The organism is Pantoea sp. RSPAM1, from assembly GCF_038816185.1.
GTDB classification, from domain to species: Bacteria; Pseudomonadota; Gammaproteobacteria; order Enterobacterales; family Enterobacteriaceae; genus Pantoea; species Pantoea ananatis.
The window spans coordinates 3,564,851-3,795,536 of the sequence record NZ_CP046137.1 but is presented as its reverse complement, the minus strand read 5'-3'; the positions used below and the strand labels follow the sequence as shown (position 1 = coordinate 3,795,536).

Here is a 230,686-nt window from a genome sequence, read left to right as displayed (position 1 = left end):
GTATCGAAAATAATAACTTGCTGGCTCATCGTGTTCATCCTTTTGCGTTTCTTGCCTTGCAACGAGCATAAAAAAACCCGCGACAGGCGCGGGTTTTTAACTTTTAGCAGGTTCGAATCAGTGTTTGATTTCGCCCACAAGTCTACCGCGCAGATAAGTTGCGTTTAGTAGTAGACCTGATAGACGGAAAGAACGTGACATGTTTCAAACCTCGTGAATTTTTTGCTGCCTCTATTGGTACTGGAATCGCCAATCGATGTCAACCATAAGCGAGGGGTTATTTTTTTGTCACAGTAAAGAAAAATGTTCTGACATTTAACGGCTGCGCAGAGTATTAAACGAGACCCTTTGCACGCGCGGCGTTGAGTGCCGACGAACCGGGCCCGAAGGGCTGCGGTGAGGGAGTAATGCAATGAAATATAATGATAATTTACTGTCGTGGCATCATTTTACCCAGGCGGTTTTGTTTAAAGGCAGCATAATCGAATGTACATGACGCGTTTATAAGAGACTTACGCCATAAAAGTGCCCCACCAAAAGACGGCTGCCTGAAGGCCTTCATCATATGTTTTTTTTATTTCTTAGATACGGCTGGAAAAAATATCAATCCCAGCATTTTCCTCTGCTATTAACAGACGTATTTAGTTTAATAATCGTAAGCCAAAGTTGGCGAGCAGAGCCTTTGTATCCTGTGCCCTTTAATAAAAGGCGTTTGGCGTTTGCCAGCCCGTTTTTCTGCGGTTATGGTAATCGACCTACTCTTAGAAAAAATAACCCAGCAGAATTCTCTGTATCGGGACAGCAGAAATGAATTCTGCTGTCTTTGCAAAAACATAAGGTTTTGATCTTAATTGGCGAATAGCAGGGCAGGATGCATGTGGCTAGCGGGAAAGCAGTCGTCAGTAGATTCAGTTCCTCAAGCCGGGAGGCAGAAAATGGAGATGTTGTCAGGAGCCGAAATGGTCGTCCGGTCGTTAATCGATCAGGGCGTTAAGCAGGTATTCGGTTATCCGGGCGGCGCAGTGCTCGACATTTACGATGCGCTGCAGACCGTCGGCGGTATTGATCACGTTCTGGTTCGTCACGAGCAGGGCGCCGTGCATATGGCCGATGGCCTGGCTCGCGCAACCGGCGAAGTGGGCGTGGTGCTGGTAACGTCGGGTCCGGGCGCAACCAATGCGATCACCGGTATTGCGACGGCCTATATGGATTCTATTCCGTTGGTTATTCTGTCAGGTCAGGTGCCTTCATCCCTGATCGGCTACGACGCCTTCCAGGAATGTGACATGGTCGGTATTTCCCGTCCGGTGGTGAAACACAGTTTCCTGGTGAAAAATACCGAAGAGATCCCGACGGTATTGAAAAAAGCCTTCTGGCTGGCATCCTCGGGCCGTCCTGGACCGGTAGTTATCGATCTGCCAAAAGATATTCTCAATCCTGCCAATAAGCTGCCTTATCACTATCCGCAGGAAGTGAGCATGCGCTCCTATAACCCGACGATTCAGGGGCACAAGGGCCAGATCAAGCGTGCGTTAAACACGTTGCTGGCAGCGCATAAGCCGGTGATTTACGCCGGAGGCGGCGCGATTACCTCTTCGTGCGAAGCCGAACTGCTGCAGCTGGCCGAGCGCCTGAATATTCCGGTTACCACGTCATTGATGGGGCTGGGCGCGTTTCCCGGCAGTCATCGTCAGTGCGTAGGCATGCTCGGCATGCATGGCACCTACGAAGCAAATATGACCATGCACAATGCCGACTTAATCTTCGGGGTAGGTGTCCGTTTTGATGACCGCACGACGAACAATCTGGCGAAGTATTGCCCGAACGCTACCGTGATGCACATCGATATCGATCCCACTTCTATTTCGAAAACGGTGGCGGCCGATATTCCGATCGTTGGGGATGCCAAACAGACGTTACAGCAAATGCTCGAACTGCTTGACCAAAGCGAAGCGAAGCAGCAGCTGGACAGCCTGCGCGACTGGTGGCAGTCGATCGAAAACTGGCGTGGTCGTCAATGCCTTGAATACGACCGCACCAGCGACAAAATCAAACCGCAGGCGGTTATCGAAACCATTTGTCGTCTCACCAACGGGGAGGCCTATGTGACCTCGGATGTGGGTCAGCATCAGATGTTCGCCGCCCTCTATTACACCTTCGATAAACCCCGTCGCTGGATCAACTCCGGTGGTCTCGGCACCATGGGCTTTGGCCTGCCTGCCGCACTGGGGGTGAAAATGGCCCTGCCTGACGAAACCGTCATCTGCGTTACGGGTGATGGCAGTATTCAGATGAATATCCAGGAGCTCTCTACCGCACTGCAGTACGATTTGCCGGTGCTGGTGCTGAACCTGAATAACCGTTTCCTGGGCATGGTGAAGCAGTGGCAGGATATGATCTATTCCGGCCGCCACTCTCAGTCCTATATGGAATCGCTGCCTGATTTTGTTCGTCTGGCAGAAGCCTATGGCCACGTGGGTATTGCCATTAATCATCCTGCTGAGCTGGAAGAGAAGCTGGCCATGGCGCTGGAAACTCTGGCGACAGGACGGCTGGTCTTTGTTGACGTCAACGTTGACGGCAGCGAGCATGTTTACCCGATGCAGATTCGCGGTGGCAGTATGGACGAAATGTGGTTGAGCAAAACGGAGAGGACATAATTATGCGTCGTATTTTATCGGTTTTGCTGGAAAACGAATCCGGCGCATTGTCTCGCGTAGTGGGCCTGTTTTCACAACGCGGCTATAACATTGAGAGTCTCACCGTTGCGCCCACTGACGATCCTACGTTGTCACGCATGACGATTCAGACCGTGGGTGACCAGAAAGTGCTGGAGCAGATCGAGAAGCAACTGCACAAGCTGGTCGATGTACTGCGCGTCACGGAGTTGGGGCAGGGCGCTTACGTTGAACGTGAAATTATGCTGGTGAAAATTCAGGCAACGGGTTATGGCCGTGAAGAGGTAAAGCGCAGCGCCGAAATTTTCCGTGGGCAGATCATTGACGTTACGCCTTCGCTTTACACGGTTCAGCTGGCAGGAACTAGCGACAAGCTCGATGCCTTTTTGAATACCGTCCGGGAAGTGGCGGAAATTGTTGAAGTGGCCCGCTCGGGTATTGTGGGCGTGTCTCGTGGTGAGCGCATTATGCGTTAATGACGCACTGGTGGCCTCAACGAAATTTGCAACCCGGCGAAATGCCGGGTTTTTTCTTTTTAATGCGTAAGACAGCCAACCATCGGAAAAGCGGTTGCTACGCGCACTTTTCTGCTGTTAGATGTGCTAAAAGGGATGTCCATAGCTTATCTGCGGATTAACAATCAGCTTAAGCCTGTTTAATGGTGGGGTTACAGTGAAACTGGATGAAATTGCGCGTCTGGCGGGTGTATCGCGCACCACGGCCAGTTACGTTATTAATGGGAAAGCACGGCAGTATCGTGTCAGCGACAAAACCGTTGAGAAAGTCATGGCGGTAGTGCGCGAGCACAATTACCATCCCAATGCGGTAGCGGCAGGTCTGCGCGCCGGTCGCACGCGCTCGATTGGGCTGGTCATTCCCGATCTGGAAAATACCAGTTACACGCGTATTGCTAACTACCTTGAACGCCAGGCCCGCCAGCGCGGCTACCAGCTGTTGATCGCCTGTTCTGAAGATCAGCCCGATAACGAAATGCGCTGTATTGAACATCTGCTGCAACGCCAGGTTGATGCGATTATCGTTTCAACGTCCCTTCCACCCGAACATCCTTTTTACCAGCGCTGGATTAATCACCCGTTGCCGATTATTGCGCTGGACAGGGCGCTGGATCGCGAACACTTCACCAGCGTGGTGGGTGCCGACCAGGATGATGCCTTTGCGCTGGCTGCTGAATTGCGTCAGCTTAAAATCAGTAATGTGCTGTTTATGGGCGCGTTACCTGAATTGTCGGTCAGTTTTCTGCGCGAGCTGGGCTTCAGGGATGCCTGGAAAGGGGATGAGCGCCCGATAGATTACATTTACTGTAACAGTTTTGAACGCACTGCCTCCGCAGCCCTGTTTGAAAGCTATCTGGAAAATCACCCAATGCCAGATGCGCTTTTCACCACTTCTTTTGGCCTGCTGCAGGGCGTTATGGATGTTACGCTAAAACGTAACGGCCGCTTACCGGCCGACCTGGCGATTGCCACCTTCGGCGATCATGAGCTGCTGGACTTTCTTGAATGTCCTGTCCTGTCTGTTGGTCAACGTCATCGTGATGTCGCCGAACGGGTGCTGGAATTAGTGTTGGCTTCTTTAGATGAACCCAGAAAACCCAAACCCGGTTTAACCCGAATTCGTCGTAATTTATTACGGCGGGGACAATTAAGCAGAATTTCTAAATAAAATCAGGGCAGCAATGCGTCTGCCCCTGACTATTACCTGCTGTTTTTAAACTCTTTCCATTCAAAGTAAAAAAGCGTCAGCGCTAATCATCTATGCTAACAAATTAACTTAACAAACCATTCTTGTTTACTTACAACTTAGCCGGTGTTTAAAACCCCCGTCCGCGCGCGTGCCGCTGTGCATCCGTTAAGAAATCCCCTAAAATGCGTCCCCTGTCTCAAAACCACGCGCCGCCGTTCGGCCGGAATAAGCGCGCTAATTTTAGCCATGCTGTTTCGGGGCAGGTTTTTTTATTCAGTTATTCATTAGTTTAATTTTGATTAATCATCTTTTGGCGTTTTGAAACCTTCCCAGCGTTAATTCCCGCCTCGGTAAATAATCATATTCACCTGCCGCTCCGGCTTGACAATGATTTCCTACGATCCTTAAACTCGTTTTGTGGTAAAAAGTGGGATAAAGTGGTGTTAATGGGTAATTGAGGGGTGAGACTGGCATGTTCCGTGGAGCAACGTTAGTCAATCTCGACAGCAAAGGACGCCTGGCGGTACCAACCCGCTATCGCAATTTGCTGAACGAGGAATCACAGGGGCAGATGGTGTGTACCATCGACCTCCACCAGCCATGCCTGTTGCTCTACACCTTGCCCGCCTGGGAAATCATTGAGAAGAAGCTGGCGAGTCTTTCCAGCATGAATCCTCTGGAGCGCCGCGTGCAGCGCTTGCTGTTGGGGCATGCCAGTGAATGTCAGATGGACAATGCGGGCCGCTTACTGGTGGCGAATACGCTTCGTCAGCATGCAAATTTAAGCAAAGAAGTGATGCTGGTTGGGCAGTTCAACAAGTTTGAACTGTGGGATGAACAGACCTGGTATCAACAAGTCAGGGAAGATATTGACGCAGAACAGTCAGCTCAGGCGCCTTTATCTGAGCGGTTGCAGGATTTATCGCTATAGCTATGCAGGAAAATTACAAACACACCACCGTGCTGTTGGATGAGGCGGTTAATGGCCTCAACATCAAGGAAGACGGAATCTACATCGACGGCACTTTTGGTCGTGGCGGTCACTCACGCTTAATTTTGGCGCAGCTTGGCGCCAGCGGAAAGCTCATCGCCATTGATCGTGACCCGCAAGCTATCGCCGCGGCGGCTGAGATAAAGGATCCGCGCTTTTCCATTGTTCATGGCCCTTTTTCCGCCCTGGCGGACTACGTGGCAGAGCGTGAACTGGTTGGGCGCATCGACGGCATCCTGCTGGATCTGGGGGTTTCGTCCCCGCAACTGGATGATGCTGAACGTGGCTTTTCTTTTATGCGCGACGGACCGCTGGATATGCGAATGGACCCAACGCGGGGCCACTCTGCCGCCGAATGGTTAATGCAGGCGGAAGAAGCCGATATCGCATTTGTGCTGAAAACGTATGGGGAAGAGCGTTTTGCAAAACGCATCGCCCGCGCCATCGTCGAGCGCAACCGTGAACAGCCAATGACGCGCACGAAAGAGCTGGCAGAGGTTATCGCCGCAGCCACGCCGGTTAAAGACAAGTTTAAACATCCGGCCACCCGCAGCTTTCAGGCGATTCGGATCTGGATTAACAGCGAACTGGAAGAGATCGATACCGCTCTGAAAGGCGCGGTCGAGGTCCTGGCGCCACAAGGGCGTTTGTCCGTTATTAGCTTCCATTCGCTGGAAGACCGTTTAGTTAAACGCTTTATGCGTGATCAAAGCCGGGGGCCGCAGGTGCCGCACGGATTGCCAATGACTGAACAGCAGCTCAATGCGCTGGGCGGTCGCCAGTTAACGTTACTGGGCAAGATGGTACCGGGTGACGCCGAGGTGAAAGAGAACCCCCGTGCGCGGAGTTCCGTTTTACGCATCGCGGAGAGAACCGACGCATGATCGGCAACGAAAGGCACAGCCTACCCGGCGTTATCGCCGGGGATATTTTGCGCAAAGGCAAAATTCCGCTGCTGTTGCTAATTGCTGTACTGGTTTCTGCCGTGTTGGTCGTTACCACTACGCATAAAACGCGCCTGTTAACCGCCCAGCGAGAGCAGCTGGTGCTGGAGCGCGATGCGCTGGACATTGAATGGCGCAATTTGATTCTGGAAGAGAACGCCCTTGGCGATCACAGCCGCGTTGAGCGGATCGCCACCGAAAAGCTGCAGATGCAGCACGTTGATCCTTCGCAGGAAAACATCGTGGTGCAAAAATAAGGATCTGTTACTGCTAATGAACGGCGTAAAAAGAACGCTGAAGTTAAAAAAACCAGAAGATAAAGCCAGCTTTGTAAGCTGGCGTTTTGCGTTGTTATGCGGTTGCATTTTGCTGGCGTTAGGTGGGCTGCTGTCCCGGGTTGCGTGGCTGCAGGTGATCAATCCAGACAAGCTGGTTAAAGAGGGCGATTTACGCTCCTTACGTGTTCAGGCGGTGCCGACCGCGCGCGGGATGATTAGCGATCGCGGTGGCCGTCCGCTGGCGGTCAGCGTGCCGGTCAATGCGATCTGGGCCGATCCTAAAGAGCTGCACGATGCCGGTGGCGTCACGCTCGACAGCCGCTGGAAAGCGTTGTCAGATGCGCTTTCCATCCCGATCGATCAGCTGGCCGCGCGCGTCAATGCCAATCCCAAAGGGCGCTTTATTTATCTGGCGCGCCAGGTTAATCCCGCCATTGGGGAATATGTTAAAAAACTCAAGCTGCCGGGCATTCACCTGCGCGAAGAGTCCCGTCGCTACTATCCTGCGGGGCAGGTCACCTCACACCTCATCGGCTTTACCAATATTGATGGCGAAGGCATTGAAGGCATCGAAAAGAGCTTTGATAAATGGCTGACCGGCGAACCGGGCGAGCGAACCGTACGTAAAGATCGCTATGGCCGTGTTATTGAAGATATCTCTTCTGTAGACAGCCGTGCCGCGCATAATCTGACGCTGAGCATCGACGAACGTCTGCAGGCGCTGGTCTACCGCGAACTTAATAACGCGGTGGCGTTTAACAAAGCGGAATCAGGCACAGCGGTGCTTGTGGACGTTAACACCGGCGAAGTGCTGGCGATGGCCAACAGTCCGGCATACAACCCGAATAATCTGAGCGACACGGCCAAAGACCTGATGCGTAACCGCGCCATCACCGACATTTTTGAACCCGGTTCAACGGTGAAGCCGATGGTAGTGATGACGGCGCTGCAACGTGGCGTGGTGAAAGAGAACAGCGTGCTGAATACCGTTCCCTACCGCGTCAACGGCCATGAAATCAAAGATGTCGCGCGCTACAACGAACTGACTTTGACAGGTGTTTTACAGAAATCGAGTAACGTCGGTGTTTCACGACTGGCGTTAGCGATGCCCTCCTCAGCACTGGTAGAAACTTACGCGCGCTTTGGACTGGGCAAACCGACCAATTTGGGGCTGGTCGGGGAAAGTAGTGGCTTATACCCTAAAAAACAACGGTGGTCTGACATAGAGAGGGCCACCTTCTCTTTCGGCTACGGGCTAATGGTAACCCCGTTACAGTTAGCGCGAGTCTACGCAACCATTGGCAGCTTTGGCATTGCCCGTCCGCTGTCGATAACGAAAGTTGATCCGCCGGTAGGCGGAGAGCGCGTGTTTCCTGAGGCCCTCGTAAAAACCGTGGTCCACATGATGGAAAGCGTGGCGCTACCGGGCGGCGGCGGGGTGAAAGCCGCCATTAAAGGCTATCGCGTGGCGATCAAAACCGGTACGGCGAAAAAGGTCGGCCCGGATGGTCGTTACGTGAATAAATACATTGCGTATACCGCAGGCGTTGCGCCTGCCAGTCGTCCTCGTTTTGCGCTGGTGGTGGTGATTAACGATCCCCAGGCCGGTAAATATTATGGTGGTGCGGTTTCTGCACCGGTGTTCGGTGCCATCATGGGCGGCGTGCTGCGCACCATGAACATCGAACCGGATGCCCTGCCGACCAATGACAAAAACGAGTTGGTGACAAACAGAAGTGAGGAATCAAGTGACAGATCGTAACCTGCGCGACTTACTCGGACCGTGGGTGCCTGACGCACCTGCGCGCCCGTTGCGTGACATGACGCTGGACAGTCGCTTAGCGGCTGCAGGTGATCTGTTTGTTGCAATTGCAGGCCATCAGGTTGACGGACGCCGGTTTATTCCTCAGGCAATTGCGCAGGGCGTGGCGGCCGTTGTCGCAGAAGCGGAAGGGGAAGCAAGCGACGGTGAAATTCGGGAGATGCACGGCGTGCCGGTGATTTATCTGGCGCAACTTCATCAGCGCCTTTCTGCCCTGGCAGGCCGTTTTTACCAGCAGCCGGGCGAAAAGCAGAAACTGATTGGCGTGACCGGTACGAACGGCAAAACCACGACCACACAGTTGCTGGCGCAGTGGGCCAGCCTGCTGGGTGAAACCAGCGCGGTAATGGGGACAGTCGGCAATGGTCTGGTCGGGCAACTGGTCCCGGCCGAAAACACCACCGGTTCAGCGGTGGATGTGCAACATAACCTGGACGAACTGGTCAGGAAGGGCGCATCGCTGACGGCAATGGAAATTTCCTCGCACGGGCTGGTACAGCATCGGGTCGCAGCGCTGCCGTTTGCCGCTGCCGTCTTTACCAACCTCAGCCGTGACCATCTTGATTATCACGGTGACATGCAGCAGTACGAGTCCGCTAAATGGCTGCTGTTTTCCGAACATCAGGTCGGTGTGGCCATTATAAATGCTGACGATGAGGTCGGTCGCCGCTGGCTGGCAAACCTGCCAGACGCGGTGGCCGTCACGATGGAAAATAACCTGCAGCCCGGCTGTCATGGCCGCTGGCTTCGTGCGACTGACGTGAATTATCACGACAATGGTGCGCACATTCGTTTTCACTCCAGCTGGGGCGAGGGCGAAATAAACAGTCGCCTGATGGGCGCCTTCAACGTCAGCAATTTACTGCTGGCGCTGGCGACGCTGCTGGCGCTGGGCTACGCCCTTGACGATCTGCTGCGCGTAGCGGCCAGACTGCAGCCGGTGAACGGACGCATGGAGGTCTTTAGCGCCACCGGTAAACCCACCGTGGTCGTAGATTATGCCCATACGCCAGATGCATTAGAGAAAGCGCTGGAAGCGGCGCGGCTGCATTGCAAAGGCAAACTATGGTGCCTGTTTGGATGTGGCGGCGATCGCGATAAAGGTAAGCGCCCACTAATGGGAGCGATCGCTGAGCAATTTGCCGACATCGTGGTGGTGACAGATGATAACCCACGAAGCGAAGATCCGCAGGCTATCGTACAGGATATTCTGAGCGGGCTGCTTGACCCCGGCCGTGCCCGCGTGGTCGCTGGTCGGGCGCAGGCCGTGACCAGCACCATTATGCAGGCCCAGCCCGATGACATTGTACTGGTGGCTGGAAAAGGTCACGAAGACTATCAGATTATTGGCAATCAACGTCTGGATTACTCCGATCGTGCCACGGTCGCCACACTGCTAGGAGGCGTAGCATGATTCCGGTTTCATTGAGCACATTGGCAGAGGTCGCCAGCGGCACCCTGCACGGCGATGACCTGGTTTTAAATGACGTCACGACAGATACCCGTAAGGTCACCGCAGGCAGCCTGTTTGTGGCCATCGTGGGCGAGCGCTTTGATGCCCACGACTTTGCAGAAGATGCCATCGCCAAGGGTGCCAAAGCCTTGCTGGTGAGTAAGCATTTACCTGTCTCAGTGCCTCAGGTGGTTGTAAAAGATACGCGTATCGCCTTTGGTAAGCTGGCAGCATGGGTGCGCCAGCAGGCCACTGCCCGCGTTGTTGCGCTGACCGGCTCATCAGGCAAAACGTCGGTAAAAGAGATGACCGCGTCCATCTTGCGTCAGTGCGGCGAAACGCTGCATACCGCCGGTAACCTGAATAACGATTTTGGCGTGCCCATGACCTTGCTGCGTCTCACGCCAGAACATCAGTATGCCGTCATTGAGCTTGGCGCCAATCATCAGGGCGAAATCGCTTACACCACCGACCTGGTTCGTCCGGAAGCGGCACTGGTCAATAATCTGGCCGCCGCGCACCTCGAAGGCTTCGGTTCGCTGGAAGGTGTAGCAAAAGCGAAGGGTGAAATTTTTTACGGCCTGCCTGCCAGGGGAACGGCCATTTTAAATGCTGACAGCAATGACTGGCCGCGCTGGCAGGAGAACCTGCACGGTAAAACGGTCTGGCGTTTCTCGCCTCAGGCTGCGGACTGTGACTTCGGTGCGCATGATATCCGCATTCGTCAGGATGGGACCCATTTTGTGATGCACACGCCCCGTGGAGAGGCCGACATCATTCTGCCTTTGCCTGGGCGACACAATATCGCCAATGCGCTGGCCGCTGCTGCGCTCGCCCTGTCGGTCGATGCGCCGCTTAGCGCCGTTCAGGCGGGCCTGAAAAGTCTTCAGTCCGTTCCCGGCCGCTTATTCCCTGTTCGCCTCTCTGAGGATCAACTCATTCTGGATGACAGCTATAACGCTAACGTCGGATCGATGGTTGCGGCGGCTCAGGTGCTGTCTGAGATGCCGGGCTACCGTGTGATGGTGGTGGGCGATATGGCTGAATTAGGTGATGAAAGCGAAAAGTTTCATCGTGAAGTCGGGCTGGCGGCCAAAGCCGCAGGGCTGGATCGGGTGCTCAGCACCGGTCAGTTCAGCCACTTCCTGAGTGAAAGCAGTGGCGTTGGCGAACATTTCAGCGATAAAACCGCGCTGACTGAACGTTTACGCCAGCTGCTGTCCGAACACCAGGAAATGACCGTATTGATTAAGGGCTCGCGTAGTGCCGCCATGGAGCAGGTAGTACAGAGTTTACAGGAGAAAGGAACATGTTAGTTTGGCTGGCCGAGCATCTGGTCGCATTTTATTCCGGCTTCAACGTCTTTTCGTATCTGACGTTTCGCGCCATTGTCAGCCTGCTGACCGCACTGTTTATTTCACTGTGGATGGGCCCACGGCTGATTGCGTGGCTGCAAAAGCTGCAAATCGGCCAGGTTGTGCGTAACGATGGTCCGGAGTCGCACTTCAGCAAGCGCGGTACGCCGACCATGGGCGGCATCATGATTTTGACGTCAATATCCCTGTCAGTATTGATGTGGGCTTACCCTTCCAACCCGTACGTCTGGTGCGTACTGGTGGTGCTGGTGGGCTTTGGCGTGATCGGTTTTGTCGACGATTACCGCAAAGTGGTCCGTAAAGACACGAAAGGGCTGATTGCGCGCTGGAAATATTTCTGGATGTCGGTGATCTCTCTGGGCGTCGCTTTTGCGCTTTACCTGGCCGGAAAAGATACCCCGGCGACCGAGCTGGTGGTGCCTTTCTTTAAAGATGTTATGCCTCAGCTGGGCTTGTTTTACATCGTACTGGCTTACTTCGTTATCGTCGGCACCGGCAATGCCGTTAACCTCACCGATGGTCTGGACGGCCTGGCGATCATGCCGACCGTCTTTGTTGCGGCGGGCTTTGCGCTGGTTGCCTGGGCAACGGGTAACGTGAAATTCGCAGAGTATCTGCATATTCCTTATCTGCGCCACGCTGGCGAACTGGTGATCGTCTGTACTGCTATCGTGGGGGCGGGGTTAGGGTTTCTCTGGTTCAACACCTATCCGGCCCAGGTGTTTATGGGGGATGTCGGATCGCTGGCGCTGGGCGGCGCTCTGGGCACCATCGCCGTGCTGCTGCGTCAAGAATTTTTACTCGTGATCATGGGCGGCGTGTTTGTTGTTGAAACCCTGTCGGTGATCCTGCAAGTGGGATCGTTCAAGCTCCGCGGGCAACGCATTTTCCGTATGGCGCCGATTCACCACCACTATGAACTTAAAGGCTGGCCGGAGCCGCGCGTGATTGTGCGCTTCTGGATTATTTCGCTCATGCTGGTGCTGATTGGCCTGGCGACGCTGAAGGTACGTTAATCATGGCTGACTATCGCGGGAGAAAAGTTGTCATCATCGGACTGGGCCTGACTGGCCTGTCCTGTGTTGATTTCTTTGTAGCGCAGGGCGTAACGCCACGCGTGATGGATACCCGTATGTCACCGCCCGGGCTGGACAAGCTGCCTGAGCAGGTGGAGCGCTATGTGGGCGGGATAAACAGCGACTGGCTGTTGGCTGCCGACCTGATTGTTGCCAGCCCCGGTATTGCGCTGGCACATCCGGCGCTGTGCGAAGCCGCGGATGCGGGCATCGAAATCGTAGGCGATATTGAACTGTTTTGCCGTGAAGCACAGGCACCTGTCGTGGCAATTACCGGTTCGAACGGAAAAAGTACGGTCACCACGTTAGTCGGCGAAATGGCGAAGGCCGCAGGCTGGCAGGTCGGTGTCGGCGGCAACATTGGCTTACCCGCCCTCAGCCTGCTCAAAGCGCCTGCGCAGCTCTATGTCCTTGAACTGTCCAGCTTTCAGTTGGAGACCACTCACAGCCTGAAAGCCGCAGCGGCCACCATCCTTAACGTGACTGAAGATCATATGGATCGCTATCCGTTAGGTATGCAGCAGTATCGGGCAGCAAAACTGCGGATTTACGAAAACGCGCAGGTCTGTGTCGTGAACGCGGATGATGGCATGACAATGCCGGTACGCGGCGCTGACGCGCGCTGCGTGAGTTTTGGCATCGATATTGGCGATTATCACCTTAATAAGCAGCAGGGCAGCATCTGGCTGCGTGCCAAAGGCGAGAAGGTTCTGAATACCGACGAAATGACGCTGGTCGGCCAACACAATTACACCAATGCGCTGGCGGCTTTAGCGCTGGCAGATGCGGTAGGGCTGCCCCGCTCAACCAGCCTCTCCGCGCTGGCAGCGTACTCTGGACTCCCACACCGCTTTCAACTGGTTCATCAGAGTCGCGGGGTGCGCTGGATCAATGATTCAAAAGCGACCAACGTTGGTAGCACGGAAGCGGCATTGAAAGGCTTACAGGTTAACGGCACGCTCTGGCTGCTGCTCGGGGGCGATGGTAAATCGGCTGATTTCTCGCCGCTGGCCCCTTATCTGCAAGGCGATCGTATCCGGCTGTACTGCTTTGGTCGCGATGGCGATGCGCTCGCCGCGCTGCGGCCTGACGTGGCGGTGCGAACCGATACGCTGCAGCAGGCCATGGAGCAGATCGCCAGACAGGTCCAGCCGGATGATATGGTACTGCTTTCCCCCGCCTGTGCCAGCCTCGATCAGTTTCGCAATTTTGAACAGCGCGGTGACGTCTTCGCGCAGTTGGCGAAGGAGTTAAGCTGATGCGAATTCCTGGTGCAGGCATAGTGAATTATCTGTCAGGTCGCCTGAGTAACTGGGTGATGGGGTCGCGTGAGAGCGATGATACCTCACTGATACTCTACGATCGTACGCTGCTGTGGTTAACCCTGGGATTAGCCGCGATTGGTTTTGTGATGGTGACGTCGGCATCCATGCCGGTAGGTCAGCGTCTGAATGACGATCCGTTCTACTTTGCCAAGCGTGATGCGTTCTATATTGCGCTGGCATTCGGCATGGCGCTGGTCACGCTGCGCGTTCCGATGGATTTCTGGCAGCGCTACAGCAACGTGATGTTAATGGCGTCTGTCGCTATGTTGCTGATTGTGTTGGTGGTGGGCAGCTCGGTAAACGGTGCGTCACGCTGGATTGCCTTGGGGCCGCTGCGTATTCAGCCCGCGGAATTATCTAAACTCACGCTCTTCTGCTATCTCGCCAGTTACCTGGTGCGCAAGGTAGAAGAGGTGCGAAACAACTTCTGGGGTTTTTGTAAGCCAATGGGCGTGATGGTGGTACTGGCCGTACTGCTGCTGGCCCAGCCCGATCTGGGGACGGTGGTCGTGCTGTTTGTCACCACGCTGGCGATGCTGTTTCTGGCGGGGGCCAAACTGTGGCAGTTCCTGGCCATTATCGGCTCCGGTATCTTTGCAGTGGTGCTGCTGATCATCGCCGAGCCATACCGTATGCGCCGTGTCACCTCGTTCTGGAATCCGTGGGAAGATCCGTTCGGCAGCGGCTACCAGCTGACGCAGTCACTGATGGCGTTTGGCCGCGGTGAATTCTGGGGGCAGGGGCTGGGGAATTCGGTTCAGAAACTGGAGTATTTGCCCGAAGCCCATACCGACTTTATTTTCTCGATTATCGGAGAAGAACTGGGTTACATCGGTGTGGTTTTAGCGCTGTTAATGGTATTCTTCGTGGCTTTTCGTGCGATGTCGATTGGCCGGCGCGCGCTTGAACTTGATCAACGTTTTTCCGGCTTTTTAGCCTGTTCAATTGGCGTGTGGTTCAGCTTTCAGGCACTGGTCAACGTAGGCGCTGCGGCCGGTATGTTACCGACCAAAGGTCTGACGTTGCCGCTAATTAGTTACGGTGGCTCAAGTTTGATCATTATGTCGACGGCCATCGTATTTTTGTTACGTATTGATTATGAAACGCGTCTGGCTAAAGCGCAGGCGTTTACCCGAGGTGGTCGATGAGTGGTAAACGATTGATGGTAATGGCAGGTGGCACCGGCGGACACGTTTTCCCGGGGCTGGCTGTTGCCCATCATCTGAAAGCGCAGGGCTGGGACGTTCGCTGGTTAGGCACTGCAGATCGTATGGAAGCCGATCTGGTACCGAAGCACGGTATCGACATCGACTTTATTCGTATCAGCGGATTACGCGGCAAGGGCATCAAAGCCCTGCTGTTAGCACCGATGCGTATTTTCAACGCATGGCGTCAGGCTCGCAAGATTATTAAAGCCTGGCAGCCTGACGTGGTGCTGGGCATGGGTGGCTATGTTTCGGGGCCGGGTGGCCTGGCTGCATGGAGCTGCGGTGTCCCTGTCGTGCTGCATGAGCAAAACGGGATCGCCGGGCTGACAAACAAGTGGCTGGCAAAAATCGCGACTAAGGTTATGCAGGCGTTTCCCGGCGCCTTTCCTCACGCAGAGGTGGTAGGAAACCCGGTACGTACAGACGTGCTGGCACTGCCCTCACCGGCTCAGCGTCTGGCCGGGCGCAGCGGCGCTATCCGTATTCTGGTGGTGGGTGGCAGCCAGGGCGCACGTATCCTTAACCAGACCGTGCCCCAGATTGCGGCACTACTGGGTGAGCAGATTACCGTCTGGCATCAGACCGGAAAAGGTGCGTTGCAGGACGTTCAACGTGCTTATCAGCAAGCGGGTCAGGACCATCACAAGGTGACCGAGTTTATTGATGACATGGCAGCGGCCTACGCCTGGGCAGACGTCGTGATTTGTCGCTCAGGTGCACTGACGGTGAGTGAGATCGCCGCGGCAGGATTACCGGCGATCTTCGTGCCGTTTCAGCATAAAGATCGTCAGCAGTACTGGAATGCCTTGCCGCTTGAGGGCGCAGGTGCAGCCAAAATTTTCGAGCAGCCGCAGTTTACAGCGGAGGCGGTAGCGGAAACGTTGCGTCACTGGGATCGACCAACATTACTCGCGATGGCTGAAAAAGCCCACGAGGTGGCGGTACCCGATGCGACTGAACGGGTCGCGCAGGAAGTGGCTCGCGCCGCACATTAACGCATCAGGTCAGCCTGGCTGACCCGTGCTCATATTGAGCACAAACTGAATGAGTAGGTAGGTAATAAAGCGTAATGAATACACAACAACTGGCGAAACTGCGTTCTATCGTGCCCGAGATGCGTCGCGTCCGGCACATTCACTTTGTCGGCATCGGTGGTGCTGGCATGGGCGGTATTGCCGAAGTGTTAGCGAATGAAGGTTACCATATCAGCGGTTCTGATCTGGCGCCAAATCCGGTGACACAGAATCTGATCAATCTGGGCGCGACCATTTACTTTAACCATCGCCCGGAAAACGTAACGGATGCCAGCGTTGTCGTGGTCTCCAGCGCGGTGGCGCAGGACAACCCTGAGCTGGTGGCTGCACGCGAGCAGCGAATCCCGGTCATCCGCCGCGCAGAGATGCTGGCAGAGCTGATGCGTTTTCGCCACGGTATTGCAATTGCCGGCACGCACGGCAAAACCACCACGACGGCGATGGTCTCGAGCATTTACGCGGAAGGCGGTCTGGACCCCACCTTTGTGAATGGCGGGCTGGTAAAAGCCGCAGGCACGCATGCACGTCTGGGCAGTAGCCGCTACCTGATCGCCGAAGCGGATGAGAGCGATGCGTCATTCCTGCACTTGCAGCCAATGGTCGCTGTTGTCACCAATATCGAAGCGGATCATATGGACACCTATCAGGGTGATTTTGAAAACCTGAAGCAGACGTTCATTAATTTCCTGCATAATTTGCCGTTTTACGGTCGTGCGGTGATGTGTGTTGATGATGCTGTAATTCGCGATCTGCTGCCGCGTGTCGGCCGCCAGATTACCACTTATGGTTTTAGCGACGACGCCGACTTTCGCATCGAGGCGTTTGAACAACGCGGCGCGCAGGTTCATTTCAGCCTGATTCGTCAGGACAAGGCGCCGTTACAGATCACTCTGAATGCGCCGGGTCGACACAATGCATTAAACGCCGCTGCCGCCGTGGCGGTGGCCAGCGAAGAAGGGATTGAAGACAGTGCGATTCTGGCTGCGCTGGAAAGCTTCCAGGGTACCGGTCGTCGTTTCGACCAGCTGGGTGAGTTTCCTACGGAACCGGTTAATGGGCAGCCTGGCACCGCGATGCTGGTGGACGATTATGGTCATCATCCCACGGAAGTTGACGCCACGATTAAAGCCGCGCGAGCGGGCTGGCCGGATAAAAAACTGGCGATGGTGTTTCAGCCGCACCGTTATACCCGCACGCGTGACCTGTTTGATGATTTTGCCAACGTGCTGTCTCAGGTTGACGTTTTGCTGATGCTGGATGTGTATGCCGCCGGCGAAACGCCGATTCCGGGTGCTGACAGCCGTGCGCTGTGTCGTGCAATCCGCAACCGCGGTAAAGTCGACCCCATTCTGGTGCCGGAGCATGATGCGTTAGTCGAGATGCTGGCGCCGTTATTGTCAGGTAACGATCTGATTCTGGTTCAGGGCGCAGGCAACGTCGGGAAAGTGGCGCGTAAACTGGCGGAATGCAAACTGCAGCCAGAGCACAAAGTGGAGGGCCGTCATGTCTAAAGTGGCTGTTTTGATGGGTGGCACCTCAGCCGAACGCGAGGTCTCCCTGATGTCCGGTGCTGCCGTACTGGCCGGTTTACGCGAAGCGGGCATTGATGCGCACGGTATTGATACACGTGAACAGTCTGTACTGGATCTGAAAGCGCAGGGCTTCGACAAAGTCTTTATCGCGCTGCATGGTCGCGGTGGCGAAGACGGCACGCTTCAGGCGATGCTGGAATTCCTGCAACTGCCTTACACCGGCAGCGGCGTCATGGCGTCGGCGGTGACCATGGACAAGCTGCGTACCAAATTACTGTGGCAGGGCAGGGGACTGCCGGCGGGTAAATTTGTCTGGATTACGCGTGAACAGATGCAGAGCGGTCTGGATGCGGCGACCGAGGCGGCGATTAGCGCATTGGGTTTACCCCTGTTCGTGAAACCGAGCAGCGAGGGATCCAGCGTCGGCATCAGTCGTGTAAACCAGTTAAGCGATCTGTCAGCTGCGCTGGAAGAGGCATTTCGCCACGACGACAATGTGCTGGTCGAAGCTTTTCTAAGCGGTGAGGAATATACCGTTGGCATTCTGGGTGACCAGATTCTGCCCGCGATAAAAATAAAAACCGCCAGCGAGTTCTATGACTATGAAGCGAAATACATTTCTGACGATACTCAGTACTTCTGCCCAGCCGGGCTGAGTGCCGAGCGCGAGGCGGAATTACAACAGCTGGTGTGGTCAGCCTGGCAAGCAATCGGATGCAGCGGCTGGGGACGCGTTGATGTCATGACTGATGATCAAGGACGCTTCCAACTGCTGGAAGCGAACACCTCACCGGGCATGACCAGCCACAGCTTAGTGCCGATGGCGGCAAAGCAGGCCGGACTGACATTTTCTCAACTGGTCGTACGTATTCTGGAGTTGGCCGACTGATATGTCACAGGCGGCGATGAATGTACGTAATCGTGAAGCGCAGGAGCGGGCACGCACCGGTCGCAGTAACGGTGCCCGGCTCTTCGGCATCGTGTTTCTGCTGATGGTGATGGGCGTAATGATTGCGGGTGGCCTGGTCGTTCTGAAGTGGATGAACGATGCCTCCCGTTTACCCCTGTCGAAGCTGGTGGTCACGGGGCAACTGCACTACACCACCCATGACGATATTCGTCAGGCGATTTTGTCACTGGGTTCACCGGGCACGTTTATGTCGCAGGACGTGAACGTGATCCAGCAGCAGATAGAACGGTTGCCATGGATTAAACAGGTTAGCGTGCGTAAACAGTGGCCGGACGAATTGAAAATCCATTTGGTGGAGTTTACACCGGTAGCGCGCTGGAATGACTCACACATGGTGGACAGCGACGGTGTGTCATTCAGCGTCCCGGCTAACCACATGGGTAAAGAAACGCTGCCGATGCTATACGGTCCAGAAGGCAGTGAAAAAGAGGTGCTGGCGGGTTATCACAGTATGGATGACGTGCTGAAAGCCAGGAAGTTTACCCTGAAGGTGGCGTCGATGACGGCGCGACGTTCATGGCAGTTAGTGACCAGCGACGATGTCCGCATTGAGCTGGGGCGGACCGATACCATGAAGCGTCTGAATCGTTTTATTGAGCTCTATCCGGTGCTGTTGCAGCAAGGTCAGAATGAACACAAGCGCATCAACTCGGTTGATTTACGCTATGACTCTGGCGCTTCTGTTGGCTGGACACCGATAGTGATGGATCCACAGGACAGTAATCAGCAACAAAACCAGGCACAGGCTAAACAACAATGATCAAGGCAACGGACAGAAAACTGGTAGTTGGACTCGAAATCGGCACTGCGAAGGTCGCCGCCCTGGTTGGGGAAATTCTGCCCGATGGTATGGTCAATATTATTGGGGTCGGCAGTTGTCCGTCCCGCGGTATGGATAAAGGCGGCGTAAACGATCTTGAGTCGGTGGTGAAATGCGTTCAGCGCGCCATCGATCAGGCTGAGTTGATGGCGGATTGCCAGATCTCCTCTGTCTACCTTGCATTATCGGGTAAACATATCAGCTGTCAGAACGAAATCGGGATGGTTCCGATTTCCGAAGAGGAAGTGACTCAGGATGATGTTGAGAACGTGGTGCATACTGCTAAGTCAGTGCGCGTGCGTGATGAGCATCGTATCCTGCACGTTATTCCGCAGGAATATGCTATCGACTACCAGGAAGGCATCAAAAATCCGGTCGGCCTGTCTGGCGTGCGCATGCAGGCAAAGGTGCATTTGATCACCTGCCACAACGACATGGCAAAAAATATTGTTAAAGCCGTTGAACGTTGTGGCCTCAAAGTTGACCAACTGATTTTTGCCGGTCTGGCGTCCAGCTTTGCGGTCCTGACCGAAGACGAACGTGAACTGGGTGTTTGTGTCGTGGATATTGGTGGCGGCACAATGGATATTGCCGTCTATACTGGCGGTGCGTTGCGGCACACCAAAGTGATCCCTTACGCGGGGAATGTGGTCACCAGCGATATCGCCTATGCATTTGGTACGCCGCCCACCGATGCGGAAGCCATTAAAGTGCGTCACGGCTGTGCGCTAGGATCGATTGTAGGTAAAGATGAAAACGTTGAAGTGCCGAGCGTAGGCGGACGTCCGCCACGAAGCCTGCAACGTCAGACGCTGGCAGAGGTTATTGAGCCGCGTTATACCGAGCTTTTAAATCTGGTCAATGACGAGATTTTGCAGTTACAGGAACAGCTTCGCCAGCAGGGCGTTAAGCACCATCTGGCAGCCGGGATTGTGTTAACCGGCGGCGCGGCGCAGATTGAAGGTCTGGCAGCCTGCGCACAGCGCGTATTCCATACGCAGGTGCGCATTGGTCAGCCGCTGAACATTACTGGCCTGACGGACTACGCCCAGGAGTCTTACTATTCCACAGCGGTCGGGCTGTTGCACTACGGTAAAGAGTCACATATGAACGGTGACGCAGAGGCTGAAAAGCGCGTTTCCGTGGGTAACTGGTTTAAACGTATTAATAGTTGGTTAAAAAAAGAGTTTTAATTTTTGTAAAAGGGGATCATGCTGTTTTCTTTAGTGATCTCCAGGCGACAGGCACATAACGGAGAGAAATCATGTTTGAACCTATGGAATTAACCAATGACGCGGTGATTAAAGTCATCGGCGTCGGCGGTGGCGGTGGCAACGCCGTAGAGCACATGGTACGCGAGCGTATCGAAGGTGTGGAATTCTTCGCTGTGAATACCGACGCGCAGGCGTTGCGTAAAACAGCAGTCGGCCAGACCATCCAGATTGGTAATAACATTACCAAAGGACTGGGAGCGGGTGCGAACCCGGAAGTCGGCCGTAACTCTGCAGAGGAAGATCGCGAAGCACTGCGTTCTGCGCTGGAAGGGGCAGACATGGTGTTCATCGCAGCAGGTATGGGTGGCGGTACCGGTACCGGCGCTGCGCCTGTTGTGGCTGAAGTGGCCAAAGATTTAGGTATCTTGACCGTTGCGGTCGTGACCAAGCCCTTCAATTTTGAAGGCAAAAAGCGCATGGCCTTTGCTGAGCAGGGGATCGCTGAGCTGTCCAAGCACGTGGATTCACTGATCACCATCCCGAACGACAAGCTGTTAAAAGTTCTCGGGCGCGGTATTTCTCTGCTCGACGCGTTTGGCGCAGCCAACGACGTGCTGAAAGGCGCCGTACAGGGGATCGCCGAGCTGATTACCCGTCCTGGCTTGATGAACGTGGACTTTGCTGACGTACGTACCGTGATGTCAGAAATGGGTTACGCGATGATGGGTTCAGGCGTGGCCTGTGGTGAAGACCGTGCAGAAGAAGCCGCTGAGATGGCGATTTCCAGTCCGCTGCTGGAAGATATCGACCTCTCTGGTGCGCGCGGCGTGCTGGTCAACATTACTGCGGGCTTCGACCTGCGTCTGGATGAGTTCGAAACCGTGGGTAACACTATCCGCGCCTTCGCCTCAGATAACGCGACCGTTGTCATTGGTACCTCTCTGGATCCAGAAATGAATGACGAACTGCGCGTCACCGTAGTGGCAACCGGTATCGGCATGGATAAGCGTCCAGAGATCACTCTGGTAACGAACAAGCCTGCCAGCCAGCCTGTTATGGATCATCGTTACCAGCAGCATGGTATGTCCCCGCTGCCGCAGGAGCAAAAACCCGCTGCGAAAGTGGTGAACGATCAGAGTGCACAGTCAAACAAAGAGCCCGATTACCTTGATATTCCGGCGTTTTTGCGCAAGCAGGCCGACTAGGAATAACCTTATAATTGGGATTTCCCGCTCTTTGTGCTAAAGTGTTCGCCCGCTGGTAACGTATACTGGCGGTCGGAAAGCGATATTGCGAGATAATAACGATGATCAAACAAAGGACATTAAAACGTATTGTTCAGGCGACAGGTGTCGGTTTACATACCGGCAAGAAAGTCAGCCTGACCCTGCGCCCTGCGCCGGCTAATACCGGGGTCATCTATCGTCGCACTGACTTGAATCCACCGGTTGATTTTCCGGCTGATGCAAAATACGTGCGCGACACCATGCTGAGCACCTGCCTGGTGAACGATGAAGGCGTACGTATTTCGACAGTTGAACACTTAAATGCCGCACTGGCAGGTCTGGGCATTGACAACATTATTGTCGAAGTTGATGCGCCAGAAATCCCAATTATGGACGGCAGTGCAGCGCCTTTCATCTATCTGCTGATGGATGCAGGCATCGAGCAGCTGAACAGCGCGAAGAAATTTGTGCGCGTTAAGCAGACCGTGCGTGTTGAAGACGGTGACAAATGGGCCGAGATCAAACCCTACAACGGTTTCTCGCTTGATTTCACCATTGACTTCAATCACCCGGCTATCGATTCCAGCTCTCAGCGCTACCAGATGAAATTCTCTGCCGAAGCGTTTGTTCGTCAGATCAGCCGTGCACGTACTTTCGGCTTTATGCGTGAAATCGAATATCTGCAGTCTAAAGGCCTGTGCCTGGGCGGTAGTTTAGATTGTGCGATTGGCCTCGATGATTTCCGCGTGCTTAATGAAGAAGGCCTGCGTTTTGAGGACGAGTTTGTGCGTCACAAAATGTTAGATGCCATCGGCGATCTGTTTATGTGTGGCCATAACATTATTGGCGCGTTTACCGCGTACAAATCGGGTCATGCTCTGAACAACAAACTGCTGCAGGCCGTTTTGGCGAAGCAGGAAGCCTGGGAATGGGCGACCTTCGAAGACGAAGCTGAATTGCCGCTGGCGTTTAAAGCACCTAATCTGGTTCTGGCCTGATATCGGCTCAGAACGTAAAAACGGCTGGTTGCGCTGACACTCTCTCCGGTCAGTTGCACCAGCCGTTTTTTATTGCCTCGCCATTTATTTCCGCTCGCTGCGACAGCATTCTCCGCTCAGAACGACCAGTTGCTGAATTGCTGCACAATCGCGCGCGATTTCTCCCACTGTCGCACTAAACTCAGGTGTCGCCGCGCCACATTAGTGTTACTATCTCTGGCGCTTTTACAGGCTGCATGCTGCTGAAAACAGCAGTGAATAATTAAAATGTTATGCGCAATGGAACAATTGTGATCGGAATTTTTCTACGCTGGCGACAAATAGGTAGACGCTATTTCTGGCCTCATTTCCTTCTGGGAATGGTGGCGGCCAGTCTTGGCTTGCCGGCGTGTGCGCAAACCACCGAACTCAATACGGCATCCGAAGCCTCAGCCAGTAGCCTGTTCATTGGCAACGCCGTCCGTTTTGATCATTTGATCCGTATTCAGGAAGCCTCGCGACGCCCCAGTTTTACGGTTGACTACTGGCACCAGCATGCCATTCGCACGGTTATCCGCCATCTCTCTTTCTCTCTAACGCCACAGGCGCAGGCGGAAGAGCAGGTGCATCCGCTGGCCGCACAAAAGCTGGCGTTGATTGACTCCCTTCATGCGTTATTAACGTCTCAGGCGGCACAGTCCGGCAACCCTGTTGGTCTGTCTCCGCAACCTCTTCCTGCTGCTCCGGTATCCTCACAGGCTGACGGACACGGCAAAGTGCACGGTATCCGTGCCGGACCCGCGCCATTGTTCTGCTAATCTTTGTGCTTTAAATCCCATTTTAGATTTCGCAGTCCGGGTGACCCGGCTGAATTGAGAATATATTTATTATGTTAATCAAAATGTTGACCAAAGTTTTTGGTAGCAGCAACGATCGTACTTTGCGCCGTATGCGCAAAAACGTTGATATCATCAACAAGATGGAGCCGGAATTCGAAGCGCTCTCTGATGAAGAACTGAAAGCCAAAACTGAGCTGTTCCGTGAGCGCCTGAAAAAAGGCGAGTCACTCGAAAGCCTGATTCCTGAAGCATTTGCGACGGTACGTGAAGCCAGTAAGCGTGTGTTTGGCATGCGCCACTTCGACGTGCAGCTGATTGGCGGGATGGTGCTGAATAACCGCTGTATTGCAGAGATGCGCACCGGTGAAGGTAAAACCCTGACGGCAACCCTGCCAGCCTATTTGAACGCATTAACCGGAAAAGGCGTACACGTCGTTACCGTCAACGATTATCTGGCCCAGCGTGATGCGGAAAATAACCGCCCTCTGTTTGAGTTCCTTGGCCTGAGCGTCGGGATCAACATGTCAGGCCTGCCTTCCGTCGCCAAACGTGAAGCTTATGCCGCAGACATTACTTACGGCACCAACAACGAATACGGTTTTGACTACCTGCGTGACAATATGGCGTTCAGCCCTGAGGAACGCGTACAGCGTAAGCTGCACTATGCACTGGTGGATGAAGTTGACTCCATCCTGATTGATGAAGCCCGTACGCCATTAATCATCTCGGGTCCGGCAGAAGACAGTTCAGACCTGTACACCAAAGTGAATAAAATCATTCCTCATCTGATTCGTCAGGAAAAAGAAGACTCAGACAATTTCCAGGGCGAAGGCGACTACTGGGTTGATGAGAAAGCGCGCCAGGCACATATGAGCGAGCGCGGCCTGGTCAAAGTTGAAGAACTGCTGGTGAGCCAGGGCATCATGGAAGAAGGTGAGTCGCTTTATTCACCGACCAATATCATGCTGATGCACCACGTTACCGCTGCGCTTCGCGCCCATGCGTTGTTCACACGTGACGTTGACTACATCGTCAAAGAGGGTGAAGTTGTCATTGTTGATGAGCACACGGGTCGTACGATGCAGGGCCGTCGTTGGTCAGATGGTCTGCATCAGGCCGTTGAAGCCAAAGAAGGCGTTGAAATTCAAAACGAAAACCAGACGCTGGCGTCAATCACCTTCCAGAATTACTTCCGCCTTTATGAAAAACTGGCGGGGATGACCGGTACGGCGGATACAGAAGCGTTTGAGTTCAGCTCTATCTACAAACTCGATACGATTGTTGTTCCGACCAACCGTCCGATGGTGCGTAAAGATCTTGCCGATCTGGTTTATATGACCGAGAAAGAGAAGATTGACGCCATCATCGAAGATATTCGTGAGCGTACGGCTAAGGGGCAGCCGGTTCTGGTGGGTACGATCTCAATCGAAAAATCAGAAGTGGTATCGAACGAGCTGACACGTGCAGGCATTAAACACAACGTACTGAATGCTAAGTTTCACGCCCGCGAAGCGGATATCGTGGCGCAGGCGGGTCAACCGGGCGCGGTTACCATCGCGACAAACATGGCGGGCCGTGGTACTGATATCATGCTGGGCGGTAGCTGGCATGCGGACGTTGCCGAGCTTGAAAACCCAACCGATGCGCAAATCGACGAGATTAAAGCCGCCTGGCAGATTCGTCATGATGCAGTGCTGGCCTCTGGTGGTCTGCATATCGTGGGTACTGAGCGCCATGAATCTCGCCGTATCGATAACCAGCTGCGCGGTCGTGCAGGCCGTCAGGGTGACGCCGGTTCTTCACGCTTCTACCTGTCAATGGAAGATGCGCTGATGCGTATCTTTGCGTCGGATCGTGTTTCAAACATGATGCGCAAGCTGGGCATGAAACCTGGCGAAGCGATTGAGCATCCGTGGGTGACCAAAGCCATTGCCAACGCACAGCGTAAAGTGGAAAGCCGTAACTTCGATATTCGTAAGCAACTGCTGGAATATGACGACGTGGCCAACGATCAGCGTCGTGCTATCTACAGCCAGCGTAATGAACTGCTGGATGTGTCCGATGTATCAGACACGATCAACAGCATTCGCGAAGACGTCTATAAATCCACTATCGACAGCTACATTCCACCCCAGTCGCTGGAAGAAATGTGGGATGTACCGGGCCTTGAAGAGCGCCTGCGTAACGACTTCGATCTGGATCTGCCGATTAGCGAGTGGCTGGACAAAGAACCGGATCTGCATGAAGAGACACTGCGTGAACGTATCATGACGCACGCGGCCGAAAGTTATGCGGCAAAAGAAGAGATTGTCGGCGCAGAAATGATGCGCAACTTTGAAAAAGGCGTCATGCTGCAAACGCTGGATTCGCTCTGGAAAGAGCACCTGGCTGCGATGGACTATCTGCGTCAGGGCATCCACCTGCGTGGCTATGCGCAAAAAGATCCTAAGCAGGAATATAAGCGTGAATCTTTTGCCATGTTTGCTGCGATGCTGGAAACGCTGAAGTACGAAGTGATCAGCACGCTGAGCAAAGTCCAGGTGCGCATGCCGGAAGAGGTTGAAGCGATGGAGCAACAGCGTCGTGAAGAGGCCGAGCGTCTGGCGCAACAGCAGCACCTGAGCCACGCCAGCGACGAAATTCTGGCGGCAGAATCGCTTGCGCAGCAGGGCGGTGAGCGCAAAGTGGGGCGTAACGATCCTTGTCCATGCGGTTCAGGTAAAAAATACAAACAGTGTCACGGTCGTCTGGCCTGATAAGCGGTTAACGAAAAGGAGCCACTGGCTCCTTTTTTACTTTACCGCTGACCATTCGGCCCCCTGAGCGGTTAACAACCTGCTTAACATGTTTTAGAATCAGCCCTCATTCACCCACTCTTCGGGATATTTTCATGAAGCACCTGCAGGTTGCGGTCGGCATCATTCGTAATGCCAGTAAACAAATTTTTCTTGCCCAGCGGGCGGCCTCTTCCTATATGGCCAATAAATGGGAATTTCCCGGCGGCAAAATTGAAGCCGGTGAGAGCGCAGAGGAAGGGCTGGTGCGCGAACTGGCAGAAGAAACCGGGATTGAAGTGACGCAGGCGCAGGCAATTGGCACGAAAGATCACACTTACGATGATCTGCGCGTGACGCTGCACTTTTTTCTGGTTGAAGGCTGGAAAGGAGAACCCTGGGGCAAAGAAGGGCAACCACAGCGTTGGGTCGATCAACAGGCGCTGATCGCCGATGAGTTTCCGGCGGCGAATCATGAGCTGATCGCACGCCTGGTCGCGGGCGAACTTTAACAGAGTGGGGCAGCAAAGCCCCACGTCTCACTCAGCGATCTTCCTCACTCCAGTTGTCGCTGTCGTTTAAATCATCACTGCTTGGAATGCGCTTTTCTTCCGCCGCCCATTCGCCCAAATCGATCAACTGACAGCGTTTACTGCAAAATGGCCGCCACGGACTGAGTTCATCCCAGATCACCGTTTTACGGCATTGTGGACATTCCACCGTCATTATCTCTTCCTGCATGTTCACCTCTAACAACAGGCCAGTTGGAAATTCAGGCGCGCAGGCACTTCGCCGCGCTCACTGTCCAATGGCATAAAACGAATCGCAAAACGGCTTTTATGGCCTGAAACCTGAGGATACAGCGCATCCTCCATTTCCAGCTGCAGCCGCAATAAATCAGCGCCTTCAGCATTATCCTGATAAAACCCATTCAAACTGGTTTGTAAACGGTAGGTGCCCGACTGGCGAATCAAATCCAACAGCATCGCCAGCGTACTGTGCAGCGGGATAAGCGTTTCCATCCAGCGCGTCACCTGCGCGTCGCGCGTTGCCTGGGGCAGGTGCAGCCAGATGTGCAGGCCGGGTAAATCAAAGCTACAGCATCCGCCGGGAATGCTGAGTCGCTGGCGCACCAGGGCAATCAGACGATCTTCCCGCAACTGCTGGCCCATTCGTGGGGCGCTGTTGAGCAAAACAGACTGCGCTTTGAGTTTGTCACGCAAGGCATCGACCACGGACATATCGACACCGGGGACATCCGCCCAGGCGCGCAGTTTCGTTTGCTGGCGTTCAAGTTCTTTCAGCAGCTCGGTGCGCATGTCGCCGCGCTCGAAGATATCCAGTAATTCGCCAACCAGGCGGAAAAAAGTCAGTGCCGTCGCGGTGTTTTCCAGCGGCATAATGTCGTGAAGCTGGTCGATTAGAAATTCCACGCGCAGCCAGGTACGCATTTTTTCATTCAGTGGATGTTCAAACAGAACGACTGTACTCATGGATTAATCCTGTCTCGTTGCCGCAAGCTTTAGATAAAGCTGATGAAGTTTGGCAACCTGGGGTAGCGCCTTTTCAGGTGCGCCACTGTTATCAATAATATCGTCAGCACAGTCAAGGCGCTGTTGGCGCGTGGCCTGTGCTGCAAGAATACGTTTAGCCTGCTCAAGAGAAACATTATCGCGCTGCAGCGTTCGTCTGAGCTGCGTCTCTTCGTCGGTGTCGACCACCAGCACGCGATCGGCCTGGCGCTGCAGCCGGTTTTCAACCAGCAAGGGCACGACCCACAAAACATAGGGTGAGGCCGCCTGAGCTTTAAGCTGTTGCGTCCGGGCATTTATAAGCGGGTGAAGCAGCGCGTTTAACCAGTTTTTCTCATCGGGCGTCGCAAAGATGATTTCTCTTAGTCGTGAACGTTGCAACGTTCCCTCTTCGGTCAATATCGCATCGCCATAGCGTTCGATAATGGCCTGAAGCGCTGGCGTGCCGGGTTCAACGACTTCGCGTGCAATGACATCCGCATCAATGATATCGACACCGGACGCAGCAAAATACCCGGCAATCGTACTTTTACCGCTGCCAATTCCGCCAGTCAGCGCTACGGTGTAGGGGGGATTTCTCACTCGAACTCTCTTAGTCGGTCAGTATCACGCAGGTCAACGCGTCGTTACAGGATAAAATGCGTGCCGGATCACACTAAAAATCCGCATCTGAATGTAATGGATTGTAGCGTAAATAAAGTGAAATTCGCAGTCTTGTTGCGGCTGGAATGGCGCGTATCATGACACAGGGAAAACCCTGATGGCGTCATGTACGGCAGTGTATAACCTCTTACCAGGACACGATGTATGCGCATTGAAGAAGATTTGAAACTGGGATTTAAAGACGTACTGATTCGCCCCAAGCGCTCCACGCTGAAAAGTCGCTCACAGGTTGAGCTGGATCGCCGCTTCACCTTTAAGCATTCCGGTCTGAGCTGGAGCGGCGTGCCGGTTATCGCCGCCAATATGGATACCGTTGGCACCTTTATGATGGCTGAGGCGCTGGCGGGTTTTCATCTTTTAACGGCCGTCCATAAGCATTACAGCGTGGAAGAGTGGCGGGCCTTTGTTCAGCGCGTGCCGGGTTCAGTACTGAACTATGTCATGGTTTCAACCGGTACCTCGGATGCCGATCTCAATAAACTGATTGCGATCATGGCGATCTCCGATGCGCTGCAATTTATCTGCATCGACGTCGCCAACGGCTACTCTGAACACTTTGTTGATTTCCTGAAACGAGCCCGGGAAACGTTTCCCGGCAAGACAATCTGCGCGGGTAACGTGGTAACCGGTGAGATGGTAGAAGAGCTCATCCTGTCTGGGGCGGATATCGTCAAAGTGGGCATTGGGCCTGGCTCAGTTTGCACCACGCGAGTCAAAACGGGTGTCGGCTATCCCCAGCTTTCTGCAGTTATTGAATGTGCCGATGCAGCGCACGGTCTGAGCGGTCAGATCGTCAGCGACGGTGGCTGCAGCGTACCCGGCGATATCGCAAAAGCCTTTGGCGGTGGCGCAGACTTCGTCATGTTGGGCGGCATGCTGGCGGCGCATGATGAGTGCGAAGGTCGTATAACAGAAGAAAACGGTGAGCGTTTCATGCTGTTCTACGGCATGAGTTCAGAATCGGCCATGAAGCGTCATGCCGGTAGCGTCGCAGAATACCGCGCGGCCGAAGGCAAAACGGTGAAGCTTCCGTTACGCGGGCCCGTAGAGGAAACCCTCCGCGATATCCTTGGCGGTCTTCGTTCTGCCTGCACCTATGTTGGTGCTGAACGTCTGAAAGAGTTAACCAAGCGCACCACCTTTATCCGGGTCGCCGAGCAGGAAAACCGAACCTTTAATCGTTAAGGTTGCCTGCTGCGTATGCAGTAAGGGCTATACTGCGCCTTTACTGCATCACTTCTCCCAGCCCAAACACCGGCAAATACATGGCAATCACCAGCGTGCCAACGATGCCGCCAATCACCACCATCATGACAGGCTCCAGCGAGGCGGCAAGGTTATCAGCCCGCATCAGCGTTTGCCCTTCATGCCATTCAGCCAGGCGCGCCAGCATCACATCCAGTGCGCCAGCCTCTTCCCCCACGCGAATCAACTGGCTGCAGAGCGGACTAAATAAGGGATGATTGCTCAGCGCCAGATACAGGGGATTACCCTGCGCAATGTGGTTCTGTAGCAGCCTGATGGCGTCCTGCCACAGTCGCGAGGACAGGGTGACTTTCGCTGCCTCAAGTCCCTGAAGCAGCGTGAGTCCAGCCTGCTGCGTTAACTGGAGAACGCTGTAGATTTGTGTCAGCTGATTGCCCTGCCATAGCCCGCCAACGACAGGAATGCGCATCAAAACGCGCTGTTCGCGCCGCTGCCAGTTTTCGGAACGCCGCCGCCACTGTTGCCACCCTGCGACCAGCAGAATAATCAATCCACTTAGCGGGAATCCCCATGCCTGTAATCGCTCAGAGAGCCCGATCACGGCCGCAGTGAACGCAGGCAAGGGAGCATTAAAGGAAGCATACACGGAAACAAACTCCGGCAAGACGAACAGCAGCATGCCGCAGGTAACGGTCAGTGCGACGGCCAGAATAAACAGCGGATAGCGCAGCGCCTTGATCACCTTGCTCCGCAAATGTTGCTGGCGCGTTTGCTGCTGTGCCAGCTGTTCGCAGCAGACATCCAGCTGGCCCGTCAGCTCACCCACCTCCATGAGCGCCGGGTAAAGCGGGGGAAATATTTGCGGCCACTGTCGTAAGGCGCTGGAAAAAGGTTCGCCCGCTAATATCTGATGTTGTAGAGCCAGCATCAAGGCTCGCCAGGGCGTCTGCGAATGTCCTTCGGCAAGCAGGCTCAGGCTTTGTGACAGCGGAAGACCTGCCTTGAGCAGCGTGGCGAGCTGGCGAATCAAATCAATTTTGTGCTGCCACTTCCAGTCTCTTCGCCGCATCACCTTTCCCCGCGTCCAGCTGACGGGCAGTAAATGACGCTGTGCCAGGTCAGAAAACAACGTCTCGTCGTCAGGCGCAAGATGGTGGCCCGTTTGCAACCTTCCGCTGCCGTCCACCGCATGCCAGCGATACACATAAAGGCTAGTCATTATCCAGTCCGACAACGCGCTGCATTTCTTCCAGGGAGGTATCCCCACGGCTGACGGCTTCAAGACCCGATGCCAGCAGGGTGCGCATGCCCTGCTGTTTTGCCAGACTCAGCAAGCCCTCAAGTGGCATTTCGGCGGCAATGGCGTTTTGTAACTTAGCCGTTATGGGCAGTAATTCAAACAAGGCCAGCCGACCAAAATAACCGGAGAAGCAGTGATCGCAGCCCGGCGCCCGCCAGGTTTGTAACGTTCCGGGCCAAAGTGAGGCGGGAAAGTGGGCAACCGCCTGTGCTGGCTTACGGCAGTGAGGGCACAAACGCCTGACCAGCCGCTGGGCAACGATCAGACGAAGTGCGGAACCCAGCAGATAACCGGGAATGCCCATTTGACGCAAGCGCGTCAGGGTTTCCGCTGTCGAGTTGGTATGCAGGGTAGAGAGAACCAGATGACCGGTTTGGGCTGCCTTAACGGCAATCTCCGCCGTCTCGCCGTCACGTATTTCACCGACCATCATCACGTCCGGATCCTGACGTAACAGGGCGCGTAATACGCGATTAAAATCAAGGCCATACTTTGGATTAATCTGGGTCTGGTTGATACCAGGGAGAGGAATTTCAACAGGATCTTCCACGCTGCAGACATTCTTATCAGGCTGGTTGATCGCGCTCAGGCCACTGTAAAGCGTGAAGGTTTTGCCACTCCCGGTAGGGCCCGTTACCAAAATCAGACCTTGTGGCTGCCTGAGCGCGGCGGTCAGAAGGCGTAACTGCGCGGCGGGTAGTCCCAGCTTGTCCAGCGACAAGGCCGCGCCCTCACTCTGAAGCAGGCGAACGACGGCTTTTTCGCCGCCCTGAACGGGCAGGGTAGAGAGCCGAAAAGAGGCCAATTTTCCGTCAATGTCACAACTAAACTGTCCGTCCTGAGGCAGGCGCCGTTCGGCAATATCCAGACCGGCCAGAATTTTCAGTCGTGCCAGCAGCGCAGCCGGTTGTGTATCAAACTGCAGGGGGAGAGAATGCAGGACTCCGTCAATCCGCAGGCGAATACGCAGAGTGCTCTGATAGGGTTCGATATGAATATCCGATGCACGACGCAGAGTGGCCTGGCGCAAAAGCTGACTGGCCGTATCAATGGTTGATTCGCCGGGCGCTTTTTCATTGGCGACCAAAGGCTTACGCATCGATTCGAACTGTTCTATTCGGGCACGTGGCCAGCACTCTACCTCTGCCTGACACTGGCTGGCAAACTGCAATGCCTCCAGCAGGCCTGCCGGGACGCTTTCAGCAACGGCAAGGCGCAAGTGTGTCGCACTGTGCTCCAGGACGATCGCCCGAAAGCGCTGGCAGATGAGCGCAATCGCATCATCAGACGTGGGCATAGGCACCTCCCCGATCGGCAAAGCGGAACTGCTCCTGACAATTATCACGTAGCGTGGTGTTAGCGCTGGTACAGGTGCGCTGCCACTGAATGCTGCCTTCATTGCTGTCCCACAGAGGCAGCATTTCAACGCTGAGCCCGTTAAGGCTTTCCTGTCCGGTCAGGGTGATCGTGCCGTTCACGACGGTGACCGCTGAAACATACCGTGATGTTGTGCCTTGCGGAATCCCTCGCTGTCCGGCCTGGCAGGCGTCCGGGCCGCCGCGTTCAATGGCGCAAAGCTCAACCGCCGTTTTAAACGGCACCATCGTTTGCAGCATGTCGGTCAGCGCGGCGCGCTGCAGATAATTTTGGTAGGCGGGCAACCCAATAGCGCTGAGTATTGCCACGATGCCGACCACAATCATTAACTCGACCAGCGTGAATCCACGTTGAGAGATCATTGCATTACCTCCTGAATAAGAAGGTCGCAGTCTAAAAAACCTGTGATGGCGTTAACAGCCGCAAAAGGAAAGAGTGGAAAAGGGCAGGCAGTAAAGACAGCGGGTTACAGCAATACAGCGGTTACGCTGGAATAAACAGCACAAAACAGGCCGTGCCAGCGGCACGGCACAAGCCATTATTTAGCGTCAAAGCGCATAGACAGATCCAGAGCATGGACATGTTTAGTCAGTGCGCCGACGGAAACATAGTCCACACCGGTCTGAGCAATCTCCCGGATGGTCGTTTCGGTCACGTTGCCTGAGACTTCCAGCAGCGCACGGCCCTCGGTTATCTTCACCGCCTCGCGCATCTCATCCAGCGTGAAGTTGTCCAGCATGACGATGTCGGCCGACGCCGTAAGCGCGTCCTGTAGCTCCTTTAACGACTCAACTTCGACTTCGACCGGTACATCCGGATAGAGCCATGAGGCTTTTTCCACGGCCTGGCGAATCGAACCACTGGCAATGATATGATTTTCTTTAATCAAAAAGGCATCTGACAGACCCAGACGGTGATTGCTGCCGCCACCGCACAGCACCGCATATTTCAACGCTGTGCGCAGCCCTGGTAGGGTTTTGCGTGTATCCAGAAGCTGAGTCTGTGTGCCTTCCAGCAGCGCAACATAGCGACTGACTTCGGTGGCAACGCCAGACAGCGTTTGCACAAAGTTCAGGGCGGTGCGTTCGGCGGTGAGCAACAGGCGAGCAGGGCCCTCGATTTCAAACAGCAGTTGATCCGGCGTAAGCGTTTGGCCATCTTCCACGTGCCATGTCAGCGCGGTATAGGCACCCAACTGGTTGAAGACTTCCTCTACCCAGCGTTTACCACAAAAAACACCGGCTTCGCGGGTAATCACCCGGGCATGGGCGCGACTTTCGGCGGGCAACAGCTGGGCGGTAATATCCCGTTCGCTATCTACCTCACCGCCAAGATCTTCCTGTAATGCGCGTGCGACCGTTTCAGGAATATCATTTTCAATACGTTCAAGCAGCGCTCTCCGGCGACTGTCAGGATCATAGCGACGCAAAGACATAGCGTTCAGCTCCAGCAAAAGACAGATAACAGTGGGATTACCATATCCTGGATAACACAGCGGTGCCAGCCCTGAGGGGATTTTTGTTTAGTATACTTAACAAACGGGCGAGGGTGAGGAGAGCGCGGCGCATTTTGGCGCAATAAAGCCTTAGAATTCATGCTATTCTCAATTCGACTTCGCGATGAGAAATCAGTATGAAATTAGAACATGGATGGCTGACCGGTGTGCGCCAGGTACCGTCACCGCACTGTAATGAACGGCCGCACAACGAGGCGCCCTCTCTTCTGGTCATTCATAATATCAGCCTGCCGCCTGGCGAATATGGCGGGCCGTGGATCGATAAATTGTTCACGGGCACACTGCCTTCTGACGCGCATCCCTACTTTGCTGATATCGCGCATTTGCGCGTTGCAGCCCACTGCTTAATTCGTCGTGATGGCGAGATTGTGCAATATGTTCCTTTTGATCAACGCGCCTGGCATGCAGGCATATCGCAGTTTGAAGGGCGGGAAAACTGCAACGACTTTTCCATCGGTATCGAGCTGGAAGGAACGGACGTTGAGCCCTATAGCGAAGCGCAATACCACGCGCTGCATCAGGTCACGCAAATTTTGTTACAGCACTATCCGATAACGCCTGCACGCATTACCGGACACAGCGACATTGCACCGGGACGTAAAACCGATCCCGGACCGGCGTTTAACTGGCAATATTATCTGCAGCGGTTACCGCAACAAAAATCGTGATTCATCTGGAGTAACTATGACGTTATTTACCTTGTTACTGGTTTTAGGTTGGGAGCGGCTGTTTAAGCTGGGAGAGCACTGGCAACTGGATCATCGGCTTGAGCCTGTGTTTCGTCGCCGTCAGCAGGTTTCCCTCATGCGCACTCTGTTGATGTTACTGGTCGTGATGGCATTGACCGCGCTGGTGGTGTGGAGCCTGAAAGGGATTCTGTTTGGGATCCCGCAGCTTGTGTTCTGGATTGTGGTGGGATTACTGTGCATCGGTGCCGGTGTGGTGCGTCAGCATTATCATGCCTATCTGCAGGCGGCGAGTCGGGATGAGGCGGCCGCGCATCAGGCGATGGCGGCAGAACTGACCTTGATCCACGGCGTGCCGGTTGAATGCAGCGAACGCGAATATTTACGCGAATTACAAAACGCCCTTATCTGGATTAACTTTCGTTTCTATCTGGCGCCAATGTTCTGGTTTGTGGTGGGCGGCGCATGGGGGCCAGTTTTACTGGTCGGCTATGCCTTTTTGCGGGCCTGGCAAAGCTGGTTGGCAAAACACGGTACGCCAATGGCGCGCGCGCAATCAGGCGTAGATACGCTTTTGCATCTGGTTGACTGGATCCCGGTCCGCCTGGCGGGCGTTGCCTATGCGCTGCTGGGGCATGGTGAAAAAGCGTTGCCTGCCTGGTTTGCATCATTAACCGACAGGCATCGCTCTCAATACCATGTGCTGACGACGCTGGCGCAGTTTTCACTGGCCCGCGATCCTCATACCGATAAGGTGGCTACGCCGCGTGTTGCGGTGGCGTTGGCAAAACGCATTTCACTGGTATTAGTGGTGGTCGTGGCGCTCTTGACCATTTACGGAACGCTGGTGTGATCCACAGGTGGCACGCCAAAATCCGGTGTGCCATCTTCACGCCAGTAAAAATATTTCAGGCGCGTGTGGCGGTTGCCATCCCACAGCGGATCCCCTTCAATTTCTGTATAGTTGCGCGCATGGTAGACCAGCAGATCCCGCCCCGCTTCATCCTGGGTAAAACAGCTGTGCCCTGGGCCGTACTGGCGGTTCGCCCAACTGGTCGAGAATACCGGCCGTGCTGACTTCTGCCAGGCCAGGGCATTAAGCGGATCGGCATCACGCGGAATCGACAGCAGGCCCATACAATAATTCTCATCCGTTGCGCTGGCGGAATAGGTAATAAAAAGCCGGTCGCCATGCACTATCGCCGCCGCCCCTTCATTAACACTAAAGCCTGCGCACTCCCATTCATATTCCGGACGGCTCAGCATGACCGGTTTACCTTTAAGCGTCCATGGGTTGCGCAGCTCCGCAAGATAGAGGTTGGAATTGCCCGGAATGCCGGGATCTTTCTGCGCCCATAAATACCAGTTTTTACCCTGATGAACGAAATGAGTGGCGTCCAGCGAGAAGCTGTCAATATGGCTCAAAACCCGGCGCGGAGGCTGCCAGCGGCCGCTGAGCGGATCCTCACTCTCGCAAACCAGCGCGTACATGCGGTGCTGAAACAGCCCGTCTTTGATGTCACGCGAGGGCGCTGCGGCAAAATAGATGACCCATTGACCGTCAATGTGATGCAGCTCCGGCGCCCAAATCAGCTCGCTGAAGGGGCCGATATCGGGCTTGTGCCAGATCACCACCGGCTCCGCGTAGCGTAAGTCTGTTAGCGTACTGGCGCGTCGGATTTCCAGACGATCGTATTCCGTCACAGAGGCAATAAAGTAGTAATGCTCTCCGTGGCGCAGGATAAAGGGATCGGCACGCCGTTCGATAAAGGGGTTTGGCCAGGGTTCATTCATTTCAGTGCTCCTGTCTGGATCCCGCTCAGCGGCGGGTTGCTGCCCGACTGTGCCGCGATGCGACGCAGGGCAAGATCGCGTTGGATGGTTTGCATTAAGGTACGATCCACTTTCATCAGTCGTACTACACCCGCGGTAATCAAATAGCCAAAGCCTGGAATAACGGTAAACAGCAGCACGATGCCGTTAATCGCCTGGGCGGATTGCTGCTTAGCTCCCGCATCGTAACCGTAAGCGGAGAGCAGGAATCCCACCATCGCCCCTGCTACCGCTAACCCGACCTTGAGAAAGAACAGGTTGCCTGAAAAGCTGATACCCGTGATGCGCTTGCCCGTTTTCCATTCACCATAGTCATCCACGTCTGCCATCAGGGACCAGTGCAGGGGGGAAGGAATTTGATGCAGGATATTCAGCAGGAAGTAAGCGATAACGATTGCTACGGTGGCATGGGGATCAAGCCCGTAGAAGCCGCAGGAGAACAGGGCCAGCACAATATTGGTCCAGAAAAAAACTTTTAGCTTGCACCAGCGATCGGTCAGCACTTTGGCCAGCGTACTGCCCAGCATCATGCCCACCACACCCAGGCTGATAAACAGCGTGGCAAAGTGTGCGCTTTGCCCCATCACCCAGGTCACGTAGTACATCGTTGCCGCCATACGAATAAACCCTGGGCAGACATTACAAAACGTGAGCAGCAGGATGCGCACCCATTGGTCATTTTTCCAGACATCGCGCAAATCGTGTTTCAGGTCATCATTGGTTGGCACGGCAGGATGAATACGTTCACGGACGTTTGCGAAACAGAACAGGAACATCGCCAGGCCGACCAGGGCCAGTACGCCCATCGCCATTTGGTAGCCGCGCGCTTTGTTGTCGCCCCCAAACCACTCTGCCATGGGCAGTAAAGACAGCGAGAGAATCAGCGTGGCAATCCCCACCATCACAAAACGGTACGACTGACAGGATACACGCTCGCCAGGATCGTTAGTGATCACGCCACCCAGCGAGCAATAGGGGATATTGATCGCGGTGTAGGCCAGGGACATAAAAAAATAGGTCACAAACGCCCAGATAACTTTACTGTGATAGCTCCAGTCAGGCGTGGTAAACATCAGCACGCTGAATATAACGTAGGGCACTGATACCCACAGCAGCCAGGGGCGAAAGCGCCCCCAGCGGCTTTGGGTTCTGTCGGCAATCGCGCCCATTATCGGATCGGTAATGGCATCCAGAATCCGGACGGAGAGTAACAGCACACCGACCAGCGCCGGGGCTAAGCCAAATACGTCGGTATAGAAATAGCTGAGAAATAACATGACGGCACCGCCAATCATGTTGCAGCCGGCATCCCCCATGCCGTAACCCAGCTTTTCTCTAGACGAGAGGGTTTTACCTGTCATTAATTTTTCCTGCAGAACAATTAAACAGAAAAGAATTATTAATGTTTAATCAGCAGGATGAGCGGCAATAAATCGTTGCGATGATGGACAAAACAGCCATACGAGGAGAAGTGTGAACCGCGTCGGATCTGGTGACGGCCCACCCGCTGAAAAATGGCGGCGGGTGGGCAGGGGGATCAGGCTTTTTGCGTCTTATTTTTGACGAAATAGCCAATAGCAAGAACGATCAGCCAGACAGGAATCAACCAGACGGAGATGGCCATCCCCGGCGTCATGGCCATCAGAACCAGAATGCCGGCCAGGAACACCAGGCAAATCCAGTTACCCAGCGGGTAGAGAACGGCCTTGAATCGGGTGGTTACGCCTTGCTGATTTTTCTTTTTACGGAATTTCAGGTGCGCCAGGCTAATCATCGCCCAGTTGATGACCAGGGCAGAAACGACCAGCGACATCAACAGGCCAAACGCTTCAGCCGGCATTAAGAAATTGAGCAGTACACACAGTGCCGTGGCAACGGCCGACACCAGAATGCTCATCACGGGCACACCGCGGCGGTCCACGTTCAGTAGCGCTTTAGGTGCATTGCCCTGCTGCGCCAGACCAAACAGCATACGGCTGTTACAGTAAACGCAGCTGTTATAGACCGACAGCGCCGCAGTCAGAATGACGACGTTCAGCGCATTAGCCACCATCGCATCGCCCAGTTCGTGGAAAATAAACACAAACGGGCTGGTTTCTGCGGTGACGCGCGTCCACGGCATTAAAGAAAGCAGTACCGCCAGCGAACCGATATAAAAGATCAGAATACGCCACAGCACCTGGTTGGTGGCTTTAGGAATCGTGGTTTCAGGATTGTCCGCTTCGGCAGCCGTAATCCCTACCAGCTCCAGTCCGCCGAACGAAAACATAATAATGGCCATGACCATCACCAGTCCGCCCAGACCGTTGGGCATAAAGCCGCCTTGTTCCCACAGGTTGCGCACGGTGGCCTGTGGACCGCCGGTGCCGCTAAACAGCAGCCAGCCGCCGAACAGGATCATGGCAATAACCGCAATCACCTTAATAATGGCGAACCAGAACTCCATTTCACCAAACACTTTTACATTGGTCAGGTTGATGGCGTTGATGAGCACGAAGAAGATGGCGGCTGAGGCCCAGGTCGGAAAATCGGGTACCCAGAACTGAATATATTTACCGACTGCGCTCAGCTCGGCCATCGCCACCAGCACATACAGTACCCAGTAGTTCCAGCCGGAGGCAAAACCGGCGAAGTTGCCCCAGTATTTGTAAGCGAAATGGCTGAAGCTGCCGGCGACCGGCTCCTCGACGACCATTTCGCCGAGTTGGCGCATGATGAGAAAAGCGATAAATCCGGCAATGGCATAGCCTAAAATAACGGCCGGGCCAGCGGATTTGATAACCGACGCACTGCCCAGAAACAGGCCGGTTCCCACTGCACCACCCAAGGCAATCAACTGAATATGGCGGTTTTTTAAACCGCGCTTCAGCGATTCGCCGTGCTGTTGTTCCATACACACCTCATGATGTTGTTATTCTTCGCCGCAGGATGCGCTGACTGTAAAGAATTAAATACATGTAAGACTGATATTTTGAGTGAATCTGACTTGCCTAATGCCGCCAGCTGTAACCTGACGACCAGAATAGTGATAAGCGCAGGGCTTTGCACCTGCTTTCGCTTTACCTGTAACGAGTTGGCTGAAAAAGAAGCAGCGGAGAAGAGGGAGGCTGACGAGGTAGGCAAAAAACGAACCTGAACGCAGCGAAAGAAAAGCGCAGCGAGCTAAATCGGTTTAATTCAGGGCTTTGTGTAATTTTAGGTAAATCCGGAAAAATTTAACATTGAGTTAACACCCTGTTTTCCACTTTTCGACTCAACAGTTAATGCAAAAGCCCAGCCTTACGTCACCTTAATGTCACAGTTGCCGTATAGACACAAGGTGAATACTTTGTTACTTTACGGGCTCCTTTTTTGAATTGGTATTACCAATTTACTTTATCAGACAGGCACACTAAGAAGGGAAGATGGCTTACATTAAGATTCGTCAACCCAAACTCTCCGATGCCATTGAGCAGCAACTTGAATCCCTGATTATGGAAGGGACGCTGCAGCCGGGAGAGAAGTTGCTCCCCGAGCGCGAACTCGCCAAACAATTCGATGTTTCACGTCCGTCTCTCCGTGAGGCAATCCAGCGTTTAGAAGCGAAAGGATTGTTACTACGCCGTCAGGGCGGCGGAACATTTGTACAGAAACATCTCTGGCAGAGCGTGAGCGATCCTCTCGTTGGGCTTCTTGCCGAGCATCCGGAATCGCAGTTTGACCTGTTGGAAACGCGCCACGCTTTAGAAGGCATCGCCGCTTACTATGCCGCGCTGCGCGGTACAGAAGAGGATTTACAGCGGATTCGCGACTGCCATCTTCATATACAGCAGGCGCAGGACAGCGGCGATCTCGACGCTGAAGCAGACGCAGTAATGAAGTATCAGATCGCTGTCACAGAAGCAGCCCATAATGTCGTGCTTTTGCATTTGCTACGATCAATGGGGCCTATGCTGGAACAGAACGTTCGACAGAATTTTGAATTGCTCTACTCGCGCCGGGAAATGCTGGCGAAAGTGAGCGGTCACCGCGCCAGAATTTTTGAGGCGATTGTGGCTCGTGAGCCGGAACAAGCACGCGAGGCTTCACACCGTCACCTGGCGTTCATTGAGGAAATCTTGCTGGACAGAAGTCGGGAGCAGAGCCGTCGAGAACGCTCCCTGCGTCGTTTACAGCAACGTAAGGAATAACGTGCGGCAAAGATCGTGCGAACATGTGCGACGAGCCTGTCTCCCTGACGTTAACAGGCTCCCGATTTTTCAACGTATTAGACACAGATAAGGAATACCCCCATGTCAGAACGTTTACACAATGACGTGGATCCGATTGAAACTCGTGACTGGCTACAGGCGATCGAATCGGTCATCCGTGAAGAAGGTGTTGAACGTGCACAGTATCTGATTGATCAGGTGCTGAGTGCAGCCCGCAAAGGCGGTGTGAAAGTTGCTGGCGGTGCTGCCGCAATCAGCAACTATATCAACTCTATTGCCGTTGAAGATGAACCGGACTATCCGGGCAACACCTCACTTGAACGTCGTATCCGCTCCGCCATTCGCTGGAACGCCATCATGTCGGTGCTGCGTGCATCGAAGAAAGATCTGGAACTTGGCGGCCACATGTCCTCCTTCCAGTCTTCTGCCACCATCTATGAAGTGTGCTTTAACCACTTCTTCCGCGCGCGCAGTGAAAAAGACGGCGGCGATCTGGTGTACTTCCAGGGCCACATTTCTCCGGGTATCTATGCCCGTGCTTTCCTGGAAGGTCGTTTGACTGAAGAGCAGATGAATAACTTCCGTCAGGAAGTGGACGGTAAAGGTCTGTCTTCTTATCCGCATCCTAAACTGATGCCGGAATTCTGGCAGTTCCCGACCGTTTCTATGGGTCTGGGCCCACTCAATGCCATCTATCAGGCTAAATTCCTGAAATATCTGGAACACCGTGGTCTGAAAGATACCTCCGGTCAAACCGTTTACGCTTTCCTGGGCGACGGCGAGATGGATGAGCCAGAATCAAAAGGGGCGATCACCATCGCCACCCGTGAAAAACTGGATAATTTGGTTTTCATCATCAACTGTAACCTACAGCGTCTGGATGGACCTGTCACCGGTAACGGTAAGATCATCAACGAGCTGGAAGGCATTTTTGCCGGTGCTGGCTGGGAAGTGATCAAGGTTATCTGGGGCGGTCGTTGGGATGAACTGCTGCGTAATGACACCAGCGGTAAACTGATCCAGCTGATGAACGAAACCGTTGACGGCGACTACCAGACGTTTAAGTCACGTGATGGTGCCTATGTCCGTGAGCATTTCTTCGGCAAATATCCGGAAACCGCTGCCCTGGTGAAAGACTGGTCAGACGATGAAATCTGGGCACTGAACCGTGGTGGTCACGATCCGAAGAAAATCTATGCGGCACTGAAAAAAGCGCAGGACACCAAAGGCAAGCCGGTACTGATCCTGGCGCATACCATTAAAGGTTATGGTATGGGCGACACCGCTGAAGGTAAAAACATTGCGCACCAGGTGAAGAAGATGAACATGGATGGCGTTCGCTATATCCGTGATCGCTTCAACGTGCCGGTCGAAGACGACAAGATCGAATCTCTGCCTTACATCACCTTCGATAAAGGCTCTGAAGAGTACAACTATCTGCACGGTCAGCGTGAGAAGTTAGGGGGCTACCTGCCGTCCCGTCAGCCTAACTTCACCGAGAAGCTGGAAATGCCGGCGCTGGAAGAGTTCAGTGCGCTGCTTGAAGAGCAGAACAAAGAAATCTCTACCACCATCGCGTTCGTGCGTGCGCTGAACGTCATGCTGAAGAACAAGTCGATCAAAGATCGTCTGGTGCCGATTCTTGCGGATGAAGCCCGTACCTTTGGTATGGAAGGTCTGTTCCGTCAGATTGGTATCTACAGCCCGAACGGTCAGCAGTACACGCCGCAGGACCGTGAGCAAGTGGCATATTACAAAGAGGACGAGAAAGGCCAGATTCTGCAGGAAGGGATCAACGAGCTGGGCGCAGGTTCTTCCTGGCTGGCGGCGGCGACCTCTTACAGCACCAACAACCTGCCGATGATTCCGTTCTACATCTATTATTCGATGTTCGGCTTCCAGCGTATTGGCGATCTGATGTGGCTGGCGGGCGACCAACAGGCGCGTGGCTTCCTGGTCGGCGGTACCTCAGGCCGTACCACACTGAACGGCGAAGGCTTGCAGCATGAAGATGGTCACAGCCATATTCAGTCGCTGACGATTCCAAACTGCATCTCCTACGATCCGGCATATGCCTACGAAGTGGCAGTCATCATGCATGACGGTCTGGTACGCATGTACGGTGAAGCGCAGGAAAACATTTATTACTACATCACGACGCTGAACGAAAACTACCACATGCCAGCGATGCCGAAAGGTGCCGAAGAAGGTATCCGTAAAGGTATCTACAAGCTGGAAACGGTTGAAGGCAGTAAAGGTAAAGTGCAGCTGCTGGGTTCAGGTTCTATCCTGCGCCATGTGCGTGAAGCCGCGCAGATTCTGGCTGCTGATTACGGCATCGGTTCTGACGTTTATAGCGTGACCTCGTTCACCGAGCTGGCCCGCGATGGTCAGGACTGTGAGCGCTGGAACATGCTGCATCCAACGGAAGCCCCACGCGTGCCATACATCGCTCAGGTGATGAACGCTGCGCCTGCTGTCGCGTCAACCGACTACATGAAGCTGTTTGCTGAGCAGGTTCGCAGCTACGTACCGTCTAGCGATTACCGCGTGCTGGGCACTGACGGCTTTGGCCGCTCTGACAGCCGTGAGAATCTGCGTCACCACTTTGAAGTGGATGCATCTTACGTTGTGGTTGCCGCACTGGGTGAACTGGCGAAACGTGGCGAAATCGATAAGAAAGTCGTGGCGGATGCGATCGTGAAGTTCAAGATCGATGCCGATAAAGTTAACCCGCGTCTGGCTTAAGAGGTAACAGAGTAATGGCTATTGAAATTAAGGTACCGGACATCGGGTCAGACGAAGTTGAAGTCACCGAAATTCTGGTCAAGGTTGGCGACAAGGTGGAAGCCGAGCAGTCGCTGATCACCGTAGAGGGCGATAAAGCCTCTATGGAAGTGCCTTCGCCGCAGGCCGGCGTGGTCAAAGAGATCAAAATCGCAACCGGTGACAAAGTGGAAACCGGCTCGCTGATCATGATGTTTGATGCTGAAGGTGCGGCAGAAGCGGCACCTGCGCCAGCGCAGGAGAAAAAAGCAGAGGCCGCGCCTGCGCCTGCCGCTGCGTCTGCTAGCGCCAGCAAAGACGTCAACGTGCCGGACATCGGCGGTGATGAAGTTGAAGTCACCGAGATTCTGGTAAAAGTGGGCGACAAAGTAGAAGCCGAACAATCGCTCATCGTCGTTGAAGGCGACAAAGCCTCAATGGAAGTCCCGGCACCGTTCGCGGGCGTGGTGAAAGCGATTAACATCGCCACTGGCGATAAAGTTAATACCGGCTCTCACATCATGGTCTTTGAAGCAGAAGGCGCTGCACCGGCTGCTGATGCGAAGCCAGAAGTGAAAGAAGAGGCGGCGACGGCGCCTGCTGCCGCTGCGGGTGCCAAAGACGTTAACGTTCCTGACATCGGCGGTGACGAAGTTGAAGTAACCGAAGTGCTGGTGAAGGTCGGCGATAAAGTCGAGGCCGAGCAGTCCCTGATTGTGGTGGAAGGCGATAAAGCGTCGATGGAAGTGCCGGCACCGTTCGCGGGCACCGTCAAAGAACTGAAAGTGGCAACGGGCGACAAAGTCAGCACGGGTTCACTGATCATGGTCTTTGAAGTCGAAGGCGCTGCGCCTGCTGCTGCACCGGCTGCGAAGAAAGAGGCGGCCCCTGCGCCTGCGGAATCTAAGCCTGCTGCATCTGCATCTGCATCTGCGCCTGCGGCGAAAGCCGACAGCAAAGGTGAGTTTGCCGAAAATGATGCCTATGTACATGCCACGCCGGTCATTCGTCGTCTGGCGCGTGAATTTGGCGTTAACCTGGCGAAGGTGAAAGGTACAGGACGCAAAGGCCGTATCCTGAAAGAAGACGTTCAGGCTTACGTGAAAGATGCCGTGAAACGCGCAGAGGCTGCACCAGCCGCAGCCAGCGGTGGCGGATTGCCGGGCATGCTGCCATGGCCGAAAGTTGACTTCAGTAAGTTCGGTGAAGTTGAAGAAGTGGAACTGGGCCGTATCCAGAAAATCTCGGGTGCCAACCTGAGCCGTAACTGGGTGATGATCCCACACGTAACTCACTTTGATAAAACCGATATTACCGATCTGGAAGCGTTCCGTAAGCAGCAGAACGCCGAAGCCGAGAAGCGCAAACTGGACGTGAAATACACGCCAGTGGTCTTCATCATGAAAGCTGTCGCTGCAGCGCTTGAGCAGATGCCACGCTTCAACAGCTCACTGTCTGAAGACGCGCAGAAGCTGACGTTGAAAAAATACATCAACATCGGCGTGGCGGTTGATACGCCAAATGGTCTGGTCGTGCCGGTCTTCAAAGACGTGAACAAGAAGGGCATCACCGAGCTGTCTCGTGAACTGATGGCGGTCTCTAAGAAGGCGCGCGATGGCAAACTGACCGCAGGCGACATGCAGGGCGGCTGTTTCACCATCTCCAGCCTGGGCGGCCTGGGTACTACCCACTTCGCGCCGATTGTGAACGCGCCGGAAGTGGCCATCCTTGGTGTGTCCAAGTCAGCGATGGAGCCTGTATGGAACGGTAAAGAGTTTGCACCACGTCTGATGATGCCGATCTCTCTGTCCTTCGATCACCGCGTTATCGACGGTGCAGATGGCGCACGTTTCATTACCATTATTGGCAATATGCTGTCAGACATTCGTCGTCTGGTTATGTAAAAAGCGCAAAAGGCCGGCAAATGCCGGCCTTTTTGTAACATTCAGGGCACCGCGGTTGGCAGTTTATTAACAATTCTGTAAACTCTTGCGGTGAACATGTCCCGGTGGAATAAGGACATCATGAGCCTATTCCATTAGGCATAATTGGCGCAGTCAGATTGCGTACCTGCCACGCAACCCCGTCAACGCTAGGGTGGTAGAAACATACGCAATATGGCCAGTTAACTAGCCTAATGGGATAGGCTCAGCGTCTGACCCGCCGGAAATCCAATAAGAGGTCATGATGAGTACAGAGATTAAAACTCAGGTCGTGGTACTTGGGGCAGGTCCTGCAGGTTACTCTGCAGCTTTTCGTTGCGCTGACTTAGGTCTGGAAACCGTACTGGTCGAGCGCTACAGCACCCTCGGTGGTGTCTGTCTTAACGTAGGCTGTATCCCGTCTAAAGCGCTGCTGCACGTTGCGAAAGTGATTGAAGAAGCGAAAGCGCTCGAAGAACACGGCATTGTGTTTGGTCAGCCGCAAACGGATATCAACAAAATCCGTAGCTGGAAAGAGAAGGTGATTAACCAACTGACCGGCGGCCTGTCTGGCATGGCGAAAGGGCGTAAAGTGAAAGTGGTTAATGGCCTGGGCAAATTTACCGGTGCCAATACGCTGGTGGTAGAAGGTGAAGGTGGCGCAACCACCATTAACTTCGATAACGCCATTATTGCTGCAGGTTCACGTCCTATCGAACTGCCGTTCATTCCTCATGAAGATCCTCGTGTATGGGATTCCACTGACGCGCTGGAACTGAAAGAAGTGCCTAAGCGTCTGCTGGTTATGGGTGGCGGAATCATCGGTCTGGAAATGGCTACCGTTTACCATGCGCTGGGTTCAGAGATCGACGTGGTCGAGATGTTTGACCAGGTTATCCCGGCGGCTGATAAAGACGTGGTTAAAGTCTTTACCAAACGTATCAGCAAGAAATTTAACCTGATGCTGGAGACCAAGGTGACCGCCGTAGAAGCCAAAGACGACGGTATCTATGTTTCGATGGAAGGCAAAAAAGCGCCGGGCGAAGCTCAGCGTTATGATGCGGTTCTGGTTGCGATTGGTCGTGTACCAAACGGTAAAGGCCTGGATGCTGACAAAGCCGGTGTCGAAGTTGACGATCGTGGCTTCATCCGCGTTGACAAGCAGATGCGCACCAATGTGCCACACATTTATGCTATCGGCGACATCGTAGGTCAGCCAATGCTGGCACACAAAGGCGTGCACGAAGGCCACGTTGCGGCAGAAGTCATTTCAGGTCTGAAACACTACTTCGATCCGAAAGTGATTCCTTCCATTGCCTATACTGAGCCAGAAGTTGCCTGGGTCGGTCTGACTGAGAAAGAAGCGAAAGAGAAAGGCATCAGCTATGAAACCGCCACGTTCCCGTGGGCGGCATCAGGCCGTGCGATTGCTTCTGACTGTGCAGATGGCATCACCAAACTGATTTTCGACAAAGAGACCCATCGTGTTATCGGTGGTGCCATTGTCGGAACGAACGGCGGTGAACTGCTGGGTGAAATCGGTCTGGCCATTGAAATGGGCTGTGACGCTGAAGATATTGCGCTGACCATTCATGCGCACCCAACCCTGCATGAATCCGTAGGACTGGCGGCCGAAATCTTTGAAGGCAGCATCACCGATCTGCCTAACGCGAAAGCGAAGAAGAAATAAGTCTCAGGACAGTCATAGCGGCCCCTTACGGGGCCGTTTTTTTATGCTGGTTATTATCGAATAAGAAAATCAATCAAGGAAAGGGCGCCTGGGCTAACACATTTACACTGGCATATAGGGCGGAGTAAACTCCGCCACTCACGAAGTTTTACTGCCTGGTTTCGTAATTCAAGACAGCCGAAAGTTCAGCACTCATTATTCTGAGGCGAAGCTCACATAATGAACCTCGGTTTGATAAACTCAATCCTAAGAGAATTAACCCGCTAATAACAAGTAAACCGTCTTTCGACTTCATGGTGGCACCTCTCTTGATTTTCATCGAGCGAGGGGCTACCCTGACAGTGTTTGGGTGTTAGGGTAGTGACCTCCGCTCGCATTAGTTGACTGATTAATGTGAGCGGTTCCTTCCTCTTTCCACCTCAGGTTCTTACCCAAAGCAGAAAGCTTCAGGCGCCCAACCGCAGTCTACGCATTTATTATTTTATTGTCCCCAGGTTTTTTATTTTTTTAATAATGCTAATTAATAAAATTTTCTGTCTTTTATATTTTAAATGTTATTTTTGCTGATTTATTAATGACTATTTTAAAATAATTATTTCTCGGTTCTTATGTTACTGTTAATTTTGATGGTTGATCACTTCGTTATTATTAACACGTAACCAGTCAATAAAATGACGTAATGGTGCTGAGACATAACGCCTGCCGGGATAGTAGAGCCAGAAGCCATCGGCATTTTCCGTATAGTGACTTAACAGCTCAACGAGGGAGCCACTTCGCAGACTGGCACTGACCACGGCCTCCTGCAGAAAAGCAATCCCTGCTCCCGCAAGGGCGGCCTGCAATATACGTTCGTTGTTATCCAGCACCAGAGAGCCACTGACGGCGACTTCCCGCTTTTTCCCTGCGTGCATGAATTCCCAGCGATAGCGTTGCCCGCTCGGGAAACGCCGCTCAATGCAGAGAAACTGCAGCAGATCGTCTGGTGTTTGCGGGGCACCATGACGTTCGATAAACGCCGGGCTCGCGACAACCAGTGTACGCATTGCCGGGCCAAAGGGCAGGGCGATCATATCCTGCGCCAGCACATCGCCGTAACGAATACCTGCATCAAAACCGGCTTCAAGGATATCCACCAGCGCATCGTTACTGTCAATTTCCAGCGTAATGTCCGGATAGCGCTGAAGAAAGGGCAGGATCAGGCTGTCAAAAAACAGCGCTTCTGCAGAGCGGGGCATATTGAGTTTCAGCGTACCGTGAGGCCGGGCTCGCCAGTCATTGAGTTCATCCACGGCCTGCGATAAATCGAGTAAGGCAGGCTGAATGCGCTGCAGAAAATGCTGTCCTGCCTCGGTCAGTGAGACACTGCGCGTCGTGCGGTTGAGCAATCTCACCCCTAGCCGTTGCTCAAAATGACGCATGGCGTGGCTCAGCGCAGACGGCGTCACGTTGCGCGCCTGTGCAGCTTTGCGGAAGCTCCGGTGGTGTGCAATCGCACTGAACATTTCCAGTTCCTGCAGGGTGGCCCGCGAAAGTGTCATTAATGAATTTTCCTCACTGAATGGGCAAGAAAACCGCAATTGTTGTTGATATTGATGAGGATTATAACAATAACACCGCAATTAAAGAGGAATACATCATGCAACAACGTCAATTAGGTAATCAGGGTTTACGCGTGTCAGCGCTGGGACTCGGCTGTATGGGCATGACCTTCGCCTATGGCAACAATGATGAGCAGCAGGCTCTGAATACACTGTCTCGTGCAATTGAACTGGGCATCAACTTTCTGGATACCGCCGAAATCTACGGTCCCTTTACCAACGAGGTGCTCATCGCTAAAGCCCTTAAAGGCCGCCGCGACAATATCACGGTTGCCACAAAATTTGGTTTTGCGATTACTGGTGAAGGCCAGGGCTGGGAAAAGATGACGGGCGTTAACAGCCAGCCTCAGCATATTCGTCGCGCAGTCGAAGGATCATTAACCCGTTTGGGGACCGATCATATCGATCTGCTTTACCAGCACCGTTTTGATCCGAGCGTACCGATTGAAGACGTGATTGGCACGATGGCAGATCTGATTAAAGAGGGAAAAGCCCGCTATATTGGGTTGTCTGAAGTCTCATCGGCTACGCTGCGGCGCGCCTGTGCCGTCCATCCCGTCTCTGCCTTACAAAGCGAATACTCACTCTGGACGCGCGATCCCGAACAGGACATTCTGGCGACCTGTCGTGAGCTGAATGTCGGTTTTGTGCCTTACAGTCCGCTGGGCCGGGGCTTCCTGACGGGCAAACTGACGTCGGTCGACGCGCTGGAGCCGCATGATTTCCGCCGCAGTTTGCCCCGTTTTCAGCAGCAGGCACAGGAACATAACCAAAAGTTAGTCGCGCAGCTCACTGAGATGGCACACAGTTATGGTATTACTGCGGCACAACTGGCGCTGGCGTGGGTCATGGCGAAGGGGGAAGATATTGTGCCGATTCCGGGAGCGAGCAAGGTCCATCATCTGGAAGAAAACTGTGCCGCAGCGAATGTCGTCCTGACAGGGGCGGACAGTGACACGCTGGACAGGCTCTTTGCGCCGCAAAACATCAGGGGTGAACGCTATGCGAATGCAGAATATGGCATGATTGATCGCTAAGCAGACAGCGGAATGACTGGGGGAACCGGCAGGGCTTTACGCCCTGCTTTTTTTCCGTTTAAACCGGATTAGTTAGCGCATTCTGCTACAGAAAACCCTAATGTTGCTTTTTTGTAAACAGATTAACAAGGCGTTGAAATCCTGCTATGCTGCCCCACGCGGAACCGGGCACCTTACCCTACTCATGGAATGCGTTGTCATCAGGGTGCACCGGAAACCCATACAATGAGAGCGAGGAGAACGTCGTGCTAGAAGAATACCGTAAGCACGTTGCCGAGCGTGCTGCCCAAGGGATCGTACCTAAGCCATTAGATGCTTCCCAGATGGCCGCGCTGGTTGAACTGCTAAAAAATCCACCTGCGGGTGAAGAAGAATTTTTGACCGATTTGTTGGTCAACCGCGTACCACCCGGCGTCGATGAAGCGGCGTATGTTAAAGCAGGTTTCCTGGCTGCTGTCGCCAAAGGCGAAACCACCTCTCCTCTGGTATCTCCTGAAAAAGCCGTTGAACTGCTCGGTACCATGCAGGGCGGCTACAACATCCATCCTCTGATTGAAGCATTAGATGATGCGAAACTCGCACCGATCGCGGCGAAAGCGCTTTCCCACACGTTGCTGATGTTTGACAGCTTTTATGACGTTGAAGAAAAAGCCAAAGCAGGCAATCCACACGCGAAGCAGGTGATGCAGTCGTGGGCGGATGCCGAATGGTATCTGTCACGTCCTGAGCTGGCTGAAAAAATTACCGTTACGGTTTTCAAAGTCACGGGTGAAACCAACACCGACGACCTGTCTCCGGCGCCGGATGCCTGGTCACGTCCGGATATTCCACTTCATGCCCTGGCGATGCTGAAAAATGCTCGCGAAGGGATTGAGCCAGATGAGGCGGGTAATATCGGGCCGATTAAGCAGATCGAAGCACTGCAGGCCAAAGGTTTCCCGCTGGCCTATGTGGGCGACGTAGTGGGCACAGGTTCATCCCGTAAATCGGCCACCAACTCGGTGCTGTGGTTTATGGGCGATGACATCCCTAACGTGCCGAATAAAAAAGGCGGTGGTGTTGTTCTGGGCGGCAAGATTGCACCTATCTTCTTCAACACCATGGAAGATGCCGGCGCGCTGCCGATCGAAGTGGATGTGAACGACCTGAATATGGGTGATGTCATTGATATCTATCCGTTTAAAGGTGAAGTGCGCAATCATGAAACCGGCGATCTGCTGGCCAGTTTTGAACTGAAAACCGACGTGCTGATTGATGAAGTGCGTGCCGGTGGCCGTATTCCCCTGATCATTGGTCGTGGCCTGACCAGCAAAGCGCGTGAATCCCTGGGGCTGCCTGTCAGCACCGTGTTCCGTATCGCGAAAGACGTGGCGGAAAGCTCACGTGGCTACTCACTGGCGCAGAAAATGGTTGGCCGCGCCTGTGGCGTTGACGGCGTCCGTCCGGGTGCCTATTGCGAACCGAAGATGACCTCGGTGGGCTCGCAGGACACCACCGGTCCTATGACCCGCGACGAGCTGAAAGACCTGGCATGTCTGGGCTTCTCTGCCGATCTGGTGATGCAGTCGTTCTGTCACACGGCGGCTTATCCGAAGCCAGTCGATGTGAACACGCACCACACGCTGCCAGATTTCATCATGAACCGTGGCGGGGTTTCCCTGCGTCCGGGCGATGGCGTGATTCACTCATGGCTTAACCGTATGCTGCTGCCGGATACCGTCGGCACCGGCGGGGATTCTCACACCCGCTTCCCAATCGGTATTTCCTTCCCGGCAGGTTCGGGTCTGGTTGCTTTTGCGGCTGCGACCGGCGTAATGCCGCTGGATATGCCAGAATCGGTCCTGGTGCGTTTTAAAGGTAAAATGCAGCCCGGCATTACGCTGCGCGATTTGGTTCACGCCATTCCGCTGTATGCCATCAAGCAGGGGCTGTTAACCGTTGAGAAGAAAGGCAAGAAAAACATCTTCTCCGGTCGCATCCTTGAAATTGAAGGTCTGCCCGATCTGAAAGTCGAGCAGGCGTTCGAACTGACCGATGCATCGGCAGAACGTTCTGCTGCAGGCTGTACCATCAAGCTGGATCAGGCGCCGATCAAAGAGTATCTGACCTCTAACATTGTCCTGCTGAAATGGATGATCTCAGAAGGCTACGGCGATCGTCGTACGCTGGAGCGCCGTATTGAAGGCATGGAGAAATGGCTGGCGGATCCTCAACTGCTCGAAGCCGACGCCGATGCAGAATATGCTGCGGTGATTGACATCGATCTGGCGGAGATCAAAGAGCCGATTCTGTGCGCGCCAAACGATCCTGACGATGCGCGTCTGCTGTCAGATGTGCAGGGCGAGAAGATTGATGAAGTCTTTATCGGTTCGTGCATGACCAACATCGGTCACTTCCGCGCGGCAGGTAAGCTGCTGGACAGCCACAAAGGCCAACTGCCAACCCGTCTGTGGGTCGCACCACCGACCAAAATGGATGCGGCACAGCTGACGGAAGAAGGCTACTACAGCGTATTCGGTAAGAGTGGCGCGCGTATCGAGATCCCCGGTTGTTCACTGTGCATGGGTAACCAGGCACGTGTGGCCGATGGCGCAACGGTGGTATCGACCTCAACCCGTAACTTCCCGAACCGTCTGGGAACAGGGGCTAACGTCTACCTGGCTTCTGCGGAGCTGGCGGCGGTCTCATCATTGTTAGGTAAGCTCCCAACGCCAGATGAGTATCAGCAGTTCATGGCGCAGGTGGATAAAACGGCTAGCGATACCTATCGCTATCTCAACTTTGACCAGTTGAGCCAGTACACTGAAAAAGCGGATGGCGTGATTTTCCAGACCGCCGTCTGATTGCTGACCGTTGGTCCATTTAAGAGGGACGCTCTGGCGTTCCTCTTTTTTTATGCCTGAAAAGGGTCCTGAAGGAAGCCGGATGTGTGCGCTAAGCAGGTGCAGGGTAATGAAAATAGCGGTATAACAGCGCGAGTGACTGATAAAGAGATAAGATCATGGAGTATGAATTTCTACGTGACATCACGGGCAAAGTGAAAGTTCGTATGTCGATGGGACATGAAGCACTGGGCCACTGGTTTAATGAAGAGGTCGAGCACGATGCCAGCGTGCTGGATGAGGTGGAAGCGGAAGCCCATAAATTAAAAGGGAGTGAACGTCAGTGGCAACGTATCGGGCGGGAATACACGCTGTGGATGGATGACGAAGAGGTGATTGTCCGCGCGAATACGCTGAATTTTGAAGGCGATGAAATGGAAGAGGGCATGAATTATTACGATGAAGAAAGCTTGTGCTTCTGTGGTATGGAAGATTTTCTGGCGGTCATTGCTGCCTGGCGGCGCTTTATGCAGAACAGATAACACCGGTGAGTATCGCAGGCCCTGTTGTTCCCCTCCGTATTGATTGATTGTGCTCAACTAACCGCGTGCTATTCTGCGATTCATGCCGCAATTTTCTTCTAAATGATTTAATATCATCATAATGATTATAATTAATCAAAATGGTGATGATATGGATATTAAAGCAACAGTTGAAAAAATCCCGGGCGGTATGATGGTTGTCCCGCTGGTTTTAGGGGCCATTGTGAATACGTTCGCGCCCGAAGCCTTACAGGTGGGCGGCTTTACCACCGCGCTTTTTAAAGAAGGTGCACCTGCTTTGATTGGGGCATTTTTGTTTTGTATGGGCGCAGGGATATATATCAAAGCGGCACCGAAAGCCTTGTTGATAGGCGGTGGCGTCACGGCAAGCAAGTTTCTTGTTGCTGTGGCCGTGGGCTTTGCTGTAGATACCTTTTTTGGCGCGGAGGGACTGTGGGGACTGACGTCGGTCGCCGTCATTTCGGCCATGAGCAATACGAATGGCGGCCTTTATGCCGCCCTCGCGGGGGAGTTTGGCCAGGACAATGAAGTCGGCGCGACCCCCGTGATTTCCCTCAACGATGGTCCGGTACTCACCATGATTGCCCTGGGCGCGGCAGGAATGGCAAATATTCCTGTCATGTCGGTGGTGGTGGTAATCGTCCCCATGCTGCTGGGCATGTTGCTCGGTAATCTCGATCCAAAAATGCGCGACTTTTTCTCTCAGGGCGGCCCGATACTGATTCCCTTCTTTGCCTTTGCGTTGGGCGCCAGCATTGATTTTGCCATGCTGCTCAAAGGCGGGCTGGCTGGCATCATTCTGGGGGGCTTGACCACGCTCGTCGGCGGCTTCTTTAATATAAAAGTCGATCGCTTGTTAGGTGGCAGCGGAATTGCCGGCGCGGCGGCATCCAGCACGGCGGGTAATGCCGTCGCCACGCCTGTTGCTATTGCTCACGCCGATCCCGCCCTGGCGGACGTCGTTGCGGCGGCCACGCCGCTGGTCGCGACGTCCGTCATTGTTACCGCAATTTTAACGCCCATGCTGACCTCATGGGTGGCAAAGCGTAATCTGCAGCGATCGCTGTCATCCACGGAGAAGTTATGATGAAAATGCTTGTCATCGCCGACGATTTTACGGGCGCAAACGATACCGGTGTCCAGTTGGCCAAAAAGGGCGCACGCACCGAAGTGATGCTGACGCCACAGCAGAAACCCTCGCGGCGGACTGACGTACTCGTCATCAACACGGATAGCCGGGCGCTTAGCGCAGATCAGGCAGGCATTGCCGTTACTCGGGCGCTTTCTGCCTGGCTGGGCACGACGCAAAATAACGTACTGATTTATAAAAAAATCGACTCAACCCTGCGGGGTAACCCCGGGGCTGAGATTGCCGCAGCTATGGCGGCAAGTGGTGCCACGCTGGCGATCGTTGCCGCGGCCATACCTTCGGCAGGCCGCACCACGCGCCAGGGTGAGTGTCTGGTGCACCAGCGTCCGTTGCTGGAAACAGAGTTTGCCAGCGATCCTCGCACTCCGATTATTTCGTCGCGAATCAGTACGCTTATCGGCTTACAGACGCGTCTGCCGGTGAGTGAAATGTCGCTGGACGTGGTAAGAGGCGGAGAGCTACGTGCCCGGTTTGAACGTCTGGCAGGGCAGGGAGGGGGCATCGTCGTCATGGATGCCGAAAATGATAACGATCTGACGCTCATTGCCCAGGCTGCGCTGGCCATGACCCAGCCCCCTTTATTAGTCGGTGCGGCGGGTCTGGCGAATGCACTTCCGGCTGAAAGTTACATGACTATGCATCAAACTCTGCCCGTACTGGTGGTGGCAGGCTCAATGAGTGAAATGACCCGACGTCAGGTTGAGCAGGCGCAGCGCTCAGGACGGGTTGACGTTGTCAGAATTGCGGTACAAACCCTTCTGGGGCCTGAAGATGAGAGCGAGCATATCGTGGCCCAGGCGTGCGAGATTCTGATGCAGAACAGGCACTGTGTTCTTCAGACCAGCAGCAGCGTTGACGATCGTAATCAGATTGATGCTCTGACGGCGCACTACGAACTGAGTCGTGAAGCCTTAGGTGAAAAGCTGAGTCAGCGGCTGGGAGACATCACGTTGGCGATTCTCGATCGTGCCCGTACCGGCGGCCTGTTTCTCACCGGTGGGGACATCGCTATTGCGGTGGCTAACGCATTGGGCGCAGAAGGTTATCGTATTCAGAGCGAAGTCGCCCCCTGTATCCCCTGCGGCACCTTTGTGAACAGTGAAATTGATGACCTGCCGGTTATTACCAAGGCGGGGGGATTTGGCACTGACAGTACGCTATGCGAAGCCCTGCACTACATAGAAGAGTTGTATCTCCAACCTTAAGCTCTGGCCTGCACATCGGCGACGTTGCAGTCGATGTGCAGGTTAAAATCGATTTCAGAGAGCACAAGGTAGGGCTGATTTGTATTAAGAGCACGCGGGGCAGGACAATATTTAATACCGGGCGCGATGTTCTGTTTTATTAAAATATAACCTTTCACCAAAAAGATGAGGAGGTGACGGGCGGTTTTAACATGAGTGATGAAATTTAATTGGTTAATAATGCGATGGCGCTAAGTCAAATTAACGTCGCACGTTGCTCCTTTAACGCAGTGCTGTAAGCATTTTCATTCTCATCTCTTTTTAAGGTTATTGATTTTAATCGGTTTTATCTCGTTAAGTTACTCTGCGTTCCGCTGAGGCTGCGGAGTGATAGATAAGCATCTCTGCGCTTTATTGACGTGGCTTAAAATTAAAAAATGTAACGGAGTGGAAATTTCAGCAACTGCGTTAATAATCAACTGGACATTAATGCGCTTATATTTTCGTCACTCATTTTTGGGTGCGTGAACAGGCTTTTCATTAAACTTACGGGCCTGATTATTAATATTTTTGTCATTATTCTCAGTTAATTAATGGAATTTGTTTTTTTCCACTCGCGGAGAAATTATGCTCAGCAATACATCTATCAGAACACGACTCTATATCGCATTTGGCGCGATTACGCTGGTCATGATCATCGTTTGTAGCTTGTTTTATGCCGGTTTTGGCCGGGTAACACAAGTCAGCCAGCTTAATATTCATACTTATCAGGTTGTTGAGGGATTAAACAAGGCCACCGAAAACCTGCTTAATATGGAAACGGGCGTGCGTGGTTTTGCGCTCAATGGCAAACCGCAGATGCTGGTCCCGTTTAATGAAGGAAAACAATCGTTTAATAGATATATGGAGAGTACGCATCAGCTGACCCAGGATAATCCGGAACAGCAGAAACGTTTAGTTGATTTGGAAAACAGACAAAAGGCCTGGCTGGAAACCTATGCCCAAAAGGTGATCGCTGCGCGCGAACGCCTGAATCAGGGCTCGCTGGATCAGCAGCGCTTTTTTGAGCTCTTTGCCTCGGATGAAGGGAAAGTTCAAATGGATGCGATGCGCTCTGTCATTGAGTCAATGATTGTCACTGAAAAATCGTTGCTGCAGTCCCGTGCAGACGAGTTAATCAGTGAGCGTACAAAGACCAAAATGACGTTAACAGGCGGACTGGTGCTTTCGACAGGCATCTCATTGGTGTTGGGACTGCTTATTTCCCGTAGCATTTCCCGTCCCCTGACGCTGGCGGTTAATACGGCTGATACCATCGCCCGGGGCGACCTGACCTCCGTCATTACCGTGGATCGCAAGGATGAGACCGGCAAGCTGCTTGCGGCGCTGGCCAATATGCAAAATCATCTACGGACACTGGTTTCTCAGATCAAAGATTCCGCTGCGTCGGTTGAACTGGCAGCCAGCGAAATCGCACAGGGAAATACAGAGCTCTCTTCCCGCACGGAGGAGCAGGCTGCCGCGTTGCAGCAGACGGCAGCCAGTATGGAGCAGATTACCGCTACCGTGCGCAATAACACTTCCGTCGCAGAATCCACCGCCTCTTCGGCTCGCGAGACGGAATCGCTGACCCGCGCCAGTGAAAAAGCCGTCAATGAAATGAGTCAGACCATGCACAGCATTTCGGTGAGTGCGGCCAAGGTCAAAGAGATTACGGCGGTCATTCAAAGCATCGCGTTTCAGACGAACATTCTGGCGCTGAATGCCGCCGTTGAGGCAGCAAGAGCAGGTGAACATGGTCGCGGTTTTGCCGTGGTGGCGAGCGAAGTCCGGACGCTGGCTCAACGCAGCGCCTCGTCGTCACGAGAAATCGGCACCCTGATTGAAGAAGCCGTCAGTGGCGTCGAGAAAGGCGTAAAAGCGGCAGATAATACGGCACACAGTATTCTTAAAGCCGCGAGCGAGGTCGCCTCGCTCGCGCAATATATGGATGGGCTGGCTCTGGCATCGGTAGAACAAATGCAGGGCGTTTCGCAGGTCAGCGTGGCTGTGACCCAAATGGACAGCGTAACGCAGAGCAACGCGGCGTTGGTCGAACAGTCCGCTTCTGCATCCCAGTCGTTAACGGAACAGGCAAGGAGCCTGAGAGTATTAACTGCTGCGTTTCAGATCTGATGCCCGTCGGCCAGCCAGGGTAAATCATGCCTGGCTGGCTGTGCCGGATGGCTTAACGGGTCAGAAAGTTTTCCAGTTCGTGGCCTTTATTGCCCGTTTTATCAAATTGCGCCGCGTAGTAATCGCAATTATGTTTCTTATGGCGTGAAAGCGCCGCCATTTTCCGGATTTCTTTTATCCCTTTTCCTTTCAGCCCACAGGCCAGCCGCTTGAGTGCACGGGCGTTTTCAAACTGATCGAACGCGCGGGGATAGATCAGTTGGGGAACGCCATTCTTGAGTAACTGCGCGGTGGTGCCAATACCGCCATGATGAATGGCAAATAAGCACGTTTCGACAAGGGCAATATTCAGTTGAGGTACGGTCATCACGTCATCGTTCACCGACAAGGCGGTTGCTGTTGGCGTGACAAGTACGCATTTTAACCCCTCAGCTTTTAAATCCTGCAATATCTGGCTAACGGACTTTTTCTCAGCCAGTGCCCAACTGGTAAAAAACACCACCGTCCGGGAGTCAATAAAGGCGGTAATCTGTTCGTCATCCGTTGATGCACGGCTTTTATTAAGCATAAAACCAGCGTAAAACCCGTTACGCGCTTTTTTCTGATAGAACCAGGGTTCGTATAACACGATCAAACGCTGTCCACCGCTCACCCAGTCAGCATAAATATTTCGACAGGCGGGCAGGTGATTGTCGCGGCGTAATTTGTCCAGCGTATCCTGAAGTGCGGGTGACACCAGTGCGCGTTGAAATAAGGCCAGTTTCCAGTTCAGATTCATTCGCAGGCCTTTTTCCAGGGCGTTAACCACACGCCCGGGCTGCAATTTTAAATTTGAATTGGTCAGGCTGATTGCATATTTCTTAATCTGGTATTTGTCACTTACCGCTTTTGCAGCGAAGCACCATAAAGAATGAATGATAATGCAGTCATCATCCACGAGGGCGCACATGGCATTGAACATGGCTTCCTGCTGTTCCGCCATATAGTGTGAGATACGTTTCAGAGAGTGCTTTTTTTTCCACAGCGAACGGTCCTGTACCGCGTTGACGTACGTTTCTGCATCGCCCACCGCAACAAAGGAAAGTCCGCGTGAAACGGCTTCCGACCTGAAGTAATCGTTAGCGAGCAAATAAACATCGTGATTTTTTTCTTTCAGAAGCGATCCAATTTCAATACAGGGAAAGACATCGCCAGCTGAGCCGAGTGCGCCAATGATCACTTTCATTTCAGACACCAATTTGGTTAAAAATGGTGTTAAAGGCGGCAGCCGTCCGCTCCCGGCTAACTTTTCCTTCCAGATCTAAAAAGTGTCCCGCATCTCTGATCTGATAAAAGCAGGTTTTGTCCGACTCGCCGCATATCTCTTCAATGTTTTTCTGCGGCGTATGAATATCCAGATCGCCATTGATAAAGTGAAACTGACATGCCGAGTTATCGATAATACTTTTGTAGTCATGATTGCGAATATTAGCGATTTGCTCAAGGTGGAAGCGCCCCTGGCGGTACTCAATTTCATCCAGCGTGGTGAGGTGTCTGAAATTGCAGAATTTCATTTTGTTCGGCAAATAGGCGCCGACTTCATCGTTCATCAAATGCGCAAGATCGACAAATTTTTTCTCTTTTGAGTACAGATTTGCCTGTTTAACGTAGGTGCGCATTCGATCGTTAAATTCGAAAGAGTAAGACGCAATAATGGCGTGTTCCAGGCCATCTTCGCCGTTATTTAACAGCTTCAGCGTGGATGCGCCGCCCCACGAGGCAGAGGCAATAATGTTAGGCTTATAGATTGAAATAATTTCCCGAATGATCGCCACTTCATCATCCAGCGTAACGATATTACAGTCCTGCTCATTGTAGGGTTTCGATTTGCCGGAAAAAGGCAGATCGAACGTAATCACATCTGATTTATCCGCCAGAAACCGCTTCCAGTTCCGAAAGGAAGACGAGGTCGCCAGCGCGCCATTTATCAGGATGGTCCTGTTACGTGTGGGCACGCTGCATTTCACCAATTCCACATAAACATTAAGTTTGTTTATGTTTATAACAGAGTATGCGTGACTCATATCACTCTCCTTACCAACGATTACCCGCAAAAAGTAAATTTTTTTAATGTATATCACAGGGTGATGCGATCATTAAGTTATTTTTATGTTTTATTGGTTTTTTTAATGGGGGTGTTTTTATGTTCATGATATTTAAGGTTTTAAATGAGAGTTTAGATGACTAACCTTAAATGGCTTACTTTTAATCAAAAATTAAGCTTATGTTTTCTTGCGATATAATGTGATATCCCTCATGGTAAAACCACTTGTTAGCGATGCGTAAAGCGATGGGTTTTGTTAAATCACATTATTTTCATTAAATAAATTCATGTTAACTAAAATAATGTTTTTAGGGGGGCTGGATTGGTTTTTTAGTGTTTAGTACTGAATATTTGAATTAACACCTGCGTTGTAGCGGAGAAGTGAAAAAAAAGGCCGGAGGAGGGCAGCGATGACCGTGCTAAGCAGGAAAAAATGACACGCGGGGTGCTGTGCGAATTTCCGGGCCAATGCTCGCGGCAACCAGGTGATACAGCCACCAGAAGAGGCAAAATACCCGAACGGCGGCCATCCTGGTTCGCAGCGCATAATAAGTCCTGTTGTGGTTGAAACGGGAAGAGGCAGGGATGATGACGAAGGGGAAAATGGCCCCCACGCAGGGGGCAGGGCAGCGGTAGGGTGACTAGTACGTTTTTAATCCCACTGACGGAATGTTTCTGCCGTAGTATATCTCACGCATTTCCTTCCACAGCAGGTCGGTAATACGTTTGTGCTCCTGAGGCGTCAGATCTTCAGGGCGGGTATTAAAAAGATAGTGTTTTAAATCGAATTCTTTCAATAACATCTTGGTGTGAAAAATGTTTTCCTGGTAAACGTTAACATCCACCATGTCGTACATGCCCTTCATGTCTTCAGACATAAAGTTCTGAATAGAATTGATTTCATGGTCGATAAAATGTTTCACGCCGTTCACGTCACGCGTAAAGCCGCGCACGCGATAATCCACCGTGACGATGTCTGACTCCAGCTGATGAATCAGATAATTAAGCGCCTTAAGAGGGGAGATCACGCCACAGGTCGATACTTCGATGTCGGCACGAAAGGTGCAAAGGCCGCCTTCTGGGTGGCTCTCTGGATAGGTATGTACACAGATATGACTCTTATCAAGGTGCGCAACGACGGAGTTGGGCAGCGGACCCGGATGTTCTGACGTATCAATATCTTTGGGATCGATGGGTTCCTCACTGACCAGAATGGTCACACTGGCACCCTGTGGCTCATAATCCTGGCGGGCAATATTCAGGACATTTGCGCCGATGATGGAACAGGTTTCGGTCAGAATTTCTGTCAGGCGATTGGCATTATATTGCTCATCGATATAAGCAATATAGCCATCACGTTCAGCTTCAGTATTTGCATAGCAAATATCGTAGATACAAAAACTCAGGCTTTTGGTCAGGTTATTGAAGCCATGTAGTTTTAGCTTTTGCAATTTTATTCACCCCCTTACAAATGCCCAGTCAGCGCGGGTCTTCCAGTGCATTCAACAGATATTGTGGCAGGGCAAAGCTGCCAGTATGAATCGCCGGTGTATAGTAACGGCAGCGTAAGCCAGAGGCTTCGAAACGCGCCTGTAACAGCGCCGCGTCGGGCTGACGCAAAGCAGGATTGTCGCTGGCCCAGGCAAACGTCATGATCCCGCCGTAGTAGGTCGGGATAGCCGCCTGATAAAAACTGACATCCTGGAAGTAGTGGCTGAGTTTACGATGGCTGTTCACCGCCTCATCCTGCTGCAGGAAGCAGACGCCGTTTTGTGCAACGAAAATACCGTTCTCATTCAGGGCTTTTTTACAGCCTGCATAGAATTCAGAGGTAAACAGGCTTTCGCCCGGACCGATGGGATCGGTACAGTCTGAGATAATAACGTCAAACTTCTCATTGGTATGATTGACGAAATTCACGCCGTCATCAATAACCAGATTGAGACGCGGATCGTCGTAAGCGCCGGCACTGTGATTAGGCAAATACTGACGGCAAAAGGTGACCACGCCAGCATCGATCTCGACCATTGTGATTTTTTGGATATCAGCGTGGCGGGACACTTCGCGCAACATGGCACCGTCGCCGCCGCCGATGATCAGCACGCTTTTTGCCGAGCCGTGAGCCAGCAATGGCACGTGCGTCATCATCTCGTGATAGATAAACTCATCACGTTCGGTTGTTTGCACCACGCCATCCAGCGCCATGACGCGACCCATGGCCGCGTTTTCAAAGATGATTAAATCCTGGTGGGCCGTTTTATCCCGATAAAGCTGTTTATCGACGGTAAAATACTGGCCAAAGCCGGTATGAAGTGTTTCATACCACATCTCATTTTGGGCCATGATGAAGCTCTCCTTTCGTGACATCACCCCGAAAACCGGCGGGACATCATAGCTAACTATGATAGTCCTTGCACGGGCAAATGTCTGGCGGGAGAGCGGGCTGGCGCGCTACTTTACATAGGCAAGCAGGCTGAGAGAATCCCGGGCCAACGACTTACATTTTTGGTCATTAGCAATAGCGATGCCGCTTAAATCACGATAGCTGGCTTCACCGAGGGCTTTCATGTTGTAGTTGTTGTAATTGCTCAAGTCCCAGCGGTTCTGCTGAGCAAAAAACACCAACGCCTTACGAATCTGCGCATCGGGCAAATCCTGGTAGCCACAATCATTTTTTAAATAAACGAATACGGCAGTGAGATCGGCAAGACCTTCTGCTTCAGATTCGCTCAGGGCAAAGCTGGTGGAGGAGAAGCCGAAGAGTCCCGCTAGCAGCAGGATCTTGATGCTTTTCTTCATAGTTATTCTCATCAGATAATTGTCTTAAGACGTTAGCATAGTTATGTAAAGATTTTCGATTAATTTACGCTTTTCGGGGCATTCTGTCCGGCTATGCTTGACCTTGCCATAGGGGCAGGGTTTAGGCTTCAGGTCATTTCGTTACAAGGATGCTGATTATGCAACGTCGCCACTTTTTGAAACTCAGCGCGGCACTGGGCGCGGCGGGTGCGCTGCCGCTCTGGAGTCGCTCGCTCATGGCCGCTACCCGACCGCCGCTTCCTGTCCCCGCATTGCTGGAGGCGGATGCGAATGGCCTGTACAGCCTGACGGCGATGGAGGGCACGACGCAGTGGCAGGGGAAAGCCGTACCCACCTGGGGCTACAATGGCAGCCTGCTGGGCCCGGCGATTCGCCTGAAGCGCGGAACGACCGCCACCATCAACATTCATAACCGCCTTAAAGAAGCGACGACGCTTCACTGGCACGGGCTGGACATTCCCGGTGAGGTAGACGGCGGCCCACAGGGCGTCATTGCGCCGGGCGCGATGCGTCAGGTGACCTTTACCCCGGATCAGCCTGCGGCAACCTGCTGGTACCATCCGCATTTACACGGCAAAACCGGCCATCAGGTCGCTCAGGGCCTGGCGGGGTTAATTTTACTGGAGGATCAGCCGTCAGGTACGCTCCGGCTGCCCAGCCAGTGGGGCACCGACGACGTACCGCTTATCTTTCAGGATAAGCAGCTGAGTCAGTCTGGCGAGCATATCGATTATCAACTTGACGTGATGCGGGCGGCCGTGGGCTGGTTTGGCGACATGATGCTGACGAATGGCGTGCAGTATCCGCAGCACGCCGTGCCGCGTGGCTGGCTACGTCTGCGCCTGCTTAACGGCTGCAATGCCCGTTCGCTGCATATCGCGGCCAGCGACAAACGTCCCCTGTATGTTATCGCCAGTGACGGTGGGCTGCTGTCGGAGCCGGTGAAAGTGGATTCACTTCCGCTACTTCCCGGTGAGCGTTTTGAGATCATGGTCGATACCTCTGACGGCAACGCCTTTGATATCGTTACGCTGCCGGTCACGCAAATGGGCATGACGCTGGCACCTTTCGATCGCCCCCTGCCGCTGGTAAATATCTTGCCGCTGCGGATCATGGCCAGTGCAACGTTACCCGACCAGCTCGCCACGCTGCCAGCTGTGTCAAAAACAGAAGGCCTGACAACACGCTGGCTGCAGCTCAGTATGGATCCCCAGTTGGATCAGCAAGGTATGCAGGCGTTAATGGCGCGTTACGGTGAGAAAGCCATGGGCAAAGGAGGGCAGCACGCTATGCCCATGGGTAACGACGCGAGCGGGATGAAACATGACAGCGGCGCAGACACGATGGATCACCAGAATATGGACCATGAAGCAATGTCCGCTGTGGCCTATGATTTCCATAACGGCAATAAAATTAACGGTCTGGCATTTGATATGACGAGTCCCGCGTTCAATGTGAAGCCGGGCGCCGTGGAAAAATGGACCATTTCCGGCGAAGGCGACAGCATGCTGCATCCTTTTCATATTCATGGTACACAGTTCCGTATTCTTTCAGAAAACGGCAAACCGCCCGCCGCCCATCGTCAGGGATGGAAAGACATGGTGAATGTCGACGGCTGGCGCAGTGAAGTACTGGTGCGTTTCAATCACACTGCCGCCGCCGATCATGCTTATATGGCCCACTGCCATTTGCTGGAGCATGAAGATACCGGGATGATGCTGGGCTTCACCGTGACCTGATCAGGCTTGTTCAAGGGCCAGTCGGATGTCTTCTACCAGATCTGCGGCATGTTCAATGCCGATCGATAATCGTATTGTCGCGTCGGTAATACCGATGCGCTCACGGACCGCATCCGGCACGCCAGAATGCGTGGTTGTGCCGGGATGGCTGGCAAGTGACTCGGTACCGCCCAGGCTAACGGCCTGCTTAAACAACGCAAGTGCATTGAGAAAGCGAAACGCGGCAGGTTGTCCGCCCACAATATCAAAAGAGAAGGTCGAACCAGCGCCGCTGCATTGCTCGCGATACGTCTTGCCCGCCGGGCTTTCTGCATTCAGATAGGGCAGCCAGTGCAACGCTGCTACCTTAGGATGCGGCTGCAGAAAGGCGGCAACGGCTTCGGCATTGTGAAAGGCTTTTTCCATGCGTAGCGACAGCGTCTCCAGCGAACGGCCAATCATCCAGCTTGAGTGCGGGTCGAGTTGCGTACCGATAGCGCTGCGCAGGGCGCGAATTGGCGTCATCAGGGTTTTCTTACCCATCACCGCGCCAGCGATCAGGTCAGAGTGCCCGCCGACATATTTCGTCAGAGAATACAGCGATAAGTCCGCCCCCAGCGTCAGCGGCTGTTGAAAAATCGGGCCCAGCAAGGTGTTATCACAGGCGATGACCGGACGCGAACCCTGATGCCGCTCGATCTCGTCGGCGATGCGCCCCATCAGCGCTATATTCACCAGGCTATTGGTGGGATTCGCCGGGGTTTCCACCAGAATCATCGCGACCCGCCCCTGCGCCATCGCACGATGAGCCGCATCACGCACTTTTGCTTCATCGTGTCCGTCGCTGAAGCCGACCGCCTGAATGTTCAGATTGTGCAGTGTCTTACTCAGCAACGTTTCCGTGCCGCCATAAAGCGGCTGCGAATGCAGAATGACTTCTCCCGGTCGTGCAAAGGTTAACAGTGTCGTCGAGATAGCCGCCATACCGGAAGCAAACAGGGCACAGCTTTCCGCCTGTTCGTAAATGGCCAGGCGATCTTCTACGATCTCGCTGTTGGGATGATTAAAGCGGGAATAAACCAGCCCGCCGCTTTTGCCTTCCGGCGGCTGACGACGGCCTGAAACATAGTCGAAAAAGTCGCGGCCTTCTTCTGCGCTGTCAAAAACAAAGGTAGAGGTAAGAAACACGGGCGGCTTCACGGCACCTTCCGAAAGACGCGGATCGTAGCCATAATTCAGCATCTGGGTTTCAGGATGCAGTTGACGATCGCCAACGTGCGTGTTCTTACTTGAGGGTGAAGTCATTGAGATCTCCCAATAAGGTCGTGAACTGCATAACGATATGTTGATAAAACTCTATCATGCAGCAATTAATGCTGTTAAATGCTGTGTTGTTCTAAGGTAATGCTGACTGTGCAACTGACAGACGAAAGGTGAAGATTTTTACAACACGTAAACGTTTGCTTTTTCCGCGCGGCATCAGTATGCCTTTTTACTATGATAGACTGCGTGGCTTTGTGAGCTACCGGGCAAAAGGCAATGAAACATACTGTTGACGTAATGATCCCTGAACAGGCAATCGCCGCGCGCATCGCTGAACTGGGCAAAGAAATCACCGAGCATTACCGCGACAGCGGCAGTGATATGGTGCTGGTGGGGCTACTTCGTGGCTCATTTATGTTTATGGCTGATTTATGCCGCGTCATTGATGTTCCGCACGAAGTGGATTTTATGACGGCATCCAGTTACGGCAGCGGTATGTCTACGACCCGGGATGTGAAAATCCTGAAAGACCTGGATGAAGATATTCGCGGCAAAGATGTTTTAATTGTCGAAGACATTATCGACTCCGGTAACACGCTTTCGAAAGTGCGTGAAATCCTGCGCTTGCGTGAGCCAAAATCACTGGCGATTTGTACGCTGCTGGATAAGCCTGAACGTCGGGAAGTCGACGTCAACGTTGAATACGTCGGCTTTTCTATTCCCGATGAGTTTGTGGTGGGCTTTGGTATTGATTATGCGCAACATTATCGCCACCTGCCTTACATCGGCAAAGTGGTGCCGCTCGAAGACTGAATGCCGTTTACCGCACATTCTTCCAAGGCCTGAGCCCGTCGTTTCGTGTAGGCTTGTCGTGCAACAGCGTTACTGGCGCTGAAAATCGCCGTTAACTAACAGATTAGCCATGCCATGACGATAGCGTTGTTCAAGGTTTTCCCGGCTGCTTGCCGTCACATCGAGATTGCGCAGGCAGCCATCCTGGATACCGTAAACCCAGCCATGGAGCGAAACTTTGCGTCCACGTTTCCAGGCGGATTGCAAAATCGTGGAATGCCCAAGATTATAAACCTGCTCAACAACGTTGATTTCGCAAAGTTTATCCAGGCGTTTATCCGGCGGGAGTTCCCCCAGTAACACGCTATGCTTGTACCAGAGATCGCGAATGTGCAGCAGCCAGTTATCTATGAGACCCAGCTCCGGGTTATCCATAGCGGCCTGAACACCACCGCAGCCATAGTGGCCGCACACAATGATATGTTCAACTTCTAACACCTCTACCGCGTACTGCACCACAGAAAGGCAGTTGAGGTCGGTATGAATGACCAGGTTGGCGACGTTGCGATGAACAAACAGTTCGCCGGGCTCAAGGCCGGTAAGGCGTTCGGCGGGCACGCGGCTGTCTGAACAGCCAATCCAGAGGAAGCGCGGTTTTTGCGCCTGAGCCAGTCGCTCAAAAAAACCGGGATCTTCTTTGACCAGTAATGTGGACCATTCGCGGTTATTACTGATCAGGGTATCAATATCTGTCATGGCGTTAAGCAACCTGTTACTGCGCATGTGCGTGCGCGTACTATAGGCGAAGGCTTCCTAAATTCAAACGGCATTACAATGCCATACAACAGGGTATGTATTCAGAATGACCTATGCACTGGAACTATCCCGGCTGACCAAGACCTATCCCGGCGGCGTACAGGCGCTCAAGGGCATCGATCTGAACGTCGAAGCCGGTGATTTTTATGCGCTTTTAGGGCCTAACGGCGCGGGTAAATCGACCACTATCGGCATTATCAGTTCGCTGGTGAATAAGTCTGAGGGCAGCGTCAGGGTTTTTGGCTACGATCTGGAAAAAGACGTAGTGAACGCCAAACGCCAGTTGGGCCTTGTCCCACAGGAGTTTAACTTTAACCCGTTTGAAACGGTCATGCAGATCGTAGTGAATCAGGCGGGTTACTATGGCGTTGAGCGCCGTGACGCCCTGCAACGTGCGGAAAAGCACCTCAAGCAGCTCGACCTGTGGGAAAAACGCAACGAGCGCGCGCGGATGTTGTCCGGTGGCATGAAACGTCGTTTAATGATCGCCCGCGCCCTGATGCATGCGCCCAAGCTGTTGATTCTGGATGAACCTACCGCCGGGGTCGATATTGAACTGCGCCGCTCAATGTGGGTGTTTTTGAAAGATCTGAACGCGCAGGGCACCACTATCATTCTGACCACTCACTATCTTGAAGAGGCAGAAATGCTGTGCCGCAACATCGGCATTATTCAAAATGGCGAGCTGGTGGAAAACACCTCCATGAAATCCCTGCTGTCAAAGCTGAAATCGGAAACTTTTATCCTGGATCTGGCCCCGCGCAGTCCGCTGCCGTCGCTGGAAGGTTTCCAGTATCGCCTGGTCGATACCTCTACGCTGGAGGTCGAAGTCCTACGTGAGCAGGGGCTGAACAGTGTATTTAGCCAGCTCAGCGCTCAGGGCGTGCAGGTACTGAGTATGCGCAACAAAGCGAATCGTCTGGAAGAGCTGTTCGTCGGCCTGACGCAAGGAAAAACAGGAGCTAAAGCATGACACATTTGTACTGGGTGGCGTTAAAGAGCATCTGGGCCAGGGAGGTGAACCGCTTCGCCCGTATCTGGATTCAGACGCTGGTGCCGCCCGTTATCACCATGACGCTGTATTTTATTATCTTCGGCAACCTTATCGGTGCGCGTATCGGCGATATGAATGGGTTTAGCTACATGCAGTTTATTGTGCCTGGCCTGATTATGATGTCGGTGATCACCAATGCCTATGCCAACGTGGCTTCCTCGTTTTTTAGTGCCAAGTTTCAGCGCAATATCGAAGAGCTGCTGGTGGCGCCGGTGCCGACGCATATTATTATTGCGGGCTATGTCGGTGGCGGTGTGGCACGTGGCATCTGTGTCGGTGTGCTGGTGACGGCGGTGTCGCTGTTTTTTGTCCCTTTCCATGTTCATTCATGGACGATGGTTGCCGTCACGCTGCTGCTCACTGCCGTGCTGTTTTCGCTGGCCGGCCTGATTAACGCGGTGTTTGCCCGTACCTTTGACGATATCAGCCTGATACCGACCTTTGTACTGACGCCATTAACTTACCTGGGCGGCGTGTTTTATTCGCTGACGCTGTTACCGCCCGTGTGGCAAGCCATTTCAAAGCTGAACCCGGTGGTGTACATGATAAGCGGCTTCCGCTTTGGTTTCCTCGGCATCCACGATGTTCCGCTGGCGCTGACCTTATCGGTACTGATTGCCTTTATCGTGGTGTTCTATATCGCGGTCTACTTCCTGATTCAGCGCGGGCGCGGATTGCGTACCTGATGCCATGACGGACAAAAAAAGCAGCGATATCGCTGCTTTTTTATGTGGGCCGGGCTTACGCCAACTGTACCGGCAAGGCTTTCGCCAGGCGCTTCATCTGATTATCCCCTTCAAAGTAGGCCACGTTGGGCTTCCACTGACGGGCTTCTGCATCTTCAACCTGCACATAGGAGCAGATAATCAGGATATCGCCTTCACAGGCACAGCGCGCCGCTGCGCCGTTGACCGAAATGATTTTTGAACCTCGTTCGGCGGCGATAGCATAGGTAGAGAAACGCTGACCGTTGGTCACGTTGTAAATATCGATGGCTTCGTATTGCAGGATGCCAGAAGCATCAAGGAAATCCTGATCGATGGCGCAGGAGCCTTCATAGTTGAGGTCTGCCTGCGTCACCTTCACGCGATGCAATTTGCCTTGTAAAACCGTGCGAATCATAGTCAGAAACCTTGTTATACAGCCAAAAATACGACCTGCAGCCTTTACTGCGTGAGGTCGACCTGTTGATTATCGATCAGCCGTGCGTTCCCCAGCCAGGCCGCCATTAAAACCACGGCACGCTGACTGTCCACCGTCAGAGGGGCTAATGTTTCTGCATCGCAGATTGCCAGGCCATCCGGACGCAATCCTTTTTCCTGCAGCGACAGATTCGCGGCATCAATAATATCGTCAATCTGCCGCTCGCCATTAGCCAGTCGGGCGGCCATTTCATTCATTACCTGACTCAAACCGGGGGCCAGCTTGCGTTCATCGTCAGTGAGATAGCCGTTGCGTGAGCTGAGCGCCAGGCCATCTTTGGCACGGACGGTGGGCACACCGACAATCTCGATGTCGAACCCCATATCCGCCACCATTTTACGAATGATGGCTAACTGCTGAAAATCTTTCTCGCCGAAGCAGGCAATATCGGGCTGAACCAGATTAAACAACTTGCTGACGATGGTCGCGACGCCGCGAAAATGGCCGGGACGGCTCGCGCCTTCCAGCAGCGATGACAACACCGGGACCTCTACGAACGTCTGATTGGCCAGCCCCTGGGGATAAACCTCGGCAGGTGAGGGCGCAAACACGACATCGACGCCGTGACGGTTGAGCTTCTCGCAATCCTCCTGGAGCGTACGCGGATAGCGAGCCAAATCGTCAGGACGATCAAACTGCATGGGGTTGACGAAAATGGACACGATAACGATATCACCCCGTTCACGCGCCTCGTCGACCAGCGTTAAATGCCCTTCGTGCAGGTTGCCCATTGTCGGCACCAGCGCGATACGTTTACCTTGCTCGCGCCAGCGACGAACGTCACGTCGCAACATAGGCAGAGTGTCGATGATCAGCACGGCAATTCTCCTGAATTACTGGAAACTGTGTTCAACAGCGGGATAGCTTCCTGCTTCAACTTCAGCAATATAGCGGCGGATGGCCGCCCGGATGTCGCCGGTCTCAGCCAGAAAGTTTTTCGCAAATTTGGGCACGTGCCCGCCGGTGATCCCCAGGGCGTCATGCATGACCAGTATCTGACCGTCGGTAACGTTACCTGCGCCGATACCAATCACCGGAATCGCCAGCGCCTGGGTCACGCGCTGCGCCAGCGCAACAGGGACACATTCCAGCACCAGCAGCTGAGCCCCCGCCGCTTCGATAGCCAGCGCATCAGCCAGGAGCTGCTCCGCGCCTGCTTCATCGCGCCCCTGTACTTTATAACCGCCAAAAATATTCACAGACTGCGGCGTTAATCCCAGATGGCCACATACCGGCACGGCGCGTTCCGTCAGCATGCGTACGCTGTCTGCCAGCCATGCGCCGCCTTCCAGCTTCACCATATTGGCCCCGGCTCGCATGAGCTGCGCTGCGTTACTGAAGGTTTGCTCTGGCGTGGCATAACTCATGAAGGGCAGGTCAGCCAGTAAGAGCGACTGAGGCGCACCCCGACGCACCGCTGCGGTATGGTAGGCGATATCGCTTACCGTTACAGGCAACGTCGAATCATGGCCCTGTACGGTCATTCCCAGCGAGTCACCTACCAGCAGCACCTGAATGCCCTCATCGGCAAACAGCCGGGCGAAACTAAACTCGTAGGCGGTCAGGGTCGCGAATTTTTTGCCGCTTTCTTTCCACTGACGCAAATGAGAAATGGTGGTGGGTTTCATGGCGCTCTCAACTCAGAAATTCAGATGGACGCATTTTACTGTATCGCGTTGCTGAGCGGAATCTGTGACGTGTGAATAGCTGATCAGCTGTGCCAGGGACGGATGCTGGAGCAGTCAAGTCTGGCCAGAAGCGGCTGAAGCGGGCGGCCATCAGGCAGGTGCAGATTGGGGGCAATCGCCAGCAGCGGTACCAGCATAAATGCACGATTAAGCAGGTCGTAATGCGGCACAATCAGCCGATCGCTGTTGAGGCTGGCTGTACCAAACAGCATGATATCAATATCCAGCGTGCGCGGGCCCCAGCGCTCGGCTTTGCGAACGCGGCCATGTTCCCGTTCAATTCGCTGGGTTTGATCCAGGAGCGCCTCGGCAGTAAGCGCGGTTTCAAGCGCGACCGCCGCATTGAGGTAGTCCGGCTGGTCGGGTGGGCCATAGGGCGGCGTGCGGTAAAAGGGGGAGGTAGCTACGCGTTGCGTCTCAGGCAGAGCGTCCAGGGCTGAGAGCGCTGCATCAATCTGATGCAGCGGATCGGCAAGGTTACTGCCTAATGCTAGATAAACCCGGGTCATGAGGCGTTGTTGTTATCACGACGCGGAGCCGTTGAACGGCGACGAGGGCGGCGCGAGCGGCTGCGGGGGGCCGGATCGTCTCCCAGGGTATTCAGCATCGTTTTCTGCTGTGGCGGCGCGGCAACCTGGAACTCTCCCCACCACTTACTCAGGCGCAGCAGTTCCGGATTGTTTTCTACCTCTGCTCGCAGCGAGAGCAGGTCGTAAGCAGCACGGAACTTAGGATGCTCCATCAGCTTCCAGGCCCGCTTACCGTGGCGACGAGACATACGTAACTGCAGCTGCCAGATGTCGCGAATCAACGATGTGATGCGCTTGGGAATGGCTAACGCACGGCAGGCTTCGTCCAGCGTATCGTTCATGGCCAGGGCAAAGGCATCGTAATAGGTCAGGCCACTTTCCTGCGCTATACGTTCTGCCGCTTCGAGCTGTGGATACCAGAACATCGCGGCGAACAGGAAGGCCGGATTAACCCGCATATCATTTTGAATACGGTTATCCGTGTTCTTCAGCACCTGGGCCAGCATGCGCTCCATGTGGCTGTCGCCGTTCTCGGTAAAGTTACGGGCCAGCGTGGGGAACAGCGGCTGAAATAACTGGTATTCACACAGCTTAAGCCAGGTACTGTAACCATAGCCGGCCTGCAGCAGTTTTAGCGACTCTTCAAACAGACGCGCAGCGGGCACGTCGCGAAGTAATGACGCCAGACGGGGAATCGGCTCGGCCGTTTCAGGCGCAATACGCATATTTAATTTGGCAGCGAAACGCGCAACGCGCAGCATGCGCACAGGATCTTCGCGATAACGGGTTTCCGGATCGCCAATCAAGCGAATAATCCCTTGCTGCAGATCGTTCAGACCACCGACATAATCCCGAACCGAAAAATCGGCCACGCTGTAATAGAGGCTGTTGATCGTCAGATCGCGACGCTGAGCATCATCTTCGATGCTGCCAAAGATATTGTCGCGCAGCAGCATACCGCTCTGGGCACGCTGAGAATTGTTATGATCGTCGCTGGTCTCTTCAATCTGATGATGACCGCGGAATGTCGCCACTTCGATCACTTCCGGCCCAAACATCACGTGCGCCAGACGGAAGCGACGGCCAACCAGACGGCAGTTGCGGAACAGTTTACGCATCTGCTCCGGCGTGGCGTTTGTGGTCACGTCGAAGTCTTTAGGCTTCTGTCCCAGCAGCAAATCGCGCACGCCGCCGCCAACAAGATAGGCTTCATAACCGGCTTTATTCAGACGATACAGCACCTTGAGGGCATTTTCGCTGATGTCTTTACGTGAGATGGTGTGGCTTTCACGAGGAATGATGGTCATATGACTCTCAGGTTCAACCTCTGCTGGTGCTTCCTCGTCATCACGCTTCAGGACTTTCCGGCAAAAATTAGCGACTCGGGTAAAAATGGGACACCTCGACAGTGACAATTAGGGTGTAGGTAAAATCAGCGGCTAATCATAGCCTGTTGTGAATCATTTGAGAATGCTGTTGTCTATGCATCCGTTATCAGGGCGTTATCGTGAGGTATCAAAGCGATATTCCACTGCTTCACGGCGTCAGACAGCAGTTTCTCCTGCGTTTTGTCCATCCAGCCTTCGGCGACAGGCTGCCCCAGAAAGCGTAAAGCCTGCACCAGGCTCGGCCGCGTATCCCCTTCCGGTAACGCGGGCGCATGATTTTGCTTAGAAAGTTTCTGCCCATCGGCCGTTGTTGCCAGCGGCAAATGCAAATAGTCCGGAAGCGTCCAGCCGAATTGCTGGTAAAGCGCAATCTGCCGTACCGTAGGCTCAATTAAGTCTGCACCGCGTACAATTTCCGTGATGCCCTGATGATGATCGTCCACGACGACAGCCAGATTGTAAGCAAACAGCCCATCACGACGATGAATGATAAAATCTTCCTCAGCCAGTCGCCGATCGGCAATAATCTCGCCTCTGAGCCGATCCTGAAAACCATAAACAGGCGCATGCTGGCGCAGGCGCAGGGCCGCACCTTCGGGGCCGCGCTGACGATCCCGACAGTGGCCATCATAAAAGCCACCGGCTTGCTGAATACGGCTTCGGGTACAGGTGCAGAAATAACTTTGACGGTGCGCTCTTAGCCAGTGCAGTGCGTCCCGGTAAGCGTCGTGTCTCTGGGATTGCCACATCACCTCGCCATCCCAGAACAGGCCGTAATGCTCCAGCTGTTGCAGAATACGCGTTGCGGCACCGGCGACTTCACGCGGCGGATCGATATCTTCAATACGAACCAGCCAGCGGCCGTGCTGTGAACGTGCGCTCAGGTAACTGCCTAACGCAGCAATCAGAGAGCCGAAATGGAGTTCGCCAGAGGGAGATGGCGCGAAGCGCCCAACGCAGGATGAGTATGACATAGGCGTTAGGGATCACACGGCGGAAAAAGTGGGACTTCTTCCGCCGTGTGGCTGCAGTCAGACGGCAACATTAACCCGCCATTTGCTTCTCACGAATTTCTGCCAGTGTCTTACAGTCGATACACAGATCGGCGGTAGGACGCGCTTCAAGACGGCGGATACCGATCTCTACGCCACAGGAATCGCAATAGCCAAAGTCATCATCTTCGACTTTCTTCAGCGTTTTCTCGATCTTTTTAATTAACTTACGCTCGCGGTCGCGGTTACGCAGTTCCAGGCTGAACTCTTCTTCCTGAGCGGCACGGTCAACCGGGTCAGGGAAGTTAGCAGCTTCATCCTGCATATGTGTAACGGTGCGATCGACTTCGTCCCGCAATTGATTGCGCCAGGCTTCCAGAATCTTGCGAAAATGGTCCAGTTGCGCGTCATTCATATACTCTTCGCCCGGCTTCTCCTGATAAGGCTCCACCCCAGCGATGGCGAGAATACTCAGGGACGATGTTTTACGGTTTTGCCCTTCTTGCATGTTGTTTCTCTCCTGGATAACACGCACTATACCCTTCGATAGCCATCGGTAAGCGCATTCACGCTGACCGTGTTTATGACCCTCTCCTGGGTACATCGATCCCCCAACGGGGAAAAAACAGGCCGCTATAAATAACAGAAGCAGTCAAGGTTGGCAATTATTCCTGATCGCATCTTGACAAGCCTGTGAGGAACAGCGTAGTTGACCCCTGACAGAAGGTAGTCATATCACAGAAGGATGCCAGTGATATTACAATGTTACGTCAACCGGCGTCGTCAATAACATCCCGACCGATGACAGTTCTGCCCGATAAGCCAAAATCTCCACGCCACTCAGCTGCGCCTGTACCAGTTGCTCTGCGTAAGCGGCATCAATGTGACGCGCCGGGGAAACGTCCTCAATCCCCGAGTGCAGAACGGCAAACAACAAAACGGCCCGATGACCCTCTGCCACAGCCTGACTCAGCTCGCGCAGGTGTTTCTGTCCTCGAATCGTCACCGCATCCGGAAAATAGCCTTTACCTTCCTGCAAAAGCGTCACGGATTTCACCTCAATATAGCACTCAGGTCGATCCTGTGCCTTGAGCAGGAAATCAATTCGGCTTTTTTCAGTGCCATATTTGACTTCGGCCTGACATTCCTTGTAGCCCGCCAGCGGTAAAATCTGGTTTTCGCTTAGCGCCTCACGTACCAGTTGGTTGGCGCGCAGGGTATTCACGCAGATCCAGTGGCCCTGCTGCGTCTCGGTCATCTCCCAGCTATGCGGATATTTGCGCGTCAGACTGTCAGAGGTTGAATACCAAACGGTGTCGCCCGGCGTTGCACAGCCGGTCATTGCGCCGGTATTGGCGCAATGTATTGTCAGCGTCTCGCCGTCAGGCGTCACGACATCGGCCAGAAAACGCTTGTAGCGGGTAACCAGTCGCGCAGATTTGAGAACGGGGGAAAAAAGCATAAGGCTCCTGATTAAGGCCGTAAGGGCCAACTGGCCAGCGTGCGGTAGCGGGTCCGGCCTTGCACGTACTCGGAGGCGAAAAGGGAAAATTCGCTGGCTGAAAATTGCCAGTGAAAGCCACGTGGCGGCAGGGCGACGGGCTGCGTCGCCGCACGCAGCAGCGTCACGTGGGGATGAAAGGGCTGGGCCGGTTGCCCGCAGCCGTGTCGCGCGGCCTGGGCGCGCAGCAGGCTTGCTAACTGTAACAAGCCGCGCGGCGGACGCTGGCAACCCAGCCACACTACGCCGGGACGAGGCCAGTGGCCCGCATCGTCTAATGCGACGTCAAACGCTGGCTGGCGGATTCGCGACGCCAGCGTCTGCAGCTGGATGGCGGTTTCAGGGGAGACATCCCCCAAAAAAGCCAGCGTCAGGTGGAGGTTGGCGGCTGCAATCGGGCGGCCAGCATCCTCATTAAACGTGTGTGCCCGCCAGTGAACCAGTTGCTGTTGCAGCGCCTCTGGCGGGGTAATAGCAAAAAATAAGCGTTGTGACGCCATGGCGGTCTCCGGCAATCCTCACGGATGAGTGCTACAATGCGCGCCATCTTAACACAGCCACTCGTGGAGTTTGCGGTGAGTGATTTACCCGTCAGCGCGGTGTTGCCTGACCTTCTGAGCGCGCTTAACGACGCCTCAAACATCCTGCTGGCCGCGCCCACTGGCGCAGGTAAATCCACCTGGTTGCCGCTTCAGCTTTTACAGCATCCGGCGATAGCGGGACGCATCATTATGCTGGAGCCGCGTCGGCTTGCCGCACGTAATGTGGCGCAACGGCTGGCAGAGCAGCTGGGTGAACAACCCGGCGCGACCGTAGGCTACCGTATGCGTGGCGAAAGCTGCGCAGGGCCGATGACCCGGCTTGAAGTGGTGACCGAAGGCATTCTGACCCGAATGCTGCAGCAGGATCCCATGCTGGACGGCGTATCATTGGTTATCCTGGATGAGTTTCATGAGCGCAGCCTCCAGGCCGATCTGGCACTTGCGCTGCTGCTGGACGTGCAGCAGGGGTTGCGTGAAGATTTGAAAATCCTGCTGATGTCGGCGACGCTCGATAACGCCAGGCTGTCAGCCTTGTTACCGAATGCCCCTCTCATTACCTCGGAAGGGCGTAGCTACCCGGTTGAACGGCGCTACACGGCGCTGAGCCAGACACTGCGGTTTGAAGAGGCAGTCGCGCGCGAAGTCGCGCAGTTACTGCGGGAGGAAACGGGCTCACTGCTGTTGTTTCTGCCTGGCGTTGCGGAAATCGAGCGGGTAAAGCGAGAGCTGGAAACGCGCGTTGACGCTGATGTGGATCTGACCCCGTTGTATGGCGCACTTCCCCTCGCGGCCCAGCAACGAGCCATCCTGCCTGCCGCCAGCGGACGCCGCAAAGTGGTGCTGGCGACCAACATCGCCGAAACCAGCCTGACAATTGAAGGCATTCGCCTGGTGGTGGACAGCGCGCAGGAACGAAGCGCGCTGTTTGATGCCCGCAGCGGTGTGACGCGGCTGCAGACCCAGCGCGTCAGTCAGGCCTCTATGACGCAGCGCGCCGGACGAGCCGGACGTGTCATGCCCGGTATTTGCCTGCATCTGGCAGCGCAGGAACAGGCCTCACGCGCGCCTGCACAGAGTGAAGCGGAAATTTTGCACAGCGATCTCACCTCGCTGTGGCTGGAGCTGCTGCAGTGGGGATGCACCCGTATCGATCAGCTACAGTGGATCGATCTGCCGCCGGAAAAGCATGTACGTGCGGCCCGGCAGCAGCTGTTGCGGCTGGGGGCGCTGGACGATCAGGGCCATCTTAATACCCAGGGACGACGAATGGCGCAGTTGGGCAGCGACGCCCGTCTTAGCGCGATGTTATGTGCGGCAGGCGGTGACGCTGATGCCGTTGCCAGCGCGGCCTTGCTGGTGGCCATTCTGGAAGATCCTCCTCGCAGCGCCAGCGTCGATTTACGTGACGCGCTTTATCGTCCATCGCCTCAGTGGCAACGCCGCGCACAGCACTGGCAAAAACGCATTGGCATCCTGGGTGGCCGGGTTGACGAAGACCGGTTTGCCGCGCTGCTGACCGCTGGATTCAGCGACCGCCTGGCACGACGTCGCGATAACAGCGGCCGGTATCAGCTCGCTAACGGACTGGGCGCGATGCTGGACGAACAACAGGCACTGACGCGTTACGAATGGTTAATCGCGCCCACATTATTACAGGGCAGCAGCGCGCCGGACGCGCGCATCCTGCTGGCCATGCCCGTCGATATTGATACCCTGACGCAACAGTGTCCGCTGCTCGTTGAACAGCGGACCGAGGTGGAATGGGATGAAGAGAAAGGCACATTGCGCACGTTGCGGCGTGAGCAGATTGGCGAGCTGGTCCTGAAAACTCAACCGCTTGCCCGGCCCGATGCAGAAGTACTGCAGGCGGCCATGCTACGGTGGGTCAGTAAAAAAGGACTCTCGGTGTTGGGCTGGACGCCGGCGTCCACGCAGTTGCGTCTGCGCATTCAGTGTGCGGCCCAATGGTTACCCGAGGAGCCATGGCCTCAGGTTGATGACGCCAGCCTGCTTGAGTCGCTCGAACACTGGCTTCTGCCTGAGATGAGCGGCGTGCGCGACCTGAAGAGTTTAGAGTCCGTGAATCTTGTGAGCGCGCTCTTACATTTGCTCACATGGTCACAACGTCAGCGGCTGGATACTGTGCTGCCAACTCATTACACTGTGCCCACCGGAAGTCGGCTGCCCATCCGCTATGATGCGGATAAACCGCCTGCACTGGCGGTACGCATTCAGGAAATGTTTGGCGAAGCCAGCAATCCGACCGTGGCAGAAGGGCGGGTTCCACTGGTGCTGGAGCTGTTATCGCCCGCCCAGCGCCCTTTACAGATTACCCGCGATCTTGCGGTCTTCTGGCGGGGAGCCTATGCGGACGTGCAAAAAGAGATGAAAGGGCGTTATCCCAAACATCCCTGGCCTGACGATCCTGCTTCCGCCTTGCCGACAAGGCGGACAAAAAAGCATACGTCACAGGGCGGAACCTCAGGTTAATTCAGAGGGTTCTGCCATGCGACAGTGAAGAAAGCAGTTAGAGTAGCGGCGCAGCCGTAAGCTATGCCTGGAGAATAAAACGCATGTCTGGGAACGATCGCGAACCTATTGGGCGCAAAGGAAAACCGCTGCCACCGCGCAGCAGCGCCCGCCGTGGGCGGCGCAGAGACATCGATGATGATGCTCAGGACGATTTTGATGATGACTACGAGGAGGAAGCGCCGGTGCCACGTAAAGGTAAAGGTGGAAAACCGCCGCGCGGCAAACGCCGTTGGCTGGGATGGTTAATTAAGCTGTTCCTGGTATTTGTGGTGGTAATGGCCGCGTGGGGCGTATACCTCGACTCGGAAATTCGCAGCCGCATAGACGGTAAGGTCTGGCAGCTGCCTGCCGCCGTATATGGTCGTATGGTCAGCCTTGAACCTGGCATGGCCTACAACAAAAGTGAAATGATCGCGCTGCTTGAAGGCACGCAATACCGTGAAGTTTCACGTATTACGCGCCCGGGTGAGTTCTCGGTCAAGGGCAACACCATTGAACTGTTGCGCCGTCCGTTTGATTTTCCGGACAGCAAAGAGGGGCAGATCCATGCCCGTATGACCTTTAGCAAAGATGAACTCAGCGAGATTAAAAACGTTGAAACCGGACGTGATTTTGGTTTCTTCCGTCTTGATCCACGTCTGATTACCATGCTGCAGTCACCCAACGGTGAACAACGCCTGTTTGTGCCCCGTGCGGGTTTCCCGGATCTGCTGGTTGATACGTTGATCGCCACCGAAGATCGCCATTTTTACGAGCATGACGGTATCAGCCCGTATTCTATCGGTCGTGCCTTCGTCGCGAATATTACGGCAGGTAAAGCGGTGCAGGGCGGCAGTACGCTGACTCAGCAGCTGGTAAAAAACCTGTTCCTGACCAACGAACGTTCACTGTGGCGTAAAGCGCGTGAAGCCTACATGGCCGTGATCATGGACGCCCGTTACAGTAAAGATCGCATTCTGGAGCTTTACCTCAACGAGGTGTACCTCGGCCAGGCAGGTAACGATCAGATTCGTGGTTTCCCCCTGGCCAGCCTTTACTACTTTGGCCGACCGGTAGATGAACTGAGCCTCGATCAGCAGGCAATGCTGGTGGGCATGGTAAAAGGCGCTTCGCTCTATAATCCATGGCGTAACCCGAAGCTGGCGCTGGAACGACGCAATCTGGTTCTGCGCTTACTGCAGCAGCAGAAAGTCATCGACCAGGAACTGTATGACATGCTGTCAGCCCGTCCGTTGGGCGTGCAGCCGAAAGGCGGTGTCATTACGCCACAGCCTGCCTTTATGCAGATGGTGCGTAACGAGCTTCAGGCAAAACTGGGTGACAAGGTAAAAGATCTGTCGGGCGTGAAAATTTTCACTACCCTGGATCCGGTTTCTCAGGATGCGGCTGAAAAAGCGGTTGTAGACGGTATTCCCACCCTGAAAAAGCAGCGTGGCCTGAAAGATCTGGAAACCGCGATGGTGGTTGTTGACCGCTTTACGGGTGAAGTTCGTGCGATGGTCGGCGGAGCCGATCCGCAGTTTGCAGGCTATAACCGTGCGTTACAGGCTCGTCGTTCTATTGGTTCTCTGGCGAAACCCGCGACGTATCTTACCGCACTGAGCCAGCCGAATACGTACCGGCTGAATACCTGGATCGCCGACGAACCTATTGCGCTGAAACAGCCCAACGGCAGCATCTGGAAACCCATGAATGACGACCGCCGCTTCAGTGGCAAAGTCATGCTGGTGGACGCGTTAACCAACTCTATGAACGTGCCAACGGTGAACCTGGGCATGACGCTGGGGCTCAATGCCGTGGTGGATACCTGGACCAAACTGGGCGTGCCAAAAGATCAGCTCAACCCGGTTCCGGCTATGCTGCTGGGCGCACTCAACCTGACGCCGGTTGAAGTTGCCCAGGCGTTCCAGTCAATTGCCAGCGGCGGTAACCATGCCGAACTGTCCGCCGTGCGTTCTGTTATCGCGGAGGACGGAACCGTGCTGTACCAGAGCTTCCCACAGGCTCAGCGGGTTGAACCAGCCCAGGCGGCCTATTTAACGCTGTACACCATGCAGCAGGTCGTTGATCGCGGTACTGCACGGGCGCTGGGGGCACGCTTCCCGAATGCGCATCTGGCAGGTAAAACAGGCACCACAAACGACCTGATCGACAGCTGGTTTGCGGGCATCGACGGAAAAGAAGTGGCGATAACCTGGGTAGGGCGTGATAACAACCAGCCCACCAAACTGTACGGTGCCAGCGGCGCCATGCAGATCTATCGTCGCTACCTTGATAATCAGGCACCTATGCCGTTGCAGCTGACGCCGCCTGAAGATGTCACGATGATGAATATCGATTCGGCAGGCAACTTTGTTTGTGGCTCGGGCAGCAGTACTTGGCGTTCGCTACCGGTTTGGGCGCTGGATCCCAACGCGCTGTGTCAGCAACAGCAGCAGCAGGTTCAGCAGCAGCAAATGCAACAACAGCAACAACAGCAACAACAGCAACAACAATTGCAACAGCAGCAACAACAGGAACAGAAAGACAGTGATGGCGTTGCGGGCTGGATAAAAGATATGTTTGGTAAATAACCGGCTAAAAGCGGTTAAAAAAAGGCACTCCGGTGCCTTTTTTTGTGCCTGCTGATGATGAGGGAATCGAGCGACAAACAGCGCCACTGAAGGGAATTCCGCTTGCAGAAAATGTTGTATCTCGCATATTATCGAAACGTTATAATAATCATTATCGTTTAGATTCGCTTGTTCATCCCCATTTGAGAGACACCTTCATGACTGCGCGCACCACCACTTTTGGTTTCCCACAAAGGTTATTTACCCGTCGCCCTCTGGCACTGATGATCGCGCTGCTTTCCGGCGGTGCAAGTTCGCTGGCCTTCGCCGAACAAACGGTGGTGGTTTCGGCCAACGGAGGTGCCGCTGTCGGGCAGAAAAACCCGTGGGGACCGGCGGCCACCGTTGCTGCGAAACGCAGCGCTACCGGAACCAAAACGGATACGCCGATTGAAAAGAACCCGCAGTCGGTTTCCGTGGTCACGCGTGAAGAGATGGAGATGCGCAACGTCAGCAGCGTCAAGCAGGCGTTTAACTATACGCCTGGCGTACTGACCGGCAATCGGGGCAGCTCCTCGGTCATTGACGCGCTGTCGATTCGCGGCTTTAGCGAAACCAACACCAATCAGTATCTTGATGGGCTGAAGCTGCAGGGTGACAACTACTCTGAATTCGCTATCGATCCCTATTTTCTGGAGCGGGCTGAACTGCTGCGCGGTCCGGTTTCTGTGCTCTATGGCAAAAGCAATCCCGGCGGTGTCGTCGCTTTAGTCAGCAAGCGTCCCACTCAGGAAACGCTGCGCGAAGTCCAGTTCCAGATGGGCAACCATAATCTTTATTCCACCGGCTTCGACTTCGGCGGCGCGATCGACGATGCCGGCGTATACAGCTATCGTCTGACAGGCCTGGCCAGCAGCCAGGATGCCCAGCAGGCGAACAATAAACAGAAGCGTTACACTATTGCCCCTTCATTCAGCTGGCGTCCGGATGAAAATACCCGTTTAGATCTGCTGACCTATTTCCAGAACGAACCGGATACCGGCTACTACGGCTGGCTGCCGCGTGAAGGGACCGTGGTGCCGATCACCCGGCCTGATGGCAGCCAGTACAAACTGCCGACCAACTTTGATGAGGGCGAGAAGAGCAACCGCATCTCACGCAATACCAAAATGCTGGGCTATAGCTTCGAGCACCGTTTTGATGATACCTGGACGGTGCGTCAGAATCTGCGCTATGCCGAGTTAACCACGGATTACCGCAGTATTTACGGCTTTGGTTATAACCCGGACACGCAGCTGATTACGCGCAATTCAGCACTGTCTAAAGAGAAGCTGAACCAGTTTGCTGTAGACAATCAGGTACAGGCTAAATTTGCCACCGGTGAACTCGCGCATACCCTATTGCTTGGTGTCGATTTCCAGCATACCCGTAATGATATTGACGCACAGTTTGGTACGGCAACAGCGTTAAATCCGTTTAACCCACAATATGGTAACGACACGACTTTCCCCTATTCTGAGCCCTACAAACACTTAAATAAACAGCGCCAGACAGGCTTGTATGCACAGGATCAGATGGAGTGGGATCGTTGGGTTCTGACGTTAGGTGGCCGATATGACTACGCCATGACATCAGTATACAACCGCTATAACGGTAATCTCGATCGTCAGAACGATCAGGCCTTTACCTGGCGCGGCGGTCTGAACTACGTATTCGATAACGGTATCGCACCTTACTTCAGCTACAGCGAAGCCTTCCTTCCCAATGCGGGCTCGACGTATGAGGGGAACGCGTTCGATCCTTCGCGGGCTAAGCAGTATGAAGCCGGTGTGAAATATGTACCGAAAGATCGGCCGATCGTCATGACAGCTGCGGTATACGAACTGACCAAAACCAAAAATCTGACGGCAGATCCCAACCCATTGCATCAGTTTGCCAGCATTCAGAGCGGCGAAATCCGTTCTCGCGGTGTGGAACTGGAAGCCAAAGCGGCGCTGAACGCGAACGTGAACCTGACGGCTTCTTATACCTATACCGATGCCGAGTATACGGAAGATACGCAGCTTCAGGGCAGAACGCCGGTACAGGTGCCTAAACACATGGCCTCGCTGTGGAGCGACTATACCTTCCACGAAACCGCGCTGTCAGGTGTCACGGTTGGTGCCGGAGTACGTTACGTGGGCGAAAGTCAGGGGCTGTACAGCGCAGGCAACGAGGCTAATCAGAACTTTAGCGTGGCAGGCTACACCACCGTCGATGCCGCACTGAAATATGATTTAGGCCGTTTTGGTTTGCCTGGCTCAACGGTAGGCGTTAACGTTAACAACCTGTTTAACCGCGACTACGTTGCCAGTTGTTATCGTGAGTATGCGTGCTACTGGGGCGCAGAACGGCAGATTACAGGGACCGCCACGTTCCGGTTCTGATAGATGAGGGCGCTCCGGCGCCCGTTTACAGGGATTACCATGCAGCTTCCGCAGCATCAACAAACGACCTTCCAACTGGAGAATGCCAGCTTTCGTGTACCCGGTCGCACGCTTCTCCAGCCGCTGTCTCTCTCTTTTACACCAGGCAAAGTGACCGCACTGATAGGTCATAACGGTTCAGGCAAATCCACGCTGTTAAAAATACTGGGGCGGCATCACGCGGCCAGCGAAGGCCGTGTGCTCCTTAACGGCCGGCCTGTAGAGAGCTTAAAAAGCAAAGTGTTTGCCCGGGAGGTCGCCTATTTACCGCAGCAGTTACCGGCTGCCGAAGGCATGACGGTGCGTGAGCTGGTGGCCATTGGGCGCTATCCCTGGCATGGGGCGCTGGGACGTTTCAGTCAGGAGGACCGGGCCCGCGTTGAGCAGGCGATTTCGCTCGTCGGATTAACGCCTTTTGCCTCTCGTCTGGTAGACAGCTTATCAGGTGGGGAACGGCAACGGGCCTGGCTGGCAATGATGGTAGCGCAAAACAGCCGCTGTCTGCTGCTGGATGAACCCACTTCCGCACTGGACATTGCCCACCAGGTGGACGTGCTGGCCCTGATTCAGACGCTAAGCCGGGAGCATGGCTTAACCGTTATTACCGTATTGCATGACATCAACATGGCGGCCCGTTACTGCGACCATCTGGTGGCATTACGTGGCGGCGGGCTTATCGCGCAAGGCGGCCCGGAGCACATCATGCAGGCGGACGTTTTGCAGGACATCTATGGTATTCCAATGGGGATCTTTCCCCATCCTGGCGGCGGCGCGCCGGTGAGCTTTGTGTGTTAAGGACAGGATAATGCCCGATTTATTCCGCCGTCGCCTGATGATGGCGATGGCGTTATCGCCACTGATGAGCCCCTTTTCACTCCAGGCGGCGCAGCCCGATCCCGCTCGCATCATCGCGCTGGAGTGGTTACCCACCGAGCTGCTGCTGGCGTTAGGCGTTGAGCCCTTTGGGGTCGCCGATGTGCATAATTATAATATCTGGGTCGGGCAGCCAGCCTTGCCTGTCGGCGTGGTGGATGTTGGGCTGCGCACCGAGCCCAACCTTGAACTGATGACCCAGATGCATCCCTCCCTTATTCTCTGTTCAAACGGCTATGGGCCGCCTAAAGAAAAGCTTCAGCGTATTGCGCCCATTATGGGGTTTGACCTGCACGGCGGCGACGGTAAACCGCTCTCCCGAGCGCGTATCTCTCTGCGCGCGCTCGGGGCCAGGCTGGGGCGGGAGGCTCAGGCGTCAGCACATCTGCAACGCATGGATGAGGAAATCGCCGCGGCTCGCCAGCGTCTGGCACCCCATGCCGGACGCGCTATCTTGCTGATGTCACTGCTTGACAGCCGTCATGCCATTACCTTCGGTAAGAACAGTTTATTCCTTGAGGTCATGGAACTGCTTGGCCTGAAGAATGCCTGGCAGGGCGAAACCAATTTCTGGGGAAGTTCAGTGATTGGCCTGGAAAGGCTGGCGGCGTTTCATGACGTCGAAGCCATCTGCTTCGATCATGATAATGCGGCGGTGATGCAGCAGCTCTCGCGCAGCCCGCTGTGGCAGGCAATGCCTTTTGTCCATAGCGGTCATTTTCAACGCGTACCGGCGGTCTGGTACTACGGGGCAACATTGTCGGCCCTGCATTTTATACGCGTGCTAGAACATGCGCTGGAGAAGGTCTGATGCGGCATCGTTATTTTCCTGTCACCGTGCTGAGCGTCCTGTTTCTGCTCGCGCTGGCACTCACCGCGACAAACCTTCAGCAGGCCCTGCCTCCGGGGCAGTGGACTCAGGCCTTATGGTCACCGGATACCGCTCATGTCCAGCAGATGGTGTTTCACTACAGTTTGCTGCCGCGCTGGGCGCTGGCGCTGTTGGTGGGCGCCGGTCTGGGATTAGCGGGCTTACTGTTTCAACAGGTACTGCGAAACCCGCTGGCGGAACCGGGAACGCTAGGGGTGTCATCCGGCGCACAGTTGGGGATTACCGTCGCCACATTGTGGCACCTGCCGGGCGGATCACTCACTCAGCAGCTTGCCGCCTCAGGTGGTGCGTTGCTGGTAGGGGCGCTGGTCTTTAGCGTGGCCTGGAGCAAACGCTTATCGCCCGTTACCCTGATTCTGGCAGGGCTGGTCCTGAGTCTCTACAGCGGGGCGGTTAATCAGATCTTCGCCATCTTCAATCACGACCAGTTGCAAAATATGTTTTTGTGGAGCACGGGCGCACTGAACCAGATGAGCTGGGACAGCGTTACCCAGCTCTGGCCGCGCCTGGTGCTGGCGCTGGTACTGTCACTGGCGCTGCTGAGGCCGCTGACGCTCATGGGGCTGGACGATGGCGTGGCAAAAAACCTCGGGCTGTCCCTGTCCGTCACCCGGTTAGCGATTCTGGCGCTGGCAATACTGCTGAGCGCACAGCTGGTGAGCGTCGCCGGCATCATTGGGTTTATCGGCCTGTTTGCGCCGCTGCTGGCAAGGCTGCTCGGTGGACGCCGCTTGCTGAGCCGCATGCTGCTGGCCCCGCTGATTGGCGCATTGCTGCTGTGGCTGGCGGATGCCTGCGTCCTGTGGCTTACAACGCACTGGCGCGAGGTTTCCACCGGCACGGTGACGGCGTTGCTGGGCGTGCCGATTTTGCTCTGGCTGCTCCCGCGCCTGCGGACGGGGTCCGTTCCCCCCGCACTGGATCAGGGCGACAACGTGCCGGTTGAACGTCATCATGTTCTGCGCTGGAGCCTGACTGGTTTGGTGGTGTTAGGCATGCTGGCCTGGCTCTGTCTGGCGTTTGGACGGGACGCGCAAGGCTGGATCTGGACCCAGGGTGACATGCTCCATGCGCTGCTTCCGTGGCGCGCACCGCGTGTGCTGGCGGCTCTGGCGGTAGGCTTAATGCTGGGCGTAGCCGGTAGCCTGATTCAGCGACTGACCGGTAACCCGATGGCCAGTCCGGAAGTTTTGGGCATCAGTTCCGGCGCGGCCTGCGGTGTGGTCATAATGTTATTCCTGGTACCCGGTAATGCGCTGGCGTTCCTGCTGCCTGCTGGTGCGCTGGGTGCAGCGGTAACCCTGGCGATCATTATGCTGGTTGCCAGCCGTGGCGGGTTTTCACCCGAACGCATGCTGTTGGCCGGGATGGCGTTAAACAGCGCTTTTGTCACCATCCTGATGTTGTTGATGGCCAGTGGCGATCCCCGGATGTCGGGTTTACTGACTTGGGTCTCCGGATCGACCTATAACGTCAGCGCCACGCAGGCGCTGCAAAGTGCAGGCTGTGCAGTCGTGCTGGTGTCGTTAGCGCCGCTGGCCAGCCGCTGGCTCACGCTGCTGCCTTTGGGAAGCGCCACGGCGCGCTCGGCCGGCATGGCGCTCACCGCCTCGCGGCTGGCGCTGCTGCTGCTGGCCGCGGCCTTAACGGCCAGTGCCACGCTGACGATTGGGCCATTGAGCTTCGTGGGGCTGATGGCACCACACATGGCGCGCATGCTGGGGTTCCGTCGCGCGTTGCCGCAGCTGTTGCTGTCGGGTGTGCTTGGCGCAGGTTTAATGGTGATAGCTGACTGGTGTGGGCGAATGGTGGCGTTCCCAAACCAAATTCCGGCGGGATTGATGGCCACATTTTTAGGGGCACCCTATTTTATTTGGTTATTGCGGCGCGCTCGTTAAAAAAAAAGACCGGCGTTTGCCGGTCTGCATTTTTTTACAGCTTAGCGAAGCAGCGACGGGCGGCATCGACAGTGTGCTGAATATCCTCTGCGCTGTGCGCCAGCGACATAAAGCCAGCTTCAAAGGCGGACGGCGCAAAATAAACGCCTTCTTCAAGCATCAGGTGGAAAAAGCGCTTGAAGCGTTCAACATCGCACTGCGTCACATCTTTATAGCAGGTGACGCTGTCGGCATCGGTAAAGAACAGGCCAAACATGCCGCCAACCTGATTCACCACCACCGGAATATTTTCCTGTTTTGCCGCGTCGACCAGTCCTTGCGCTAACTGTGCGGTCAGACGATTGAGTTTGTCATGCATGCCCGGCTGGGCAATCTGGGTTAAGCAGGCATAGCCGGCAGCCATAGCGACAGGGTTACCGGACAGCGTACCCGCCTGATAAACCGGTCCGGTGGGTGCCAGGGCATCCATGACTTCGCGACGGCCGCCAAAAGCACCCACCGGCATACCGCCACCGATGATTTTGCCGAGGCAGGTGAGATCCGGTTTGACGTTGTAATACTCTTGCGCACCGCCCAGGGCAACGCGGAAACCCGTCATCACTTCATCAATAATCAGCAGTGCGCCAAACTCATCACAGAGCGCGCGCAGGCCGGGTAAGAATTCGGGTTGGGGCGGAATACAGTTCATGTTTCCGGCCACGGGCTCGACAATAATGGCGGCGATAGCCTGCGGATACTGTTCAAACGCAGCGCGCACCGAATCCAGATCGTTATAGGTGCAGGTGAGCGTATGCCTGGCAAAATCGGCGGGCACGCCCGGTGAGTTAGGCTGCCCCAGCGTCAGTGCGCCGGAACCGGCTTTCACCAGCAGATGGTCGGCATGACCGTGGTAGCATCCTTCAAACTTGATGATTTTGTCGCGACCGGTAAAACCGCGCGCCAGACGAATCGCGCTCATGGTGGCTTCGGTGCCGGAGTTTACCATGCGCACCATTTCCATGCTGGGAACCAGTTTACACACCAGCTGCGCCATGGTGACTTCCATTTCGGTTGGTGCCCCGAAGCTCAGGCCGCGCTGGGCAGCCTCAATCACGGCCTGACGAATGCCATCATTGTTATGTCCCAGCACCATCGGGCCCCATGACCCAACATAGTCGATGTACTTTTTACCGTCGGCGTCATAGAGACAGGCACCGTCAGCATGCTCAATGAACAGCGGAACGCCACCCACACCGGTAAACGCCCGCACCGGCGAGTTCACACCGCCGGGGATCAGGCGTTGTGCTTCGGCGAACAGTTCTTCAGACTTACTCATTTTCGGCTCCAGCAGTTCATAAAATATCGGGCTATTCTACGGAAGAGGGGCTGCGGACGAAAGGCCGCTATAATCATCAAAGTGAATCCGGCACAGAGTGCGAAGCTGAAAGCTTGATTGCGCCGGGTCGCTGGCAGATAATAGCAATATTGAGGTCGTTTTCTGACCCGGACGTTTACGGAGTAACTCATGAGTGATGAAGTAGTAGCACTGCCGTTGCAGTTTACCGACGCAGCAGCCAAAAAAGTTAAGAATCTGATTGCTGACGAAGAGAACCCGGCACTGAAGCTGCGTGTGTATATCACTGGTGGTGGTTGTAGCGGCTTTCAGTATGGTTTTACATTCGACGATCAAATGAACGACGGCGACATGACCATTGAAAAGCAGGGCGTCTCGCTGGTGGTTGATCCTATGAGCCTGCAGTATCTGGTGGGCGGTTCTGTGGATTACACGGAAGGGCTGGAAGGATCGCGCTTTATCGTCACCAACCCTAACGCCAAAACCACCTGCGGCTGCGGGTCGTCATTCAGTATCTGATCATCGGGCCGCCTCATCGGGCGGCCTCGCCTACCATTCAACCGTCACCAGACGATGGTTCGTCCCGCTGCTTCCCTGTCGCTTTAGCACCGTTTGTGTCACGCGTGGCTGTGCGTTTATCTGACGACCGCACTCAACCTGCGGCACAGACTGTCCTGCTGAACGGTTAACTTCACAACGTGAATAGATGACGAGTCTGACGTTAACAGAGCCGGTCGTCGATCCCGCGTAGGCCTGCTGCGCGATCAGAAGCCCTATGACAAGAAGCAGTGCCTTAGTCATATTTAGATTCCTGGTGTGGTTGAATGCGCTAAGCGCTAAAACGGACACAGGGCATACGTGGCACGTGTCTCACAGTTAAAATTAACGGCAGTCAGGGTGATTTCTTTAGTTGATGGTGTAACGCATACAGAACCGACAGCATTATTTAACCGGATGCAGGCCTTTACACAGCTGGTCGGCGGCTAGCAGGATGCGCGGCCCCGGACGGCTGAGCCAGTCCTCGTTAATGGCAATCACGCTGACGTTAAGCTGCGGTCGCCAGAACTGCGCCGTGTGGCTCGCCTGCTGTGCATCGCCTGTGGTGACGATGACCTGCGGATGGCGCATCAGCACCTGTTCCCGGCTCACCTGGGGCCAGCTCACCGCACTGTCGGCAAAGATATTCTGCCCGCCACACAGCCTGATGATATCGTTTTGCAGCGTCGCCTTAGCCGCAGTAAAAATGGGCGAAAACCCAAACTGCAGAAAGACGCGAACGGGATGTGGTGTGTGGTAGCGCTCCCGCAAAGCCGCTTCCTGCTGGCGCAGCTCCCCGGCGGCTTGTGCGGCACGTTTTGGCGCTGGACTCCATTTTGCTAATCCTGCCAGCGCATCAATCATGCCATCCAGCGTTGCATCATTGACCCATTCAACCTTAATCCCCAACTGCTGCAGCTGGTCTACCTGACGCTGCGGATTGCCGCCGCGCCACGCCAACACCACGTCGGGTTTAAGCTGCAAAATACGTTCAAGATTGATGCCCTGCCAGTTAGCGACCTGTTCAATGTTTTTTGCTTCAGGCGGATAGCTGGACCAGGCGCTGACCGCAATGGGGGTGATACCTGCGGCAAAGGCGAGCTCAGTCAGATGGGGAGCAAGGGTGATGACGCGGGGTGGGGCAGCATACAGGCTGCTGCTCAACAGCAGCAGCCAGCATAACAACAGACGTTTAGCCACGTGCCAGACGGGCCAGCAAATTTTCAACCATCAGTGAAGACTGGCTGGCCGCGACGCTCAGAAACTCGTCAAAACTCAGGTGTGATTCCTTATCGGCCACGTCGGAAATCGCTCTGACAACCACAAAAGGCACCTGGAACTGATGACAGACATGGCCGATGGCCGTCGCTTCCATTTCAACCGCAATAGCCTGTGGGAAGGTCGCACGGATGCGCGCCAGGGGCTCAGCCCCGTTGATAAACGCATCGCCGCTCACCACCAGGCCGCGAACCGCGTTCAGGTTGAGCTGCTTAATGCAGGCTTCCGCCTCGGCAATCAGGGTGCTGTCAGCCGTAAAGGCAGCGGGACAACCTGCCATCTGGCCCGGCTCATAGCCAAACGCGGTGACATCGGCGTCGTGATAGCGCACTTCTTCCGACACCACGATGTCACCTACGGCTAACGTCGGGGCTAAACCGCCTGCGGAACCGGTATTAATCACGAGATCGGGTTTACACAACTGCAGCAACAGCGTAGTGCCAAGGGCTGCCGAGGTTTTACCAATGCCTGATTTCAGCAAGGCAACGTCAACACCATTGAGTGTGCCAGTGTAAATTTCACAGCCCGCCAGAGACAGAGTCTGACGATTTTCAATTTTGTCACGCAGCAGGGTCACTTCCTGCTCCATTGCGCCAATGATGCCTGCTTTCATTTTGCGTCTCGCTAATGTAATGAATGTAAAAATCGGGCATAGTCTATCATGGCACTGACGGGATCATTTCACGAAAAAATAAGGGGACAGGTATGGCGGCGATCAATTTCAGGAAGAAGATCAGCTTCACTCGCCCTTATAGCAACCGTAAAGATCCGCAGGGTGAATATTTTATTACCCGCCATTTTGAAAGCGATCGTGGACGCATCATTAATTCGGCGGCCATTCGCCGACTGCAACAAAAAACCCAGGTCTTTCCGCTTGAGCGCAACGCCGCCGTCCGTTCACGCCTGACGCATTCGCTTGAGGTGCAGCAAACTGGTCGATATATCAGTAAAGAGATTCTGCAAACCTTAAAAATGCAGGGTGGGCTGGCAAAATATGGACTGGACGACCTGGAAGGGGCCTTTGAAAGTCTGGTCGAAATGGCGTGTCTGTTGCATGACGTCGGGAATCCTCCGTTCGGGCATTTTGGCGAAGCTGCCATTAACGACTGGTTTGAAGATAATCTGCCTGCCGAACTGGTTGATCCACTGGTGGCTGGCGTCGAAAGCGAAGAGCAGCGCCAGTCCTTTGATCAAATGAACGCGATGATTCGTCAGGATTTATGCCATTTTGAAGGCAATGCCCAGGCGATCCGCATGGTGCACACCCTGCTGCAGCTCAACCTGAGCTACTCTCAGGTGGCCTGTATTCTTAAATATACCGCGCCGGCATGGTGGCAGGGGGAGAAACCGGCCGAATTTAGCGTATTAATGAAAAAGCCGGGCTTTTATTTGTCTGAGCGGGAATATATCAGCGAACTCCGTGCCGCGACGCATCTGACGGAGCATCATCGCTTCCCGCTGACCTATATCATGGAAGCGGCTGATGACATTTCATATTGTATTGCCGATCTGGATGACGCCGTCGAAAAAGCCATTTTCAATGTCGACAGTTTGTATGAATTCCTCAGCAAAGCCTGGGGGCCAATAAATAACAATGATGCGTTCAGCCGTACCGTAGGTGAGGCCTGGCGCGAAGCAGGAAGTAAAAAACGCCGCAGCCGTAGCGATCAATTTTTCATGTCCCTCCGGGTAAATGTTCAGAACGTTCTGGTCACCTATGCCGTTAAACGTTTTATCGACAATTTACCCGCTATCTTTGACGGCAATTTCAACCATGCATTATTAGAAGACGGCGGCGAAGAGGGGCGTTTATTACAAATATTTAAAACTGTAGCACGCCAGCAGGTGTTTAATCATTCCGAAGTTGAACAGCTTGAGCTGCAGGGTTATCGCGTCATAAAGGGGTTGCTTGAAATATACCAACCGTTAATGATGTTGAATTATGAAGACTTTACCACACTGATAAATGAAGATTTTTTGCGTAACCATCCGATTGAGACACGCCTTTTCCATAAACTTTCCGGAAAGCACAGAAAAGCCTATCTGTATAAAATGCGCACGCTGGTTGTTGAACACAAATATGAGCGTTTGTTATGGGAACGTTATTATCGCTTTCGTCTGATTCAGGATTACATTAGCGGCATGACCGATCTCTATGCCTGGGATGAGTACCGTCGTTTGATGGCGGTGGAATAAGCAGAGAATTGTAAAGAACGCGAATAAATTTTTACCTTTGCCTAAAACTTTTCGAGGAACTTCGCGCTAAAACATTTATCTGAACATTCGACCACAGCAATGGTCAGTATATCCATCATTGTGAGATACCAAAATGAAAAAAACCTCGTTAATGTTAAGCGCTCTGGCGCTTAGTCTTGGCATGGCACTGACCCCTGTGAGTGCTTTCGCTGCGGAGACATCCTCTTCCGTTTCATCTTCCCCAAGCCAGCCGTTGCCAAGCCTTGCCCCCATGCTGGAGAAGGTGATGCCTTCCGTTGTGAGCATCAGCGTGGAAGGCAGTACAACGGTCAAAACGCCGCGTATGCCGCAGCAGTTCCAGCAATTTTTTGGCGATAATTCGCCTTTCTGTCAGGACGGTTCTCCGTTCATGGGCTCGCCGCTGTGCCAGGGCGCGGGCGGGAGCGGCGGCGGTGCGCCTGCAGGCCCGGATACACAGCAGCAAAAATTCAGAGCGCTGGGTTCTGGCGTGATCATTAACGCTGAAAAAGGCTATGTGGTAACCAACAATCACGTGGTCAACGATGCGACGAAAATTCAGGTCAAACTGAGCGATGGTCGTAGCTACGACGCCAAAGTCATCGGCAAAGATCCCAGCTCAGATATTGCGCTGATTCAGCTGGAAGGCGCGAAAAATCTGACCGCCATTAAAATGGCTGACTCCGATAATTTGCGCGTTGGCGATTATACCGTCGCAATCGGTAACCCTTATGGTCTGGGCGAAACCGTCACCTCGGGCATCGTGTCGGCGTTAGGACGCAGCGGCCTCAACGTTGAAAACTACGAAAACTTTATTCAGACCGACGCTGCGATTAACCGCGGCAACTCGGGTGGCGCGCTGGTGAACCTCAACGGTGAGCTGATTGGTATTAACACCGCGATTCTGGCCCCAGATGGCGGCAACATTGGTATTGGTTTTGCCATCCCCAGCAATATGGTGAAAAACCTGACCGCACAAATGGTGGAGTATGGTCAGGTGAAACGCGGTGAGCTGGGTATCATGGGAACAGAGCTCAACTCTGAACTGGCCAAAGCGATGAAAGTCGATGCGCAGCGCGGCGCCTTCGTTAGTCAGGTCGTGCCCAATTCCGCCGCAGCGAAAGGCGGCATTAAAGCGGGTGACGTGATCGTTTCTATGAACGGCAAGCCGCTCACCAGCTTTGCCTCACTGCGCGCGGAAGTGGGCTCTTTACCGGTAGGCACGACGCTGAAGCTGGGCCTGCTGCGCGATGGCAAACCGCTGGATGTTTCCGTGCAGCTGCAGCAAAGCACCCAGGACAAAGTGCAGTCCGCCACGATTTACACCGGCATTGAAGGTGCAGATCTGAGTAATAACGCAGGCAAAGAGAAAGGCGTGCGGGTCGATAGCGTGAAAGCAGGCAGTGCGGCGGCAAGAGTGGGCCTGAAAAAAGGCGACCTGATTCTTGGCGTCAACCAGCAGCCGGTGACCAACTTAGGGGAACTGCGCAAGATCCTCGATACCAAACCACCGGTACTGGCGCTGAATGTGCAACGTGGCGACACATCGCTCTACCTGCTGATGCAGTAATGACGGCTTCAGGCTTATCAGGCGGACTTCGGTCCGCCTTTTTTATGGCACAGATCACAAATGTGATGCCTGCCGCATTTCTGCCAAAGCCGGCGCGGCTATGGGCGAATGCATAATGTTCTCCGCGTGTCACACGGCTATTCTGTCCTTCCTCTCATATGACTCAGGAGATAAGGATGGCTACCTGTCATCTCGACGCGCGGCTGGCGCAGGAAATTGTTGCGCGCACCATGAAAATCATTGATGGCAATGTCAACGTGATGGATGCGCGTGGGCGAATCATTGGCAGTGGTGACAGGGAGCGCATCGGGGAGTTGCATGAGGGCGCGCTTTTGGTGTTGTCTCAGGGGCGCATCGTGGATATCGACGATGCTGTGGCAAGACATCTGCATGGCGTGCGGCCAGGCATCAACCTTCCGCTACATATTGACGGGGCGATCGTGGGCGTCATTGGCCTGACAGGCGAGCCGGGCGCACTGCGTCACTATGGCGAATTAGTCTGTATGGCGGCAGAGATGATGCTGGAGCAGGCCCGGCTATTACATATGCTGGCTCAGGACAGCCGCCTGCGTGAAGAGCTGGTGCTCAACCTGATAAGAAGTGATGCGCTGACACCACAGCTGACAGAGTGGGCACAGCGCCTGGGTATCGATCTTAATCAGCCCCGCGTGGTGGCGGTGATCGAAGTCGACAGCGGGCAGTTAGGCGTGGACAGCGCCATGTCTGAATTACAGCAGCTGCAAACCTTACTTACCACCCCCGTTCGGGATAACCTGATAGCCATTGTGTCGCTAACCGAAATGGTTGTACTGAAACCGGCATTAAATACGCACGGACGTTATGACCGTCACGATCATCGCAAGCGGGTTGAGCAACTGATGCAGCGAATGAACGAAAGCGGTCACCTGCGCATGCGTATTGCGCTGGGCAACTTCTTTACCGGCCCGGGCAGCATCGCCCGCTCTTACCGCACTGCGCGCACCACTATGGCCGTTGGAAAGCAGCGCATGCCAGACGTCCGCAGCTATTTTTATCAGGATCTGATGCTGCCGGTATTACTGGACAGTTTACGCGGTGGCTGGCAGGCGAACGAGCTGGCACGCCCGCTGGAAAAACTGAAAAGCACGGACAGCAACGGTTTACTGCGCCGGACGTTAAGCGCGTGGTTCAGCAATAACGTCCAGCCCGGCGCGACATCACGCGCGCTGTTTATCCATCGTAATACGCTAGAGTATCGACTGAATCGGATCGCTGAGTTAACTGGGCTGAACCTTGGTCATTTTGACGATCGATTACTGCTGTATATTGCGTTACAGCTGGATGAGCAGGGGTGATGACGCTGCTTATGAAACCATGAGGATGCCTGATGCGAATCTTGTCCGCCATACTTTGCCTGCTAATCGTTACCTTTACCTGCCAGGCACGGCCTGACAGCCTGATTTTTCTCTCTACAGATGCCCTGATGACTACCCGGCAGGCTTTGCAGAATCATCAGGCGGGCACACTGACGGAACAGGCCTGGCGTCAGCTGCAACATCAGGCAGAAAAGGCGCTCAGCCAGCCCGAGCCCAGCGTGATGGATAAGGGGCTGATGCCGCCCAGCGGATCGCGGCATGACTACCTGAGCCTGAGCGCCTACTGGTGGCCTGACGGAAAGCAGAAAACGGGGCTGCCCTGGATTCGTCGGGATGGTGAGATTAATCCCGACACCAAAAATAACCAAACCGACGGTGTGCGGCTGGCGCGCTTTAGCGCAGATGTGCAGACCCTCTCGCTGGCCTGGTTCTTTTCTGGCGATGCACGCTATGCCAGCAAAGCACAATCGATGATCCGTCACTGGTTTATCGATCCTGCCAGCCGTATGAATCCAAACCTGAATTATGCCCAGGGGATTCCAGGCAGGATGCCGGGCCGTCATGATGGCGTACTGGATGGGCGCTATTTTGCGACCCGCATTGTGGATGTGCTGGTGCTGTTGCGCCAGTCACCCGGCTGGCGCAACAGCGACGAGGCGGCGTTACACCATTGGTTCAGTGACTATCTCAGCTGGCTGCAGACCAGCCAGCTGGCGCAACAGGAGCGGGATGCCCCAAATAATCATGGCAGCTGGTACAGCGTACAGGTTGCTGGTATTGCCGCTTACCTGGGCAAAAACACGGTGATTGCTGATATGTCGGCGCTGACCAAACGAAAAATTGATGGGCAAATACAGAAAGCGGGCACGCAGCCACTTGAGCTGGCGCGAACCCGCTCCTTTCATTACAGCGTCTTTAATTTGCAGGCGCTAACTGCTATCGCGGCGTTGGTTTCTCAGCGTGGGCTGGACGATCTCTGGCACTATCAAAACAAGCAGGGTGGTTCGCTACTGGCAGCGCTGGATTACATGGCGCCTTTTAGCGATCCCTCACGCCGCTGGCCGTGGAAAACACGCGAACGCCAAAGCGAGCGGTTAATCCCCTTACTGCTGCTGGCTGACGTCACACTTAAGTCAGAACGTTACCAATCCTGGATTGATCGTCCTGAATGGCGTACCGGTTCAGCAGAAGTGCTACGTGATGTGGCGTTACTCAGGCGATAGCCGCGCAAAATACCAATAAAAAAGGCCAGACGCGTCAAGTGAATCACACTTAATGCGGCTGGCCTGATGTAAATCTGAAATAATTAACGGCCGCTGCGGGTCAGTTTTTCCAGATCGGATTCAATTTCGGCGATTTTATGGGAAACGACGCCTTCAAGATGACGCAGATCATCAAGGATTTTACGTTTCAGATCGACTTCCACCTGATCGCGCTGGCAGATCTGATCCAGTTCATCGATCACATAACGCAGGTTCGGGCTGATTTCCTGCACTTCGCGATAGCCTTGTGACGCGTTATCAGCAACGACGGTCTTGCGCTGGCGAGGATATTTAAATTTCACGCTTTTGGCGAAGAATTCACCTTTATCTTTGCGGAAATAAATTTTCAAAATATCGTTATTCGCTTCCTGACGCAGGCTGTAGCGATCGATATCGTCAGGGTTACTAATGCCTAAGCTCTTAATATTGTCATACATAATTATTTTCCACCAAATGATAGGCGCGCAGAATTGTTCATGACTTAATGACTATAGACATAAATAACATGAATCAGTGCGCAACAGGATTTAACTGGCGCGAATTATGACCTGGATGAAAAGTAAACGCACCTGTTGGTTCGTGTAGAAAAACAACATTACCCGTAACAGCTGTAAACAAAAGATGACGGGCTGCCGTACAGCCCGTCCGACAGATTAGTCGATCGTACGCAGCAGTTCATTGATGCCGGTTTTCGCCAGCGTTTTGGCGTCCACTTTCTTCACGATAACCGCACAATAAAGGCTGTAGCTGCCATCCTTTGACGGCAGGTTTCCGGATACCACGACGGAGCCAGCAGGCACGCGTCCGTAATGAATCTCACCGGTTTCTCGGTCATAAATTTTGGTGCTCTGACCGATATAAACACCCATTGAAATCACAGAGCCTTCTTCAACGATCACGCCTTCAACGATTTCAGAACGTGCGCCAATAAAGCAGTTATCTTCGATGATGGTGGGATTAGCCTGCAGCGGCTCAAGTACGCCACCGATTCCTACACCACCGGATAAATGTACGTTTTTACCAATCTGCGCACAGGAGCCGACGGTTGCCCAGGTATCAACCATTGTGCCTTCGTCCACAAAGGCGCCGATGTTCACGTAGGAAGGCATCAGTACGGTGTTGCGCGCAATATAAGCCCCTTTGCGAACGGCAGCGGGCGGCACCACGCGGAAGCCGGCTTCTTTGAAGCGCGCATCGTCCCAGTCGGCAAACTTCATCGGCACTTTGTCGTAAAAACGGGTTTCAGCCCCTTCCATCACCTGATTGTCATTAATGCGGAAAGAGAGCAGAACGGCTTTTTTCAGCCACTGATGCGTTACCCATTCGCCGTCGATTTTTTCAGAAACGCGCAGTTCACCACTGTCCAGTTTGGCGATAACCTGATTAATCGCCTCGCGGGTTTCAGTGTCCACACTGGTCGGGGTGATGTCAGCGCGACGTTCGAAGGCAGATTCAATAACACTCTGTAACTGTTGCATATTTTTTCCTGATCTGTCATTTGTGGTGCCAGCCAGTGACCGGCACGGGTAAAAAGTTGATGTTCACAAATTGAAGCGGGTCACACTTTATCGTTTGGATTAAGGGCCTCTGTCAACCGTTGTTGCAACGTCTGACGCATTTCCTCATCCAGTGCCTTGCGCTCGCTATTGGCTAAAATAAACAAATCTTCCACGCGCTCGCCAATGGTGCTGATGCGCGCACCATGCAGAGAGACGCCGAGATCGGCAAACACTTCCCCCACGCGCGCCAGTAAACCTGGCTGATCCAGGGCCACCAGCTCCAGATAACTGCGGCGATCGGTGTGAGTTGGCAGGAAGTTAACTTCGGTATCCACGCTAAAGTGCTTAAGCCTGGCGGCCTGACGACGGGTGCGCGGTGGCACCCACTCTCTCTGGGTTATCGCCTGCTCCAGCGCCTGAATGATCATCGCATGACGATCGGGCGAAAGGGGACTGCCATCCGGCTCCAGAACAATAAAGGTATCCATCGCCATGCCATCGCGGCTGGTAAAAATTTGTGCATCGTGCACGCTGAGGTTGCGCCGATCCAGCTCTCCTGCCACGGCGGCGAACAGGTGCGGGCGATCGGGACTCCAGATAAAAATTTCGGTCCCGCCGCGCGTTGCCTGCGGGCTGACCAGCACCAGCGGTTGATTAAGATCGTGCCCCAGTAAGTGGCGGGCATGCCAGGCAATCTGGTTGGGCGTATGGCGCAGAAAATAGTCGGCGCGACAGCGATTCCAGATGTGGTGTAACCGCTCTTCATTGATGTTGTCCATACGCAGCAGCGCCAGCGCCTGCAAGCGGTGATGACGTACGCGTTCCCGCAGATCCGGACTGTTTTCCATGCCGCGACGCAGCTGTTTCTCGGTGGCGAAGAACAGCTCTCGCAGCAGACTTTGCTTCCAGCTGTTCCACAGGCTCTCATTGGTGGCGCAGATATCAGCGACTGTCAGGCACACCAGATAACGCAGTCGGTTTTCGTTCTGCATGACCTCGGCGAACTGCTGAATCACCGTGGGGTCCTGAATATCACGACGCTGCGCGGTCACGGACATTAACAGATGATGCCGTACCAGCCATGCCACAAGCTGCGTTTCACGCGAGTTAAGGCCGTGCATCTCGGCGAACTCCAGCGCATCCTGCGCGCCAAGAACAGAGTGATCGCCGTTACGTCCTTTCGCAATGTCATGCAGCAGCGCAGCCATCAGCAGTAACTCTTGCTGAGGCAGGCGCGGCCAGAGTTCAACACACAAAGGATGTTGTGGACGCGTCGCTTCGTTGGCAAAACTTTCCAGCTTCTGAAGAACCCGAATGGTGTGCTCATCCACGGTATAGGCGTGGAACAGGTCAAACTGCATCTGCCCTACAATCTGCCCCCAGAGCGGCGTATAGGCCCAGAGTACGCTATGGCGATGCATCGGAACTAATGCACGACTGACCGCACCGGGATGACGCAGGATCGACATAAACAGGCGGCGTGCTTCAGGCAACTGACAGAGCGGCTGCTTAAGATGGCGACGTGTGTGGCGCAGGCGGCGCAACGTGGTCGAATAGATCCCTTTGATGTTGTCATTGCGCACCATGACGTAAAACATGCGCATAATCGCCTGAGGCTCCCGATCAAACAGCGTTTCGTCGCGCAGATCGATCAGGTTACCCCGTAGCTGAAAGTCATCATCAATAGCGCAGGGTTTTTCATTCGTAGAGAGGGCCAGAATGGCTTCATCGAACAACTGCAGCAGCATCTGGTTCAGTTCGCTGACACGACGCGTGACGCGATAAAAATCCTTCATCATGCGTTCAACCGGCTCGTTGCCTTCGCCCTGATACTGAAGGCGCTGGGCGACGCTAAGCTGGCGATCGAACAGTAGCCGGTTGTCGTAACGCGTCAGCGACAGATGCAGCGCAAACCGAATCCGCCAGAGAAAGGCCTGGCATTCATTCAGTTCTGCGCGTTCGGCGTCGGTCAGAAAGCCAAAGCCCACCATCTCGTCGAGCGTCGTTGCGCCAAAGTGCCGCCGCGCAACCCACTGTAACGTATGAATATCACGTAAACCGCCCGGGCTGCTTTTAATATCCGGTTCCAGGTTGTAGCTGGTACCGTGATAGCGCGTATGGCGCTCTTGTTGCTCTTCAATTTTGGCGGCAAAAAAGCGGGACGACGGCCAGAAGCCATCGCTAAAGACATTTTTCTGCAGTTCGAGGAACAGCGCGACATCACCGGCCAGCATCCGCGTTTCAATCAGGTTGGTCGCCACCGTCAGGTCGGATAAGCCTTCCAGCAGGCACTCTTCCAGGCTACGCACGCTGTGGCCCACTTCCAGTTTGAGATCCCACATCAGCGTCAGCAGCGCGCTGGCGCTTTGGGCGGCCTCGTCGTTAAGCGGCTGACGGCTGAGAATCAATATGTCAATATCGGAAAGCGGGTGAAGCTCACCGCGACCATAACCCCCGACAGCAACCAGAGCGATGGATTTCATCCTGTCGAAGCCAAAGTAACGCCACAGGCGGCGCAGAAGGCGATCGATAAACAGGGTTCGGGCTTGAATCAGATTCTCTGCCGCCTCACCGCTATCAAAGGCCGCCGCCAGGTGCTGTTGAAAGCACTCCAGGCGCTGCCTGAGTATTTCACGTGATAGCTGATCGTCCTGCCACTCGCCAGGCGAATCATTCAGACCGTTTTTCACTTCTTGCGACAGGCTCATGCAGCGTTCTCATCAGTAACCATAAAAAAAACCGGCAGAGCGCCGGCCTTTTATCAGGGGAGGAATTACGCCTGGTTAACTAACACCGCGGGAAGGGTGTCGTCTTTACGCAGGGTTAAAATCTCACAGCCGTTATCCGTCACCACAATAGTATGCTCGTACTGCGCCGACAAGCTGCGATCTTTGGTTTTCACCGTCCAGCCATCTTTCATGGTACGAATCCGATAGTCACCGGCGTTCACCATAGGTTCCACGGTAAAGGTCATGCCGGCCTGCAGGACGACACCGCTGTCGTCTGCATCGTAGTGCAGAACCTGTGGCTCTTCATGAAAGCCCTTGCCAATGCCATGACCGCAGTATTCACGCACCACTGAGAAGTCATTCGCTTCAACATATTTCTGGATAGCGCGGCCCAGCTCGCGCAAGCGAATACCCGGCTTCACCAGACGCAGTGATAAATAAAGGCTTTCCTGAGTGACGCGGCACAGGCGCTCACCCTGGATCGTCGGCTTGCCGACGATAAACATTTTCGAGGTATCGCCGTGGTACTCGTCTTTAATCACGGTCACGTCGATGTTAACGATGTCGCCATCTTTCAACGGACGATCGTCGCTCGGAATACCGTGACAGACCACTTCATTTACCGAGATGCAGACGGATTTCGGAAAACCGTGGTAACCCAGGCAGGCAGAAATCGCCTGCTGATGCTGCGTAATGTGTTCGTGGCAAAGACGATCCAGTTCACCCGTGGTCACGCCAGGCTGGACATGGGGTTCGATCATTTCTAACACTTCGGCGGCGAGGCGGCCAGCGACGCGCATTTTTTCGATTTCTTCGGGGGTTTTAATTGAGATTGCCATTAAATTATTCCGCTGCTGCTGAAATTTTCAGCGATAATGAATGCTGTGCTCTCATGTTAACAGCAAGCCAAAAGGGCTGCCAAACAGAGAACGCCCCACAGGCAGTAAGCGAACATTTATTGGCGTCCAAAGCGTGATTATGGTATAAAGCGCGCCGACGATTCTCTGTATGGCCATTAAGGTCAGCGGGAAACGCACTAATCTCACTATGTGTAATAAAACACACATGTATCGACACATACGCCGGGGTGCCTTGAAAGAGGTCGGTTGTATGGGATACATGGAGGCCCAACCCCAATTAAACTAGAGGTAGTAATCATGGCAACTGTTTCCATGCGCGATATGCTCAAGGCTGGTGTTCACTTCGGTCACCAGACCCGTTACTGGTGCCCAAAAATGAAGCCATTCATTTTCGGTGCGCGTAACAAAGTTCACATCATCAACCTTGAGAAAACTGTACCAATGTTCAACGACGCTCTGGCTGAGTTGACCAAAATCTCTTCCCGTAAAGGTAAGATTCTGTTCGTTGGTACTAAGCGCGCGGCTGCCGAAGCGATCAAAGAGTCTGCACTGAGCTGCGACCAGTTCTTCGTAAACCACCGCTGGTTGGGTGGCATGCTGACCAACTGGAAAACCGTTCGTCAGTCTATCAAACGTCTGAAAGAGCTTGAGACTCAGTCTCAGGACGGCACTTTCGACAAACTGACCAAGAAAGAAGCGCTGATGCGCGCTCGTGAACTGGCCAAGCTGGAAAACAGCCTGGGCGGTATCAAAGACATGGGCGGTTTGCCGGATGCACTGTTTGTTGTCGATGCTGACCACGAACACATCGCAATCAAAGAAGCAAACAACCTGGGTATCCCAGTATTTGCTATCGTTGATACTAACTCTGATCCAGATGGCGTTGATTACGTTATCCCAGGTAACGACGATGCGATCCGTGCTATCAACCTGTACCTGACTGCCGTTGCGACCACCGTTCGCGAAGGCCGCTCTCAGGATCTGGCTGAGCAGGCTGAAGAAGCGTCTTTAGAAAACGCTTAATTAAGGTTTGCTCTGCATAAGAGCCCTTAGCATTCAGATGTGATCTGCAAGGGGCCAAACATGGCCCCTTTATTTTATCCAAGTCTGTTACGCCCCTGTTCAGGACGGCGGGACAGAGTAAATTTTCCGCAAATAAGTACCTTCTGATGCACTTGTGCTCAGGTACGAACCGAGGATTCTGGAATGGCTGAAATTACCGCTGCATTGGTAAAAGAACTGCGTGAGCGTACTGGCGCAGGCATGATGGACTGCAAAAAAGCGCTGACTGAAGCGAGCGGCGACATCGAGCTGGCGATTGAAAACATGCGTAAGTCTGGCGCAATTAAAGCAGCGAAAAAAGCGGGTAACGTTGCTGCTGATGGCGTAATCAAAACCAAAATCGTTGGTAACTACGGTGTGATTCTGGAAGTGAACTGCCAGACTGACTTCGTAGCAAAAGACGGCGGTTTCCAGGCGTTTGCTGATAAAGTTCTTGACGCTGCTGCGGCTGGCTGCATCACCGACGTTGAAGTGCTGAAAGCACAGTTCGAAGAAGAACGCGTTGCTCTGGTTGCTAAAATCGGCGAGAACATCAACATTCGTCGCGTTGCTCTTCTGGAAGGCGAAGAACTGGGCAGCTACCTGCACGGCGCACGTATCGGCGTTCTGGTTTCTGCCAAAGGCGCTAACGAAGATCTGATCAAACAAATCGCCATGCACGTTGCGGCAAGCAAACCTGAGTTTGTTAAGCCAGAAGACGTTTCTGCGGAAGTGGTTGATAAAGAATACCAGGTTCAGCTGGACATCGCGATGCAGTCTGGTAAGCCAAAAGAAATCGCAGAGAAGATGGTTGAAGGCCGTATGAAGAAATTCACCGGTGAAGTCTCTCTGACCGGTCAGGCATTTGTTATCGATCCAAGCAAAACTGTTGGCCAGGCGCTGAAAGAGCAGGGCGCTGACGTGATCAACTTCATCCGCTTTGAAGTGGGTGAAGGCATCGAAAAAGTTGAGACTGATTTTGCTGCTGAAGTTGCAGCAATGTCCAAACAGTCTTAATGATCTGAAAGAACCGCCAGATGGCGGTTCTTTTTTGTCTGCCACAGGCAAAAGATACATTTTCAGTTTCATCCCAATAGTAATTCTTTTGCTCTAAGCGGATGATTGATCGGAATTACTTCTTATTCATCATATCTTCCAGGACGAATTGACCATGGCGACCAACGCAAAACCTGTTTATCAACGTATCCTGCTAAAACTCAGTGGCGAAGCACTTCAAGGTGCAGAGGGTTTTGGTATCGACGCGAGCGTGCTTGACCGCATGGCTCAGGAAGTCAAAGAACTGGTCGAGCTGGGTATCCAGGTGGGCGTTGTGATTGGCGGCGGTAACCTGTTCCGCGGAGCCGGCCTGGCGCAGGCAGGCATGAACCGCGTTGTGGGTGACCACATGGGGATGCTTGCTACGGTAATGAACGGCCTGGCGATGCGTGATGCACTGCACCGCGCGTACGTCAATGCCCGTTTGATGTCCGCGATTCCCCTCAACGGCGTTTGCGATAACTATAGCTGGGCAGAAGCCATCAGCCTGTTACGTAATAACCGTGTGGTTATCTTTTCTGCGGGTACGGGCAATCCTTTCTTCACGACGGATTCAGCCGCCTGTCTGCGTGGTATTGAAATCGAAGCGGATGTGGTGCTGAAAGCCACGAAAGTTGACGGTGTTTACTCGGCCGACCCGGTGAAGCACCCTGATGCAACGCTGTATGAAAAACTGACTTATGCGGAAGTGCTGGATCAAGAGCTTAAAGTGATGGATCTCGCCGCGTTTACGCTGGCGCGCGATCATAAACTGCCAATCCGCGTTTTCAATATGAACAAACCTGGCGCATTGCGTCGCGTAGTGATGGGTGAAAAAGAAGGTACCCTGATTACGCATTAATACCCGAGGCGAGATAAAATAAGGTATATTCTGTCAGTGCGGTAATGTTTAGCCGTGCACCAGTCAGGATTATCGATGATTATCGATCCCGCTTCCGGTGATGCCGGAACTGGCCAGGTCAAACCGAATCCAAGGGTTTTAACGTGATTAACGACATTAAAAAAGATGCTGATACGCGCATGGACAAATGCGTCGAGGCATTCAAAACCACTATCAGCAAGGTACGCACAGGCCGTGCTTCACCTTCACTGCTCGACGGCATTATCGTTGAATATTACGGTACGCCGACGCCACTGCGTCAGCTGGCTTCCGTTACCGTTGAAGACTCCCGCACGCTGAAAATCAACGTGTTTGATCGCTCTCTCGGCCCGGCCGTTGAAAAAGCGATTATGGCGTCCGATCTTGGCCTCAACCCAAACTCAGCGGGTTCGGACATTCGTGTTCCGCTCCCTGCGCTGACGGAAGAGCGTCGTAAAGATCTGATTAAAATCGTACGCGGTGAAGCCGAGCAGGGACGTGTGTCTGTACGTAACGTTCGTCGCGACGCCAACGATAAAATCAAAGCGTTGCTGAAAGATAAAGAAATCAGCGAAGACGACGAACGTCGTTCGCAGGACGAAATCCAGAAAATGACCGATGCGCACATCAAGAAAGTTGATGCGGCACTGGCCGAAAAAGAAGCGGAGTTGATGGACTTCTGATTCCATCCTCGCCGACCCAAACGCCGTACAGAGAGGCATTCTGACAGAATGTCACCTCTGGCGGCGTTTTACATTGTGCCCCACGCTTTCACCTCTACATGGACAGCATTATGAAGCGATTAACTCTGCTCGGTTCAACCGGTTCGATAGGCACCAGCACGTTGGCAGTGGTCAGCGCCAATCCTACGCGCTATCAGATCACGGCGCTGGTTGCCGGTAAAAACGTGGCCCTGATGGCTGAGCAGTGCGTACAGTTTCAACCCCGCTATGCGGCGATGGCAGACGAAGAAGCCGCTGCTGCGCTACGTGAGCGACTGAGAGCATTAAAGGTCAATACTGAAGTGCTCTCCGGCGTTCAGGCAGCCTGTGAACTGGCCGCGCTGGATGAGGTTGACCAGGTGATGGCGGCGATTGTAGGCGCCTCAGGTCTGTTACCGACGCTGGCTGCCATTCGCGCGGGTAAAACGGTCCTGCTGGCGAATAAAGAATCGCTGGTGACGTGCGGTCGTTTATTTATGGAGGCGGTGCGCCAGCATAAGGCGCAGCTGTTGCCGGTAGACAGCGAGCACAATGCGATTTTTCAGAGTTTGCCCGCTACCATCCAGCATCAGTTAGGATACGCTGATCTGCAGAGTAACGGCATTGAGTCGATTATTCTTACGGGATCGGGTGGCCCTTTTCGTGACGCAAATTTAGCGGATCTGCGCAACATGTCGCCAGATCAGGCTTGTGCACATCCGAACTGGTCAATGGGGCGTAAAATCTCTGTTGATTCGGCCACCATGATGAATAAAGGTCTTGAATACATTGAAGCGCGTTGGTTGTTCAACGCCAGTGCCGCGCAGATGGAAGTGATTTTGCACCCCCAATCGGTGATCCACTCCATGGTGCGTTACTGCGATGGCAGCGTGCTGGCACAGTTAGGTTCACCTGACATGCGAACCCCTATCGCCCACAGTATGGCCTGGCCAGCGCGTACACACGCTGGGGTCACACCGCTGGACTTTACCCGCATGTCGGCGCTGACGTTCTCAGAACCTGATTTTGGCCGTTACCCCTGTCTGAAACTGGCAATTGATGCCTGCGAGGCCGGGCAGGCGGCCACCACCACGCTTAATGCTGCCAATGAGATCGCCGTGGCGGCGTTCCTGAATCAGCGAATTCGTTTTACCGATATCGCCGCGTTAAACAGCGCAGTGCTGTCATCGCAGCACGGCCAGGAACCGGATTCAGTGGACGCTGTCATCGAAATCGATCGTATGGCACGCGCCGCTGCGACCGAAATGTTGCCACGTTTCACGGCATAACAACGATTGCGTTGAGGCTATTTGTTCGCTTCAGGTGAAAATGTTATAGTCGCTGGCTCGCGTTTAACGGTCTGTCACCAAATTCGGTGTGGCCTGGCAGACAGTGCCGGGATTTGTACCGGGCGCAATGTATTCAGAAACCACAGCATTTCTGATGAAAGGAATTGATTACGCGTTATGTCGTCTGAAAATCACAACAACACCGATGACCAACAGGGAACCGGTCCACGCCACGTCGCTATCATCATGGATGGCAATGGCCGTTGGGCTAAGAACCAGGGAAAACTGCGTATCTCCGGTCACAAAGCGGGCGTGAAATCAGTCCGTCGCGCCGTTAGCTTTGCCGTCAGTAATCATCTTGAAGCGTTAACGCTTTATGCCTTTAGTAGCGAAAACTGGAGCCGTCCTGCGCAGGAAGTCACTGCTTTGATGGAGCTGTTTGTCTGGGCGCTGGATAGTGAAGTGAAAAGCCTGCACAAACATAATGTTCGCTTACGCATCATTGGCGATATCAGCCGCTTCAGTCCCCGCATTCAGGAACGTGTCCGTCGGGCAGAAGCGCTGACGGAGAATAACGATCGACTGACGCTAAACATTGCTGCGAACTACGGCGGACGATGGGATATTATCGAAGGCGTTAAAAAGTTGGCTGAGCAGGTTCAGGAAGGCTTGTTACGCCCTGATCAGATAACCGAAGAGAGTCTGACGTCGCAACTGTGTATGAATCAGCTGGCGCCAGTGGATTTAGTGATAAGGACCGGGGGAGAGCATCGGATTAGCAACTTCCTGTTGTGGCAAATTGCCTATGCGGAATTCTATTTTACTGATGTGCTCTGGCCGGATTTTGATGAACACGTTTTTGAAGGTGCACTGAATGCATTCTCTCTGCGGGAGCGACGCTTTGGCGGCGCTGCACCAGGCGGCGCCTGAGCAATCTGGGGGTAACCTTTGCTGAAGTCTCGTCTGATCACCGCGCTGATTCTCATCCCGCTGGTGATCGCTGCATTGTTCTGGTTACCGCCTGTTGGCTTTGCAATTATTACGATTATTATCTGCATGCTTGCCGCCTGGGAATGGGGGCAGTTGTCTGGTATGGCATCGCGTCAGCAACGGATCTGGCTTGCGCTGATATGCGGTCTGGCTTTGACGCTGATGCTGTTTACGCTTCCTCCCTACGAACATAACGCGCGCCTGCCGCAGGTGGCGGGCTGGCTGTGGGCCTCACTGGCCTGGTGGATTGCCGCGCTGCTACTGGTTCTGTTCTATCCTGCCTCTGCTGGGTTATGGCGTACCTCCCGACCCTTGCGTCTGCTGTTTGGTGCCTTAACGGTGATTCCTTTCTTCTGGGGCATGATGGCCCTCCGCCAGTATCATTACGAAGCCGATCACTTTGCCGGTGCCTGGTGGTTGCTGTTTGTTATGTTTCTGGTATGGGGCGCCGATTCCGGTGCCTACATGTTCGGCAAACTGTTTGGCAAACATAAGCTGGCGCCAAAAGTGTCGCCTGGTAAAACCTGGGAAGGTTTTCTGGGCGGACTGATCTCTTCTGCGCTGATTGCCGTCCTGTTCGCCAGTTTTGCGCCGCTTTCCGTTCCAACCGGCACGCTGGTGATCTGCGCCGTAATTTCTACCCTTGCTTCGGTACTGGGCGATTTAACGGAGAGCATGTTTAAACGCGAGGCCGGAATTAAAGACAGCGGGAGCCTGATTCCCGGACATGGCGGTATTCTTGACCGCATCGACAGCCTGACAGCAGCAGTGCCGGTATTTGCCTGTTTATTGCTGTTGGTGTTTCAGACACTTTAAGGGCAAGCGACGATGTTAAGCGTAATCTGGAGTTTTGCCGCATTTATCATTGCACTGGGCGTGTTAATCACCGTGCATGAGTTTGGTCATTTTTGGGTGGCGCGGCGTTGCGGTGTGAGAGTAGAGCGCTTTTCTATCGGCTTTGGCAAGGCGCTATGGCAACGCCGGGATCGTCACGGCACCGAATTTGTGATTGCGCTCATTCCACTGGGCGGTTATGTCAAAATGCTGGACGAGCGGGTAGAAAGCGTACCCGCCGAGCTTCGGCACCAGGCGTTTAACAATAAAGCGATTTGGCAGCGCGCGTCTATTATTGCTGCCGGCCCGATTGCCAATTTCCTGTTTGCTATCTTTGCCTATTGGGTCGTGTTCATCCACGGCGTGCCGGGTATCAAACCGGTAGTTGGTGAAATTCTGAACGGTTCGGTCGCCGCAGAAGCGCAAATTACACCCGGGACGGAACTTAAGGCCGTTGACGGTATCGAAACGCCTGACTGGGAAGCTGTGCGTATGGCATTGATCGGTAAAATCGGTGATGCCAGCACGACATTAACAGTGGGTCGTTTTGGCGAACAGGGAACGCAGCAAAAACAGCTCGATTTGCGCAACTGGCAGTTCGAACCTGATAAGCAGGACCCTGTTGTCGCACTGGGCATTCGTCCCCGGGGCCCGCAGATTGAAACGACCCTGGCTGAAGTGCAAAAGAATTCGCCTGCCAGTGCAGCCGGTTTGCAAGCTGGCGACAGGATCGTTAAAGTCGATGGTCAGTTATTATCGCAGTGGCAACCTTTTGCTACCCAGGTTCGGGATAACCCAGGAAAAAGTATTGCTCTTGAGGTCGATCGCAACGGTGACGCGGTGCAGTTAACTCTGACGCCTGAAGCGAAGCCTGGCAACAAAGCACAAGGGTTTGCGGGGGTGATCCCCCGGGTCGTACCGCTGCCAGACGAGTATAAAACGGTAAGACAATATGGTGCGTTTTCAGCCATTGGCGAAGCCAGTGTAAAAACCTGGCAGTTAATGAAGCTGACCGTCTCTATGTTGGGCAAGTTAATAACCGGCGATGTGAAGCTGAACAACCTGAGCGGCCCGATTTCGATTGCGCAAGGTGCAGGTTTGTCAGCCGAGTATGGAATGATTTACTACCTGATGTTCCTGGCGTTGATTAGCGTCAACTTAGGGATCATCAACCTGTTCCCGCTACCGGTTTTAGATGGTGGGCACTTGCTCTTCCTGGCGATCGAAAAGATCAAAGGGGGACCGGTGTCCGAGCGAGTTCAAGACTTTAGTTACCGCATCGGTTCAATACTGCTGGTGATGTTAATGGGGCTTGCACTTTTCAATGATTTCTCACGTTTGTAACCGCTGGAACGCGAGCTTACGTGGGATGTGTTAGGAAAACGCATAATAACGATGGCGATGAAAAAGTTGCTCATAGCGTCGCTGCTGTTTAGCAGCGCCACCGTTTACGGTGCAGACGATTTCGTGGTGAAGGACATTCATTTCGAAGGGCTGCAGCGAGTCGCCGTCGGCGCGGCTCTGCTGAGCATGCCAGTTCGGGTTGGCGATACGGTGAATGACGATGACGTCAGAAATACCATTCGCTCCCTGTTCGCAACTGGCAACTTTGAGGATGTTCAGGTCCTGCGAGATGGTAATACGCTGATTGTTCAGGTCAAAGAACGTCCCACCATCGCCAGCATTACCTTCAGCGGTAACAAAGCGGTTAAAGACGATCAGCTCAAACAAAACCTTGAAGCCTCAGGCGTGCGCGTCGGTGAAGCGCTGGACCGCACGACCATCTCTTCCATTGAGAAGGGCCTGGAAGACTTCTACTACAGCGTGGGCAAATACACTGCCAGCGTTAAAGCCGTCGTCACTCCGCTGCCGCGTAACCGCGTCGATTTGAAACTGGTGTTTACCGAAGGTGTTTCTGCCAAAATTCAGCAGATCAACATCGTGGGTAACAAAGCGTTTAGCTCAGACGAGCTCATTTCCCGCTTCCAGTTGCGTGACGAAGTGCCGTGGTGGAACGTGGTGGCCGACCGTAAATACCAGAAGCAGAAACTGGCGGGTGACCTTGAAACCCTGCGCAGCTTCTATCTGGATCGGGGCTATGCGCGTTTCAACATTGATTCGACGCAGGTCAGCCTGACGCCGGATAAGAAAGGCATCTACATCACCGTGAACATTACCGAAGGCGATCAGTACAAGATTGCGGGTGTAATCGTCAACGGCAGCATGGCGGGTCATTCGGCCGAAATCGAACATCTGACCAAAATTCCGGCGGGCGAGCTGTATAACGGCACGAAAGTCACGTCGATGGAAGATGACATCAAGAAACTGCTGGGTCGCTACGGCTATGCCTACCCACGTGTTGTAACACAGCCTGAAATTAACGATGCGGATAAAACCGTTAAGCTGCATATCAACGTCGATGCGGGTAATCGCTACTACGTGCGTAAAGTGCGCTTCGAAGGTAACGATACATCGAAAGATGCCGTACTACGTCGTGAAATGCGTCAGATGGAAGGCGCCTGGCTGGGCAGCGACCTGGTCGATCAGGGCAAAGAGCGTCTGAACCGTACGGGCTATTTTGAAACCGTTGACGTGGATACGCAGCGCGTTCCCGGCTCACCTGACCAGGTTGACGTGGTCTATAAAGTTAAAGAACGCAATACCGGTACCTTTAACTTTGGCGTCGGCTACGGTACAGAAAGTGGTGTGAGTTTCCAGGTCGGTGTTACCCAGGATAACTGGCTCGGCACCGGTAACACCGTGGGGATTAGCGGCACTAAAAACGATTACCAGACCTATGCAGAATTCTCTCTGACCGATCCCTACTTTACCGTTGACGGTGTGAGTCTGGGCGGCCGGGTGTTCTACAACAACTTTAAGGCCAGCAACGCCGATCTCTCCGGCTATACCAACAGAAGTTATGGTACAGACGGTACATTGGGCTTCCCAATCAACGAGAACAACTCGCTGCGCGTCGGTCTGGGCTATGTCCATAACGATCTGTCAGACATGCGTCCACAGGTTGCGATGTGGCGTTATCTTGACTCGGTCGGTAAGCCACAGCAGTTGAACAGCAACGGTGACTTCTCTGCTGACGACTTCACCTTTAACTATGGCTGGACCTATAACACGCTCGACCGTGGTTTCTTTGCAACCTCAGGTAACCGTACCAACCTGAACGGTAAAGTCACGATTCCGGGTTCAGATAATCAGTTCTACAAAATGACCCTGGACAGCCAGCAGTATGTTCCGATCAATAAAGATCATACCTGGGTTGTGTTAGGTCGCGGTCGTGTGGGCTACGGTGACGGCATTAGCGGTAAAGAGATGCCGTTCTATGAGAACTTCTACGCCGGCGGTTCCAGTACCGTGCGCGGGTTCCAGTCCAATACCATCGGTCCGAAAGCGGCTTACCTGAACAATGGCTCGTCATACTGTAACCTGAGCGATCCTAACGGTATCTGTAAGTCAAGCGATGCCATCGGGGGTAACGCGATGGCGATTGCCAGCCTTGAGCTGATCACGCCAACACCGTTCCTGAGTGAGAAATATTCGAATTCCGTCCGCACTTCACTGTTTGTGGATGCGGGTACCGTCTGGGATACCAAATGGCAGAACACGGCGGAGACGCGCGCTGCCGGTATTCCTGACTACAGCGATCCGAACAACATTCGCGTTTCGACCGGTGTGTCTTTACAGTGGATGTCACCGCTGGGGCCGTTAGTCTTCTCCTATGCCCAGCCGGTTAAGAAAGTTGAGGGAGATAAGTCAGAGCAGTTCCAGTTTAACATCGGTAAAACCTGGTAATGTTCTGTACAGGGATGTTAAAAAATTAGCTTGCACACGTGGGGCATTGTTATGCTCCACGCTGCAAACATACATGTTGAGGGTAAGGAGTTTATAGTGAAAAAGTTGTTATGTGCAGTTACTCTGGGTGTTGCATTGGCTGCTTCTGCTGGCGCACAGGCGGCGGATAAAGTCGCAACTGTGGATCTGAGCCAGGTTTTCCAGAAATCACCTCAGCGCGCCACTATCACCAAGCAGCTCGAGAGTGAATTCCAGGGCCGCGCGGCAGAACTCCGTTCTCAGCACGACAAAATCCAGCAGGAAATGCAGGATCTGCAGCGTAACGCGCCAACCATGAAGGCGAGCGAGCGCAGCAAGAAAGAGAAGCAGATTGACTCTGAGCGTAATGCTTTCCAGGCAAAAGCCGACGCGTTTGAGAAAGACAACCAGACCCGTCAGGTTCAGGAGCGTAACAAGCTGCTGGAAAAAATCCAGACCGCTGTTCAGTCGGTTGCCAAAAGCGGCGGCTATGACCTGGTGCTGAATTCTCAGGCTGTGCTGTATTCGGGTTCTGATGTTAAAGACATCACTGATGAAGTTGCTAAGCAGGTTAAATAATTGATGTCATCAATTCGACTGGCTGATTTAGCCCAGCAGTTGGATGCAGAATTGCACGGAGATGGCGATATCGTCATCTCCGGCATTGCTTCTATGCAATCCGCCACCACTGGTCAAATCACGTTTCTTGCCAACAGCCGTTACCGCGAGCAGCTCGCCCTGATCCAGGCATCAGCCGTGGTGCTGACGGAAGCGGATCTGGAGTGGTGTAAAACCGCCGCGCTGGTTGTTAAAAACCCCTATCTTACCTATGCGCGCATGGCGCAGTTACTGGATACGACGCCGCAGCCTGCGCAGCACATTGCGCCGAGCGCCGTGATCGATTCCAGTGCCAGACTGGGTGAGAATGTGTCCATCGGCGCAAATGCCGTTATTGAGTCCGACGTGGTACTCGGTGACAACGTGGTCATCGGCCCTGGCTGTTTTGTTGGCAAAAAAACCCGTATCGGCAACGGCTCGCGTTTATGGGCTAACGTCTCCGTTTACCATGAGGTGCAGATTGGTCAGGATTGTCTGATTCAGTCCGGCACGGTGATAGGTTCAGATGGATTCGGTTATGCTAACGATCGTGGCAACTGGGTGAAAATACCGCAGTTGGGTTCGGTCATCATCGGCGATCGGGTCGAAATCGGTGCCTGTACCACTATCGATCGTGGTGCGCTGGATAACACTCTGATCGGCAATGGTGTTATCATAGATAACCAATGTCAGATTGCTCACAACGTGGTTATTGGCGACAATACTGCGGTTGCTGGCGGTGTGATCATGGCGGGTAGTTTAAAAATTGGTCGTTATTGTATGATTGGCGGTGCCAGCGTCATCAACGGCCATATGGAAATCTGTGACAAAGTAACCGTAACCGGTATGGGCATGGTTATGCGTCCGATAACAGAACCTGGTGTATACTCCTCAGGCATTCCATTACAGCCCAACAAAACCTGGCGCAAAACTGCAGCGTTGGTGATGAATATCGATGAATTAAGCAAACGCTTAAAAGCCATCGAGCGGAAAGTCGGTAAAGACGACTAAATGCCATCCCATGACTGACCGGCTTTCATAATAACAGTGTAAGCAGGGAAGCCCGGCGCCACGGAAACTATTTGCGGCCTGCCAACGATCATGATGATCGGTGCAGGCCGTGTTATTGATGTCATCAGATTTTTAGGACAGGAAGAGTATTTTGACTACTGAAACTCATACTCTGCAAATTGAAGAGATTTTAGAGCTGCTGCCGCACCGTTATCCGTTTCTGCTGGTAGATCGGGTGCTGGATTTTGAAGAAAACAAATATCTGCGCGCGGTAAAGAACGTCTCCTTTAACGAACCGTTTTTCCAGGGGCATTTCCCTGGTAAACCGATTTTTCCCGGCGTTCTGATTCTGGAAGCGATGGCACAGGCCACCGGCATTCTGGCATTTAAAAGCGTGGGTAAACTGGAGCCAGGCGAGCTGTATTATTTTGCTGGCATTGATAATGCCCGTTTCAAGCGTCCGGTCGTACCGGGCGATCAAATGATTATGGAAGTGACCTTCGAGAAAACCCGCCGTGGTCTGACTCGCTTCAATGGCGTAGCGACTGTTGACGGTAAAATCGTCTGTGAAGCGACCATGATGTGTGCCCGTAGCCGGGAGGCATAATTCGTGATTGATCCAACTGCCAACATCCATCCCAGTTCAGTCATCGAAGACGGGGCTGTTATCGGCCCCGGCGTTCATATTGGTCCTTTCTGTTTTATCGGGGCTAATGTCGAGATTGGTGAGGGAACCGTCCTTAAGTCACACGTGGTGGTAAACGGCCATACGCGTATCGGTAAAGATAATCAGATCTATCAGTTTGCTTCTATCGGTGAAGTGAATCAGGATCTGAAATACGCCGGTGAACCTACCCGAGTTGAAATCGGCGACCGCAACCGTATCCGTGAAAGCGTCACTATTCATCGTGGCACGACTCAGGGCACAAATGTCACGGTTGTCGGCAGTGACAATCTGTTGATGGTTAACGTCCATATCGCGCATGACTGTGTCATTGGCAACCGCTGCATTATGGCCAACAACGCCACGTTGGGCGGCCATGTCACGGTGGACGATTTCGCCATTATCGGTGGCATGACGGCGGTGCATCAGTGGTGCACCATTGGCGCACATGTGATGGTTGGTGGTTGTTCAGGCGTGGCTCAGGATGTACCGCCGTATGTTATCGCGCAGGGCAACCATGCCACGCCCTTCGGCATCAACATTGAAGGCCTGAAGCGTCGTGGCTTCAGCAAAGAAGCACTGCACGCTATCCGCAACGCCTACAAGTTGCTCTATCGCAGCGGCAGAACGCTGGATGAAGTCAAACCGGAAATCGAGGCGATTGCTCAGCAACACAGTGAAGTGCAGCCTTTCTACGACTTCTTTGCACGTTCAACGCGTGGATTAATTCGCTAATTCATGTCAGCGCGTCCCCTAACGATAGCACTTGTCGCCGGAGAAACCTCTGGCGACATCCTTGGCGCAGGCCTGATTCGGGCATTAAAAGCGCGTCATCCCGATGCCCGTTTTGTTGGCGTCGCGGGTCCGCTAATGCAGGCCGAAGGTTGCGAAGTCTGGTACGAGATGGAAGAGCTGGCGGTGATGGGCATTGTGGAGGTGCTGGGGCGGTTACGGCGTTTATTAAGCATTCGTCGCGATCTTACGCAGCGCTTTACCACGCTTCAGCCTGACGTCTTTGTCGGTATTGATGCGCCGGATTTCAACATCACCCTGGAAGGTCATCTCAAACGCGCAGGCATTCGCACCATTCATTACGTCAGCCCCTCTGTCTGGGCCTGGCGACAAAAGCGCGTCTTTAAAATCGGCCGCAATACCGATCTGGTATTGGCGTTCCTGCCGTTTGAAAAAGCCTTCTACGACCGTTTCAACGTTCCCTGTCGCTTTATTGGTCATACCATGGCAGATGCCATGCCGTTACAGCCCGATAAGGCCGCCGCTCGACGCCATCTTGGCATAGGCGAGCACGCGCTCTGTCTGGCATTGCTTCCCGGCAGCCGGGGTGCCGAAGTCGAAATGCTGAGTGCGGATTTCCTTAAAACCGCTCAGCGTCTGCGTACGCACTATCCGGCGCTGGAAATTGTCGTGCCCCTGGTCAACGCGAAGCGCCGCGAACAGTTTGAAAAAATTAAAGCGGAGGTCGCGCCTGAGCTGCCGATGCATCTGCTGGATGGTCAGGGCAGGGAAGCCATGGTGGCAAGTGATGCTGCGCTACTGGCTTCGGGGACGGCGGCGCTGGAGTGCATGCTGGCAAAATGCCCGATGGTGGTGGGCTACCGCATGAAGCCGTTCACCTTCTGGCTGGCTAAACGACTGGTCAAAACAGATTACGTCTCTTTGCCGAATCTGCTGGCCGGGCGCGAGCTGGTCAAAGAGCTGTTGCAGGATGAATGTCAGCCTGAAGCGCTGGCAGCGGCGCTGGATCCGCTGTTACACGCCAGTCGTGAACGCGAAACGCTATTGCAGACCTTCCACGAATTGCATCAGCAGATTCGCTGGAATGCGGATGAACAAGCCGCCAATGCGGTACTGGAGCTCGCTAATGGCTGATTTTATTTACCCTGACGCCCGGCTGATTGCGGGTGTGGACGAAGTGGGGCGCGGCCCACTGGTTGGCGCGGTGGTGACCGCTGCCGTCATTCTCGATCCGGCGAACCCCATCCCGGGCCTGGCAGACTCCAAAAAACTGTCAGAAAAACGCCGTCTCGCGCTGTTTGATCAAATCCAAGAGAAAGCGCTCGCCTGGAGCCTGGGGCGCGCAGAACCGGACGAGATTGACCGCCTGAATATCCTGCACGCCACGATGCTGGCGATGCAGCGCGCGGTCGCTGGCCTGTCCATCACGCCAGACTTTGTGCTGATTGACGGCAATCGCTGTCCGGCGTTGCCGATGCCTTCTCTGGCGGTGGTGAAGGGCGACAGCCTGGTCGCCGAAATCAGCGCCGCCTCCATCATCGCCAAGGTCACGCGCGATCGTGAAATGGCAGAGCTGGATTTGTTGTTTCCGCAGTATGGTTTTGCGCAGCATAAAGGTTATCCTACGGCGTTACACATGGAAAAATTGACGCAGTACGGTGCGACCCCTCATCACCGCCGCAGCTTTGCGCCGGTACGTAATGCGCTGATTGATGCCGATGTACTGGCGAGCAGCCTGACCACGCTGCGCTAATCCGAACCTGTTTTAACCGGAAACTGATATGGCCGAACCCCGTTTTATACATCTGCGCGTACACAGCGACTATTCCATGGTCGACGGCCTGGCGAAAACCGGCCCGTTGATCAAGAAAGCGGCTGCGCTGGGTATGCCAGCCATCGCGATTACCGACTTCACCAATCTTTGCGGGCTGGTGAAATTTTACGGAGGTGCGCACGGGGCAGGGGTTAAGCCGATTATCGGGGCAGATTTTAACGTTGCCAGCGAGTTGATGGGCGATGAGCTGACCCAGATTACCGTGCTGGCGGCAAATAATACCGGCTATCAGAATCTGACACTGCTGATTTCCCGTGCTTACCAACGGGGTTACGGTATTGCTGGCCCGATTATCGATCGCGACTGGCTGGCGGAACTGCAGGAAGGACTGATTCTGCTGTCTGGGGGCCGTCGAGGGGATGTTGGCCGCAGCCTGCTAAGAGGGAACAGCGCGCTGGTGTCTGACTGCCTGGCTTTCTATCAACAGCATTTTGCCGATCGCTACTTCCTGGAGCTGGTCCGTACCGGTCGTCCTGATGAGGAGAGCTATCTGCATGCGGCGGTTGAGCTGGCGATTGCAGAAGGGATCCCCGTTGTTGCCACGAATGAAGTCTGCTTCATCAATGAAGAAGACTTCGACGCTCACGAAATTCGCGTTGCCATTCATGATGGTTACACGCTCGACGATCCGAAACGCCCACGCAATTACAGTCCTCAGCAATACATGCGCAGCGAAGAGGAGATGTGCGAGCTGTTCGCGGACATCCCTGAAGCGCTGGAAAACAGCGTAGAGATTGCTAAGCGTTGTAACGTCACGGTCCGGCTGGGTGAATACTTTCTGCCCCAGTTCCCGACAGGGGATATGACCACAGAAGACTTTTTAGTGGTGAAATCCCGCGAGGGGCTGGAAGAGCGCCTCGCGATGCTGTTTCCGGATGAAGCCGAACGGGCCGAAAAGCGGCCGGAATATGACGAACGTCTGGAAGTGGAACTCAACGTTATTAACCAGATGGGGTTCCCAGGCTACTTCCTGATCGTGATGGAGTTTATCCAGTGGTCGAAAGATAACGGCGTGCCGGTTGGGCCAGGCCGTGGTTCTGGTGCGGGATCCTTAGTCGCCTATGCGCTCAAGATCACTGACCTCGATCCGCTCGAATTCGATCTGCTGTTCGAACGTTTTCTGAACCCAGAACGTGTTTCCATGCCCGACTTCGACGTCGATTTTTGCATGGAGAAACGTGACCAGGTGATTGAACACGTGGCCGACATGTACGGCCGCGAAGCAGTGTCTCAGATTATTACTTTCGGTACGATGGCGGCTAAGGCGGTCATCCGCGACGTGGGGCGCGTTCTGGGCCATCCCTATGGTTTTGTCGATCGTATTTCAAAGCTGGTGCCGCCCGATCCGGGCATGACGCTGGAAAAAGCCTTTGCTGCAGAGCCGCAACTGCCGGAAATTTATGAGGCCGATGAGGAAGTCAAAGCGCTAATCGATATGGCGCGCAAGCTGGAAGGTGTTACGCGAAACGCCGGTAAGCACGCGGGCGGGGTAGTGATCGCGCCCACCAAAATTACCGATTTTGCGCCACTGTACTGTGACGAAAACGGCCAGTATCCGGTCACGCAGTTCGATAAAAATGATGTGGAATATGCCGGTCTGGTGAAGTTTGACTTCCTGGGACTGCGTACGCTGACCATTATCGACTGGGCACTGAAGATGATTAACCCGCGCCGTGAAAAGCAGGGGTTGCCGCCGATCGATATCGCCACCATTCCGCTTGAAGACAAGAAAAGCTTTGATATGCTGCAGCGCGCGGAAACCACGGCGGTTTTCCAGCTTGAATCGCGCGGCATGAAAGATCTGATCAAACGTCTGAAACCCGACTGCTTTGAAGATATGATCGCCCTTGTGGCGCTGTTCCGCCCTGGCCCGTTGCAGTCGGGCATGGTGGATAACTTTATCGACCGTAAGCACGGTCGGGAAGCCATCTCCTATCCTGATATCCAGTGGCAGCATGAAAGCCTGAAGCCGGTTCTCGAGCCGACCTACGGCATTATCCTGTATCAGGAACAGGTGATGCAGATCGCCCAGGTCCTGTCTGGCTATACGCTCGGCGGGGCGGATATGCTGCGTCGCGCCATGGGTAAAAAGAAACCCGAAGAGATGGCTAAGCAGCGCTCCGTATTTAAAGAGGGCGCGGAAAAGATGGGCATCGACGGCGAACTGTCGATGAAAATCTTCGATCTGGTTGAGAAATTTGCCGGATACGGTTTTAACAAATCGCACTCTGCGGCTTATGCGCTGGTGTCCTATCAAACGCTGTGGCTGAAAGCGCATTATCCGGCCGAATTTATGGCTGCGGTCATGACGGCGGATATGGATAACACGGAAAAAGTGGTTGGCCTGGTGGATGAGTGCTGGCGCATGGGGCTAAAGGTCCTGCCGCCGGATATTAACTCGGGCCTGTATCAGTTCCACGTCAATGATGAGGGCGAGATCGTTTACGGCATCGGCGCCATTAAAGGCGTCGGTGAAGGGCCGATCGAAGCGATCATTGATGCGCGCAACGAGGGCGGTTATTTCCGGGAGCTGTTCGATCTCTGCGCGCGCACCGATACCAAAAAGATCAACCGTCGGGTCATGGAAAAACTGATCATGTCAGGTGCCTTCGATCGTCTCGGCCCGCATCGCGCTGCTTTAATGAGCGCCCTTAACGATGCGCTGAAAGCGGCGGATCAGCATGCGAAAGCCGAAGCGATCGGCCAGGCGGACATGTTCGGCGTACTGGCCGACGAGCCTGAACAGGTAGAACAGTCCTATGCCAGCGTGACGCCCTGGCCGGAACAGGTGCAGTTGGATGGTGAACGAGAAACCTTAGGGTTGTATCTTACCGGCCATCCTATTAATCAGTATTTAAAAGAAATTGAGCGTTACGTTGGCGGGATGCGTTTGAAAGATATGCATCCTACCGATCGTGGTAAGATTACCGTTGCGGCAGGTCTGGTGATTGCTGCGCGTGTAATGGTGACCAAGCGCGGCAACCGAATTGGTATTTGTACACTTGACGATCGTTCCGGCCGTCTCGAAGTCATGTTATTTACCGATGCGTTAGATAAATACCAGCAACTGCTGGAGAAAGACCGTATCCTGATCGTCAGCGGACAGGTCAGCTTTGATGACTTCAGTGGTGGGCTTAAAATGACGGCCCGGGAAGTCATGGACATCGACGAAGCGCGCGAAAAATACGCCCGTGGACTTGCTATCTCGCTGACGGACAGGCAAATTGATGACCAGCTATTAAACCGACTCCGTCAGTCCCTGGAACCTCATCGTTCAGGGACAATTCCGGTGCATCTCTACTATCAGAGAGCCGACGCGCGCGCGAAGCTACGCTTTGGTGCAGCGTGGCGAATTTCGCCCAGCGATCGTTTACTCAACGATTTGCGGTCGTTAATTGGATCGGAGCAGGTGGAACTGGAGTTTGACTAAAACAGGAACATTATGAGTCTTAATTACCTGGATTTTGAACAGCCAATTGCAGAACTGGAAGCGAAGATTGATTCGCTAACCTCGATTGGTCGTCAGGACGATAAACACGTCAATCTCGACGAAGAAGTGAAGCGACTGCGCGAGAAAAGCGTTGAGCTTACGCGTAAAATCTTCGCCGATTTGGGCGCATGGCAAATTGCACAACTGGCACGCCATCCTCTACGTCCTTATACCTTTGATTACGTGCGCAATGCCTTTGACGATTTCGATGAGCTGGCGGGTGACCGTGCTTATGCGGATGACAAAGCCATTGTGGGCGGGATTGCGCGCCTTGATGGTCGCCCGGTCATGATCATTGGTCACCAGAAAGGACGTGAAACCAAAGAGAAGATTCGCCGTAATTTTGGCATGCCAGCACCAGAAGGTTATCGCAAAGCGCTGCGCCTGATGGAAATGGCTGAACGTTTCAAGATGCCCATCATCACTTTTATCGACACCCCGGGCGCTTATCCTGGCGTTGGTGCGGAAGAGCGTGGTCAGTCTGAAGCTATTGCCCGTAATCTGCGGGAAATGTCCGGTCTGAAGGTGCCTGTGATCTGTACGGTCATCGGTGAAGGCGGTTCCGGTGGTGCGCTGGCCATTGGTGTGGGTGACAAAGTTAACATGCTGCAGTACAGCACTTACTCTGTTATCTCTCCGGAAGGCTGTGCGTCGATTCTGTGGAAAAGCGCGGATAAAGCGCCTATGGCAGCTGAAGCGATGGGCATTACCGCGCCGCGTCTGAAAGAGCTGAAGCTGATTGACTCGGTGATTCCAGAGCCGCTGGGTGGTGCGCATCGCCATCCTGTCGAAATGGCGCAGTCGCTGAAACAGCAACTGCTGGCCGATCTGGCCGATCTGGAAGGGCTCAGCACTGAAGAGCTGCTCGATCGCCGTTATCAACGTCTGATGAGCTACGGCTACGCCTGATTTAAGGTGATAGTGTGAAAGCGGACTCCGGTCCGCTTTTTTTATGTCACGAATCTGACTGCGGATTAGCCGTGTCATTCGCTATGCTTACTCAATGCCTCAACAATAAGGGAGATGTGCATTGAATATTCTGGCGATCATGGGCGCGCATGGCGTGTTTTATAAAGATGAGCCTTTGCGCGAACTGGAAGTCGCGCTGAGTCAGCAGGGTTTTCAACTCATCCGGCCAAAAAACAATGACGATCTGCTAAAACTCATTGAACACAATCCCCGCATCAGCGGCGTCATTTTTGACTGGGATGAACACAACAGCCCGGAGCTGTGTGGTGATATCAATCAGCTTAATGAATATCTGCCGCTGTATGCCTTTATCAATACCCATTCCCAGATGGATATCAGTATTAATGAAATGCGTATGCCGCTGCATTTCTTTGAATATGCGCTGAATGCCGCCGACGATATTGCTCTTCACATCCGCCAGTACACAGATGACTACCTCGACAACATCACGCCGCCGTTGACCAAAGCGTTGTTTACCTATGTGAAAGAGGGAAAGTACACCTTCTGTACCCCTGGCCATATGGCCGGTACGGCCTTCCAAAAAAGCCCGGTCGGCTGTTTGTTCTATGACTTTTTTGGCGCCAATACGCTGAAGTCGGATATCTCGATTTCGGTAACGGAACTGGGGTCGCTGCTGGACCACACAGGGCCGCATCTGGAAGCCGAGGAGTATATCGCCCGCGCTTTTGGTGCGGAACAGAGCTACATGGTGACCAACGGCACCTCGACCTCAAATAAGATCGTCGGAATGTATGCTGCCCCGGCAGGCAGCACGATTCTGGTGGACCGCAACTGCCATAAGTCGCTCACGCATCTGTTGATGATGAGCGATTTGATCCCCATCTGGCTGAAGCCAACACGCAATGCATTGGGTATTTTGGGCGGTATTCCGCAAAAAGAGTTCACCCGAGCCAGCATCGAGCAAAAAGTGACGGTCACGCCGCGCGCCAGTTGGCCAGTACATGCGGTGATCACCAATTCAACCTACGACGGTTTGCTCTACAATACGCAGTACATCAAGCAAACCCTTGAGGTGCCGTCGATCCACTTTGATTCCGCCTGGGTTCCCTATACCAACTTTCATCCCATCTATGAGGGGAAAAGCGGCATGAGCGGTGAGCGGATACCGGGTAAAGTCTTCTATGAAACGCAGTCGACCCATAAACTGCTGGCGGCTTTTTCCCAGGCTTCGCTAATTCATATTAAAGGCGACTATGACGAGCAGACGTTTAATGAAGCCTACATGATGCACACCACCACCTCACCGAACTATGCCATTGTCTCATCCATTGAGACAGCGGCGGCAATGCTGCGGGGAAATCCCGGCAAAAGGCTCATTAACCGGTCAGTGGAACGCGCCCTGCATTTCCGTCGTGAGATACAGCGTTTACGAGAAGAGTGCGACAGCTGGTTTTTTGATATCTGGCAGCCTGAACACGTTGATGAAGCCCAGTGCTGGCCGATACAGCCGGGGGAAGAGGACTGGCACGGATTCACCCAGGCCGATCGCGACCACATGTATCTTGATCCGATCAAGGTCACGATCCTGACACCCGGCATGAGCGAGCTGGGCGTGATGGCGGAAGAGGGCATTCCGGCGGCGCTGGTGGCGAAGTTCCTGGATGAGCGCGGCATCGTGGTTGAAAAAACCGGCCCTTATAATCTGTTATTCCTGTTTAGTATCGGCATTGATAAAACCAAAGCGATGAGCGTGCTGCGAGGGTTAACGGAATTTAAGCGCGCCTACGATCTCAATCTCCGGGTCAAAAATATGTTGCCGGATCTCTATGCGGAGGATCCCGATTTTTATCGCAACATGCGTATTCAAACCCTGGCGCAGGGGATCCACCGTCTTATCCAGCAACATGATTTACCGCGGCTCATGTTGAAGGCGTTTGACGTGTTGCCCGAGATGAAAATGACGCCGCATCAGGCTTTTCAGCAACAGGTGAAGGGTAATATTGAAACCGTAAACATCAATGAGCTGGTGGGCCGCATCTCCGCCAACATGATCCTGCCTTATCCTCCAGGCGTTCCTCTGGTGATGCCTGGTGAAATGATCACAGAACAAAGCCGCGCCGTACTCGACTTCCTGTTAATGCTGTGTAGCATTGGACGCCACTATCCTGGCTTTGAGACGGATATTCACGGCGCGAGCCTCACCGAAGAGGGGGAATATCGGGTACGTGTGCTGAAACAGGCCGGGTAACAGGACGTTATATTTAACAGGAAGCAACGATGCTACAGCTAACGCATATCCATCATATCGCGATCATTGCATCAGACTATTCGCGCAGCAAAGCATTTTACTGCGACATTCTGGGGTTTGAACTGCAAAGCGAACACTATCGTGAAGCGCGTGATTCGTGGAAAGGGGATCTGGCACTGAACGGTCAGTATACGATTGAGCTGTTTTCGTTTCCCAAACCGCCCGCACGCGTCAGTCAACCGGAAGCCTGTGGCCTGCGGCATCTGGCCTTCAGCGTGCCGGACGTTGAAGCGGCGATGCGCTATCTGGCAACGCAGGGCGTGATATGTGAAGCGATCCGCATCGATGAGCTAACCGGAAAGCCCTGCACGTTCTTTGCCGATCCGGATGGTTTGCCGCTGGAACTCTATCAGGCGTAAAATGGCGGCTTTGGGCGATTCCACTGGCTGCGGTAGGGATTGAGGACATGTCTGATTTTGACGCACTGTTAAAGGAAACCGACGCGCTGGTCGTGGCGTTCAGCGGTGGCCTGGATTCTACCGTTCTGCTTCATCAACTGCGGGCCTGGCAGCAAGCGCGCCCGCGGTCACGGCTGCGTGCGCTGCATGTGCATCATGGCCTCAGCCTGAATGCCGATAGCTGGGCAGCGCACTGCCTGTACCAGTGCGAACGGTGGCAGATTCCTTGTGAAGTCCTGCGTGTGCAGGTAACGGATCAGGGACAAGGCATTGAAGCGGCAGCGCGTCAGGTACGCTATCAGGCTCTGGGTCAGGCGCTGTGCGCGGATGAAAAGTTGCTAACCGCGCAGCATCTGGACGATCAGTGTGAAACGCTGCTCCTGGCGCTTAAGCGCGGCAGTGGACCGGCAGGGCTGGCGGCCATGCCGGCGGCGTCGACGTTTGCCGGACATGCCTTACTCAGGCCCTTGTTAAACCATTCCCGCCTGAGCCTGGAACAGTATGCCGAGGCGCATCAACTGGTCTGGGTTGAAGATGAAAGCAATCAGGATCAGCGCTATGACCGAAACTTTCTGCGTCAGCAGCTGTTGCCGACGGTTATGCGCCGCTGGCCACATTTTGCCGAGGCGTCGGCGCGCAGTGCCGCCTTGTGTGGCGAGCAGGAGCAACTGCTGGATGAGTTACTGGCTGAGCCGCTTAGCGAGCTTATTCAACCCGACGGTAGCCTGTGCTTCACACCCTTGCTGACCATGAGTGAGGTAAAAGGCAACGCCCTGCTGCGTCGCTGGCTGGCCGCTCAGGGCGAGAAAATGCCGTCACGAGAAGCATTACGCAGAATCCGTCAGGAGATCATGTTGTGCCGTGAAGATGCGCAGCCGCGCCTGAAACTGGGAAACCACGAGATCCGTCGCTACCGGCAGCAGCTTTACCACTTGCCGCTCAGCGCCTCTTTAGCTGACTGTGAAATTGCCTGGAATGACGTCGAACAACCTCTGCATTTGCCACAAAACCTGGGCGTACTGACGGCCGAGAAAAGCACGAGTACGCTTCGCTGCCCACAACCGCAGGAGCAGGTATTCGTGCGGTTTCACGCAACAGGCTATGTTCATATCGTGAATCGCCCCGGCGGACGAGATATAAAAAAAATCTGGCAGATGCTGAATATCCCGCCCTGGCAACGCGCGCGCATTCCCTTAATTTATTTTAATCAGACGTTGATTTGCGCGCCCGGGCTGTTTGTTACCCGCGAAGGTGCCAGCGAGGATGCCGCTGGCTGGCAAGTCAACTGGCAGAAAACGACGGGAGAGCCGCAATAATGCAACGCATAGCAGCCTTGCTGCTGATAACTGTTTTACCGGTCCACGCCGCAGGCGATGTGAAAGCGGGTGAGCAACGCGCGGCCGCCTGTATGGCCTGCCACGGAGCACAGGGTAAAGCAACCACGCCTCTCTATCCCAATCTGGCTGGCCAAAATGCGGCCTATCTTAACCAGGCATTACAGGCCTATAAGAAAGGGGAACGAAGCGGAGGACAGGCTGAAGTCATGAAGGCGTTTGTGGCAGGCTTAAATGATGAGGATATGGCGAATTTAGCCGCCTATTACAGTTCGTTGAAACCTGAATGAGGTGGGCGGGAGTGCATCCCGCCCGACGGGGAGTGAATTACTCTTCGCTGACAACAACGGTGCCGAGTTCAGGATGGCTGAAGCTGGCAATATGATCGAGGCGTAACTCGCGCGTTTCACCGGAAAGGTCGATCGCCAGATATTCAACGTTTTTTCGTGAAAGAATATCTTTGGCTTTGGCCTTAAGCTGTTCACCGTCTTTTAATGCCAGCGACAGCATCCAGTTTTTTTGGCAGGCGAGTTCCAGATTATCGTAGTCATCGCAATTGATGGGTTTATAAGCTTCATTCATCAACATAGTCGCTCACCAATAAGTTTGCGGCGGCATAGGCCGCCTGTTCCCTGAGAGAAGCATTTAGCGCAACATTCGCGGCAATATCATCCAGCGCTTTTAAGGCGCAGCCAATGGCATCGGGTACATATCCCAGATCTCCGCTGCCGATTTCGGCATATTTTTGGCGAACTAACTCACAATATTTTTGCACAGGCACCTCCTCAGCAGAGCAGAAACACTCTGGTTGATTAGCGACTATATCACAGGCATTTCCAGAAAATCAGCCAGGCAAAAGCAGGAACCGCGCGCAAATCACTGCTAAAGTAGCGGTCTACGCCGTCTAAGACGACTCAGGATAAAGCACGAAAGGTTCAGTGAATGGTTAGCCCGATACAAAAAAACGCGTACTGCACGCAGGCAGGTGACAGATGATTATGCTGTCACGCAACGTTGAGCTGCCAGACAGTGAAATTGAACTGACGGCTATTCGGGCGCAGGGTTCTGGCGGTCAGCATGTGAATAAAACCAGCACCGCCATTCATCTACGTTTCGACATCGCCGCCTCGTCCTTGCCACCGTTCTATAAAGAGAGACTGCTAAATGCCCGCCACCATTTAATTACCGGTGACGGAACCGTGATCATCAAGGCGCAGGAGTACCGGAGTCAGGAGATGAACAGGGAGGCGGCACTGCAGCGGCTGGTCAACCTGATCCGCGAACTTACCACGGTAGAGAAAGTCCGGCGCTCAACACGACCTACGCGCGCCTCGAAAGAGCGCAGGCTGGAAGGCAAGTCACGACGCAGCAATACCAAAGCGCTGCGCGGTAAGGTGCAATAAGAAACATGTGCATGGGGCGTTATGACAAGTCAGACAGGGGCAGAATGCGGGAGCACGCCTGATAGCCGCACGTTATTCAGCAAAAAAAACGCCCCTTAAAGGGGCGTTACCGTGCGGTTACTTGTTAAGCGCATTAAGCAGAAATTCGACAATCTCATCCTGTTTGATCATCTGTTTCTCACCGGCACGACGGGCTTTATACTCAATCTCCTGATTATCAAGATTGCGATCGCCAATCACGATGGTGTGCGGTACGCCAATCAATTCCATATCCGCAAACATCACGCCCGGACGCTCTTTACGATCGTCCAGAATCACCTCTACGCCTTTGGCGCGCAGCGTGTTGTACAGCTCTTCCGCTAACTCTTTCACGCGAAACGATTTCTGCATATTCATCGGCAGAATCGCCACGTCGAACGGTGCCAGCGCTGCAGGCCAGATGATGCCGCGGTCGTCATGGTTTTGCTCGATGGCCGCCGCAACCACGCGGGTGATACCGATGCCGTAGCAGCCCATGGTCATGATCTGGTTACGACCGTCTTCGCCCTGTACGGAGGCTTTCATCGCTTCAGAGTATTTGGTGCCCAGCTGGAAAATGTGGCCGACTTCGATACCACGTTTAATCAGCAAGGTACCTTTGCCATCCGGGCTCAGATCACCTTCCACGACGTTACGCAGATCGGCTACCTGCGCCATTGGCAGATCGCGTTCCCAGTTGATGCCGAAATAGTGTTTACCCTCAATGTTGGCACCGGCACTAAAATCGCTCATCTTCGCCACGGTACGGTCTGCGATAACTGGCATATTCAGCCCTACCGGGCCGAGCGAGCCAGGACCCGCACCCACCGCTGCGCGGATCTCTTCTTCGGTGGCAAAGGTCAGCGGAGAAGCAACCAGAGGCGATTTCTCTGCCTTGATTTCGTTCAGTTCGTGATCGCCGCGAACCAGCAACGCCACCAACGCGTGACCACTTTCTTCTGCGCCCTTCACCATCAGGGTTTTCACGGTTTTCTCAATCGGCTGCTGGAACTGGCTCACCAGTTCTGCGATGGTTTTGGTATTCGGCGTATCCACCTCACGCATCTCTTCTGCAGGGGCAGGACGATCGCCCGCGGGCGCAACGGCTTCAGCAAATTCAATGTTGGCGGCGAAGTCAGATTCCGTTGAGAAAATCACGTCATCCTCACCGCTCTGCGCCAGCACCTGGAATTCGTGAGATGCGCTACCACCAATTGAGCCGGTATCGGCCTGCACTGCACGGAAATCCAGCCCCATACGATTGAAAATCTGGCTGTAGGCGCGATACATCGCATCATAGGTTTCCTGCAGCGATTCCTGAGAAGTATGGAAGGAGTAAGCATCTTTCATGATGAATTCACGCGAACGCATTACGCCAAAGCGCGGGCGCACTTCATCGCGGAATTTAGTCTGGATTTGATACAGATTCAGCGGCAGCTGTTTGTAGGAGCTCAGCTCATTACGAATCAGATCGGTGATCACTTCTTCGTGCGTCGGACCGAGCACAAACGGGCGCTCATGGCGATCGGCAACGCGCAATAGCTCTGGACCGTACTGTTCCCAACGACCGCTCTCCTGCCACAGATCGGCGGGTTGCACCACAGGCATTGAAATCTCAATGGCACCGGCATTGTTCATTTCTTCACGGACGATGTTTTCGACCTTTTTTAATACGCGCAGTCCGGTTGGCAGCCAGGTATATAAGCCTGAAGCCAGTTTACGGATCATCCCGGCACGCAGCATCAGCTGGTGGCTGATCACTTCCGCGTCAGAAGGTGTCTCTTTCTGAGTAGAGAGCAGATATTGAGTAGTACGCATTGATTACGATTCCAGTTGATCGGAAATTCACAGACAAAATTTGCTGGCGGCTAGTGTACCAGTGAGATCACTGGCTAAAAAGCGGGTTTTAACGCGGATCGATAGCCACGACTTCCGTCCCTGCGTCATCAATGCGCCAGCGCACGTTAAACTCCATTAGCCAGGCGGCATATTCCCTGTCCTGAATTTCACCTTTACGGTAAGCGGGCCGCGGATCCTGAGCGAGAACGTCGCTGATAAAGCGTGCCAGATGCGGATAGCGGGCGTGCTGTTGCAACTGCTGTTGGGCAAGCGCTGAAAACCGGACCGGCATAGTGCTTTCCGGCGCGGCCTGCGCGAAACCGGCGCGCGCTTCGGGCAGAGCCTCGGCAAAAGGCAGGTAAGGTTTAATATCGACAACCGGCGTACCGTCCACTAAATCCAGGCTGCCCAGTTGCAAAATGACCTGCTGCTTCTCGCAGCGAATGCCTTTGAGCTCAACCAGCGACATGCCGACGGGATTGGGGCGAAAGGTGGAGCGGGTGGCAAAAACGCCCATGCGCGCGTTACCGCCCAGCCGTGGAGGCCGTACGGTAGGGCGCCAGCCGCCTTCCATGGTCTGGTGAAAAACAAACAGAATCCAGAGGTGGCTGAAGTCTTCCAGGCCGCGCACGGCATCCGCCTGATTGTAAGGCGGTAAAAGATGCAGTTCGCCGCCGCCGTCCTGTACCAGCCCAGGCTGACGCGGCACGGCGAACTTCTCTTTCCAGGGAGAATGTATTACGCCGATTTGCGCAAAGGTGAATTCACTCATTGACTGGTGACTTTCAGCGCCGATCCCTGACAAACAGCCTGACGGTAACAGCCTGGCGTGCTGCTGACGATTTCACATTTATGCAGCAGCACAGCATTGGCTTTCATCTGTGACGCTTTAATCTGCATACGTTTACGTGCGGTAGCGATATTTGGGGGGGAGCTCTGATTGCTCACCTGGCAATCTTCAGCGGACACTTCGCCTAAATCGCGGAAGGGTTTGCTCACCAGATCGGCCGCATCGGTGTAAACCTTAACAGGCGCGGGACGATACGTTGGCTTACGTGTCGGTTCGCTGGATTGCTGCGGATGAGAAGGTGCGCTGCTTATTGGGTGGTACTCTCGAACACACCCTGTCAGCATCAATGCTAACAAGCAGAGCGGTAAAAAACGCATGGCAACATCCTCAAGTTTCAAAAAGTGGCGTTATTGAAACAAGGACACGGATAAATAACAAGTCAGCAAAGCGCAATATCAGAAAGGGCGGCTATAAGCCGCCCTGAGGAGAGATGGGAGGCTGAATTACCAGCCTTTAACCGCACCACCGTTAAAGACTTTGTTCGCCGCATCCGCGACCTCGTCAGACTGATAAGCCTGCACGAATTTTTTCACGTTTTCTGCGTCTTTATTGTCCTCACGCGCAACAATCAGGTTCACATACGGTGAGTCTTTATCTTCAACAAAGATGCCATCTTTCGCCGGTGTCAGGCCGATCTGGCTGGCGTAAGTCGTGTTGATGACCGCCAGTGCAATTTGCTGATCGTCCAGCGAACGTGGCAGCTGTGGCGCTTCCAGCTCAACAATCTTCAGGTGCTTCGGATTCTCAACGATATCCAGTGAGGTTGGCAGCAGGCCCACACCGTCTTTCAGCTTAATCAGGCCCACTTTCTGCAGCAGCAGCAGCGAACGACCAAGGTTAGTTGGGTCATTAGGAATGGCAACCTGCGCGCCGTCCTGCAGTTGATCGAGTGATTTGATCTTTTTCGAGTAGCCCGCAATCGGATAAACGAAAGAGTTACCAACGGATACCAGCTTGTAACCACGATCTTTTATTTGTTGATCCAGATACGGTTTATGCTGGAAGGCATTCACATCAATGTCACCTTTGCTCAGTGCTTCGTTAGGCAGCACGTAGTCGTTAAAGGTGACCAGTTCAACATCCAGGCCATACTTATCTTTAGCGACTTTAGCCGCCGCTTCAGCAACCTGCTGTTCTGCGCCGACAATCACGCCCACTTTAATGTGGTTTGGATCTTTGGCTTTTTGATCGCATCCTGCCAGCGCAATCGCGCCAATTAATGCACCCACAGCGGCAATTTTTTTAAATTTGAAAGACATGTCCTTTCCTTAATAGTGATATTGCTTGCTTATTTATGGGACACAGCACGCACGATGCGGTCGCCACAGAATTGTATGAGATACACCAAAACGACTAATAACACTAATACCGTATTCATCACTGTCGCGTTATATCCGATATAACCGTATTGGTAGCCAATCTGTCCCAGACCGCCCGCGCCCACGGCTCCGCCCATAGCAGAGTAGCCGACCAGCGTAATCAACGTGATGGTGGCCGCATTGACAAGGCCGGGCAGGGCTTCGGGCAGCAGCACTTTTCGCACGATTTGCATCGGTGTGGCACCCATGGCGCGTGACGCTTCGATCAATCCGGTTGGCAGTTCCAGCAGGGCGTTCTCAACCATACGAGCAATAAAGGGCGCTGCACCCACGGTCAGTGGCACAATGGCGGCCTGCAAGCCAATAGAGGTGCCAACAATGACGCGAGTAAACGGAATCATCCAGACCAGCAGGATAATAAAGGGAATGGAGCGGAAGATGTTGACCAACGCCGACAGCACCCGATACAAACCTTTGTTTTCAAGAATCTGACCCGGACGGGTCACATAGAGCAGGACGCCTACCGGTAAACCCAGAACGAAGCCGAAAAAGCCAGAGACAAAGGTCATCATCAACGTTTCCCACACGCCGCGCCCCAGCAACGCAATCATCGCTTCAGACATAACCTAGTACCTCTACTTTTACGTGATGTTCCTGCAGCCACTGAATCGCGGCCTGTGTATCGCTTTCGCTGCCGTGAATTTCCGCCAGCATGATGCCGAACTTCACACCGCCGGCATAATCCATCTGCGCACTAATAATGTTGTTGTTGATATTGAAACGACGCGCGGCTTCAGACAGTAAAGGTGCATCGACAGACTGCCCGGTGAATTCCATACGCAGTAAGGGCATGCTGTCTGGGCCTGCTTCAGGTGACAGGCGCTGTTGATAATCGTCCGGAATATCCAGATGCAGCGTTGACTGGATAAACTGTTGTGCCAGCGGCGTTTTAGGATGCGAGAAGACTTCGCTCACGCTGTCCTTTTCAATTAGCTCGCCCTGGCTTATCACTGCGACCTGATCGCAGATGCGTTTTACGACATCCATCTCATGCGTAATCAGCAGAATGGTCAGGCCAAGACGACGGTTAATATCTTTGAGCAATTCAAGAATTGAACGGGTTGTTGCCGGATCGAGCGCGCTGGTGGCTTCATCACAAAGAAGGACTTTGGGGTTGCTTGCCAGCGCACGCGCGATAGCGACGCGCTGTTTCTGACCACCGGAAAGATTTGCTGGCCAGGCGTCGTGTTTATCAGCCAGGCCGACCAGATCCAGTAGCTCGATCACACGCTTTTTAATTTCCTCACGAGAGAGCTGACCCAGCTCTAACGGCAGCGCAACGTTGCCCGCAACCGTGCGTGAGTTCATCAGGTTAAAGTGTTGGAAAATCATGCCGATCTGACGGCGGGCTTGAGTCAGTTGCCGTTCGCCCAGCGCCGTTAAGTCTGCACCGTCAACCAGCACGCGGCCGGAAGTTGGGCGTTCAAGCAGATTCACGCAACGAATGAGCGTGCTTTTACCGGCACCGGATGCACCAATGACGCCATAGATTTGCCCGGCAGGTACGTGCAGGCTGACGTTCGATAATGCCTGTATCGATCGCGAACCTTGCTGGAACACTTTGGTAATATTTTCTAATTTAATCATTACGTTATTTGTTATCGTCTTGCATTGTCCGTGGTCTGGTGTGCTCTCATCACTGAAAGCATGCATAAGCTGGATGGATGGTAAGGCATCCAGACGTCTAAATCAATGGAAGTGATTCAATCAGGCATTCTCCCTTTAATAGCAATCGTGCGATACTGATCGGCAATTTTTTATAGCAGGAGTTTTTACGTGACGAATAAAGTCCCGGCCATTTTTCTCGATCGCGATGGCACCCTCAATGTTGATCACGGCTACGTCCACGAAATCGATAATTTCCAGTTTATTGATGGCGTCATTGAAGCATTGCAACAGTTAAAGAAGATGGGTTTTGCGTTGGTTGTCGTGACTAACCAGTCTGGTATTGCTCGCGGTATGTTTAGCGAAGATCAGTTTATGCGCCTAACCGAGTGGATGGACTGGTCGCTGGCCGATCGGGATATCGACCTTGATGGGATCTATTTCTGCCCGCACCTTCCCGACGCGTCGATTGAAGAATATCGCCAGCAGTGTGACTGCCGTAAGCCTCAGCCAGGAATGTTACTGTCCGCGCAAAAAGAGCTTAACATCGATATGGCGGCTTCTTATATGGTAGGTGACAAACTGGAAGATATGCAGGCCGCCGAGGCAGCCGGCGTAGGGAAGAAAGTCCTTGTGCGCAGCGGTAAGCCGGTCACGGCTGAAGGTGAGGCGCTGGCTGACTGGGTAATAAAGAGTCTTGCCGAGTTACCTGCACGTATTAAAAGCGCGTAAAACAGCCCCTTTGTGCAAATTTCAGACGAACAGCAAAAAAGTGCAAATTTGCACTTGCGCTCTGTGAAAGCTTCCCTATAATGCGCCTCCACTGACACGGCATAACGGCTTACGTAACGCGGTGTTCAGCAGGAGGCTCTCAGGAGTTTCCGTCGGAGAAAAACTTCTGAAAAAAGAGGTTGACTCTGAAGGAGGAAAGCGTAATATACGCCACCTCGCGACAGACGGTTAACCCGCTGTTCGCACCGCTCTTTAACAATTTATCAGACAATCTGTGTGGGCACTCGCAGGATTGATATCAGCGTCTCCGGACGTAAAAAATATCAAGTCTTAAGAGTGAACACGTAATAAATTCATTACGACGTTTTCCTTGAGCATCGCTGCACTGGTTGCAGCAAATCAAACTTTAAATTGAAGAGTTTGATCATGGCTCAGATTGAACGCTGGCGGCAGGCCTAACACATGCAAGTCGGACGGTAGCACAGAGGAGCTTGCTCCTCGGGTGACGAGTGGCGGACGGGTGAGTAATGTCTGGGGATCTGCCCGATAGAGGGGGATAACCACTGGAAACGGTGGCTAATACCGCATAACGTCGCAAGACCAAAGAGGGGGACCTTCGGGCCTCTCACTATCGGATGAACCCAGATGGGATTAGCTAGTAGGCGGGGTAATGGCCCACCTAGGCGACGATCCCTAGCTGGTCTGAGAGGATGACCAGCCACACTGGAACTGAGACACGGTCCAGACTCCTACGGGAGGCAGCAGTGGGGAATATTGCACAATGGGCGCAAGCCTGATGCAGCCATGCCGCGTGTATGAAGAAGGCCTTCGGGTTGTAAAGTACTTTCAGCGGGGAGGAAGGCAGTGAGGTTAATAACCTTACTGATTGACGTTACCCGCAGAAGAAGCACCGGCTAACTCCGTGCCAGCAGCCGCGGTAATACGGAGGGTGCAAGCGTTAATCGGAATTACTGGGCGTAAAGCGCACGCAGGCGGTCTGTTAAGTCAGATGTGAAATCCCCGGGCTTAACCTGGGAACTGCATTTGAAACTGGCAGGCTTGAGTCTCGTAGAGGGGGGTAGAATTCCAGGTGTAGCGGTGAAATGCGTAGAGATCTGGAGGAATACCGGTGGCGAAGGCGGCCCCCTGGACGAAGACTGACGCTCAGGTGCGAAAGCGTGGGGAGCAAACAGGATTAGATACCCTGGTAGTCCACGCCGTAAACGATGTCGACTTGGAGGTTGTTCCCTTGAGGAGTGGCTTCCGGAGCTAACGCGTTAAGTCGACCGCCTGGGGAGTACGGCCGCAAGGTTAAAACTCAAATGAATTGACGGGGGCCCGCACAAGCGGTGGAGCATGTGGTTTAATTCGATGCAACGCGAAGAACCTTACCTACTCTTGACATCCACGGAATTCGGCAGAGATGCCTTAGTGCCTTCGGGAACCGTGAGACAGGTGCTGCATGGCTGTCGTCAGCTCGTGTTGTGAAATGTTGGGTTAAGTCCCGCAACGAGCGCAACCCTTATCCTTTGTTGCCAGCGATTCGGTCGGGAACTCAAAGGAGACTGCCGGTGATAAACCGGAGGAAGGTGGGGATGACGTCAAGTCATCATGGCCCTTACGAGTAGGGCTACACACGTGCTACAATGGCGCATACAAAGAGAAGCGACCTCGCGAGAGCAAGCGGACCTCATAAAGTGCGTCGTAGTCCGGATCGGAGTCTGCAACTCGACTCCGTGAAGTCGGAATCGCTAGTAATCGTGGATCAGAATGCCACGGTGAATACGTTCCCGGGCCTTGTACACACCGCCCGTCACACCATGGGAGTGGGTTGCAAAAGAAGTAGGTAGCTTAACCTTCGGGAGGGCGCTTACCACTTTGTGATTCATGACTGGGGTGAAGTCGTAACAAGGTAACCGTAGGGGAACCTGCGGTTGGATCACCTCCTTACCTGAAGATACTTTCCCGCGAAGTGCTCACACAGATTGTCTGATAGAAAGATAAAGAAGCAAGACGGCTGCGAAGTCGAGACACGCGTATGTGTCCCCTTCGTCTAGCGGTTAGGACTCCGCCCTTTCACGGCGGCAACAGGGGTTCGAATCCCCTAGGGGACGCCACTTGCTTGGTGACAGGTGAAAGGTGTCTCCACAAAGTATCTCAAAACTGGCCTCAGGGTCACGTTTGAGATATTTGCTCTTTAACAATCCGGAACAAGCTGAAAATTTGAAACGACACGGCGTCGCATTCTTCCGTAATAAAGAATGATGACAATGTGTTCGAGTCTCTCAAAAGCTTACAGCTTACAAGCTAACTGTGGTGCCGTTACGGTAAAACAGATAAACGCCTGTGGGTTGTGAGGTTAAGCGACTAAGCGTACACGGTGGATGCCCTGGCAGTCAGAGGCGATGAAGGGCGTGCTAATCTGCGATAAGCGCCGGTAAGGTGATATGAACCGCAATAACCGGCGATACCCGAATGGGGAAACCCAGTGTGACTCGTCACACTATCATGCAGTGAATACATAGCTGTATGAGGCGAACCGGGGGAACTGAAACATCTAAGTACCCCGAGGAAAAGAAATCAACCGAGATTCCCCCAGTAGCGGCGAGCGAACGGGGAGGAGCCCAGAACCATCATCAGCTTGTGCATCAGTGGAAGCGTCTGGAAAGTCGCAGGGTACAGGGTGATACTCCCGTACACAAAGGTGCACAGGCTGTGAGTTCGATGAGTAAGGCGGGACACGTGGTATCCTGTCTGAATATGGGGGGACCATCCTCCAAGGCTAAATACTCCTGACTGACCGATAGTGAACCAGTACCGTGAGGGAAAGGCGAAAAGAACCCCGGCGAGGGGAGTGAAACAGAACCTGAAACCGTGTACGTACAAGCAGTGGGAGCACCTTCGTGGTGTGACTGCGTACCTTTTGTATAATGGGTCAGCGACTTATATTCTGTAGCAAGGTTAACCGTATAGGGGAGCCGCAGGGAAACCGAGTCTTAACTGGGCGTTAAGTTGCAGGGTATAGACCCGAAACCCGGTGATCTAGCCATGGGCAGGTTGAAGGTTGGGTAACACTAACTGGAGGACCGAACCGACTAATGTTGAAAAATTAGCGGATGACCTGTGGCTGGGGGTGAAAGGCCAATCAAACCGGGAGATAGCTGGTTCTCCCCGAAAGCTATTTAGGTAGCGCCTCGTGAACTCATCTCCGGGGGTAGAGCACTGTTTCGGCTAGGGGGCCATCCCGGCTTACCAACCCGATGCAAACTGCGAATACCGGAGAATGTTATCACGGGAGACACACGGCGGGTGCTAACGTCCGTCGTGAAGAGGGAAACAACCCAGACCGCCAGCTAAGGTCCCAAAGTCATGGTTAAGTGGGAAACGATGTGGGAAGGCCCAGACAGCCAGGATGTTGGCTTAGAAGCAGCCATCATTTAAAGAAAGCGTAATAGCTCACTGGTCGAGTCGGCCTGCGCGGAAGATGTAACGGGGCTAAACCATGCACCGAAGCTGCGGCAGCGACACTATGTGTTGTTGGGTAGGGGAGCGTTCTGTAAGCCGTCGAAGGTGTGCTGTGAGGCATGCTGGAGGTATCAGAAGTGCGAATGCTGACATAAGTAACGATAAACAAGGTGAAAAACCTTGTCGCCGGAAGACCAAGGGTTCCTGTTCAACGTTAATCGGAGCAGGGTGAGTCGACCCCTAAGGCGAGGCCGAAAGGCGTAGTCGATGGGAAACAGGTTAATATTCCTGTACTTGGTGTTACTGCGAAGGGGGGACGGAGAAGGCTATATCAGCCGGGCGACGGTTGTCCCGGTTTAAGCGTGTAGGTGTGTGTTCCAGGCAAATCCGGTTCACTTTACACTGAGGCGTGACGACGAGGCACTACGGTGCTGAAGTGATAAATGCCCTGCTTCCAGGAAAAGCCTCTAAGCATCAGGTAACACAAAATCGTACCCCAAACCGACACAGGTGGTCAGGTAGAGAATACCCAGGCGCTTGAGAGAACTCGGGTGAAGGAACTAGGCAAAATGGTGCCGTAACTTCGGGAGAAGGCACGCTGTCGGTAGGTGAAACCCCTCGCGGGTGGAGCTGAAGGCAGTCGAAGATACCAGCTGGCTGCAACTGTTTATTAAAAACACAGCACTGTGCAAACACGAAAGTGGACGTATACGGTGTGACGCCTGCCCGGTGCCGGAAGGTTAATTGATGGGGTTATCCGCAAGGAGAAGCTCTTGATCGAAGCCCCGGTAAACGGCGGCCGTAACTATAACGGTCCTAAGGTAGCGAAATTCCTTGTCGGGTAAGTTCCGACCTGCACGAATGGCGTAATGATGGCCAGGCTGTCTCCACCCGAGACTCAGTGAAATTGAAATCGCTGTGAAGATGCAGTGTACCCGCGGCAAGACGGAAAGACCCCGTGAACCTTTACTACAGCTTGACACTGAACACTGAGCCTTGATGTGTAGGATAGGTGGGAGGCTTTGAAGCGTGGACGCCAGTCTGCGTGGAGCCAACCTTGAAATACCACCCTTTAATGTTTGGTGTTCTAACGTAGGCCCGTAATCCGGGCTGCGGACAGTGTCTGGTGGGTAGTTTGACTGGGGCGGTCTCCTCCCAAAGCGTAACGGAGGAGCACGAAGGTTGGCTAATCCTGGTCGGACATCAGGAGGTTAGTGCAATGGCATAAGCCAGCTTGACTGCGAGAGTGACGGCTCGAGCAGGTGCGAAAGCAGGTCATAGTGATCCGGTGGTTCTGAATGGAAGGGCCATCGCTCAACGGATAAAAGGTACTCCGGGGATAACAGGCTGATACCGCCCAAGAGTTCATATCGACGGCGGTGTTTGGCACCTCGATGTCGGCTCATCACATCCTGGGGCTGAAGTAGGTCCCAAGGGTACGGCTGTTCGCCGTTTAAAGTGGTACGCGAGCTGGGTTTAGAACGTCGTGAGACAGTTCGGTCCCTATCTGCCGTGGGCGCTGGAGAATTGAGGGGGGTTGCTCCTAGTACGAGAGGACCGGAGTGAACGCACCGCTGGTGTCCGGGTTGTCACGCCAGTGGCACTGCCCGGTAGCTAAGTGCGGAAAAGATAAGTGCTGAAAGCATCTAAGCACGAAACTTGCCCCGAGATGAGTTCTCCCTGAGCCTTTAAGGCTCCTGAAGGGACGTTGAAGACGACGACGTTGATAGGCCGGGTGTGTAAGCGCAGCGATGCGTTGAGCTTACCGGTACTAATGACCCGTGAGGCTTAACCTTACAACGCCAGAGGCGTTTTGGTTGAGAGACAGAGAATTTTCAGCATTGTTTCCCGGATAAAGAATCTGCGGAAACGCACGATTTTGCGGCGTGACAAGGCGCAGAGCGAAGACATCAGCGGGAGCATACAGAAGTATGTGACCGGTGTGGCTGAGCGATGGCAACGCGGTCACGGTGTAAAAGAGGCGTTTCGGCACAAAGAATTTGCCTGGCGGCTGTAGCGCGGTGGTCCCACCTGACCCCATGCCGAACTCAGAAGTGAAACGCCGTAGCGCCGATGGTAGTGTGGGGTCTCCCCATGCGAGAGTAGGGAACTGCCAGGCATCAAATTGAACGACCTGCACGTGACTTCGGGCAGTTCACTACTCAACAGAGTAGGACAAAAGCGAACGCTTTTGAACGCTGCGAGGCAGCGGCCCGAAGGGTGAATCACAGCGTGATTCATAAACTGCAAGGCATCAAATTGAGACCAGTACGCTGGTCGTGACCTTACCGGTGACGCGGAAGGGCGATATACCTGATATCAGAACGTTTTTCTGACGTCAGTACAGAATCGGTGGAGCGGTAGTTCAGTTGGTTAGAATACCTGCCTGTCACGCAGGGGGTCGCGGGTTCGAGCCCCGTCCGTTCCGCCACTTAATTGGAAAGCCCTGACTTAACAGTCAGGGCTTTTTCCATTTCTGAGCCAAAATAATTGCCATTACTCTTTCATACTGCAACGCCTCAAAGTCTGTAACGAGCGCAGCCTTCAGGGCTTTATAGAGAGGTGTTGCTGCAAATCGTTCTGCACATGCCAGGGCTGTCTGAGCACCCACTCACTGAGAAAATCAATAAAGGCACGCACGCGCTGGGTTACGCCGAGATCGCTGTAATATACGGCGTTAAAGGGCATCTCAACCGGCAAACGCTGATCGGCCATGATCTCCACCAGGCGGCCTTCTTCAATTTCTTTATGCACCATGTAATCTGACAGACAGGCGATACCATTCCCTTCCAGGCAAAGCTGCTTGATGGTCTCTCCGCTGTTTGAATCGAGCTCAGAACGAATGCCATAAAGTTCGCCGCTCTCACAGGCCACAGGCCAACGATTAAGACGCGGTGCATCAATAAAACCAAGACACTGATGATTATCCAGATCGGCCGCCCGCAAAGGTATACCGTGTTTTTTCAAATAGTCGGGAGACGCAATGAGACGGCGATAGCTGATAAAAAGCAGTCGCGCTCTGAGACCAGAATCCGTCAGGCTGCCTGCCCGAATTGCCACATCGACTTTTCGCTCAATCAGGTTGATAAAGTTTTCAGAAGAAATCAGCGAAAGCGCGATGTCCGGATAGCGCTCCCGAAAGGCCTTTATCATCGGCATGATGAGATGCAATATGACTGGCGTAGCTGCGTCTATCCGCAACAGCCCTTTGGGCACATCACGGCTTTCCATCAACTCGTTTTCCGCCGCGGTCATCACCTGAAGAAAATGTTGGACCTGCTGAAAATAACGTTCCCCTTCCTGCGTTAATGCAAGATTGCGGGTCGTTCGCGTAAGTAAAGCCAGCCCCAGCTTAGTTTCCAGCTTCTTAATCGTGCGGCTTACGGCAGAGTTGGCCATCTCTAAGGTCTCGGCAGCCCGGCTGAAGCTTCCACTTTCAACCACGCTCACAAATACTTTCAGTTCTTCAGACGATGCCTTCATGGTGTCTCTTCACGCCAAATGGCCTGTAGGCCGATAGAACAGTTATTAAAGCACAGCACTGACCAGGCCCCTTGACGCGAAAGGCTTTTTCCCGATAAGACAGATGATGAATTATGCCGCGCTTGAGCGGAACGGCCCACAAGGCAGCGTATCAATACAGCCCGTTATGATTAAAATAAACAGAGCGGGTTTGGAACAATCGGCAGCATCCATTGAAACCGCGTACTAAAATCCCTATAACAGATAAGTCATACGACTTTTTGAACGATTAGCCAGGCGGGAAAGTGCGCAAAAAAACCTACGCGATGAGATATGTAGCCGGACAGCCAGCGGAGAGGATCTTTCCCCCGGGTGCAATGTTTCATCTCGGCCAGGCGCTGCCTCCCGGCGCGCCGCTCCCCGCTCACCCCAATCTTAAAGTGCTGGTATGGAATATCTTTAAACAGCAGCGTGCCGACTGGATGTCCGTACTGGAAGGCTTTGGTAAAGATGCGCATCTGGTTCTGCTCCAGGAAGCGCAAACCACGCCCGAGCTTATCCGGTTTGCGACCAGCAACTATCTGGCGGCCGATCAGGTTCCGGCATTCGTGTTGCCGCAGCATCCCTCTGGCGTGATGACACTGGCTTCCGCTCACCCAGTCTACTGTTGCCCTTTGCGCGAGCGAGAGCCGCTTCTGAGGCTCTCTAAATCGGCTTTAGTCACGGCCTATCCGTTACCCACGGGTGAAACGCTTATGGTCGTCAACATTCATGCCGTAAACTTTAGTCTGGGCGTGGATGTCTACAGTAAACAACTTGGGCCTATTGGCGAACAGATCGTTCACCACCGTGGTCCGGTTATCATGGCTGGCGATTTCAATGCGTGGAGTCGTCAACGGATTAACGCGCTTTACCGGTTTGCTCATCAGATGCAGCTGGAAGAGGTGATGTTCACCGCGGACCATCGACGTAAAGCCTTTGGCCGGCCGTTAGATTTCGTCTTCTATCGCGACATGCACGTTAGTGAGGCGTCAGTGCTGGTGACGCGCGCATCCGATCATAATCCTTTACTGGTCGAATTTAACGCCAGTCGGTGAGGGGAATCGCGGAGAGGCATTCTGTCAGGAGGAGAGGGCGAAACGCCAGAAGATCATGCAAAGCGCAGTAGAATCGAATAAGAAAAAAGGCTGACATTTGTCAGCCTTTTCAACGTATCAGGTATCTGGCGTTGCGTTATTCTTAACAAACAACGTTAGCTCATCGCCAGGCTGAATATCTTTTGCGCTACTCACAACACTGTTCCAGCGCATCACGTCTTTAATATTCACGCCGTGACGGCGGGCGATACTGTCAAGAGAATCACCCTTACGAACACGATAGGTGATGCTGTTGCCATTATCCGCCAGGCTCGTGCCGTTCGAACCAACGGTCAGTATCTGACCCGGACGAATGCTGGCACTGCGCAGGTTATTTTGCTGCTTCAGTGTGGTAACGCTGACGCCTAACTTATTGGCAATGCCCGACAGGGTATCGCCGCTTCGCACTTTGTAGCCACCATCATTACTGGCCTTCGCCAGTTGGGTGGGCTGCACTGCAGAGATATCACCAGAAGCCAGTGAATCCCGCAACTGTGCGACGTTAGCTTTCGGCACCATAATGTAGTGTGGCCCATTAGGTGCTGTCGCACCGCCTTTGTACCCGGTATTGAAGCTCTTCAACTTAGTGAGCGACATACCGGCCATTTCAGCGGCTTGCGTCAGTTTAATCTGCTGACCCACTTCAACGCGTGCCAGTGCACGGTTTTCGTTAGGCGTCGGCAGTTTGATACCGTAACGCTTGTTGTTCTTAAGCAACTCGCTCAAGGCCAACATTTTTGGCACATAAACCGTGGTTTCACGTGGAAGCGAAAGATGCCAGAAGTCGGTAGGCTTACCGCGTGCCTTGTTCTGCTTAATCGCTTTGAGCACACGTCCTTCGCCACTGTTGTAGGCCGCAACTGTCAGAAGCCAGTCACCACCGAACATGGTATTTAGACGCTGCATCATATCCAGCGCTACTTTGGTTGAAGCGACTACATCGCGTCGACCATCGTAGTAACGGTTTTGTTTTAAACCATAGTTTCGACCCGTACTGCCAACAATCTGCCAGATGCCAGCGGCATTTGCAGATGACGTTGCGTGAGGATCAAAAGCGCTCTCCACTATGGGTAGCAGTACTAGTTCCATCGGCATCTTACGTTTCTTAATCTGCTCGACTATCCAGTACATGTACGGCTCTGCCCGTAATGTTACATCGTGGAGATAGCTCTTATTTTTTAAAAACTTTAATTTCTGTTCGCGGATCCGGGGGTTTTCCGGAATCCCCATCTTCAACTCGTCACTAATGAAACTCCAGAGATCACTATCTTCTGCGAGGCCAGTTCCATCTTCCTGCCATCGCGGCGATAAAAGTCGATCACCGTACTTTCCATTTTCACTTTGACCAGCTGAAGACAGACTCTGTGCATGCTGTTCGGGGATATTGGCGTCATTCCGTGATGCCTGACATCCTACCAGCAAGACCGAGGCGAGTAATATCGCTTTAGCCTTCATGTGTGTGTCAATAGTTCGCTTAAAAGACGAGCAACTATACGTGACGGTCCTTCACAACACAACCTGAAAAATCAAAAATGGTCTTTCTTCTCGCGTAGAACCGCAAATGTCTTCCATACAGGCTCTACCTCTGAATCAACGCTCAAAGCATGTTGTAAATCAGGATCTTGCGTTCTGAGAAATAAATTTATCACACGCTCGTGAGCCAGTTTTGTAGGTAAAGTAATGCGATTTTCGGCCCGTAAGTCCTTAATTTTATGGTATTCAGCCGTTATTTGCGGATCGTGGGGTAAAATTGCAGCAGCAAACTTCAAATTGGATAAAGTATATTCATGTGCACAGCACACCAGGGTATCCTCTGGTAGTTGGTTAAGCTTCTGAAAAGACTCAAACATTTGCTCTGGCGTACCTTCAAATAATCTACCGCAGCCGCCCGAAAACAGAGTGTCACCGCAGAAAAGATAAGGCGAACTGTAATATGAGATATGTCCTAAAGTGTGTCCCGGCGTAGCGATAACCTCGAAAGACAGGCCCAGAACGTTAAATTTATCCCCTTCGCTAACCCGAATGGTTGCACCTTTGTTCGCTGTTTCTTGCGGACCATAAACGGCAATGTCAGGAAAATGTTCGCAGAGGGTTTTAACACCGCCTGTGTGGTCATTATGATGATGGGTTAACAAAATCGCTTCAGGCTGCCAGCCGTTAGCTTTGATCTTCTCCAGTACCGGCTGAGCTTCACCGGGATCGACAATCAGGCATTTTCCGTTGTCATCTGTTAACGTCCAGATGTAGTTATCTTGTAATGCAGGAATACTGGTAAGATTCATAGATACCTCTCGCTGGCCGTATAAAAAGGAAAATGGTAAAGCATGAAGCCCGCTAAAACACGCCAAATCCTGAACGCGCCACGCTCATGGCACGATATGCCCTGGGGCGTCTATTTCCGCGATGCGCTTACACAGCAGCTTCAGCCTTACCTGGGAAAGCTGTACGGCTTTCATATGCTTAAGCTTGGCAACCTCAGCGCAGAAATCAATACGGAAAATTGTGCTATCTCACATCAGGTCAGTGTAGGCACTGAAGGGGGACAGCTACAGGTGCTGGCAAATCCGGCACAGCTGCCGTTTGAATCGAAGTCTGTTGATGCCTGTTTACTGGCCCACACGTTATCCTGGAGTCAGGATCCGCATCGGATATTGCGCGAGGTTGATCGCGTTCTGATCGATGACGGCTGGATGATCATCAGTGGCTTTAATCCGTTCAGTCTGCTGGGCATCAGTAAGATGGTGCCGGGCATCCAGCGTAAAGCGCCCTGGAGCAGTCGAATGTTTAGTCAGATGCGATTACTGGACTGGCTGGGCTTGCTAAATTACGAAGTGGTTTACCGCACGCGTTTCCAGGTGCTGCCCTGGCATCGGCAGGGGGGGAAAATGATCAGCGCCCATCTTCCCGCGTTAGGTTGCCTGAACATTGTTGTGGCGCGTAAACGAAGTTTTCCCCTTACGCCTACCAAGGCGCGGTTGAGCCTGAGCAAAAGACAATTGCCCCAGACGGTCAACGCGACGCGCCAGTTCCGACACGTCAAAGATCAGGATTCTGGCTGATAGCCAATATCATCAAAGGCCGGATTGTTCGCTGCGCTGCGCGCCAGTTCATCACAGCGTTCGTTTTCGGGATGGCCGTCATGGCCTTTAACCCATTCCCACTGAATCTGGTGTGTGCTGAGCGCGGTATCCAGCCGTTGCCACAAATCGACGTTCTTAACCGGCTTCTTCTCAGCCGTTTTCCAGCCACGCTTTTTCCAGTTGTGTATCCATTGTGTTATACCCTGGCGCACATACTGACTGTCGGTACTTAACACCACATCGCAGGGTTGCGTCAGGGCTTCCAGTGACACGATGGCCGCCATTAACTCCATGCGATTATTGGTGGTCAGGCGATAACCTGCACTGAAGGTTTTTTCATGCTGCCCGTAACGCAAAATTGCGCCATAACCACCGGGACCCGGGTTGCCGAGACAAGATCCATCGGTGAAAATCTCTACCTGTTTACGCATCTCTGGTAGACTTCCTTCTGACAAAACGCCAAGTCTGACATAAAACGAGGCCTATGAGCACTGCAAATAACCGTCAAATTGTTCTCGATACTGAAACCACCGGTATGAATATGATCGGGGTACATTATGAAGGTCACCGCATCATTGAGATTGGTGCCGTCGAAGTCATTAACCGTCGCCTGACCGGCAATAACTTCCATATGTATCTCAAGCCCGACAGGCTGGTGGATCCGGAAGCGTTTGGCGTTCACGGTATCGCCGATGAATTCCTGCTGGATAAGCCGACCTTCAGCGATATTGCCGATGAGTTTCTCGATTACATCCGCGGTGCGGAGTTGGTCATTCATAACGCGTCGTTTGATATCGGCTTTATGGATTACGAATTCGGTAAACTGCAGCGCGGTATCGAGAAAACCGAAACCTTCTGCAAGATTACCGACAGCCTGGCAATGGCGCGCCGTATGTTTCCCGGCAAGCGTAACAGCCTTGATGCGCTGTGCTCACGTTACGAAATAGATAACAGCAAGCGTACGCTGCACGGCGCACTGCTGGATGCCGAGATACTGGCCGAAGTTTTCTTAACGATGACCGGCGGGCAAACTTCGCTGTCGTTCTCATCGGAAGAGGAACGAGCACGTCAGCAGCAGAGCGAAGGTATTCAGCGTATTGCTCGCCCCAGCTCGGGATTGCGTGTGGTTACCGCCAGCGATGAGGAAGTTAACCAGCATGAGTCCCGGTTAGATCTGATTATGAAGAAGGGCGGCAGCTGTCTGTGGCGCGCCTGAGTCGCAAAGATTTGTGTGTAAAATCAACATTGGGGCGAAAATAGCAGCAAACAGAATGTCGCACAGGGAAAAGCGTTGACGCGTACTCATGTTGTGATTAATATGCGCCTCGTTCCCGACGGGGAACAAAGCGCGGAGCGGTAGTTCAGTTGGTTAGAATACCTGCCTGTCACGCAGGGGGTCGCGGGTTCGAGCCCCGTCCGTTCCGCCAAATTTCGACGCCATGCTGGTTACCAGCATGGCGTTTTTGCTTTCTGGTACCCGCGCATTTTCGCCTTTCTCCTGCCAGCCTGTCTTTACTTGCTATCGTTGGTTGCGCTGCCGCTTCCTGCCAGTCTGGCATGTCAGACATTGATGTATCCCTCATGCCTGGGATGCCGGGACCGAACTTGTCAATCCGCCCTCGTCGGGACAGGCGGATTAGCACCACCCTGGCCAGCAGAACTTACTCTTTCTGCATCACGACGGCACCAGACGGAATCGTAACTTCGTTTTCAGCCACTTGCTTTTCTCGCGCCACTAACCAGTAGCAGCTTGCCGCCAGCGCCACGCCGATAAACCAGCTAAAGTTGGCCACCTGATGCAGGGAAGGGATAAAACTGATCACCAGACAGATAGCGACTGAGGGCAGCAAAGCGATGATGGCCTTCGGGTTGAATCCACCGCGATACCAGTAGCGCCCCTGCGGTGTGGCATCAAACAGATCGTCTACTGAAATACGGCCGCCCTTAATCAGATAAAAATCAGCTAACAGAATGCCAAACAGCGGCCCGATAAACGAACCCAGTACGTCGAGCGTGTAGTGAATCAGCTCAGGAGACTGAAACAGATTCCACGGTGTGAGCAGGACCGATCCGACTGCCGCAATCATGCCACCGGTGCGGAAACTGATTTTCTGCGGCGAACAGTTTGAAAAATCGAAAGCAGGCGAGACAAAGTTCGCCACGATGTTGATACCGATCGTTGCGGTGATCATGGTCAGTAAGCCAATCGCCACGGCTAAATCGCTGCCGACCATGCTGACGGTTTCAATAGGATCGGTAATCATCTTGCCAAACAGGGATTGAGTGCCCGACACAATGACAACGGTCACGATGGAGAACAGCAGAAAGTTGAAGGGCAGTCCCCAGCGGTTACCCCGGCGGATCTCGCCCATGCTTTTGCCATAGCGGGAAAAGTCACCAAAGTTCAGCAGCGGGCCTGAGAAGTAAGACACCACTAATGCCGTTGCCGTAATCATCTGCCAGGTTTGTTCACCTGCCGACAGCGACTTGCTGGCCAGCGTAAAGGAGATACCGTCAAAACCTGTTTTGTATACAATCCAACCCGCCAGTGCCAGCATCACCACATACACTGCGGGGCCTGCGATGTCTATAAAGCGCTTAATCGCACTCATGCCATGCCAGAAGACCATAGCCTGCAGAACCCACATCACGCCAAAGCAGTACCAGCCCAGCTGCGATAAACCAAGCCAGTGGCTGTGGGTCAGGCTTTCAAGCGACGGATAAAACTTCAGCAGCACCAGCATCAGCGCGTTTGCTGCCAGCCAGGTCTGAATACCGTACCAGGCAAATGCAATCAGGCCGCGGATCACTGCCGGAATATTAGCCCCGAAGACACCAAATGCCTGACGACAAATAACCGCATAAGGCACACCGGCCATCTGGCTCGGTTTAGCGACCAGGTTGGCGCAGAGCTGAACAATGCAGATCCCCGCCAGCAGGCAGAGCAGCACCTGCCAGCTCGCCAGGCCCAACGTGAAGAAGCTCGCCGCTACCACATAGCCGCCCATGCTGTGTACGTCCGACATCCAGAAAGAAAAGATGTTGTACCAGGACCAGTTTTGATGGCGCGTAGGTGCCAGGTCTTCATTACAGAGCTTTGGACTGTATGCTTTCCCGGCTTCAGAGGCCGATGTGCTACCCACCGTTGAATGATTTGGCATGAAACCTGCTCCTCTCAAAGACACGAATAAAATAACCTTGTGAAATGACTTTGCAGGATCCAGGCCAAATTTGTTTTTTGTATACAAAATTTATTTTTAACGTATACGATAAGTGACGCAACGCTGTTTACCGGAGCAGGTAATGAAGAGTGAAAAAGGCCAGAGAACGGCGGCCGATCTGCATGATAAAGATGAACCTATCTATCAGGCGTTAATGAACGCCATTGTCGAACACCAACTGCCGCCCGGCAGCAAATTGCCGGAAGAGGCGCTTTCAGAGGTCTTCGGCGTCAGCCGCACGGGCATCCGTAAAGTGTTGCAGCGCCTTGCTGCGGTGCAAATGGTTACGCTTACGCCCAAACGTGGTGCACATGTTGCTACGCCCGGCGTTGATGAAGCCCGTGATATATTCCGTACCCGTTGTTTACTCGAGTGCGCCAATCTTCCCGCTGTGCTGGAACATATGCAGCCGCCTCACCTTGCCGGGCTGGCTGCGCTGGTCGCCCAGGAAAAGGCGGCCATCGAACATTACGATGGCCCTGCGGCGATTCGTCTCTCGGCGGCATTTCATATTCAGCTGCAGGCGATTTCCGGCAATCAGGTGTTAACCGATCTTGTTACGCGCCTGGCGCAGCGATCGTCTCTGGTGATTGCCGCGTGGGGCGCGCCGTGGCAACGTGGTTGTCGCTGTGATGATCACGATCGTTTGTTACAGCTGCTACGTGAAAAGGCCTTGGTGCCGCTCACTGACTCACTGCAGCACCACTTTGAGCACATTGTTTCCAGCCTGCATTTCGAACGCGGCGGTGAAACCTTGCCCGATTTCACCCGGTTATTTTCGGGTCACAAAGGAGCTGTATCATGAGCCTGATTCAGGTTATCAATCCCAATACCAGCCGGGCGATGACGGAAACCATCGCTCAGGCAGCTCGCGCTGTTGCCGCGCCCGGTACGGACATCCTCGCCGTGTGCCCTTCGCAGGGCGTGCCCTCCATCGAAGGGCATTTCGATGAGGCGATTGCGGCGATAGGCGTACTGGAGCAGGTGAAAATTGGCAGAGCACAGGGCGTCAGTGGTCACGTGATTGCCTGTTTTGGCGATCCGGGGCTGCTGGCGGCACGTGAACTGGCCAGCGGTCCGGTCATCGGCATCGCAGAAGCGGCCATGCATACGGCCACGCTGGTGGCAACGCGTTTCTCGATCGTCACCACGTTGCCGCGCACGCTGGTCATCGCGCGACATTTACTTCAACAGTATGGCTTTACCCACCATTGTGCGGCCTTACATGCTATCGATTTACCCGTGCTGGCGCTGGAGGATGGCAGCGGGCTGGCACAGGAGAAAGTGCGCCAGCGCTGTATCCAGGCAAAACGGGAAGATGGCTGTGGGGCGATTGTTCTAGGCTGCGGCGGCATGGCAACGTTGGCGGCATCGCTCACACAGGAGCTGGAGATGCCGGTGATTGATGGCGTCAGTGCGGCGGTAAAAATGGTGGAATCGCTGGTGGCGCTGGGATTTGGTACCAGCAAACAGGGCGATTTGGCTTATCCTTTACACAAACCCCTCTCGGGTGCCTTTCAGCACCTAAACTAAGCAGATGTTCCCGTTCACCGACAGGATGCAAGTTATGACTGAAAGCCAGGATAAGAAAACCTACAGCTTCAATAAAAATTACCCGCGCGATCTCATCGGTTATGGCGCGAATCCTCCTCATGCGGCCTGGCCCAAAAAAGCGCGGGTGGCGGTGCAGTTTGTGCTTAACTACGAGGAAGGGGCCGAGAACAGCGTATTACATGGCGACACGGGGTCAGAGCAGTTCCTGTCTGACATCATTGGTGCCGCCAGCTATCCCGATCGTCACATGTCGATGGAATCGCTGTACGAATACGGTTCCCGGGCCGGTTTCTGGCGCATTCATAACGAGTTTCAGAAGCGAGGATTACCCCTCACCGTGTTCGGTGTGGCGATGGCGCTGGCGCGTCATCCGGAAATCGTAAACGCCATTAAACAGGCGAAGTACGACGTGGTCAGTCACGGCTGGCGCTGGATCCACTATCAGGGCATCGATGCTAAAACCGAGCGTCAGCACATGCAGCAGGCGGTGGATGTGTTAACGGATCTGTTTGGTCAGGCGCCGACGGGCTGGTACACCGGACGCGACAGCCCGAATACGCGTCGTCTGGTGGTCGAACAGGGCGGATTCAGTTACGACAGCGACTATTATGGCGACGATCTGCCCTTCTGGACACAGGTTACCTGTCAGGATGGTACGGTAAAACCGCATCTGATCATTCCCTATACGCTCGAATGTAACGATATGCGCTTTGCATCGCCCCAGGGCTTTAACACTGCAGAGCAGTTCTTCACATATTTGCGCGATACGTTCGACGTGTTGTATGAAGAGGGCGAGACCGCGCCTAAAATGATGTCGGTGGGGATGCACTGCCGCCTGTTAGGGCGCCCGGGAAAATTCCGCGCGCTACAAAACTTCCTTGACCACATTCAGCAGCATAAGGATGTGTGGATCTGTACCCGGCAGCAGATTGCCGAGCACTGGATAAAAACGCATCCCGCTTCAGAAGCGTAATCGCTTCCGGGCGGCAGGCGCGTGGCGGCAGAAGGCTGTCGCCACGCGCTGTCTCTGTTGCTGTCACCTGCGTGACCACCGTGCGTGGCAGCGCTCAGTCGCACAGAGCGGGATCGGCCTCAATCACCAACTGCTTCATCTCCTCGAAATGCCGCAGAGAGAAGTCGGGAATACCTTCCCAGTCGCGGGCCGTTTTCTCCGCGACCTCATCGCTCAGAACTTTCAAGGGTTGCCCGGTAGACCAGGCGGTGACCAAAATCTGGCAGGCGCGCTCTAGCGTCCAGATGTCATCAAAGGCCTCGCCAATGGTCTGGGCGGTAACCATGACGCCGTGATTGCCCATTAACAGACGGCGCTTATCGGTCAGCAGGCTGGCCAGACGTGCGCCTTCCTCTTTCGTATCGGCCATGCCACCGTATAACGTATCTACCGCGATGCGGTTGAAGTAGCGCGCGCTGTTTTGATCGACAGGCGGAATGTGCGGCTGCGCCAGGCAGGCAACGCTGGTGGTGTAAATCGGATGCAGATGCATCACGACCCGGGTTTCTGGCAGCCGCTGATGAATTTGCCCATGAATGGACCAGGCGGTGGCATCAACATCATCCCACTCAGCACAGGATGCATCTTCAGCATTGAGCAGCAGTAAATCGCTGGCGCGAAGGCGTGAAAAGTGTTTCCACTTTGGGTTCATCAGAAACTGCTTACCATCCGGTGAAACAGCGGCACTGAAATGATTCGCTACCGCCTCATGCATGCCCAGGTGGGCAATAATGCGGAAGGCTGCCGCCAGATCGATACGCGTTTGTTCTTCGAACGAAAGCGCCATATTACCTCCTGAAAATGAACGCGTGCCCGGCACGCGTTTGAGATTAAGGCTTAGGCATCAAGGTCTTGAGATCGTCCGCCGTCGGCGCTTCAAAATGGTATTTTTTGAGCAGTGCGGCATACTCTGGCGTTTTACTGTAGGCTTCCAGCGCCGCAACCAGGGCCTGTTTCACCTCCGTATTGTCCTTCTTCACGCCGAAACCGTTTAAGACGGGATAGATGAGCGTGGTGGAAGATATCTGGATGCGATCGCCCAGCTTCTGGACAACGCCACGCGCCACTGCGGCATCGGTGATCTGCGCTTCCACCGCATGGGAAAGCATCGCCTGGGTCGTCTGAGGATCGGTCGCATATTCGCTGATCGCGATAGGGGGCTTACCGTTTTTCACACAGTAATCATCGGACAGTTTATGCAACTGCTGCAGCCATGAGGTGGCGCCCATCGAGCCAATTTTATGGCCGCAGAATGCTTCAGGCGTTTTGGGTTGATAATCACTTCCCTTCAGCGACAGGATAGCCTCGCCGCTTTTCAGGTAGGGAATCATGTCGATCACTTTCATGCGTTCGGCGGTGATATACATCGACGAGTTAGTGATATCGAACCGGTTACTCTGTAAACCGGTGATCAGGTTAGGAAAACGGGTATCAATATTCACGGCCTGACGGCCCATCACTTTTGCCAGACCATCCAGAAACTCAATGTCAAAGCCAGCGGGTTTATTATCCTTCATGTATTCATACGGAAAGAAGGTCATATCCGATCCGGCGATGATTTTACCTGGTTGTAAAAAGGCTGAGGCGTTAAATGACGCCAGGACAGCGCCTGCGGCAAGCAGACTTAATACACATGTTTTCATCATTATTATCTCTCTGTTAGGCGCAATCAGACGTTGGCAAGATCCTGACCTGCCTGCTGAACAAAGAACGAGGCCCCGCGCGGTTTCTGCGGCAGGCGAAGTTCATTAGGGGTGCTGCGGACCATGCCGCTTTCGTCACCATAAACCAGCGTTCCGGCATCCGGGCTGGGCAAGGGGTTTTCACCGAAAGGCAGCGCGTCTTCCGCCGCGTACACGGCGATAAACAGGGTGCGCGGCCACTCGGTTTCATTGGGGCTGGAGGCGTGCAGCAACCTTGTGTGCATAAAGCACACGGACCCGGAGGGACCAAAGCAGGCGCTGGGCTGCTGACACTGCTCTTTCACCACCGCAGGCTCGACGGCCCCGGTAAAACGCCCGTCCTGCCAGTGCGAATACAGTGGTCCACGATGGCTGCCCGGCACCACGTTTAGCGGGCCATTTTCCGGCGTAACCTCACTGACCATTAGCAGCGCGGTCACAATATCGTCGTTACTGTGTGGGGTGAACAGGAAATCCTGATGCCACTCCACTTTCGTTGCGGTATGGGGCAGCTTCGAGTTGATCTTGCTGTGATGATAGCGTGCGCCACTGCCACCAATTAACTGCCCGGCAATCTGCGCCATTCGTGACTGCAGTGCCGCATGGCGATAGGCGGCCGAGATGTCGTTTGGTGAGCTCACGCGACGCAAAGAAGGATGTTCGGCACTGTGATCGCTCTCAATGTCGAAACGCGAACGGCCATCCTGCGTATCGCCCCAGGGGGCACTCTGGCTACGGCTTTCCTCAACCCATTGGTCAAAATCGTGCTGCAGCGCGGCGATTTCCTCGCTTGTCAGGACATCTTCAACTACCAGAAATCCCTGCTGGTGATACTGATCTACCTGCCACTGTTCAATCATGGTCGTGCCCTCGTGTTGAATACATCGTTACGCCAGCGAGACATCCTTCAGAAATGCTTCCACGCGCGGATGCTGGCCGTCGCGCAGCGCCTGGGGTGCGTCGTCACAGACCACGCGCCCTTTTTCCATAAAGACAATTCGGTCAGAAACTTTGAAGGCAAAGTTCATCTCATGGGTCACGATCACCATGGTGATGCCTTCGCTTGCCAGGGCTTCAATCACCTGAAGGACTTCATTCACTTTTTCAGGATCCAGCGCTGACGTGGGTTCGTCGAACAGCATGATTTGGGGTCGCATCATTAAGGCGCGTGCAATAGCCACGCGTTGCTGCTGACCACCGGAAAGCTGATGAGGGTATTTCCACGCATGTTCGAGCATGCCGACTTTGAAAAGCAGCGCGGCTGCCTGCTGCTTTAAGGCCTGGGCAGGCGCGAGCTTGTGATAGCGCGGCGCCAGCATCAGGTTATCCATGACGTTGAGGTGGCTGAACAAGTTGAAGCTCTGAAAAACCATCCCAATGTTGAGGCGGTGCTCGGTATGCTCAATGACGCGTGGCTTACGTTGTTCTCCCTGCTGACGAAGGTGAATAAAAGGTTTTCCGTTAATACGAATCTCACCGTTATCGATCTGCTCCAGGCCATTCAGCAGGCGAATCAGCGTGGTTTTTCCCGAGCCTGACGGCCCGATCACCGAGACCACCTCACCAGCGTGGATCTGCAGGTTCACTGCGCCCAGTACTTCAACATTGTTGTAAGCCTTATGAAGACGCAGGGCCTGCAACGCGGGCCCGCTGTCGTGCACTGCCTGACGAACCGGGTTCACCGCCGTGCGTTGTGCGAGGTCGAACAGTTGCGCATCGGGTTTGCCGGAAGGCTGACGCTGCGTGACGTCAAGATAGCGCTCCAGCTGCTTTAACAGGAAGTCAAAGACGGTGACGATCAGCACGTAATAGAAGGCCACGGCAGCCATGGTTTCCATGACCAGAAAGTTCTGCGAGTAAAGCCGCTGGCCGACCATCAAAATTTCGGTAAGTGAGATAACAGAGACCAGCGACGTCAGCTTCACGATCGCGATGTATTCGTTTGCCAGCGCTGGCAAGGCTACACGCAGGGCCTGCGGAATAATAATGCGCCACTGAATACCGGCATAGCGCAGTCCCAGTGCCCGGGCAGCCTCGCTCTGCCCCCTGGGAATTGACAACAGCCCGCCGCGGTGAATCTCCGCGATGTAGGCGCTCTCACAAATGGTCATCGCGATAAACCCGGCCCAAAACGGATCGCTCAATATCGCCGACGTGGCGGGCACTGCCTGTGGCAGGTTGTAAACAAAAATCAGCAGAACCAGTAGGGGCAGGCTGCGAAAGAGCCAGATATAAAATCGGGCAGGCAGCGTCAACAAAGGATGGCGTGACTGCTTGGCCAGCGCCAGAATAAATCCCGCGATAATACTCATTCCCCAGGTCAGCAGGCTCAGTTTGATGACGGTCCAGGTCGCCAGCCAAAAGTTAGCGTCGCTAAACAGACTGAACATATAGTTCCAGTTAAATGTCATGGGCTTGCTCACATTAAACAGAAAAGGGTTAGTTATTTAATTCTGTAATTCACTATGGCGGCATGACGGGAACGATAGCAATTAGTAATTTCTTTGGTTCTGATTTTAAAAAAACTATCCAATGGCTGCCTGCCTTTTTAAATGACGTGTTTTTAATATCACAGGGGAATAATTAGCCTATTGCTTCCCTTTTTGCGCTTATTTAGGGCAGGGCGCTGATCATTAAGACGCAACGTGAGAGTTATTGGTGCAATTTCTTTTTTTGAGCGTCGCGTCCGGTTGCAGCTAAAAATCAGGCGGGCGGTAGTTTTGAATAAAGGGCACGCAGGCTAACTGAACGCAATGTGGCACAGCATTTGCAGCGCTACTTAGTCGAAAACGAAGCAAGGCTTCCGGGGCGCTATAAAAAACAGAGGTAACGCTATGAGTCGCTTTACACTTAAACAGCTCAGGTATTTTGTCGCCGTCGTAGAAACAGAAAGTATTGCTGAAGCTTCGCGCCAGCTGCATATCGCACAGCCCTCTATCTCTGTCTCCATTAAAAATCTGGAAGACGCCTTCGATCAGCAACTGTTGATCCGCCATCATGCTCAAGGGGTTTCTCTGACGCCTGGTGGCCGCCGTTTTTATGAAAAAGCCCAGGAGTTGTTACGTCTGACACATGAGTTTGAGCAAAATTCACGTGCAGATAACACGCTGATTTCAGGGACGATTGCAATAGGCTGCTTCGAATCTGCGGCACCGCTATACATGCCAAAACTGATTGCGGGCTTTAAAAAGCGTTATCCCGACATCACCATTGAACTTTACGACGGCGAGCAGCATGAACTGATGCACGGACTCCATCGCGGACGTTTCGACCTGGCGTTTCTTTACGATCTTGAACTGGATAATACGATACAAAAAACGGCGTTAAACGCGCCGCACAAACCCTATGCGCTCTTACCCGTGAACCATCCGTTAGCCCAAAGAACGCGTGTCACGCTGCGTGAGCTGAGTCAGGAACCCATGATTCTGCTGGATGCTGTACCCAGCAGGAATTACTTCATCAATATTTTCAAAAGCAAAGGTCATCACCCGCAGGTTGCCTACAGTTCGCCCTCCATCGAAATGGTACGGTGCATGGTGGGGCAGGGGTTAGGCTTTTCCGTGCTGGTCACCCGCCCTTACACAGATATGACTTATGATGGTGAAAAACTTGCGCAGATTGATATTGAAGATGAGATGGAAGCCTCGACGTTAATCATGGCCTGGTTAAGTCATAATGAACCGACGCGCCCAACAAAACTTTTTATGGACTATTGCCAGAATAGTGCGTTGGGGCCCATTGCATAAAAGTGCCGCGCAATTATCATGCTATTTGGTAAGAAAAAGAAATGTTTTGCGATAAATCTCATCGGCGAATTTCGCGCTTTATTCGCCGAGTGGCTTTAATAACCCGGCTCGTATCGTCTGCTTATTAATTTCTTATTCAGATATTAGCTTTATAATATTTTACCCATTCACTTGCCTCAAATAGTCTTGGCGCTAGCGCGTGTCAGGAACACGTCATTGAAACGGCGGGCTTGAGGATGGTGGAATGACAATAACAGAGCAAGAAACAGACACCCTGGTGATTGGGGCAGGACAGGCCGGTATCGCCATGAGCGAGCATCTGGGGCGGCTTGGCATTCCGCATTGCGTGCTGGAAAAAAATCGTATTGCTGAGGCATGGCGGACCCGCCGCTGGGATTCGCTGGTCGCCAACGGCCCGGCCTGGCACGACCGGTTTCCCGGCATGACGTTTTCGGGGCAAGATCCCGACAGCTTTGTGCCTAAAGAACAGGTCGCGGACTATTTTGAAGCCTATGCGCAACACATCAAAGCCCCCGTCAAGACGGGCGTCGAGGTCATCAGCGTGGCCCCTCGTGCCGGGCGCAGCGGATTCGATGTCCTCACCTCTGAAGGCCCGCTCGTCGCTCAACGCGTGGTCGTTGCCACAGGCCCCTTTCAGAAGCCTGTTATCCCCGCGATTGCGCCTACGGATGCGGGGTTCACTCAATTGCATTCAGCAGACTATCGTAACCCGCAACAATTGCCCGAAGGCGGCGTGATGGTGATTGGCGCGGGCTCGTCGGGGGTGCAGATTGCCGATGAGCTGCAGCGAGCAGGCAAAGACGTCTGGCTCTCTGTTGGGCCGCACGATCGGCCGCCTCGCCGTTACCGTGACCGGGATTTTTGCTGGTGGTTAGGTGTGCTCGGCCTGTGGGATGCTGCTGCCAGTCAACCGGGTAAAGAGCATGTCACCATTGCGGTCAGCGGCGCGCGCGGCGGCCATACCGTTGACTTTCGCAGGCTGGCGGAACAGGGCATCAACCTGGTCGGGTTAACGGAACGCTTTTCCGGTGATGTCGTGACCTTTAAGCCCGATCTGGCGCAAAACATCGCCTCGGGTGATGAAAACTATTTATCCCTGCTTGACGCGGCAGATGCCTGGGTAAAACGGCATGGCCTGGATTTGCCCGAGGATCCGGCCGCGCGCGCGTTTCTGCCCGATCCGGAAAGCGTCTCGCATCCTGTGCAGTCGCTCAATCTTGTCCGCGCAGGGATCACCACCCTCATCTGGGCAACGGGCTATGCCACCGATTACAGCTGGCTGAAGGTTAACGCCTTTGACGAGAAGCGCAGACCCGTTCATCAACGCGGCGTTTCCACCGAGTCCGGGCTCTATTTTCTCGGGCTACCCTGGCAGTCGCGCCGGGGCTCCTCGTTTATCTGGGGCGTGTGGCATGACGCAAAATATGTCGCCGACCATATTGCTATCCAGCGCCAGTATCAGGATTACCGTGCCGCTTCAGAAAACTGAACCAGGAGACTGTCTTTATGCCAACCCATACACGTATTCGGATGTTTAACACCAAAGAAACCTATCCCAATCAAACGCTGGACAACGATCTCTGCCAGGCCGTGCGTGCAGGTAACACGGTGTACCTGCGGGGCCAGGTCGGCACTGACTTCGACGGCAATCTGATTGGCCTGGGCGATCCGGCGGCGCAGGCGGCGCAGGCGATGAAAAATGTGAAGCAACTGCTGGAAGAGGCAGGAAGCGACTTGTCGCATATCGTCAAAACCACCACCTATATTATCGATCCGCGCTATCGCGAGCCGGTGTACCGTGAAGTGGGAAAATGGCTTAAAGGTGTTTTCCCCGTCTCGACAGGTCTGGTGATCTCAGCCCTGGCGCAGCCGCAGTGGCTGATGGAAATAGATGTCATTGCGGTGATTCCGGATGACTGGAAAGGTGGAGCGACCCAATGACCTTATCGATAACGGCACGTTGTGAAGAAACCGGTCAACTTGGCATCGCCATCAGTTCATCCAGCATCGCCGTGGGCGCGCGCTGCCCCTGGCTGCAGGCTGGCGTGGGGGCCGTATCCAGCCAGAACATTACGCTGCCTTCTTTGGGGCAGCAGATTCTGGTGTATCTGGATCAGGGCCGCCCGCTCGACGTGGCGCTCAAGCTGGCGCTGGCTGAAGACAGATTCAGTGACTACCGTCAGGTCGCCGCAATCGATATCCAGGGGAATACGGCGTTTTTCAGTGGCAGCCAAACCCTGGGGATCTGGAGCGTGGCTGAAGGAAAAAACTGTATCGCCGCAGGCAACATGCTGGCGGACAAAGGGGTGACGACAGCAATGTGTGCGGCTTTTGCCGCGGCCTCTGGGGAACTGGCCTGCCGGCTGCTTGCGGCCCTTCAGGCCGGCGTGGCGGCAGGCGGAGAAGCCGGGCCGTTACATTCTGCCGCGCTCAAACTGGTGGATGACTACACCTGGCCGCTGGTGGATCTGCGCATCGACTTGACAGAGGGCGATCCTGTTGGACAACTGACGCAACTGTGGCTTGCCTATGAACCGCAGATGGAAGCCTATGTCACGCGCGCGCTGGATCCGCGTGAGGCACCCGCCTATGGCGTGCCCGGCGATGAATGACAGGTTGCGGGCGCTTCTGGCCTCACTGCTGGCCTTTGACACCACCAGCCGGGCGTCAAATCTGGCCCTGATTCAGTTTATTGACGACTACCTGACTGACAGAGGCGTGACGACGCAGTGGCTGCATGACGACAGCGGCAAAAAAGCCAATCTGTATGCGCGTCTGGGGCCGGACGATGCGGGCGGGGTCATGCTGGCAGGGCACACGGACGTGGTGCCGGTTGAGGGACAAAACTGGTCCGTCCCCCCTTTTGCCCTGACGGAGCGTGACGGGCGATATTACGGGCGGGGAAGCGCTGACATGAAAGGCTTTATTGCCTGCGTGCTGGCGTCGCTGGATGACTTTCTGCAACAGCCTCTCCGCATGCCCTTACACCTTGCTTTTTCCTATGACGAAGAGGTCGGCTGCCTGGGCGTGCGCTCGCTCATCGCGATGCTCAACGCGTCAGCGGCAAAGCCCGCGATGTGTATCGTGGGTGAGCCGACCGGCATGCAGCCGGTTTATGGACACAAGGGAAAGCGGGCGGTGCGCTGCCGGGTACGGGGCCTTGCCTGCCATTCTGCCTATACGCACCAGGGCGTCAACGCGATTCACTATGCCGGGCGGCTGATTGCACATCTTTTGCATCAGGAAACGGCGCTCAAGCAACGTGATGAACGGTTCGAACCGCCCTACAGCACGCTGCAGGTGGGCACGATTCAGGGCGGAACAGCACTCAATATTGTGCCTGAAACCTGCCAGTTTGATGTGGAGTGGCGAACGCTGCCCGATACGGATGCACAGATCCTGTATGACAGTGTGCGCCACTTCGCTGAAGCTGAGCTGATGCCTGAAATGCAGCGCATTGATCCGTCATGCAACATTGTCTTTCACTCGCTGAGTGACTATCCCGGCTTGTTAACGGATCCGCAGACCGACGTTGCCCGCTGGCTGGCGCAGTGGAGCGGGCAAGACGACTTCACCACGGTGGCCTTTGGCACCGAAGGCGGGTTATTTAACGAGATGGGCATAGCGACCCTGGTCTGTGGGCCGGGAAGTATGGAACAGGGACACAAAGCGGATGAGTTTGTCAGTGTCGATCAGCTTGAACGCTGTATGTCGATGTTGAAAAATCTGTGTCAGTGGATGGCGATAACCGCCGGGAACGCGCTGGGTTAAGCCGCGCGGTGCGGATGCACCGCGCGGTCAGATTATCGGCTAACCCTTTTGCGAGGCAAGTTACAGCCGGCCGTAAAATGTCATTCGGGCCGTCTCAGACAAGGCGATGCCGGGCGCGGTATTGTAGGCCAGCACCGCCAGCATGCGCGTCACGTCACCTTCCGTGGGCGTCACGCGATGCAGTGAATTTCGCCCGCGAAACAGTACCAGGTCTCCGGCTTCAATGGCCAGCTCAGCGACCGGCTGCTGTTCATCCAGCACGGCTGCCACGCCCGCATAATTCATCTCGCCCGCATCGGCATCCCGCAGATCTTTCACATACTGAAACCGCCCGCCGCCGGTTGGTTTCTGCACCAGTAACGTGATGGCAAACGACGAGTTATCGAAATGCCATCCCAGCTCTTTCCCGTGCGAGGCATAGTGAAGGTTAATGGACGATAAAGGATCGGCGTAGGGATACAACGCCTCTTCATCAAGCACCTCGCACAAAAAAGACTGAAAAAGGGCATCGTCGTAGAGCTGACGCAGCGGAGAGTCCGGCGCGATGACGTCATCAGTAATACAGCCCTTAGTGCTACTGACTTCGCGGTTTCTCGGGTGCGTCTCGCTAAACGCAGGGTCCGTTTTCATCAGGTAGACGTTATGCTTACTTTGGGTATGGTAAGCACGGTGGCGTTGCGCATCGCCTTCTGCGACGACGGCCGTTAAGGCGGCGGGCTGTAAAAAATTGCGCAAGACCAGCGCGCCCTGCTGATGAAGTTGCGTCCGACACTGTTGACGCCAGGCGTGACTGGACAGAGGATGTAAGTCAGTGCGTACCAAAGATTCAGCCATCGTTTATTTCCTACGCGTGATTATTTAGTCATCACTGTAACGAGGCCCGATTGTACTGGATACCAATAAATATTTAAGACCCTGATAAGGAAGCCTTAATGCCCACGCCGTCGTTGCGCCTGCCTAAAATCAACGTGATTCAGTCATTCAAAGTGGCTGCGGAAACCGGCAGCCTGACCAAGGCGGCGGCGCATTTGGCCTTGACGCCCGCCGCGGTGAGCCAGCAGATTCGTCAGCTGGAAGATCATCTTGGCTGCGCCCTGTTTTTACGTACCCAGCAGGGTGTCATGCTGACTGAGATGGGCAGGCAGTATCTCCGCTACGTGGCGGAAGCCTTCGATATACTGCAGCTTGGCCAACGGAATCTCGGGCGAAAAGATACCGCCGCTCAGCTTACGCTGTATGCGCTTCCCGCACTGGCATCAAAATGGGTCCTGCCGCATTTGTCTGACTGGCGCGCGCGCTGCCCGCATGTCGGCCTCGCTCTTCATGGCACGCACGCCGACGTAGACTTCAGTAAAACCCCGGCTGATTTTGTTATTTGCTTTGGGGAAGAGGCCTATCCCAGGCTGAACAAACAGTATCTGTTCCATGATGAGGTTTTTCCGGTCGCCAGCCCCGCGCTGATCAATACCTTTGCTGCCGCAGACAGATTAAGCCAGGCTCCGCTGATTCATCTCGACTGGGGAAAAGAGGGACGTTTTCTGCCGGACTGGCCTGCGTGGTTTGAGGCAAAAGGACTCCCTGAGCCCGTGGCGCAGCCCGGCCTGACGTTTAATCTGACCTCACTGGCGATTGATGCGGCGGTGGCAGGCGCGGGGATGCTGTTAGGGCAACGTCGCATGATTGCCGGGGAACTGGCCCGGGGCGAGCTGGTGGCGATCGATTCCTTATGTCTGCCGCTCAGTAAACCCTATTACCTTGCCTGGCCTGCGCGGACAGCCAGCCAGCAGGGAAGTGAGGAGATGATTGCCTGGCTGCAGGAACGCGCGGCAGAGCGCGTTCCTGCCGGAAAGCCAGCCGGGGATGCCGCCTCCCTTTCCTGAGGGCCTGCACTGGTCAACGGGGCGATGGTAGACCCGCATGAAGGTGAGGCATCCTTGCCTCTGGCGCAATGAATTGGTTTAACTCATCAGACTGACCTGGGCCGCGACGATGCGCCAGCCTGAGGGGAATTTCACCCAGGTTTGTTGCTGACGGCCAATTTTCTCCGTGCCCGCACGGGTAAATTCGGTACTGCATACCGCGAAGTCATCACCAAAGGTGGTGATTACCGTGTTCTGTAAGGTGCGATCCAGCCCCGCCGAAGGACGGGCAGCACGGAAAGCGCGAATCTCATCAATGCCATACAGGTTCTCTCCGGCACCCAGCCGCACCGTTCTGGCATCGTGCCAGAAAAGCGCATCCAGCACGGCAATATCGTTGCCCGTCAGCGCCTGTTCGTAACGGTAAAAGGCGGCGGTGACGGCATCCAGCACGTCGGGACGGTTAATCTCTTCAGTATTCATCAGGCTCCAGCCATACAGGTAGGCGAAAATGTCAGACCTTGTTGTTCAAGGGCAAAGGCGGCTCGTAATACCGCCTGTTCGTTAAACGGCGCACCGATAAGCTGCACGCCAATCGGCAAGCCGCTTGCCGTGGCCAGCGGAACAGTACAAACGGGCAGGCCGAGAAAAGAGATCGGTTGGGTTAACATGCCCATGCTGGCCTTGGTCGGCAAGTTCTGCCCGTTGATGGCGATGGTTTCCTGGCCTGTCAGCGGCGCGCTGCAAGGGGTGGCGGGGGCGATCAGGACATCAAACCGCTCAAACAACGGCAGTGTTTGCTGTTGGAAATGACGACGGAAGCGTTGCGCCTGCACATACCACGCACCCGGCAGCATCGCGCCCGCCAGCAGGCGCTCACGGGAATGAGGTTCGAACCGTTCAGGTTGCTGACGCAGCGCCGGCAGATAGTGATTGCCGCCTTCTGATGCGGTCATAATAAAGGCGGCTGAGCGGGCCAGTTCGGCTTCCGCCATAATCACTTCCTCACTAGCCTGCAACGCGGTCGCGATTTGAATCTGCGCGGCACGGGCATCATGATCGCACCACGTCGAAAAGAACCCGCCCAGAACCGCACAGCGCAAATCCTGTGCCCCCCGTTCCAACTGAGGCCGCGTGGGTGCCTGAGGCCGATCGGCCTGAAAGGCATCCATGCTGTCTTTACCCTGCAGGAGATCGTAAACCTGCGCCAGATCGTCAACGCGGCGGGCAAAGGGACCGATGTGATCCAGACTGGCGACAAACGGATGGCTACCGCTGCGGGACAGGCGACCAAAGGTTGGCTTCAGGCCAAAGATGCCGCACAGGGAAGCCGGCACGCGTATCGATCCATTGGTATCCGTGCCCAGCGAGAAAGGCACCAGTCCGGCCGCCACGGCTGCCGCTGAACCGCCGGAGGATCCCCCGGCGATCCGCGCCAGATCATGCGGATTGCGCGTGGCGCCATAGTGGCTGTTTTCAGTGGTAAAACCGTAGGCATAGGCATCCATATTCACCATGCCAGAAAGCAGGGCGCCGGCCTGTTGCAGTTGGGTGATGGCAAAGGCGTCACGGTCGGCTGCCGGGCGCTGACGAAATAATTCAGCCCCAGCCAGGGTTGAGTAATCCTGCACATCAAACAGGTTTTTTACCGCATAGGGAATGCCCGCCAGCGGTGGTAACATCTCGCCGCGCAGGCGTTGTTTATCAATCGCATCCGCTTCCTGCAACATTCGCGTTGAAGTAATATCCGTCCAGGCATTAAGCTGCGGATTCTGTTTCTCAATCGCGGCCAGCGTCTGCTCCGCCACTTCACGCGCACTGATCGCTCCCTGCTGAATCTTCTGCTGAAGTGCCTGAATGGAAACCTCGCTCAGCCTCATGCGGTATATACTCCTGCAACTTCAAGACGATCGTCCAGCGGATAAGCCATCAGCGGGGCCGCCATATCGGCAATGCGCGTCATCTGGACCAGCAGCGCTGCACGGCGTGCGTCGTCCAGCTCCAGATGAAGAATGTGTTCCATTTGGGCGATATAGGTTGCCCACTCAATGTGATTCATAACGTACTCCTGTCAAAAACCGGCGGCGCTGCCGTTGCTACGCGGATCGCTTGCGCCTTCGAACATACCGTTGTTGTGACGAACAATCGCACCTGCATGGCCGACGACTTCACTGAATGGCGGAAGTGACTCCACCTCATGGCCTAACTGACGTAACCGCTCCAGCGTTTCTGGCGCGAAGCGACTCTCCAGCTTGAGGGAATCCGAGGTCTGTCCCCATGTTCGGCCCAACAACCAGCGGGGTTCGCTGACCGCCTGTTGCAGCGGCAGGCGCTGAATCACATGGCGGGTAAAAATGGCAGCCTGGGTCTGGGGCTGTCCGTCACCGCCCATGGATCCATATACCATCGTCCGGCCGTCTTTCAGGCGTGCCGCGGCAGGGTTCAGCGTGTGGAAAGGTTGTTTGCCCGGGGCGAGTGCCAGCAGGTGATCGGGATCGAGGCTGAAAGCCGCCCCGCGGTTTTGCCAGACGATCCCGGTGCCGGGCATCACCACGCCACTGCCAAATTCATGATAAATGCTCTGGATAAAAGAGACGGAAAGGCCGCTGCTGTCCATGACGCCCATCCAGACGGTATCGCCGGGGCCTCGTCCGGTTCCCCACGGCGCGGCGCGGTTATCATCAATCTGGCTGGCGATCGTTGTGAGCAGATCGCTGTCGAGCAGCGCCTGCAGATCGTCCACCACATGACGGGGATCGGTGATGTGCCGATCGCGTAAAGCAAACGCTTTTTTTGTTGCCTCAACGATGCGGTGAATGGTTTGTGCTTCATCGGCATTCGCCATATCCAGACGATCGGTAATGCCCAGGATCGCCAGAGAAACCAGCCCCTGCGTCGGTGGTGTGATATTCCAGATATCGCCTTCGCTATGTCTGACATGCAACGGCTTGACCCGACTGGCCCGCTGCTGCTGTAAATCGGCCAGGGTAACGGGAATGCCCAGGTTGACCATCTCGCCAGCCAGATGGTGCGCCAGCGTGCCGCGATAAAAGCTTTCCAGCCCTTCTTCACTTAACAGGCTGAGCGTGCGCGCCAGATCGGGTTGGGTGAAACGACTGCCTTCCGCCGGAACATCCCCGTCCGGCAAAAACAGGGCGGAAAAGCCGGGCTGATGCTGGAGCTCTTCGCGCTTGCTGCGGGTGGCCGCGGCCTGTGAGGCCGTGACCGGAATGCCGTCTGCCGCGTAACGCACCGCGTCACGCAGTAATCGTGCCAGGGGCAGGGGCGTGCCGCCGAGCTCGGCTGACAGTGCCAATGCCTCATGCCATCCGCTTACCGTGCCCGCCACCGTTAATGCGGCTTTTGGCCCGCGATGTGGAATGTGCGTTTCACCCTGATAGAAGTCGATATTTGCAAGAGAACCCGCTCTGCCGCTGGCGTCGATAGCAATGGGGTCGCCCTTACCCGGCATTATCAGCCAGAAACCGTCCCCGCCCAGGCCGTTCATATGCGGATAGACGACGGCAATTGTCGCAGCAGCGGCCACCATGGCCTCAATCGCGTTGCCACCTTCACGCAGCACCGCCAGCGCACTTTCGCTGGCCAGATGATGAGGCGTTACCGCCATGCCCAGCGGGGCCATATTGCTCTGAATCATGCTCTTCTCAATGTGTTATTCAGGGTACAGAACCAATAACCAAGCAAGAGCCGTTCCAGTTTTTATCGCCGCTAAGGAGTGGAACCGGTTTATCTGGCCCAAAATATGCTAGCTTCTGTTAAACCCCGCGGTTGAAACAAAAGTTACAGGACCTGAATGAAACAGCTTGATGAACGGCTCAAAACCCATTACCCCCAGCTTTCGCCGCAGGAGCAGCGCATTGCCGACTTTATCTTTGACCACTTTGACGATCTGATTAGCTATAACAGCGCCGAGCTGGCGCGCCTGAGCGGCGTGTCAAAAGCGACCGTCAGCCGGCTGTTTAAACGGCTCGGTTATGACAAATACAAAGATATGCGCGATGAGCTGCGTACCCTGCGCCAGAGCGGGATGCCGCTAACGGATAACCGCGATGCCGTGCAGGGCAATACCTTACTGTCGCGCCACTACAAGCAGGAGATGGCCAACCTGACACAATGGGTAAACAGCATTGATGCCCGGCAGTTTACGGAGGTGATCGCTCAACTGGCGCAGGCGAAACGTATCTACATTGTCGGCATGCGCAATGCCTATCCGGTGGCGCTGCACCTGCGCCAACAGCTGATACAGACACGCTCGCAGGTGTATATTCTGCCTCAGCCGGGCCAGACGCTGGCCGAGGACCTGGTGGACATAACGCCTGAGGATATGGTCGTGGTTATTGCCTTCCGGCGGCGCACCCGCATTATTCAGCCGCTGATGCAGCAGTTGAAAAGTGCTGCTATTCCCGTGCTGGCGCTGTGCGAGCCTCAGGCGCAGAGCGTTATCTCGCTCGCGCGCTGGCAGATCTGCGCACCGCTGGACAGCGTGTCAGCGTTTGACAGTTACGCGTCGGCCATGAGCCTCATCAACCTGCTTGCCAATGCCTTGTTGCATGAACTGCTGTCAGACGGACGCCAGCGCATTCATCATATTGCCGATCTCTATCACCAGCTTGACGAGCTGGAGCACCGTTAACAGGCACCGTTTTGGTGCTTTGCCCCGTTTTGGAACGTCCTGCGGGGCAACGTCTGCTGCCTCTTTCCCGCAATAAATACCCCTCGTCAGCCATTGAGGCGCATTTTTCAGCGTGCGTCCGCGTTGGCACATTAGTTGCAGAATGCCATCAATAAGAATCTTTTGTTTCACATAATCTCACCGGGGTGCATAATGAAAAAAGTTCTGATGGCGGTTGCAGCAGCGGCAGTACTGATGGTGCAGGCGGGCAACGTGTTGGCCGACCAACTGCAGGATATCCAGAAACGCGGCGTGCTGCGGGTTGCGGTACCGCAGGATTTTCCGCCGTTTGGCTCAGTGGGGACCGATCTGCAGCCCCAGGGCTATGACATCGACATGGCGAAGTATCTGGCTAAGCAGATGAAACTTAAGTTGCAGCTGGTGCCGGTCACCAGCGCGAACCGCGTACCTTACCTGCAAACGGACAAAGTTGACCTGGTGATCTCCAGCATGGGGAAAAACCCGGAACGCGAAAAGGTGATCGATTTTAGCCGGGCCTATGCGCCGTTCTTTCTGGGCGTTTTCGGTCCTAAAGGCGATCATCTGAAAGATGCCGCCGCGCTGAGCGGTAAATCTGTCGGCGTCACCCGCGGCGCGGTAGAAGATATGGTATTGAGTGAGGTGGCCCCTAAGGATGCGCAGGTGAAACGTTATGAAGATAACAACACCACCTTATCCGCTTACCTCTCCGGCCAGGTGCAGTACGTGGCAACGGGTAACCTGGTGGTCGCGGCCATTACGCGTCAGAACCCGGCAAAAGCGCCTGTCGCGCAATTTATGCTGAAAGACTCGCCGTGCTATATCGGATTGAAGAAAGACGAGCCGGCGCTCAAAGAGAAAGTGAATACGCTGATCGACCAGGGCATTAAAGACGGCACGCTGAATAAAATGTCCGAAGAGTGGCTGAAAGCGCCGCTGCCAGCCAACCTGGGCGCATAAGGACGGAGCAATGACCGGGCAACTTAATTTCCCTGCATTGTGGCCGTACTGGCCGGAGTTGCTCTCCGGCCTGTGGGTAACGATCCAGTTAACCGTGCTGGCAACGGTCGGGGGCGTCAGTATCGGTATCCTCGGCGCGGCGCTGCGCAGTGGTAAACCCAGTTGGTTAAGCCGCCTGTGGGGCCTCTACGTTGAACTGATACGCAACACGCCGTTTGTGGTGCAGCTGTTCTTTATTGTGTTCGGCTTACCGAACCTGGGGCTGAAACTCACGGCGGGTGAAGCCGCGCTGCTGGCCATGCTGGTTAACCTGGGGGCTTACAGTACGGAAATTATCCGTGCCGGTATTCAGGTCACGCCAAAAGGGCAGTGGGAAGCCGGTCGGGTTCTGGGGTTGACGCGCAGCCAGACCTTTTTACGCGTGGTGTTGCCGCCGTCGCTGCAGCGGATTTATCCGGCGCTGGTGAGCCAGTGCATCATCGTGATGCTGGGGTCGTCGGTGGTCTCGCAGGTCTCCTATGAGGAACTGACCTTTGCCGCCAACCTGATTCAGTCGCGCACCTTTTTAAGTTTCGAAGTCTACTCGGTGACCACGTTGATCTACCTGGCGTTGTCGATTGTGATGCGTCAGCTGCTGCTGGCGGTGGGCCGCAAATGGCTGGGGGTGCAGGCATGATGACAACCTTTACAGACTGGGACATCCTGCGCAATCTGCTGCTGGCGGCGCGCTGGACCATCGCCCTGTCGCTGGTGGCCTTTTTAGGCGGCACGCTGGTCACGCTGCCGCTGCTGTTTTTACGCCTGTTAAAGCGTAAATGGCTGACGCGCGTGATCCGTGCCTATACCGAACTGTTCCAGGGCACGCCGCTGCTGATGCAGCTGTTTCTGGCTTTCTTTGGCGTCGGACTGTTCGGTATCGACGTCGCGCCCTGGACCGCCGCCTCGCTGGCGCTGACTTTTTATACCAGCGCGTTTCTGCTGGATATCTGGCACGGCAGTATTCAGGCGCTGCCCAAGGGCCAGTGGGAAGCATCACGCTGCCTCGGGCTAGATTTTGGTCAGACGCTGACGCGAGTCATCGCACCCCAGGCGATTCGCATTGCGATTGCTCCTACGGTGGGATTTGCGGTGCAGGTGATCAAAGGCACGGCGCTGGCATCCATTATCGGGTTCGTCGAGCTGACCAAGGCCGGCACCATTCTGAATAACGTGACCTATCAGCCGTTTAAAGTCTTTGGGCTGGTGGCACTGGGCTACTTCCTGCTGTGTTATCCGCTGTCGCGTTACAGCCAGTATCTGGAGAAAAAATTTAATGCCGCTCATCACCATTAATCAGGTGCAGAAGTATTACGGCACCAACCACGTTCTCAAAGGCGTGGATCTGGATATCGATATGGGAGAAGTGATCTCCATTATCGGGCGCAGCGGTTCAGGAAAAAGTACGCTGCTTCGCTGCATGAACGGGCTGGAAGGCTATCAGGATGGCAGCATTAAACTCGGTGGTATGACCATCACCGACCGCGATTCTCAGGCGCGGGAAATCAGCCGTTCCGTGGGCATGGTGTTTCAGAACTTCAACCTGTTCCCACACATGACGGCGCTGGAAAACGTCATGCTGGCGCCGCGTCGGGTGCTGAAAAAGAGTCAGGCTGAGTGCCGTGAACTGGCGGTCCGCATGCTGGAAAAAGTGGGGCTGGGCGAGCGGCTGGATTATTACCCCTCCAGCCTGTCAGGCGGACAGCAACAGCGCGTTGCCATTGCTCGCGCGCTGGCGATGGAGCCCCGCGTCTTACTGTGTGATGAGATCACCTCAGCGCTGGACCCGGAGCTGGTTGGTGAAGTGCTAAAAGTGCTGGAACAGCTTGCCGCCGAAGGCATGACGTTGATTCTCGTCACCCATGAAATGAACTTCGCCCGCGACGTGGGCGATCGTGTGGTCTTTATGCATCAGGGGCGCGTCTGGGAGCAGGGCGACAGCAAAACGCTGTTCGCCCATCCGCAGACGGCGGAGCTAAAGCAGTTTATTTCCTCTGTGCGTCTGTGAGTGCTTAACAAGGAATTCACTATGGATATCTCTCAATTTCCGCAAATTAATCCACCCCAGCGCCTGCTCATGGGGCCCGGTCCAATCAACGCCGATCCGCGCGTGCTGCGCGCCATGTCGAGCCCACTGCTCGGGCAATACGATCCGGCGATGACGCAATACATGAACGAAGTGATGGCGTTGTATCGTGGCGTGTTTCGCACCGAAAACCGCTGGACGTTACTGATCGACGGCACCTCACGCGCCGGTATTGAGGCAATTCTGCTGTCGGCGATTCGCCCCGGCGACAAAGTGCTGGTGCCAATCTATGGCCGTTTTGGTCATCTGCTGTGTGAAATTGCTCGCCGCTGCCGGGCCGACGTGCACACGATTGAGGTGCCGTGGGGGGAAGTCTTTACGCCCGATCAGATCGAAGACGCGATCAAAAAAGTGAAGCCGCGCCTGTTGCTGACCGTGCAGGGCGATACCTCAACCACCATGCTACAACCGCTGGCTGAGCTGGGGGCGATCTGCAAAAAATATGGCGTGCTGTTTTACACCGATGCCACGGCGTCGCTGGCGGGCAATGCGCTGGAGACTGACGCATGGGGACTGGATGCGGTATCGGCGGGTATGCAGAAGTGCCTGGGCGGCCCGTCAGGAACCTCGCCGATCACGCTGAGTGACGAGATGGCGGCGATCATCCGTAAGCGCAAATGTGTCGAGCAGGGGATCCGCACCGAGGCGCATCAGGACGGCGACGACGAGATGATCTACTCCAACTATTTCGATCTCGGCATGATCATGGATTACTGGGGCCCGGAACGCCTCAATCACCACACGGAAGCCACCAGTGCCCTGTTTGGCGCCCGTGAATGCGCCCGCCTGATTCTGCAGGAAGGGCTGGATAACGGCATTGCGCGCCACAAGTTGCACGGTGAGGCGATGTTAAAAGGCATTCAGGGGATGGGGTTGGAAACCTTTGGCGATCTCAGCAACAAAATGAGCAATGTTCTGGGCGTTGTCATTCCTCAGGGCGTCAATGGCGATGAAGTGCGTAAGCTGATGCTGGAGGATTTTGGCATTGAGATCGGTACCTCGTTTGGTCCACTGCATGGCAAAGTCTGGCGCATCGGCACCATGGGGTACAACGCGCGTAAAGACTGCGTGATGCAAACCCTGGCCGCACTGGAAATGGTGCTGTCGCATGTCGGCTACCGTACACCACAGGGCGCGGGCTCGCAGGCAGCATGGAACCATTACGGGAGCCATGCATGATGATGAATGCCAGCGAGGCTCAGGTTGCCGCCCGGCGCGTGATGGCGCGCTGTGACGCGCTGGCTGAGATCAGTGAAAGCGAACAAGGGCTGACACGGGTGTATCTGTCGCCGGAACACCTGCGTGCCAATGCGCGCGTCGGTGAGTGGATGCAGGCCGCCGGTATGACGGTCTGGCAGGATGAAGTCGGCAACATCTGCGGTCGCTACGAAGCTGCCCAGCCCGGTGCACCGGCACTGCTGCTGGGCTCGCATCTGGACACGGTGCGTAATGCGGGCCGTTATGACGGCATGCTGGGCGTGTTGAGTGCGATTGAAACCGTCCAGTGGCTGCACGATCGCCAGCGTCGCCTGCCTCTGGCCATTGAAGTGATTGGCTTTGGGGATGAAGAGGGCACCCGTTTTGGCATTACCTTACTGGGCAGCCGCGGCATTACCGGCACCTGGCCTGACAGCTGGCCAACTCATCCTGATGGTAACGGTATTACGGTGGCGCAGGCGATGAGTGATGTCGGTCTGGACGCCAGCCAAATCGCGCGCGCTGCGCGCAACGTCAGCGATATCGTGGCCTATCTGGAACTGCATATTGAGCAGGGCCCCTGCCTGGAGCAGGAAGATCTCGCGCTCGGGGTGGTCACAGCGATCAACGGTGCCCGTCGCCTCAATTGCTGTTTCACCGGTGAGGCGGGTCATGCCGGTACGGTACCCATGGCGCATCGTAAAGATGCATTGGCTGCCGCCGCAGAGTGGATGGTGTTCATTGAGCACACCACGCGCGAGCAGACATCGCCGCTGGTCGCCACGGTAGGTACGTTGAGCTGCGCTCCGGGCGCGGTAAACGTCATTCCGGGCGAGGTGAATCTGTCGCTTGATGTGCGCGGGCCTGAGGACGCGCCGCTTGAAGCGCTGCTGTCCACCTTGCTGACCCAGGCGGAAGCGATTGCCCTGCGTCGCGGTTTAGCCTTCAGCGCGCAGGAATATTACCGTATCGCGGCGACGGCCTGCAATGCCGGATTGCAGGAGGCGCTGAGCCACGCGGTTGAAACCGTACAGGGGCGCAGCCTGGCCCTGCCCAGTGGCGCAGGCCATGATGCTATCGCAATCGCAGAACGCTGGCCGGTGGGCATGTTGTTTGTGCGTAACCATCGTGGCATCAGCCACCATCCGGCCGAATCGATCAATGAAACTGACGTCGCGCCAGCGGTTCAGGCCTATTTGCAGGCCGTTTGCCACCTTGCGGAGCAGCATTAAAATGGATTTAGATACCTTTAACCAGTTACCTGACGCCGCCGCCCAGCTTGCCCTGTCGCACTGCGTCGCGCTGCCGCACTGGCAGCAGGCGCTGGTGGCGGCTCGCCCGTTTCACAGCCTGGATGCCCTGCTGACAGAGGCTCACCAACTGACACAAGACTGGCAGGAGGACGATCTGAATCAGGCGCTCTCCGCACATCCGCGCATCGGGGAAAAGGCACAGGGCGACGAGAAGGAAAAACAGTTGTCGCGTAGCGAGCAATCGGCGATGCAACAGGCAGAGGATGCGTTACAGCAGGCGATGGTGCAGGGCAACCAGGCTTATGAGGCGCGCTTTAACCGTGTCTTTTTGATCCGGGCGAAAGGGCGCAGCGCACAGAATCTGCTTGATGAACTTACACGGCGGCTGGACAACAGCCCGGAAAGCGAGCGCCAGGAAGCCCTGGCGCAACTTCGCGAAATCACCCTGCTGCGCCTGAAGGAGAGTTTTTCATGAGCACGATCAGCACCCATATTCTGGATACGGCGCTGGGTAAACCCGCGCCGGGCGTAGCCATGTTGCTGGAACAGCACAGTGCACAAGGCTGGGTAACCTGTGCCCAGGGCGTGACGGATAGCGATGGTCGCCTGAAGGATCTGACACCTGAGCCGCTTGCGCCGGGACAGTACCGCCTGACTGCCGCGATTGGCGAATACTTCCGCGCAGGCGGACGAGAAACGTTGTACGTCAGCGCGCAAATTGATTTTGTGCTGACGGAAAGCGCCAGCCATTACCATCTGCCATTTTTAATCTCGCCCTGGAGCTGGTCTACCTATCGCGGCAGTTAACAGGTGCATCAGGCGCAGCGTTTTTCCGCTGCGCTTGAGAGCTAACGGCTATCAATACCTTCGGCCCATCCGACTATATTCCTGCTAACGCCAGGGTTATCTTAACGATGACAATGTGAAGGCAACGGAGCCGATAATGAGCACGCCAAAAGATAATGATGTAGCCGCTTCAGGTAAATGTCCCTTTCATCACGGTAAATCGGAAGAAGAAAGCGTTCTGGCTCGTGGAGCCGGCAGTGGCACCAGCAATCGCGACTGGTGGCCCAACATGTTACGCGTGGATCTGCTGAACCAGCACTCCAGTCGTTCTAATCCTCTCGGCGAAAACTTCAACTACCGCGAAGAATTCAGCAAGCTGGACTATTCCGCACTGAAAGCCGATATCCGGGCGTTGCTCACCGACTCCCAATCCTGGTGGCCTGCCGACTGGGGCAGCTACATTGGCCTGTTCATCCGCATGGCCTGGCACAGTGCCGGTACTTACCGCACCATCGACGGGCGCGGTGGCTCTGGCCGGGGTCAACAGCGTTTCGCGCCGCTGAACTCCTGGCCAGATAACGTCAGTCTGGACAAAGCCCGCCGCCTGCTGTGGCCGGTCAAGCAAAAATATGGCCAGAAAATTTCCTGGGCCGACCTCTATATTCTCGCGGGTAACGTTTCGCTGGAAAACTCAGGTTTCCGTACCTTTGGTTTCGGTGCCGGTCGTGAAGACGTCTGGGAACCGGATATGGACGTAGACTGGGGAAATGAAACCGAGTGGCTGGCCCACCGTCATCCGGAAAGCCTGGCTAACGCTCCGCTGGGTGCGACCGAAATGGGGCTGATCTATGTGAACCCAGAGGGACCAGAAGCCAGCGGCGATCCGGCTTCTGCCGCGCCAGCCATTCGCGCCACCTTCGGCAACATGGGCATGAACGATGAAGAGATCGTCGCGCTGATTGCCGGCGGACATACGTTGGGTAAAACCCACGGTGCTGCGGCGGCCAGTCATGTTGGCGTTGATCCGGAAGCGTCACCTATTGAAGCGCAGGGCTTCGGCTGGAACAACAGCCACGGCAGCGGTGTGGGTGCCGATGCCATTACGTCCGGTCTGGAAGTGGTCTGGACGCAGACGCCAACCCAGTGGAGCAACTACTTCTTTGAGAACCTGTTCAAATATGAATGGGTAAAAACGCACAGCCCGGCAGGAGCGATTCAGTATGAAGCCGTTAACGCGGAAGCCATTATTCCGGATCCGTTCGATCCTGAGAAAAAGCGTAAACCCACCATGCTGGTTACGGACCTGACGCTGCGTTTTGACCCGGAGTTCGAGAAAATTTCTCGCCGCTTCCTTAACGATCCGCAGTCCTTTAACGAAGCCTTTGCCCGTGCCTGGTTTAAACTGACCCACCGCGATATGGGGCCCAAAGCGCGTTACATCGGTCCGGAAGTACCCAAAGAAGACCTGTTGTGGCAGGATCCGTTACCGCAGCCGACACATCAGCCTACGCCAGCCGATATCAGTGAGCTGAAAGCGAAAATCGCGGCATCGGGTCTGACGGTAAGCCAGCTGGTTTCAGCGGCGTGGGCATCGGCATCAACTTTCCGGGGAGGCGACAAACGCGGCGGAGCAAACGGGGCGCGCCTGGCGCTGGCACCGCAGAACAGCTGGGCAGTGAATGCCAGCGTAATTCACGACGTGTTACCGAAACTGCAGCAGATTCAGCAGGAATCCGGCAAGGCCTCGCTGGCTGACGTTATCGTCCTGGCGGGCAGCGTCGGCATCGAAATGGCCGCTGCTGCTGCGGGTGTGGCCGCACAGGTCCCCTTTACGCCAGGTCGCGTGGATGCGCGTCAGGATCAAACCGACGTGGAATCCTTTAATGTGCTTCAGCCGCTGGCAGACGGGTTCCGTAACTACCGTCGTGTGAAAGGCGGCTCCTCGACCGAAACTCTGCTGCTGGATAAAGCGCAGCAGCTGACGTTGAGCGCGCCAGAACTGACCGTGTTGCTCGGTGGCCTGCGCGTGCTGGGCACCAACTTTGACGGCAGCCATCACGGCGTCTTCACTGACCGCGTCGGCGTCCTGAGTAATGATTTCTTCGTAAATTTACTGGATATGCGCACCGCCTGGCGTGCAACTGACAGCAGTGAAGAGATCTTTGAAGGCCGCGATCGTCAGAGTGGTGAAGTGAAGTACAGCGCGACACGTGCCGATCTGGTGTTCGGTTCCAACGCCATCCTGCGCGCCCTGGCAGAAGTCTATGCCAGCAGCGATGCGAAACAGAAGTTTGTGTCTGACTTCGTCGCGGCCTGGACAAAAGTGATGAACCTCGACCGTTTCGATCTGCAGTAACAGCCTGAACAATCCCCGGCCTGGCCGGGGATTGCTTTATTCTGCCAACCTAAAGTCGTCTGCATCGCGCCATGCCGGAAACCGCTCGCGATAAGTTTGCAGGTCAGTAAGCGACAGCGACGCCTCAACCTTACCTGCCGTAAAGGGCTCTCCTGCCGCCAGAATCTCGCCTTGCGGTGAAATAATTCGGCTGTCCCCACTGTACTGATGTTGATTGCCATCGCTGCCTACGCGATTGCAGCCTGCCACAAACGCCTGATTCTCAATCGCCCGAGCCAGCAGCAACGCCTGCCAGTGCAGCGCGCGTGGCGCAGGCCAGTTGGCGACATACAGCGCCAGATCGTAGTCATTTTGGTTGCGTGAGAACACCGGAAAGCGCAGGTCGTAACAAATTTGCGGCAGAATACGCCAGCCGCGCCACGCAATCACCGTACGCGTCCTGCCCGCAACATAATGCTGCTGTTCATCCGCCATGCGAAACAGATGACGCTTGTCATAGTGATGCAGCGTGCCATCCGGCTCGACCAACAGAAAACGGTTCACGGCACCTTCTGGCGTTGCAACGGCTGCACTGCCTCCCACCAGCGCATTGGTGCGCTTCGCATGGTGCTGTAACCATTCCACCACCTGCGGCTGCGGCAAGGCCTGCTGTGCGGCCTCCATCGCAAAACCCGTGGTGAACATTTCGGGCAGAATAATGACATCCTGTTCCGCGATATCGGCCAGCAGATTATCGAAATGGCGCAGGTTGGCCTCGCCATCCATCCACGTCAGCGGCGTTTGCAGTAACGTAATGGCTAGAGACGACATAAGCGCTCCGCTGCGGCGTCAAGCGTCGCTTCCTGTTTCGCAAAGCACAGCCGGATCAGTTTGTGCGGGAACGGTGCCTCGCAAAAGACCGATAGCGGGATCGCGGCAACGCCCACTTCACGCGTCAGCCACTGGCAAAATGCCACATCGTCCAGGTCCGAAATGGCGCTGTAGTCCGCCAGCAGGAAGTAGGTACCCTCGCACGGCAAGATACGGAAACGGCTGCTGCGTAAGGCCTGTATCAGCCGGTCACGACGCGCGCGATAAAACTCGGGCAGTTCACGATAATGTTCAGGATGCTGGCGCAGCATATCGGCAATCGCCAACTGCGCAGGCGTATTAACGGAAAAGGTGAGGTACTGGTGGATTTTACGGATTTCTGCGCTGATCGCTGCTGGCGCAATGCAGTAACCGACTTTCCAGCCCGTCATGTGAAAGGTTTTGCCAAAGGATGACACCGCCACGGCACGTTGACGCAGTTCGGGGTGCGCCAGCACGCTGGCATGACCATCCTGGGCAAAACAGATGTGCTCATAAACCTCATCGCTCAGCACATAGATTTCCCGGTCAGCAATCGCCTGCCATAAGGCGGCATAGTCTGCCTGGTGCCAGACGCTGGCCGAGGGATTATGCGGCGTGTTTAAGATAACCAGCCGGGTTTTATCGCTTAACAGCGCGGAGAACGCCGGCCAGTCAACCGCAAAAGTGGGAGGCTGTAGGGTAAGACGCTTCAGAATGCCGCCCGCTAACTGCACGGCAGGCGCATAGCTGTCGTAACTGGGATCAAAGCAGATTACCTCGTCACCGGGCCGCACCAGGGCGGTGATAGCGGCATACAGCGCTTCAGTAGCCCCTGCCGTCACGGTGATATCGCTGTTTACATCAGGGCGATAGTCGTACAAGGAGGCAGTTTTATCCGCGATGGCCTCGCGTAACGGCTGCGCCCCCGTCATCGGCGCATACTGATTCGCGCCCTGACCGACATGATAAGCGAGCCTGTCCTGCAGGTAAGGCGGACCGTCAAAATCCGGAAAACCCTGGGAAAGATTGATGGCATTGTGCTGCTGTGCCAGCGCACTCATCTGTGTGAATATGGTGGTGCCGAGTGCAGGCAGCTTGCTCTCGGGCGTCAGGTTGGACTGCGTCATGATTAGGTAGCCTTACGCGCAAAAACGGTAGCGGAAAAACCCTTAGTTGATGCCACTATAAACAGGATGCTAGTATTTGGCAATCAAGACGCTTAGACGGCTAAAAGGAACGATGATGTCCGATTCTTCTGCAATAGATCAGCTGGTGCAAGCCTGTCACTGGATAGGCGCGAAGGGCTGGGCGCCCGCCACCGGTGGCAATATGTCGGTGCGCCAGGATGCACATGTTTGCCTGCTGAGTGAGTCGGGCAAAGACAAAGGCAGCCTGACGCGGGAGGATTTTATTCAGGTCGACATTGCCACTAATCTGGCCCCCTCGGGCCGTAAGCCTTCGGCAGAAACCGCGCTGCACACGCTGATTTACCGTCTGTTCCCCGAGGCGGGCGCGGTACTGCACACGCACACGGTTAATTCCACGGTGCTGTCGCGGGTCGAGCAGGGCGCCGCCGTGCTGCTCTACGGCTATGAGATGCAAAAGTCGCTGAGCGGGCAAACGACCCACGATGCTACCGTGGCAATTCCCCTGTTTGACAACAGTCAGGATGTGGCGGCGCTGGCGTCAGAGATCGAGGATTATGCCGCCCGTTTTCCCCTGCGCTATGGCTTTCTGCTGCGCGGACACGGCCTGACCTGCTGGGGCAAAGACGTCGCTGAAGCCCGTCGTCATCTTGAAGGTCTGGAGTTTTTATTTGAATGCGAGCGCCAACGTCGCCTGCTGGAGAAAGCATGATAAAGGCCATTGTTACCGATATTGAAGGGACCACCAGCGATATCCGCTTTGTACATAACGTTCTGTTTCCCTATGCCCGAGCGCATCTGGCTGATTATGTTCGCGAGAATCAGACGCAGACTGAGGTGCAACAGGCGCTAAACGCTGTGCGTACCGAAGCGGGGCTACCCGATGCTGATACAAACGAGGTCATCGCTATTCTGTTTTCTTACATGGATGCGGATCGCAAATCGACCGGCCTGAAGGCGTTGCAGGGAATGATTTGGCGCGAGGGCTACCTGAGCGGCCGCTTTACGGGGCACCTTTATCCGGATGTGCTGCCCGCGCTCACGGCCTGGCACGCACAAGGCATTAAATTATATATATATTCCTCTGGTTCGGTTGCCGCGCAGAAATTGTTATTTGGCTACAGTGACGAAGGTGATATTACTGGTTTGTTTAGCGGTTACTTTGATACCCACGTGGGCGCCAAGCGCGAGGTGACGTCGTACCAAACTATCGCGGCGCAGACAGGCTTGCCGGCCGGGCAACTGCTGTTTCTTTCTGATATCCATCAGGAGCTGGACGCGGCAGAGCAGGCTGGCTGGCAGACGTTGCAGCTGATTCGTGACGCGGCGGATGATGAAAGCCATCATCGTCAGGTCACTGACTTTTCCCAGATTAACCCGGAGTTGATTTGACATGAGTGCACTGACCATTTTTAGCGATAGCGATTCGAGCCAGCCTTTATGGCACAGTACCGATCCCGACGCGATCCGCGATCGCCTGAACGCCAAAGACGTTCGCTTTGAACGCTGGCAGGCTGACCGCGACCTGGGTGAAAACCCGGATGCAGAAACGGTGATCAACGCCTATCAGCATGCCATCGACCGCCTGGTCGCTGAGAAGGGCTATCAGAGCTGGGATGTCATCAGCATGCGGGCAGATAACCCGCAGAAGGATGTTCTGCGCCAGAAATTCCTGTCGGAACACACGCACGGCGAAGATGAAGTGCGGTTCTTTGTCGAAGGCGCAGGGCTGTTCTGTCTGCATCTGGACGGTGAAATCCTGCAGATCCTGTGCGAAAAGAACGATCTGATCTCGGTGCCCGCCGGCACGCCGCACTGGTTTGATATGGGATCGTCCCCGCACTTCACGGCGATTCGCATTTTTGATAACCAGGAAGGCTGGATCGCCAATTTTACCGGCGACAAGATCGCCGATGCCTATCCGCGCCTGGCGTAATCACGGCGCGTGCTGAGGACGGGCGGCGGCGTTAACCGCCCGTCTGACTTATTGGGGCTGAAAGACGCCCGCTGCAACCTGAGCCGGTACGATCACGCCGGTATCCAGCACCCAACCACTGATCAGCGCCGCTGGCGTCACATCAAAAGCGGGATTGTAGACCTGCGCCTCTACCGGCGCCCACTGCACGCTGCCGAAGCTTCCGGACACACCGGTCACTTCGCTGGCAGCACGCTGCTCAATCGGGATAGCGTCACCCGTCGGACACAGACGATCCAGCGTGGTATGTGGGGCAGCAACATAAAACGGGATACTGTGATAGTGCGCCAGCACTGCCAGACTGTAGGTGCCAATTTTGTTCGCGACGTCGCCGTTGGCGGCGATGCGATCCGCACCCACCCAGACAGCATCAACTCTGCCTGCCGCCATCAGACTGGCGGCCATCGAATCGGTGATCAACTGGTAAGGTACGCCGAGTTCGCCGAGTTCCCAGGCGGTTAAGCGCCCGCCCTGCAACAGGGGGCGCGTTTCATCGACCCAAACATTTCGGACCTTGCCCTCTAGATGCGCGCGCGCAATAACGCCCAGGGCTGTGCCGACGCCCGCTGTCGCCAGGCCGCCCGTATTGCAGTGGGTTAACAGCTGGCTGCCGGGTTTGACCAGCGAGCTTCCGGCTTCGGCGATGCAATCGCACAGTTGTTTATCCTCATGAACCAGACGCAACGCTTCTTCCACCAGACTCGCCACCATTTCAGGCTGTGCCAGCGCCTGTTTCATACGATCGAGGTTATTCATCAGGTTGACCGCGGTAGGGCGGGCGGCACGCAGTGTTTCCAGCGACTGCGCCAGCTGCCCGCGCGTTTCACCCTGTTCCGCCAGCAGTGCCAGTAGCAGGGATGCAGACAGGCCAATTAGCGGCGCACCGCGCACCCGCAGCGCATGAATATGTTCAACCAACTGCGCGACCGAATGGGCAGGCAGCCAGTTCTTTTGCTGGGGCAGGGCCTGCTGATCCAGTATCCAGAGCTGGTTGTTACGAACCTGTAAGCTGGTAGTTTGGAATGTCTGCATTGTTGGTGAAATCCATGTTGCGTTAATAGCGGATATTGTGCCAACATGCGTAACGGATGTATAGACGTCTGAACGGCTTATTACGAAAGATTAATCAGGTCCGGCTTGCACCGGCGTTTGTTGATGAGGAAAGGTCAATGTCGCAATACCGTACGTTCACTGCTGCCGATGCTGTGGAATATGCCAAAACCTTTGGCGGCATGGATGATCCTTCTGTTCTAACCAGCGCGGAAGAGATTGGCGATGGTAACCTCAACCTGGTATTCAAAATTTACGACAACCAGGGTAAAAGCCGCGTGGTAGTCAAACAGGCGCTGCCCTATGTTCGCTGCGTCGGCGAATCCTGGCCGTTAACCCTGGATCGTGCGCGTATTGAAGCGCAAACGCTGGTTGAGCACTACAAATATTGCCCGCAGCATACGGTTAAGGTCACGCATTACGATGCGGATCTGGCGGTGATGGTGATGGAAGATCTTTCCAGCCATCGCATCTGGCGCAGCGAGCTGGTGAAAGGCGCCTACTACCCTGAAGCGCCGCGTCAGCTCGGCGAATATCTGGCGCAGACGCTGTTTCACACCTCAGACTTTATTTTGCACCCGCATCACAAGAAAGCCGAGGTGGCACGCTTTATCAACCCTGAGCTGTGCGAAATCACCGAAGATCTGTTCTTTAACGATCCCTACACCGACCACGAGCGCAACAGCTATCCTGACGCGCTGGAGCCGCTGGTCGCCTCCCTTCGCACTGACGACGCGTTGCGTATTGCCGTGGCGGGGCTCAAGCACGTTTTCTTCAGCCATGCTGAGGCGTTACTGCATGGGGATATCCACAGTGGCTCGATTTTTGTGGCTGACGGCAGCTTAAAAGCGATTGATGCCGAGTTTGGTTATTTTGGCCCCATCGGCTTTGACGTGGGCACCGCGCTGGGTAACCTGCTGATCAACTACTGTGGTTTACCGGGCCTGTTGCCTCCCCGCGAAGCCGTTGATGCCCGTGAGCAGCGCCTTAGCGACGTGCGTGATGTCTGGCATACCTTTGCGACGCGCTTCCTGGCGCTGGCAGAAAGTCACACCCAGGATGTGGCCATGGCTTACCCGGGCTATGCGCAGGCGTTTCTGCGCAAAGTCTGGGCGGACACCATTGGCTTTTGTGGAACGGAGTTGATCCGTCGAACGGTGGGCATGTCGCACGTGGCCGACATGAAGCTGATTCAGGATGATGAAATGCGCACTGATTGCCTTCGCAATGCGATTACGCTCGGCCGTACCCTGATTCTGGCCGCCGGGCACGTGGAGGATGTCGAGGCATTGATTGCCCGCATTCGTCAGGCAGGATAAAAAAAGGCCGACATGATGTCGGCCTGATTGTTTATGCCGCCTCACTGGGGCGGGCGGGTTTTGAGACATCCTGCTTTGCCGGCACGGCCAGCGCATCAGCCTCAAACTCATCCACGTTAATGGAACGCAGACGGCTCTGCTCGGCGCGTTTCAGCACTTCAGCTTCTTTGTCGTCAATCCAGCCCTGTTCCAACGCCTGTTTAGCCAGCGCATCCAGTCGGGTGAATGAGAAGTGTTTTTTATGCTGCTTGCACAAACGGTCGTGAATCACTTCCGCTGCCATCACGTCCTGTAATGCCTGCTCTAACTGACCTGCAGGATTATGCTGGCTCGGCGCGAGATACTGACCGCGGCCCAGGCGGGTGCGTGTCGCTGAAGGCACCTGCAGCATTTTTGCCAGTTTGTGATCAAGACGATCGGACGGTGCAGGGCAGTGCTGACCACCGGCAAACACCATCAGTCGAATAACGCCAGCCACCAGGCGGTTTGGGAAGTTACTCAGCAGATCGTCCATGGCTTTCTCCGCTTTATGCAGGGCATCCTGCACGCCCCAGTGCACCAGCGGTAAATCGGCTTCGTGGCGTCCTTCGTCGTCATAGCGTTTCAGCGTGGCAGACGCCAGGTAGAGCTGACTCAGCACATCGCCCAGACGAGCCGACATCCGTTCACGACGTTTCAGGCTGCCGCCTAAGACCGCCATAGAGACATCTGACAGCAGGGCCAGGTTGGCGCTAATGCGGTTCATGTGCTGATAGTAACGACGGGTGGCATCGCGCGTTGGCGCGGCGCTGGTGCGACCGCCCAGCAGGCCCAGCCACAGGCTGCGCATCGCGTTGCTGCCAACGTGACCAATATGGCTAAACAGCGCGTTATCAAAGCCTGCCACATCATTGCTGGCCGCCGCCGCCATTTCCTGCAGGACATAAGGATGGCAACGAATGGCACCCTGACCAAAGATAATCATGCTGCGGGTCAGAATGTTCGCGCCTTCCACGGTGATAGCGATGGGCGCACCCTGATAGGCACGCGCCAGGAAGTTACTGTCACCCAGCATGATGCCCTTACCACCCGCGATATCCATCGCATCAATGATTGACTGTTGAGCGCGATGGGTACAGTGATATTTGACGATGGCTGACAGCACCGCGGGTTTTTCACCCTGCATAATCCCGGTGGTGATAAGCGTAGCGGCCGCGTCCATTACATAGGCATTCCCTGCAATGCGCGCCAGCGGCTCTTCAATACCTTCCATTTTACCGATAGACAGCTTGAACTGACGACGGATATGCGCATAGGCGCCGGTCGCCAGTGCCACCGTTTTCAGGCTACCGGTTGAGTTTGACGGCAGCGTGATGCCACGGCCGACGGACAGACATTCCACCAGCATCCGCCAGCCCTGACCAGCCATTTCCGGGCCGCCAATGATGAAATCAATGGGGACAAAAATGTCTTTCCCACGGGTTGGACCATTCTGGAACGGGACGTTGAGCGGGAAGTGGCGATGACCAATTTCCACGCCCGGCGTGCTGGTAGGGATCAGGGCACAGGTAATGCCCAGTTCCTCTTTCTCGCCCAGCAGATGCTCGGGGTCGGAAAGCTTAAAGGCCAGACCCAGTACGGTGGCGATTGGGGCTAACGTGATATAGCGCTTGTTCCAGGTCAGTCGCATGCCCAGCACCTGCTGGCCCTGCCATTCGCCCATGCAAACGACGCCGGTATCGGGGATTGCCCCGGCATCGGAACCGGCTTCCGGGCTGGTCAGCGCGAAACAGGGAATCTCGTCGCCCCGCGCCAGACGCGGCAAATAATGGTCTTTCTGTTTTTCCGTTCCGTAATGTTGCAGCAGTTCGCCCGGGCCCAGTGAGTTAGGCACCCCCACGGTAATCGCCAGAATACCCGATACGCCTGACAGTTTCTGCAGCACGCGTGCCTGTGCATAGGCGGAGAATGCCAGCCCGCCGTACTCTTTTTTAATGATCATGGCGAAGAAGCGGTGCTCTTTCAGATAGGCCCACAACGCTGGCGGCATATCAGCCAGTTCATGGGTGATCTGGAAATCATTCGCCATGCGGCAGGCTTCTTCCACCGGACCATCAATAAAGGCCTGTTCTTCCGGCGTCAGGCGCGGTTGCGGGTAGTTGTGCAGTTTCTGCCAGTCAGGTTTGCCCTGAAACAGATCGCCTTCCCACCAGGTTGTGCCCGCGTCAATCGCCTCTTTTTCCGTACGAGACATCGGCGGCATGACCTGCTGAAAGCGCTGCAGCACAGGTTTGGAAAACAGTTTGCGGCGCAGGCTGGTCAGGTTAAGTGGCAGCAGGACGATCGCCAGCGGCAACAGCAGCCACGGCGTCCACAGGTGGGCCACCGCCATCGCTGCGCTCCACAGCAGCAGGATTGCGCTACTGACTGACAGAGAGATGCGGTGATAAAACAGGGCGCCAATCAGCACCACTGTCGCAAGAATCGAGACAACCATCATAATGAAGTGCTCCGTTAAGTAGTAAGAGGTCTGACCTGTTATAAAGAGAGGTTTAAATCACCTGCTGGCATTTATCAATTTGTTTACATCGCAATTACAACCTGACTCACAAAATCAGCGAAACAGCGCCCGCAATGAAAATAATGAACGTGAAAAAAACGGCGGGCATATGGCTATCTCACCCTGTGGTGCTTTGCGCAGGTCAACCATTCCGTTAAACTTGCTGCGATTAACCTCCCCTACAAAGGACAAGTCTATGTATCAGGACATTATTCGTTCAGAGCTCAATGAAGCGGCAGAGACGTTGAATCACTTTCTGAGTGACGACGCGAACATTCACACCATCCAACGGGCGGCGGTGATGTTGGCTGACAGCTTCAAAGCGGGCGGCAAAGTGCTTTCCTGCGGCAACGGTGGTTCTCACTGTGATGCCATGCACTTTGCTGAAGAACTCACGGGCCGCTACCGTGAAAATCGTCCTGGATATCCGGCTATTGCCATTTCAGACGTCAGCCACCTTTCCTGCGTGAGCAATGACTTCGGTTATGACCACGTCTTTTCCCGTTACGTTGAAGCAGTGGGGCGTTCAGGCGACGTGCTGCTCGGGATCTCGACGTCAGGAAACTCGGCTAACATCATCAAGGCGGTTGAGGCTGCACGTGCGCAGGGGATGAAAGTGATTACTCTGACGGGTAAAGATGGCGGTAAGATGGCGGGCAGCGCGGACATTGAAATCCGTGTGCCGCATTTTGGCTATGCCGATCGCATTCAGGAGATCCATATTAAAGTGATTCATATCCTGATGCTGCTGATTGAAAAAGAGATGGTCAGGTAACAGCACGACTGGCCTCCTGAGCGGCAGGGGGCGTTTTGACATAAGGCGGTTGCTATGTGCGAATTGCTCGGGATGAGCGCCAATGTTCCCACCGACATTTGTTTCAGTTTTACCGGATTAGTGCAGCGCGGCGGCGGAACAGGGCCGCATAAAGACGGCTGGGGTATTACGTTTTACGAAGATAAAGGTTGCCGCACCTTTAAAGATCCCTTGCCGAGTTTTAATTCCCCCATTGCGCGTCTGGTGCAGGAATACCCGATCAAGTCCCATTCCGTCGTGGCGCATATTCGCCAGGCGAACCGTGGGCCGGTCTCTCTGGAAAACACCCATCCGTTTACGCGGGAACTGTGGGGGCGAAACTGGACCTATGCGCACAACGGGCAGCTTAAAGGCTACAGGCAACTGGAGACCGGAACCTTTCGTCCGGTTGGTGAAACCGACAGTGAAAAGGCGTTCTGCTGGATCCTGCACAAGCTGGCCACGCGCTATCCGCGTACGCCAGGTAACTGGCCTGCGGTCTTTCGCTATATCGGCGAACTGGCGGGCGAACTGCGGCAGAAGGGCGTGTTTAACATGCTGCTGTCGGATGGTCGCTACCTGATGGCCTTCTGCTCGACCAATCTGTTCTGGATTACCCGCCGAGCCCCTTTTGGCCGGGCGCAGCTACTTGATCAGGATGTGGAAATTGATTTCCAGAAACATACCGGCGCGAACGATGTGGTCACGGTGATTGCGACACAGCCGTTGACGGGGAATGAAACCTGGCACCGGATTGTGCCAGGCGAATGGGCTTTATTTTACCTTGGAGAGCGCCAGGAACGACTGTGATGCCGCTTCAGGCTGGGTGATGACCGGGCTGCTGTTCATCACATATCTGCCGCTGGCAACATTCACCGTTGGCGGCTGATGATATTGCGCAAAATAGGCATAGCCGGGCTGAAGCTGTTTCCAGAAATCCGCATAGGTGGAATAGCGATGACGCTGCATATTGCTCTCCGTCATGCGGAACGGATAAATAGCAATATTCACTTCCTGCTGGCCGTTGCGTAACGCGGCGTTCACATAAGTGAAAATCTGATCCATGTAAGCATTGGTCATGGCATAGCAGCCGATAGACTTGCAGTCGCCATGAATCATCAGGTAATTACCGCTGTAGCCCTGATCGCGATCATACTGGTTCGGAAAGCCAATATTAATCGCGCGATAGAAGCGGCTGTCGGGCTTAAGCTGATTCAGTTTTACGCTGTAGAAACCTTCCGGGCTTTTAAAATCGCCTTCACGGCGTTTTGGGCCAAGGCCGCCAGAAAAATTGCAGATGCGATAGGTATCCAGCAAGCGGTACTCATTACCAATTTTGCCGTATAGCTCAAGCGTACGCTCTTCCTTAAAGATCTGAATATAAACCGGCGTGCCAATTAGCTGTTTCTTTAACTCTTTACTCACGGGGGCCAGTTGCTGAACCGGCTCGGGAGTCATTGCCATGCTGAGGGCTGGCAGTAAAAGCATCGCAAACAGAAGTGCGATTTTGCCCATGCTGTGTATACCTTGAAGTGAAGAAGAACAACGGCGCGTTACGTGCGCCTCTGTTTGCATTATCGGAACTTTCCGCTACCGCAGCGCAACATTAAACACTGTCTGTTTTTTTAGCAATACGGCGCAGAGCAAAATGTCCATTTCTTTGATGGAATAGCGCTGAAAATTTGTAAAGTTTGTTAGCAACTGCAAGAAATATTGCACAAGTCTCTTCTGACTGTATACTTATCCAGTACTGGAGGGGCAATGCGTAAGATCATTCATGTCGATATGGACTGCTTTTTTGCTGCAGTGGAAATGCGTGATGACCCTTCATTACGTGATATCCCCATGGCCATTGGCGGCAGCCGCGATCGCCGTGGCGTGATCAGTACTGCGAACTATCCGGCACGAAAATATGGCGTGCGCAGTGCGATGCCGACCGGTATGGCATTGAAGCTTTGCCCCCATCTGCGTTTATTGCCTGGGCGCTATGAAGTCTATAAAGAAGCCTCCAGCCAGATTCGCGCCATCTTTTCCCGTTTTACCTCCCTTATCGAGCCGCTGTCGCTGGATGAAGCCTATCTGGACGTTACCGACAGCACGCACTGCCAGGGGTCTGCCACGTTGATCGCTCAGGCGATCCGCGCCACTATTTTTCGCGAAACGCAGCTTACCGCCTCAGCGGGCATCGCACCGATCAAATTCCTTGCCAAGATCGCCTCTGATTTAAATAAGCCGGATGGTCAGTTCGTTATCACGCCTGCGCAGATGCCTGACTTTTTGCTGGCGTTACCCTTGGCAAAAATCCCCGGCGTGGGGAAAGTCTCGGCAAAAAAGTTGGAAGAAATGGGCCTGCACACCTGCGCCGACGTGCAAAAAGCCGATTTGGCGCTGCTGCTAAAACGTTTTGGTAAGTTTGGCCGGATATTATGGGAGCGTAGCCACGGTATTGATGAACGCGGTGTAGTGGTGGAACGCGAACGGAAATCATTAGGCGTTGAGCGTACGCTGGCTGACGATATCGACAGCTGGGAGCGCTGCCTGGAAATCATTGATTACCTCTATGCCGAGCTGGATCGGCGCCTGACGCAGATTCGTCCCGATAAGCATATTGCGCGCCAGGGCGTGAAGCTGAAGTTCAGTGATTTCCAGCAGACGACTCAGGAGCATGTCTGGCCGGTGTTGAATAAAGAAGACATGATTGCCGTGGCGCGTAAGACCTGGGATGAGCGCCGCGCCGGACGCGGCGTCCGGCTGGTGGGGCTGCATGTGACGCTGGTGGATCCGCAGCTGGAACGGCAGTTGTTGCTGGGCATATAGAGGCGTTCCGCCGTTGGCGGAGATGGGTTTTGCTCTGCTTCTGCCCGGCTGGGTGTTATGGTTTTGTTCTGAGCATGTTCCGCCCGCCAGGCGCCGGGGAGTTTCAGCCTGCCCGTGCAGGCGGTCGGGTTAAGGGGCTCGCGCCAGCCCCTTAACAATCCCGGCGTCCGGCAGCCACCGCTGTTCCTTCGTCGCTCACTGCGGCCTGACGGACCGTCCGGATGCGCCGTCCCTGGCGCAGCCGTCCTCGTCGCGGCTTCCCTGCCGCGCCGTCCTGGCCTTCGCTCTCTCCTCAGCGCGGCGGATGCCTCAGGAACCCCCGCCTGTGAGATTTTCTGTTTTTCCAAAAGGCTGGTTTTGTGTGTTATTAACAGCATGCAATAGAATTCTGATGAAACAAAAAATGAACACTAATGGGGCGGATGCTTTTATGGCACCTGAAGCGATACGGAAGTTGGTTTTAACCCAGTGACTGAAGCGGGGGAGTGGGCCGGCCTTCCCACTCGCTGAGCGGATGCAGGATTTCCGGATGAGCCGACAGGACGTCGGCGAAAGTCAGGCCGCGCCAGGGACGGCGCGTCCTGGCGGTCCGGCAGAAATCCTGAAGCCGCGAAGGGACCGCGCAGCGGCGGGTGGGCAGGACGGGAGCCCGGGGTCAAGGGGCCGCGGCGACTGGCGGCCCCTTGTCGGTCGCCCGCACGGGGCGGACTGAAACTGCCTGCCGCCTGGCGAGCGAAACCTTCCCGGAGCTTTATGACTGGACGCCGCTCAGGCTGTAAAGCCGGGAGCCCGGGGACGAGGGCCCGCGGCGAATGGGCGGCCCCTTGTCGGTCGCCCGCACGGGGCGGACTGAAACTGCCCGCCGCTCAGGCAACCAGTCAAAGCCACGTTCATGCAATGAACACCTACCGATCAGGCGGCAACCGCTAGCCCCCCGGTTCGGCGACGAACCCCTACATTTTATATTTCGCGTTCAGCGTCGCAAACCAGGGCTGGACGAAATCCTCATTACTGCCCCAGCCGGGGACGATCTTGTTTAGCGACGCCACGTTCACCGCGCCTGGATGGCTGTTGAGCGCCTGCTGAGAAATCGACGCGGCTTTGAATTCATACGTCGCAGGGGTGGTTTCACCGGCAATCTTGTTCGCCACCAGGCGCATATTTACGGCCCCGATGGTTTTAGGATCGACCGCGACGGTCTGTACCCACGGGCTGCCTTTCTGACGCATCAACTGCAGATCCTGATTGGAAACGTCAATGCTGTACAGTTTGATCTCTGTACGGCCATTTTCCTGCAGCGCTTTATACGCGCCCTGGCTAAAGGCATCCCACGCGCCCCAGATGGCGTCAATCTTGCCTTTCGGGTATTTCGCCAGAATAGCGCCCACTTTATTGGCGGTGTCGCCCTGAACATCCGTTGATACCGCGCCAATCGACTCAAGTTGATGAATGCCCGGGTTCTCTTTCAGCAATTTTTCATAAACCACCTGACGACGTTCCATCGGTGGGAAACCCGCTACCCATAATTTAACGATGTTGGCTTTACCGTTGAAATCTTTGATTAACTGTCCCAAAGACAGTTGAGCCAGAGAAGCATCGTCCTGAGCTGTCACCGTCACGCCCGGAATCGGGGTATCCACCGGTGTATCAAATACCGAGACTTTAATACCCGCGTCTGCAATGCGTTTTACCAGCGCGCTGGCGTATGGCGCTTTGCCATGTGACAGAACAATACCGTCGTATTTCTGGCTGATGGCCTGATTCACGAAATCCTGAAAGCGCGCATCGTCACCGTTGCTAAGAAACGTACTGACTTTAAAGCCCAACTGGCGGCCTTGTTGAATCGCCCCCGCAACAAACTGCGTGGTGTTGTCGTCTGAGCCAAGGTTACGGATAACCGCAATACGGATCGGCCCTTCGTGGTTAGCGATAGCGGCAGGAACGGGCGTAACGGTGTCGGCAAACGCTGCGCTGGCGTTTAGCAGGCTTAATGCCAGCAGCGAGAGTGTTATCTTTTTCATTATTCTTAACTCCAGTAAGGGAAATGCGCCTCAGCGGCGCTGAACGTACGTGATAGCCAGTGCTAAAGCCAGCACCAGCCCTTTAATAATGTCCATGGCGTAATAGGGCACGGATAACATCACCAGACCGTTTTGCAGCACGCCAAGAATAACGGCACCCAGTAGCGTACCCAGCGCATTCGGTTTACCTGAACCGGCAAGGGATAAGCCGATCCAGGCCGCAGCGACGGCATCCATCAGATAACCGCCGCCCGCATTCACCTGCGACGATCCAATGCGTGAGGCCAGCAGAATACCGCCCAGCCCCGCTAACAATGAGGCGATAACATAGGCCAGTACGCGATAACGCGTGGTACGAATACCCGAAAGTCTGGCGGCTTCGGGATTACCGCCCAACGCGTACATGCGGCGACCGTGCTTTGTCAGGGATAACGCCAGTTGTGCAACGACCGTGACAACCAACATGATAATGACGATGGTGGGCACCTGGCCCAGCAGGTTAAAGGTTGCCGGAATTGTGCCTTCAGCCATGTCGCCGCTGGGCAACACCATATTTTCCGTAATGGAGCCTCCAAAGCTGTAGGTCATTGCCACGCCCTGAATCACAAACAGGGTGGCGAGTGTTGCCAGCATGTCGGGAATACGCAGCACCACGATCAGGAAGGCGTTGAACAGGCCGACCAGCGTACAAAGGGCCAGCGTAATCGCGATAGCCGCCGTCGTATCAAAGCCGTACCAGACGAATAACGAAATCACCAGGGCGTTTGCCAGTGAGGCGGTCGAACCAACGGAAAGATCAAAGCCGCCCACGGTCAGCGACACGGAGACGCCCACGGCGATAACGGTCACGATGGCGATAGAGCGCAGGATATTGATGATGTTGTTCGGCTCCAGAAAACTGTCGGATGCCAGACCAAAGGCTGCGATCAATATCACTACCGTCAGCAGCATGCCCCACTTGTACAGGAAATCGAACAGTTGATGGCGCAGCGAGGAAGACGCTGCATTCAGGGATAAGTCTTTACTGCTCACGCAGGGGTTCCTCCGGTGGAATAGAGCAAAAGTGTCTCTTCTGTGGCTTGCCGTCCCTCTAACTCCGCCACAATACGTCCATCCCAGAGCACACAAATACGGTCGCATAAGCCGACCAGTTCAGAAAATTCGCCAGAGGCGTAAATAATGCCTTTGCCTTCACTGGCAAGGTTGCTGATCAGCGTGAACAGCTCCGTTTTGGCTTTAACGTCAACGCCTTTCGTGGGTTCATCAAAAATCAGTACGTCGGCGTTGTTGCGTAACCACTTGCCTATCGCCACTTTTTGCTGATTACCGCCTGAGAGACGACGCAACGGCTGCGCCGGGCCTGTCGTACGTACGCTGAGACGACGGATGACCTCCTCTGCCCAGCGCCAGGCCTGACGATGACCAAACAGGCTCCAGCGGGAAAAACTGTCGTCTGCGCTGATACTCAGGTTCATCGCCACCGATTCATCAATGAAAATACCTTCTTTACGACGCTCTTCAGGCACCAGTGCCATGCGCTGTTGCACCGAGTCGTGTGGCGATCGCGGTTTCCAGCGTTTACCGTGCAGTTCACCGTCTGAAACCCGGCTCTTACTGGCACCGAACAGCGCCTTGCAGAGTTCGGTTTTCCCTGCACCGGCCAGACCGGCAATGCCCAGAATCTCGCCTTTGTGCAGGCGCAGCGAGATATCCTGTAGCAGGTGTTCATCATGCAAACCCTCCACCGCCATGAGCACAGGCTGCGGCTGAAAAGGGCGACGCGGGGGATAAATATCGGTTAACGGATGCCCCAGCATTTTTTCAACAATCTGCTCACCGCTTAGCGAAGCCATCGGGGCGCTTTCGATCAGCCGTCCATCGCGCAGCACCGTCAGGCGATCGCAAATGGCTTTCAGCTCGTGGATGCGGTGAGAAATAAATACCACGCCAATGCCGCTGGTCTGCAGGCGACGGACCACGGCGAACAGGCGTTCGCTCTCGTGCTGGTCTAGCGGCGCAGTAGGCTCATCGAGGATCAGAAAGCGGCAGTGATGCGACAGGGCTCTCGCCAGCAGAATTTGCTGCTTCTCCGCCAGCGAGCAGCGCTCTACCGGGCGTTTAACATCTATGCTGGCATCCAGTTGGGCCAGCAGTTGGCGCGCCTGGCGACGAATATCGCCCCAGCGAAAGCCGTGGCCGGGCTCGGCCAACTGATCCAGCAGAATATTTTCGGCGACGCTTAATTGCGGCACCAGCGCCACATCCACCTCCTGCTGTACGAGGTGAATGCCCAACTGTTTCGCGTCTCGCGGGCTGCGAATCGACACCGGTTTACCGTCCAGACGAATCTCGCCGCTGTAGTGACTGTAGGCACCCGACAGCACTGCCATCAGCGTAGACTTACCGGCACCATTGGCCCCGGTCAGAGCATGAACCGAGTGGCCTTCACTCTGAAAATCCACCGACGTTAACGCGGCAAATCCGCCAAAATCGATGGAGATGTTACGCATCTCAAGGCGATTTAGAGCACGCATTGCAGGGATCTCCATTAAAGTCACTGACCACATTTTTTCCTGAAGCATCAGGCACGGCAACAGCCGAAAGCGCATAAGTTAGCACAGAAACTTATTAGCCATCCAGACATCTGGACATAATGGCGGCTAAAGCTGGGTTAGCCCAGTAAGTTGGTGATTTAGCGGCAGGAAGCGGGCTTACTCCAGCGAATTATGCTGCGCAGGCACCAGGAACGCTGTGACGCGTTTTCACTCATCAGGAAAGAATACGCGCGTCAGGATGCCAAAGGCCAACGTGACCCGGGTAATCTTTAAAACGGGGGCAGGGCAGGTTATTTGAATGCGTAGACCTCGGCTAAGTCGGCCAGATCCCAGTTTCCGCCGGTTAACAGCACACAGACTTTCTCATCAGGTTTAAGGCTGACCGAGCCAGCCAGCAGGGCCCCCAGACCAATCGAGGCCGCGGGTTCTGCAATTAATTTTGCATCCCTCGCAAGCACGCGCATGCCCTGAATAATGTGTTCATCGTCCACCAGAATAATATCATCTACATACTTCTCAATAATCGGGTAGGGATTGCGTCCCGGCACGCTGATTCTTAAGCCGTCAGCGATGGTGTTGAGCAGCGGAAGGGAGGTGGGCTGCTGGTTGATCCGGCTTTGATAATATTTCGGCGTCAGGGCAGGCTCAGCCCCAATGACCCTGACAGTGGGGCGGGTTTCTTTGATGGCCGTGGCGACACCGGAAAGAAGCCCGCCACCGCCCAACGGAACGATCACGGTATCGACATCCGGTAAATCATTCAGTATTTCGCAGCCGATCGTGCCCTGACCGGCCATAACCATTGGATCTTCAAAGCCATGCACCACCGCATAGTTGTTTAGCTCGGCAATCTCATAGACTTTTTTCCAGCGTGAAGCGTTGTCGCCATCGAAGAGAATGATCTCAGCACCTAAGGCCCGGGTGTTATCGATTTTAATTTTAGGTGTGGTGACCGGCAGGACCAGAACGACCTTTACGCCCAGCATTCTGGCAGCATAGGACAGGCCCTGCGCATGATTGCCTGACGAACTTGAAATTATGCCGTTGGCAAATGCCTCAACCGGTAAGAAAAGCACCTTATTCAGTGCGCCACGTATTTTAAACGCGCCGGTAATCTGCAACGTCTCTGGCTTGAGATAGAGCTGACAGCCGACCTGTTTTTCGATTTTTTCCGCGCGCAATAACGGCGTATGGCGAATATGCGCGGCAATACGCTGTTGCGCTTCGTGAATATCTTGCAGGGTAGGATACTGACACGTCATGGCGGTTACCTTCGTCTGGACGAAAAATTATTCAAAAAAAGCAAAACGGGTTCCGACGCCTTTTTCGATCGCATTGCGGTAAATTTTACCGGCGGTCGTATTGTCCTGGATGGAGAGTCCCGTGGAGTCAAAAAAGGTAATTTCCGCCTCGTTCTCTCTGCCCGGTTTATTGCCCAGCAAGATTTCACCTATCTCAGCATGAATCGCGTTTTCACCGATGATGTTTCTGTCCAACGCGTGCCAGATTTCCCCTTTTTGTGTGCACTGGGGCAGGGAATCGACCACGACTTTTGCCCGGCTAAAAATCTGCGGATCGAACTCCTGCTTGCCGCGCTGATCGGTGCCGATGGCGATGATATGGGTGCCGGGCTTAATCCAGCTGGCATCAACCAGCGGCCTTTTGCCTCGGGTAGTGGTAATGACAATATCGGCGTGCTCCACCGCGGCCTGACAACTCTCAGCCATAATCACCGGAATGCCAAACTCGCTTTCAATATCCTTTTTAAAGGCGAGTCGGGTGGCAGGCGTTCGGCTCCAGGCATGAATTTGCGCAATCTGCATTACCCTGGCGATGGCTCTGATCTGCATTCTGGCCTGATTGCCGGTGCCAATCATCGCAATGTTTTTGGCGTTGTTTCGCGCCAGCGCTTTTACGGAAACGGCTCCCGATGCGCCGGTTCTCAGGCCGGTAATCAGGCTGCCATCCATGACGCAGCACAGCGCCCCGCTTTGGGCATCAAACAAGATGACCGTTCCCATGCCGCTCGGCAGGCCATGACGAGCAGGATTTTCTGCGAACCCACCCGAGGAGGCCTTCATTGAAATCAGTGCGTTGGTTTTGTAATAGCTGGTTTTAAAGTCTATTTCTCCACGCGGCGCGGGAAGGTGCAGGCCAATATAGTCAGGCTGTTCCACCAGATTGCTGTTATAGGCTTTATAGGCCTCTTCCACAGCGTCAATGACATCGTCAATGCTGATGAGCTGGCTGACTTCCTGTTTGGTGAGCAATAACGTATTCATGCACTTTCCCATCGCTTTGAAGAAAAGACCCAGATGCTGTGATGGCCTGGCCGGAGAAAACTGGACTAACGAACATTATTGCACTGGCGAGACGACGGAAAATTTCAATCTGCCGATGGGATAAACACTTTTTACTGTTTCAGCAGATGGAGACGAAAGCTAATGCTGAGGTAAGCGCGATGACGGGAAAAAACTGAGCGAGGGAGGTAAAAGATAAACCATTAAAAAAGGGTTTATGATGAACATAAACCCTTTATCTTATGAACTTAACCTGTGCCTGTGAGTTACTTCTCAGGCACCACATTCAGCAGGGTGGTAAGCAGTTTCCAGTACAGGCCCACGCTCTCAATGTGTACCTGTTCATCCGGAGAATGCGGGCCCGTAATGGTTGGGCCAATTGAAACCATATCCATGTCAGGGTAAGGCTTTTTGAACAGACCACATTCCAGGCCTGCGTGAATAACCTGAATGTTAGGCGTCTTGTTGAACAGTGCCAGGTAGGTTTCACGGGTCAGTGCCATAATGGGCGAGTCTGCATCTGGCTGCCAGCCAGGGTAGCCGCCTTTCGGCTTCGTTTGCGCGCCTGCCAGCTGGCCCAGTGAAGTTAACATCTGCACAACGTAATCGCGGCCGGTATCGATCAGCGAACGAATCAGGCAGTTAATTTCTGCTTTATCTGCCTCCATCGTGACCACGCCGACGTTCAGAGAGGTTTCAACCACGCCTTTGGCAACGTCAGAGTTACGGATCACGCCGTTTGGCGTGCTGTTCAGCAAATTCAGGAAGCGATCGCGACTCTCTGTCGTCAGCGCATCACCCTGATGGGCAACCGGTTCGCTGACAAACGCAATGTTCTTCTCTTTGACACCATGTTCGTTCTGCACGGCGGCCAGGAAGCTGGCGGCGGCAGATTTCAGGTTATCCACTTTGCTGCTGTCAACAGACACGGTCGCGAAGGCTTCGCGAGGGATCGCGTTGCGCAGCGTACCGCCGGTGAATTCCACCAGGCGAAGATCAAGATCTGCCGCATGCGCAGCCAGGAAACGTGCCAGCAACTTATTGGCATTGCCCAGACCCATATGAATATCCGCACCCGAGTGACCGCCACGCAGTCCTTTCAGAGTGAACTTCAGGGTGTCAAAACCGGCCGGGATAGTTTCACGCGTCAGGGGCAGAGTGGTGATAAAGTCAATGCCGCCAGCACAGCCCATGTAGATCTCACCTTCTTCTTCCGAATCGGTGTTGATCAGAATGTCTGCCTGCAGCCAGCCCGGCTGTAAACCAAATGCGCCATCCATGCCGGTTTCTTCGGTCATGGTCAACAGGACTTCCAGCGGGCCGTGAGTCAGGCTGTTGTCCGCCAGGACGGCGAGGGCTGATGCCATACCAATGCCGTTATCGGCACCCAACGTGGTACCGCGTGCTTTCACCCATTCGCCATCGACATACGGCTGAATAGGATCTTTAGTGAAGTCGTGTACGGTATCGTTGTTTTTCTGCGGCACCATATCAAGGTGAGCCTGCAGCACCACCGGGGTGCGCTTTTCCATCCCCGGGGTGGCAGGTTTACGGATCAGAATATTGCCGACCTGATCGCGCTCACACCAGAAGCCTTGTTCTTTGGCCCAGCCAACGATATAGCTTGCCAGTGCTTCTTCATGAAAAGAAGGATGCGGAATAGAGCAGATCTTAGCGAAAAAATCCCACAGCGGCTGTGGAGAGAGTTGAGACAATTCAGACACGACAAGTCTCCTGTGTCAGTGCGCCGGCCAGGCCGGACATTGCGAAGTTCCAGTGAAAGATCGCCGTTAGTATACCGACGAGATAGGGCGAGAATATCACTGTTTCTCACCCGGTGTGATAGCCAACGCGTTAAAAAGCCGCAACCAGCAGCCAGGTGCTGGTTTTTAGCGCGTCATGTCCTTATAATCTCGCGCAACCTTTTCCCCGTTGCACATTTTTTAAGCCACACTGACTGGCTGGGATACCTATTTATGAGCGAAAAATACGTCGTTACCTGGGACATGCTGCAGATTCATGCCCGTAAACTGGCTCAACGCCTGCTACCTGTTGAACAGTGGAAAGGCATCATTGCAGTCAGCCGCGGCGGTCTGGTACCGGCTTCGCTGCTGGCACGTGAACTGGGTATTCGCTATGTCGATACCGTGTGTATTTCCAGCTACGATCACGATCATCAGCGCGAAATGAAAGTGTTAAAGCGCGCCGAAGGCGATGGCGAAGGCTTTATCGTGATTGACGACCTGGTGGATACCGGCGGTACCGCACAGGCCATTCGCGAGATGTATCCAAAAGCCCGCTTCTGCACCATTTTTGCTAAGCCTGCGGGTCGTGAGCTGGTTGACGATTATATCGTAGATATCCCACAAAACACCTGGATCGAGCAGCCGTGGGACATGGGCGTGGTCTATATTCCGCCGATTGTAAAAAACTGATTGATGTAACACAAACAACGCCCGGTTTTCCGGGCGTTGTGCTTTCTGCGCCTCGCGAGTTGTTTTGCGGTACAGTACACTTATTTACCGCTGTTAATGCTGTCAGAGAGGTAATATGCCTGGCAAAAACCTGAGCGTTGAGCTGTTTAAGCCTCGTTTTAAACACCCCGAAACCTCGACCCTGGTGCGACTGCGTCGCCACGCCACACATGAGGTGCATTCTGCGCTGGATGGGGACAGCCAGCGTGGCTGGTACCGGATGCTGAATAAGCTGATGTGGGCCTGGCGTGGTTTGCCCTCCCGGGAGATTAGCGAGGTGCTGGCGCGAATCGCCATCAGCGATGTTGAGCACACCCATTCGGCGCTGCTGGATACGGTCATCGGTTACCGTAACGGTAACTGGAACTACGAGTGGAGCAGACAGGCGGGCATCTGGCAGCAGCGGGCACTTGACGCGAACACCGACGAACACGATCGGGCTGGTCACGACTGGTTACATGCGTCGCATCTCTACAGCGTGGCGGCGTATCCTTATATCAAAGGCGATGAGCTGGCAGATCAGGCGCAGACGCTGGCCAGCCGCGCTTATGAAGAGGCAACCCAACGGCTACCCGGCGAGCTTAAAACGCTCACCTTTCCGATTCAGGGCGGCAGCCCGGTAAGCGGCTTTTTGCATATGCCGTCCGGCGTGGACGCGCCTTATCCTACCGTCATGTTTTGCGGCGCGCTGGATTCGCTACAAACCGATCATTATCGTCTGTTCCATGACTATCTGGCACCGCGTGGTATTGCCATGCTCACGCTGGATATGCCTTCCGTGGGTAATTCGATGAAGTGGAAGCTCAGCCAGGATACCAGCTTTCTGCATCAGCAGGTTCTGCGTGACCTGACCTCTGTCCCCTGGATCGATCACACACGCGTTGCCGCGTTGGGCTTTCGCTTTGGTGCCAATGTTGCGGTCCGTCTGGCCTATCTCGAATCACAGCGGCTTAAAGCCGTGGCCTGTCTGGGACCGATCGTACACAGTCTGCTGACGCAGGCTCCTCTGCAGAACAAAGTGCCGGATATGTACATGGATATGCTGGCCAGCCGACTCGGCATGACGGGCACCACGGACAGCGCATTGCGTGCAGAACTGCTTAGCTACTCCCTGAAAAATCAGGGCTTGCTGGGCCGCAGAACCTCAACGCCAATGTTGTCCGCCTACTGGACAAACGATCTCTTCAGCCCGGAAGAGGAGAGCAAATTGATCACCAGCTCCTCGTCGCAGGGTAAAGCCTTGTTAATTCCGGTAAAACCGGTAATCGCCAGTTTTGATAAGGCACTTAATGAAATCAGCGACTGGCTGGCACAATGTTTGCAAAGATAGCTGGCAAAATTTGCCGTGTTTGCTACAACTACTAGCTGGAATCCTTCGGATCGTCGAAAGACAGAGCAGCATGGCTGCTACGGTTCGGAATATAAAGCCTGTCCTTATGGAGAATTAGCATGACGTTACCGAGTGGCCATCCCCGCAGTCGCCTGCTTAAACGCTTCACGGAACTGGGTCCTTACATCCGCGATGGAAAATGTAGTGAAAACCGTTTTTTCTTCGACTGCCTGGCTGCCTGCGTGAATGTAAAACCTGCGCCCGAACTGCGTGAGTTCTGGGGCTGGTGGATGGAGTTGGAAGCGCACGCCGATCACTTTACCTACGTTTATCACATTGGTCTGTTTGACAAAGAAGGCGACTGGTCTGTCGCTACGATCAAGGGCAAAGATAACAACGCCCGCGTGGAAGAAACGCTGCGTAATTTCCATGGCCGTTTAAAAGAGACGCTGAAAGAGTTTGAACTGGATCTGGTGCCTGCCAGTGATTTTGATGAAAAACCGGTAAAACTCAGCGCCTGAAACCCGCCCCTGCGGGGGCGGGTTTGATGGGCCGCCCGGGAAAACCAGCCTGACGTATAAGCGCGCCAGAAAGCAGACAGCACAGCATGGCTGTAGACAAAAGGAAAGGGCGAGTTTTGCAACCCGCCCTTTTAATAGACACATTCACATTGAGGGTAAAGCACTAAGCCTCTCCATAGCGCGGGCCGTCATTCCCTCGACAGTCCCTCTCGCCAGGCAAGACTCAGATTCATCAGAACTGGTAAGTCAGGCCAACGGCAACAACGTCATCGTTGTTAAGCGCCAGCTTGTTGTCTTTATCCAGTTGGTTAATTTTGTAATCCACAAACGTCGACATGTTTTTGTTGAAATAGTAGGTTGCGCCCACGTCGATATATTTAACCAGGTCTTCGTTGCCGATACCGTTTTCGATATCTTTGCCTTTGGTCTGCACGTAGCCAATGGATGGACGCAGGCCGAAGTCAAACTGATACTGCGCAACCAGTTCCAGGTTTTCAGCTTTGTTGGCAGAGCCTGAAACGGAGCCACCAGCAACGCGGTTGGTTCCACTGATTGGCGTCATATTGCGCGTTTCGGTGTAAATCGCTGCCAGATAAACACTGTTGGCGTCGTATTTCAGACCGGTGCCCCAAGAGGTGGCTTTATCGCCGTGACCATATGCGCCTGCCTGCTGGGCATTGGTACGGTCAGAAGAGGTAATTGCACCGAGTACGCTCACGCCTGAATCAGCAATGGTATAACCCAGTGATGCGCCATAGCCGTCGCCATTCTGACGACTTGTATCGATGGCGTTATTAGAGCCTAAACCACGGGTGTTCGCGCTCTTGTCATCATTTTTACCCTGATACTGCAGTGCAAACTTCAGACCATCCACCAGACCAAAGAAGTTGGTGTTGCGGTAGGTCGCTACGCCAGTGGCGCGCTGGGCCATAAAGTTATCTGTAATCGCGGTACCATTACCACCAAATTCCGGGAAGACGTCAGTCAGAGATTCAACGTCATACAGCACGCCGTAGTTACGACCGTAGTCGAAAGAGCCGTACTGAGAGAATTTCAGACCGGCAAAGCCCAGACGGGTTTTGTTGCCGTTGTTAGCATCACCGCCTTCAGAGTTATTTGCCTTGTACTCATATTCCCACTGGCCGTAGCCGGTCATCATATCGTTAATCTGTGTCTGGCCTTTAAAACCAATACGCACATAGGATTTGTCGCCATTTTGACTGGCGGCATCGCTCATGTAATGCTCGGCTTTAACCTTGCCGTAGAAATCCAGCTTGTTACCATCTTTGTTATAAACTTCAGCGGCCTGTGCAGCAGAGGTGAGCGCCAGCGCAGAGACGACGATTGCCAGTGTACTTTTCTTCATTTGCTATCAATCCCAATGAGTAAAAATTTTTTGTCCTCAACGCCTTCCTGTTACAGGCATGGCTGCCTTTATTCTCCGGATGCTCAGTGAACAGGCCGGGGGGCATTCAGTTGCCGCCTTGTTACAACAAGAAAACTTTTGAGGCATCAATGAAAAAGTTTGTAAAACACGGACTTTTTACCGATCAACGATGAAGTTTTTATGACAATTTTGATGTTTTGTTGTTAATGGGGAACTTTTGGTCTATTCAGCGCTCCGCGAAATTTGCAGTTTTTCCCTTACTGGCTGTTGGCTTCCCTCACTGCACCTGTTAAAAAGTCGGTTCACAGAAATTTTTTACGGCAGGACAACATGAGTGGCAGTCAGACCCTTGTGGTCAAATTGGGTACCAGCGTTCTTACCGGCGGTTCGCGTCGGTTAAACAGAGCGCACATGGTGGAATTAGTGCGTCAGTGCGCGCAACAGCACGCCGCCGGCCATCGTATTGTGATTGTGACCTCCGGTGCGATGGCGGCCGGTCGTGAGCATCTGGGGTACCCCGAACTGCCGCCTACCATCGCCTCAAAGCAGCTGTTAGCGGCGGTGGGGCAAAGTCGTCTTATTCAACTGTGGGAACAGCTGTTTTCCATCTACGGCATTCATATCGGTCAGATGTTATTGACTCGCGCCGATATGGAGGATCGTGAACGCTTTCTTAATGCGCGCGATACTTTGCGTGCCTTGCTGGATAACCACATCGTGCCCGTCATCAATGAAAATGACGCGGTTGCCACCGCTGAAATCAAAGTGGGTGACAATGACAACCTGTCTGCGCTGGCGGCCATGCTGGGTGGGGCAGACAAGCTGCTCTTGCTGACCGACCAGCCGGGGCTGTTTACTGCCGATCCGCGTAATAACCCAGAGGCGGAATTAATCAGCGATGTGCACATTATTGATGATGCGTTGCGCGCCCTGGCGGGCGGCAGCGTGTCCGGACTGGGAACGGGCGGAATGTCGACCAAACTGCAGGCCGCAGACGTTGCCTGCCGCGCGGGTATCGACGTGATTATTGCTGCAGGCAGCCGAAGCGGCGTCATTAGTGATGTGATTGAGGGCAAGCCGGTGGGCACCCTGTTTCATGCGCAGCAAACGCCGCTCGAAAACCGCAAACGCTGGATTTTTGGTGCCCCGCCAGCTGGCGAAATTACCGTGGACGACGGCGCGCTTGCCGCCATTATCGAGCGCGGCAGCTCACTGCTGCCAAAAGGTATCCGCGAGATTCAGGGCAATTTCTCCCGTGGAGAAGTCATCCGTATCCGCAGCCTGCAGGGGCGCGATATCGCCCACGGCGTTTCGCGCTATAACAGCGACGCGATGCGCATGATTGCAGGGCATCATAGTCAACAGATAAGCGAAATTCTGGGCTATGAGTACGGGCCGGTTGCGGTACATCGAGACGATATGATCGTCAGCTAAGGAACAAATATGCTTGAAGAAATGGGAAAGGCGGCGCGTGCCGCGGCCTGGGCGATGGCGGATCTCACCGCAGCCGAAAAAAATCAGGTTTTGCTCACGATTGCTGACCGACTTGAAGCAGAAAGTGAGATTATTTTAACGGCGAATGAGCAGGATCTGGCCGAGGCGCGACAGAACGGTATGAGCGCCGCGCTGCTCGATCGTCTGACCTTAACGCCGGCGCGCCTCAGCGCGATTGCCAACGATGTCCGCCAGGTCTGCCAGTTAGCCGATCCGGTCGGGCAGGTGATCGATGGCGGCCAGCTGGACAGCGGGCTGCGCATTGAGCGCCGTCGCGTCCCGCTGGGCGTGGTGGGGGTTATTTATGAAGCGCGTCCAAACGTTACCGTGGACGTCGCCAGTCTGTGTCTGAAAACTGGCAACGCCGCGATTCTGCGCGGCGGGAAAGAGACATGGCGCACCAATGCGGCTACGGTGCGGGTGATTCAGAACGCACTTCAGCAGCACGGTTTGCCATCGGCGGCCATTCAGGCGATTGAGAACCCGGATCGTGAACTGGTTAATCAACTGCTAAAACTGGATCGGTATGTGGATATGCTGATCCCGCGCGGTGGGGCCGGCCTGCATAAGCTCTGCCGGGAAAACTCCACTATTCCGGTGATCACCGGTGGAATCGGGGTTTGCCATATTTATATCGATGACACCATGGACGTTGCCCCTGCACTGGACATCATCGTCAATGCCAAAAAACAGCGTCCGAGCGCCTGTAATTCGCTGGAAACGCTATTGATTGACGCCGGGATTGCCGATCGTTTTCTACCGGCTTTTACTGCGCGCATGGCGGAAGAAAATATCCCCTTACATGCTGATGCCAATGTTCTGACGCGGCTGCAACAGGGGCCTGCCAGCGTAACGGCCGTGAAAGAGGGCGACTATGATGATGAGTGGCTGTCGCTCGACCTGAACGTGAAACTGGTCGCTGATATGGATGAGGCGATTGCGCATATCCGCATGCATGGCACCCAACATTCCGACGCTATCCTGACGCGTAGCACCGGGAATGCGGCCCGCTTTGTGAAGCAGGTGGACTCTTCTGCGGTGTACGTCAACGCCAGTACACGTTTTACCGACGGCGCACAGTTCGGTCTGGGCGCAGAAGTTGCCGTCAGTACGCAAAAATTGCACGCCCGCGGCCCTATGGGGCTTGAAGCGCTGACCACCTACAAATGGATTGCCTGGGGTGATGATACCCTGCGTGCATAACTGCATTTTTTAAAATAAAACGGGGGCCTGTTCAGGCTCCCGTTTTTTTTATGTTGCGTTTTCCGCGCCACGCAATGGTAGAGTCTTGCGTTTTTTGATGCGTTTATAAGCCGTCAAAATGATATCGATCGACCCGGACGATTCAGCAACCTGGCCTTTTTTTACAAAAAATGACTGAAAAGTGAGGCTGCACGCGGCTTGCCGACGCATTCTGTGGTTCGCTGTGCGGTGACAGAGTGACAAATATTCAGAAATGCTAAGTCATGCCGTTAGGTAGTAAACTGACGGTAATATAAAATGAACTGGTAGCAAAAATGCAAAGAACATTCAGCGCCTCTTTCAGGGTCAATTATTAACTAATGGTTAAAAAAGAAAGTACCAGACAAGCTTTCACCGCCAGGCTGATTGCAGCCTGCGAAAGTGCAGGCATTACTGGACACGGACGCAACAAACAGGTCGCCTGTGCGTTACAACGTCAGGGTTGCAAGATTTCAGCACCGGGCGTTTGGAAATGGTTCAACGCGCAGTCCGTACCCGATAATGGCAATTTACTCGCGCTCAGCCAGTTACTGGGCGTCAGGGTTGAGTGGCTGCAACACGGTATGGATCAGCCTCCGGAATCGTTTCCCCTTCACGCATTTCCCGGCCCAAAAAACACCTTTCGCGTGAACAGTTTTGATTTAGGGCAAAAGTCAGCAGTAGGCGATGATTTTGTCGAAATCATTCAGGCCATTGAATACGATCAGGATGAGGCCCGGGTCCTGTTCAGCGGCCGTCCTGCCGACCATATCCGGCTCATTGCCATAAACAGCGATGCCATGTCCGACACCTTTGCCCCGCGCGATCAGCTGTTTGTTGACATAAGCGTTCAGCATTTTGACGGAGACGGTATCTACATCTTTATGTTGGATGAGCAGCTTTATCTCAAACGTCTGCAGCTGCAACACAAAAGAATTGCCGTTATATCGGACAATAAACGTTACGAAACCTGGTATCTCGACAGAGACGATGTCGGAAGTTTAAACGTTCTGGCCAAAGTCATTATGAGTCAGGCCCGGCAGTATCATATTCTGGGATAGGCTATCCAACAGGCCTGCCCGCCTAAGCGGCAAAAAAATAATCGGCCTAAATTCAAAAAGTTAACTATTAGTTAAAAATAAATTAACTGATGGTGTTTGATAAAGCATAAGAACCTGTTAATAATTTGAGCATGGATGAAACAACGTGTTATTTCACGGATGAAACGCTCTTAAACAATTGAGGCGCTGCACAAGCGCGAATCAAACCCCCCAAAAGCTAATGAGCTTTGGGATGGGGTGGATGCGCCTACTGCAGCGTCGTCAGATGCCGCCTGTTTCCTTTTGCCGACTCTTCCACCTGACTGATTATTCAGCCGGGAGGTGCGTCTGCGAACAGCATTCAGCGACATTCGAGCCTGTTCTTCAGACCTAAAATACTCGCCTGCCACCCTATCGCCAAAGACTCATTCACAGGAGGAGTTATGGCGATAATTCACTATGGCAAAAGCGTTTTCATCGGCAACGCGCGTACCCGCCGTCATCAGCGGCGTCAACCTCTTAACCATCTCAAACAAAGCATCGACGATGCGCTTAACTACCCACCCGAACCACGACCTTTGCGACGCGCTGAACAAATTTGTCAGCGGCAGGTGACTTCTGTGGTTGACCGCGCGGTAAACGCCCCCCAGCGGAGAAGCAAAGAGATTTCAGGTTTTGATAATTGCTGTCTGCCCCATGTTCACCTTTACGCGGTTCGCTGAACGCGGCGACCGTCACCGATCCACTGCCTGTCGCAGGCCGCGCCATCCTCCCTTTCTGTGCCCGGTTTTTAGGCCAAAACGTTAGTGCTATTGCATTTTTGACCGCATCTGCCGCTGTGTTTAACGCTGGAACTAATCAGTTTGTTTTATGTTTTTCCCCTGGGAGATGGGCTGCCTGCATCGTCACTGAGGAGTTTTTATGAGCCAGATTATTGCAATACTGAATTTTGAAGAAGGTTACGCCGAAATGCCCTATCTCGATTCACTGGGGTTTCCTACGGTTGCCGGAGGTATTCGTATCGGACCAAAAGGGGCGTCATTGAGTAACTATGTGCTACGGGTGCCGCGCCGGGTAGGCGATGTGTGGAAACAGTGCATTCTGGAAAACAAAATTACGGATATGCAAAGTCGCGATCCTCTCAAGCAGGCGCTGGCAAAGTGCAATGACGCACGAACCGATGTGTTGATGAGCATGGCATACCAACTGGGCGTTGACGGGGTTTTGCAGTTTAAAAATATGCTCAGTGCCATCACGCGCGAGCATTTTACGGAGGCGGGTGATGCCATGCTCAACAGTCTCTGGGCCCGGCAAACCCCCGGGCGCGTCAGGCGCCATGCTGAAGTCATGCGTAGCGGTAACTATGACATCTACCGGGGGCTGCTATGAGAGGGTTATTTTTCATCATTGCCGTACTGACCGTCATCATTATTTTGCTGCTAATGCAGCGTTTCACCACGCTGCAGTTTGTTTCTCACGCCAAATTGTTATTTAAAACCTGGTCTGTATGGCTGGCCTCGCTGGGGTCAATGCTCAGCGCCTGGGTTCAGTCATTTCCGTCGTCTGCGCTGAATGCGTGGCAAACGCTGCCTGACGATGTAAAGAGCATCCTTCCCCACAATTACCTTGGTCTTATCGGCGCCTTTATGGTGGCGATGGGCGTCATTGCGCAGTTTGTTCGCCAGAAAAACCTGCTGAGTGAAAAGCGCCAGAGCAAAGAGGAGACATCATGACGTTTATTTCTCTGTTTACCAGCGGCTGGCACGGGCTGGCGGCGATGGGTGCACTGATCATCGCCGTCGTTGCCAGCTACGTCGGAGGTAAGAAAATCGGCAAGGTGCAACAGCAAGCCCGGTCAGAAGCCGACAGCGCCAGGCAAGAGGCAAATCGCATGGCGAATGTTACTCATCAACAGCAACGCAATAGTGAGGAGGCGAAGCGTGTGGCGACTGATAACCTCAATCTTGATGACGCTGCTGCTCGCGACAAGCTGCAGCAGTCCAAATATCACCAACCCTGAGCACATCATTTATCGCGATTCAGCCTGCATTCTCTTTTCTCCCATCTATACCCATGGCGATGACGCCAATAAGGCCGACATTCGCACCGTGCGTGCTATCAATGCTCATAACGATCTGTGGGATGTTCTGTGTAGTAATCCCCATGGTTGAAATTCATTAATTACATGATTTATAAACAATTATCCTGAGGAGGATACCATGATTGAAGTCAACTCATTCGCTGAGCTGCGGACTACCGTGCCTTCAAAACCAGGTGAAATTGCCGTCCTGAAACGCTACTACGATAAAGACTCCAGCTTTCGAGGCGGCGGGGACTTTGTGGGGTTCACTGGTACCACTGTTTTAAAGGATGATGGGGGTACGGTAGCCATCGGTAACGGCTTTTACTGGAAGCGTTCTATTAACGATCCGCGAGAGGTGAATATCCTGCATTTTGGCGCCAGGGGTGATGGCGTCACGGATGATACCGATGCCTTTAAACGCATTCTCGGCTGGTCACAGACCTTCAGCCAGAATATGAAAGGGTTACCGGTGCGTTTTCCCGGTGGACGTTTCCTGATTACGCCCATGGATCTGAGCAATGCAGAAATCCCGTTCTTTGGCCTGGCTGGAGACGATCTGGCGCTGGGTTCTCTGCCGGGCACGACCATCGTGTCTGATAAAAGCGCGAATACCCTGTTTAAGGTCAAAGCGCGGCGCGTCACCATTCGCGGCATTACCTGGGATGGGCAGGCCACGGCGGATACGGTCACCAACACGGCAACGATCACCGCTGAAATGTGCAGTAATATCCAGCCCTTTTTTGAAAATACCTGTATGGAAGGTCAAATCGTTAATATCAGCTGTTTTCGCGGGCAGCGCAGCGGTGGAACTATCTTTAAGCTGCAGGACACGCTCGACAGTAAGTTTGAGCAAATCTATACAAATACGACCTACTCGCGCGTATTCGATATCGGCTGGTCAGGTTCCCCCAAAGGCGTCTGGGATCACTCTACGGCCGTTGAGTTATGCAATGCGAATTTCCAGACGGGCTATGGTGATGCCACGCTGTATATGCCACGTATGACGCAGGCGATCATGCGTAACATCTGGATTGAACATACGCGCAATCCCGGCGATCTGTCTGATGGGGGCTGGACCATCGATACGCTCAACGTCGAAAACTGCAGTACCCCTTTAATACTGAACAACGCCCGGGTGGTAATGCGTCATATTAACCTGCAGTCAGGTTCAAAGCTCAGCCAGGACCTGGTGGCAGGCAAGTGGCTTTCTACCTTCGAGTACGGCTATCGACGTGACGAGAACTACGGCACTTTCATGAGCGGTTCGCTGCGGGCCGGATACTTCAGTGGCTATAAGGTGGTGAACAATACGGAGACGGATAACTGGTATCGTCTTGGGCAGGTGTTTTTTCCGGCGCCCAATCAACAGTGGGTCATTGAGTTGATCGGTAAAGCAGATAACACCACGCCTTCAGGTACGGCAGGCTCGCCCGTCAATATGCCAGGCACGGGCAAGACCTGGATCAACCTGCAGCGGCTGGATACGGTCTGGGCAGATGCCTGCCATATGGGGCAGCCTGCGGTGATGGACATTCGCTATAACCGTGTGGGAACCACCTATGCCGGTATCTGGGTTAAGCTGCGAGCCAACAGTGGTGAAACCATGTTTAACCTGAAAACCACCGGTCCGACGCGCTTTGATACCGGGTCATGTTCACTGTTTCAGAGTGACCTTTCCCTGGTGGATGACGTATCGAAAGTGGGTACGCTTAAGCCTGCTGCGCGCTTTGGGTTACACAATGGCGTCGCGGGCGTGGGCGCGAATGAAAAAGGCGTGGTAACCCTGGCCACGGCGGCGGGGTCGCCGACCAATAAAACAACGCCGACGGGTTTTGTGCTCATCAATATTAACGGTACCGATCGTAAAGTCGCTTATTACGATTAACGTTGGCAATCCCGGGCGAGGCTTCGGCCTCGCTTTTTTGCTTTAAGCGCAATAGCTGTCTCTTTCGTCGCTCTTGGATTTGACTGGGATATGAATACCTGCGGATATATTCGTGCAACGCATTGATGCCCGTCTTGGTTATTTAAACGATTGTTAAACGACGTCAGCTAATCTTACGGGAGCGCTAACAAAAAGCGCACTACTTGACAAAAAATTTTGCAATTTAATACTAAAAATTATTCTTCCATTAAATCTTCGCAAGAAACCATCCATTCTTGCAACACAAGGAACACGTTGTATGGTGGCTGCCATCATTATTGGTATTTTTATTATTAGCGTAATCTATGCACACTCGCGCGGTGTAGAAAAACAAAAGTTCTCGCGTCAGTTGTTTGATCACTCGACCTTTATGGCACCTGTTAATATGTTCATGACAGGTTTTTCAAGATTGCCAGCGAAACAGCCCTACTTTTCGACAGAGGAATTTCCAGAGCTTCGCGAGTTGACCGATAACTGGCAGGTCATTCGCGAAGAGGCGATACGTCTGCAGGATCATATCAAGGCGGCCAAAAGCCATAATGATGCAGGGTTTAATACCTTTTTTAAGCGTGGCTGGAAACGGTTTTACCTTAAATGGTATAGCGACGCACATCCGTCTGCCCAGCAGCTCTGCCCGGTCACCACGGCTCTGGTCAGTAAAATCCCTTCAGTGAAAGCGGCGATGTTTGCAGAGCTACCGGCGGGCAGCCATTTAGGTAAACATCGCGACCCCTATGCGGGATCGGTGCGCTATCACCTCGGCCTTGTAACGCCTAACGATGACCGCTGCTTTATTGAGGTGGATCGACAACGTCACAGCTGGCGCGACGGGCAGGCGGTTATTTTTGACGAAACCTACGTGCACTGGGCACAGAATGAAAGTGAGCAAACGCGTATCATTTTATTCTGCGATATTGAGCGTCCTATGAAGTGGCGCTGGGCACAGGCCATTAATCACTGGGTAGGCAGTACCCTGATGTCGGCAGCAGCCTCACCCAATGACGAAAATGACAAAACGGGTTTCATCAACCGCATTTTTAAATACGTCAATGCGATTCGCGATGCCGGACAAAATTTAAAAAAACGGAACAGGACAGTTTATTACTGGGTTAAGCACTTCTCGATTGTACTGATATTCCTTGCGATCATCGTGCCGAGTATCGTGATGTAGAAAGGGAATGACAGCCAGAACAGCACTCAGCGTCTGGCTGAATCCATAATACAGGCAGTGAACACCGTTATTTGGGTTTAAACTGCCTTACATCAATCGCGTATCGTTTTATTTTTCGCCACAACGTGGTGCGGCCGATGTGGAGCAGATCAGACATCGCCTGTACTTTGCCCTGAGTCATGCGGGCAGCCTGGAGGATCGCTTCTTTTTCAATCGCGCTAAATGACAGATTATCCGGCAGCAGAGAGGCGTTTGCGGCATTGTCAGGTTGCTCAGATAAAAGCGATTCTGGTAGGTTATTCCATCGGATATGGCCATGTTCACTACTGATAGCAATATTTTCAATCACGCTGTTTAATTCAAAGTCATTACCGGGCCAGCCATAACCCATTAATTGCGTCATCACCTCGTCATCAACTTTAAAGCGCGAGGAAAAACGTTTTTCCAGCCTGCGTAGGCGGTGATTAATTAAATAGGGAATGCTGTTACGCCGCGCGCGCAAGGGCGGAATGGCAATCTCGAAGGAATGTAATGCGTAATAAAGCTGACGGCTAAAACGATTCTGTTCCACAAGATGGGCCAGATTAACGGTAGTCGTGGCAATCACTTTAATATCAACGGGGATCAGCCGCCGCGCATCAAGGCGGGTCAGCACGCCTTGCTTAATGACCTGAAGCAGGACAGATTGCTGTCCGGGTGTCAGATATTCAATCTTTTCCAGAAACAACGTGCCGCCGCTGGCCAGTTCCAGGCGGCTTAAACGGCCATCTCTCTCCTCGCCGGGTGCGCTGCCTGTAAAATCCTCTCCCTGTGTATTGTCGGCATAAAGCTGACAGTTAACCGCAATATAAGGGCCGCTTGCCCGGTCACTTTCATTATGAATCGCCTGGCTCAGCAACTCTTTACCGACCCCTTCTTCCCCGCACAGTAAGACTGGAAAGCTGCCTTTGGCTGCCTGACGACCAAAATGTATTAAACGACGCGTGTCGGCATCCTCTTCTGGCATCTGTTCAAAGGTGTGACTGACTTTACCCAGTTGGCTGGTCATAAGTTGACGGACTTGCTCAACCGGGTGGAGCAGTAAAATAAAGCTATTGCCCTGAACTTCAACAATGGGTTTCAGGGTAATCACCGCATCAACAAACTGATGCTGGCTCTCAAAGGTGACTTCCACATGTTTTAATCCCTCTACCTGCTTAATCGCCCGGCGCAGCAGAGCCGGCAGCGTGATCAAATCAGCAATGTTCTTTCCCTGACTGGTCAAGACATCAAGGTGCAACTGCCGGGCTGCCTGAGCATTCAGGAACTGCAGGATGCCTTGCTCATTCCACGCCATGACGCCGTCGTCCATGCTCTCCAGCAGGCCATAAAGCTGGTTCAGATGGCGGTTGGAATCGGCTAACAAATTGTCTGTTAACAGTGAATTGCCTATTTCCCGGGCAACAGAAAGCGTCAGCGAGAGATCGGAGGGCGCCCGATCCTGATAAAGACAGGCCAACGCGATGGAGCCAAATAAACGACCGTGATTATCGAATATGGGTGTAGAGCAGAAAGACCAGGGATGAAGAGCCCGTTTGAAATGCTGTTCCCGGCTGGTTTTTAATGGCTGTCCTTCAAGCGCGGCCAGCGACAGGGCGCAGGTACCAATGATACTTTCCGCACAGTAACTTCCCTCCTGCAGGCCTAATTTCTCAAGATCCAGCAGCGTTTGTGCATCGCCACAACGGTTTAAGATACAGGCGGATTCATCAAGAATAATCAGCGCACAAGGGCGGTTCGCCATATATTCCCACGCATCCTCAAGCGTGGCCTGGCCAATGGTGAGCAGGGCGGTTTTGCGGCGGCAAATCGACGCGTAAGTTAATCCCTGTGCCTGATGCGGTGCTTGCCAGTTGTCCCGCTGCATGTATTTACTGCAACGGTGCCATGACTGAGCTATCACCGCTGAAACGTGTTTATCGCTCTCGGGCGCGAACACTGTCATATCCATTTCCGCTGAAAGACCATAGGATCCCCCCAGCCGCGCAGCAAGGGGGAAGTCGTTGCCCGGAGACTCGGGCCAGCGGTTTACCTGTGACAGATTAACGCGACAGCCACTGCTGTCCTAGCAGATCGGCAGTGATAATCGCCGCATAAACGCTGTCTGGTGTGACCGGGAACGGCATATTGTGGATGGTTTCGCCTTCCACACAGGCCGCCTCGGCAACCGCCTGAATTTTTTTCTCGATATCCTGTTTCACGCCCATTTGCCCCAGGGTGACAGGCAATCCTACTTTCTGGCAGAACGCCAGCACGGTTTCGATCTCTTCTGTCGGGCTGTTTTGCAAAATTAACTGGGATAACGTACCAAACGCGACCTTTTCACCGTGATAAAGGTGATGGCACTCTTCCAGTACGGTAAACGCATTATGAATGGCATGCGCGGCGGCAAGGCCACTGCTTTCAAAGCCAATCCCGCTGAGGTAAGTGTTGGCCTCAACAATACGTTCCAGCGCATCTGTTACCACGCCTGCCTGAGCCGCGAAGCGAGCCTTTTCACCTTCCGCCAGTAGCGTTTCATAGCACAGCCGCGCCAGGCTTAACGCTGCGGCCGTCGACTTGCCGCCTGCCATGCTGGTTGCGCCAGAATCGTAACAGGCTTTGGCTTCAAACCAGGTGGACAGGGCATCGCCCATTCCCGCGACCAGTAAACGTACCGGGGCTTTGGCAATGATCGTAGTATCCATCACCACCATATCGGGGTTTTTGGGATAGATCAGGTACTCTTCAAACTCACCGGTTTCGGTATAAATCACAGACAATGCGCTGGTAGGCGCGTCGGTGGAGGCGATGGTGGGGATAACCACCACTGGCAGTTTGAGATACCACGCAATCGCTTTGGCCGTATCCAGCGTTTTACCGCCCCCTAATCCGATGACGCCCCGGCAGCCGTTTTGTTCTGCTAACGTCATCAGCCGGTTGATTTCAGCCCGGCAACATTCCCCGCCAAAACGTTCTGCATGACAGGTGACGTCATGTTCGGCAAGGCCGCTCATCACCTTATCGCCCGCCATGTTCATTACAAAGTCATCGGCAATCACAAAAAAACGATCGGCCAGGTTCTTTGCGTACTGGCCGAAGGACATGGCGGCATTGGGGCCCTGAATATATTTCGCTGGAGACTGGATAATTTTTGGCATTCCTTTCACCCTCAAGTAAGAACATGTTCGCATAGTGAACGCTGGCATCTCTCTGGCTCGACTTGCAGTGAAAGCCGAATGATGGCCGACGTCGCGTTTCACTTTACGCTCGACATGGAGGTGAAAAAGTTTTGCGGCCAACGTTCTGATATGGAACACCTTACCGCTCCGCACGTTTCATACTGGAACAATAAACCAGGTTTGAATGCTATGTTGCGATCGCGATCGTCTCCAGCAGTGTAAAACGGCAAAATGCTGTGACGATTTTCCTGACTACATGACGCGCGATGCTGTCTGCCGCTTAAAAACCTGCCTGCTCAACAGTATTTATTTATCGCTTCCGCCGTCATGACTTGCTTTGCCTCTCATTTTTACCCAACAGACGCGTGATATGTTTCATTATGGAACATAAAAAAACCTCACGATGTTCCGTTATGAAACTCTTCATCCTGACATTTTTTTTCTCGTCGACTCCATGAGAATCAGTGCGTCGACGAGCGGTCTGCCGCCGTCACCGTTCCCCCGTAATCGGGTTGTCTTTGCCTCAGGCAGAGTGACAGCTAACTGCATCCAACGGAGCATAAAGAATGAAAAAGCTGATTAACCGTGTGGAAGATGTATTGAGTGAACAACTGGCAGGATTGGCAAAAGCCCATCCTGAACTGACGCTTCACCAGGATCCCGTCTGCATGACGCGAGCCGATGCGCCTGTAGTGGGAAAGGTTGCGCTACTTTCGGGCGGCGGCAGCGGCCATGAGCCGATGCACTGCGGTTTTATTGGTCATGGCATGCTGTCTGGCGCCTGCCCCGGCGAAATCTTTACCTCACCCACGCCAGACAAAATGTTTGAGTGCGCCATGAAAATTGACGGCGGTGAGGGCGTGCTGATGATCATTAAAAACTACACCGGCGATATCCTCAACTTTGAAACGGCAACCGAACTGCTGCACGAAAGCGGTGTGAAGGTCACGACGATAGTCGTGGATGATGATGTCGCCGTAAAAGACAGTCTGTATACGGCTGGACGTCGTGGCGTGGCGAATACCGTACTGATTGAAAAACTGGTTGGCGCTGCCGCAGAGCGTGGCGATTCCCTTGAAGCCTGCGCTGCGCTGGGACGTAAGCTGAATAACTGTGGTCACTCTATTGGCATCGCGCTGGGCGCCTGTACCGTTCCCGCTGCAGGAAAGCGCTCATTTGAACTTCAGGACAATGAAATGGAGTTTGGTGTCGGGATTCATGGCGAGCCGGGTATCGATCGCCGCACCTTTACTTCGCTGGATAACACGGTCGATGCGATGTTTGAAACCCTGCTGGAAAATGGCACTTACAGCCGCCCGCTGCGTCACTGGGATGTCGATACCGGTAGCTGGCAAGAAGTGCAGCATACCAAGCAGGCTTTAACCCGCGGCGACAGAGTCATTGCGCTGGTCAATAACCTGGGCGCGACGCCGCTATCAGAATTATATGGCGTGTACAACCGCCTGGCGCAGCGTTGTGAAGAGCAGGGGATCACCCTTGAGCGCAGTCTGGTAGGCAGTTACTGCACGTCACTGGACATGGTGGGCTTTTCCATCACGTTGCTGAGCGTGGACGATGATTCACTGGCGCTGTGGGATGCGCCGGTCCATACACCAGCCCTGAACTGGGGCCAATAAGGAGTTCGATATGTCACTGACCCGCGCCCAAATTGTGAGCTGGCTTTACCGCTGTGGTGAGGTTTTTACCCGTGAAAGTGATTTTTTGACCGGACTGGACCGTGAAATCGGCGATGCCGATCACGGGTTAAATATGCATCGGGGATTCAGTAAAGTTGTCGAGAAGCTGCCTTCTGTTGAAGATAAAGATATCGGCTTTATTCTTAAAAATACCGGTATGACGCTGCTCTCGAACGTAGGCGGAGCCAGCGGGCCGCTGTTTGGTACGTTCTTTATTCGTGCGGCTCAGGTTACCCAGGCGCACCAGAGCCTGACGCTGGAAGAGCTGTATCAGATGATTCGTGAAGGGGCGGAAGGGGTCATTAATCGCGGTAAAGCCGAGCCGGGCGATAAAACCATGTGCGACGTCTGGCTCGCGGTCGTGGCGTCACTGCGTCAGTCCAGTGAGCAGAATGTCTCACTCAACGCTGCGCTTGATGCCGCCTGCCAACAGGCGGAGTCCGCCGCTCAATCCACCATCACCATGCAGGCCCGCAAAGGGCGCGCCAGCTATCTGGGTGAGCGCAGTATCGGCCATCAGGATCCCGGTGCAACCTCGGTCATGTTCATGATGCAAATGCTGGCCGCCGCCGCCAGGGAGTAAGGAGAGAGGAATGGTAAACCTGGTGATCGTGTCACACAGTGCAATGTTAGGCGAAGGCGTGGAAATGCTGGCGCGGCAAATGTTAACCGGCGATAACTGCAGGCTCGCGGTCGCCGCCGGCATTGACGATCCTGATCATCCTATCGGCACGGATCCAATAAAAGTGATGGAGGCGATTGAGGCTGTCGCGGATACCGATCATGTGCTGGTCATGATGGATATGGGAAGTGCCCTGCTCAGTGCTGAGACGGCACTGGATCTGCTCGACCCGGCCATTGCTGAAAAAGTGCGCCTGTGTGCAGCACCGCTGGTGGAAGGCACGCTGGCAGCCACCGTTAGCGCGGCGGCGGGGGCGGACATCGACACAGTCATTGACGTTGCCATGAATGCGCTGACGGCGAAACAGGCCCAGTTGGGGATAACGCCTCCCGCGCACGCCGCTTCGCTGCCCGTGAAAGCACCCGATTCGGACGCGCGTTCGGTTACGGTCACCATCAGGAACCACCACGGTCTGCACGTTCGTCCAGCTTCGCGGCTGGTCGCTGCACTGGCGGGGATGAACGCTGATTTGGTGTTAGAGAAACAGGGGCAGTGCGTGAAGCCAGACAGCCTCAACCAGATTGCTTTGCTTCAGGTTCGCTGTCATGACGCCATCACCTTGTCGGCGAGTGGGCCCGATGCTGAGCGTGCCCTGGCGGCATTTGGATCCCTTGCGGCGGAAGATTTTGGCGAACATCCCGAGTCGGTGGCGTTAAAAACATCGGCGTCCAGCGTCGAAAAGGTACAGGGTAAAGCGGTGTTTTATCCTCTGCCGCTGGCGCAGCCTGCCAGGCACCCTTGCAGCGATGTCGGGCAGGAAGAGGGGCGGCTGCAGCAGGCGATAGTCGATACGCTCAATGACCTGAATGCGCTGGCTGCCCTGGCAGAGAAAAAATATGGTGCTTCGGTGGCGGCTATTTTCTCAGGCCATCACACGTGGCTGGACGATCCCGACCTGTTTGACGCTGCCTGTGAGGTCATACGTAATGACTCGTGTTGCGCTGAATCAGCCTGGTATCAGGTGCTAATGGAATTAAGCCAGCAATATCAGCACCTGGATGATGCGTATTTGCAGGCGCGGTTTATTGATATCGAAGACATACTGTATCGTACTCTGTGCCACCTGAATGGGCGCGACATCAGGCTGCCGACACCAGACGTGCCCGCCATTATCGTGGCAGACGATATCTTTCCTTCAGCGGTCGTTAATCTGGATGAGCAACAGATAAAAGGCATTTGCCTGCGGGAGGGCAGCACGCTGTCACATGCCGCAATCATTGCTCAGCAGGCCGGTATTGCCTTTATCTGTCAGCAGGGCGCAGTGCTGGATATCATTCAGCCAGAGGACAGGCTATTGATTGATCCCGCTGCACAGCGCGTGAGTTGCGCATAACGCTGGTGTTCATAAGCCTCTGGTATCTGTTCAGGGGCTTTAATTTATTTGGGTTTGATACAAAATTTCAGTTAAATCTTTTTTTCTCTTTACCGTTCCACAACGCCCTCTCATTTTGACGCATTTTTATCCAATAATTTCTCGATATTTCAATCAACCCGATCTTTAACAAAGAGAAAGAACAGCAACGACTGCAAACCGCGCAGATGATTGGCGAGATTGGCAGTCAGGTGGCGGATATTGCTCGTACGCAGGGAGAGATTGGTGCGCTGAAGGAAGCCCAGAAGGTAAAAGGCCCCGCACCTGAAGGCGCGTCTGAAAAAGTACATAATGCCTACATTGAGAGCCTTAAAGCCACAACTGAGTACAAAATAGCAATCGCTGACTCCGGCACAGGAAGTTCATTACAGCGGGGGATTCAGGCGGCAACTGCGGCTGTTCAGGGACTGGCTGGCGGTGATTTTAAAGCGGCACTGGCTGGCGCATCCGCCCCTTACCTCGCCGAACTGATCCACAAAAATACCACCACAACAGGCCCTGACGGCAAGCCGGTGGTGAATACCGCAGCCAATCTGATGGCACATGCGGTTGTAGGCGCCGTCATTGCACAGGCGCAGGGCAACAGTGCGCTGTCCGGTGCCAGTGGGGCAGCGCTGGGCGAATTTATCGCTCAGGAGATGTATCCGGGTATCGCGCGGACAGATTTGAGCGAAGAGCAGAAGCAAACTATCAGCGCACTCGGAACGCTGGCAGCGGGGCTTGCTGGCGGTCTGGCAGACGGCAGTGCGTCAGGAGCCATAGCGGGCGCTCAGGCGGGGAAAAATGCGGTTGAGAATAATGCGCTGGGAGATATTGCGCAGGCGCAGTCTGAAGGCAAGACGGTGGAGCAGAAGGCGGTTAATTACGTTGAGGCTGAAAACGAGCGCTATAAGAAGGCAAACTGCGTCGGAATGAGCGCCGAAGCCTGCTCGGTGAAGATGTACACGGAACGGCGTGAAGCGTTGAAAGATGTGGCGTCAACGGGTGCAGATTTTGTGCCGGTGGTGGGTACGATAAAAAGTGCAGCGGAAGCACAGTCAGCACTGGATTATCTCTACGTGGCCGCTTCCCTGATACCGGGAGAGCGTGTTGCCGCGGGTATGCTGAAAGCGGCAGAGAAAGCGCTTACCAGTGGTGATGTTGCTGAAGCGTCCAAGCTGGTTAACAAAGCCAGCGATGAGATAGCAACGGCTTCACGGCCCAGCCACAGGCAATCAGAAATTGATGTAGGTAAAGATCTTGGCAATGGATGGCGCGAACAAGTCAGCTTCAAAGATGGTAAAGAAGTCCCCTATGGGACAAAAGGTGGGGTTCGCCCTGATTGGTGTCAGGGAAATGTTTGTAGTGTTGAAGTGAAAAACTATAATATTACGACTAATCAGAGCGGTCTGATTAGTAATGTGTCTAAGCAAGCGATCCAACGTGCTGAGAATCTACCTGCAGGAATGCAGCAGAGGGTTATTATCGATGTGCGTGGACAAAGTGTGTCATTAGAGCAAGAGAGAGCAATTATTAAAGGAATTGTCCAAAAATCTAATGGTGCTATTGATCCAGCTGCAACTGAATTCAAAAGGTAATTCTTATGAAACACATAGGGTTTTATGGTGGCAGTTCTATAGTTGAGCTTGGCTATCCTTCAGATATGATTGAATTTATTTCTATTTTAAATGAAAATATTATTGATAAAGAAGATGGGTATTTACTGGAGCAACTTTATCTTAGATATGTTCACCTTAAGGACTTGGATAAAACTCAATCATTAATAAAAAAATTACGAGTCCTTTTACCAAAAGACGTTGAGGAAAGGTTTTTAAAATATTTTGATGGTATTGAGTATTGCATAAAATCTGCGAAAGGGTTTTATGAAGACTGGAATGTTTATAAACCAGTAAAAATAGTTGTGACTGATATGCCAGATTTTATGGGGCATCGAGATCTAGCGGTAGAAGAATATGATGCTTTATCGTCTGGTGATATCCCATTTTGGCTACGTTAAAGTAAGCAATCCCAGCCCGGCTGCTGGGATTTTTTGCCTGTTACCAGGTCAGCCAGCGCTTCGCTTCTGCGGCTTTGTCATGACTTGTGACCTCCACCCTGAAACCTCCCCACCACCCTTTCCCTCAACCACCGATGCCCCAAATCCCGGTGCGATCGCTCATGCCACAGCATCACCAGTTCAAAGCCCGGAATCGCCATCGGTGGCTTCACGGTCATTAATCCCGGCATCATCGCCGCCACTCTCTCCGGCATCAACGCCACCAAATCGCTGGTGCTTAGTACGCTGCCCATTAACAAAAAGTGGGGCACGGAGAGCACCACTTTCCGGCTCAACCCTCTGGCTTCCAGCACGCTATCCGTCACACCGCGAAAGCCGCCGCCGTCTGGCGATACCACTACATGCTCCAACGCGCAGAGCGCTTCAGCGGTGATATCAGAATGCAGGGCGGGATGATCCTGACGTCCTGCCACCACATAACGCTCCTGAAACAGCGGGCGGATATGTAGCCCGTCAGGCACGCCGTCACGCAAATGAAGCACCAGATCGACCGTGCCTTTTTCCAATTGCTGCGCGATCAACGCGGGTTTCATATCCAGAATGGCGAGCCGGGTGCCCGGTGCTTCCTGACGTAATGCTGCCATCAGGGGAACCAGTGCCGTCTGTGCGCCGTAATCCGTGGCGGCCACGCGCCACTCCTGAACGGCGTCGGCAGGGATAAACGGGCCTGGCGCAGCAACCACCTCATCGATCATGCCGTTTAGTTGCTCAAGCGAAAGGCGTAACGCCTCGGCGCGCGCGGTGGGGCGCATGCCATGAGATACCGGGAGAAGCAGGGGATCGTTAAACCACTCACGCAGGCGCTCGAGCCGGGCACTGACAGAAGGCTGAGAAAGATTTAGCCGCTGCGCGGTCCGGCTCACGCTGTTTTCCTGTAACAGCACATTCAGAGTCATTAACAGGTTGAGATCGGGTTTCATGGTATCAGTCTTGCCTATAGTGAATATCCATTCATTTACTTTTACTGATAGCACATTCGGATGCAGGCTACCTCTCAGATTCCCATCAAAGCAGGTGATTTTATGAATGTGTTAATCGTTGTTGCCCATCCTGAACCCGATTCCCTTAACGGCGCGCTGGCGCGTTTCTCCGTCGGCCACCTGGAGCAGTTGGGTCATCAGGTGCGCGTTTCCGATCTCTATGCCATGAACTGGGAGGCGCGCGTATCGCCCGCTGATACGCAGCATCGCCAGAATGCCGAACGCTTTGATCCCTCTTTTGAATCCACCCAGGCTTTTGAAGGCGGCTTCCAGAGTGAAGATATTGTGCAGGAACAGGAAAAACTGTTGTGGGCCGATGCAGTGATTTTACAGTTTCCGCTCTGGTGGTTTTCCATGCCGGCAATCATGAAAGGCTGGATCGATCGTGTTTACGCCTGCGGCTTTGCCTATGGCGTGGGGGAGCACTCAGATACGCACTGGGGCGACCGCTACGGCGAAGGTACGCTGGCAGGGAAACGTGCGATGCTGGTTGTCACGATGGGCGGATGGGAGTCCCACTACAGCCCACGCGGCATCAATGGCCATATCGATGACATTCTGTTCCCCATTCAGCATGGCATCTTGTTTTATCCTGGTTTTGACGTCTTGCCGCCTTTCACGTTTTATCGCACCGGCCGCACCGACAGCGCGCGCTTTGCAGTACTGCGTGCAGAGCTGGGCGAGCGTCTGGATAATCTGTTTGTGACCGAACCTGTCGCCTATTATCGGCAAAACGGCGGCAATTACACAATTCCGGCTCTGACACTGCGCGACGATCTGGCGGCAGGCGAGCAGGGGCACCACGTACATATTCGCAAACCCTGACAGATGAACGGGCCAGATTTCTGCGCGTGACGTTCATCTGGCCCACTCGCAACTATTTTAAAATAACCCTTGCATGCATCAGCAGGATATGACCTAATGAATCGTCGGTTTGATTAACAGACGCTATCAAAGTAAGTATCTACAGCAGTTCTCATCTCTAAGCCTGTCGCGAGACATTCCTTCTTTTTGAGTCTTCTCTTACGTTCTGATTGAAATCTGTTCTCAGGCCATTACGCCGGAAGGCTCTATTATTAAGGAATTAAACATGTCTAACAAAATCCGCGGTACCGTTAAATGGTTCAACGCTGAGAAAGGCTTCGGTTTCATCTCTCCTCAGGACGGCAGCAAAGATGTATTCGTACACTTCTCTGCAATTCAGGGCACAGATTTCCGTTCATTAGATGAAGGTCAACAAGTTGAGTTTACAGTAGAAAATGGCGCCAAAGGCCCAGCTGCTGCGAACGTTGTTGGTCTCTAAGGACTGAAAATTACGCGTTTTAAATGTCCTCACTGTAGTGGCTCGCAGTACCGTACATCACATTTCGATGTGACAAGAGCCAACCCGCATGGAGCGAAATGCATTTTTTGCAAAACGGTCGTTGTTCAGATTAACGCGACAAGGATTGCAGCTCAGAGCCAGCCTCAGGCGCTCTGAAAAGGCTAAAGAGTTCTATAGCGTTGTTGCATTTACCGTAATAAAAGGCTGCCACTGGCAGCCTTTTTTGTTTCCCTTCCGGCAACGTTCCCGCTGCTATTGACTAAACCATCAGGGCAAGCACGCCGCCCCAGAACAGCAGGCAGAAAGCGATCGCTGCAATCCAGCTCAGCTGACGAACACGTCCACGAAACAGTGACTTACGGACGACGGGAAGCGTTTCACTATGCATTCTTATATTCTCAAGTGGTGGATATCAAGCCTCGCGGGGCAGGGATAAGCTGCCCGTTACGTCTTAGCTCGCGGCTTCCATTGCTTTAAAAATCACGTCAGACAGTTCGTTCAGTTCGAACTTCGCCACATAGCCATCGGCACCGACTTTGCGCACGTGATCTTCGTTTGCGCTGCCAGAAAGTGATGAGTGGATCACCACAGGAATATGGCGCAGCGTCGTATCGCGCTTGATGTTACGTGTCAGCGTAAAGCCGTCCATCTCTGGCATTTCCAGATCGGTTAACACCAGCGCAATCTTGTCGTGAATGGATTCACCCTGGGCCTGAGCCTGCTGATGCATCTCTTTGATTTTTTCCCATGCTTCCAGGCCGGTGTTGCACATGATGGCGGGAATACCCATGCTCTTCAGGCCTTGCTCCAGCAGCTGACGGGCAACTTTAGAATCTTCCGCCACAATCGCCACTGAACCCGGCTTCATTTTGAACTGACGCGCTTTCGGAGCTTCCGGCTCAACGCCGCGCACAGACGGGATGATGTCATACAAAATTTGCTCAACGTCCAGCACCATGGCCAGATTGCTTTTTTGTTCATCGTCATCAAGGCAGGCGATACTGGTGATATTACGGCCACCGATCCCGGCTTCCGCGGTATGCACCTGGCTCCAGTTTAGGCGCACGATGTTTTCGACAGACTCGACGGCAAACGCCTGGGTGTTTCGCGCGTACTCGGTCACCAGTAACAGGTTAAGTCCCGTTTCTGGAACACAGCCTGCGACAGCCGGTAAATCAATCACCGGAATAAACTGTCCGCGGATACTGGCCATGCCGAGCAACGGCGAACGCATGCCTGCTGCTTTGGTAATCGGCGGCATCGGTACAATTTCACGCAGTTTAAATACGTTGATACCAAACAGCTCTGATTTACCTTTTAACTGGTTAGAGCCCAGGCGAAACAGCAGCAGCTCAAATTTGTTCGATAACGCGAGATTTGCTCTCTCGTCGATCTCTTTCTGAAAATTATCCATTGTTGCCTCAGCATCAGCGCAGCAGGTGAAAAGGGTTGTGATGAAGTTATCGGCAGCAAGTGAAAAAAGGTGAGAGGGGAAAATCTAACGGCCGCATATTCTTGTGCCAGGCTTAACAGTGACTATTCAACATGGACACCTTCCCTTAAAGGAGTACGAGATGAAAAAAGTATTACTGGCCGCCTTGTTAGCCATGGCAACGTCTGGTGCATATGCAGAGCAAGGTGGTTTTAAGACAGGCGATACGCCGCCGCCGCAGAGCAAACAGGATGCGGGTTACAAAGGATCTGAAGATACCGGGCAAACCCATATCGATCAGATCCGTGACTTCCGCCAGGGTGGTTACGTCACGCTGGAAGGCTATATCGTTAAAAAATTAAAGGGCGATAATTATCAGTTTCGTGACGATACCGGCCATGTGACCCTTATCGCGCCGGAAAAAACGTTCGGTGGTAAAACCTATACCGCTAATGACAAAGTGCGGGTGAGTGGCAAGGTGCAGGGGAAAGGCGATAAAACAACGCTGCACGTGACGCGGATAGATGAGCCGTAAAGGCGTGGGCGAGAGTGAGTCTCGCCCGTTTTTTTAATCTTTTAACAGGACTGCGCGGCAGGTCTTGCCTTTGATTTTGCCCTGCTTGAGCTTGACCAGTGCCTGCTTAGCCTGGGCCGCTTCTATCGCCACATATGCATGCGTCGCGGTGAGATCGATTTTACCAATTTGGTCAGCCCGGTAACCCGCCTCGCCCGTCAGTGCCCCCAGGATATCGCCGGGGCGAATTTTGGCTTTACGCCCGCCATCAATGCAGAGCGTCATCATGGCGGCAGGCAACGCTTTACTGCTTTTCTTTAACGAACTGGCCGCAACCCAGGGCAGCTTCTGTTGCAGAAAGTCTTCAAGAGCATGAGCGCGTGCCATTTCGTCTGCAGCGACAAAGCTCACCGCTGCGCCCTGTTCGCCAGCGCGCGCGGTGCGGCCAATACGATGCAGGTGCACTTCAGGGTCCCAGGCCAGCTGATAGTTTACCACCAGCGACAGCAACTTGATGTCCAGCCCACGGGCCGCAACATCGGTTGCGACTAATACCCGGCCGCTGCCGTTGGCAAAACGGATCAGCACCCGTTCGCGATCGCGTTGTTCCAGATCGCCATGCAGGGGCAGGGCGCTGATATCGCGTGCATTGAGCGCAGCCGCGATATCGTCGCACTCGCGCTTGGTATTACAGAACACCACGCAGGAAGAGGGCTGGCGTTCGCTGAGCAGACTGATCAGCAGCGACAGCTTTTCACCGTGACTGGCTTCAATAAACTGCTGCTCGATAGCAGGGAGTTCACTCACTTCTTCCGTGACCACGCTCAGCGCCTCACGCTGAAAGCGCTGGCTCAGGGCGGCAATGCCTTCCGGCCAGGTCGCGGAGAACAGCAGCGTCTGACGTGATGCTGGCGTGGCAGCGATAATCGTTTCCATATCGTCGCGGAAGCCCATTTCCAGCATGCGATCGGCTTCGTCCAGTACAAGCGTACGCAGGCTCTCCAGCTTCAGTGTCTCACGCTTAATGTGATCCAGAATACGGCCCGGTGTGCCGACCACGATATGAGGCGCATGCACCAGCGAATCGCGCTGGGCGCTCATAGGCTGGCCGCCACATAAGGTTAAGATCTTAATGTTGCGCGTGAAGCGGGCTAACTGCCGCAGGACGTTACTGACCTGATCGGCCAGTTCCCGGGTCGGGCATAAAATCAGCGCCTGCGTCTGAAAGTGAGCGCTGTCGATATGTTGCAGCAAGCCAATGCCAAACGCGGCGGTTTTACCGCTGCCGGTTTTGGCCTGCGCACGCACGTCGCGTCCGTCTAAAATCGCGGGCAGTGTGGCGGCCTGAACCGGGGTCATGCTGGTATAGCCCATTTCGCGCAGGTTATCGAGCTGGCTGTCGGGAAGAGAATTAAGCGAGGAAAAAGCGGTCACGGGTGCGGCCTCTGCGGCTAAAAGTGGGGGGCATCATTGCGTGCGCAAGTCTGTCAGAAAGCGTGCGCAACGGCAACGTTAACCTTATGAATAAATAATATCCATTTCACGCGAGTTTTTTTAAGAATAAACTGAAGATGATGTGCGTTAGGTGGATTATTTTAATGAATGACAGCGGAATACCTTCGCCAGGATTCGGTCCGATAACCGTCTGACAACGTTAATAAATTCATAATCTTTTGTTTATAAGAGCGAATATTGAGTTAACCGGCGAAGTCCGTTTTTTTTACAGGGTAAATAGCATTAGTAATGTAAAAGTATTGGCTTTGGCCCCTGTAAAAATCATTGAGTAACTCCTTTATATTGAGCGACATAGATCGATATAACCACTGGCAGAGGGTTTTTTCATTGAATAATATCCCGCAGATCTTGCATGAAGACGTACTAAAAATCGTTGGTCGTGCTGTCCTGACGCTCCATCTTTATGGCGAAACCTTATCGGCAGATAAAGTTGCCTCTATGATCGGATGTTATGCAGAAGACGATCCTGTTGCCCCTGACGGCGCGCCGCTCTATGCGCTGGCGATGGAGTTAATGTCGAAAAAGAGGGAGGCTGGCCGGGCTTAACATCGCTGTGCCTGAGATGTCCGCGCCTCACTTTAGCGCCGTTGCGTAAAGTGAGGCGCATCTGCGTTAAACCTGCTGTCGCACAAACTGCGGTTTACCCCGCGAGAAACTCGCTATCACGGGCGAAATCCGCGCCACCGCTTCCGCCGAACAACTGGCCTCAACCAGCATCATGTTGGCGCTGTCGCCGATGCGCGGCCACTGGCGTTCGCCGCTGGCAGAAAGCGGAAGCACATTATCGGTGGCAATCGCCAGCGCGCGGCTCAAAGAGAATTCATCCGATCCCCCGTACAGCTGGGCATATAAATTGGCCTTTTCCAGCATGCTGCCGGTGCCAAATGGCGACCAGTGATCGATCACGCTGTCGGTGCCCGTCATGACGTTTACCCCTGCCGCCTGCAACTGTGGCACGGGCATGGTCAGCTTGCCGATGGGCAGTGTGGAGGCAATGCTGAACTGCTGCTCGGCCAGATCGGCAATCATCTTGTCCAGCTCTGCGCCCTGTAGGGTTGCCAGCGCAAAACCATGACTGAGGGTGACCTTACCGCGTAACGAGGGATTATTCTGCACGGTTTTGATCATGTAGCGAATCGCCTGCACGCCAGCGGCAGAGGTTTCGTGCAGATGGATATCGACGCTGCGCTGGTAGTCGAGCGCAATCTGGAACATGGCATCCAAAGATTTCTCCATCGCGCCATCCACATTTGTGGGATCGAGACCGCCAACATACTGCACGCCACGCTGCATGGCTTCGCGCATCAGCCCATCAACCTGAGAATGCAGCAATCCATGCTGGGGGAAGGCAACAATCTCACAGGGGAAATCGGGATGGTTTGCCAGCGCGGCCTGCAAATGTTCCAGGCTTTGCAGGCCGCTGACCGGATCGATATTACAATGGCTGCGCGCCCGGGTCGTGCCCATGGCGTTCAGCAGGGCGATAAGCCCTTCGGCCCGGGCCTGAGAGGTGGGCAGCAGCTGTGGAATCAGCACCTGTTCGCGGGCAATCATGTCCATAATCGTTTTGCCTTTACGCGGTCGTGGTGCCTGCCAGGGGCCGCCGTAAAAGGTTTTGTCGAGATGGATGTGCATATCCTGCGTAGACGGCAGCAGCAGGGCACCTTGCGCATCCCAAAACGGCAGTGAACGGTCACCTTGTCCGGCCGGACTGATTTGATGAAATCGACCCTCGCGAAGTGTGATGTCGTAGCGCGCCGTTTTCGTCTCAACAATCTCATCACCGTCACGTCCGAAGCCCTCTTCAAGCACTACATTACGCAAAACGTAGTGATCGGTTTGCGGCAAAGCCTTACCAGAGGACGCGGGCGGTGCGCTGCGGTTGGCGGCCATGCCCGGGGCGGTCATTCCGGCCATGATCATACTGCTGGCGGCGGTCAGACAGACGCCCTGGTGGAGAAAGCGGCGGCGGCTGGAGGGAGAATCAGTCTGCATCAGCGATTCCTGCGAAAGTAAGTGAGTCTTTAATCTGACAAACAGCGGCTTTCTCTGCTGGGTTGTTTTCCACTGCCTGCTATTTAAAAAATCACTGCCAGTGCAGACCGGCGAAGTCGGCCAGGGCATCCGCCAACTGGCGCTGCAGCACATCCTCGGGCTGACGACAAAACAGCGCCAGCTCAAAGGTGTCAATCACCGGTAAACCCTGCTGGCTATCCAGAACCCGATGCGAAGGTAAGCGACAGCTGGCCGGCAGCAGCGTTATCCCCAAGCCCTGCGCGCTGGCGGCGGAGAGTGCCACCAGGCTGGCACTGCTGTAACCAATCCGCCAGCTGCGACCGAGTCCATCCAGCGTCTGGCAGATCTCCTCCCGGTACAGCCCCAGTTGCGGAAACAGCACCAGCGGAACCGGCGACTGCTCGAAGCAGGGATGCGCGGCGCTGTCCAGCCACAGCAGCGGCTCCGGGCGCGAAGCCAGTGGGCGCTCACCGTAAGGCTGCTTGATCAGCATGATGTCCAGCTCTTCCCGTTGCCAGGCGCGCCGCAGTTCCACCTGCATTCCGCTCATGACATCCAGCCGCAGGTGCGGATGTTCGCGGCTGAACCGCGCCAGCAGTCCCGCGGTGGGGGCGGCGAAGTCTTCCGGAACGCCAAGGCGCAGGATGCCATCACGCCACTTATCGTTCAGCACATCGTGGGCTTCACCGTTCAGGGCAATGATCCGGCGGGCATAGCCCAGCAGTTTTTCGCCTTCTTCCGTGATTTGCACCTGGTGGGACGAGCGTGCCAGCAGCGTTTTACCGACCATCTCTTCCAGCCGTCGCACCTGTTGGCTGACCGTCGATTGCGAAAGGTGCACCCGTTCGGCGGCGCGGGTAAAGCTGGTGGTTTCGCATACGGCAACAAAGCTCAACAGCTGTTGGGGAGTAAACATGGGCTGGCGATTCATTTTTCCACTGCCTGTCATCCTGTTATTTCATTTCCAAATAGTAATCGCTGCTGTCAGGCTGACAATGTTTAATTCCAGGATCCCCTATGAAAAAAGACCCTTTATTGATGATTGCCGCCCTGATACTGGCCGGACTGAACATGCGGCCACTGATGACATCCGTTAGTCCGCTGCTGGAGCAGCTGCGGGAAAGTATGGGATTATCCTCGCTGGCGGCCTCACTTCTGCCCGCGATTCCCATGATGATGATGGGGGCAATAGCCTTAGTGAGCGCGCCGCTGCTGCAACGTATCCCGCTGCGAAGGCTGCTGTGTAGCGGGCTGGCGCTGTTAGTACTGGCGCTGGCCAGCCGTTTTTTTATCGCGCAAGGCGCCTGGCTGGTGTGGAGCACCGTACCGGGCGGTATCGGCATCGGGATTGTACAAATGGCTATGCCGGGATTGATCCGTCAGCGCTTCACGCAACGCAGCGCCATGATCACCGGGCTATGGGCGGCGGCGCTAATGGGCGGCGGTGGGCTGGGTGCTGCGCTGACGCCGTGGATCAGTGCGCACCTGGGCTGGCAGGGCGCGCTCAGCAGCTGGAGTGTGCCTGCGCTGCTGGCCGTCATGCTATGGTGGAGGATCCCTGCGGCGTCCCCGTCCCGGCAGACATCAGGCGTTATACCCTCGATCTGGCGGAATACGCGCGCATGGACGCTGGCGCTGAGCTTTGGGTTAGTAAACGGCGGCTACGCCATCTGTGTGGCCTGGCTGCCTGATTTTTATCATCAACAGGGCTGGAGCGCGCAGGCGGGCGGCGGCCTGCTGGGCGTGATGATTGCCTGTCAGGTTGCCGGTGCCCTGGTGTTTCCTCTGCTGGTGCGGGGGGCGGACAGGCGACCGCTGCTTCTGCTGACGCTGGCACTTCAGCTCTGCGGGTTAACAGGCCTGCTGGTGGCACCGCTCTACCCAGCCTGGCTGTGGGCAGGGATAGCGGGCGTTGGCCTGGGCGGCGCATTTCCTCTTGCCCTGGTGCTGGCGCTGGACCACCTCGCGCATCCTCAGGCCGGGGCGCGTCTGGTGGCATTCATGCAGGGCGTCGGCTTTATTATTGCGGGCAGTATGCCGTTTCTTGCCGGGCAATTGCATGCGCTTACAGGCCACTTTTCCTCTATCTGGCTGTTGCAGGGGAGCGTAACGGTCATGCTGATAGGCCTTAACCTGCGTTTTCATCCTGAAAGCTACAAACAGGCCTTTCCTGAACGGTAATTGGTCCTACCAAATCAGCAAAACGTTTTCAGCGGCTCACATAACGTTAAAAATAGTGCAGTAACTGTTGCCTAGAGTTAACAGCGGGTTAAATATCTGTAGCAAGCAAGCGCTGATTGCCAGATTGGTAGGACCAATCGGCGCGGCTTAAGTGACAGATGCGCCACCCGTTTTGCCGATCGCGCATCGCTTTCATCCTCTTTGGAGATCATGGCATGCAGATCTGGCAGCAAAATTACGATCCGCTCAACAATATCTGGCTCTCCAGCCTGATTGCTTTACTTCCTGTTCTGTTTTTCTTCTTTGCGTTAATCAGGTTAAAGATGAAAGGCTATCAGGCCGCCACGCTCACGGTCGTCCTTGCGCTGCTGGTCGCGCTGTTGCTGTATCGGATGCCGCTACAGCAGGCGCTGGCGTCAGCGATTTACGGTTTTATGTACGGCCTGTGGCCCATTGCCTGGATCATCGTGGCGGCGGTTTTTGTTTATAAGATCTCGGTTAAGACAGGTCAGTTCGACATCATCCGCGCTTCCATTTTATCGATCACGCCCGATCAGCGCTTACAGATGTTGATTGTGGGGTTCTCTTTTGGCGCCTTTTTAGAAGGTGCGGCAGGTTTCGGCGCGCCGGTCGCCATCACGGCCGCGCTGCTGGTGGGGCTGGGTTTTAATCCACTCTATGCCGCAGGCTTGTGTTTGATCGTCAATACTGCGCCCGTGGCGTTTGGTGCGATGGGGATCCCGATCATTGTGGCGGGGCAGGTGACCGGGCTGGACAGCTTTGCCATCGGTCAGATGGCAGGCCGTCAGCTTCCGTTACTGACGATCGTCGTGCTGTTCTGGATCATGGCGATTATGGATGGCTGGCGCGGTGTCAAAGAAACCTGGCCCGCCGTGATAGTCGCGGGGGGAGCGTTCGCGATTGCCCAGTTCCTCAGCTCCAACTTTCTGGGACCGGAGCTGCCCGATATAATCTCCTCGCTCGCCTCACTCATTTCGCTGACGCTGTTTTTACGCGTCTGGCAGCCGGTGCGCATCTTTCGCTTCAGCGAAACAGAAAGCCCGCACGCGGGCCAGCCTGTGAACCGGCAAAAATACACGACAGGGCAGGTGGTGCGCGCCTGGATGCCATTCCTGTTTCTGACGGCAACCGTCACGTTATGGAGCATTCCTCCCTTTAAAGCGCTGTTCGCAAAAGGCGGTGCATTAGCGGACTGGGTGCTCAGCCTCCCTGTGCCCGGCCTTGATGGCTGGGTAACCAGAATGCCGCCGGTGGTCGCGAAGGTCAGTAGCTGGCCAGCCATTTTTAAACTCGACCTGCTCTCGGCAACCGGTACGGCTATTCTGGTTGCCGCCCTCGTGGCTATCATTTTCCTGAAGATGAAGCCCCGGGCAGCCGTGGCGACCTTTGCAGAAACGCTGAAAGAGCTCATGTTGCCCATCTACTCTATCGGGATGGTGTTGGCGTTTGCTTTTATTTCTAATTACTCCGGCCTCTCTGCCACACTGGCGCTGGCATTGGCCCATACCGGCCATGCGTTTACCTTCTTCTCGCCTTTCCTGGGCTGGCTCGGCGTGTTTCTGACCGGCTCGGATACGTCATCGAATGCCCTGTTTGCCGCCTTGCAGGCGACGACCGCGCAGCAGATAGGCGTTTCCGATATCCTGCTGGTGGCGGCGAATACCACCGGGGGCGTGACCGGTAAGATGATCTCGCCGCAGTCGATAGCCATTGCCTGTGCCGCCGTCGGGCTGGTAGGCAAGGAGTCGGATCTGTTCCGTTTTACCGTCAAGCACAGCCTGATATTTACCTGCCTGGTGGGCATCATTACCACGCTTCAGGCTTACGTTTTTCCCTGGATGATCCCATGACATCAAACTTACCGCCGTCCGCCGAACCGCTGCGGGTACGGCTCCAACAGTATATTCGCGACCATCAGCTTGAGCCCGGCATGCGTTTGCCTGCCGAGCGCCAGTTGGCTGCGGCGCTTGGCGTCTCGCGCTCGTCGTTGCGCGAAGCTATTCAGCAGCTTATCAGCAGCGGGATATTGACGAGCCGACGCGGCGACGGCACCTGGCTGCGTCAGCCCCAGGAGCCCTGGTCTGAACAGCGCATTGTTGAGCCGATTCGTCAGCTGTTGGCCAACGATCCGGATTACCGCTACGACATTCTGGAAGCGCGCCACGCGATTGAAGCCAGCACCGCATGGCATGCGGCACTTCGGGCAACAGAGTCAGATAAGGAACGACTGCAGTACGCTTTTGACGCCACGCTGGCGTTAAAGGAGAGCGACGATCCCCATCTGGCCGGTCAGGCCGATCTGCGCTTTCACCTCGCTATCGCGGAAGCCTCGCATAACGTAGTGCTGCTACAAACCATGCGCGGTTTTTTTGATTTGCTGCAGTCCTCGATGTTGCACAGCCGCAGGTTGATGTACACCAGCCCGGCGATTTTCGACCGCCTTACCGTTCAGCACAGGGCAATGCTTGACGCCATTTTACTGGGTGATGCCGAGGCCGCCCGCTTAGCGGCGATGGATCATCTTGGTTTTGTTCATACCACGATGAAAACGCTTGATGAAGACGAAGCCAGACAGGCGCGGATTACGCGTTTACCAGGCCATCACCTGGACAACTACAAGGAGACACGCTGATGATTATTTCTGCCGCCAGTGACTACCGCGCCGCTGCACAACGTATTTTGCCGCCTTTCCTGTTTCACTATCTGGATGGTGGGGCTTATGCGGAGCACACACTCCAGCGCAACGTCGCCGATCTCTCAGAGGTGGCGCTGCGCCAGCGCATCCTGCGCAACATGTCCGAACTCAGTCTCGAAACCACCCTGTTTAATGAAACGCTGTCGATGCCGGTGGCGCTGGCACCGGTAGGGCTATGTGGCATGTACGCCCGACGGGGCGAAGTTCAGGCTGCCCGCGCCGCCGC

The 230,686-nt window shown here is 54.3% G+C and carries 206 protein-coding genes, 3 tRNA genes and 3 rRNA genes (2 of these 212 cut by a window edge); 134 read left to right on the top strand and 78 right to left on the bottom strand.

Features of this window, described 5'->3' with window-relative positions; translation table 11 throughout:
• On the bottom strand, nucleotides 1–29 hold the 5' end (the start) of the coding sequence (leuA, locus tag GKC68_RS18380; RefSeq protein WP_028724678.1) for a 2-isopropylmalate synthase. Its footprint begins 1,534 nt before the window's first position; the window shows 29 of its 1,563 coding nt (coding positions 1–29); it begins with the start codon at nucleotides 27–29; its stop codon lies off the left edge, out of view.
• A gap of 906 nt (nucleotides 30–935) precedes the next feature.
• Here leuA and ilvI point away from each other — a divergent pair.
• The 22 genes from ilvI to mutT all read left to right on the top strand — a co-directional run bounded on the left by ilvI (nucleotide 936) and on the right by mutT (nucleotide 26,753).
• Entirely contained in the window at nucleotides 936–2,660 is a 1,725-nt protein-coding gene (gene ilvI, locus GKC68_RS18375) for an acetolactate synthase 3 large subunit (protein WP_028724679.1), read from the top strand.
• 2 nt (nucleotides 2,661–2,662) lie between these two features.
• Complete coding sequence (ilvN, locus tag GKC68_RS18370; protein WP_014592909.1) at nucleotides 2,663–3,154, top strand: acetolactate synthase small subunit; 492 nt, start codon at nucleotides 2,663–2,665, stop codon at nucleotides 3,152–3,154.
• A gap of 196 nt (nucleotides 3,155–3,350) precedes the next feature.
• Nucleotides 3,351–4,361, top strand: coding sequence for a catabolite repressor/activator (gene cra / locus GKC68_RS18365; protein ID WP_028724680.1), 1,011 nt, complete (start codon nucleotides 3,351–3,353; stop codon nucleotides 4,359–4,361).
• Nucleotides 4,362–4,854: 493 nt separating this feature from the next.
• On the top strand, nucleotides 4,855–5,313 hold the full coding sequence (mraZ, locus tag GKC68_RS18360; protein WP_014592911.1) for a division/cell wall cluster transcriptional repressor MraZ: 459 nt from the start codon (nucleotides 4,855–4,857) through the stop codon (nucleotides 5,311–5,313).
• A 2-nt stretch (nucleotides 5,314–5,315) separates the two neighbouring features.
• The gene (gene rsmH / locus GKC68_RS18355) at nucleotides 5,316–6,257 is read left to right on the top strand and encodes a 16S rRNA (cytosine(1402)-N(4))-methyltransferase RsmH (protein ID WP_028724681.1); all 942 of its coding nucleotides are present in this window, start codon (nucleotides 5,316–5,318) and stop codon (nucleotides 6,255–6,257) included.
• Nucleotides 6,254–6,574 (top strand): cell division protein FtsL, encoded by a 321-nt coding sequence (gene ftsL, locus GKC68_RS18350; RefSeq protein WP_013024606.1) that lies wholly within the window; start codon nucleotides 6,254–6,256, stop codon nucleotides 6,572–6,574. Before rsmH ends, ftsL begins: the two co-directional genes overlap by 4 nt.
• A gap of 16 nt (nucleotides 6,575–6,590) precedes the next feature.
• A complete protein-coding gene (locus GKC68_RS18345) occupies nucleotides 6,591–8,357 on the top strand; it encodes a peptidoglycan glycosyltransferase FtsI (RefSeq protein ID WP_013024607.1) in 1,767 nt (588 codons plus the stop codon).
• Nucleotides 8,344–9,831, top strand: coding sequence for a UDP-N-acetylmuramoyl-L-alanyl-D-glutamate--2,6-diaminopimelate ligase (gene murE, locus GKC68_RS18340; RefSeq protein WP_047713586.1), 1,488 nt, complete (start codon nucleotides 8,344–8,346; stop codon nucleotides 9,829–9,831). The genes GKC68_RS18345 and murE overlap by 14 nt, the downstream gene beginning before the upstream one ends.
• Nucleotides 9,828–11,186 (top strand): UDP-N-acetylmuramoyl-tripeptide--D-alanyl-D-alanine ligase, encoded by a 1,359-nt coding sequence (murF, locus tag GKC68_RS18335; RefSeq protein ID WP_264214847.1) that lies wholly within the window; start codon nucleotides 9,828–9,830, stop codon nucleotides 11,184–11,186. The genes murE and murF overlap by 4 nt, the downstream gene beginning before the upstream one ends.
• Nucleotides 11,180–12,262, top strand: a complete 1,083-nt coding sequence (mraY, locus tag GKC68_RS18330) for a phospho-N-acetylmuramoyl-pentapeptide-transferase (RefSeq protein WP_206115384.1) — start codon at nucleotides 11,180–11,182, stop codon at nucleotides 12,260–12,262. The genes murF and mraY overlap by 7 nt, the downstream gene beginning before the upstream one ends.
• A gap of 2 nt (nucleotides 12,263–12,264) precedes the next feature.
• Nucleotides 12,265–13,581 (top strand): UDP-N-acetylmuramoyl-L-alanine--D-glutamate ligase, encoded by a 1,317-nt coding sequence (gene murD / locus GKC68_RS18325; RefSeq protein WP_028724685.1) that lies wholly within the window; start codon nucleotides 12,265–12,267, stop codon nucleotides 13,579–13,581.
• Nucleotides 13,581–14,795, top strand: coding sequence for a cell division protein FtsW (ftsW, locus tag GKC68_RS18320; RefSeq protein WP_264214845.1), 1,215 nt, complete (start codon nucleotides 13,581–13,583; stop codon nucleotides 14,793–14,795). Before murD ends, ftsW begins: the two co-directional genes overlap by 1 nt.
• On the top strand, nucleotides 14,792–15,850 hold the full coding sequence (murG, locus tag GKC68_RS18315) for an undecaprenyldiphospho-muramoylpentapeptide beta-N-acetylglucosaminyltransferase (protein WP_028724687.1): 1,059 nt from the start codon (nucleotides 14,792–14,794) through the stop codon (nucleotides 15,848–15,850). Before ftsW ends, murG begins: the two co-directional genes overlap by 4 nt.
• A 74-nt stretch (nucleotides 15,851–15,924) precedes the next feature.
• On the top strand, nucleotides 15,925–17,400 hold the full coding sequence (gene murC, locus GKC68_RS18310; protein ID WP_028724688.1) for a UDP-N-acetylmuramate--L-alanine ligase: 1,476 nt from the start codon (nucleotides 15,925–15,927) through the stop codon (nucleotides 17,398–17,400).
• Nucleotides 17,393–18,310, top strand: coding sequence for a D-alanine--D-alanine ligase (locus GKC68_RS18305; RefSeq protein ID WP_047713591.1), 918 nt, complete (start codon nucleotides 17,393–17,395; stop codon nucleotides 18,308–18,310). Before murC ends, GKC68_RS18305 begins: the two co-directional genes overlap by 8 nt.
• 1 nt (nucleotide 18,311) lies before the next feature.
• Entirely contained in the window at nucleotides 18,312–19,151 is an 840-nt protein-coding gene (gene ftsQ / locus GKC68_RS18300) for a cell division protein FtsQ (protein WP_013024616.1), read from the top strand.
• On the top strand, nucleotides 19,148–20,404 hold the full coding sequence (ftsA, locus tag GKC68_RS18295) for a cell division protein FtsA (RefSeq protein WP_006117681.1): 1,257 nt from the start codon (nucleotides 19,148–19,150) through the stop codon (nucleotides 20,402–20,404). The genes ftsQ and ftsA overlap by 4 nt, the downstream gene beginning before the upstream one ends.
• Before the next feature lie 71 nt (nucleotides 20,405–20,475).
• Nucleotides 20,476–21,630 (top strand): cell division protein FtsZ, encoded by a 1,155-nt coding sequence (gene ftsZ / locus GKC68_RS18290; RefSeq protein WP_013024618.1) that lies wholly within the window; start codon nucleotides 20,476–20,478, stop codon nucleotides 21,628–21,630.
• Nucleotides 21,631–21,731: 101 nt separating this feature from the next.
• Nucleotides 21,732–22,649, top strand: coding sequence for a UDP-3-O-acyl-N-acetylglucosamine deacetylase (lpxC, locus tag GKC68_RS18285; RefSeq protein WP_028724690.1), 918 nt, complete (start codon nucleotides 21,732–21,734; stop codon nucleotides 22,647–22,649).
• 290 nt (nucleotides 22,650–22,939) lie between these two features.
• Complete coding sequence (gene secM / locus GKC68_RS18280; RefSeq protein WP_258378953.1) at nucleotides 22,940–23,446, top strand: secA translation cis-regulator SecM; 507 nt, start codon at nucleotides 22,940–22,942, stop codon at nucleotides 23,444–23,446.
• A gap of 71 nt (nucleotides 23,447–23,517) precedes the next feature.
• Nucleotides 23,518–26,223 carry a preprotein translocase subunit SecA gene (gene secA, locus GKC68_RS18275; protein WP_263793412.1) on the top strand — a complete coding sequence of 902 codons (2,706 nt, stop codon included), beginning with the start codon at nucleotides 23,518–23,520 and terminating at the stop codon, nucleotides 26,221–26,223.
• A gap of 134 nt (nucleotides 26,224–26,357) precedes the next feature.
• Entirely contained in the window at nucleotides 26,358–26,753 is a 396-nt protein-coding gene (gene mutT / locus GKC68_RS18270; RefSeq protein WP_028724693.1) for an 8-oxo-dGTP diphosphatase MutT, read from the top strand.
• A gap of 31 nt (nucleotides 26,754–26,784) precedes the next feature.
• On the opposite strand, the gene yacG is transcribed toward mutT, so the two are convergent.
• The 3 genes from yacG to coaE are packed head-to-tail and all read right to left on the bottom strand — an operon-like array spanning nucleotide 26,785 to nucleotide 28,355.
• Nucleotides 26,785–26,982, bottom strand: coding sequence for a DNA gyrase inhibitor YacG (yacG, locus tag GKC68_RS18265; protein WP_028724694.1), 198 nt, complete (start codon nucleotides 26,980–26,982; stop codon nucleotides 26,785–26,787).
• Nucleotides 26,983–26,990: 8 nt separating this feature from the next.
• A complete protein-coding gene (gene zapD, locus GKC68_RS18260) occupies nucleotides 26,991–27,734 on the bottom strand; it encodes a cell division protein ZapD (RefSeq protein ID WP_013024624.1) in 744 nt (247 codons plus the stop codon).
• A gap of 3 nt (nucleotides 27,735–27,737) precedes the next feature.
• Nucleotides 27,738–28,355 (bottom strand): dephospho-CoA kinase, encoded by a 618-nt coding sequence (gene coaE, locus GKC68_RS18255; protein WP_028724695.1) that lies wholly within the window; start codon nucleotides 28,353–28,355, stop codon nucleotides 27,738–27,740.
• Between the two features lie 225 nt (nucleotides 28,356–28,580).
• Here coaE and GKC68_RS18250 point away from each other — a divergent pair, with 225 nt between their 5' ends.
• Nucleotides 28,581–29,621 (top strand): GMP reductase, encoded by a 1,041-nt coding sequence (locus tag GKC68_RS18250; RefSeq protein ID WP_013024626.1) that lies wholly within the window; start codon nucleotides 28,581–28,583, stop codon nucleotides 29,619–29,621.
• A 40-nt stretch (nucleotides 29,622–29,661) separates the two neighbouring features.
• Here the strand turns inward: GKC68_RS18250 and hofC are convergent, their stop codons facing one another.
• The 4 genes from hofC to nadC form a co-directional block, all read right to left on the bottom strand.
• Nucleotides 29,662–30,861, bottom strand: a complete 1,200-nt coding sequence (gene hofC, locus GKC68_RS18245) for a protein transport protein HofC (protein ID WP_264228145.1) — start codon at nucleotides 30,859–30,861, stop codon at nucleotides 29,662–29,664.
• Complete coding sequence (gene gspE, locus GKC68_RS18240; RefSeq protein ID WP_064366207.1) at nucleotides 30,854–32,239, bottom strand: type II secretion system protein GspE; 1,386 nt, start codon at nucleotides 32,237–32,239, stop codon at nucleotides 30,854–30,856. Before gspE ends, hofC begins: the two co-directional genes overlap by 8 nt.
• Nucleotides 32,226–32,681: a prepilin peptidase-dependent pilin gene (ppdD, locus tag GKC68_RS18235; protein ID WP_028724699.1), complete on the bottom strand. Its 456-nt coding sequence runs from the start codon at nucleotides 32,679–32,681 to the stop codon at nucleotides 32,226–32,228. The genes gspE and ppdD overlap by 14 nt, the downstream gene beginning before the upstream one ends.
• Before the next feature lie 176 nt (nucleotides 32,682–32,857).
• Complete coding sequence (gene nadC, locus GKC68_RS18230; RefSeq protein WP_028724700.1) at nucleotides 32,858–33,754, bottom strand: carboxylating nicotinate-nucleotide diphosphorylase; 897 nt, start codon at nucleotides 33,752–33,754, stop codon at nucleotides 32,858–32,860.
• 197 nt (nucleotides 33,755–33,951) lie between these two features.
• Here nadC and ampD point away from each other — a divergent pair, with 197 nt between their 5' ends.
• The gene (gene ampD, locus GKC68_RS18225) at nucleotides 33,952–34,503 is read left to right on the top strand and encodes a 1,6-anhydro-N-acetylmuramyl-L-alanine amidase AmpD (RefSeq protein WP_264238697.1); all 552 of its coding nucleotides are present in this window, start codon (nucleotides 33,952–33,954) and stop codon (nucleotides 34,501–34,503) included.
• 16 nt (nucleotides 34,504–34,519) lie between these two features.
• A complete protein-coding gene (gene ampE / locus GKC68_RS18220; RefSeq protein ID WP_028724701.1) occupies nucleotides 34,520–35,374 on the top strand; it encodes a beta-lactamase regulator AmpE in 855 nt (284 codons plus the stop codon).
• Here ampE and GKC68_RS18215 read toward each other — a convergent pair.
• From GKC68_RS18215 to aroP, 3 genes are all read right to left on the bottom strand, one after another.
• On the bottom strand, nucleotides 35,356–36,315 hold the full coding sequence (locus GKC68_RS18215; protein WP_264238696.1) for a family 43 glycosylhydrolase: 960 nt from the start codon (nucleotides 36,313–36,315) through the stop codon (nucleotides 35,356–35,358). The two genes, ampE and GKC68_RS18215, sit on opposite strands and share 19 nt — an antisense overlap.
• Nucleotides 36,312–37,715, bottom strand: a complete 1,404-nt coding sequence (locus tag GKC68_RS18210) for an MFS transporter (protein WP_110146015.1) — start codon at nucleotides 37,713–37,715, stop codon at nucleotides 36,312–36,314. The genes GKC68_RS18215 and GKC68_RS18210 overlap by 4 nt, the downstream gene beginning before the upstream one ends.
• A gap of 176 nt (nucleotides 37,716–37,891) precedes the next feature.
• On the bottom strand, nucleotides 37,892–39,247 hold the full coding sequence (gene aroP, locus GKC68_RS18205) for an aromatic amino acid transporter AroP (RefSeq protein WP_047713599.1): 1,356 nt from the start codon (nucleotides 39,245–39,247) through the stop codon (nucleotides 37,892–37,894).
• A gap of 511 nt (nucleotides 39,248–39,758) precedes the next feature.
• Here aroP and pdhR point away from each other — a divergent pair.
• The 4 genes from pdhR to lpdA all read left to right on the top strand — a co-directional run bounded on the left by pdhR (nucleotide 39,759) and on the right by lpdA (nucleotide 46,922).
• The gene (pdhR, locus tag GKC68_RS18200; protein WP_013024636.1) at nucleotides 39,759–40,523 is read left to right on the top strand and encodes a pyruvate dehydrogenase complex transcriptional repressor PdhR; all 765 of its coding nucleotides are present in this window, start codon (nucleotides 39,759–39,761) and stop codon (nucleotides 40,521–40,523) included.
• 102 nt (nucleotides 40,524–40,625) lie between these two features.
• Nucleotides 40,626–43,292, top strand: coding sequence for a pyruvate dehydrogenase (acetyl-transferring), homodimeric type (gene aceE, locus GKC68_RS18195; protein ID WP_028724705.1), 2,667 nt, complete (start codon nucleotides 40,626–40,628; stop codon nucleotides 43,290–43,292).
• Between the two features lie 14 nt (nucleotides 43,293–43,306).
• Nucleotides 43,307–45,214: a pyruvate dehydrogenase complex dihydrolipoyllysine-residue acetyltransferase gene (gene aceF / locus GKC68_RS18190; RefSeq protein ID WP_342656388.1), complete on the top strand. Its 1,908-nt coding sequence runs from the start codon at nucleotides 43,307–43,309 to the stop codon at nucleotides 45,212–45,214.
• Between the two features lie 283 nt (nucleotides 45,215–45,497).
• Nucleotides 45,498–46,922: a dihydrolipoyl dehydrogenase gene (lpdA, locus tag GKC68_RS18185; RefSeq protein ID WP_028724707.1), complete on the top strand. Its 1,425-nt coding sequence runs from the start codon at nucleotides 45,498–45,500 to the stop codon at nucleotides 46,920–46,922.
• 617 nt (nucleotides 46,923–47,539) lie between these two features.
• Here the strand turns inward: lpdA and GKC68_RS18180 are convergent.
• Nucleotides 47,540–48,460 (bottom strand): LysR family transcriptional regulator, encoded by a 921-nt coding sequence (locus tag GKC68_RS18180; protein ID WP_047713601.1) that lies wholly within the window; start codon nucleotides 48,458–48,460, stop codon nucleotides 47,540–47,542.
• Nucleotides 48,461–48,558: 98 nt separating this feature from the next.
• Here GKC68_RS18180 and GKC68_RS18175 point away from each other — a divergent pair, with 98 nt between their 5' ends.
• From GKC68_RS18175 to GKC68_RS18150, 6 genes are all read left to right on the top strand, one after another.
• Nucleotides 48,559–49,557 carry an aldo/keto reductase gene (locus GKC68_RS18175; RefSeq protein ID WP_058706004.1) on the top strand — a complete coding sequence of 333 codons (999 nt, stop codon included), beginning with the start codon at nucleotides 48,559–48,561 and terminating at the stop codon, nucleotides 49,555–49,557.
• 245 nt (nucleotides 49,558–49,802) lie between these two features.
• Nucleotides 49,803–52,400: a bifunctional aconitate hydratase 2/2-methylisocitrate dehydratase gene (acnB, locus tag GKC68_RS18170; RefSeq protein WP_089528123.1), complete on the top strand. Its 2,598-nt coding sequence runs from the start codon at nucleotides 49,803–49,805 to the stop codon at nucleotides 52,398–52,400.
• Nucleotides 52,401–52,558: 158 nt separating this feature from the next.
• On the top strand, nucleotides 52,559–52,921 hold the full coding sequence (yacL, locus tag GKC68_RS18165) for a protein YacL (RefSeq protein ID WP_013024643.1): 363 nt from the start codon (nucleotides 52,559–52,561) through the stop codon (nucleotides 52,919–52,921).
• Between the two features lie 151 nt (nucleotides 52,922–53,072).
• Nucleotides 53,073–54,029, top strand: coding sequence for a 2-keto-3-deoxygluconate permease (locus GKC68_RS18160; RefSeq protein ID WP_047713606.1), 957 nt, complete (start codon nucleotides 53,073–53,075; stop codon nucleotides 54,027–54,029).
• On the top strand, nucleotides 54,029–55,297 hold the full coding sequence (locus tag GKC68_RS18155) for a four-carbon acid sugar kinase family protein (protein WP_047713607.1): 1,269 nt from the start codon (nucleotides 54,029–54,031) through the stop codon (nucleotides 55,295–55,297). The genes GKC68_RS18160 and GKC68_RS18155 overlap by 1 nt, the downstream gene beginning before the upstream one ends.
• Before the next feature lie 606 nt (nucleotides 55,298–55,903).
• Nucleotides 55,904–57,451, top strand: coding sequence for a methyl-accepting chemotaxis protein (locus GKC68_RS18150; RefSeq protein WP_263793405.1), 1,548 nt, complete (start codon nucleotides 55,904–55,906; stop codon nucleotides 57,449–57,451).
• Nucleotides 57,452–57,503: 52 nt separating this feature from the next.
• Here the strand turns inward: GKC68_RS18150 and GKC68_RS18145 are convergent, their stop codons facing one another.
• From GKC68_RS18145 to GKC68_RS18125, 5 genes are all read right to left on the bottom strand, one after another.
• Nucleotides 57,504–58,676, bottom strand: coding sequence for a nucleotide disphospho-sugar-binding domain-containing protein (locus GKC68_RS18145; RefSeq protein WP_342656387.1), 1,173 nt, complete (start codon nucleotides 58,674–58,676; stop codon nucleotides 57,504–57,506).
• Nucleotide 58,677: 1 nt separating this feature from the next.
• The gene (locus tag GKC68_RS18140) at nucleotides 58,678–59,445 is read right to left on the bottom strand and encodes an alpha/beta hydrolase (RefSeq protein ID WP_230624183.1); all 768 of its coding nucleotides are present in this window, start codon (nucleotides 59,443–59,445) and stop codon (nucleotides 58,678–58,680) included.
• 730 nt (nucleotides 59,446–60,175) lie between these two features.
• Nucleotides 60,176–60,985, bottom strand: a complete 810-nt coding sequence (gene speD, locus GKC68_RS18135; protein ID WP_013024649.1) for an adenosylmethionine decarboxylase — start codon at nucleotides 60,983–60,985, stop codon at nucleotides 60,176–60,178.
• Between the two features lie 28 nt (nucleotides 60,986–61,013).
• Complete coding sequence (gene speE, locus GKC68_RS18130; protein WP_064366214.1) at nucleotides 61,014–61,877, bottom strand: polyamine aminopropyltransferase; 864 nt, start codon at nucleotides 61,875–61,877, stop codon at nucleotides 61,014–61,016.
• Between the two features lie 108 nt (nucleotides 61,878–61,985).
• Nucleotides 61,986–62,333, bottom strand: coding sequence for a YacC family pilotin-like protein (locus tag GKC68_RS18125; RefSeq protein ID WP_342656386.1), 348 nt, complete (start codon nucleotides 62,331–62,333; stop codon nucleotides 61,986–61,988).
• Between the two features lie 158 nt (nucleotides 62,334–62,491).
• On the opposite strand from GKC68_RS18125, the gene cueO reads away from it, so the two are divergent.
• Nucleotides 62,492–64,093: a multicopper oxidase CueO gene (gene cueO / locus GKC68_RS18120; RefSeq protein WP_264238691.1), complete on the top strand. Its 1,602-nt coding sequence runs from the start codon at nucleotides 62,492–62,494 to the stop codon at nucleotides 64,091–64,093.
• Here the strand turns inward: cueO and GKC68_RS18115 are convergent, their stop codons facing one another.
• A complete protein-coding gene (locus tag GKC68_RS18115) occupies nucleotides 64,094–65,377 on the bottom strand; it encodes a cystathionine gamma-synthase family protein (RefSeq protein ID WP_028724719.1) in 1,284 nt (427 codons plus the stop codon).
• Between the two features lie 234 nt (nucleotides 65,378–65,611).
• Between GKC68_RS18115 and hpt the strand changes: the two genes are divergently transcribed.
• On the top strand, nucleotides 65,612–66,148 hold the full coding sequence (gene hpt / locus GKC68_RS18110) for a hypoxanthine phosphoribosyltransferase (RefSeq protein WP_028724720.1): 537 nt from the start codon (nucleotides 65,612–65,614) through the stop codon (nucleotides 66,146–66,148).
• 69 nt (nucleotides 66,149–66,217) lie between these two features.
• Here the strand turns inward: hpt and can are convergent, their stop codons facing one another.
• Nucleotides 66,218–66,883 carry a carbonate dehydratase gene (gene can, locus GKC68_RS18105; RefSeq protein WP_028724721.1) on the bottom strand — a complete coding sequence of 222 codons (666 nt, stop codon included), beginning with the start codon at nucleotides 66,881–66,883 and terminating at the stop codon, nucleotides 66,218–66,220.
• A 106-nt stretch (nucleotides 66,884–66,989) separates the two neighbouring features.
• Here can and GKC68_RS18100 point away from each other — a divergent pair, with 106 nt between their 5' ends.
• Complete coding sequence (locus GKC68_RS18100) at nucleotides 66,990–67,916, top strand: ABC transporter ATP-binding protein (protein ID WP_028724722.1); 927 nt, start codon at nucleotides 66,990–66,992, stop codon at nucleotides 67,914–67,916.
• On the top strand, nucleotides 67,913–68,683 hold the full coding sequence (locus tag GKC68_RS18095; RefSeq protein ID WP_028724723.1) for an ABC transporter permease: 771 nt from the start codon (nucleotides 67,913–67,915) through the stop codon (nucleotides 68,681–68,683). Before GKC68_RS18100 ends, GKC68_RS18095 begins: the two co-directional genes overlap by 4 nt.
• Before the next feature lie 55 nt (nucleotides 68,684–68,738).
• On the opposite strand, the gene panD is transcribed toward GKC68_RS18095, so the two are convergent.
• The 9 genes from panD to thpR all read right to left on the bottom strand — a co-directional run bounded on the left by panD (nucleotide 68,739) and on the right by thpR (nucleotide 75,799).
• Nucleotides 68,739–69,119, bottom strand: a complete 381-nt coding sequence (gene panD, locus GKC68_RS18090) for an aspartate 1-decarboxylase (RefSeq protein WP_013024658.1) — start codon at nucleotides 69,117–69,119, stop codon at nucleotides 68,739–68,741.
• Between the two features lie 44 nt (nucleotides 69,120–69,163).
• A complete protein-coding gene (gene panC, locus GKC68_RS18085) occupies nucleotides 69,164–70,018 on the bottom strand; it encodes a pantoate--beta-alanine ligase (RefSeq protein ID WP_013024659.1) in 855 nt (284 codons plus the stop codon).
• 15 nt (nucleotides 70,019–70,033) lie between these two features.
• A complete protein-coding gene (gene panB, locus GKC68_RS18080) occupies nucleotides 70,034–70,828 on the bottom strand; it encodes a 3-methyl-2-oxobutanoate hydroxymethyltransferase (RefSeq protein ID WP_264238690.1) in 795 nt (264 codons plus the stop codon).
• An 83-nt stretch (nucleotides 70,829–70,911) separates the two neighbouring features.
• Nucleotides 70,912–71,397 carry a 2-amino-4-hydroxy-6-hydroxymethyldihydropteridine diphosphokinase gene (folK, locus tag GKC68_RS18075; protein WP_221611261.1) on the bottom strand — a complete coding sequence of 162 codons (486 nt, stop codon included), beginning with the start codon at nucleotides 71,395–71,397 and terminating at the stop codon, nucleotides 70,912–70,914.
• A complete protein-coding gene (gene pcnB / locus GKC68_RS18070) occupies nucleotides 71,394–72,812 on the bottom strand; it encodes a polynucleotide adenylyltransferase PcnB (protein ID WP_204367163.1) in 1,419 nt (472 codons plus the stop codon). Before pcnB ends, folK begins: the two co-directional genes overlap by 4 nt.
• An 86-nt stretch (nucleotides 72,813–72,898) precedes the next feature.
• Complete coding sequence (gene gluQRS, locus GKC68_RS18065) at nucleotides 72,899–73,780, bottom strand: tRNA glutamyl-Q(34) synthetase GluQRS (RefSeq protein ID WP_028724728.1); 882 nt, start codon at nucleotides 73,778–73,780, stop codon at nucleotides 72,899–72,901.
• A gap of 70 nt (nucleotides 73,781–73,850) precedes the next feature.
• Nucleotides 73,851–74,306: an RNA polymerase-binding protein DksA gene (dksA, locus tag GKC68_RS18060; RefSeq protein WP_006117731.1), complete on the bottom strand. Its 456-nt coding sequence runs from the start codon at nucleotides 74,304–74,306 to the stop codon at nucleotides 73,851–73,853.
• Between the two features lie 249 nt (nucleotides 74,307–74,555).
• Nucleotides 74,556–75,260 carry a DNA/RNA nuclease SfsA gene (gene sfsA, locus GKC68_RS18055; RefSeq protein ID WP_342656385.1) on the bottom strand — a complete coding sequence of 235 codons (705 nt, stop codon included), beginning with the start codon at nucleotides 75,258–75,260 and terminating at the stop codon, nucleotides 74,556–74,558.
• Between the two features lie 11 nt (nucleotides 75,261–75,271).
• Nucleotides 75,272–75,799, bottom strand: coding sequence for an RNA 2',3'-cyclic phosphodiesterase (gene thpR, locus GKC68_RS18050; RefSeq protein WP_028724730.1), 528 nt, complete (start codon nucleotides 75,797–75,799; stop codon nucleotides 75,272–75,274).
• A 36-nt stretch (nucleotides 75,800–75,835) separates the two neighbouring features.
• Between thpR and hrpB the strand changes: the two genes are divergently transcribed.
• The 6 genes from hrpB to fhuB all read left to right on the top strand — a co-directional run bounded on the left by hrpB (nucleotide 75,836) and on the right by fhuB (nucleotide 87,053).
• Complete coding sequence (gene hrpB / locus GKC68_RS18045) at nucleotides 75,836–78,331, top strand: ATP-dependent helicase HrpB (RefSeq protein WP_272844135.1); 2,496 nt, start codon at nucleotides 75,836–75,838, stop codon at nucleotides 78,329–78,331.
• Between the two features lie 83 nt (nucleotides 78,332–78,414).
• Nucleotides 78,415–80,946, top strand: a complete 2,532-nt coding sequence (gene mrcB / locus GKC68_RS18040; protein ID WP_342656384.1) for a bifunctional glycosyl transferase/transpeptidase — start codon at nucleotides 78,415–78,417, stop codon at nucleotides 80,944–80,946.
• A gap of 197 nt (nucleotides 80,947–81,143) precedes the next feature.
• A complete protein-coding gene (fhuA, locus tag GKC68_RS18035) occupies nucleotides 81,144–83,351 on the top strand; it encodes a ferrichrome porin FhuA (protein WP_342656383.1) in 2,208 nt (735 codons plus the stop codon).
• A 39-nt stretch (nucleotides 83,352–83,390) separates the two neighbouring features.
• Nucleotides 83,391–84,185 (top strand): Fe3+-hydroxamate ABC transporter ATP-binding protein FhuC, encoded by a 795-nt coding sequence (gene fhuC, locus GKC68_RS18030; protein WP_028724734.1) that lies wholly within the window; start codon nucleotides 83,391–83,393, stop codon nucleotides 84,183–84,185.
• Between the two features lie 10 nt (nucleotides 84,186–84,195).
• Nucleotides 84,196–85,074, top strand: a complete 879-nt coding sequence (fhuD, locus tag GKC68_RS18025) for a Fe(3+)-hydroxamate ABC transporter substrate-binding protein FhuD (RefSeq protein WP_047714491.1) — start codon at nucleotides 84,196–84,198, stop codon at nucleotides 85,072–85,074.
• The gene (gene fhuB, locus GKC68_RS18020; RefSeq protein WP_272844137.1) at nucleotides 85,074–87,053 is read left to right on the top strand and encodes a Fe(3+)-hydroxamate ABC transporter permease FhuB; all 1,980 of its coding nucleotides are present in this window, start codon (nucleotides 85,074–85,076) and stop codon (nucleotides 87,051–87,053) included. Before fhuD ends, fhuB begins: the two co-directional genes overlap by 1 nt.
• Before the next feature lie 34 nt (nucleotides 87,054–87,087).
• Here the strand turns inward: fhuB and hemL are convergent, their stop codons facing one another.
• Nucleotides 87,088–88,368 carry a glutamate-1-semialdehyde 2,1-aminomutase gene (hemL, locus tag GKC68_RS18015; RefSeq protein ID WP_028724737.1) on the bottom strand — a complete coding sequence of 427 codons (1,281 nt, stop codon included), beginning with the start codon at nucleotides 88,366–88,368 and terminating at the stop codon, nucleotides 87,088–87,090.
• Between the two features lie 189 nt (nucleotides 88,369–88,557).
• Here hemL and erpA point away from each other — a divergent pair, with 189 nt between their 5' ends.
• Complete coding sequence (gene erpA, locus GKC68_RS18010) at nucleotides 88,558–88,905, top strand: iron-sulfur cluster insertion protein ErpA (RefSeq protein WP_013024674.1); 348 nt, start codon at nucleotides 88,558–88,560, stop codon at nucleotides 88,903–88,905.
• Between the two features lie 30 nt (nucleotides 88,906–88,935).
• Here the strand turns inward: erpA and GKC68_RS18005 are convergent, their stop codons facing one another.
• From GKC68_RS18005 to mtnN, 3 genes are all read right to left on the bottom strand, one after another.
• Nucleotides 88,936–89,187: a hypothetical protein gene (locus tag GKC68_RS18005; RefSeq protein ID WP_089528113.1), complete on the bottom strand. Its 252-nt coding sequence runs from the start codon at nucleotides 89,185–89,187 to the stop codon at nucleotides 88,936–88,938.
• Between the two features lie 141 nt (nucleotides 89,188–89,328).
• Nucleotides 89,329–90,123, bottom strand: a complete 795-nt coding sequence (btuF, locus tag GKC68_RS18000; RefSeq protein WP_089528112.1) for a vitamin B12 ABC transporter substrate-binding protein BtuF — start codon at nucleotides 90,121–90,123, stop codon at nucleotides 89,329–89,331.
• Nucleotides 90,116–90,814 (bottom strand): 5'-methylthioadenosine/S-adenosylhomocysteine nucleosidase, encoded by a 699-nt coding sequence (mtnN, locus tag GKC68_RS17995; RefSeq protein WP_013024677.1) that lies wholly within the window; start codon nucleotides 90,812–90,814, stop codon nucleotides 90,116–90,118. Before mtnN ends, btuF begins: the two co-directional genes overlap by 8 nt.
• 92 nt (nucleotides 90,815–90,906) lie before the next feature.
• Between mtnN and dgt the strand changes: the two genes are divergently transcribed.
• The 4 genes from dgt (at nucleotide 90,907) to GKC68_RS17975 (ending at nucleotide 96,563) form a co-directional block, all read left to right on the top strand.
• On the top strand, nucleotides 90,907–92,397 hold the full coding sequence (dgt, locus tag GKC68_RS17990; protein WP_028724740.1) for a dGTPase: 1,491 nt from the start codon (nucleotides 90,907–90,909) through the stop codon (nucleotides 92,395–92,397).
• A 133-nt stretch (nucleotides 92,398–92,530) separates the two neighbouring features.
• Nucleotides 92,531–93,985: a serine endoprotease DegP gene (gene degP / locus GKC68_RS17985; RefSeq protein ID WP_013024679.1), complete on the top strand. Its 1,455-nt coding sequence runs from the start codon at nucleotides 92,531–92,533 to the stop codon at nucleotides 93,983–93,985.
• Nucleotides 93,986–94,161: 176 nt separating this feature from the next.
• Entirely contained in the window at nucleotides 94,162–95,319 is a 1,158-nt protein-coding gene (locus GKC68_RS17980; protein WP_089528111.1) for a CdaR family transcriptional regulator, read from the top strand.
• A 32-nt stretch (nucleotides 95,320–95,351) separates the two neighbouring features.
• Nucleotides 95,352–96,563: an alginate lyase family protein gene (locus GKC68_RS17975; protein ID WP_342656382.1), complete on the top strand. Its 1,212-nt coding sequence runs from the start codon at nucleotides 95,352–95,354 to the stop codon at nucleotides 96,561–96,563.
• 83 nt (nucleotides 96,564–96,646) lie between these two features.
• Here the strand turns inward: GKC68_RS17975 and GKC68_RS17970 are convergent, their stop codons facing one another.
• The 4 genes from GKC68_RS17970 to map form a co-directional block, all read right to left on the bottom strand.
• Nucleotides 96,647–97,039: a DUF3461 family protein gene (locus tag GKC68_RS17970; protein ID WP_006117754.1), complete on the bottom strand. Its 393-nt coding sequence runs from the start codon at nucleotides 97,037–97,039 to the stop codon at nucleotides 96,647–96,649.
• A 216-nt stretch (nucleotides 97,040–97,255) separates the two neighbouring features.
• Complete coding sequence (dapD, locus tag GKC68_RS17965; protein WP_028724743.1) at nucleotides 97,256–98,080, bottom strand: 2,3,4,5-tetrahydropyridine-2,6-dicarboxylate N-succinyltransferase; 825 nt, start codon at nucleotides 98,078–98,080, stop codon at nucleotides 97,256–97,258.
• Between the two features lie 80 nt (nucleotides 98,081–98,160).
• A complete protein-coding gene (gene glnD / locus GKC68_RS17960; protein ID WP_288427669.1) occupies nucleotides 98,161–100,809 on the bottom strand; it encodes a bifunctional uridylyltransferase/uridylyl-removing protein GlnD in 2,649 nt (882 codons plus the stop codon).
• A 65-nt stretch (nucleotides 100,810–100,874) separates the two neighbouring features.
• A complete protein-coding gene (gene map / locus GKC68_RS17955) occupies nucleotides 100,875–101,669 on the bottom strand; it encodes a type I methionyl aminopeptidase (protein ID WP_013024684.1) in 795 nt (264 codons plus the stop codon).
• Nucleotides 101,670–101,987: 318 nt separating this feature from the next.
• Here map and rpsB point away from each other — a divergent pair, with 318 nt between their 5' ends.
• From rpsB to GKC68_RS17850, 21 genes are all read left to right on the top strand, one after another.
• Nucleotides 101,988–102,713, top strand: a complete 726-nt coding sequence (gene rpsB / locus GKC68_RS17950; RefSeq protein WP_014592960.1) for a 30S ribosomal protein S2 — start codon at nucleotides 101,988–101,990, stop codon at nucleotides 102,711–102,713.
• A 183-nt stretch (nucleotides 102,714–102,896) separates the two neighbouring features.
• Nucleotides 102,897–103,748, top strand: a complete 852-nt coding sequence (tsf, locus tag GKC68_RS17945) for a translation elongation factor Ts (protein ID WP_342656381.1) — start codon at nucleotides 102,897–102,899, stop codon at nucleotides 103,746–103,748.
• A gap of 154 nt (nucleotides 103,749–103,902) precedes the next feature.
• Entirely contained in the window at nucleotides 103,903–104,628 is a 726-nt protein-coding gene (pyrH, locus tag GKC68_RS17940; RefSeq protein ID WP_006117760.1) for a UMP kinase, read from the top strand.
• A gap of 143 nt (nucleotides 104,629–104,771) precedes the next feature.
• Nucleotides 104,772–105,329: a ribosome recycling factor gene (frr, locus tag GKC68_RS17935; RefSeq protein ID WP_013024688.1), complete on the top strand. Its 558-nt coding sequence runs from the start codon at nucleotides 104,772–104,774 to the stop codon at nucleotides 105,327–105,329.
• A 110-nt stretch (nucleotides 105,330–105,439) separates the two neighbouring features.
• The gene (gene ispC / locus GKC68_RS17930) at nucleotides 105,440–106,636 is read left to right on the top strand and encodes a 1-deoxy-D-xylulose-5-phosphate reductoisomerase (RefSeq protein ID WP_028724746.1); all 1,197 of its coding nucleotides are present in this window, start codon (nucleotides 105,440–105,442) and stop codon (nucleotides 106,634–106,636) included.
• A gap of 177 nt (nucleotides 106,637–106,813) precedes the next feature.
• On the top strand, nucleotides 106,814–107,566 hold the full coding sequence (ispU, locus tag GKC68_RS17925; RefSeq protein WP_028724747.1) for a (2E,6E)-farnesyl-diphosphate-specific ditrans,polycis-undecaprenyl-diphosphate synthase: 753 nt from the start codon (nucleotides 106,814–106,816) through the stop codon (nucleotides 107,564–107,566).
• Between the two features lie 18 nt (nucleotides 107,567–107,584).
• Nucleotides 107,585–108,442 (top strand): phosphatidate cytidylyltransferase, encoded by an 858-nt coding sequence (cdsA, locus tag GKC68_RS17920; protein ID WP_058705971.1) that lies wholly within the window; start codon nucleotides 107,585–107,587, stop codon nucleotides 108,440–108,442.
• 12 nt (nucleotides 108,443–108,454) lie between these two features.
• Entirely contained in the window at nucleotides 108,455–109,804 is a 1,350-nt protein-coding gene (gene rseP / locus GKC68_RS17915; RefSeq protein WP_047714484.1) for a sigma E protease regulator RseP, read from the top strand.
• 51 nt (nucleotides 109,805–109,855) lie between these two features.
• Nucleotides 109,856–112,267, top strand: coding sequence for an outer membrane protein assembly factor BamA (bamA, locus tag GKC68_RS17910; protein ID WP_028724750.1), 2,412 nt, complete (start codon nucleotides 109,856–109,858; stop codon nucleotides 112,265–112,267).
• A gap of 96 nt (nucleotides 112,268–112,363) precedes the next feature.
• The gene (locus GKC68_RS17905; RefSeq protein ID WP_014606549.1) at nucleotides 112,364–112,864 is read left to right on the top strand and encodes an OmpH family outer membrane protein; all 501 of its coding nucleotides are present in this window, start codon (nucleotides 112,364–112,366) and stop codon (nucleotides 112,862–112,864) included.
• Nucleotides 112,865–112,867: 3 nt separating this feature from the next.
• On the top strand, nucleotides 112,868–113,893 hold the full coding sequence (lpxD, locus tag GKC68_RS17900; protein WP_013024695.1) for a UDP-3-O-(3-hydroxymyristoyl)glucosamine N-acyltransferase: 1,026 nt from the start codon (nucleotides 112,868–112,870) through the stop codon (nucleotides 113,891–113,893).
• A 151-nt stretch (nucleotides 113,894–114,044) separates the two neighbouring features.
• On the top strand, nucleotides 114,045–114,500 hold the full coding sequence (gene fabZ / locus GKC68_RS17895; RefSeq protein ID WP_006117769.1) for a 3-hydroxyacyl-ACP dehydratase FabZ: 456 nt from the start codon (nucleotides 114,045–114,047) through the stop codon (nucleotides 114,498–114,500).
• 3 nt (nucleotides 114,501–114,503) lie between these two features.
• Entirely contained in the window at nucleotides 114,504–115,292 is a 789-nt protein-coding gene (gene lpxA / locus GKC68_RS17890) for an acyl-ACP--UDP-N-acetylglucosamine O-acyltransferase (RefSeq protein WP_047714481.1), read from the top strand.
• 3 nt (nucleotides 115,293–115,295) lie between these two features.
• Nucleotides 115,296–116,444 carry a lipid-A-disaccharide synthase gene (gene lpxB, locus GKC68_RS17885; protein ID WP_342656380.1) on the top strand — a complete coding sequence of 383 codons (1,149 nt, stop codon included), beginning with the start codon at nucleotides 115,296–115,298 and terminating at the stop codon, nucleotides 116,442–116,444.
• Nucleotides 116,437–117,063, top strand: a complete 627-nt coding sequence (gene rnhB / locus GKC68_RS17880; RefSeq protein WP_028724753.1) for a ribonuclease HII — start codon at nucleotides 116,437–116,439, stop codon at nucleotides 117,061–117,063. Before lpxB ends, rnhB begins: the two co-directional genes overlap by 8 nt.
• A gap of 28 nt (nucleotides 117,064–117,091) precedes the next feature.
• On the top strand, nucleotides 117,092–120,574 hold the full coding sequence (dnaE, locus tag GKC68_RS17875; protein ID WP_028724754.1) for a DNA polymerase III subunit alpha: 3,483 nt from the start codon (nucleotides 117,092–117,094) through the stop codon (nucleotides 120,572–120,574).
• 12 nt (nucleotides 120,575–120,586) lie between these two features.
• Nucleotides 120,587–121,543, top strand: a complete 957-nt coding sequence (accA, locus tag GKC68_RS17870) for an acetyl-CoA carboxylase carboxyl transferase subunit alpha (RefSeq protein ID WP_028724755.1) — start codon at nucleotides 120,587–120,589, stop codon at nucleotides 121,541–121,543.
• 121 nt (nucleotides 121,544–121,664) lie between these two features.
• The gene (locus GKC68_RS17865) at nucleotides 121,665–123,812 is read left to right on the top strand and encodes a lysine decarboxylase LdcC (protein ID WP_028724756.1); all 2,148 of its coding nucleotides are present in this window, start codon (nucleotides 121,665–121,667) and stop codon (nucleotides 123,810–123,812) included.
• 29 nt (nucleotides 123,813–123,841) lie between these two features.
• Nucleotides 123,842–124,231 carry a VOC family protein gene (locus GKC68_RS17860; RefSeq protein ID WP_013024703.1) on the top strand — a complete coding sequence of 130 codons (390 nt, stop codon included), beginning with the start codon at nucleotides 123,842–123,844 and terminating at the stop codon, nucleotides 124,229–124,231.
• 47 nt (nucleotides 124,232–124,278) lie between these two features.
• Nucleotides 124,279–125,586 carry a tRNA lysidine(34) synthetase TilS gene (gene tilS / locus GKC68_RS17855; protein WP_028724757.1) on the top strand — a complete coding sequence of 436 codons (1,308 nt, stop codon included), beginning with the start codon at nucleotides 124,279–124,281 and terminating at the stop codon, nucleotides 125,584–125,586.
• Nucleotides 125,586–125,894, top strand: coding sequence for a cytochrome c (locus tag GKC68_RS17850; protein WP_041930708.1), 309 nt, complete (start codon nucleotides 125,586–125,588; stop codon nucleotides 125,892–125,894). Before tilS ends, GKC68_RS17850 begins: the two co-directional genes overlap by 1 nt.
• Before the next feature lie 37 nt (nucleotides 125,895–125,931).
• Here the strand turns inward: GKC68_RS17850 and rof are convergent, their stop codons facing one another.
• Nucleotides 125,932–126,192, bottom strand: a complete 261-nt coding sequence (gene rof / locus GKC68_RS17845; RefSeq protein ID WP_028724759.1) for a Rho-binding antiterminator — start codon at nucleotides 126,190–126,192, stop codon at nucleotides 125,932–125,934.
• A complete protein-coding gene (locus GKC68_RS17840; RefSeq protein ID WP_014606545.1) occupies nucleotides 126,179–126,379 on the bottom strand; it encodes a YaeP family protein in 201 nt (66 codons plus the stop codon). Before GKC68_RS17840 ends, rof begins: the two co-directional genes overlap by 14 nt.
• Before the next feature lie 217 nt (nucleotides 126,380–126,596).
• On the opposite strand from GKC68_RS17840, the gene arfB reads away from it, so the two are divergent.
• A complete protein-coding gene (arfB, locus tag GKC68_RS17835; RefSeq protein WP_047714477.1) occupies nucleotides 126,597–127,007 on the top strand; it encodes an alternative ribosome rescue aminoacyl-tRNA hydrolase ArfB in 411 nt (136 codons plus the stop codon).
• 117 nt (nucleotides 127,008–127,124) lie between these two features.
• Here the strand turns inward: arfB and proS are convergent, their stop codons facing one another.
• From proS to metN, 6 genes are all read right to left on the bottom strand, one after another.
• Nucleotides 127,125–128,843 (bottom strand): proline--tRNA ligase, encoded by a 1,719-nt coding sequence (gene proS, locus GKC68_RS17830; RefSeq protein ID WP_342656379.1) that lies wholly within the window; start codon nucleotides 128,841–128,843, stop codon nucleotides 127,125–127,127.
• A gap of 88 nt (nucleotides 128,844–128,931) precedes the next feature.
• The gene (gene tsaA, locus GKC68_RS17825; protein WP_252293597.1) at nucleotides 128,932–129,636 is read right to left on the bottom strand and encodes a tRNA (N6-threonylcarbamoyladenosine(37)-N6)-methyltransferase TrmO; all 705 of its coding nucleotides are present in this window, start codon (nucleotides 129,634–129,636) and stop codon (nucleotides 128,932–128,934) included.
• Complete coding sequence (gene rcsF, locus GKC68_RS17820) at nucleotides 129,633–130,031, bottom strand: Rcs stress response system protein RcsF (RefSeq protein WP_014592974.1); 399 nt, start codon at nucleotides 130,029–130,031, stop codon at nucleotides 129,633–129,635. The genes tsaA and rcsF overlap by 4 nt, the downstream gene beginning before the upstream one ends.
• A gap of 126 nt (nucleotides 130,032–130,157) precedes the next feature.
• Complete coding sequence (locus GKC68_RS17815; RefSeq protein WP_014592975.1) at nucleotides 130,158–130,973, bottom strand: MetQ/NlpA family lipoprotein; 816 nt, start codon at nucleotides 130,971–130,973, stop codon at nucleotides 130,158–130,160.
• Between the two features lie 29 nt (nucleotides 130,974–131,002).
• Nucleotides 131,003–131,656, bottom strand: a complete 654-nt coding sequence (locus tag GKC68_RS17810; RefSeq protein WP_006117788.1) for a methionine ABC transporter permease MetI — start codon at nucleotides 131,654–131,656, stop codon at nucleotides 131,003–131,005.
• Complete coding sequence (metN, locus tag GKC68_RS17805; RefSeq protein ID WP_028722798.1) at nucleotides 131,649–132,680, bottom strand: methionine ABC transporter ATP-binding protein MetN; 1,032 nt, start codon at nucleotides 132,678–132,680, stop codon at nucleotides 131,649–131,651. The genes GKC68_RS17810 and metN overlap by 8 nt, the downstream gene beginning before the upstream one ends.
• Nucleotides 132,681–132,869: 189 nt before the next feature.
• Between metN and gmhB the strand changes: the two genes are divergently transcribed.
• From gmhB to GKC68_RS17775, 6 genes are all read left to right on the top strand, one after another.
• Nucleotides 132,870–133,430 carry a D-glycero-beta-D-manno-heptose 1,7-bisphosphate 7-phosphatase gene (gene gmhB, locus GKC68_RS17800; protein ID WP_028722797.1) on the top strand — a complete coding sequence of 187 codons (561 nt, stop codon included), beginning with the start codon at nucleotides 132,870–132,872 and terminating at the stop codon, nucleotides 133,428–133,430.
• Nucleotides 133,431–133,838: 408 nt separating this feature from the next.
• Nucleotides 133,839–135,380, top strand: a 16S ribosomal RNA gene (locus GKC68_RS17795).
• A gap of 92 nt (nucleotides 135,381–135,472) precedes the next feature.
• Nucleotides 135,473–135,547, top strand: a tRNA-Glu gene (locus GKC68_RS17790).
• Between the two features lie 240 nt (nucleotides 135,548–135,787).
• Nucleotides 135,788–138,691 (top strand): 23S ribosomal RNA (locus tag GKC68_RS17785).
• Between the two features lie 207 nt (nucleotides 138,692–138,898).
• A 5S ribosomal RNA gene (gene rrf / locus GKC68_RS17780) occupies nucleotides 138,899–139,014 on the top strand.
• The 16S, 23S and 5S rRNA genes sit together here with 2 tRNA genes alongside, the layout of an rRNA operon.
• 235 nt (nucleotides 139,015–139,249) lie before the next feature.
• Nucleotides 139,250–139,326: transfer RNA gene (locus tag GKC68_RS17775), tRNA-Asp, on the top strand.
• 113 nt (nucleotides 139,327–139,439) lie between these two features.
• On the opposite strand, the gene yafC is transcribed toward GKC68_RS17775, so the two are convergent.
• Nucleotides 139,440–140,378, bottom strand: coding sequence for a DNA-binding transcriptional regulator YafC (gene yafC, locus GKC68_RS17770; RefSeq protein WP_264239130.1), 939 nt, complete (start codon nucleotides 140,376–140,378; stop codon nucleotides 139,440–139,442).
• Between the two features lie 284 nt (nucleotides 140,379–140,662).
• Between yafC and GKC68_RS17765 the strand changes: the two genes are divergently transcribed.
• Nucleotides 140,663–141,454 carry an endonuclease/exonuclease/phosphatase family protein gene (locus GKC68_RS17765; RefSeq protein ID WP_014606543.1) on the top strand — a complete coding sequence of 264 codons (792 nt, stop codon included), beginning with the start codon at nucleotides 140,663–140,665 and terminating at the stop codon, nucleotides 141,452–141,454.
• Nucleotides 141,455–141,571: 117 nt separating this feature from the next.
• Here the strand turns inward: GKC68_RS17765 and mltD are convergent, their stop codons facing one another.
• Together mltD and gloB are read right to left on the bottom strand one after the other, a co-directional pair.
• A complete protein-coding gene (gene mltD / locus GKC68_RS17760; protein WP_110145998.1) occupies nucleotides 141,572–142,948 on the bottom strand; it encodes a murein transglycosylase D in 1,377 nt (458 codons plus the stop codon).
• Nucleotides 142,949–143,019: 71 nt separating this feature from the next.
• Nucleotides 143,020–143,775, bottom strand: a complete 756-nt coding sequence (gene gloB, locus GKC68_RS17755; protein WP_342656378.1) for a hydroxyacylglutathione hydrolase — start codon at nucleotides 143,773–143,775, stop codon at nucleotides 143,020–143,022.
• Between the two features lie 42 nt (nucleotides 143,776–143,817).
• On the opposite strand from gloB, the gene GKC68_RS17750 reads away from it, so the two are divergent.
• Complete coding sequence (locus tag GKC68_RS17750) at nucleotides 143,818–144,552, top strand: class I SAM-dependent methyltransferase (RefSeq protein WP_342656377.1); 735 nt, start codon at nucleotides 143,818–143,820, stop codon at nucleotides 144,550–144,552.
• Here GKC68_RS17750 and rnhA read toward each other — a convergent pair.
• Nucleotides 144,537–145,004, bottom strand: a complete 468-nt coding sequence (gene rnhA, locus GKC68_RS17745) for a ribonuclease HI (RefSeq protein ID WP_342656376.1) — start codon at nucleotides 145,002–145,004, stop codon at nucleotides 144,537–144,539. The genes GKC68_RS17750 and rnhA overlap by 16 nt on opposite strands.
• 53 nt (nucleotides 145,005–145,057) lie before the next feature.
• On the opposite strand from rnhA, the gene dnaQ reads away from it, so the two are divergent.
• Entirely contained in the window at nucleotides 145,058–145,789 is a 732-nt protein-coding gene (gene dnaQ / locus GKC68_RS17740; protein ID WP_014606539.1) for a DNA polymerase III subunit epsilon, read from the top strand.
• Nucleotides 145,790–145,923: 134 nt separating this feature from the next.
• Nucleotides 145,924–146,000: transfer RNA gene (locus GKC68_RS17735), tRNA-Asp, on the top strand.
• A 234-nt stretch (nucleotides 146,001–146,234) separates the two neighbouring features.
• Here GKC68_RS17735 and GKC68_RS17730 read toward each other — a convergent pair.
• A complete protein-coding gene (locus tag GKC68_RS17730; RefSeq protein WP_047715404.1) occupies nucleotides 146,235–147,734 on the bottom strand; it encodes an NCS1 family nucleobase:cation symporter-1 in 1,500 nt (499 codons plus the stop codon).
• Nucleotides 147,735–147,876: 142 nt separating this feature from the next.
• Here GKC68_RS17730 and GKC68_RS17725 point away from each other — a divergent pair, with 142 nt between their 5' ends.
• The 3 genes from GKC68_RS17725 to puuE are packed head-to-tail and all read left to right on the top strand — an operon-like array spanning nucleotide 147,877 to nucleotide 150,321.
• Nucleotides 147,877–148,599: a GntR family transcriptional regulator gene (locus GKC68_RS17725; RefSeq protein ID WP_264228542.1), complete on the top strand. Its 723-nt coding sequence runs from the start codon at nucleotides 147,877–147,879 to the stop codon at nucleotides 148,597–148,599.
• Nucleotides 148,596–149,327 carry an allantoin racemase gene (gene hpxA / locus GKC68_RS17720; RefSeq protein ID WP_064366706.1) on the top strand — a complete coding sequence of 244 codons (732 nt, stop codon included), beginning with the start codon at nucleotides 148,596–148,598 and terminating at the stop codon, nucleotides 149,325–149,327. Before GKC68_RS17725 ends, hpxA begins: the two co-directional genes overlap by 4 nt.
• 34 nt (nucleotides 149,328–149,361) lie before the next feature.
• Nucleotides 149,362–150,321, top strand: coding sequence for an allantoinase PuuE (gene puuE, locus GKC68_RS17715; protein ID WP_058705634.1), 960 nt, complete (start codon nucleotides 149,362–149,364; stop codon nucleotides 150,319–150,321).
• Nucleotides 150,322–150,415: 94 nt separating this feature from the next.
• Here the strand turns inward: puuE and GKC68_RS17710 are convergent, their stop codons facing one another.
• From GKC68_RS17710 to GKC68_RS17695, 4 genes are read right to left on the bottom strand one after another with little or no spacing between them, the layout of a single operon-like run.
• Nucleotides 150,416–151,147, bottom strand: coding sequence for a class II aldolase and adducin N-terminal domain-containing protein (locus tag GKC68_RS17710; protein WP_028724109.1), 732 nt, complete (start codon nucleotides 151,145–151,147; stop codon nucleotides 150,416–150,418).
• 43 nt (nucleotides 151,148–151,190) lie between these two features.
• The gene (locus GKC68_RS17705) at nucleotides 151,191–152,006 is read right to left on the bottom strand and encodes an ABC transporter substrate-binding protein (protein ID WP_028724108.1); all 816 of its coding nucleotides are present in this window, start codon (nucleotides 152,004–152,006) and stop codon (nucleotides 151,191–151,193) included.
• 23 nt (nucleotides 152,007–152,029) lie between these two features.
• Entirely contained in the window at nucleotides 152,030–152,902 is an 873-nt protein-coding gene (locus GKC68_RS17700; RefSeq protein ID WP_028724107.1) for a phytanoyl-CoA dioxygenase family protein, read from the bottom strand.
• Between the two features lie 27 nt (nucleotides 152,903–152,929).
• Nucleotides 152,930–154,453 carry an amino acid ABC transporter permease/ATP-binding protein gene (locus GKC68_RS17695; protein WP_028724106.1) on the bottom strand — a complete coding sequence of 508 codons (1,524 nt, stop codon included), beginning with the start codon at nucleotides 154,451–154,453 and terminating at the stop codon, nucleotides 152,930–152,932.
• Nucleotides 154,454–154,876: 423 nt separating this feature from the next.
• Between GKC68_RS17695 and GKC68_RS17690 the strand changes: the two genes are divergently transcribed.
• The 5 genes from GKC68_RS17690 to argE all read left to right on the top strand — a co-directional run bounded on the left by GKC68_RS17690 (nucleotide 154,877) and on the right by argE (nucleotide 159,580).
• On the top strand, nucleotides 154,877–155,788 hold the full coding sequence (locus tag GKC68_RS17690; RefSeq protein ID WP_110957284.1) for a LysR substrate-binding domain-containing protein: 912 nt from the start codon (nucleotides 154,877–154,879) through the stop codon (nucleotides 155,786–155,788).
• Nucleotides 155,789–156,032: 244 nt separating this feature from the next.
• Nucleotides 156,033–157,298 carry an NAD(P)/FAD-dependent oxidoreductase gene (locus GKC68_RS17685; protein ID WP_028724104.1) on the top strand — a complete coding sequence of 422 codons (1,266 nt, stop codon included), beginning with the start codon at nucleotides 156,033–156,035 and terminating at the stop codon, nucleotides 157,296–157,298.
• Nucleotides 157,299–157,315: 17 nt separating this feature from the next.
• The gene (locus GKC68_RS17680; protein WP_013024742.1) at nucleotides 157,316–157,750 is read left to right on the top strand and encodes a RidA family protein; all 435 of its coding nucleotides are present in this window, start codon (nucleotides 157,316–157,318) and stop codon (nucleotides 157,748–157,750) included.
• A complete protein-coding gene (locus GKC68_RS17675; protein ID WP_264228540.1) occupies nucleotides 157,747–158,421 on the top strand; it encodes a DUF1028 domain-containing protein in 675 nt (224 codons plus the stop codon). The genes GKC68_RS17680 and GKC68_RS17675 overlap by 4 nt, the downstream gene beginning before the upstream one ends.
• The gene (gene argE, locus GKC68_RS17670; RefSeq protein WP_342656375.1) at nucleotides 158,399–159,580 is read left to right on the top strand and encodes an acetylornithine deacetylase; all 1,182 of its coding nucleotides are present in this window, start codon (nucleotides 158,399–158,401) and stop codon (nucleotides 159,578–159,580) included. The genes GKC68_RS17675 and argE overlap by 23 nt, the downstream gene beginning before the upstream one ends.
• Before the next feature lie 60 nt (nucleotides 159,581–159,640).
• Here argE and GKC68_RS17665 read toward each other — a convergent pair whose 3' ends face one another.
• Nucleotides 159,641–160,414: a 2OG-Fe(II) oxygenase family protein gene (locus tag GKC68_RS17665; RefSeq protein ID WP_342656374.1), complete on the bottom strand. Its 774-nt coding sequence runs from the start codon at nucleotides 160,412–160,414 to the stop codon at nucleotides 159,641–159,643.
• A 98-nt stretch (nucleotides 160,415–160,512) separates the two neighbouring features.
• On the opposite strand from GKC68_RS17665, the gene GKC68_RS17660 reads away from it, so the two are divergent.
• Entirely contained in the window at nucleotides 160,513–161,460 is a 948-nt protein-coding gene (locus tag GKC68_RS17660) for a LysR substrate-binding domain-containing protein (protein WP_264215396.1), read from the top strand.
• Between the two features lie 78 nt (nucleotides 161,461–161,538).
• Here the strand turns inward: GKC68_RS17660 and hpxZ are convergent, their stop codons facing one another.
• The 4 genes from hpxZ to GKC68_RS17640 are packed head-to-tail and all read right to left on the bottom strand — an operon-like array spanning nucleotide 161,539 to nucleotide 165,097.
• A complete protein-coding gene (hpxZ, locus tag GKC68_RS17655; RefSeq protein WP_028724100.1) occupies nucleotides 161,539–161,922 on the bottom strand; it encodes an oxalurate catabolism protein HpxZ in 384 nt (127 codons plus the stop codon).
• A complete protein-coding gene (locus GKC68_RS17650; protein ID WP_089528581.1) occupies nucleotides 161,922–163,319 on the bottom strand; it encodes an AtzE family amidohydrolase in 1,398 nt (465 codons plus the stop codon). Before GKC68_RS17650 ends, hpxZ begins: the two co-directional genes overlap by 1 nt.
• Nucleotides 163,316–163,498: an oxalurate catabolism protein HpxX gene (hpxX, locus tag GKC68_RS17645; RefSeq protein WP_028724098.1), complete on the bottom strand. Its 183-nt coding sequence runs from the start codon at nucleotides 163,496–163,498 to the stop codon at nucleotides 163,316–163,318. The genes GKC68_RS17650 and hpxX overlap by 4 nt, the downstream gene beginning before the upstream one ends.
• Nucleotides 163,499–163,510: 12 nt before the next feature.
• A complete protein-coding gene (locus GKC68_RS17640; protein ID WP_028724097.1) occupies nucleotides 163,511–165,097 on the bottom strand; it encodes a gamma-glutamyltransferase in 1,587 nt (528 codons plus the stop codon).
• Between the two features lie 156 nt (nucleotides 165,098–165,253).
• Here GKC68_RS17640 and hpxU point away from each other — a divergent pair, with 156 nt between their 5' ends.
• The 10 genes from hpxU to katG all read left to right on the top strand — a co-directional run bounded on the left by hpxU (nucleotide 165,254) and on the right by katG (nucleotide 174,785).
• Nucleotides 165,254–166,093, top strand: coding sequence for a MurR/RpiR family transcriptional regulator HpxU (hpxU, locus tag GKC68_RS17635; RefSeq protein ID WP_028724096.1), 840 nt, complete (start codon nucleotides 165,254–165,256; stop codon nucleotides 166,091–166,093).
• 192 nt (nucleotides 166,094–166,285) lie between these two features.
• Nucleotides 166,286–167,071, top strand: coding sequence for a transporter substrate-binding domain-containing protein (locus GKC68_RS17630; RefSeq protein WP_028724095.1), 786 nt, complete (start codon nucleotides 166,286–166,288; stop codon nucleotides 167,069–167,071).
• 10 nt (nucleotides 167,072–167,081) lie between these two features.
• On the top strand, nucleotides 167,082–167,747 hold the full coding sequence (locus GKC68_RS17625; RefSeq protein WP_028724094.1) for an amino acid ABC transporter permease: 666 nt from the start codon (nucleotides 167,082–167,084) through the stop codon (nucleotides 167,745–167,747).
• Nucleotides 167,747–168,403 carry an amino acid ABC transporter permease gene (locus tag GKC68_RS17620; protein WP_024471625.1) on the top strand — a complete coding sequence of 219 codons (657 nt, stop codon included), beginning with the start codon at nucleotides 167,747–167,749 and terminating at the stop codon, nucleotides 168,401–168,403. Before GKC68_RS17625 ends, GKC68_RS17620 begins: the two co-directional genes overlap by 1 nt.
• A complete protein-coding gene (locus GKC68_RS17615) occupies nucleotides 168,384–169,115 on the top strand; it encodes an amino acid ABC transporter ATP-binding protein (protein ID WP_028724093.1) in 732 nt (243 codons plus the stop codon). The genes GKC68_RS17620 and GKC68_RS17615 overlap by 20 nt, the downstream gene beginning before the upstream one ends.
• 21 nt (nucleotides 169,116–169,136) lie before the next feature.
• On the top strand, nucleotides 169,137–170,372 hold the full coding sequence (locus GKC68_RS17610) for an alanine--glyoxylate aminotransferase family protein (protein WP_028724092.1): 1,236 nt from the start codon (nucleotides 169,137–169,139) through the stop codon (nucleotides 170,370–170,372).
• Nucleotides 170,369–171,622 carry an allantoate amidohydrolase gene (gene hpxK, locus GKC68_RS17605; RefSeq protein ID WP_342656373.1) on the top strand — a complete coding sequence of 418 codons (1,254 nt, stop codon included), beginning with the start codon at nucleotides 170,369–170,371 and terminating at the stop codon, nucleotides 171,620–171,622. Before GKC68_RS17610 ends, hpxK begins: the two co-directional genes overlap by 4 nt.
• A 1-nt stretch (nucleotide 171,623) precedes the next feature.
• A complete protein-coding gene (gene uraD, locus GKC68_RS17600) occupies nucleotides 171,624–172,118 on the top strand; it encodes a 2-oxo-4-hydroxy-4-carboxy-5-ureidoimidazoline decarboxylase (protein ID WP_342656372.1) in 495 nt (164 codons plus the stop codon).
• Nucleotides 172,115–172,450, top strand: coding sequence for a hydroxyisourate hydrolase (uraH, locus tag GKC68_RS17595; RefSeq protein ID WP_028724089.1), 336 nt, complete (start codon nucleotides 172,115–172,117; stop codon nucleotides 172,448–172,450). The genes uraD and uraH overlap by 4 nt, the downstream gene beginning before the upstream one ends.
• Before the next feature lie 136 nt (nucleotides 172,451–172,586).
• Nucleotides 172,587–174,785, top strand: coding sequence for a catalase/peroxidase HPI (katG, locus tag GKC68_RS17590; protein ID WP_028724088.1), 2,199 nt, complete (start codon nucleotides 172,587–172,589; stop codon nucleotides 174,783–174,785).
• Between the two features lie 36 nt (nucleotides 174,786–174,821).
• Here katG and GKC68_RS17585 read toward each other — a convergent pair whose 3' ends face one another.
• Together GKC68_RS17585 and GKC68_RS17580 are read right to left on the bottom strand one after the other, a co-directional pair.
• Nucleotides 174,822–175,595 (bottom strand): amidohydrolase, encoded by a 774-nt coding sequence (locus tag GKC68_RS17585; protein ID WP_028724087.1) that lies wholly within the window; start codon nucleotides 175,593–175,595, stop codon nucleotides 174,822–174,824.
• Nucleotides 175,583–176,743 (bottom strand): pyridoxal phosphate-dependent aminotransferase, encoded by a 1,161-nt coding sequence (locus GKC68_RS17580; RefSeq protein ID WP_028724086.1) that lies wholly within the window; start codon nucleotides 176,741–176,743, stop codon nucleotides 175,583–175,585. Before GKC68_RS17580 ends, GKC68_RS17585 begins: the two co-directional genes overlap by 13 nt.
• A 115-nt stretch (nucleotides 176,744–176,858) precedes the next feature.
• Between GKC68_RS17580 and GKC68_RS17575 the strand changes: the two genes are divergently transcribed.
• Genes GKC68_RS17575 through GKC68_RS17565 form a run of 3 tightly spaced genes read left to right on the top strand, consistent with a single transcriptional unit; the run spans nucleotide 176,859 to nucleotide 178,697 of the window.
• Nucleotides 176,859–177,473, top strand: a complete 615-nt coding sequence (locus tag GKC68_RS17575; protein ID WP_028724085.1) for a methylthioribulose 1-phosphate dehydratase — start codon at nucleotides 176,859–176,861, stop codon at nucleotides 177,471–177,473.
• Nucleotides 177,470–178,153: an acireductone synthase gene (gene mtnC, locus GKC68_RS17570; protein WP_028724084.1), complete on the top strand. Its 684-nt coding sequence runs from the start codon at nucleotides 177,470–177,472 to the stop codon at nucleotides 178,151–178,153. The genes GKC68_RS17575 and mtnC overlap by 4 nt, the downstream gene beginning before the upstream one ends.
• A gap of 1 nt (nucleotide 178,154) precedes the next feature.
• Entirely contained in the window at nucleotides 178,155–178,697 is a 543-nt protein-coding gene (locus tag GKC68_RS17565; RefSeq protein WP_028724083.1) for an acireductone dioxygenase, read from the top strand.
• A 48-nt stretch (nucleotides 178,698–178,745) separates the two neighbouring features.
• On the opposite strand, the gene mtnA is transcribed toward GKC68_RS17565, so the two are convergent.
• Complete coding sequence (gene mtnA / locus GKC68_RS17560; RefSeq protein ID WP_028724082.1) at nucleotides 178,746–179,768, bottom strand: S-methyl-5-thioribose-1-phosphate isomerase; 1,023 nt, start codon at nucleotides 179,766–179,768, stop codon at nucleotides 178,746–178,748.
• 137 nt (nucleotides 179,769–179,905) lie between these two features.
• Between mtnA and mtnK the strand changes: the two genes are divergently transcribed.
• The gene (gene mtnK, locus GKC68_RS17555) at nucleotides 179,906–181,105 is read left to right on the top strand and encodes an S-methyl-5-thioribose kinase (RefSeq protein ID WP_028724081.1); all 1,200 of its coding nucleotides are present in this window, start codon (nucleotides 179,906–179,908) and stop codon (nucleotides 181,103–181,105) included.
• 31 nt (nucleotides 181,106–181,136) lie between these two features.
• Here the strand turns inward: mtnK and fadE are convergent, their stop codons facing one another.
• Nucleotides 181,137–183,584: an acyl-CoA dehydrogenase FadE gene (gene fadE, locus GKC68_RS17550; RefSeq protein WP_342656371.1), complete on the bottom strand. Its 2,448-nt coding sequence runs from the start codon at nucleotides 183,582–183,584 to the stop codon at nucleotides 181,137–181,139.
• Nucleotides 183,585–183,840: 256 nt separating this feature from the next.
• On the opposite strand from fadE, the gene lpcA reads away from it, so the two are divergent.
• Both lpcA and GKC68_RS17540 read left to right on the top strand, forming a co-directional pair.
• Entirely contained in the window at nucleotides 183,841–184,419 is a 579-nt protein-coding gene (gene lpcA, locus GKC68_RS17545; RefSeq protein WP_014593004.1) for a D-sedoheptulose 7-phosphate isomerase, read from the top strand.
• A gap of 54 nt (nucleotides 184,420–184,473) precedes the next feature.
• Nucleotides 184,474–185,247 carry a class II glutamine amidotransferase gene (locus GKC68_RS17540; RefSeq protein ID WP_013024770.1) on the top strand — a complete coding sequence of 258 codons (774 nt, stop codon included), beginning with the start codon at nucleotides 184,474–184,476 and terminating at the stop codon, nucleotides 185,245–185,247.
• On the opposite strand, the gene dpaA is transcribed toward GKC68_RS17540, so the two are convergent.
• Nucleotides 185,212–185,952, bottom strand: coding sequence for a peptidoglycan meso-diaminopimelic acid protein amidase (gene dpaA, locus GKC68_RS17535; RefSeq protein WP_047715426.1), 741 nt, complete (start codon nucleotides 185,950–185,952; stop codon nucleotides 185,212–185,214). The genes GKC68_RS17540 and dpaA overlap by 36 nt on opposite strands.
• 246 nt (nucleotides 185,953–186,198) lie before the next feature.
• Here dpaA and dinB point away from each other — a divergent pair, with 246 nt between their 5' ends.
• Entirely contained in the window at nucleotides 186,199–187,254 is a 1,056-nt protein-coding gene (dinB, locus tag GKC68_RS17530) for a DNA polymerase IV (protein ID WP_028724078.1), read from the top strand.
• A 953-nt stretch (nucleotides 187,255–188,207) separates the two neighbouring features.
• Here the strand turns inward: dinB and GKC68_RS17525 are convergent.
• From GKC68_RS17525 to pepD, 6 genes are all read right to left on the bottom strand, one after another.
• Nucleotides 188,208–189,275, bottom strand: coding sequence for a sugar ABC transporter substrate-binding protein (locus tag GKC68_RS17525; RefSeq protein ID WP_028724076.1), 1,068 nt, complete (start codon nucleotides 189,273–189,275; stop codon nucleotides 188,208–188,210).
• 30 nt (nucleotides 189,276–189,305) lie between these two features.
• Nucleotides 189,306–190,307 carry an ABC transporter permease gene (locus GKC68_RS17520; protein WP_013024774.1) on the bottom strand — a complete coding sequence of 334 codons (1,002 nt, stop codon included), beginning with the start codon at nucleotides 190,305–190,307 and terminating at the stop codon, nucleotides 189,306–189,308.
• Entirely contained in the window at nucleotides 190,304–191,809 is a 1,506-nt protein-coding gene (locus tag GKC68_RS17515; protein WP_311092780.1) for a sugar ABC transporter ATP-binding protein, read from the bottom strand. Before GKC68_RS17515 ends, GKC68_RS17520 begins: the two co-directional genes overlap by 4 nt.
• 311 nt (nucleotides 191,810–192,120) lie before the next feature.
• The gene (locus tag GKC68_RS17510) at nucleotides 192,121–193,092 is read right to left on the bottom strand and encodes a threonine/serine dehydratase (protein ID WP_342656370.1); all 972 of its coding nucleotides are present in this window, start codon (nucleotides 193,090–193,092) and stop codon (nucleotides 192,121–192,123) included.
• Between the two features lie 27 nt (nucleotides 193,093–193,119).
• Nucleotides 193,120–194,112: an ornithine cyclodeaminase family protein gene (locus tag GKC68_RS17505; RefSeq protein ID WP_342656369.1), complete on the bottom strand. Its 993-nt coding sequence runs from the start codon at nucleotides 194,110–194,112 to the stop codon at nucleotides 193,120–193,122.
• A gap of 284 nt (nucleotides 194,113–194,396) precedes the next feature.
• Nucleotides 194,397–195,854 (bottom strand): beta-Ala-His dipeptidase, encoded by a 1,458-nt coding sequence (pepD, locus tag GKC68_RS17500; protein ID WP_058705616.1) that lies wholly within the window; start codon nucleotides 195,852–195,854, stop codon nucleotides 194,397–194,399.
• Nucleotides 195,855–196,106: 252 nt separating this feature from the next.
• Here pepD and gpt point away from each other — a divergent pair, with 252 nt between their 5' ends.
• From gpt to crl, 3 genes are all read left to right on the top strand, one after another.
• On the top strand, nucleotides 196,107–196,565 hold the full coding sequence (gene gpt, locus GKC68_RS17495; protein WP_028724071.1) for a xanthine phosphoribosyltransferase: 459 nt from the start codon (nucleotides 196,107–196,109) through the stop codon (nucleotides 196,563–196,565).
• A 115-nt stretch (nucleotides 196,566–196,680) separates the two neighbouring features.
• A complete protein-coding gene (gene frsA, locus GKC68_RS17490) occupies nucleotides 196,681–197,934 on the top strand; it encodes an esterase FrsA (protein ID WP_311092783.1) in 1,254 nt (417 codons plus the stop codon).
• A gap of 119 nt (nucleotides 197,935–198,053) precedes the next feature.
• Nucleotides 198,054–198,455: a sigma factor-binding protein Crl gene (gene crl / locus GKC68_RS17485; RefSeq protein ID WP_028724069.1), complete on the top strand. Its 402-nt coding sequence runs from the start codon at nucleotides 198,054–198,056 to the stop codon at nucleotides 198,453–198,455.
• A gap of 232 nt (nucleotides 198,456–198,687) precedes the next feature.
• Here crl and ompC read toward each other — a convergent pair whose 3' ends face one another.
• Entirely contained in the window at nucleotides 198,688–199,821 is a 1,134-nt protein-coding gene (gene ompC, locus GKC68_RS17480) for a porin OmpC (protein ID WP_047713985.1), read from the bottom strand.
• Nucleotides 199,822–200,172: 351 nt separating this feature from the next.
• On the opposite strand from ompC, the gene proB reads away from it, so the two are divergent.
• The 9 genes from proB to lpxO all read left to right on the top strand — a co-directional run bounded on the left by proB (nucleotide 200,173) and on the right by lpxO (nucleotide 208,775).
• Nucleotides 200,173–201,276: a glutamate 5-kinase gene (gene proB, locus GKC68_RS17475; protein ID WP_028724067.1), complete on the top strand. Its 1,104-nt coding sequence runs from the start codon at nucleotides 200,173–200,175 to the stop codon at nucleotides 201,274–201,276.
• Nucleotides 201,277–201,285: 9 nt separating this feature from the next.
• Nucleotides 201,286–202,539, top strand: a complete 1,254-nt coding sequence (proA, locus tag GKC68_RS17470; RefSeq protein WP_028724066.1) for a glutamate-5-semialdehyde dehydrogenase — start codon at nucleotides 201,286–201,288, stop codon at nucleotides 202,537–202,539.
• A gap of 359 nt (nucleotides 202,540–202,898) precedes the next feature.
• Complete coding sequence (locus GKC68_RS17465) at nucleotides 202,899–203,618, top strand: S24 family peptidase (RefSeq protein WP_342656368.1); 720 nt, start codon at nucleotides 202,899–202,901, stop codon at nucleotides 203,616–203,618.
• Nucleotides 203,619–204,040: 422 nt separating this feature from the next.
• Complete coding sequence (locus tag GKC68_RS17460; protein WP_028724064.1) at nucleotides 204,041–204,319, top strand: hypothetical protein; 279 nt, start codon at nucleotides 204,041–204,043, stop codon at nucleotides 204,317–204,319.
• A 199-nt stretch (nucleotides 204,320–204,518) separates the two neighbouring features.
• Nucleotides 204,519–204,986: a lysozyme gene (locus GKC68_RS17455; protein ID WP_047713990.1), complete on the top strand. Its 468-nt coding sequence runs from the start codon at nucleotides 204,519–204,521 to the stop codon at nucleotides 204,984–204,986.
• A complete protein-coding gene (locus GKC68_RS17450) occupies nucleotides 204,983–205,330 on the top strand; it encodes a hypothetical protein (RefSeq protein WP_028724062.1) in 348 nt (115 codons plus the stop codon). The genes GKC68_RS17455 and GKC68_RS17450 overlap by 4 nt, the downstream gene beginning before the upstream one ends.
• Nucleotides 205,327–205,617, top strand: coding sequence for a hypothetical protein (locus GKC68_RS17445; RefSeq protein WP_028724061.1), 291 nt, complete (start codon nucleotides 205,327–205,329; stop codon nucleotides 205,615–205,617). Before GKC68_RS17450 ends, GKC68_RS17445 begins: the two co-directional genes overlap by 4 nt.
• A gap of 199 nt (nucleotides 205,618–205,816) precedes the next feature.
• Complete coding sequence (locus GKC68_RS17440; protein ID WP_028724060.1) at nucleotides 205,817–207,565, top strand: glycosyl hydrolase family 28-related protein; 1,749 nt, start codon at nucleotides 205,817–205,819, stop codon at nucleotides 207,563–207,565.
• 298 nt (nucleotides 207,566–207,863) lie between these two features.
• Nucleotides 207,864–208,775 carry a lipid A hydroxylase LpxO gene (gene lpxO / locus GKC68_RS17435; protein WP_028724059.1) on the top strand — a complete coding sequence of 304 codons (912 nt, stop codon included), beginning with the start codon at nucleotides 207,864–207,866 and terminating at the stop codon, nucleotides 208,773–208,775.
• 67 nt (nucleotides 208,776–208,842) lie between these two features.
• On the opposite strand, the gene dhaR is transcribed toward lpxO, so the two are convergent.
• Together dhaR and GKC68_RS17425 are read right to left on the bottom strand one after the other, a co-directional pair.
• Nucleotides 208,843–210,759 (bottom strand): dihydroxyacetone kinase operon transcriptional regulator DhaR, encoded by a 1,917-nt coding sequence (gene dhaR, locus GKC68_RS17430; RefSeq protein WP_311092785.1) that lies wholly within the window; start codon nucleotides 210,757–210,759, stop codon nucleotides 208,843–208,845.
• A gap of 97 nt (nucleotides 210,760–210,856) precedes the next feature.
• On the bottom strand, nucleotides 210,857–211,954 hold the full coding sequence (locus GKC68_RS17425) for a glycerol dehydrogenase (protein ID WP_028724057.1): 1,098 nt from the start codon (nucleotides 211,952–211,954) through the stop codon (nucleotides 210,857–210,859).
• Between the two features lie 587 nt (nucleotides 211,955–212,541).
• Here GKC68_RS17425 and dhaK point away from each other — a divergent pair.
• From dhaK to GKC68_RS17400, 5 genes are all read left to right on the top strand, one after another.
• The gene (gene dhaK, locus GKC68_RS17420; protein ID WP_028724056.1) at nucleotides 212,542–213,612 is read left to right on the top strand and encodes a dihydroxyacetone kinase subunit DhaK; all 1,071 of its coding nucleotides are present in this window, start codon (nucleotides 212,542–212,544) and stop codon (nucleotides 213,610–213,612) included.
• A gap of 10 nt (nucleotides 213,613–213,622) precedes the next feature.
• Nucleotides 213,623–214,255 carry a dihydroxyacetone kinase subunit DhaL gene (gene dhaL / locus GKC68_RS17415; protein ID WP_028724055.1) on the top strand — a complete coding sequence of 211 codons (633 nt, stop codon included), beginning with the start codon at nucleotides 213,623–213,625 and terminating at the stop codon, nucleotides 214,253–214,255.
• 10 nt (nucleotides 214,256–214,265) lie between these two features.
• Nucleotides 214,266–215,687, top strand: a complete 1,422-nt coding sequence (gene dhaM, locus GKC68_RS17410) for a dihydroxyacetone kinase phosphoryl donor subunit DhaM (protein WP_342656367.1) — start codon at nucleotides 214,266–214,268, stop codon at nucleotides 215,685–215,687.
• Nucleotides 215,688–215,893: 206 nt separating this feature from the next.
• The gene (locus GKC68_RS17405) at nucleotides 215,894–217,303 is read left to right on the top strand and encodes a VENN motif pre-toxin domain-containing protein (protein ID WP_342656366.1); all 1,410 of its coding nucleotides are present in this window, start codon (nucleotides 215,894–215,896) and stop codon (nucleotides 217,301–217,303) included.
• Between the two features lie 5 nt (nucleotides 217,304–217,308).
• Nucleotides 217,309–217,722 carry a hypothetical protein gene (locus tag GKC68_RS17400; protein WP_089528564.1) on the top strand — a complete coding sequence of 138 codons (414 nt, stop codon included), beginning with the start codon at nucleotides 217,309–217,311 and terminating at the stop codon, nucleotides 217,720–217,722.
• A gap of 77 nt (nucleotides 217,723–217,799) precedes the next feature.
• Here GKC68_RS17400 and GKC68_RS17395 read toward each other — a convergent pair whose 3' ends face one another.
• Nucleotides 217,800–218,702: a LysR family transcriptional regulator gene (locus GKC68_RS17395; RefSeq protein ID WP_206115746.1), complete on the bottom strand. Its 903-nt coding sequence runs from the start codon at nucleotides 218,700–218,702 to the stop codon at nucleotides 217,800–217,802.
• Nucleotides 218,703–218,804: 102 nt separating this feature from the next.
• Between GKC68_RS17395 and GKC68_RS17390 the strand changes: the two genes are divergently transcribed.
• The 3 genes from GKC68_RS17390 (at nucleotide 218,805) to GKC68_RS17380 (ending at nucleotide 220,242) form a co-directional block, all read left to right on the top strand.
• A complete protein-coding gene (locus GKC68_RS17390) occupies nucleotides 218,805–219,587 on the top strand; it encodes an NAD(P)H-dependent oxidoreductase (RefSeq protein ID WP_264253420.1) in 783 nt (260 codons plus the stop codon).
• A 265-nt stretch (nucleotides 219,588–219,852) separates the two neighbouring features.
• On the top strand, nucleotides 219,853–220,065 hold the full coding sequence (cspA, locus tag GKC68_RS17385) for an RNA chaperone/antiterminator CspA (RefSeq protein WP_009091867.1): 213 nt from the start codon (nucleotides 219,853–219,855) through the stop codon (nucleotides 220,063–220,065).
• 9 nt (nucleotides 220,066–220,074) lie between these two features.
• A complete protein-coding gene (locus tag GKC68_RS17380; RefSeq protein ID WP_110983139.1) occupies nucleotides 220,075–220,242 on the top strand; it encodes a cold-shock protein in 168 nt (55 codons plus the stop codon).
• 103 nt (nucleotides 220,243–220,345) lie between these two features.
• Here the strand turns inward: GKC68_RS17380 and GKC68_RS17375 are convergent, their stop codons facing one another.
• Together GKC68_RS17375 and GKC68_RS17370 are read right to left on the bottom strand one after the other, a co-directional pair.
• The gene (locus GKC68_RS17375) at nucleotides 220,346–220,474 is read right to left on the bottom strand and encodes a hypothetical protein (protein ID WP_260411919.1); all 129 of its coding nucleotides are present in this window, start codon (nucleotides 220,472–220,474) and stop codon (nucleotides 220,346–220,348) included.
• Nucleotides 220,475–220,537: 63 nt separating this feature from the next.
• Nucleotides 220,538–221,500 carry a chemotaxis protein gene (locus GKC68_RS17370; protein WP_342656365.1) on the bottom strand — a complete coding sequence of 321 codons (963 nt, stop codon included), beginning with the start codon at nucleotides 221,498–221,500 and terminating at the stop codon, nucleotides 220,538–220,540.
• Nucleotides 221,501–221,660: 160 nt separating this feature from the next.
• Here GKC68_RS17370 and GKC68_RS17365 point away from each other — a divergent pair, with 160 nt between their 5' ends.
• Nucleotides 221,661–222,053 (top strand): NirD/YgiW/YdeI family stress tolerance protein, encoded by a 393-nt coding sequence (locus tag GKC68_RS17365; protein WP_015700873.1) that lies wholly within the window; start codon nucleotides 221,661–221,663, stop codon nucleotides 222,051–222,053.
• A 33-nt stretch (nucleotides 222,054–222,086) separates the two neighbouring features.
• Here the strand turns inward: GKC68_RS17365 and dbpA are convergent, their stop codons facing one another.
• A complete protein-coding gene (gene dbpA, locus GKC68_RS17360; RefSeq protein ID WP_028724050.1) occupies nucleotides 222,087–223,466 on the bottom strand; it encodes an ATP-dependent RNA helicase DbpA in 1,380 nt (459 codons plus the stop codon).
• Between the two features lie 408 nt (nucleotides 223,467–223,874).
• Between dbpA and GKC68_RS17355 the strand changes: the two genes are divergently transcribed.
• Nucleotides 223,875–224,093, top strand: a complete 219-nt coding sequence (locus GKC68_RS17355; protein ID WP_014606481.1) for a hypothetical protein — start codon at nucleotides 223,875–223,877, stop codon at nucleotides 224,091–224,093.
• Between the two features lie 66 nt (nucleotides 224,094–224,159).
• Here the strand turns inward: GKC68_RS17355 and GKC68_RS17350 are convergent, their stop codons facing one another.
• Together GKC68_RS17350 and GKC68_RS17345 are read right to left on the bottom strand one after the other, a co-directional pair.
• Nucleotides 224,160–225,542, bottom strand: a complete 1,383-nt coding sequence (locus GKC68_RS17350) for an amidohydrolase (protein ID WP_110957668.1) — start codon at nucleotides 225,540–225,542, stop codon at nucleotides 224,160–224,162.
• Between the two features lie 91 nt (nucleotides 225,543–225,633).
• Nucleotides 225,634–226,494 carry a LysR family transcriptional regulator gene (locus GKC68_RS17345; protein WP_110957667.1) on the bottom strand — a complete coding sequence of 287 codons (861 nt, stop codon included), beginning with the start codon at nucleotides 226,492–226,494 and terminating at the stop codon, nucleotides 225,634–225,636.
• A gap of 86 nt (nucleotides 226,495–226,580) precedes the next feature.
• On the opposite strand from GKC68_RS17345, the gene GKC68_RS17340 reads away from it, so the two are divergent.
• The 4 genes from GKC68_RS17340 to lldD all read left to right on the top strand — a co-directional run.
• Nucleotides 226,581–227,744, top strand: a complete 1,164-nt coding sequence (locus GKC68_RS17340; RefSeq protein ID WP_342656364.1) for a cyanate transporter — start codon at nucleotides 226,581–226,583, stop codon at nucleotides 227,742–227,744.
• Nucleotides 227,745–227,959: 215 nt separating this feature from the next.
• Nucleotides 227,960–229,615, top strand: coding sequence for an L-lactate permease (gene lldP, locus GKC68_RS17335; RefSeq protein ID WP_028724046.1), 1,656 nt, complete (start codon nucleotides 227,960–227,962; stop codon nucleotides 229,613–229,615).
• Nucleotides 229,612–230,397 carry a transcriptional regulator LldR gene (lldR, locus tag GKC68_RS17330; RefSeq protein ID WP_028724045.1) on the top strand — a complete coding sequence of 262 codons (786 nt, stop codon included), beginning with the start codon at nucleotides 229,612–229,614 and terminating at the stop codon, nucleotides 230,395–230,397. The genes lldP and lldR overlap by 4 nt, the downstream gene beginning before the upstream one ends.
• Nucleotides 230,397–230,686 carry the start of an FMN-dependent L-lactate dehydrogenase LldD gene (gene lldD / locus GKC68_RS17325; RefSeq protein WP_047714425.1) on the top strand. It continues 883 nt past the right edge of the window, so only the first 290 of its 1,173 coding nucleotides appear in the window; the start codon lies at nucleotides 230,397–230,399; its stop codon lies beyond the right edge, outside the window. Before lldR ends, lldD begins: the two co-directional genes overlap by 1 nt.

What these genes read in the sequence shown, in the direction of transcription:
- ilvI (WP_028724679.1), top strand. Translation starts at nt 936, where the DNA reads ATGGAGATGTTGTCAGGAGCCGAAATGGTCGTCCGGTCGTTAATCGAT.
- ilvN (WP_014592909.1), top strand. Translation starts at nt 2,663, where the DNA reads ATGCGTCGTATTTTATCGGTTTTGCTGGAAAACGAATCCGGCGCATTG.
- mraZ (WP_014592911.1), top strand. Translation starts at nt 4,855, where the DNA reads ATGTTCCGTGGAGCAACGTTAGTCAATCTCGACAGCAAAGGACGCCTG.
- rsmH (WP_028724681.1), top strand. Translation starts at nt 5,316, where the DNA reads ATGCAGGAAAATTACAAACACACCACCGTGCTGTTGGATGAGGCGGTT.
- ftsL (WP_013024606.1), top strand. Translation starts at nt 6,254, where the DNA reads ATGATCGGCAACGAAAGGCACAGCCTACCCGGCGTTATCGCCGGGGAT.
- GKC68_RS18345 (WP_013024607.1), top strand. Translation starts at nt 6,591, where the DNA reads ATGAACGGCGTAAAAAGAACGCTGAAGTTAAAAAAACCAGAAGATAAA.
- murF (WP_264214847.1), top strand. Translation starts at nt 9,828, where the DNA reads ATGATTCCGGTTTCATTGAGCACATTGGCAGAGGTCGCCAGCGGCACC.
- mraY (WP_206115384.1), top strand. Translation starts at nt 11,180, where the DNA reads ATGTTAGTTTGGCTGGCCGAGCATCTGGTCGCATTTTATTCCGGCTTC.
- murD (WP_028724685.1), top strand. Translation starts at nt 12,265, where the DNA reads ATGGCTGACTATCGCGGGAGAAAAGTTGTCATCATCGGACTGGGCCTG.
- ftsW (WP_264214845.1), top strand. Translation starts at nt 13,581, where the DNA reads ATGCGAATTCCTGGTGCAGGCATAGTGAATTATCTGTCAGGTCGCCTG.
- murG (WP_028724687.1), top strand. Translation starts at nt 14,792, where the DNA reads ATGAGTGGTAAACGATTGATGGTAATGGCAGGTGGCACCGGCGGACAC.
- murC (WP_028724688.1), top strand. Translation starts at nt 15,925, where the DNA reads ATGAATACACAACAACTGGCGAAACTGCGTTCTATCGTGCCCGAGATG.
- GKC68_RS18305 (WP_047713591.1), top strand. Translation starts at nt 17,393, where the DNA reads ATGTCTAAAGTGGCTGTTTTGATGGGTGGCACCTCAGCCGAACGCGAG.
- ftsQ (WP_013024616.1), top strand. Translation starts at nt 18,312, where the DNA reads ATGTCACAGGCGGCGATGAATGTACGTAATCGTGAAGCGCAGGAGCGG.
- ftsA (WP_006117681.1), top strand. Translation starts at nt 19,148, where the DNA reads ATGATCAAGGCAACGGACAGAAAACTGGTAGTTGGACTCGAAATCGGC.
- ftsZ (WP_013024618.1), top strand. Translation starts at nt 20,476, where the DNA reads ATGTTTGAACCTATGGAATTAACCAATGACGCGGTGATTAAAGTCATC.
- lpxC (WP_028724690.1), top strand. Translation starts at nt 21,732, where the DNA reads ATGATCAAACAAAGGACATTAAAACGTATTGTTCAGGCGACAGGTGTC.
- secA (WP_263793412.1), top strand. Translation starts at nt 23,518, where the DNA reads ATGTTAATCAAAATGTTGACCAAAGTTTTTGGTAGCAGCAACGATCGT.
- mutT (WP_028724693.1), top strand. Translation starts at nt 26,358, where the DNA reads ATGAAGCACCTGCAGGTTGCGGTCGGCATCATTCGTAATGCCAGTAAA.
- yacG (WP_028724694.1), bottom strand. Translation starts at nt 26,982, where the DNA reads ATGCAGGAAGAGATAATGACGGTGGAATGTCCACAATGCCGTAAAACG.
- zapD (WP_013024624.1), bottom strand. Translation starts at nt 27,734, where the DNA reads ATGAGTACAGTCGTTCTGTTTGAACATCCACTGAATGAAAAAATGCGT.
- GKC68_RS18250 (WP_013024626.1), top strand. Translation starts at nt 28,581, where the DNA reads ATGCGCATTGAAGAAGATTTGAAACTGGGATTTAAAGACGTACTGATT.
- hofC (WP_264228145.1), bottom strand. Translation starts at nt 30,861, where the DNA reads ATGACTAGCCTTTATGTGTATCGCTGGCATGCGGTGGACGGCAGCGGA.
- gspE (WP_064366207.1), bottom strand. Translation starts at nt 32,239, where the DNA reads ATGCCCACGTCTGATGATGCGATTGCGCTCATCTGCCAGCGCTTTCGG.
- ppdD (WP_028724699.1), bottom strand. Translation starts at nt 32,681, where the DNA reads ATGATCTCTCAACGTGGATTCACGCTGGTCGAGTTAATGATTGTGGTC.
- nadC (WP_028724700.1), bottom strand. Translation starts at nt 33,754, where the DNA reads ATGTCTTTGCGTCGCTATGATCCTGACAGTCGCCGGAGAGCGCTGCTT.
- ampD (WP_264238697.1), top strand. Translation starts at nt 33,952, where the DNA reads ATGAAATTAGAACATGGATGGCTGACCGGTGTGCGCCAGGTACCGTCA.
- ampE (WP_028724701.1), top strand. Translation starts at nt 34,520, where the DNA reads ATGACGTTATTTACCTTGTTACTGGTTTTAGGTTGGGAGCGGCTGTTT.
- GKC68_RS18215 (WP_264238696.1), bottom strand. Translation starts at nt 36,315, where the DNA reads ATGAATGAACCCTGGCCAAACCCCTTTATCGAACGGCGTGCCGATCCC.
- GKC68_RS18210 (WP_110146015.1), bottom strand. Translation starts at nt 37,715, where the DNA reads ATGACAGGTAAAACCCTCTCGTCTAGAGAAAAGCTGGGTTACGGCATG.
- aroP (WP_047713599.1), bottom strand. Translation starts at nt 39,247, where the DNA reads ATGGAACAACAGCACGGCGAATCGCTGAAGCGCGGTTTAAAAAACCGC.
- pdhR (WP_013024636.1), top strand. Translation starts at nt 39,759, where the DNA reads ATGGCTTACATTAAGATTCGTCAACCCAAACTCTCCGATGCCATTGAG.
- aceE (WP_028724705.1), top strand. Translation starts at nt 40,626, where the DNA reads ATGTCAGAACGTTTACACAATGACGTGGATCCGATTGAAACTCGTGAC.
- aceF (WP_342656388.1), top strand. Translation starts at nt 43,307, where the DNA reads ATGGCTATTGAAATTAAGGTACCGGACATCGGGTCAGACGAAGTTGAA.
- lpdA (WP_028724707.1), top strand. Translation starts at nt 45,498, where the DNA reads ATGAGTACAGAGATTAAAACTCAGGTCGTGGTACTTGGGGCAGGTCCT.
- GKC68_RS18180 (WP_047713601.1), bottom strand. Translation starts at nt 48,460, where the DNA reads ATGACACTTTCGCGGGCCACCCTGCAGGAACTGGAAATGTTCAGTGCG.
- GKC68_RS18175 (WP_058706004.1), top strand. Translation starts at nt 48,559, where the DNA reads ATGCAACAACGTCAATTAGGTAATCAGGGTTTACGCGTGTCAGCGCTG.
- yacL (WP_013024643.1), top strand. Translation starts at nt 52,559, where the DNA reads ATGGAGTATGAATTTCTACGTGACATCACGGGCAAAGTGAAAGTTCGT.
- GKC68_RS18160 (WP_047713606.1), top strand. Translation starts at nt 53,073, where the DNA reads ATGGATATTAAAGCAACAGTTGAAAAAATCCCGGGCGGTATGATGGTT.
- GKC68_RS18155 (WP_047713607.1), top strand. Translation starts at nt 54,029, where the DNA reads ATGAAAATGCTTGTCATCGCCGACGATTTTACGGGCGCAAACGATACC.
- GKC68_RS18150 (WP_263793405.1), top strand. Translation starts at nt 55,904, where the DNA reads ATGCTCAGCAATACATCTATCAGAACACGACTCTATATCGCATTTGGC.
- GKC68_RS18145 (WP_342656387.1), bottom strand. Translation starts at nt 58,676, where the DNA reads ATGAAAGTGATCATTGGCGCACTCGGCTCAGCTGGCGATGTCTTTCCC.
- speE (WP_064366214.1), bottom strand. Translation starts at nt 61,877, where the DNA reads ATGGCCCAAAATGAGATGTGGTATGAAACACTTCATACCGGCTTTGGC.
- GKC68_RS18125 (WP_342656386.1), bottom strand. Translation starts at nt 62,333, where the DNA reads ATGAAGAAAAGCATCAAGATCCTGCTGCTAGCGGGACTCTTCGGCTTC.
- cueO (WP_264238691.1), top strand. Translation starts at nt 62,492, where the DNA reads ATGCAACGTCGCCACTTTTTGAAACTCAGCGCGGCACTGGGCGCGGCG.
- GKC68_RS18115 (WP_028724719.1), bottom strand. Translation starts at nt 65,377, where the DNA reads ATGACTTCACCCTCAAGTAAGAACACGCACGTTGGCGATCGTCAACTG.
- hpt (WP_028724720.1), top strand. Translation starts at nt 65,612, where the DNA reads ATGAAACATACTGTTGACGTAATGATCCCTGAACAGGCAATCGCCGCG.
- can (WP_028724721.1), bottom strand. Translation starts at nt 66,883, where the DNA reads ATGACAGATATTGATACCCTGATCAGTAATAACCGCGAATGGTCCACA.
- GKC68_RS18100 (WP_028724722.1), top strand. Translation starts at nt 66,990, where the DNA reads ATGACCTATGCACTGGAACTATCCCGGCTGACCAAGACCTATCCCGGC.
- GKC68_RS18095 (WP_028724723.1), top strand. Translation starts at nt 67,913, where the DNA reads ATGACACATTTGTACTGGGTGGCGTTAAAGAGCATCTGGGCCAGGGAG.
- panD (WP_013024658.1), bottom strand. Translation starts at nt 69,119, where the DNA reads ATGATTCGCACGGTTTTACAAGGCAAATTGCATCGCGTGAAGGTGACG.
- panB (WP_264238690.1), bottom strand. Translation starts at nt 70,828, where the DNA reads ATGAAACCCACCACCATTTCTCATTTGCGTCAGTGGAAAGAAAGCGGC.
- folK (WP_221611261.1), bottom strand. Translation starts at nt 71,397, where the DNA reads ATGACCCGGGTTTATCTAGCATTAGGCAGTAACCTTGCCGATCCGCTG.
- gluQRS (WP_028724728.1), bottom strand. Translation starts at nt 73,780, where the DNA reads ATGTCATACTCATCCTGCGTTGGGCGCTTCGCGCCATCTCCCTCTGGC.
- dksA (WP_006117731.1), bottom strand. Translation starts at nt 74,306, where the DNA reads ATGCAAGAAGGGCAAAACCGTAAAACATCGTCCCTGAGTATTCTCGCC.
- sfsA (WP_342656385.1), bottom strand. Translation starts at nt 75,260, where the DNA reads ATGCTTTTTTCCCCCGTTCTCAAATCTGCGCGACTGGTTACCCGCTAC.
- thpR (WP_028724730.1), bottom strand. Translation starts at nt 75,799, where the DNA reads ATGGCGTCACAACGCTTATTTTTTGCTATTACCCCGCCAGAGGCGCTG.
- hrpB (WP_272844135.1), top strand. Translation starts at nt 75,836, where the DNA reads ATGCGCGCCATCTTAACACAGCCACTCGTGGAGTTTGCGGTGAGTGAT.
- mrcB (WP_342656384.1), top strand. Translation starts at nt 78,415, where the DNA reads ATGTCTGGGAACGATCGCGAACCTATTGGGCGCAAAGGAAAACCGCTG.
- fhuA (WP_342656383.1), top strand. Translation starts at nt 81,144, where the DNA reads ATGACTGCGCGCACCACCACTTTTGGTTTCCCACAAAGGTTATTTACC.
- fhuC (WP_028724734.1), top strand. Translation starts at nt 83,391, where the DNA reads ATGCAGCTTCCGCAGCATCAACAAACGACCTTCCAACTGGAGAATGCC.
- fhuD (WP_047714491.1), top strand. Translation starts at nt 84,196, where the DNA reads ATGCCCGATTTATTCCGCCGTCGCCTGATGATGGCGATGGCGTTATCG.
- fhuB (WP_272844137.1), top strand. Translation starts at nt 85,074, where the DNA reads ATGCGGCATCGTTATTTTCCTGTCACCGTGCTGAGCGTCCTGTTTCTG.
- hemL (WP_028724737.1), bottom strand. Translation starts at nt 88,368, where the DNA reads ATGAGTAAGTCTGAAGAACTGTTCGCCGAAGCACAACGCCTGATCCCC.
- erpA (WP_013024674.1), top strand. Translation starts at nt 88,558, where the DNA reads ATGAGTGATGAAGTAGTAGCACTGCCGTTGCAGTTTACCGACGCAGCA.
- GKC68_RS18005 (WP_089528113.1), bottom strand. Translation starts at nt 89,187, where the DNA reads ATGACTAAGGCACTGCTTCTTGTCATAGGGCTTCTGATCGCGCAGCAG.
- mtnN (WP_013024677.1), bottom strand. Translation starts at nt 90,814, where the DNA reads ATGAAAGCAGGCATCATTGGCGCAATGGAGCAGGAAGTGACCCTGCTG.
- dgt (WP_028724740.1), top strand. Translation starts at nt 90,907, where the DNA reads ATGGCGGCGATCAATTTCAGGAAGAAGATCAGCTTCACTCGCCCTTAT.
- degP (WP_013024679.1), top strand. Translation starts at nt 92,531, where the DNA reads ATGAAAAAAACCTCGTTAATGTTAAGCGCTCTGGCGCTTAGTCTTGGC.
- GKC68_RS17980 (WP_089528111.1), top strand. Translation starts at nt 94,162, where the DNA reads ATGGCTACCTGTCATCTCGACGCGCGGCTGGCGCAGGAAATTGTTGCG.
- GKC68_RS17975 (WP_342656382.1), top strand. Translation starts at nt 95,352, where the DNA reads ATGCGAATCTTGTCCGCCATACTTTGCCTGCTAATCGTTACCTTTACC.
- GKC68_RS17970 (WP_006117754.1), bottom strand. Translation starts at nt 97,039, where the DNA reads ATGTATGACAATATTAAGAGCTTAGGCATTAGTAACCCTGACGATATC.
- dapD (WP_028724743.1), bottom strand. Translation starts at nt 98,080, where the DNA reads ATGCAACAGTTACAGAGTGTTATTGAATCTGCCTTCGAACGTCGCGCT.
- glnD (WP_288427669.1), bottom strand. Translation starts at nt 100,809, where the DNA reads ATGAGCCTGTCGCAAGAAGTGAAAAACGGTCTGAATGATTCGCCTGGC.
- map (WP_013024684.1), bottom strand. Translation starts at nt 101,669, where the DNA reads ATGGCAATCTCAATTAAAACCCCCGAAGAAATCGAAAAAATGCGCGTC.
- rpsB (WP_014592960.1), top strand. Translation starts at nt 101,988, where the DNA reads ATGGCAACTGTTTCCATGCGCGATATGCTCAAGGCTGGTGTTCACTTC.
- tsf (WP_342656381.1), top strand. Translation starts at nt 102,897, where the DNA reads ATGGCTGAAATTACCGCTGCATTGGTAAAAGAACTGCGTGAGCGTACT.
- pyrH (WP_006117760.1), top strand. Translation starts at nt 103,903, where the DNA reads ATGGCGACCAACGCAAAACCTGTTTATCAACGTATCCTGCTAAAACTC.
- ispC (WP_028724746.1), top strand. Translation starts at nt 105,440, where the DNA reads ATGAAGCGATTAACTCTGCTCGGTTCAACCGGTTCGATAGGCACCAGC.
- ispU (WP_028724747.1), top strand. Translation starts at nt 106,814, where the DNA reads ATGTCGTCTGAAAATCACAACAACACCGATGACCAACAGGGAACCGGT.
- rseP (WP_047714484.1), top strand. Translation starts at nt 108,455, where the DNA reads ATGTTAAGCGTAATCTGGAGTTTTGCCGCATTTATCATTGCACTGGGC.
- bamA (WP_028724750.1), top strand. Translation starts at nt 109,856, where the DNA reads ATGGCGATGAAAAAGTTGCTCATAGCGTCGCTGCTGTTTAGCAGCGCC.
- lpxD (WP_013024695.1), top strand. Translation starts at nt 112,868, where the DNA reads ATGTCATCAATTCGACTGGCTGATTTAGCCCAGCAGTTGGATGCAGAA.
- lpxB (WP_342656380.1), top strand. Translation starts at nt 115,296, where the DNA reads ATGTCAGCGCGTCCCCTAACGATAGCACTTGTCGCCGGAGAAACCTCT.
- rnhB (WP_028724753.1), top strand. Translation starts at nt 116,437, where the DNA reads ATGGCTGATTTTATTTACCCTGACGCCCGGCTGATTGCGGGTGTGGAC.
- dnaE (WP_028724754.1), top strand. Translation starts at nt 117,092, where the DNA reads ATGGCCGAACCCCGTTTTATACATCTGCGCGTACACAGCGACTATTCC.
- accA (WP_028724755.1), top strand. Translation starts at nt 120,587, where the DNA reads ATGAGTCTTAATTACCTGGATTTTGAACAGCCAATTGCAGAACTGGAA.
- GKC68_RS17860 (WP_013024703.1), top strand. Translation starts at nt 123,842, where the DNA reads ATGCTACAGCTAACGCATATCCATCATATCGCGATCATTGCATCAGAC.
- tilS (WP_028724757.1), top strand. Translation starts at nt 124,279, where the DNA reads ATGTCTGATTTTGACGCACTGTTAAAGGAAACCGACGCGCTGGTCGTG.
- GKC68_RS17850 (WP_041930708.1), top strand. Translation starts at nt 125,586, where the DNA reads ATGCAACGCATAGCAGCCTTGCTGCTGATAACTGTTTTACCGGTCCAC.
- rof (WP_028724759.1), bottom strand. Translation starts at nt 126,192, where the DNA reads ATGTTGATGAATGAAGCTTATAAACCCATCAATTGCGATGACTACGAT.
- arfB (WP_047714477.1), top strand. Translation starts at nt 126,597, where the DNA reads ATGATTATGCTGTCACGCAACGTTGAGCTGCCAGACAGTGAAATTGAA.
- proS (WP_342656379.1), bottom strand. Translation starts at nt 128,843, where the DNA reads ATGCGTACTACTCAATATCTGCTCTCTACTCAGAAAGAGACACCTTCT.
- tsaA (WP_252293597.1), bottom strand. Translation starts at nt 129,636, where the DNA reads ATGAGTGAATTCACCTTTGCGCAAATCGGCGTAATACATTCTCCCTGG.
- rcsF (WP_014592974.1), bottom strand. Translation starts at nt 130,031, where the DNA reads ATGCGTTTTTTACCGCTCTGCTTGTTAGCATTGATGCTGACAGGGTGT.
- GKC68_RS17815 (WP_014592975.1), bottom strand. Translation starts at nt 130,973, where the DNA reads ATGTCTTTCAAATTTAAAAAAATTGCCGCTGTGGGTGCATTAATTGGC.
- GKC68_RS17810 (WP_006117788.1), bottom strand. Translation starts at nt 131,656, where the DNA reads ATGTCTGAAGCGATGATTGCGTTGCTGGGGCGCGGCGTGTGGGAAACG.
- metN (WP_028722798.1), bottom strand. Translation starts at nt 132,680, where the DNA reads ATGATTAAATTAGAAAATATTACCAAAGTGTTCCAGCAAGGTTCGCGA.
- yafC (WP_264239130.1), bottom strand. Translation starts at nt 140,378, where the DNA reads ATGAAGGCATCGTCTGAAGAACTGAAAGTATTTGTGAGCGTGGTTGAA.
- mltD (WP_110145998.1), bottom strand. Translation starts at nt 142,948, where the DNA reads ATGAAGGCTAAAGCGATATTACTCGCCTCGGTCTTGCTGGTAGGATGT.
- gloB (WP_342656378.1), bottom strand. Translation starts at nt 143,775, where the DNA reads ATGAATCTTACCAGTATTCCTGCATTACAAGATAACTACATCTGGACG.
- GKC68_RS17750 (WP_342656377.1), top strand. Translation starts at nt 143,818, where the DNA reads ATGAAGCCCGCTAAAACACGCCAAATCCTGAACGCGCCACGCTCATGG.
- rnhA (WP_342656376.1), bottom strand. Translation starts at nt 145,004, where the DNA reads ATGCGTAAACAGGTAGAGATTTTCACCGATGGATCTTGTCTCGGCAAC.
- dnaQ (WP_014606539.1), top strand. Translation starts at nt 145,058, where the DNA reads ATGAGCACTGCAAATAACCGTCAAATTGTTCTCGATACTGAAACCACC.
- GKC68_RS17730 (WP_047715404.1), bottom strand. Translation starts at nt 147,734, where the DNA reads ATGCCAAATCATTCAACGGTGGGTAGCACATCGGCCTCTGAAGCCGGG.
- GKC68_RS17725 (WP_264228542.1), top strand. Translation starts at nt 147,877, where the DNA reads ATGAAGAGTGAAAAAGGCCAGAGAACGGCGGCCGATCTGCATGATAAA.
- hpxA (WP_064366706.1), top strand. Translation starts at nt 148,596, where the DNA reads ATGAGCCTGATTCAGGTTATCAATCCCAATACCAGCCGGGCGATGACG.
- puuE (WP_058705634.1), top strand. Translation starts at nt 149,362, where the DNA reads ATGACTGAAAGCCAGGATAAGAAAACCTACAGCTTCAATAAAAATTAC.
- GKC68_RS17710 (WP_028724109.1), bottom strand. Translation starts at nt 151,147, where the DNA reads ATGGCGCTTTCGTTCGAAGAACAAACGCGTATCGATCTGGCGGCAGCC.
- GKC68_RS17705 (WP_028724108.1), bottom strand. Translation starts at nt 152,006, where the DNA reads ATGATGAAAACATGTGTATTAAGTCTGCTTGCCGCAGGCGCTGTCCTG.
- GKC68_RS17700 (WP_028724107.1), bottom strand. Translation starts at nt 152,902, where the DNA reads ATGATTGAACAGTGGCAGGTAGATCAGTATCACCAGCAGGGATTTCTG.
- GKC68_RS17695 (WP_028724106.1), bottom strand. Translation starts at nt 154,453, where the DNA reads ATGACATTTAACTGGAACTATATGTTCAGTCTGTTTAGCGACGCTAAC.
- GKC68_RS17690 (WP_110957284.1), top strand. Translation starts at nt 154,877, where the DNA reads ATGAGTCGCTTTACACTTAAACAGCTCAGGTATTTTGTCGCCGTCGTA.
- GKC68_RS17685 (WP_028724104.1), top strand. Translation starts at nt 156,033, where the DNA reads ATGACAATAACAGAGCAAGAAACAGACACCCTGGTGATTGGGGCAGGA.
- GKC68_RS17680 (WP_013024742.1), top strand. Translation starts at nt 157,316, where the DNA reads ATGCCAACCCATACACGTATTCGGATGTTTAACACCAAAGAAACCTAT.
- GKC68_RS17675 (WP_264228540.1), top strand. Translation starts at nt 157,747, where the DNA reads ATGACCTTATCGATAACGGCACGTTGTGAAGAAACCGGTCAACTTGGC.
- argE (WP_342656375.1), top strand. Translation starts at nt 158,399, where the DNA reads ATGGCGTGCCCGGCGATGAATGACAGGTTGCGGGCGCTTCTGGCCTCA.
- GKC68_RS17665 (WP_342656374.1), bottom strand. Translation starts at nt 160,414, where the DNA reads ATGGCTGAATCTTTGGTACGCACTGACTTACATCCTCTGTCCAGTCAC.
- GKC68_RS17660 (WP_264215396.1), top strand. Translation starts at nt 160,513, where the DNA reads ATGCCCACGCCGTCGTTGCGCCTGCCTAAAATCAACGTGATTCAGTCA.
- hpxZ (WP_028724100.1), bottom strand. Translation starts at nt 161,922, where the DNA reads ATGAATACTGAAGAGATTAACCGTCCCGACGTGCTGGATGCCGTCACC.
- GKC68_RS17650 (WP_089528581.1), bottom strand. Translation starts at nt 163,319, where the DNA reads ATGAGGCTGAGCGAGGTTTCCATTCAGGCACTTCAGCAGAAGATTCAG.
- hpxX (WP_028724098.1), bottom strand. Translation starts at nt 163,498, where the DNA reads ATGAATCACATTGAGTGGGCAACCTATATCGCCCAAATGGAACACATT.
- GKC68_RS17640 (WP_028724097.1), bottom strand. Translation starts at nt 165,097, where the DNA reads ATGATTCAGAGCAATATGGCCCCGCTGGGCATGGCGGTAACGCCTCAT.
- hpxU (WP_028724096.1), top strand. Translation starts at nt 165,254, where the DNA reads ATGAAACAGCTTGATGAACGGCTCAAAACCCATTACCCCCAGCTTTCG.
- GKC68_RS17630 (WP_028724095.1), top strand. Translation starts at nt 166,286, where the DNA reads ATGAAAAAAGTTCTGATGGCGGTTGCAGCAGCGGCAGTACTGATGGTG.
- GKC68_RS17625 (WP_028724094.1), top strand. Translation starts at nt 167,082, where the DNA reads ATGACCGGGCAACTTAATTTCCCTGCATTGTGGCCGTACTGGCCGGAG.
- GKC68_RS17620 (WP_024471625.1), top strand. Translation starts at nt 167,747, where the DNA reads ATGACAACCTTTACAGACTGGGACATCCTGCGCAATCTGCTGCTGGCG.
- GKC68_RS17615 (WP_028724093.1), top strand. Translation starts at nt 168,384, where the DNA reads ATGCCGCTCATCACCATTAATCAGGTGCAGAAGTATTACGGCACCAAC.
- GKC68_RS17610 (WP_028724092.1), top strand. Translation starts at nt 169,137, where the DNA reads ATGGATATCTCTCAATTTCCGCAAATTAATCCACCCCAGCGCCTGCTC.
- hpxK (WP_342656373.1), top strand. Translation starts at nt 170,369, where the DNA reads ATGATGATGAATGCCAGCGAGGCTCAGGTTGCCGCCCGGCGCGTGATG.
- uraD (WP_342656372.1), top strand. Translation starts at nt 171,624, where the DNA reads ATGGATTTAGATACCTTTAACCAGTTACCTGACGCCGCCGCCCAGCTT.
- uraH (WP_028724089.1), top strand. Translation starts at nt 172,115, where the DNA reads ATGAGCACGATCAGCACCCATATTCTGGATACGGCGCTGGGTAAACCC.
- katG (WP_028724088.1), top strand. Translation starts at nt 172,587, where the DNA reads ATGAGCACGCCAAAAGATAATGATGTAGCCGCTTCAGGTAAATGTCCC.
- GKC68_RS17585 (WP_028724087.1), bottom strand. Translation starts at nt 175,595, where the DNA reads ATGTCGTCTCTAGCCATTACGTTACTGCAAACGCCGCTGACGTGGATG.
- GKC68_RS17580 (WP_028724086.1), bottom strand. Translation starts at nt 176,743, where the DNA reads ATGACGCAGTCCAACCTGACGCCCGAGAGCAAGCTGCCTGCACTCGGC.
- GKC68_RS17575 (WP_028724085.1), top strand. Translation starts at nt 176,859, where the DNA reads ATGTCCGATTCTTCTGCAATAGATCAGCTGGTGCAAGCCTGTCACTGG.
- mtnC (WP_028724084.1), top strand. Translation starts at nt 177,470, where the DNA reads ATGATAAAGGCCATTGTTACCGATATTGAAGGGACCACCAGCGATATC.
- GKC68_RS17565 (WP_028724083.1), top strand. Translation starts at nt 178,155, where the DNA reads ATGAGTGCACTGACCATTTTTAGCGATAGCGATTCGAGCCAGCCTTTA.
- mtnA (WP_028724082.1), bottom strand. Translation starts at nt 179,768, where the DNA reads ATGCAGACATTCCAAACTACCAGCTTACAGGTTCGTAACAACCAGCTC.
- mtnK (WP_028724081.1), top strand. Translation starts at nt 179,906, where the DNA reads ATGTCGCAATACCGTACGTTCACTGCTGCCGATGCTGTGGAATATGCC.
- fadE (WP_342656371.1), bottom strand. Translation starts at nt 183,584, where the DNA reads ATGATGGTTGTCTCGATTCTTGCGACAGTGGTGCTGATTGGCGCCCTG.
- lpcA (WP_014593004.1), top strand. Translation starts at nt 183,841, where the DNA reads ATGTATCAGGACATTATTCGTTCAGAGCTCAATGAAGCGGCAGAGACG.
- GKC68_RS17540 (WP_013024770.1), top strand. Translation starts at nt 184,474, where the DNA reads ATGTGCGAATTGCTCGGGATGAGCGCCAATGTTCCCACCGACATTTGT.
- dpaA (WP_047715426.1), bottom strand. Translation starts at nt 185,952, where the DNA reads ATGGGCAAAATCGCACTTCTGTTTGCGATGCTTTTACTGCCAGCCCTC.
- dinB (WP_028724078.1), top strand. Translation starts at nt 186,199, where the DNA reads ATGCGTAAGATCATTCATGTCGATATGGACTGCTTTTTTGCTGCAGTG.
- GKC68_RS17525 (WP_028724076.1), bottom strand. Translation starts at nt 189,275, where the DNA reads ATGAAAAAGATAACACTCTCGCTGCTGGCATTAAGCCTGCTAAACGCC.
- GKC68_RS17515 (WP_311092780.1), bottom strand. Translation starts at nt 191,809, where the DNA reads ATGCGTGCTCTAAATCGCCTTGAGATGCGTAACATCTCCATCGATTTT.
- GKC68_RS17510 (WP_342656370.1), bottom strand. Translation starts at nt 193,092, where the DNA reads ATGACGTGTCAGTATCCTACCCTGCAAGATATTCACGAAGCGCAACAG.
- GKC68_RS17505 (WP_342656369.1), bottom strand. Translation starts at nt 194,112, where the DNA reads ATGAATACGTTATTGCTCACCAAACAGGAAGTCAGCCAGCTCATCAGC.
- gpt (WP_028724071.1), top strand. Translation starts at nt 196,107, where the DNA reads ATGAGCGAAAAATACGTCGTTACCTGGGACATGCTGCAGATTCATGCC.
- frsA (WP_311092783.1), top strand. Translation starts at nt 196,681, where the DNA reads ATGCCTGGCAAAAACCTGAGCGTTGAGCTGTTTAAGCCTCGTTTTAAA.
- crl (WP_028724069.1), top strand. Translation starts at nt 198,054, where the DNA reads ATGACGTTACCGAGTGGCCATCCCCGCAGTCGCCTGCTTAAACGCTTC.
- ompC (WP_047713985.1), bottom strand. Translation starts at nt 199,821, where the DNA reads ATGAAGAAAAGTACACTGGCAATCGTCGTCTCTGCGCTGGCGCTCACC.
- proB (WP_028724067.1), top strand. Translation starts at nt 200,173, where the DNA reads ATGAGTGGCAGTCAGACCCTTGTGGTCAAATTGGGTACCAGCGTTCTT.
- proA (WP_028724066.1), top strand. Translation starts at nt 201,286, where the DNA reads ATGCTTGAAGAAATGGGAAAGGCGGCGCGTGCCGCGGCCTGGGCGATG.
- GKC68_RS17465 (WP_342656368.1), top strand. Translation starts at nt 202,899, where the DNA reads ATGGTTAAAAAAGAAAGTACCAGACAAGCTTTCACCGCCAGGCTGATT.
- GKC68_RS17460 (WP_028724064.1), top strand. Translation starts at nt 204,041, where the DNA reads ATGGCGATAATTCACTATGGCAAAAGCGTTTTCATCGGCAACGCGCGT.
- GKC68_RS17455 (WP_047713990.1), top strand. Translation starts at nt 204,519, where the DNA reads ATGAGCCAGATTATTGCAATACTGAATTTTGAAGAAGGTTACGCCGAA.
- GKC68_RS17450 (WP_028724062.1), top strand. Translation starts at nt 204,983, where the DNA reads ATGAGAGGGTTATTTTTCATCATTGCCGTACTGACCGTCATCATTATT.
- GKC68_RS17445 (WP_028724061.1), top strand. Translation starts at nt 205,327, where the DNA reads ATGACGTTTATTTCTCTGTTTACCAGCGGCTGGCACGGGCTGGCGGCG.
- GKC68_RS17440 (WP_028724060.1), top strand. Translation starts at nt 205,817, where the DNA reads ATGATTGAAGTCAACTCATTCGCTGAGCTGCGGACTACCGTGCCTTCA.
- lpxO (WP_028724059.1), top strand. Translation starts at nt 207,864, where the DNA reads ATGGTGGCTGCCATCATTATTGGTATTTTTATTATTAGCGTAATCTAT.
- dhaR (WP_311092785.1), bottom strand. Translation starts at nt 210,759, where the DNA reads ATGACAGTGTTCGCGCCCGAGAGCGATAAACACGTTTCAGCGGTGATA.
- GKC68_RS17425 (WP_028724057.1), bottom strand. Translation starts at nt 211,954, where the DNA reads ATGCCAAAAATTATCCAGTCTCCAGCGAAATATATTCAGGGCCCCAAT.
- dhaK (WP_028724056.1), top strand. Translation starts at nt 212,542, where the DNA reads ATGAAAAAGCTGATTAACCGTGTGGAAGATGTATTGAGTGAACAACTG.
- dhaL (WP_028724055.1), top strand. Translation starts at nt 213,623, where the DNA reads ATGTCACTGACCCGCGCCCAAATTGTGAGCTGGCTTTACCGCTGTGGT.
- dhaM (WP_342656367.1), top strand. Translation starts at nt 214,266, where the DNA reads ATGGTAAACCTGGTGATCGTGTCACACAGTGCAATGTTAGGCGAAGGC.
- GKC68_RS17405 (WP_342656366.1), top strand. Translation starts at nt 215,894, where the DNA reads ATGATTGGCGAGATTGGCAGTCAGGTGGCGGATATTGCTCGTACGCAG.
- GKC68_RS17400 (WP_089528564.1), top strand. Translation starts at nt 217,309, where the DNA reads ATGAAACACATAGGGTTTTATGGTGGCAGTTCTATAGTTGAGCTTGGC.
- GKC68_RS17395 (WP_206115746.1), bottom strand. Translation starts at nt 218,702, where the DNA reads ATGAAACCCGATCTCAACCTGTTAATGACTCTGAATGTGCTGTTACAG.
- GKC68_RS17390 (WP_264253420.1), top strand. Translation starts at nt 218,805, where the DNA reads ATGAATGTGTTAATCGTTGTTGCCCATCCTGAACCCGATTCCCTTAAC.
- cspA (WP_009091867.1), top strand. Translation starts at nt 219,853, where the DNA reads ATGTCTAACAAAATCCGCGGTACCGTTAAATGGTTCAACGCTGAGAAA.
- GKC68_RS17375 (WP_260411919.1), bottom strand. Translation starts at nt 220,474, where the DNA reads ATGCATAGTGAAACGCTTCCCGTCGTCCGTAAGTCACTGTTTCGTGGA.
- GKC68_RS17370 (WP_342656365.1), bottom strand. Translation starts at nt 221,500, where the DNA reads ATGGATAATTTTCAGAAAGAGATCGACGAGAGAGCAAATCTCGCGTTA.
- GKC68_RS17365 (WP_015700873.1), top strand. Translation starts at nt 221,661, where the DNA reads ATGAAAAAAGTATTACTGGCCGCCTTGTTAGCCATGGCAACGTCTGGT.
- GKC68_RS17350 (WP_110957668.1), bottom strand. Translation starts at nt 225,542, where the DNA reads ATGCAGACTGATTCTCCCTCCAGCCGCCGCCGCTTTCTCCACCAGGGC.
- GKC68_RS17345 (WP_110957667.1), bottom strand. Translation starts at nt 226,494, where the DNA reads ATGAATCGCCAGCCCATGTTTACTCCCCAACAGCTGTTGAGCTTTGTT.
- GKC68_RS17340 (WP_342656364.1), top strand. Translation starts at nt 226,581, where the DNA reads ATGAAAAAAGACCCTTTATTGATGATTGCCGCCCTGATACTGGCCGGA.
- lldP (WP_028724046.1), top strand. Translation starts at nt 227,960, where the DNA reads ATGCAGATCTGGCAGCAAAATTACGATCCGCTCAACAATATCTGGCTC.
- lldR (WP_028724045.1), top strand. Translation starts at nt 229,612, where the DNA reads ATGACATCAAACTTACCGCCGTCCGCCGAACCGCTGCGGGTACGGCTC.